Genomic DNA, 230,686 nt, shown 5'->3' on the forward strand with positions numbered 1-230,686 from the left:
TGTGTTGGAAATTTTGAAAACTCACCCTGGAACGATCGGTTGTTTTGCTATCACGGAGATGTTCAAGACTTAGTTCAGGAGCCGGATTTAAAATACGATTTGATCTTGAGTAATCCACCGTTTTTTGAAGAGCAGCAACCCAAATTTGATTTTCGTCAACAGGCGCGAGAACAACACACATTGAATTATATAAAATTAATTAATTCTGTGGTGAAATTAATACATTCTAAAGGACATTTTGCCGTAATTTTACCTTATGAAAAGCATCAAGATTTTATAAGCTTAGCAAAAGATAAAGGCCTTTATTTAAATAAAATCACACAGGTTAAAGGTCGAGCCAAAGCCAACTTTAAGCGCAGTTTAATGCAGTTTTCATATGCTCAAAGTTCCATAGATAAAGACGAACTGATCCTAGAAATAACGAGACATCAATATACAGAAGCCTATAAAAGTTTAATTCAAGATTTTTACCTCAACTTATAAGATGTTGGTCACATTAGTCGCAAAAAGCTTAACGGCTATAGCCAATAAAATGACACCAAAAATCTTTCTGATCACGGTTATGCCTTGATTGCCAAAAATGCGCTCTAATTTTTTAGAGGATTTTAAAACGGCGTAAACTACAATGACATTTGCGACGATAGCCACTATGATATTGATGGTTTCAAACTCAGATTTTAAAGATAAAATGGTCGTCATGGTACCGGCACCGGCAATAAGCGGGAACGCCAAAGGGACAATAGCCGCTGTTTCCGGTGCATCATCTTTATACAATTGAATGCCTAAAATCATTTCAATCGCCAAAAAGAAAATGATAAAGGCTCCGGCAACCGCAAAAGAGTTGACATCAATGCCGATGAGTTTTAATATTTCTTCACCCACAAACAAAAAGACCACCATCAATATAGCTGCAACAATAGAGGCTTTTTCGCTTTGAATATGACCTACTTTTTTCCTTAAATCAATGATAATAGGAATACTACCCAAAATATCGATGACAGCAAATAAGATCATGCCAGCCGTAAAAATTTGTTTAAAATCTAAACCCATATTTCAAAAAAATTAGCCGGCAAAAGTAATTTGAAATTTTAGTTTGACAATGTTCTTTATCAAAATAATTGATTAAATAATCGTTAAGTCTTTTTGTATCTTTGCAGCATGTTTCAAATTCAAGATACGCTCGTTTCAGAAGAAATTTTAGATAAAGATTTTACTTGCAACCTTTCAGCCTGTAAAGGTGAGTGCTGTGTAGCTGGTGAAGCTGGCGCTCCTGTAGAAGAGCATGAAAAATCTACTTTAGAAAAAATATATCCTAAAATAAAATCTGGTTTAAGGCCAGAAGGGCGAAAAGCCATAGAAGAACAAGGCACTTATGTGGTATCTGAATTTGAGGGCTTAGAAACCCCCTTGGTCAATGGAAAGGAATGCGCTTACGTTACATTTAATGAAAAGGGCATAGCACTATGTGGAATCGAAAAAGCCTATCGTGAAGGTAAAATCGATTTTAAGAAACCCATTTCTTGTGAATTGTATCCGGTTAGAGTACAAAAACTCTCTAAATTTAAAGCGGTGAATTATCACCGCTGGGATATTTGTTCTCCAGCTTGCACCTTAGGTCAAGAACTTCAAGTACCAGTATATCAATTCACAAAAAATGCACTAATCAAAAAATTTGGTCAAGATTGGTACGATGAACTTGAAAAAGTCGCCGAAGTCTATAAGTCTGAAAGGTCCTAGCCTAATATTTTTGATATATGCTTTAGAACTCTTCAATAATAGGTTTTATAAAATTCAAATAATTCTTTTTTATTTACGAGTTTATGACTTTTTTGGCTGCAATACTTATAAAACTTTCTGAATAAATGAACCTGATATTGATCACAATAGTTTTTTCTTTTAAAAAAATCGAAATCTAGCATTATTATCATGTTCAATTGGTGCAAAGATTTAATGAAAATCAAACAATCCTATATCACAAATTTTCGTCATAACTAAAACTTCAACAAAAGTCTTTTATTTAGCATTATTAAATTTGATTCACAGAAAGTTATCAACACGAAAACGTTTTAGTTGCTCGCTAAAATTTTGAATATTTTTTTAAAAAAAATATTTCTTTAAATTAAATTTCTATTTAATAATTTAACTTATGGAAACAATTTTACTCAATTTGAGAATTAAACCGAAAACCTTGTCGGTGCATTTTAAAACTTTACTGTTTTTGACTTTTATCGGCCTACAGAGCATTAATCTCATTAAAGCACAAACAACTTATAATGGAAATGGGAATAGTGGCTTTGGAGATGTTATTGGATCTAGCACTTTAGAGTTTGACGATGATGGACCTAGTATTACAGGAACGTTTACAAAAGGAGTAGGTGACTTTAATGACGCCATGGTGATTTATATTTCAACTGGTACTGCTGGTCGTTCCGTGATAGATAGTAATGTTAATGATCAGGGTGATCCCTTAAGAAGAGCCATTTCATCTGCTGGCACTGATGCTTCAGACATCACATTCCCAGCTGGATTTGAAGCAACCTATGCTATTGCTATTGATACAGGTTTTGGTGGTTTATGGTCTATTCCTAATTCTGGAACTATTGGCGATAATGGTTTAAATTTTGTCAGTGCTGTTGGAAATCCATCAAGTAACACTCAGACAAGTTTTTCTTTTGCTTTTGATTGGAGTGATATCGGTTTAGTGACAAACGATAAATTTGAATTTGTAATAACTTATTTAAATTCTGGTAATGGATTTTTATCGGATGAAGGCTATGGTGACGGACTGCCTACAGGTAATCCAGGGTCTGGAAACGTTACATTTACAAGTTTTAGAAACTATCCAAATTATTACGTTTATGACGGTTCAAGTTGGTCACCATCAAATCCTGACGGCCTAACAGAAACGGCTAGAGACGCTTCTGTAGAGTCAGGAAACGTGAGCTTTTCGAGTAGTACATCTCTCAGAAATTTAACAATTGAGTCTAGTGCTGAATTAAGCATTGGGTCTTCTGCTGTTTTAAGTTTAGCTGGTAATCTCGAAAACAATGGCTCTTTAGTTTTTGAAAGTGATGCCTCTGGCTCAGGTCAGCTTGATGAATTTAATGGCACTGTTTCTGGAGCAGGTAGTTTTACAACGCAGCGTTTTATCCCAGCCGGCGATAACAATCGTAGAGTTTTTAGGTTTCTCGCTTCTCCAATTATGACTGGTAATTCTATCAGAATGAACTGACAAGAAGGTTCCACAAGCAATACCGACAACCCAAATCCTGGTTTTGGTACGCACATCACTGGTTCAACAACTGATGGTATGAATGGCTTTGATGCGACTATTAGTGGTAATCCATCTTTAAAACTTTTTGATAATTCAACACAAACTTGGGGCGATATCCCAAATACCAATAGTACTAATCTTGAAGTTGGCAAAGCTTACAACTTATTTGTGCGAGGTGATAGAAGTATAGATTTAACAAGCACCAATCAAATACCAACCAACACAATATTAAGAGCTACCGGAAACTTGGTGACAGGCAATGTTGACTTGACTGCAGATTTAGCCACTGGCAATGGTGAGTGGAGTTTACTTGGTAATCCTTATCAAGCCATTGTTGATTTTAACAGTTTAACTTTTAGTGGCGATATTAATAGCAATAATCTCTATATCTGGAATGCCAATGCTTCTACAGAAGGAGCATATGAAATTATAGACAATACCACGCCAGCTCAACAGATGATTCAGCCTGGGCAAAGTTTCTTCGTGCAAAATTCGGCTACGGTCACTACAACACCTGGTTTAGAGTTTACAGAAACGGCTAAAAATACTTCAGGTATGCTAACAAGTGTTTTTGATGTCAGTCAAATTGCAATTGCCGATTTAGAACTTTACAATACCAACAATATCAAACTAGATGTAGTAAAATTTAGATTTGAAGCGGGTGCGAACAACGCTATTGATGATTTTGACGGTGGAAAACTTGCCAATCCTACAGAAAATCTGGCAGCCGTAAATTCAAATACTCTTTTAGGTTTAGAACGACGAGATTTTCCTCAGGACAACGAAATCCTACCATTATTTATCAGTCAATATCAGTTTAACCAATATGAATTTAGGCTTAATACGTCTAACTGGGATGAGAATATTGACGTTTACATAGTAGACAATTATTTGAATACTGAAACACTTATCGGCGACAATCAAGCCTACAGTTTTAGCGTAGATAGCAATATCCCTGAAAGTATAGCTTCAGATCGCTTTAGTTTAAAGTTTGATAACACCACTTTAAGTGTTGACTACAATGCATTAGCAGAAGGTTTTAACTTGTATCCTAATCCTACTAGCAACGGCTTGTTTAGCATTAAAACAAAAGGCTTGAATGCTCAAAGTGCAAGCGTAAAAATATATAGTCTTGCAGGCCAAGAAGTATTTAATACAAGTATTGTGAAACAAGGCAATGATGAATTTAATGTCGATGCAAGTCAACTTTCAACTGGTGTTTACTTGCTTGAATTTCTAAATGCTGAGCAAAGCATATCGCGTAAATTAATTATTCAATAAAATTAATCAAAAGATGAAAAATATTGTTTTAAAACTAAGTTTAATTATTGCATTATTGATATACGCAACTTCAGAAATTTATGCTCAGCTTCCACCAGGGTTCGGTGATACTAATGTAGACGACACTACACCAGCACCTATTTCAGGATTGGTTGCTTTAGGAGTGATAGTTGGTGGGGCATTGGGATATAAAAAGTTGAAAAAGTAAGAGACTGAAAAATCAGCAATATGTAAATAAGTTTTTAGGAGATATTTAAATTGTATTAAAAATGTTTAATATCTCAATTCAGTTATTACTTAAGTTACTATAATGACAATTCAATCAATATGCTTTTTATAAAAGCTAAATAACTCTTCAGGTGTGGCACCGAGCCATTTTTTAAAATATATCGCCCAGAACAATAGCTGAAGTTTTAAAATACCTTTATCCCGAAATCTTCTTGCTGATGACACCAAAGGCTCTTGAATTACACAAAATTTTGTTGTGTTATAGATTTTACCTAAAATTTCATGGTCTTCAAATATAAGATAGCGTTTATCAAAACCACCAATTTTCTCAAATAGACTTTTGGTCACAAATAAACTTTGGTCGCCACCTCTACAAGCTCTGTACTTAAATTTGGTCAACCAACTGATAAATTTTATCCAAGGATGCTCATCATCAAATTTCATTCTGAAACAACCCGCCAGATGGTTTTGGTCGATGCCATTTGAGATGTAAATGTCAAAATTCTGTGGTGGTAGGCAATCAGCATGCAAAAAATATAAAATATCTCCACGAGCTTGACTTGCACCTGTATTCATTTGTATGGGACGGCTTTTTGGTGAGGAGATGCACTTGATGCCATCAAATTTTGAAACAATATCTTGAGTCCCATCATCACTTTTTCCATCAACAACTATAATTTCATGTATTAAGGATTGCTCACTTTGTCTATGTTGAAGCTCATTAAGCGTTTTCGATATTCCTTGTGCTTCATTATATGTTGGTATGATTACACTGATTTTCAACTTTTATTGGCATTTTCTATAGCGTTAAGTTCCCAATTATAATCTAAATACTCAATGCTAATGTCATCTTGAAGTGTAGTCTCCGAATACAAATTAATGAAATCAATTAAAGTTTGATTTTCTTGTTCAAAATCTGATTTATACCATTTAAATATTTTAGAAAGTTTAGCTTTATTTGGTGATAGCATGTTACGTTTAGAATTGATAAAGTCTCGAGCAGCTTGGTTGAGCTGTTGGTCAAGGTTTTCAGGATAATAAGGTGCATTGTTTAATTTTGGGCAAGAAAAAGAAGCACAATTTACAGCAAAGTGAATTCTTGGGTCACCCATAGGAAATAGCATACCTTTCTCAATATCATCTAATGCTATCATCTCTCCATTAAAATTAATAAAGTCTTTTTTAAATACGTTGCTAAAAACACCACCGATATCTTTTATACTTTTTACAGGATAATGTTCTATAACTAATTGAATGGTATATGCATTATAAGCATTGATGAGATAAGCTTTTTTTTGATTATCGCTCCAGTGTTTTTGGGGGATGTTGTTTTCTAGATGGTGAGTAAATTTCAATAACTTGTCCTTATCATTTACGAAAGATTTGTAGTCTACAAAACCTTTCTCATCAACGTGTTTCTGTAAGAGTGTGCTCCAATTTGAGTAATTAACTTGGTAGTTTTTTTTCAAGTTATTATTATCAAAAGAAAAAGTTTGCGGAGTGTTTTGAGCAATAATATTATATAATATGCCCATACTAAATATTGTAGCTAAACTGTACAAGGATATTTTCATAAAGCGTGGTTTCTTGGGTTTCACAACTTGGTATTTTTTATTTATTAGCTATGTCCACAAAGATAGGATACCCTTACAAAGTTTATAAACACTTAACATCAAACCATAGCTTTTAACTTATATTTTAAGCGTAAAATATTTAATAAAAAAACGCTTCTATAAACACAAACAAGCCACATCCTGCAATAAATCCGAGGAAAGCCAACCACGACACTTTTTTGAGATACCAGATGAAATCAATTTTTTCCATGCCCATAGCAGCAACCCCAGCAGCAGAACCAATCACAAGTAAACTTCCACCAGTACCAGCAGAGTAAGCAATAAAGTGCCAAATCGGGCTATCTGAAGGAAAATCGTACATGCCCATAGATGCGGCAACAAGTGGCACATTATCAAGCACAGAAGACATCATGCCAAGCAGGATTATAACAATATCCATAGATGGAATGGCATTGGATACAGATTCGGCGGCATATCTTAAACTCCCGACCGCTTGACCATCTATTTCACCAATCACAAGACTTTCTAAAGCTCCTACAGCTAGGAGAATACCCAAAAAGAATAATATGCTTGAGAACTCAATTTTGGATAAAGCTTTGTGTGTTGAATACCTAAATTTATCTTTTCGACTGATGTTTTTTTCTGGTTTTACATATTCTGACACCAACCAGACCATAGCTAAACTAAACATCATCCCCAAATAGGGCGGCAAGCCTGTAATCACTTTAAAAACAGGTACAAAAGCAATACCTAAAAGGCCTACAATGAGCATGGTTCGACTACTTAACAGGCGTTCTGCATCTTCGTCAATTATCATTTCCTTACGCATGGCATAACCTCTAAAGGGTTTGAGTTTGGTCGCGATAAAAAACGGTACTATAAAACAAACTATGGAAGGCAAAACTACATATTCTGTTAAGCCGATGGCTGAAACTTTATCACCAATCCAGAGCATTGTGGTGGTGACATCGCCAATTGGAGACCATGCACCACCAGCGTTTGCTGCAATGATCATCATACTGGCATACCAGATCCGGTATTTTCTTCGAACTAAAATTTTACGTAATAAGGCCACAAGAATTATAATTGCAGTAAGGTTATCAATAATAGCAGATAGTATAAAGGCTAAAATACCTAAAGTCCACAATAGGTGTTTTTTATTTTTGGCCTTTATAAACTTTTTGATGATGCCAAACCCTCGATGTAAATCAATTATTTCGACTATGGTCATGGCACCAATCAGGAAGAATAAAATCTCACCAGTTTTACTAAAATGGTGCATCAAAATTTTCTTAAACCCATATTGTTCTGTTTCAATATCAGAATTGGATTTGAGGACATCAAAGACTTCTCCATATTGATTGATCACAGAAACCCAACCTTCATTAAAACCAAAGGCTAAAATAGCCCACATCAATGTGGCCATAAGGAGTGCTGGTACAGCTTTATCTAAATGTAAGCTATGCTCTAAAGTAATAGAAACATAGCCCAATACAAAAACGACTAAAAGGAAAGTTATCATCTGTTATAGAAGTTCGTTTAAAGCGATTTCAAAAGCTGTTCGACTAATGTTGAATTTCGAGTCATTGTGATTATAAGTATTTTGTATCGCATTTCTTATCGTGATAGAAGTATCGTTAAAAATAGATTCATCAGTCATTTGGACACGTCTTTCCATAAAATAAGCAAACACACGAGCCATTCCACAATTGGCAATAAAATCAGGGATTAAACTTACCCGAGCATCGGTATATTCCATGATAGGACCAAAGAATATTTCTTTATCTGCAAAAGGGACATTAGCACCAGAAGAAATAACTTCAACGCCATTATCTATTAAAGTATCGATTTGAGATTTTGAAACCAATCTTGAGGCGGCACAAGGGGCAAATATTTCAGCTGGTATTTTCCAGATGTTTTCATTGATTTCTTCAAAGGGTATTAGATTTTCAGCATATAATGTGTTACCATCTTTATTTAAAAACAAAGTTTTAATATCTTCATAGTCAAATCCGTTTTCGTTGATTACTCCACCAACGCGATCTATTATACCCACAATTTTTGCCCCCATTTTTGAGAGATAAAAAGCTGCTGCAGAGCCTACATTTCCAAAACCCTGAATGATAGCACGCTTGCCCTTGACCTTACCACCATATATATCATAATAATATTTGATAGATTCAGCCACACCATAGCCTGTAATCATATCGGCAACAGTGTATTTTTGACTTAAGTCTGGCGAGTAATCTGCATTTTCTAAAACTTTTATGACGCCATGTCTCAATTGACCAATACGGTTAATTTTATCGGCTTCTGTAGGTTGAAAGTGTCCAGAAAAAACGCCTTCTTGAGGATGCCATACGCCGCATTGTTCTGTGATGGGAATGACTTCGTGAATTTCGTCAACGTTTAAATCGCCACCCGTGCCGTAATATTGTTTTAATAAAGGTGAAACTGCTTTATACCAGCGTTCCAAAACACCGCGCTTTCTCGGGTCGTTTGGGTCAAAATTGATACCGGACTTGGCACCGCCTATTTTAGGGCCGGACACCGTAAATTTGACTTCCATAGTTTTGGCGAGAGAAACCACTTCATTTCTATCTAGACCTTGTCGCATTCTCGTCCCACCACCGGCAGCACCACCACGTAAAGAATTGATGACTGTCCAGCCTTCGGCTTCCGTTTCGGGATCATTCCAATGAAATACAATTTCGGGTTCTTTATTTTCGTAGGTTTTGAGAAGGTCTTTCATATTTTGTAAAATCTATTTCTAAAAAATATGCACAAATATAAGCTAAGCACTTAAGTTAGTTTTTGATTTGGAGTATAAAATTTATTTATGCGCGTTATAGTTTAAAAACCTTACCCGAACTATGATCTTTTTTGGCTCCTGTAACCGATTTTAAAACATTATTTTCTCCTCTATATCTTAAAACCCCAAGCAACCCAAAAATTAAAGCTTCTTTGTAGTCAATAATTTTGGGATTTGGAATATGAATTTCTATATCTGAAGCATATTTTTTTAAACATTCAATTAAATAATCGTGATAAGCTCCACCACCGGTAATCAAAACTTGAGCATTTCTTACTTTTAAAGCTTTAGAAATTTGATAGGCGATATGATGTGTTAAGGTATTTAAAATATCTTCATTAGAGATTTTAAAGGATTCAATCTCTGGCAGGAGTTCTTTTTCTAGCCATTCTACACCTAAAGATTTTGGTGGTGTTGTTTTTTTATAAAAGTCTAAAGCGTTTAATTGTGCAAAAAGGTCTTGTTGGCATAGACCTTGGAAGGCAATTTTGCCTTTATCATCATATTCAACACCAAATTTTTCTGCATATAAATTAAGGATTTTATTGGCTGGACAAATATCATAGGCTAATCTGTCGTTTCCCTGCTGATATGAAATATTGACAAAACCACCAATATTGAGACAGTAGTCATAATCACCAAATAGCAACTCATCCCCAATAGGTACCAAAGGCGCTCCTTGACCACCGAGAGCCACATCAGCTGTTCTAAAATCGCAAACTACAGTTTTTTGGATGAGTTGACTTAATATTTCAAGGTTGCCAATTTGATAAGTCCATCCTTTTTCGGGTTGATGCCTGATGGTGTGGCCGTGTGAACAAACCATATCTATTTCATCAGGTTTATCCATAAATTTTAAAATAAACTGACTTAATAGCTTACAGTATTTTTCATCTAAAATCTTAATATTCTTTTTTGGTAATTTATGAGCGTGTTCTAGATTTTTTTTCCATTCAGATTCATAAGAAATGGTTTGAGTTTTCAAAATCTTATACGACCAGTTATTTTGATGATAAAAAAAATCAACCTCACATAAATCTACACCATCAAGTGACGTTCCACTCATTACACCAATGGCCCGATATCTGTTTTGCTCTAGCATTGTTTTGACATCTAATATTACAGTAAAAATAAAACTTTAAAAAGCAATAGGCTTTTGTAAAACATAAATTTTAAAATGTATAATTTTACGGCATGAATTACAAGTTTCCAAAATCTGAAAAACTACGATTGAAACGTCATATAGAGAGGCTTTTTAAAAGCGGTAAAACCACAAAAAACTCACCGCTAAGCCTAAAATATTTAAAATTTGAGGAGTCAGGAACTAACCTTTGTGGCGTAAGTGTGCCCAAACGAAAATTTAAAAAGGCGGTTGACAGGAACCGTATTAAACGACAGATGCGCGAAGCTTACAGACTGCATAAGCATTTAATTGTTAAAGATAAAACTCATTTTCATATGATGTTTGTATATTCAACTTCTGAAAAATTAACCTATCAAGAGGTTGAAAAAGCCTTGATAACATTGTTGAAAGAGATGACTAGATGAGATTCTGAACAAATGCTCCTTTCGTCGCATTTTTCAGAATGACATAGTAAACCATAGGGTTAATGTAATTATGGAACAATATATTAATGTAATAATTTGTAATGTGATAATTTGAAAATTTAGTAACAGCAACCACATTGACAATTGAATCCACAGATATAAATGCCGTTCATTAAGTGCAGTCGAAATGAACAACAACATCAGTAGAAATTAATAAAGAACTATGAAAAAACTAAAATACATACTACTTATAGCAATATCAGTTGTAATACTAAGCAGTTACACAATGTATCGTTCTGATTTTTTTGAAATTGCTAAGCAAATAGAAATTTTTACAGCTTTATACAAGGAAATCAATATGAATTATGTCGATGAGGTCAACCCAGCTGAACTTATGAATACGGCGATTACCAAAATGTTAACCGATTTAGACCCTTACACCAACTTTTATAACGAACAAGACGTAGAAGACGCTAGAATTCAAAAATCAGCCAATTATGCTAATCTAGGCTTAGAGCTTAAAAGCCATCATGATAAAGTCATTATAACCAATTTGTTAAAAGACTTTGCTGCTGACCAAGCAGGGTTAAAATTAGGCGATGAAATCCTTAAAATTGACAACTCTCCCGTAAGTGATTATAAAAATAATTTAGGCGAAGTCCTAAACGGCGCACCAAACACTAGTGTAAAGCTAGAAATAAAACGAGAAAATCAAACTCAAGTCATCACCCTAAAACGCGTTTTGAGCAAGCCATCTGCTGTGCCATTTTACGGTATGGCCAATGACAAAACAGGATTTATTGTTTTGAGTCAATTTACGAGAACAGCCTCAAAAGATGTTGGCTTAGCCGTGCTTGAATTAAAAGAACAAGGCGCAGAACAATTGATTTTAGATTTGCGCAACAACCCTGGTGGTTTACTTTCAGAAGCCGTAAATGTGAGTAATATTTTTGTCCCCAAAGACCAGCTCATCGTTTATACCAAATCTCAAATAGAAAACTACAATGCGAACTACGCTACAAGACGCGAACCAATAGATACTGAAATTCCATTGGTGGTTTTAATTAATGACAAAAGCGCTTCTGCAAGCGAAATAGTTTCAGGTAGCTTACAAGATTTAGACCGCGCTGTGATTGTCGGTGCTAGAAGTTTTGGTAAAGGTTTGGTGCAAAGACCAAAACCCTTAAAATACGGCACACAAGTCAAAATCACAATCTCAAGATATTTTCTACCTAGTGGACGTGGCATTCAGGCTTTAGATTATGAAAACGGAAAATCGATTAGGAAATCTATTGAAAATTCAACTGCATTTCAAACCCAAAATGGACGAACAGTTTATGATGGTGGCGGAATTAAGCCCGACATCAAGGTAGAAGCGGAAGAAATTAGCGATTTTACACAAACTTTGATTGATGACTTAATCCTATTTGATTTTTCTACTCATTTTGCCAATAAAAACCCAAACTTGGACTGGAAAACTTTTGAAGTTGATACTAAAGTTTTTGACCAGTTTTTAGATTATGTAAAAACTAGAGATTACGAGCCCAAAATCAAAACAGATGAGTCTGTTGAAGCCTTAGTCAAGTCTGCCAAATCTGATAATTTTGATCCAAAATTTATCAAAACACTCAATGACTTGAAGTCTGAGATAAAAGATGAAAAAAACCAATTATTTCAGACTTATAAATCTCAAATTTCGGCTTTAATTTCAGACCAAATCATTAAACATTATGCTTATAATCAAGGTGTATATCAACATAATTTAGAAAAAGCTGAAGTGGTAAAAAAAGCTGTTAAAATTTTATCCGATAAAAGCCAATACAATTCAATATTGAAACCTTAATGGACAAGCAAGCAATAAAAAAACAACTGGATAAAGAAATAGAACGACTCCAAAAACAAATTGAAAATTACAAGGCGTTAACCAAACCCATAGCGCCAGAAAATGCTATCGGACGGGTTTCTAGAATGGATGCCATTAACAACAAAAGCGTTTTAGAAAATGCTTTGAGAAAAGCAGAGCAACGCTATAACGCTATGCTAAAAGTTTATGATAGAATAAATGACAAAGACTTTGGGATTTGTGCTAAATGTCACGATAAAATACCACTGCAACGCTTAATGATTATGCCCGAAAGTCGGTTTTGTGTTAAATGTGCAGAAAATGGATTTTAACCAACCATTTTTTAAATTTTATAAAACAAAAAAATTAACTAAATTTGTTGATATGGAAACCATTGTCATACAAACCGATATCAAAAAAGCCAAAGCTATAAAACATTTTTTAGAGGCTTTTGATGTTTCTTTTTCATCAGAGGCTTCAGACAAATCTACAAACTCTGAAAAAAGCCCTTACAATCCTGAATTTGTTAAAAAAATACGCGAGCGTCAAAAAAGCGCTAGAGAGGGTAATGTGGTAGAATATACTGAGGAGCTAAGAAAAGAGCTTTTTGGAGATAAAGATTAAATTTTAAACAATGTCTTCATCTTTTAAATATCAAGTTATATTTGAAAAAAAAGCGTTGAAAGACATTAAAAAAAAAGTTTCTCAGGGAGAAAAAGTGACAAAAACAAACTTGAAAATTTCCTAGAAGAATTAAAAATTCATCCATATTCAGGATCTGGAAACCCCGAACAACTCAAACATAACCTTTCAGGATTTTGGAGCAGACGATTAAATAAAAAAGACCGTTTGATTTACGAAATTATTGAAAAGCCGGATAAAAAAGTTGTCGTGATTTCAGCACTTGGCCATTATGAGTAATAATATTTTTAGTTGTTAATGTCTTAATCATCTTAATTCACATCACTATACCAAAATTCATCAATATATAAAATATTCATGAATGCCCTCTGAGCTGTTTTTTATTTTATGATATTTGCATAAAATATTTTGACTATGAATACATCGGTTAGAGTCAGGTTTGCACCAAGTCCAACCGGACCACTACATATTGGAGGTTTACGCACAGCCCTTTACAATTATTTATTTGCCAAAAAACACAGTGGTCAATTCATTTTGAGAATTGAAGACACCGACCAGTCACGTTATGTAGAAGGTGCTGAACAATACATCAAAGAGGCCTTAGACTGGAGTGGCTTAACTTTAGACGAAAGTCCTGATAATCCCGGTGAATTTGGTCCCTATAGGCAAAGCGAAAGACAACATATTTATGGGCAATACGCACAAAAACTCATTGACTCAGGTCACGCTTATTATGCATTTGATACCGCTGAAGAACTCGATAAACTCAGAAAAGAACGTGAAAGCAAAGGCGAAACTTTTACCTACAACTCTCAAAACCGAACGCATCTCAACAATAGCTTAAACCTTTCTGAAGAGGAGTGTCAAAAATTGATAGATGGAGGTCAACCTTATGTGATTCGCTTTAAAATGCCTATGGCTAAGCAATTGCTAATCAGTGATATCATTAGAGGAAATATTCAAGTCAGAACGGATGCACTAGATGATAAGATATTATTTAAAAGCGATGGCATGCCAACCTATCACTTGGCTAATATTGTAGATGATCACTTAATGAAAATCACCCATGTGATTCGTGGTGAAGAATGGCTACCGTCATTGGCTTTACATATTTTACTTTACGACGCCTTGGGTTGGGAGCCACCGGAGTTTGCACACTTGCCTTTGATTTTAAAACCTAATGGTAAAGGTAAACTCAGCAAAAGAGATGGTGAAAAACATGGTTTTCCTGTATTTCCATTAGAGTGGAAAGACCCCAAATCAGGTCAAGTATCTGCAGGTTATCGCGAAGATTATTATTTGCCTGAAGCAGTCGTCAATATTTTAGCGCTTTTGGGATGGAATGACACTTCAGATCAAGAAATTTTTAGTTTAAATGAACTTGTCGAAAAATTTGATTTAGCACGCGTTCATAAAGCTGGTGCTAAATTTGATCCTGAAAAAACCGAATGGTTTCAGCATCAATACGTGCAAAGAGTCGATGAAGAGACCTTAGCTCATCAATTCCAACAATGGCTAAAAGGCCAAAAACAAATTGACAGTAAATTAGACTATATTAGGCACATCGTTCATATTTTAAAAGAACGCATCAATTTTGTTCCAGATTTTTGGAATGAAGGCTATTTCTTTTTTGAAGCGCCGAAAGATTTCAATTCAAAAGCCTCAAAGAAAGCATGGAAAAATGGAACATCAGAAATCATTTCAAACCTCAAAACATTAATTAGTGAGCAAAATGATTTTTCAAAAGACCATATTCAACCTGTGATTAAAAACTGGATTCAATCTCAAAACATTGGCTTCGGAAAAGTGATGCAGCCGCTTAGGCTTTCACTTGTAGGCGATATGAAAGGTCCTGATGTCTTTGATATTATAACTTTACTTGGTAAGGATGAAGTCATAAAAAGATTAGAATTTGCTCAAAACACATTAAAATAAAACCTATGGCAGCTAGTAAGAAGCAACACAAAGAGGCACTAGATTATCACGAGTTTCCTAGGCCGGGCAAGACCAAAATTGTGCCAACCAAGAAATATGCTTCTCAGCACGATTTAGGTTTAGCATATTCACCAGGTGTTGCTATTCCCTGTCAAGAAATTGACCAAGACAAACAAAAGGTTTACAACTACACTAACAAAGGCAATCTTGTCGGTGTGATTTCTAATGGAACTGCCGTTTTAGGATTGGGTAACATTGGTCCGGAAGCTTCAAAACCAGTGATGGAAGGCAAAGCCCTTTTGTTTAAAATTTTTGCTGATATAGATGTATTTGATATAGAGATAGACGAAGAAGATCCACAAAAATTTATTGAAACCGTTAAAAATATAGCGCCAACTTTTGGTGGAATAAATTTAGAAGATATTAAAGCGCCAGAAGCTTTTGAAATTGAAGATCGCCTTAAAGCAGAATTGGATATCCCTATTATGCACGATGATCAACATGGCACAGCTATCATTTCTGCAGCGGCTTTGTTAAATGCATTAGAGTTGGCAGAAAAAAAGATAGATGAGGTCAAAATTGTAGTCTCAGGAGCAGGTTCTGCTGCTATTGCCTGTGCGAAACTCTATGTTTTGTTGGGCGCAAAGAAAGAAAACATTGTGATGTTTAACAGTAAAGGCGCTCTCAAAAAAGGACAAGAAGGCTTATCTGAGGGCCAAAAAGAATTTGCGACTGAAAAATCTTACGACTCACTTGCCGATGCGATAAAAGGCAGTGATGTTTTCCTTGGGTTGTCTATTGGTGGTTTAGTTTCCGCCAAAATGTTGAAGCGTATGAATGAAAATCCTATTGTTTTCGCTATGGCCAATCCCGACCCAGAGATTGATTATGAGTTGGCAACCAAAACCCGTGACGATGTCATTATGGCTACAGGGCGCTCAGATTTTCCTAATCAAGTCAATAACGTCTTGGGGTTTCCTTTTATTTTTAGAGGTGCGCTTGATGTAGAAGCGACAAAAATCAACGAGGAAATGAAAATGGCAGCTGTTAAAGCACTGGCAGAGTTGGCTAAAAAACCTGTTCCTGAACAAGTCAATATTGCATACAGTGAGACTAAATTGCAATTTGGGAGAGATTACATTATTCCGAAACCTTTTGATCCAAGATTAATCGGTGAAATTCCGCCTGCCGTAGCTAAAGCTGCTATAGAGAGTGGAGCTGCTAGAAATAAAATAACTGATTGGGAAACCTATAAATCTGAACTGCTCGAACGCATGGGCAATGAAGATAAAATCACAAGGCTTCTTATGAATAGAGCAAAGTACAATCTAAAACGTATCGTTTACGCTGAAGCCGACCACATCGATGTCTTAAAAGCGGCTCAACAAGTTTACGAAGACAAAATCGCCATTCCTATTTTGCTTGGGAGACGTGAAATTATTTTAGAATTGATGGAAGAATTAGATTTTGATAGCAAACACATCACCATAATAGATCCAAAATCTGACGAACAACTTCCTGATTTAAAAAAATATGCCAAAACTTTATGGGAAAAACGCCAACGCAAAGGCATCACTTTGTATGAAGCTGAAAAACTCATGCGCGAACGCAATTATTTTGCCGCCATGATGGTGGTAGAAGGCGATGCTGATGCCTTGCTTTCTGGCTATTCACGCTCTTATCCTAAGGTGTTAAAACCCATTTTAGAAATTATAGGTAAAGAAAAAGGCGTAAACAAAATCGCAGCAACCAACTTGATGAATACGGCTAAAGGTCCTATTTTTATAAGTGATACCTCAATAAATATCGACCCAGATGCCATTGAACTGGCGAGAATCGCCCAAATGACAGCTTACACAGTAAATATGTTTGGCATAGAGCCTAATGTTGCAATGGTATCATATAGTAACTTTGGTTCTTCAAATCACCCTTCAGCAAAAAAAATTAATGATGCTGTAAATTACTTGCATAAAAGCTATCCTGAGATTAATGTTGACGGTGAATTGCAAGTAGATTTTGCTTTAAACAGGAAAATGCGTCACAATAAATTCCCATTTAGTAAATTAAAAGACCGAAAGGTGAATACTCTAATTTACCCAAACCTTGACGCAGCCAATGGGACTTATAAGTTATTAAAAGAACTCAATACGGCTGACTCTATCGGTCCTATATTGATGGGTTTAGATAAACCAGCACATGTCTTTCAACTCGGGGCTAGTGTAGAAGAAATGATTAATATGTCTGCTGTAGCTGCAGTTGATGCGCAGCAAAAAGCTAAACGAAAAACAAAAAAATAAATCACGGATTTTAATTATTAAAAACAAATTGAAGTAATCAACTTAATAGCGTTCAAGACACTTTTAATGTTTTACATAGCCACGTACTTTCAATTATTTTATTACTTTTGAGGCTTTTAAGATTTTTTTATGATTAGCTTTATAAAAGGAAAATTGGCTGAAAAATCACCCACACAAATTGTAGTTGATTGTAATGGTGTAGGATACGAAGTAAATATTTCCCTATATTCTTACGGCATGTTGCCAGAAAATGAATCCATAAGAATTTATACTTATCTCCAAGTACGCGAAGATGCTCAAGTTTTATTCGGTTTTATGGATAAATCTGAAAGAGATGTTTTTACAAAACTAATTAGTGTTTCTGGTATAGGAGCATCAACGGCTCGCATGATGTTTTCTTCATTATCTCCTGAAGAAGTTGTCAACGCTATTGCCAATGAAGATGTTGAAACCATAAAAAGCGTAAAAGGCATTGGGCTTAAAACGGCTCAAAGAGTCATTGTTGACTTAAAAGATAAAATTAATAAAATTGATATTGGCAGCGAAGTTTTACCAATACAAAACAATACACATAAAGATGAAGCGTTATCTGCTTTGGTAACCTTAGGTTATTCTAAAAAACAAGCTGAAAAATCTGTACATAAAATTGTTAAAGAAAATCCAGAGGCTACTGTAGAATACATCATTAAGACAGCGCTAAAAAACTTATAAATCAGTTGAAACTACTAAAGAGTTTTAAATCATTTTATTCTTCAAAATCAGGATTATTAATAATTGTAATCTTGATTTATGGGTTGGGATACTCGCAAGAAGAGACACCTACAGATACAACAAAAACCGGATACGATCTTGGCAGCATCAAAATGCCAAACCCTACAAGTATTAAATCTAAATATACTTATGACCCTCTTATAGATAGGTACATATATACTGAAAAAATTGATGACGTCAATACAATCTATCCGCTAGTATTGACTAGAGAAGAATATCAAAAACTTGTCCTGAGAGAACAGATGATGGATTACTTTAAGAAAAAAAGTGATGTTGTGAAAGGCCGAAATGCAGATGATCAGGATGACTTGATACCTATGTTTTACGTCAATAATAACTTTTTTGAAACTATTTTTGGTGGCAATCAAATAGAAGTCAACCCTCAAGGTTCTGTCGGCATAGATTTGGGTATTTTGTATTCCAAACAAGACAACCCAACACTATCTCCACGAAATCAAAGTAATTTGTCATTTGATTTTAATCAAGCGATTCGTTTGAGTCTTCAGGCTAAAGTAGGAACACGACTAACTGTTGATGCTCAATTTGACACAGAATCGACTTTTGATTTTCAAAATCAAATTAAATTGCAATATACACCTGATGAAGACGATATTTTACAGGATATTCAAGTTGGTAACGTCAATATGCCACTTAATTCGTCATTGATTCAGGGTTCCCAAAGTTTATTTGGTGTCAAAACAAAACTCAAATTTGGTAAAACAACTATCACAAGTGTATTTTCAGAACTCAATTCTGAGCGGCAGAACGTAAGTGTTGAAGGTGGCGGCACTGTTAGAGAATACGATAAATTTATTTTAGATTACGATGAAAACCGGCACTTCTTTTTAGCTCAATTTTTTAGAGATGAGTACGATAAGGCTTTAAAGAATTATCCCTTTATAAATTCAAGAGTACAAATTCAACGCGTACAAATATGGGTCACCAACCGAACAAATAATCCCCAAACCATTGCAAACGCCAGGAATATTGTTGCTATACAAGACTTAGGAGAATCAGAGCCCGACAAGATTGGTTTGTTTTTGGATAATGATGGTAACCCTATAGCTCCACCTTTACCCAATTTTTTAAATAATCCTGGAGCTTTCCCTGATAATCCAAATAATGATTTTAACCCTTTTGGTATAAATTCCGGGTCAAATACGGTATTAACATCCCAAATCAGGGAGATTGCAACTATAGAGCAAGGATTTGGGGCTGCGTCGAGTTTTGTGGAGGAAGGCCGAGATTATGGGATCTTAGAAAATGCTCGTGAATTGCAGCCCAATGAGTATACATTAAACAGAGAGCTTGGTTACATAACCTTAAACCAACGTTTGTCCAACGATGAAATTTTGGCTGTTGCTTTTCAATATACGAGTAATGGTAAAGTCTTTCAAGTCGGAGAATTTGCAAACGATGGTGTCGATGCTTCTCAGAATACATTAAATCCAGACCAACCTGATCAAGAAATTGCACAAAATCAATCTCTAGTGGTCAAAATGTTAAAAAGTCCAGTGACAAACGTCAACGAACCCATATGGGATTTGATGATGAAAAACTTTTATAACTTAGATGGTTCCGGACTTGAGCAAGAAGGCTTTAGAATGAATATTTTATTTACAGACCCACAGCCTTTAAACTTTATAAACCCAGCTCCAGAAAGTAGTGTAGATTTACCAGGAGGTGTGGCCGACGAAAACCTACTAACGGTTTTTGAGCTAGATCAGCTCAACGCCAACCAAGACCCCATTAGTACGGGTGATGGTTTTTTTGACTTTGTTCCCGGGATTACCATAGATACCGAGAATGGTGTTATAAAGTTCACTAAAGTTGAACCTTTTGGTGAATTTTTATTTGAGAAACTTGATAATACTCCAAACACCGGACCAGAAGATTATGACGATCCATCAACATATAATGACAACCAAGATTTTTACGTATTTAGGTCACTTTATACAACTACAAAAACACAAGCTTTACAAAACGAAGCTCAAAAAAATAAATTTCAGCTCAAAGGTCGTTACAAATCCTCAGGTCAAGATGGAATACCATTAGGAGCATTTAATGTTCCTAGAGGCTCCGTAACTGTTACTGCGGGAGGACGAACACTTCAAGAAGGTGTAGATTACGTTGTAGATTACGAGCTAGGAAGAGTACAAATTTTAGACGACGCGCTACTGGCCTCAAATACACCTATTCAAGTCTCAACAGAAAACAATGCTTTATTTGGTAGGCAGACCAAACGTTTTACTGGAATAGATGTCCAACACGAATTTAGCGATGAGCTATTAATTGGAGCTACTTTTCTAAATCTAAACGAAAGACCGTTAACGCAAAAAGCTGATTTTAATCAAGAGCCTATAAATAATACTATTTACGGGCTTAATTTTAACTATGCTACTGAAGTTCCTTTTTTTACGAGATTGGTCAATAAGCTACCAAACATAGATACAGATGTCACCTCAAACTTATCCCTAAGAGGTGAATTTGCTTTTTTAAGCCCAAGCTCGCCAAATGCCGATGATTTTAATGGTCAAACTACGTCTTATGTTGATGATTTTGAAGGTTCACAAACATCGATTTCATTACTTAATCCAGAGCCTTGGGAGCTATCAAGTGTACCTGTAGGCTTAAGAGGACCAAATGATATTAATGGCTCTTTCAATAGTAATAATGACCTAAGCATCAATGATTTTAGAGCTAAATTAAATTGGTATTCTATAGATCCTATTTTTTACAGTAGCCAGCGACCGGCTTCTATTTCAGATCAGGATATATCTGATTACAAGACAAGACGTGTTTTAATTAATGAGTTGTTTCCTAATACAGATATTGTAACGGGACAGATTCAAACCATTTTTACACTTGATTTAGCTTACGATCCAACTCAACGTGGAATGTTTAATTATAATCCAGCTGCAGCAAGTAATAATACTTTACCAAATCCAGACCAAAACTTTGGTGGTATTATGCGAGGACTTCAAACTACAGATTTTGAACGGGCTAATGTTCAATTTGTCGAATTTTGGGTTATGGATCCATTTATATATCCAGAAAATGCAGGAAATAGTGGTGGACAAGTCGTATTAAACCTTGGTAGTGTTTCGGAAGATATATTAAAAGATGGACGAAAACAGTATGAAAATGGTTTACCAGAAGATGGAGGTGAGGCAAGCACTATTACGACAGAATTTTCTAAGGTACCTACAGAACAATCACTAGTCTATGCATTTGATACAGAAGGTGAAGCCAGAACCAATCAAGATGCAGGGTTTGATGGTTTAGACAATGTTCAGGAATCTCAAAAGTTTTCTGATTTTGCAAACTTTGACGACCCATCTAATGACGACTATATTTATTTTTTAAACAGAGAAGGTTCAATCGTTGAGCGCTACGAAAATTTTAATGGAAGTCAGGGTAACAACATAACAGAAGTTACAGAAACTAATAGAGGAAACTCAGCTTTCCCGGATGTTGAGGATATCAATCGAGATAACACAATGAATACGATAGATAGTTACTTCGAATATAAAGTGCCTGTTTTTCCCAATATGAGCGTCGATAATAATACCAGTACCCAGGCAGGTATTAATCAAGATTATATCACCGATGTCAGAGAGACAACGACAACATTGCCTAACGGTGAACAACTCCCGGTAAGATGGGTTCAATTTAGAGTGCCTTTAAATACAAGTGAAGATTTTGCTGTTGGTGGCATAGCAGACTTGCGCTCTGTAAGATTTATGAGAATGTACCTCACAGATTTTCAACAAAAAATACATTTGAGATTAGGGTCACTTGACCTTGTACGTGGTGATTATTTGACCTACAAGCAACCCATACTACCTAATGGTTCAGACCCGGAAACTAATGGTTCTACGAGTTTTAGTGTTCAATCTGTTAGCCAGGAAGTTACGACTGAGTATGTTTCGCCGCCTGGAGTGGTAAGAGAACAACTGGTAAATAATAACCAAAGCATTAGAGAAGATGAACAATCTCTAGCCCTATTAATTAACAATCTAGAATCTCAAGACTCAAGGGGAGTTTTTAAAAATTTTAGAGTCGATATGAGGCAGTATGAAAACTTAGAAATGTTTTTACACGCTCAAGCTTCTCCGCCACCAGCAATACAATTGCAAGATAATCAGATGGTGGCCTTTATTAGAATGGGTCTGGACTTTACTAACAATTTTTATCAAATAGAAGTGCCATTGAAGGTCAGTGAAGCTGGAGATTTAACACCTCGCGGTGTCTGGCCACTAGAAAATGACCTTAACTTACCTCTTGATATTTTACAACAAATTAAATCTCTTGTTGTCGGTAATGATAGTTTTAGTCCAATTGATTTAAATTTTTTTAATAAAAATTTAGACCCTGTTTCAGGAACCGATCAAACAGAGGAATTAAGAATAGGAATAAAAGGAAACCCTAGTTTTGGTGACATCAGAGTATTGATGTTGGGGGTAAAAAACCAAACTGAGCAAAATATTTCTGGGCAAGTTTGGTTTAACGAATTAAGACTCTCTGGACTTCAAAATGAAGGTGGTTGGGCTGGGCTTATTAATCTTGACACTAACTTTGCAGATTTTGCGACCATTACGGCAACAGGGAGGAGAAGTACAGTTGGATGGGGAGCAATTGAAGAAGGCCCAAACCAAAGAAGTCGTGAAGATGTTAAAGAATATGATGTCACAACGGCATTAAATGTTGGTCAGCTACTGCCTCAAGACTGGGGTGTAAAAATCCCGTTTTCTTACAGTCGTGGTGAAACCTTGATTACACCTCAGTTTGATCCGGTATTGAGAGATATAGAGCTAGAAACACTTTTAGACAACGCACAAGACCAACAAACTGAAGATGAACTAAGGGAAAGAGCAGAAGATTACACCAGGCGACAGAGTGTAAGTATTATTGGCCTAAGGAAAGAAAGGACAAACACTAGCAAAACACCTATGCCTTACGATATTGAAAACTTTACATTTTCGGGAACTTACAATCAAGTCGATCATCGGGATTTTGAGATAGAAGAGTCTATCGATCAAAATGTTGATGTTAATGCAACTTATAATTATGCCTTTCCGCAAGTCAAAGTAGAACCTTTAAATGATAATGAGTTTTTAAAGAAAAGTCCATATTTTGATCTTATCAAAGACTTTAATTTTAATGCCTTGCCTACTAGTGTTTCAGCCAGTTCAACCATCACTAGGCAATACAGCGAATTGAGATTTAGAGAATTTAATCTACCAGAAGGTAGTTTGGGTTTGCCTAAACTCTTTCAACGTAATTATTTTTATGATTGGCAATTTGCCGTTGACTATCAACTCACAGAATCGCTCAACTTTAACTTTAATGCTGCCCAAAACCGCGTCGTACGTAATTTTATTGATGAAAATAACGAACAGGATAATAGCGTAGGCGTATGGTCTGACTTTTTTAATGTCGGAATTCCTAACAGACATTCACAAACCCTTCAAGTTAATTATAGTTTACCTTTTGATAAATTACCATTTTTAAAATTTATTAATGCGCAATATTCTTACACGGGAACTTTTTTATGGCAAAAAGGATCTGAAATTTTAAGAAATTTAGAAGATATTCCTAATTTGGGGAATACGGTGCAAAATTCATCTCAGCATCAAATTAATGGCAACCTCAATATGGCAACTTTATATGACTATGTTGGATTGAAGAAAAAGGGTCAAACTAATAATACACAAACGGTAAATAACCAACAAGGTAGGCGACAAAGAGGGCAAAATCAAAACCAACAAAATCAACTACAACAACAACCACAACCCCAAGACAGTGAAGAGTTAAGTTTTGGTTCAAAGCTATTAAATACTGGTGTTACATTTTTAAGGGTTTTAGATAATGTTCAGTTTAATTATTCTGAGAGTAGAGGTATATTTTTGCCCGGTTATACCAATGCTATTGGCTTTACAGGAACATTGAAACCAAGCCCAGGCTTTGTATTTGGCGGTCAACGCGATGTAAGAGAAATTGCAGCTCGAAAAGGCTGGTTAACACTTTTCCAAGATTTTAATGAACAATATACCCGTAATTTAACTGAACAATTTGATTTGCAAGCTGGTTTGAAACTTATACCAGGTTTAACGATAGATTTACTTGCTAATAGAATGTATATGGACACCTACACAGAAAACTATAGGGTAGATCCTGAGACATTACAATATCAATCGCTTACGCCAAATTTATTTGGTAACTTTAGTATTACGACTAATATGTTAAGCACCGCGTTTCAAACCTCAACTTCAGAAAGTTCACCAGCCTTCGAGGAATTTAGAAACAATAGGTTGACCATTGCAAAAAGACTTGCATCCCAGGCAGGAATCAACCCAGAAAACCCAGATAATCTAGATGAAGATGGGTTTCCTATAGGTTTTGGAAAAACCAACCAAGCCGTTCTATTGCCGGCTTTCCTATCGGCTTATACAGGGGAAGACCCTTCAACAGTTAAATTAGGGGCTTTTAGAGACACGCCAATACCAAATTGGAATATGAAATATACTGGTTTAATGCGTTTAAACTGGTTTAAAGAACGCTTTAACCGCTTTTCTATTGAACATGGGTATACGTCAAATTATACCATTAATCAATTTCAAAATAATTTAGAATTTGACAGGAAAGATCCCTTTGGTCAGTTCAACAGAGATCAAAATGGCAATTTTATCAATAGACTGATTATTGGTAATATTAATCTATCAGAACAATTTACACCTTTAGTCAAAGTTGATTTTGAGATGAAAAATTCTGTGAGTATATTAGCAGAAATAATTCGAGATAGAGTTTTATCTCTAAGTTTTAATAATAATTTATTGACCGAAATGCTGGGCGATGAATACAGATTAGGTTTAGGTTACAGGATAAGAGACTTACGTATAGTTACAAAGTTTGAAGGAAACAGGCGTGTCTTATCCAGCGATTTAAACTTAAAAGCTGATATTTCATTTAGACGAAATGAAACGATCATACGAAGTCTAGATGTGCTTAATAATAGAACGACCGCAGGTCAAGACATTTGGACAATAAATTTTACCGCAGATTACGGATTGACAAGAAACTTAACTGCAGCCTTTTTTTATGACCATACTTTTTCACAAAATGCTATTTCAACAATTTTTCCACAAACTACTATTCGAACTGGGATTAGGCTGACTTACAACTTTGGAAATTAAAAATAAATTAATATAAATGATATGAAATTACCTGAAAATTTAAAATACACAAAAGACCATGAATGGGTTAAAATTGATGGAAATATTGCCACAATTGGTATCACTGACTTTGCGCAAAGTGAATTAGGCGATATTGTATACGTTGAAGTTGAGTCTATAGATGAAGAACTTGATAGGGAAGAAGTTTTTGGTACAGTTGAAGCGGTAAAAACAGTATCAGACCTGTTCATGCCTGTCTCCGGTAAGGTCGAAGAGTTTAATGAAACTCTTGAAGATGAGCCAGAGCTGGTCAATGACAATCCATACGAAGAAGGTTGGATTATCAAGATAAAAATGAGTAGCCCTGATGAAGCCGAAGAACTTCTCTCAGCAAATGACTACAAGACACACATTGAAGGTTAAATATTTTACGCTATTTACAGCAATAGCTTATAGTATAGCTATTGTTTTCTTTTCACTTATTAATTTAGACCGAGTGTTAAAAGTGGAAATTAATGCCAGTGATAAAACGCTTCATACAATAAGTTACGGTTTCTTGTTTTTAATCTGGTCTCTTTATTTTTATATCAAACAAAAGCACATTAGTCTTAGACTCAATTTTATTTTAGCATGGGTTTTAGTAGCATTTGGCATTATTATTGAAGCTATTCAAGGGTTGTACACAAGTTATAGAACTTTTGATTGGTGGGATGCTTTTGCCAATACACTTGGAGTTTCAATAGCTTTTATAATTTGTGTTGTACTCAAAAAACTATTTAATTAAGTAAAATATTTGATAATTAGAAAAATAAATATAATTTAGTAATCTCAAAAATATTGACCAATGGAAACCAAAAAGAATCCTGATAAAGACTTAAGAAATAAGAGTCTTCTATTTTTTCAAATAGGGTTAGTTCTCATGCTGTTAATCTCATGGCGAGCCATAGAGTGGAAGACTTATGAAAAAGATGATATCGATGTAGGTGTGGTAGACTTAGATATGCTAGAGGAGGAAGATGTTCCAATAACTGAAATGCAAAATCAACCACCACCACCACCGCCACCGCCACCAGCTCCAGAAGTGATTGAAGTCGTTGAGGATGATTCTGAAGTTGAAGAAGAAGTTATAGAATCTACTGAGACTGAAGAAATGGAAATCGTTGAAGTCGAAGAAGTCGAAGAAGTTGAGGAAGAAATTGGCGATGTGCCATTTGCCCTAATTCAGCAAGTCCCTGTATATCCGGGTTGTGAGAACGCCAAAGACAAAAAGAAGTGTATGAGTGAAAAAATCACTAAACACGTCAACAAAAAATTTGATAAAAGTTTAGGTTCAGAATTAGGGTTGTCCGGAAGAAACCGTGTGAGCGTTCAATTTAAGATAGATAAAAATGGCGATATTACTAATGTTCGAGCGCGTGGACCTCATCCTAGATTAGAACAAGAAGCCATTGAAGTTATAAAAGCTCTACCTAAGATGACACCAGGAGAACAACGTGGTCAAAAAGTAGGTGTGCTTTACGGATTGCCTATTAACTTTGTTGTTCAGGATTAAATTTTATGAAATAAGAATTTTAATAAACCTAAGTCAAAAATGGCTTAGGTTTTTTTATAGAGTTTTGCAATAAATATAATTACATTGGCTAACTGAATATTCAGAAGATGAAATACTTAATTATTTTTGGTTTAATATTTTCATCCATCACACTTTGTGCTCAAGAAAATACGTATCCTTTATATGAATCTTGTAAAGAAAATATAAAGAAGATAGAACAAAAACAATGCTTCGAGACTACATTTAAAATTCACCTTTTTGATATTCTAGAAGACTCAAAGCAATGGCAAAACACTGAAACTAGCGATGTCGGGTTAATATTTGACGTCTATAAACAAGGACAATTCAATCTTATTTTTGTCAATGTTGAAAGTGATTCTATCAAAACAATATTTGAGGAAGCATTTGACCAACTCCCTCAAATTAATCCTGCCAAAGTCTACGGTAACCCAACGTTTATGCAATTTAATATGGATTTGGTTTATCCACCAAATCAAGCAGTTTCAGTTCACGACTCATCGAATAAAATAAAAAATAAGGAGGGTTCAAATTTATCTGAATCACTTATAAAAGCTAAGCAAGAGTTTGAAGCCGTTGAAGCAGAAACAAAGAAATATGATGGTGAACTGTATTCAAGCTATGCCTACATTCCATTATCTCATGAGATTTACAATCGTTTTGACCGGGAAATCAATTTAATTGGGACAAACTCTCACACAGCTCAAAAACCATTTACTTATAAAGATGTCAAGCCATATTACGATTTTAAAGCAGTCAATGACAGTCTATCGTTTAATAAATCTTCTTGGTTTGGAAGAAAACTTTTTGATGAGCATTTGGCTACAGTGAGTGGTAAAAATTACTGTTTGACTGTAGACTTCGGTTTTGATCTTCAATTGGGAAGAGACACAGGTACAGACTTAAATACCTACAACAATACAAGAGTTGCTTTTGTTCAAGGTGGTGTGGGAGAAAAATTAACCTACTACGGTGCAATCTTTGAAAGACAAGGACGATTTGCCGACTATTATAACCGTTTAGCACGTTCAATAGCTCCAATAGATGGTAATCCAGCTATCATACCTGGTCGTGGTATTGCTAAACGATTTAACGCTGACGCTTTTGATTATCCTGTCACAGTGGGTTATATCAACTACCGCTTTAACGATAACTTTAATGCACAGATTGGTAATTATAAAAACATCTTAGGTGATGGTTACAGGTCTTTGTTTTTAAGCGATAATGCTAGTCCTTATCCATATGTCAAAGTTGATGCAGAATTTTGGAAAATAAAATATACCAATATTTGGATGCAAGCTAGAAATACAAATTTACTCACAGAGCGCGAAGCTTTCCAGACCAAATTCATGGCGATTCATCACCTGAGTTATAATTTAAATAAAAAATTAAATATTGGTTTATTTGAAGCTGCCATATGGGATAATGAGCCGGGTCGTGGTTTTGATATCAGTTATCTCAACCCATTATTATTTTACCAAATGGTAGAGTTTTCTACTGGAACTGAAGGTGGAAAAGTCATGGTTGGCGCAAACTATAAATACAAATGGACTGATAACTTCCATTCTTACGGGTAATTACTCATCGATGAATTATCTCTGGATGATGTTTTTGGAGGAGATAAAAGTTTTAAAAATAAATTTGGTTTACAATTAGGCTTTAAATATTTTGATGCATTTAAGATTAAAGATTTTGATCTTCAATTGGAATATAATCAAGTCCGACCTTTTACCTATTCCCACAATAAAATCAGTACGAATTACACCCATAATGGACAATCTTTAGCTCACCTTTGGGGTGCAAATTTTAGAGAATTTATAACCATTGCACGTTACCGTAAAAATCGTTGGTTTGGTCATACCAAATTAATTTTTGGTGAGCGTGGTTTTGAACCTGAAGCAGACCTTGACCCTCTTTATGGCTCAGATCTTTTTGGAACAGAAAACAATAGAGTGAGTGATACTGGACAACGTATAGGACAAGGCAATCGTGTAAACTCTTATTACGCAGAATTGGAAGCAGGCTATCTAATTAATCCGGCTACAAATTTTAAAATTTATTTTAATATCATTGGTCGAGATTTTAACGCCACGTCTCAAAATGACAGAACTTTTGACAACAATAAAGTCTGGGTGAATTTTGGGCTAAGAACCGATTTGTTCAATTGGTACTTTGACTATTAATTGATCAAGGCTTCAGCTTCTTGTATAGCTTCTTGAATGTGATCTCTCATATCTTTTGCTTCTTGAAAAGATTTGTCAAGAGTTTTTAAATGTTGTTTTAAGCTATCTACATTTTTAACCTGAATGCCTTGATTTATCTCAGATTTGCTAAATTCATCTCCAAAAGACTTCATCCATGACATCATTTTGTCATGGCCAGATTTTAAGTTATCAATAGCAGGCTGATAGTTTTCAATATTCGTACTATCCATTTTGGTTTCAAGCTGACTGATAAGTTGATTAATTTTGCTCATCTCTGGCATGACTTCATCGTGTATCGCTATAGTTTTTGTCATTTTTTGATCAAAGGCTTTTGCCTCTTTAGGCTGGGTATCTGAGCAGCTTGCAAATACTGTTATAAGTCCAATTAAAAGTAAATGAGTGGTTTTCATGATATGAATTTTTTACAAATTTACTTATATTCTCTTATTCGATACACTAATTTTTGCATTTTACTTTAATTTTTTAATCTGATTTAGCTTTATAAATTTATAATCTTTATTTTAGGTTCAAAATCATTTTTTGAATAAACCACATTTTTACATCTATGATGCTTCAGCAGGTTCAGGTAAAACCTATACCATAACCAGAGAATACCTCTGTATTTTGTTACGACAAGAAAAAGTATTTGCGTTTCAAAATATTTTGGCCATCACCTTTACCAATAAAGCAGCTGCTGAAATGAAGCAACGTATAATCAATGCTTTAGTTTTTTTTGCAGGACTTAAAACTGATGTTGAATGCGATAATCTTTTAAATGATGTAGCTATACAAACTGGTTTTTCAAAACCTAAAATTCAAAAAAAAAGCCTTCAAATTCTTAAATACCTTATTCCTAACTATGCTGGCTTTGAGGTTTCTACGATAGATAGTTTTAACCACAGAATCATTAAGACATTTGCAAAGGACCTAAAGTTATCTCAAAATTTTGAAGTTGAAATGGAAGTTGAGCCTTTTCTTAAAAAGGCTGTTGAAAACCTTATCAATGAAGTAGGTATTGACGACAACCTCACGACTTGGCTTGCCGATTTTGTAAATTATAAGATCGACCGAAACAAGAGCGGAGACATCATTATAGACCTTTTAGACTACGCTCAGTTGGTTTTAAATGAAAATAACTATCAAGCCTTAAGGCAAATCGAGACGCTTGATCATAAAAATTTAAAACGTATTAAAAATCAATTAACAAACCAGATTAAATCTGTTAAAAAAGAGCTTAAAATTATTGGTGAAGATTTTTTTAAATTTTTAGATGACAATCAAATTGAACCTCAAAGTTTTTATAAATATATTATCGATTATTTTAACAATATCCAAAATGATAAAATAGTAGATGAGTTTAAATCTAAATGGCATGACATTAAAAATCATTCGCTACATAAAAAATCAACTCATGAGATTCAAAAACAAAGTATAGACGAGGTAAGAATACAAATAGAAGACTTGTTTTTAAAGTCTAAAGCTTTGAGTCTAAAATATCATATCAACGAAAGAATATTAAAATCTTTTGTGCCCTTGGCCATGATAAGTGAAATACAACGCCACATAAAAAATATAAAAGAAGAAGAAGGCATACTTTTTATTAATGATTTTAACCGGTTGATCAGTCAACACATCAAACATCAGCCAGCACCTTTTATTTATGAAAGATTAGGTGAAAAGTTTAGACACTATTTTATTGATGAATTCCAAGACACTTCAAGGTTGCAGTGGCATAATTTAATTCCACTTATAGATAACACTATAAGCGGTGAACATGAGGATGGAATTTCAGGTCATCTATACATAGTAGGAGATGTTAAACAATCTATTTATGAATGGCGAGGTGGTGATCCACAACAATTTTTAGATTTATCTCAAGGTTATTCAAATCCATTTAGTATTGAGATGGATAGAGAAATATTAGAATCAAATTGGAGAAGTGCTAAAACTATTGTTGATTTTAATAATGGTTTTTTTGAATATGCTGCTCAGTTTTTGACAAATCCTGACCAAAAGCAACTTTATCTCAACGCAAAACAACACCCTCAAAATACAAATGAAGGTTATGTTGATATCAGGTTTTTACCAGAACAAGCAGATAATACAATACAACACCAACAGCATATCAAAGAACTTGAACAGATTATAAATAAGCTTGCAGATCAGGGTTACCGTTTAAGCGATATTTGTATATTAGTCAGACAAAACAAGTATGGTTCTGCTATTGTAGAATCATTTAACGAGCTTGACAAACCTATACCTGTCATATCTCAAGAGTCCTTGCTTATAGCTTCTGATGATAGAGTCAAGCTATTAAGTCAATTTTTAAAACTTAATCAAGACTTCAATACAGACTTGTGCGTAGACTTTTTTTTACTTTGGTTTAATCATCTAGACTACAATACTCAATCCTACCATAAGGCTTTATCTGAGCTTAAGGGAAAGACTTACCAAGAGATTATAGAATTATTACATACTTATAATATAGACTTTAATCTTATGGTTTACGAAAACCTATCCCTATACGATAAAGCTGAATATGCGCTAAGATCCTTAGGTCTACATCATCAAGCTAATGCTTACATTCAGTTTTTTCTAGATGAAATTTACGAGTTTTCTAATTCAAAATCCTCAAGTCTTGCTCAGTTTTTAGATTACTGGGAAGACCAAAAAGATAAAAAAAGCATTTCAACATCAGGCTCTCAAAATGCTGTAAATATCATGACAATACACAAAAGTAAAGGGCTTGAGTTCCCGGTAGTGATTTATGCTAATGCTAATTTTGAATGGTGTAATTTAAGTAGAAGCTATGATTGGGTAAATATTGAGGATCAAAATTTAGATATTCAATATACTTATGATAATATTTCAAAAAAGTCAAAAAACTTAAGCACATCATTTGAACAATCGTATCAACGCCATATATCAAAAGTTGAACTTGCCAATCTCAATGCTGCATATGTTTGTATGACAAGGGCTTCAGAACAATTGTATATTTTATCAGAACCTTTGCGAGCTAGTGCATTAAAATTTGAAGACATTTTAGTGGGATATTTAAAATACATAGAGAACTACAAGGAAAATCAAAACAGATATAGCTTTGGTCAACCCTTAGATAAAAAGAATAATGGAAGTGAATCCCAGCATATTGAACCATCAACATTTTACTCAACTGATGTAGAAGGTATTTACAACACTCTAAGTGCAGATACAAGCTATCTGAATTTGAAAGACGATAACCGGGTTTATGGGGAAGAAATTCACAATCAGCTTCAAAAAATAAAATACCATCAAGATATAGGTCAAGAAAAATTATCAAATATCACCCAATTAAAAAATATTATCCATCATCCAGACCTCTCTGAGTATTTTGAAAATGAATGGGAAGTATATAATGAAAAAGAAATCTGCTTTGACGGGAAAATACTGCGCCCAGATCGAATATGTATTAAAGATGACAAAGCTGTAATTATTGAATATAAAACAGGGAAAGAAGAGTCATCACATTTAAAACAGTTAACAGAATATAAAGAAGCATTAGAGGCACTAAGTTTTTCAATAAAAACCTCAATTTTGGTTTATATTCGCAAAAACATAAATATTATAAAAATTTAAAATTCAAGTATATGTTTTCACCAAAACTTAAAACGCAACTTCAAAACGAAATCGCAAACATAAAAGAAGACGGACTATTTAAGACAGAACGAATCATTACCTCGCCACAGGGAGCCGAGATTAGCTTAAGCTCCGGTGAGAAAGTTTTAAATTTTTGCGCTAATAATTATTTAGGTTTATCCTCACATCCAGAAGTTATAAAAGCCGCAAAAGATACTTTAGATACTCACGGGTTCGGTATGTCTAGTGTGAGATTTATATGTGGCACACAAGACATTCACAAAAACCTAGAACATACGATTGCAGACTTTTATGGAACAGAAGACACTATTTTGTATGCAGCTTGTTTTGATGCCAATGGTGGTGTTTTTGAACCTTTGCTTACCAAAGACGATGCTATTATATCAGATTCGCTTAATCATGCATCTATAATTGATGGGGTGAGATTATGTAAAGCGGCTCGTTACCGCTATGCTAATGGTGATATGAAAGATTTAGAAAAACAGTTACAAGAAGCTGATAAAAATGGTGCCAGACATAAGCTTATTGTCACAGATGGTGTTTTTTCAATGGATGGTATTGTTGCACCACTTGATGAAATATGTGATTTAGCTGATCAGTACCAAGCCCTAGTGATGATTGACGAATGCCACGCTACTGGATTTATTGGACAAAATGGTATTGGTACACCAGAGGTAAAAGATGTCCTAGGCCGAGTTGATATTATTACAGGAACGCTAGGGAAAGCCCTTGGTGGAGCAATGGGTGGTTATACCACTGGTCAAAAAGACCTTATTGAATTATTAAGACAACGCTCAAGACCTTATTTATTTTCAAATTCTCTTGCGCCTTCAATTGTTGGTGCATCTTTAAAAGTATTTGAGCTTTTAGAGCGTGATAATAGCCTTAGAGATAAGCTAGAAGATAACACTAACTATTTTAAAGAAAAAATGAAAAATGCAGGCTTTGACCTTATTGATGGTGATTCAGCAATTGTACCTGTCATGTTATACGATGCAAAATTAGCTCAAAAAATGGCATCAGATTTACTTGAAGAAGGCATTTATGTTATTGGCTTTTTTTACCCAGTAGTCCCCAAGGGTAAAGCAAGGATAAGGGTCCAACTTTCAGCCGCTCACAGTAAAAATCAGATTGACTCTGCGGTAAATGCTTTTGTTAAAGTGGGTCAAAATCTAAATGTGATTTAATTTTTTAATGAAAAAAAATATTATTATGTTTGTTAATAAGTATTAATAAATTAAATTTGCCCCTTTGAATAGTAACTAAACTCAAATAAAATGAAACATTTAAGCAAATTAACATTCCTGCTAATTCTAGTATTTGGAATGACTTCAGTTCAAGCACAAGATGAAAATAACCCATGGGCTATTTTTATTGGTGCTAATGCAGTAGACTTCTTCCCAACAGGCTCTGATATTTTAACTCCAGATGGATATATATCCTATAAAGGGATAGGGGATAATTTTTTTGATATAGATAATTGGAATTATGTTACTGCTGTATCTAGTGTTGGTGTAACACGATATATCGGAGAAGGCTTTAGTTTTGAAGCTTCTGGTTCATATAACAGAATTGATAGACTAGGAGAAGTTGACACAGATGAAGTAAGTTGGATAAATGTTGATGGTACAATCCAATATAATTTCAAAAATCTTATTAATGGCCACGATTGGTTTGATCCTTTCTTGGGAGTTGGTGGTGGTTATTACTGGCTTGATGAAGAAGGTGCTGGTACCTTCAATGCTAACCTAGGTTTTAACTTTTGGTTAAATGAGCAATTTGCAATTACTATAGATACTAATTATAAAACTGCTTTTGAAGATGCAGACTTTGATGTATTCCAACACAGACTTGGAGTTAAATTTGCGTTTGGCGGTAAAGACACTGATGGTGACGGTGTTTATGACAAAAATGATGAATGCCCGGATACACCAGGTTTAGAAGAATTTAATGGATGTCCTGATACAGATGGCGATGGTATTGCTGATAAAGACGATGCTTGTCCAGACACTGCAGGTTTAGCTGAATTTAATGGCTGTGCAGACTCTGATGGCGACGGTATAGATGATACAAAAGATGAATGTCCAAACGAAGCTGGTTCTGAAGCTATGAATGGTTGTCCAGATTCTGACAATGATGGTATTGCAGACAAAGATGATGACTGTCCAAACGAAGCTGGACCATCTGATAATGGTGGTTGCCCATGGCCAGATACTGACGGTGACGGCGTATTAGATAAGGATGATCAGTGTCCTGACGTAGCTGGAACTGCAGCAAACAATGGTTGTCCAGAAGTTACCGAAGAAGTTCAAAATGAACTTAATGATTATGCTAAAACTATCAATTTTAATACTGGTAAATTTTCAATCTCAAAAGATTCTGAAGAAGCTCTAGCAGCTATATTAGCTATCCTTGATGAATATCCTAATTCTAAATTTACAGTTGAAGGACATACAGATAGCGTAGGTTCTGCTAAAAATAACAAGAGATTATCTGAAGCACGTGCACTTTCAGTTAAAGATTACTTAGTTAGTAATGGTGTAGAGGAATTCAGATTATCTTCAAAAGGTTATGGTGAAGAACAACCTGTTGCTGATAACAGTACTAGATCAGGTAGAGCTAAAAACCGTAGAGTTGAAATTAACCTAGTTAAATAAATTTAACTCACATATCAAATTAAGTTAAAAACACTCCTCAGTTGAGGAGTGTTTTTTTATTTTTAACTATGCAAACTTTTTTAGATGACTTCGTTAAATACTATTCAGCCAATTTTGATTTAAGTTTAAAAAATCAAACTATTATATTACCTAGTAAACGCTCTGTAGCAGCTCTTAAAAAAACTTTTACTAACCACTTTGACACCCTTTGGTTGCCTGAGATAACTGACATACTATCTTTTATTAAAAAAGTTTCTCAGATTGAAATTTTAGATCATCAAGAGTCTATTTTAGAGTTTTATAAAGTTTACTCTTCACTGCATAAGGAAAATCAATACGATAGCTATGAAAACTATTACTCATGGGCATCAGTGTTAATTAATGACTTTAATGAGATAGATCGTTTCCTCATTAACCCTGAACACTTCTTTAAGGACAACAAGTCTATCAAAACTTTAAATTATTTCGGAGAGGAAAAAACAGAAATGATTAAATCTTACATTAAATTTTGGGAAAAACTACCCTTGTACTATAGTACCTTTAAAAATCATTGCCTAAAAATCAATAAAGCTAGTCAAGGCCTGGCTTACAGAATGGCTTCAGAAAAAATATATGGGTATATTGAAGAATACAACAATCCGATAATATTTCTTGGGTTTAATGCCCTTAACAAAGCAGAGGAGCAGATAGTTGAATGTTGCTTAAAGCAAAAAATTGGATATTTAGTTTGGGACATTGATCAAAATTATCTGTCAGAACCAACACATCCAGCAAATACTTTCATTGTCAATTACCAAAAGAAGTGGTCATCTTACAGAAATTATTTAGTAAATTTAAAATCTGCATTGTTTTCAAAACCAAAGCAAATCACTATACATTCATCTTCAAGGTATGTAGGGCAAGCCAAAGCGGTTGCAAATATTCTTCAGTCTTCAAACTTTAACGACAGTAAAAAAACTGCGGTAATACTTAACGATGAAAATCTATTATTTCCAATTTTAAATAGTCTACCGGATAACGTTCATGAAGTCAATATTACAATGGGCTTAACCTTAAATAAGTCTCCAATTACAGATTTCATAAACTTATTAATAGCTCATCAGGTAAAGCACAAAGATGAACTGAGTAATGATATGATGTCTCAACTCATTCATCATCAATTACTTTTCCATATTGATAATATCAATCTAAACCCATTAATTTACTTTATAGATAACAACGAAGCGCATAAATATTTTTATAACGATTTTGATACTATCTTTAAAAAAGACAGTATTGAACATCTGTTTTTAAGTTGTCTAAAGCTCTATTCAACCCCTGTAGAATTTATCGAAGCTATCATCAAATTTATAGGAAGTATACAAATTTCAAAACCGTTAAAATTTGAAGTATACTTAAAATCTTATCAAAATATATTCCTAAGGCTCTATGAAATTATTAAAAGTAATCCTAACTTGAGTCATAAGGCTGTAGAGATTATATTTAAAGATTTAGAAGAGTCAGAAAAGCTGAGCTTTCAAGGGAGTAAAGATTCTGGCTTGCAAATTATGGGGATGCTTGAATCTAGGTTGTTAGATTTTGAAACGATTATTTTTACATCTGTAAATGAAGGAATTCTACCTGCTGGTAAAACTGACAATAGTTATATCACGTACGATTTAAAAAAGCAATACAGTATGCCAACACATACAGAGAAGGATGCTATTTATGCCTACCACTTCTTTAGACTATTTCAAAGAGCTGAACATTGCCACATTATATATGACAATGACCAAACTGGTTTTAACAAAGGTGAGAAAAGTAGATTTTTAAGTTATTTAGAAATATTTAAATCTAAGTATCATAAAATCAACTCTAAAGACTTTCATCTTTCTACAAAATTGAAAAAGAATCAACATTTAGAAGTTCAAAAAACACCTGAGATATTAAACAAACTGAAAGATTTAATTCAAAATGGGCTTTCTTCAACAGCACTCACAACATATATTTTAAACCCAATTTTATTTTATAAACGTTATATCCTCAAGGTTAAGGAACCAGAAACAAAAGATGATACCATAAATCATAGAGATTTTGGGACTTTGATTCATTCTACAGTTGAAGAACTTTACAAGAATATAAGTAACCTTGATTATAATTATATAGAAGAATGTCAAAAGGTTTATCCATCCATTTTAAAGACAAAATTTGATTTATTATATGTCCAAGACTCCTTCAAAAAAGGACCAAACCGCATAAAGTTTGAGATAGCAAAAGCTTCGCTCGATCGGTTTTTTAATCAAGAAAAAAAGTTTCAAAAAAACTCAGATCTTGAAATAGTTGATATTGAAAAACCAGTAGAGTGTCTGTTGAAAATAGATGAAAATACTATAAAATTGAAAGGTTATATAGATAGAATTGATAAATATGACAATGAGTTAAGAATTATAGATTTAAAAACAGGAAAAGTAGAACCTAAAAACTTAAAGTTTAAAGATTTTAATCACCTCATCACAGATTACGATTATGCTAAAGCATTTCAAGTGCTATTTTACGCGCTGATTTACAGTAAGAATTTTAATGTTGATCAAATGAAAGCTGGAATTATCAGTTTTAAAAACCTCAACTCTTGGTTTATGCCTTTAAATTTTAACGGGAAAACTACAATTGATGATTCAATATTAATAGAATTTGAACACTACCTTCATCAACTTATCAATGAAATATTAGACCCCAATATTCCATTTAAAGAAAAAGATGTTAATTTTGAGTCATGATTTGGACTCAAAAAGCCATACCTGAACCTTCTGACGTCGATTCGCTTGTAGATTGTTTAAAGGTGCCTAAACCAATTGCAAGATTGCTGGTTCAAAGAGGTATCAAAACCTTTGATGACGCCAAAGCTTTTTTTAGACCAGATTTATCTCAACTGCACGACCCTTTCTTAATGAAAGATATGCATAAAGCTGTAAACCGCGTAAATCAAGCTTTTCAAAATAAAGAAAATATTCTTGTATACGGTGATTATGATGTTGATGGTACCACAAGCGTGGCTTTGGTTTATAGTTATTTGAAAGAGATTCACAATCAAGTGATTGCTTATATACCTGATCGTTACAAAGAAGGCTACGGCCTTTCTAAAGCGGGTATTGACTACGCTAAATCAAAAAATGTAAGCTTAATAATTTGCCTAGATTGTGGTATAAAAGCCATAGATAAAGTAGAATACGCTAACAAATTAGGGATCGACATTATTATTTGTGATCATCACAGGCCTGGGAAAAACATTCCGGATGCCATAGCTGTTTTGGACCCAAAACAAGATGACTGTCATTATCCTTACGACGAATTGTGCGGTTGTGGTATCGGATTTAAACTACTACAAGCGCTTCAGCAAAAAGCCAAAAAAGATTTTAAGGAATTAGTTCCATATTTGGATTTAGTGGCAACAGCAATTGGCTCAGATATTGTTCCCATCACTGGTGAAAACAGAATACTGGCCTACCATGGACTTCGTGTTTTAAATCAAAACCCAAGATCTGGATTTAAAGCGATTATGAATATTGCTAAAAAAAATATTTTTACAATTACTGATGTTGTTTTTGTCATCGGACCTCGAATTAATGCTGCTGGCCGAATGGAGCATGGTCTGCATGCCGTAAATTTATTAACAGAAACCAACCTGAGTGAAGCTCAAGAAAAAGCTAAACGCATAAACGATTTTAATTTAGAAAGAAGAGATACCGACAAAACCATTACAGAAGAAGCCTTAGCTCAAATAAAAAATCTAAAAGAAGAAAACCGAAAAACCTCAGTAGTTTATGACGAGTCTTGGCATAAAGGCGTGATTGGGATTGTAGCTTCACGACTCACAGAGACCTATTATAGGCCAACATTAGTGTTTACAAAAAGCGGAGACTATTTAGCTGCTTCTGCAAGATCGGTTTATGGATTTGATATTTACAACGCCTTAGAAGCCAGTTCAGAATATATCGAACAATTTGGCGGTCACAAGTATGCAGCTGGTTTAACCATCAAAGAAGATAATTATCAAGCTTTTAAACAAAAGTTTGAAGAAGTTGTATTTGAATTAATTGAGGATCATCAGCTTATCAGAAAACAAATTTATGATATTGAACTTCATCTAGAAGACATTACACCTAAGTTTAATAGAATACTTAAACAATTTGCGCCTTTTGGTCCAGGCAATATGAGACCAGTTTTTAGATTTAACGGTCTTCAAGATACTGGTTTTGCTAAAGCTGTAGGAAAAGAAAAAGAACATTTGAAATGTAAATTATACAAAGACAAAAACCCCTTTAAAATTGATGGAATTGGTTTTAATCTAGGCCAAAAACTAAAATATTTAAATCAAAAATCAAAAGTAGATGTTTTGGCGACATTAGATGAAAATGAGTGGAATAATCAAATCAGTTTACAGCTTAAGATTAAAGATTTAAAACCCCATAAGTATTGAGATAAAACTATTTATGTAATTTTGTTAGTGGTAATTATGAATTATGCTTGAGGATATTTTTTCTGCAATTCCTTTAGGAATATTTCTAGCATTTATGTTAGGGCCAGTATTTTTTGTATTGCTTGAAACTGCAGCGATAAAGGGTTTTAGAGCTGCTCTATCTTTTGATATTGGTGTCTTAATTGCCGATGCTGTTTTTTTAATTATCGCTTACTTTGGAACCAATCCTTTACTAAATCGGCTTAAAGACGACCCAGCACTCTACATTTTTGGCGGAACAGTTTTACTAACTTATGGTATAATTACTTTTATCAAAGTCAAACGCACCACAATTACACCTGCGACTTTTGAATTTCAAAAACTTAAAAATAGCGACTATATTCAAATTGCAGTCAAAGGATTTTTACTCAATTTTATCAATATTGGTGTACTGGGGTTTTGGTTGGGCTTAATCATAATATTTGGTCCAGGTTTAGAGATGCAACCCTTTAGATTGATTACCTTTTTTTCAACAATATTGGTGACCTATCTCGTCGTTGATGTATGTAAAATCTTATTGGCTAAAACTTTAAAACATAAGCTTACACCAACGCGTATAGCCGTGTCCAAGAAAATTATCAGCATTCTTATCATAATATTTGGTGTGGTATTAATTTTAAGAGGAATTGTTCCAAAACAAGTTTCAAAAATTGAGCAAAAAGTAGAAGACCAAATTCACATAGAAACGGATTCGCTTTAAAAACCTATTCTAATGATTTTGGGAAATTTAAGTTCTCTAGACCAAATATCTCTGGCATAATAAAGTAAACAGCAAGGGTAATAATAATGATTGAGATGAAATTCATCAAAAAACCTTTTTTGACCATATCAGAGACTTTAAGGTATCCCGAGCCAAAAATAATGGCGTTAGGCGGCGTAGCTACCGGAAGCATAAAAGCACATGAGGCTGATAAAGTAACAGCAATCATAATCAAAAATGGATGCATGTCAAAACTTAAGGCAACAGGTGATAAAATTGGGAGCAACATAGCGGTTGTGGCCAGATTAGAAGTCACTTCAGTTAAAAAATTGACCATAGCAGCAACAATTAAGATAAACACAATCACCACTACACCTTCAAAAACCGTGATTTGACTGGCAATCCAATTGGCTAAACCGGTTTCTGTAAAACCTTTAGCCAGTGCCATACCACCGCCAAATAAAATGATGATACCCCAAGGTATTTTAACGGCTTCTTCCCAAGTTAAAAGTTTCTGCCCTTTTACATTTTTAGAAGGAATTAAAAACAATAATACCGCAGCCGTAATAGCGATAATCGTATCATCTACATCAGGAATAACTTTTTGAATTAAACTTCTAAAAATCCAGCCTAAAGCTGCTATTAAAAACACCACACCGACCATTTTTTCCTCGTAGGATAAACGCCCTAATTTGTGAATCATCTCTTGTATATGATGCTTTCCGTCTGTAAATTTTAAGTTTTTGAGCTTAAAAGCAACCGATGTTAAATATTTCCAGCAAATAAATAACAACAGCATAGACACAGGAAATGCAAAAGTCATCCACTCAAAAAAACCAATTTTAATCTCGTATAAACTTTCTAAAACCCCTGCTAAAACTAAATTGGGAGGTGTTCCTATTAAAGTGCTGATACCACCTATTGATGCACTGTAGGCAATAGATAGCATCAAAGCTTTAGAAAAATAAGTATTGGTTTCGTGATTATCTTGATTTTGCTCAAAAATTTGATTAGTGATCGCAATGGCAATTGGTAACATCATGACCGTGGTTGCCGTGTTAGATATCCACATCGATAAAAATGCCGTAGCCAACATAAAGCCTAAGATCAAAAATGAGGCTTTTGAGCCAATAGCTTTGATGATATACAAGGCAATTCTTTTATGAAGATTCCAGCGTTCTATGGCAACCGCCAAAATAAATCCACCAACGTATAAAAATACAAATTTGTGTCCATATTGTGCTGTGGTCTCAGATAGCTTCAAAACGTCAAATAAGGGAAATAAAATAATAGGTATCAAAGCCGTCACAGCAATAGGCACCACTTCAAAAATCCACCATATGGCCATCCAAAGGGTGATGCCGAGTAGCATAAAACCTTCCTGGCTTAGCCCCTGTGGTGGTTCAATCCATTGAAAGAAAATAAAAGCCAAAGGCCCCAGTAATTTTATAAAGAGAAGTTTTAACTTTTGCAACGTGTTTTGATTTAGTTTTTAATAAACCTAATATATTCTTTTCTCGCTTTCTAAATATAAATTCCGTTTCTAAGACTGGAAATATCTAGCCCTTCTCAAACACCTACACTTAGACCTAATGCCACCAACTGTTCAGTAATATCGTAAATGTTTATAATACAAATATCCTGAGGTAAATCCTTAAACAAAATTGCGTTTGAAATCGGATTAGGATAAATATTTAAGCTTTTTTTAGACCTAAACGCGTTTGATGATAATGTAGTCATCATAACATAAGACCAAATGTCATTAGCCATAAGTTGAGCATCATGCCCGATATTAATGTGTTCGTAATTTTCCCAGTTGAAAGTTACACTTTGGTTTTGGTCATCAATCTGACTGGTATTTAAAAAATACTGTCCGCACTCCAATCGTTGTAAATCTTGCTGATTGTCTACTACCGCACTATGTTTTAACCCTATCGAATTTGGATTATCACCGTCGTCAAAAATATTGCGCATCATATAATTATCGCTTAAGCCGGGATAGTTCTGACTGTTAAATTCTGGGGCAAATACCATAAAATTATTGGCTTTAGCCATGTTTATCCAGTAGCCCCAGTAATTGTCGACGTTTCTGCTGCCACCATGAAAAGAAAACAGAATGGGCATGCTCGCGATGCCCCCATTGGGAATATAGTAAAACACTTCAACCGGCTGATTGCTTAAAGGACCGGTAGGCGTTAACACAAAAGACCCTGTAGAATTTTGATTCAGGTTTTGAGCATAACTTCCTAATAAGGATGTTATTAACAAACAAAAAAATGCAACGTATTTCATTACAACGAGATATGCAAAATGAGTTCGAACTGGTCCAAAGCTTCACCAACCGCAGGATCAAATCTTGAATAAGAGGCCTGGAGTTTTAAAGCATTTTCGTAAAAGTATTTGGAAAATCCAAAACTGGTTTGGTTCATATCAGATAACACGGAACCGTCAAAACTATCAAATTCAGGCGTGGTGTTGGCATATCTAAAATCAAAACTAAATCCACTCTTCGTTACATAGCCCAATTGTAAATTATAACTGTCGCCTAGAGCTAAAAATTGACTGATTTGCTCAGGGGCTAGAATCTGAGTGGCAGACTCATCCAGGAAAGCCAAATCAATGCCCGTGGCTGAGGTGTTGGCGTATTCAGCTAATAAGCTAAAGCCTTTGTATTTCATCAAAATATCGGTGTAGACTTGTCTGTAGTCCGGTAAACTATCTTCACCATTTTGATCAAAAAGAAAGAAGTCACCGTGGCTTTCACCTGAAGCACCACTGGCACCATTGTTATGGCTTCCGGCGACACCAATTACAAATTTAAGTTCATCTTCTCGCGCTAAATCTACACTTGTGAGCTCGTTACCCGGCTTGAAGTAGCCTAAAGGGTACAAGTCTAAACGTCCGCCAATTTTTACGCCGCCAATATCAGAATCTCTGGAATCCTGACCAAACGAATTACGGCCGTCTCCGGATGTTAAAGCTGCCATTGGCATGATACCGAAATTACCAACTTCAAATTTTGACTCTACAAACACCCCAAACTCACGACCGGTTCGAGATAAACTTTCGCTGAGTAAACTGCGGTTGACAAATTGGAGCCTGTCTTCTCTATAGATCATTTCGCGGTTATTGGCAAAATTCTGTTTCTGTCCGAAACTTATTTTAACTTGTTCTACAGGTTGATAGGCCATATATACATCCATCAAAGGATTAGATCTACTAAAGTCCAGCTGGACAAAAAACGACACTTTTTCTTCAACAGCATTACCTTCAAACTGAAGAAAAGTTCTTTTGGACCTGAATGTGTTTACGTCATCCATGCCGTCCATGGTTTCTCTGAGATAACCTGGTTGAATGAAACCATTTAGTCCAAAATAGTAGTTTCCTTCATTAAAGGAAAAATTCAGGCCGTTCCCTAAACTATAATAGGCTTTATTTCTTTCTGTTTCTGTTTCGCTTCCAGGATCTTCTTCTTGGTATTCGTCCTGAGCGTTTCCTAAAGTTATTGATCCTAAAAAACAAAGCATGATCAAAAATTGGATGTTGGTTATGTCTATAAATCGTTTCATATCGATTGTGTTTTATGCACTTAGTTAAGTAATCTATATATGGGTAATGTATTTCCTTTTTCGGTTTCTATTAGGCCAAAGCTCACAAAACTGTTAGGCGCTTCAGGCTCTAAAAGTTCAGGCAACAGATTGGCACGCCTCTGGTTCATTTTGACCATAAATGTCCCGGCTTTAAAGGTTTTTTCCTCTTTTTTTAAGGATGTTTCAACTGTTTGTAATTTCATTTTTTCATAGCGAATCGGTTTTCTGTAATAGGTATCTACGTAATAACTTTCTACTTCAAGCACTTTTTCTTGGCTAAGTTCTTCGACTTCTATCCCTAAAGTCCTTATTTTTTTTGCTAAAGAAGTTTGATTGGCATCAAGGATATAGGCCGTCGGTCTTGTTCTGGAAAGTGTAGCTTCTGCCTTCCAAGCATCGCGCACCATCATTTCAAACTCAACGTATTCAACAGCGCTGACATCTATAAATTTTACCTTGTCTTTATAAACTGCTCTTTCACTTTCAACTACCACAGGGTTGCTTTGTTGTATGGCTTTTTCAATTTCACTTTTGACGAGTTCGATGTTTTCTGCTGCCGCCCTAAGGTAAGCAACGGCTATTAAGAAGCTGGAATGGATTCTCCGTTTAAAGGATGTTCGGCCTAAGGCCACACCTCTAATTTCAATCAGGGATGAAATGGTATTGGTTAAGGCATTGTTAGAGGCACTGGAGCGCGCACTGATAGACCCCTGATTGATGTGAATATCGCCACTAATTTTTCGGGTCGAAATGTAGGGGTGATGGGTATAATTAAATTCATCTAAAGATTTTCTGGCCTTGTCTACAAACACATCGTTAGTTAAGTTTCTGAGATTTTCAGGCACATTTAGATTTCCGCTGTAAAGAAACATGGCATCGTACATGTTGGTTACCCCAAAATCGCCCATTCTGGCATAATCACGTCGGTAAGCTCTGTATTCATGAAAATCTACGGCCACTTCAGGGCTAAAGTTGACATAAGCTTTTTTCAAGATCACAGTTTCAGGCGCCATCAGTTTGGTTTGGTCTCGGTTAAGGTCAAGACCATTGGCGGCGTATCTGTTGTTTTTAAGATAACCGTCTATATTGGCCATAGGCACGACGGCAAGTTCAACATTATCAAGAATATCCGTATAATTGTCGTCATTGAGCAGTTTGTCTAAAAGGTATAGCATACTTTCTGTACTGGCAGGTTCGTTGCCGTGCAGACCACCCTGCATCCAGACTTTTATTTTCTCATTTTCATTGGGATTAGTGAGTTTTACCATGGGGATATTTCTGCCTTTTTGGCTTTCCCCGATAAAACTCAGCTTAATTTTATGAGGGTGATTGTCGACTAAATTATTCAGAAAACCTAACAATTCTTCATAATTGGTGTATCCTCTTTTCTTTTGTAGTGCAGGTGTGGTATTCAATACCTCATCACTATCCGGAAAAAACTTTTCTGTTATTTTTTTGGATTGAGGTGTAAATTGTGCATAAGCTGTTATGCATAAAATACTCATCAATATGGTAACTATATTCTTCATCTTAAAAGGATAAGGTTAAAATTACTCTGATTAAGCTTTCATCTCCGGGTATAGGTTCAGAATTATTATTAAAAACCCCAAACTCACCGGCTTCAACATAAGTATAAGACGCCTGAATTTTTGCACCATAGCCTCTCGTCAGATACTTGCTGATACCAAAAGTGTAAAAATTCGGTCGGTTGTAAAATGTGGCGTTATTCAAGAATGAGTTGGTTTCGGCATTGATATGGGTATAACGGGCATCAACTGAAAAACCGTTTTTAAAAATATAACCGGCCTGAATGTTATAGGCTTCGCCAAGCATCATTTGCCGCCTGACGTATTCCTGAGGCGTATAATCTCTAAAGTCTGAGGATGTCGGGTTTACTCTTCCTCTGAATCTGTCGGTGAGTACACTAACATCGGGGCCATAAATGTCGCTTCTCAAATTAATATCTTCAGCAATATTTGTCAAGAAACTTTTATGATATTCTCCTAAGACTGAAAAGCCTTTGTATTTGAACATGAAATCGACACCAAATTTAGCGTAATCAGGCAGGCGTTCTTCGCCGTCATCCAGGGCGCCGTTGCCGTTAACATCATTTAGGTACACAATCCTGCCGCTGTTTCGCCCCCTTCTACTGGTAATGCCGTCATTGTAGTTAAAGGTAGCTCCAACTACCAATTTAGGGGTGAGTTCTCTTACGACATCGGCTTGACGAAATTGACCATAATTGGTAAATAAACCAAATGGTAAAAAATCTATCCGAGTCCCATATTTTAAACCTCCTCTGTCATTGGCAAAGACATTTGCGCCATCGCCATTGGTGATGGTGAGATAGGGTTTTAGATAGGTTCCTCGTCCGGTTCTAAACGTTCCTTTGGCAAATAGTCCAAATTCGCGAATACTGGCAAAGGCAGAAGTTAAACGGCTACGTTCCGGTAATTGAAGTGTATTGGAGTTCATGAACAACTCGCGGTTATCGGTATAGGTAGCCCGCTGTCCAAAAATTAACTCTACCCTTCTTGCAACTTTGTAAGCGACATATGCATCTAAAAGGTAATTTCTGGCATCTGTGATGTCGCCGTCTATCTGCGCTTCATCCTGTCCAGCCAAATCCACCTGAAGTCTATAACTAAAACGCTCGTTTGCCGACTGTCCGGAAAGTCTTAAACGCAAACGTCTCATCCTGTAACGGACTGAATTAGGTTCATCTGAGTTTTGGTAAGTTTCTACATCCATCCAGGGCTGCATATAACCTTGCAACTTTACTGTACTGCTATTGGCGTTTGTAAAGTTATAGCCTTCACCAAAGGTGTAGGAACTCAGTTTTGTGTTTTGTGCAAACTGCTCCGAAAAACTCAGCAAGGTTATTACACAAACAATAATTTTAAAACCGTTCATAGTTAGTTGTTTAATACTATAGTTCAAAATTTCCTTTCACTATAATGTTTTTATCTTTCATCATGTGTTGTCCTTTGGCAAAAACGTCTAGGAGATTTAAGTCTTCATCAAAACAACAAAAATCAGCATCACAGCCTACTGCTATTCTTCCCTTATGCCTTATACCTAAATTTTCTGCGGGATTGGTAGTGTTGAGCTTAATGGCTTGTTCTATTGGCAGCCCACCTTGTTTGATTAAGGCCTGGATTTGTTCCAAATTGGCATCAATAGGGGCACATCTTACGCCGATGGCATTGCCATTATCATCAAACTTAGTTAACCCGGCATGACCGTCTGTACTAAAAGTCATTTTATCGATAGAAACCCCTTCATCTAAGGCATAAAGCACCGACTTATAAGGCGCTGTATATTTTGAAGCGCCGGTAGTGATGTCTATCATACCGCCCAGTTTGGCAAATTCGATCGCCTGGTCAAAAAGTGGTTTTGTTCTCCCCACGTGTGTTGGCGAAATGTGTTTGATGGGAAAATGGTAATCATTGACAAGCTCAAACAACACATCCATTTTGCTGGATAAATTTCCCAGGTGCAAATGCAGGATGCCTTTTTTACCGCCAATCATTCCACCAACCATGATGTCTCTGAGTTTCCTGACCAAATCATCTGCAGACGGATATGAAGAACGAATGTCACTGATGGCAATTTTTACCCCAAGGACTTTATCGATAAACAGCATATCACCCTGAATACTATCGGTGATGGTTACCGTGTCCATACCATAATATCCACTAAACATGTAGGCTGAAAGGCCTTCTTGGTTCAATCCTTTGACTTTAGCGTAAAGTGTTCTGATGTTACGTGCAGTCCCATCTGTACCCAAAAGACTATTGACTGTTGTAGAGCCGCAAGCGATGAGTTCGCTTAGTTTTACTTCGGGCGTCATCGAAGCAAATCCCTCTTTGCCACCGGCGCCAATCACATGAATATGCTGGTCAATTAGACCGGGAGTTACGATTTTTCCATCCAGATCAATAACCTTAGTATGCTTATTGTCAAACTCTGAAAGGTCATCCTCAATAGCTATGATTTTATTATTGGCTATTAAAATGTCTTTCATCCCCATTTTTTCAGGGCTGTAGAGTTTTGTATGTTTTAGTAATGTAAGCATAATTTAAATAAAGTGATAGGTTAACATGATGATTAAAGCCACTCCAAGAGGTATAAGATTTCGTTTAACGATGTCTATGGTTGAGACTTTGGCGATTTCGGCAGTGGCAATAATAACACCGGCTACCGGAGAAACGGTTCTACCCATTGAAGCAGAAAACTGCATGGGTAAAAGTATTGAAGTGGTCTCAGCACTAAGACCTTTTGAAATTTTGGGAATCAGTGGCCCAAAGGCAAAAAATGAAGCATTCCCGCTACCCATGAGCATAGAGGCTAAAAAGATCATTACTGTCATGACAATACCAATACCAATCAGACCAAAGCCTGCATTTTCAGCAATTGCTAATAAACCTTCTATAAACCCAAGACTGATCAAGCCTTTGGCAAATATGTCTGCAGTGATGATGAGCGTCACCACTGTTTTAAAAATATTGCCCATCCCATTCCAAAAGATTTTCAGCGAATCAAAAAGCTCTTTTAGGTTTCGTTTTCTGATGCCTTCAAATATCAGTGCAATAAACAAGCTGATAAACATCGCTGTGGTTGTATCTAAAGTAATCGGGCTTGGAAACAAACTGAATAATTTTGAAAACACAATCAGCAACACAATTGGTAAAACAGGTATAACCGCATAGATTAAGGGTACTCCCAGTTTTTCTGAGTTTTGTTTGTCTTTTTTAAGTTTTTCAGCATTTTTAGACGCTTCAGGGTCTTCGTTTCTTTTTTTGTCAAAGTATTTATTGACAAAATAATACGTGATCATCATGGAAATGCTCAAGGGCCAGACCAGTGGAATTTGAAAATCTACCAAATACGCTATGGCAGGTAATTTAGCGATTGAAGCCGCACTAACGCTCATGGCAGAAGCAGGTCCCATGCCAAAAGCCGTTGCTGCAGTAATCACAGAAACTGCTGATAATCTGCTTACCCCAAGATTGACTAATATAGGAAACAATGACGCCATAAGCAATAATCCCAGGCCAGCAGCCGAAGGGATAGATACAAACAGCACCTGACCAATCGGAATCACCATTGAGGCCGCGATGTAGGGTTTTTTCTTAAATAGCTGAAGTGGTTTCATGGCCACATGCACGAGGGCTTTGGACGCTCCTATCTTATCGATATATGCGACAAAACCACCAATAGCCATAATCATGAGGCCAACACCGGCGTTGGTTTTGCTAAAGGATTCTTTAATGTATCTAAAAAAATCAAAACCGATAAACCCAGTTTCATCTTTTAGTTTTGGCAAGCCATAATTCAGCAGAAAAGACACGAGCAACATCAAGAGTCCGGATACCAGTAATATGGCATGCGGGTTGTGTTTTTTAAGCAGTAATCTGGCGACCACTACTATAAAAATCAGCGATATGATGAGACCTGTATAATCCATGTTAGATTAACTTAGAATGAGCTGCCATCAACTTTTGTTCCCGGTGAGTACAAAGCGCCGTTCGCTTCCTCGATGTCCTGATCGTGTTGTACAAAATCACCGGTGAGGTCCGGGAATCGCGTGTAGGATTCATTCGGATTGTTGGATAAAGGCTCAACATCAAAGGTGAGGACAACATTACCATTAGCATCGGCTACCGTTACAAAGTCACCAGAATTGTTCATGTTTATGACACTTTCTGAACCTGTTTGAACAATAGCTCCACCAAAATCTCCTGTTGGTGAACCTCCTCCAAAAAGGACAAGCACACCGTTTACAGGTACAATAGTTCCCTGTGGAAAGATATGTCTGACTTCAGAAGCATCAGATACGGTCCAACCAGACATATCCAGTTCAGGACCTGAATTGAAGAATTCAATAAACTCATCCTCATTAGGGTCTCGGGTGCCATCATTATTGGCATCACCAGCACTTCCAGATGGTGGGTCATATAAAACTTCATTAATCAAAAAGCCTAAGAACGGGCAACCATTGTTTAATGGGTCACCGGGAGTATTTGGGCACTCATCTTCGTTGTCAAATACCCCATCTCCATCGGTATCGACATCATCGTCCTGAAGGATGATTTGAATTTCTGTGGTTGAGAATTCAGTCAGTACTTCAGAGGCATCAAGACTTACAATAATGCTTTCAGGCTCTTCAAGCATGGTATCCTGAATACTGTTTAAGGTAATATCACCGGATAATTCACCCTTAGGGATTGTAATGCTATTGCTGCTTGTGCTGTAATCTTCAGACAGGTTGGCTGATCCGGAAAAATTAAGATTAAAATTTAAGTCTTCAGAAAACGTGCCATTAAGCGTTGCAGTAATTGTTACATTGCCATCGGCTTCAGAAAGACTTTCACTGCTCGATGAAAGTGCTACAACCGGTAAAATATCATCTGTAGTACATGCAAACTGAAAGAGGCATAACAATATGATACTTATTACCCGGGTTATGTTTCTACTTTTGTTCATAAGTCAAAAAATTATTTGGTTTCAACTTTTAAAGTTGTAAATAATCATACCAGTTTATGTAAAAATTCATACCAATTACATCTGGAATATCAAAAAGGCCGTTTAATTAAAAACGGCCATATATTGATTTTAATTTATAATTAATTTTTGAGTATAACTGCTTTTAGAAACAGAGACTCTTATAAAATAAACACCACTCTCTAAGCGCGATATGTCTAACTTGTCACTTTCTAAAGTTGTGCTTAGGATATTTCTACCCATGAGGTCAAAAATTTCAAGGTTTTTAATTCCTTCAATATTAGATTCTATATTCACAAATCCATCTCTTACAGGATTGGGGTATATTTTGAATTTGTTATTGAAGTTTACATCTTCAACAGAAAGTGTAGATCCATCAACTTGCAATCCAGGAGAATAAACTAGTGCTGGATTAGCATTGGTATGAAAATCGTAACCTCCGGTAATATCTGGATTTCTAGTGATAGATTCGTTAGAGCCAAAATCAATACCCAAATCAGATTCAAGTTGCGGGCTATTTAGCTCTAAAACAAAATCGTCATTAGCAGTTGTAACAGTTACAACGTCACCACTATTTGACAAGTTTAACTGCCCATCAGAAGCCGTCTGGACTATAGCTGTTCCAAAACTGCCTGTTGGCGTTCCACCACCAAACACAACATATGCGCTGTTTGGAGACAAGACTGTATTTGCAGGCACGGTGTGTCTTGGGGTTCCTGAGCCAAGAGCATTTGAGTCATAGATTTTATAACCACTGATGTCCAAACTAGAATTTGAATTATTGAAAAATTCTAAAAATTCATCGTCCAAAGCATCTCTCGTTCCATCATTATTGGCGTCGCCTTCAACTTCTGGCGTTGCACTATCATCACTTGGTGGGTCAAAAAGCGCTTCATTAAGTACTAATGGTACACAAACTGGACTTTCTACATCAACTGACAAATCACAAACTCCACCATCGCCAAGATCACTTAATGTTACGGTAACATCAGTGCCTTCTGGAATATTCATGATTTGAATTATTCCTGAATCCATCATGTTTGGGTCATCACCACCAACAGTGCCAGCAGTTGTCGATACTGTAAATGTATTTCCATCATTGGCATTAGAAAAATCAATACTAGCAGTATAAGTATCATCAGTAGCACCAACAGCTTCAGACATGCAATTTACAGAAGTTGTGTTTCCAAAAATTGTTGTACAAACATTACCTGTTGGGGTCCATCCTGAACCTGTGCCTAAAGGGAATGTGCCTCCGAGACTTGCAAAATAGGTTTCTAAATTAGGGCTAACAACACCACCTTCGCAAGCCGTGTGGTCATCTAATTCCTGTTCTGGTGTAATATCCCAATGGGTTGGATCCCAAGTTCCAAGATCTGGAATTCCATCTAGTCGCGTTGCCACGGCATCACTGTGTTGCCAATTAGAATCCGTATCGTTATCTGCATCGGTTTCAGTTTTACCAAATTGGCTAACTACTGTACCGTTTAATACAACTTGATAGCCGTCATCTCCATTGGTTGAAGTTCCAACAACAACCGTATTTGATGCATCAAAAGTCGTAGAAGGAAACTCAGCTTGCATGAGTGCAATATCTCTAACGATATATACAAACGTATCTGTTTGAACACCCAATGCAGAAATATCAATTTGATTGTCTGCCCAAGGATCTCCATTTTGCATATAATTTAAGGTCACTTCAGACCCAAAATCTACCGTGCCATCTACATAAAGTTCAACAGTTTTTACAAAAGGACTCGAACATCCGGTTTCAATAATCTTAGTAATCGTCACATTTTGAGAAAATGCGCCAACACTAAATAAAAGAATTAATAAGTACAATTTTTTCATAAATCTAAATTTAATTAATAAAACGTTTTCGTGGTTATGTAATACAATATTAGAATCTAATTAAGTATATTTATCATACCAATTTAATAAACTTATGCATACCGATAGCAATTTTATATTAAATACCATTTGCGATGAGTTTAATTTTAGTGATGGGAATAAAAAACTCAGTAAATATTTAAAACTTACCACTTATTTAAGAGAAAAAATTGAGCATCGTGAATTTCCACATGCGTATTATCTGCCATCAACACGACAACTAGCAAAAAATTTAAACATTTCAAGAAGCACAGTTATTAAAGCTTATGAGCAGCTCCAATTTGAGGGTTTAATTAATTCCAAATCAGGTTCTGGATATCAAATTACCAATATCTTTGAATCTCAAGATTTTGACAGTAAGATTAAAAATGACGTCAATTATCCAGAAATTTCAAAAAAAGGGAAATCGTTTTTAAAAAATGTATCCTTAATCCACAGCACTGACGAAAAATTTATAGGGTTTAGACCCGGACTTCCGCCTCTAGACGTCTTTCCGGTAAACCAATGGAAACGTTTATCCAATTTGTATTGGCGCCATATCAAATATTCGTCTTTATCTTTTTCGGATTCATCAGGTATAGAAGTCTTGAAAAAGAATATAGCTAAATATCTAAATTTGACACGTGGTTTAAAATGTGATTATCACCAAATTGTGATTGTTTCCGGCTCTTTACAATCCTTATATCTAATAGGTAATGCACTACTCAATCCCAGCGATACTATGGTGATGGAAAACCCCACATTCCCCAATGTGAACTCCATATTTAGAAGCCTAGATGCTAATATCAAACCTGTATCGGTAGATGATGAAGGCATCAAAATCAATGATTTAAAATTGTTAGAAAATGAAAGTCCAAAACTTATTCATTTAACACCTTCAAACCATTATCCAACTGGTGTGAAAATGAGTCTTCAACGAAAACGAGAAATTTTAAAATGGGCCAATAAGCATGAAGCCATAATCATAGAAAATGACTACGACCACGAAATTAGTAATTGGAAAACTAAAAAGGAGTCTATTTTTAGTCTTGATCAACAGCAACGCACAATTTTTCTAGGAACTTTTAATAGACTGCTACACCAATCTGTCAGACTCGGTTATATGGTGGTTCCGTATTACTTATTAGAAACAATTAAAGCTTTACAAAAACATTCTCATCGCTTTGTGTCGCCATCAAACCAAGTAGTAATGAGTCAATTTATAGAAAAAAACCATCTTTACAATCACATTAAAAATGTTGTAGATGTGGCTAAAGAGAGAAAAACCACGTTTATTGAAAACTTTAAAAAGCATATGCATCCATCGATGACAATTAAACCTTCGCAGGTCAATAGCTTGCATATATTAACTGAAATCCCAAAATATATTTCAGATACTAAATTGGCTGAAGCGCTTAATAAAGAAAATATTATTGCACATCAATACAGCAAATGTTTTGTAGAAGGACAAAAACAAGGCTTAATTTTTGGTTACTCCTGTGTAAAACGACCAGTTATTGAAAAGAAAATCAAAAAACTTTCTCAACTCTATTTAAACTTTATTGAAATATAGTAGATGGTATGTAAATATTTATAGAATTGGTATTTATATAGAAAAATATCTTTTACGTTATTCGTCAAAAAACTAATTGTGCAAAAAATACATTTCTTATTCATATTGACTATTTTTATCTGGTCTTGCGACCAAAATGATGTCGATAATGTTGATAATAATTCAACTTTAAATGGCACTGGGGCTTATCAATTTCAATACAATATGACTAACACCGTTAAAACGCTAAACGTGTTTTATCATATTCCCGATGTTGACCAGACTAATTTACCAGTCTTAGTCCTATTTCACGGCGCTGGCAGAAATGCATCTGATATACGTAATGCTTGGATTGCAGAAGCTAATGCCAAACTATTTATCATCGTCGCTCCAGAATTTTCAGACCAAAATTTTCCTGGCGGCGATCAATACAATCTAGGTAACGTATTTATAGACGGTGATAATCCAAGTCCACAAACCCTAAACCCCGAACAAGATTGGACATTTTCTATTGTTGACCCTTTATTTGAAGATTTTAAATCTCGAGCTGGTAATACCTCGTCTAACTATAATGTGTTTGGATTTTCTGCTGGTGCACAATTTGCCCATAGACTTATGTCGTTTAAACCAGATGCTAAAATCGATAAAATTGTAGCTTCTGCTGCAGGATGGTATACCGTGCCAGATAATGACGAAGACTTTCCTTATGGATTTTTTAATAGTCCATTAGAAGACATTTCGTTATCCAATTTATTTTCAAAAACGTTCACCATTCAAATTGGCACTTTAGATAATAACCCCAATGCGCCAGCGCTGAGGCGAAACCCTATTGTCGACCAGCAAGGTGATAACCGATTTGATCGCGCATTTTATATGTTCAATACAAGCCAAACTTATGCTGAAAGCTTAAATCTTCAATTTAATTGGGAGATTATAGAAACACCTGGCAATGGTCATAATATGGAGCAAAGTGTGCCACAAGCTACTGAAATTTTATTTTAACGGTATCACGATAGTGTCTTAAAATTTCATTACATTTTAAACTTATTCCTATAAAATCACTCTAAAATATCGTAGATTTAATTCTAAAAATTCTAAACCATGCGATATTTTACGATTTTATGCTTAACTTTTTTTACATTTCAGCTTCAAGCCCAATCGCCAATTATGCAACCCACGATTTCACCTGATGGCAATCAATTGGCCTTTAGTTTTCAAGGAGATATTTGGATCAGTGATATTTCCGGAAATAATACCAAAAGACTGACGATTCATGAGGCTTATGAAAGCAATCCGGTTTGGTCTAATGAAGGGCAACATATTGTATTTTCAAGTGACAGGTTTGGTAACGATGACCTTTTTAAAACAACAATTCAAGGAGGTACGCCTGAGCGTTTAACCTATCATTCTGCAAGCGATAATCCGTATAGCATAACTTCAGATGGAGATGTTTTATTTACCACGTCCAGAAATTATAGACAAGTTGAACGCGAAGCTGAAATCTATGTTTTAGAAAAAGGCGCTTCAACAGAAAAACGATTTTTAGATGCATTAGGTTTCGACCCTGTTAGTTCTCCCGACGGCAATAAAATCGCTTTTGTTCGCGGCACTTGCCGAATCGCTAGAGAAGCTTACAACGGCCCCGCTAATCGTGATGTTTGGGTTTTTGATAAAACAACAGGTGACTACACACAAATCACCAAACACGGCACTAACGATTTTAATCCACATTGGCTGAACAATGATAAATTAGTTTTTATTTCTGGTAGAAGTGGACGTTATAATATTCATCAAACCAATTTAGATGGCAACACCTCTCAGTTAACCAATCGTGATGAACTTGGAATTATAAATTTTTCTGTAAGTCCACAAACCAATACAATTGCGTTTCAAACCGCAAAGCAATCTTATACTTTTGATATCTATACTAAAAAAGCACAACCCATTAGTATGAACATCAGCAGTGATTATCGCTTCGATCCTGTAGTCAAAAAAAGTATGCGCAACAGTGTAGATGAGTTTTCAGTATCGCCAAATGCAAGATTTATAGCCTATATTAATCGCGGTGAGTTATTTGTCACACGTAATGATAAAGAAGACAGTAAATCTGTCCGTTTAACTAACGGTCCTGCAAGAGAGTCCAATCCTGTTTGGCTTAATGATTCTGTATTGTTGTTTATTTCAGACCGTGAAGATCAGAAAGACTTATATACAATGTACTCAACAGATGACGATGAGTCCGATCTATTTTATTCATTTAAAAGAGCAACTAAACGATTAACCAAAACTAAGGACGAAGAATCTAATCCAGTCGTGAGTCCCGATGGTAAGAAAATTGCTATAGAAATAGGCAGAGGTGGTTTAAAAGTTTTTAATATAGATGAAAAAGGAAAATTAAGCAAAGCTAAAACACTTCTCGACGGTTGGGATTCACCAAGTGGGGTAACTTGGTCGCCGGATAGCCAATGGTTGGCCTACAGCAAATCTGATTTAAATTTTAACGAAGACGTATTTATTCATGCTGCTGATAATTCTCACGATCCTGTGAATGTAAGTATGCATCCTAAGGGCGATTACAATCCTGTATGGAGTAAAAATGGCAGCAAATTAGGTTTTGTGTCTGAACGAAACAACGGCGATAACGACATCTGGTTTGCTTGGCTCAAAAAAGAAGACTGGGGAAAATCAAAAGCAGAATGGACTCGCCGAGAAAAGGAAAAAGACGACAAAAACAAATCAAAACCCAAAAAGAAAGGCGATGAGAATGATGAAGAAAAGCAAGAAGAAACTAAAGACATCGTGATCGATTTCGACAAAATTTATCAACGCTTAGAACAAGTTACTAGATTTACAGGTGGCGAATCTGACTTTACTTTTGATGCTAAAGGCGAACATATTTACTATACCAATGGTGGTGTAAGTCGAAAAAATTATGATATAGACCGAAGACTGTTTAAAATCAAATGGGACGGCAGTGACAAAAAAGAAATCAAAGGTGGTTCAAACACTTACGGTCTTCAGAAATACCCATTAAAAACTAAGATTTATTTCATGTCTCGTGGCGGGCAAATTAATGTGTTGAATACTAAGTCTGATAAAATAGAAAAATTACCCGTTAATTCTGAAATGAAAATTCGTTATAAAGAAGAGTTAACGCAAATTTTTGAAGAAGGATGGCGCGTATTAAATGCCGGATTTTACGACCCGGAATTCCATGGACAAGATTGGGATAAGTTGAAAAAAACCTACAAGCCTTTAGCTCTAAATGCTTCGACAAAGGAGGACTTTAGAATGATTTTTAACTTGATGTTAGGTCAGTTGAATGCCTCTCATATGGGTCTTTATGGCAGTAATGAACAGAAAAATACCCAAAGTGAGCGCACTGGACTACTCGGCGTAGAAGGTGAGTCTACAACAGACGGTTTTAAAATTACAAGAGTGGTTTATGATAGCCCGGCCGACAAAACAGATAGTCAATTGCAAGTTGGTGATGTCATTACAGGAGTTAACCAAAATGCAGTCAAATCTTCTGAAAATTTTTATAGTCATCTCGAAGGTTCAGCCAATGAAAGGACTTTACTTAGTGTAATACGAAATGGCGATGATTTGGAAATGATCATTTGGCCAACTAATTCTCTGCGCACTGAGTTATACAATGAATGGGTTGAAAATCGCCGGCAATTGGTTGAGGAGTATTCTGATGGAAGACTCGGTTATTTGCATATTCAAGGGATGAATTGGAGTTCTTTTGAACGGTTTGAGCGTGAGCTTATGGCCGCAGGCTATGGCAAAGAAGGTATTGTGATTGATGTGCGGTATAATGGTGGTGGCTGGACTACAGACTATCTTATGGCGGTTTTAAATGTAGATCAGCATGCTTATACCATTCCACGTGGTGCTGCTAAAAGTTTAGAGAACCACAAAAACTTTAAAGAAAATTATCCTTTTGGCGAACGTTTGCCTTTGGCTTCCTGGACTAAACCCTCGATAGCTTTATGTAACCAAAATTCGTACTCTAATGCTGAAATATTTTCGCACGCTTATAAAACATTAGACTTAGGAACACTAGTAGGAACCCCAACTTTTGGTGCTGTTATTTCTACCGGTGGTGCCAGATTACAAGACGGATCGTATATTCGTCTTCCATTCAGAGCCTGGTATGTAAAGGCTACTGAAGAAAATATGGAAAATGGTCCTGCCGTTCCCGATATTATCATCAATAATCCACCAGCTTATAAAGCGAAAAATATAGATCCTCAATTGAAAAGAGCAGTTGATGAGTTACTAAACCAATTATAATAAAACCATGAAAAATTTAGTATTAATAGGATTATGTATAAGCATTTTTGCTTGCAAAAAAGAGCCAAAACAAGATAAAAACACAAGACAATCCGAGTTTCAAGTCAAAACCAATTCACCATTAAAAAAACTTGCATCTGATTTTAAGTTTACTGAAGGCCCAGCAGTAGATTCAACAGGTAATGTGTATTTCTCTGACATTCCTAATTCTAAAATTTGGATATGGACGCTTGCCGATAGTTTAAAGTTGTTTAGAGAAAACAGTAATGGCTCCAATGGTCTATATTTTGATAAAAACCAAAACCTTTTGGCTTGTGAAGGTGGCGCTTCCCAAATAAGCTTAACCACTCCAAAAGGGGATTACAAAATCATAGCTTCAGAATTTGAAGGAAAACCTTTTAATTCAACAAACGACCTTTGGCCGGATAACAAAGGCGGTGTGTATTTTACAGATCCACAGTATGGAGGAGATTTAGACAACCTAAACCAAGGCGGCATGCATGTATTTTATTTACATCCTGACCATGAAACCATTACCAAAGTCTGTAGTGATTTAAACCGACCTAACGGGATTTTTGGCACACCTGATGGTAAAACACTTTATGTTTCTGACCGCGGTGCCGGAAAAACCTATAGTTATAATATTGAAGATGATGGAAGTCTGTCTGATAAAACGCTTATCATTGATAAAGGCAGCGATGGCATGACCTTGGATCAGGAAGGAAATATTTATATCACCACCAAAGGTAAATCTCAGGTAGATATCTTTTCAAAATCAGGAGATTTAATCAAAACCATAAAAATCCCCGAATCACCAACGAATGTTTGTTTTGGAGGTAAAGAGCGCAATCAATTGTATATTACCGCTCAAACCTCTTTGTATCGAATTAGCTTAAATGTAAAAGGTGTAGACTAAATTTTCGCTTCGTATAAAGTCTTTGTTTTAATTAACTTAATCAACATGTATAAGCAATAGCCTGCTGGCCCAAACATAAAGCAAAGCAATAAGCACGGAATAATGAGATAGTGGCTTATACCGTGTTTTTGAGCATGACCTACAATCCAATGACCAATTAATAAGTCAAACACTAAATAGTGTATCCATCCTGTTAATACTGCTTTATTAGAAGTAAACATAGCTTTTATACCTTCTAAACTATTAAATGCATCTAACTCTAAATCGCCTAGGCTGTTCACGAGATAAAATATATAAAGTAAAGCCATTATTATAGCAAAAGCATAAATAACAGGTTTTCGCCATGACTTTTTTGGAAAAAAGATCAAAATTAACCAAGCTGGTATGACGATAGTATTTACAATTTGGAATACAATTGAAGCAGACATGATAATGTACTTTTAAATCTGAATTTAAAAATAATTTTTGAATAATAATGTACCGACTATTGAAATATACAGACTTGTTTTTTAAATCGAATACTAAAAACTTAAAACTGTCCTCGTATCCTTAAATTAAATACGCGCGGACTCAAAAAATCGGGAATGGCAAATTGATTTTTACTTTCAGCATCTCTCACAAAAGTATTGGTAATAGAATTTAAACGATCAAAAAGATTAAAAATCTCAAACCCGACTTCGAGATGCTTAAAAGGTTTTAACCAATGCCCTTTGTTTAAAACATCACCTTCTTCTTTTAAAGTATAGAAAAATCCGGCATCAACTCGCGTATAATCAGGTAAGCGGTTTTGAAAATCGAAAGGATCAGCAAACTGGGGTTGACCACCAGGCAAACCTGTATTGTAGACCAAGTTTAAATACAATTTCATTTTTGGGATATTAGGGATATAATCCTGGAATAAGGCTGCAAACTTTAAACGCTGATCGGTTGGACGAGCAATATAGCCGCGTTCATCAAATTTTTCTTCGGTTTTTAAATACCCGAAACTGAACCAACTTTCTGTGCCAGGAACAAATTCGCCATTCAGTCGCATATCCAAACCATAGGCGTAGGCTTCAGCAATATTATTGGCTTGATAGCGAATCCTGACATTTTCTACTGTAAATCGGTTGACATCGGTTAGTCGTTTATAATAGACTTCAGAAACCAGTTTAAATGGTCTCTCCCAAAGTTTAAAACTGTAATCATGACCTGCGACAATATGAAAGGACTGTTGGGCCTTGACTTTTTCATTTACACTACCATCAGGACGTCGAAGCTCTCGATAAAATGGCGGTTGATGATATAAACCTGTAGCCAACCTAAAAATCATGTCTTTGTCCCAATCCGGTTTGATCGCAAATTGTGCTCGAGGACTGACGACGGATTGGGTGTTATTTTCAATACCATCACCGCTTACATTCCAAGTATGTGATCGTATTCCTGCGTTATACCAAGCTTTGGCATTACCTATTTTATTTTGGTAACTCCACTGCAAATAGTTGGTAAACCGGTTGATTTGCATATCATTAAACGATCGGATTCTAATGAAAGGTTCTATGGGTTCGTCAAAGGGTTCATAAGGTTCGTCGTTGGCAAAATCCGGCAAAGGTGGCCTGACATTAAAACCAGCAGAATCTACAACTTCAAATTCCTGCAGTCGGTCTCTGATGTCCTCGTGGGTAAATTTAACCCCATATTTGATTAAATGCTCGTCAATTTTAATATCACCTTGATGATCAAAGTTAAATATTAAAGCGTCTAAATCGTTTCGTGCATGCTTGAATTGACTTCCTGCGCCTTGGGTGAATTCAACATCACCAAAATTTTCATCTCCAATACTAGAATTTACTGCACCTAATCTGTATTGCGCTAAAATATCAAAATGTTCTTGTTCTTGGGTATGATAGGTCGAAGCTATAAATTTTGCCGTATAATTTTCAGATACATCATAGGTGGCTTTTAATGCGCCAAAATAAGTTTCATACTCGTCATCTTCTTGGCCTTCATAAAATACCAACAACGCTCTTGGGTCTTGCAAAGTTCCAAAATTGGTTTGTCGCGTAAAGGGTTCAAATTCGTAATCGTTGATAGAAATATTACCGAGAAAACCTAGCTCAAACTTATCATTAAACTTATAAGTGACATAGCTCTGCACGTCAAAAAAGCGTGGTCTAAAATTAGCTTCGGTATCTTTTGCATTAACAAAAAGTGAATTATCGCGATATCTCACACCGCCTATGGCAGACAGCTTTTTGTCTTTTGAAATACCACCAACCATTGCCGAGCCACCGAGGAAACTTCCTTCAAAACTCGCCATGAAATCTACAGGTCTTTCATAAGTAATGTCGAGAACCGATGACATCCTATCGCCGTATTGAGCCTTAAATCCACCTGCAGAAAATTTAATATTTCGTACCATATCGGGATTGACAAAACTCAACCCTTCTTGCTGACCACTTCTAATCAAAAACGGGCGATACACCTGAATATCATTGACATAAACTAAATTTTCATCAAAATTTCCACCGCGCACGTTGTATTGGGTGCTCAATTCGTTATTTGAACTTACTCCTGGTAGAGATGTCAACAGGTTTTCTACGCCTGGATTGGCACCGGGAATTCGTCTTACCGTTGCAGGTTCTAGTGTGACAATGCCTTCAACTCGGGTTTGTTTTTCTTTAGTAATGGTGACTTCTCCAATTTGTTCAACATTGGTCTTTAAAACAAAATTTAACTCTCGAGATTGATTGACTCCAAGTTCAACTGTAGCTGTTATCGGTTTAAAGCCTGTATAGCTTATGTTGACTTTTACTTTGCGATTGGCTGGAATTCTTAATTCATAAAACCCATTTTCATTAGAAGATGTGCCTGAACTCTCTGTAGTAATATTAGCAAATGGCAGCGGATTTTTATTTTCATCAAAAATTATACCTTTGATAGAAGCGGTTTGCGCATATCCACAGGTCAATAAAAAACTAATAAAGAGTAAAAAGAAATATTTATTCAAGAGTGAGATTTAGTTTTTTCTAAAAAATTTTGCTTCAAATATAGCAGTATTTCCGACTTTATCCGTGACTACCAATTTAAAATTATTTTCGGTATCGCTTATCACACCATCATTAAAATCATGAACCAGTGTATTGGTTTTATAGTCGTATTCCATCAATATAAATTTGCCATTTACTGTGGCTCTGTAACTATCAATCCCCGTTAAATCGTCATCTATTTTAAGTTTAAGATAGCGAAAACGCGATAACCATTGTTTATTACGAAAATTAAGTGGCTTTATTGTAGGCGGTGTGGTATCTTTTGCCAAAACATATTCGCCAAACTCTTTCACCCCTGTCGTAAATCGGTTTTTCTTTTTTTTGGTATTGACGTAATAAATTTTACCCCATGGCATTTTTCTGCCAATAAACAATTGTTGCTTGTCTTTATCGTTGTATCTAGACACGTCGAAACCAATCGTAATACCTTTATGAACGGGTGTTCTGTAATCGTGTAACTTTACACTTTCGCCATCAACTTCAATATCTAAATACGCGTCATTATACAACGCATGTTTTGGTATGTAGATATCTACCAAACCTTTGTCATAAGCAAAAGCATGGTCGTGTTTGACATAGTAATTGGTTTTGGCAACACTGTCTTTGATGTTTTGACTTAGTGGTTTATAGCTTATCGGGATGTGAATTTGAGTTGTATTGCCTTTAAAATCTTTAATTTTTAAATCGTATTTGTAATTTAAAGTGTCGTCAATTTGTAATATGCCGTTATTGATAGGATTATAGTTAATTTCTAAACGTTTATAATCATAACTTCTCAATTTGTGAATTCTTCGCTTGTGTTCACGGTAATAGCCATAATCTATAAGCCTATTCAAATATCGGGTTTCGCTAAAAGCAAAACGCTTAAAAGTTGATGTAAAAAAATCTAAGCCGTTGAGTTTGGCTTCAACTTGATAATAACCGTTTCTATTTAATGCAAAATCTAATTGGTCATAAGCTTCTATGCCAAAATAAATATCCCCAGCAGCTTTTATTTCAGGCACTTTTAGATTTCCGTTTCGGCTTCTAATTGTTCTTAACTTTATACGACCACGCTTAAAGTTGATATGAGCATCAGCTGATGCTGTAAACGCATAGATATTTCTCAATCGAGGAGGTTTTGTATCTTTAACTTCCTCAAAACCAAACAAAAAAGGATTCATAGGTCGGGATTGACTGTCTCGAATTTCAAAATGCAAATGTGGCCCACCACTTGAGCCAGTATTACCACTATAAGCTATGATTTCTCCTGACTTTACAGGTAATTTATTCGGAGATGGAAAAAGCTGAACTTCGTAGCTTTCTTGGTCGTATTGATAGGCTTTGACGTAGTCTTCAATTTCTGGAGCAAACTTTTTTAAATGTGCGTAAACTGTAGTATAACCATTGGGATGGGTGATGTATAAAGCTTTGCCGTAACCAAAGCGTCGTATTTTAATACGGCTTACGTAACCCCTAGCACTGGCTTTAATTTCAAGTCCTGTGCGCCCTTGAGTTTTTAGGTCTAAGCCAGCGTGGAAATGATTTGATCGCAGTTCACCGAAAGTCCCCGATAAAACTAAAGGTATATCTAATGGTTTTTGAAAATAATTCTTTGGTAACTCATTTTGAGCCAAAATCATTTGAGAAAATAAAATGAGTAGCCCAAAATAGATTTTCATGTGCTAAATTTTAAATTTTAAAGTTAATAAGATTTTAAAAAATGCAAAGCTAATCAATCAAAAGCTTTAGCATACGTTCATTTCCTCTAAAATCTTTGCGAAATTCAGCATTAGAAATGTTGTAAGACTGTATCATTTTTTTTAAATCATCGCTTAGGTATTGATTGATTTCAAAATAAACAGTTTTACATCTCGAAGAAGCTAAAGCTAGCTCAATGATTTTTTTATAAAACACTAAAGCATCATCATTTTTGACAAATAAGGCTTGATGTGGTTCAAATTTTAATACATTTTCGTGCATTTGCTTTTTTTCAAGAACTCTCACATAAGGTGGGTTTGAAACAATAATTTCAACTTCTTTTGGAAGTGAGTTAAGCTTAAAAATGTCTTGTGCTTCAAAGTTGATTGTTAACTGATTTTGTTTTGCGTTTTCTGAAGCGATTTGGAGTGCTGTTTTTGAAATATCTAAGGCTGAAATTTCACATTCTGGTAATTCTTTTTTTAAAGCAATGGCAATACAACCACTACCAGTGCCAATATCTAAAATTTGTTTTTTGGATTGATTTTTCAATTCAGTTACAATCCATTCTACCAATTCTTCAGTTTCTGGGCGCGGAATTAACACTTCAGGATTCACTTGAAACCTCATGCCGTAAAATTCAGTTGACCCTAAAATATATTGTATCGGCTCTTGTTGTTGTAGGCGGTGTAAATAGTTTTGAATGGTTTTTAATTCTTTTGAATTAATTTCAACATCAGGATTTAAATACACATCAATGCGTTTCAGTTTTAAAACCTCTTCAACAACCCAATACAAAAAGGTATCGATTTCAGATTTTGAATAAATTTTTGAAAGGGTTTTATGGAAAAGGTTTTGAAGTGTTTTTGTAGTCATAAATCTTAATCTTAGATAGACTATAAAATTTTAAATATCATTTTTTAAATTTAGGATGTTTTATTTGAGTAGTCTAGCTGTTGTATAAACTACTTTTGCATTAAGTCAAAAATCTTACTCAATATTTCTCTGCTTTAGATTTCTTGCAGAATGATGAATAGTTAAGATATCAATTCGGTTTTTAGATACAATTCTACCTGTGTAAGATTGGGTTTTTAAAATATGAGTTCTGTTTCGGATAGTTAAAATCTGTCTTTTTGCATAAAGTTTTGAATCTTTAGAGATATATTCAGCTATTTCTTTTAGGTCATTTTTAGATTGAAATGTCCAATTTATTCGAACCATTTATTAACTGCTTCGTTTAGTTCAGCTTCACTTAAAACCTCATCGTTTTGAGATTGAGTTTTTCCTTTTTCAATTTTTTCCAATACAATCAATTGTTCCATGAGTTCGTCAATAGAAAATTGTTCAGGAAAATTATCGAGATGTTCTTTGAGCTTCGTTTTTGTTAATATCGTAAAATTTTTAATAAATATACAAAAGATTTGTTTTCAATTGAAATCTAATTTTAATGGAAAGCATCATAAAATTTTCGAAACATTTAATATTAAAAACTCCTACAATCTCTTCAACATCCAAACCGTGCATGCGTGATGACCTGTATGGCCCAGTCTGTAGTCGATGTATTCAAAGCCATTTTTAAGGTAGCGATTTTGGGCAGCTTTCATACTGGGTAAAGTTTCTATATAACATGCTTTATAAGCGTGATTTTCAGCAAATTTCAAACATTGTTCTATCATTTGTTGCCCAAGGCCTCTGCCACGAGCTTTAGGATGAAAATACATTTTTTGCAACTCACAAATGCTGTCGTCATTGTCTAAAGGCTGAATGCCTGCGCCGCCAATAATTTCATCGTTTTCCATCAAGATATAGTAAACCGCACGTTCATCTTTATAAGTCTTATACAAATCTTCAAGGGCTTTGTCTTCATAAGCCGTGCCTGTTTTAGGGGCATTTTGCTCGATAAGAACATAACGAATCATGTCTGCCGTGGCTTGATTATCTTTTTTTTGAATGGGTCGAATTTCAATGCTTTGGCTCATTTGAAAAACCTTATTTTTGCGATGTGAATATACACGAAAAATACATGACGCGTTGCATAGATTTGGCCAAAAATGGATTGGGTCAAACTTACCCAAACCCGATGGTTGGTTGTGTTGTTGTGTATGAGGATAAAATCATAGCTGAAGGTTGGCATCATCGTGCTGGTCAAGCTCACGCCGAAGTAAATGCTATAGAGCAAATCAAAGATGAAGACCTCATCAAAAACGCAACGCTTTACGTGAGTCTAGAGCCTTGTAGTCACTTCGGTAAAACGCCACCTTGTGCAGATTTAATCGTAGATAAAGGGTTTAAGAAAATAGTTATTGGCAGTATAGACCCTTTTGCTAAAGTAAAAGGCAAAGGCATTCAAAAATTGATGGCCAATGATTGCGAAGTGGTTCTTGGTGTTTTAGAAGACGAATGTCTAGACCTCAACAAGCGGTTTATGACATTTCACAACCATAAACGACCGTATATTATTTTGAAATGGGCCGAATCTCAAGATGGGTTTTTGAGCCCATTTGAATTTGGCAAAGATCAACATCAAAATCCTGTTTGGTTGACCAATACCTACTCCAAGCAACTTGTTCACCAATGGCGAAGTGAAGAGCAAGCCATTTTAGTTGGCACGCATACGGTGTTGATGGATAATCCAGCCTTGACAACGCGACTATGGAAAGGAAAACATCCACTTAGGGTGGTAATTGATAAAGATTTAAAAATTCCCAATTCCGCCAAAATATTTTCTGATGAAGCTCAAACTTTGGTGTTTACGGCTCATCAAAAATCAAAGTTCAAAACCACTGAATTTTGTCAAATTGACTTTGATCAACCTGTTTTGCCACAGTTATTAAATGAACTATACAGCAGAGATATTCAATCTTTAATTGTAGAAGGTGGTCAAGCCACATTACAGGCTTTTATCGATGCTAATTTATGGGATGAAGCCCGTGTATTCAAAAGCCCAAAACAACTTAAAGTTGGCACTCATTCACCGCATTTTAAAGCTCAATTATTCCAAAAAGAACAAATTGTTGAAGATGAATTGAAATTGTTTAAGCCCATTAAATAAAAGGAACTATTTCAATATCAATCCATCTATTTCAATTTGTCTAAGGCTTGATAGCCTGACTTGTTTTCGTCAATCTAACTAAAACTTGTCAATCTGACCCAAACCCTGTCAATCTGAATTTGTTTCAGATTTGACTTTGAGTTGACAATCTGAACTTGTTTCAGATTCATAGCTTTAACGGAATAGTTTTAGAAGCGGTATCAAATGTAAACTTTGCATCATTCCAGGTTGGCATTTGCATAGGGTTTACATTCCCTGACATCGCCCAAGGTTCAGCTGGCATTTGGTTGTCTTTCATGTCAAATTGTTTATTGCCATTCAAGTCTTGGAAAACAGATATAGCGTATTCACCATAGGTCACATCATTTAAAGTAACTTGATTGTTATCTGCTTTGACTTCAAGGATATTTGTTTTTGTAGGTTGACGTAAAAAGTTGTCTTTTTCATACAAAGCAATGTAGATTTCACCTTTTGAATTTTCTAAATCTTCAAAAGAAATTATCAAATCGCCTTTGTTTTGTGCATTTGTAATGAAAGACATTAATAAAGTTGCTGCAATAATACTTAAAGTTTTCATGGTTTATAGTTTTAAAATTCACCTCAAAAATAGAGTACAAGCTTGCCATTTTAAATTTAAAATGACTGAGGTGTTAAATTTAATAGATGAATTGTTAAAAAATAAAATGAGACCCATTTAGCGTTGAAAAATCAGAATGGGTGTTTACAAAAACGTGAGACTTGAAACAGGTTATCAGACAAGTCTGGTTTTAAAGTCATTTCATAAACTCTTCAGCTTTTTCTACCATTGTTTTGCTCCCACAGAAAAACGGGACACGTTGATGAAGTTCTGTGGGTTGTATATCCAATATACGCCGATAACCATCACTGGCTTTACCGCCAGCTTGCTCGACGATAAAGGCCATAGGATTGCATTCGTATAATAAGCGTAATTTACCATTAGCAACCTTTGAGCTTTTAGGGTAAATGTAAATACCCCCTTTTATCATATTTCTATGAATATCTGAAACCAAAGAGCCAATGTATCGAGAGGTGTAAGGTCGGTTGTCTTTCTCTTCTTGGCAATACTTGATATAATCTTTGACACCTTGAGGGAAATGCACATAATTGCCTTCATTGATAGAATAAATTTGACCTGTTTCAGGAAACTTCAAATTTGGATTTGACAAATAATAGGTACCTATTGCGGGGTTTAGGGTAAATCCATTCACCCCGTGACCAGTGGTGTAAACCAACATTGTAGAAGTGCCGTAAATAATATATCCTGCAGCCACTTGTTGATTGCCAGGTTGAAGAAAATCCTTCATCTCAACGGGTTGACCGATAGGAGTAATGCGCCTGTACACTGAAAATATCGTACCTACAGATACGTTGACATCAATATTTGAACTTCCATCTAAAGGATCCATCAAAACCACATATTTGTTGTCGTGGGCTTTATTATGGCCTTGAACGGTGATAAAACTGTCTTCTTCTTCGGAAGCGATACCGCAGACTATTTCCCTGTTGATGAGTGTCTCAATAAACAATTTATTGGCGTAAACATCCAATTTCTGCTGATCTTCACCTTGAATATTTGTTTCGCCATGTTGGCCGAGAATGTCTACTAAACCCGCTTTATTGACTTCGTGATTAACTACTTTAGCAGCTAAGCGAATGGAGTTAATTAATCTTGAGAGTTCACCAGTAGAATACTTAAAAGCTCTTTGATGTTCGATGATAAATTCACCGAGAGTTTGATGTGGTTGCGTCATAACGAAAACGTTGTAGTTGTTACAAAAATATAAAAAGCTTTCATTTACATCTTACTAGAGCTAGTTTTTTAAATACATTTGTTTATAAATTAATATAAGCATAACAATGAATCCTAAAATCCGTTTTGCAAAACCTAAAGATGTCTTAAGCATCATGCAACTTATTCAAGAATTGGCAGTCTATGAAAATGAACCCAATGCCGTTGATATCGATGAAGATTATTTAAAGAAATATGGTTTTGGAGATCATCAAGCTTTTAAATGTTTAGTGGCTGAAAATGAAACTGGTGAGATTTTAGGAATGGCCTTGTTTTACAATCGGTTTTCTACTTGGAAAGGCCTAACTATTCATCTTGAAGATTTGATTGTCAAACAAAAAAACAGAAAAAAAGGCATTGGTAAAGCCCTTTTTGAAGCTTTAATCAAACACGCAAAAGCAGAAAATATCAACCGGCTAGAATGGGTGGTTTTAGATTGGAATACCGATGCCATTGCGTTTTATGAGTCTTATGGCGCTAAAGTATTTCAAGAATGGCGAACGGTTCAAATGGGTAAAGAGACTATACAAAAATTTTAAAAACAAGATGATACAAGTATTCAAGTTTGGAGGCGCATCCGTCAAAGATGCTAAAGGAGTGAGAAATGTAGCCAAAGTGATTGAATTGATGGGTAAAACACAAAAAGTGATTGTGATTTCAGCAATGGGCAAAACGACTAATGCACTTGAGCACATTATTGCCTTATATTTTGCTCAAGACAACAATTTAAAGGCTGAAATTGAAAATTTGAGACAATACCATCATAAGATATTAGATGAATTGTTTAAGACTAAACAACATCCGGCATATACCAAAACCAACTACTTTTTTGATGAGTTAGAAATATTTTTAAGTCGAAATAAATCGCCAAATTATGATTTTGTTTACGACCAAGTCGTAGCATTTGGTGAACTCATCAGCACGAGTATTGTCAGTCAGTTTTTGCATCAACTAGGTATAGACAATGCTTGGCACGATTGCAGAAATCTTATTCATACCGATAGCACACATCGTGATGCTGAAGTGAATTGGGAACAAACCCAAACCAAAATTAAAGCCCATATCAACCCAGAGGAACTCAGCATTACTCAAGGGTTTATTGGCTCAGATGAAAATAACTTTACAACGACTTTAGGTCGAGAAGGGAGTGATTATACCGCAGGAATTATCGCCTACTGCCTAAATGCCGAAAATGTTTCGATTTGGAAAGATGTGCCCGGTGTTTTAAATGGTGATCCTAGCGTATTTAAAGACACACAACTACTCAATCAGATTTCTTATGAAGAAGCTATTGAATTAGCCTTTTACGGCGCTTCAGTAATTCATCCTAAAACACTACAGCCACTTCAACAAAAGGAAATTCCTTTGTTTGTCAAATCGTTTTACGACCCAAAATCACCGGGTACTTGCGTGACAAAAGGCGAAGCTATTCAGCCCAAAGTGCCTTGTTATATTGTAAAAAACGATTTGATTATGCTGTCCTTATCTTCTTTAGATTTTTCCTTTTTTGTCGAAGACAACATCAGTGAAATTTTTGCCTTGTTTCACAAATATCAAATTAAAGTCGATTTGATTCAAAATTCAGCGATTAGTTTTTCAGTATGTATTGACAATAAGTTTAAAAACGCTGATAAATTGATTGAACATCTCAAAGCAAAGTTTAAAGTTAAATTTGAAAAAGATGTTACCTTACTCACAATTCGTCATTACACGGATAAAACTTTGAAAGAGATGACAAAATATAAAGAAATTTTACTCAAACAATTTACCCAAGAAACGGTTCAGCTTGTGGTAAAGTCTTCTCAGTAAAGTTGTTTATCTTTACATCAACTTTAAATCAAATCTAAAATGCCTATTGTAACGGCTTCTGAGGTGTCTAAAGGCTTAAATTTAAATAAGTTAGGTGCATTTGGTGTGTTTTTTGGTCATGTCTTTTTAAGATTATCAAAGTTAAACAAACTCAATGCCATTTACGACCGCTATAAGCATCTCGATGCCCTAGATTTTATAGACGCCGCATTGATAGAGCTTGGGGTTTCCTTTGAAATTCCAGAAAAAGACTTAAAACGTATTCCAAAAGACGGTGCTTTTATCAGCATTTCCAATCATCCGCTTGGTGGTATTGATGGATTGATTTTACTGAAGCTTATGCTTGAAGCGCGTGAAGATTATAAAGTCATTGCCAATTTTTTATTGCAGCGTTTAAAACCTCTTGAAGATAAAGTGATGCCAGTCAATCCTTTTGAAACCCGTCAAGACGTCAAGTCCAGTGTTACTGGTCTTAAACAAGCTTTGGCTCATCTTAAAGACGGTCATCCTCTTGGGATTTTTCCAGCTGGCGAAGTCTCTACTTACAAAGAGGATAAAGCTATTGTAGATAAGCCTTGGACTGATGAAGCTTTAAAGTTGATTAAAAAAGCTGAAGTACCGGTTTTGCCTGTATATTTTCACGCTAAAAACAGTATAGCTTTTTATAAACTTGCCAAGCTTAGCGATAACTTAAGGACAGCAAAATTACCTAGTGAAATGTTATCGCAACATTTTAGAAATATAAAAGTAAGAATTGGGTATCCGATTAACTTGAAAGACCAGCATCAGTTTGAAGATTTACAAGACTATAAAGCGTTTTTACGAAAGAAAACTTATATGCTGTCTAGTAGTTTTGAAAAAACCAGTTTAATAAAAAGTTTTCCGAGACAAATCAAATTTCCAATTCAAAATAGAGCAAAAAAGATTGTCTCTGAAAGTTCTCAACAACTTATTTTAAAAGAAATTGAAGTCTGTAGGTCTCAGAAAAAATGTTTGTTAAAAAGTAAAAATTACGAGGTGTTTTTTGCCAAACGCGCTTTAGTGCCCAGTATTGTCAGAGAAATAGGGCGTTTGCGAGAAATTACGTTTCGTTCAATTGGTGAAGGCACCAACAAATCAATAGATTTAGACGATTACGACCACTATTATCACCACATGTTTTTATGGGATAATGAAGCCCAGAAAATTGCCGGGGCTTACCGCATGGGGCTTGGCAATGAAATCTATAAACAACACGGTATGGAAGGCTTTTACCTCAGCGAACTTTTTAGGTTTGAACCTGAGTCTCATCGATTGATGAGCCAGTCGATTGAGATGGGACGAGCGTTTATCATAGAAGGGTATCAACAAAAACCCATGCCGTTATTTTTGTTGTGGAAAGGTATTGTGCATTGCACATTGAGATTTCCAGAACATAAATATTTAATCGGTGGCGTGAGTATCAGTAATAAGTTTTCAAATTTTTCTAAATCGATTATGATTGAATTTATGAAATCCAATTATTACGACCCATATTTGGCGCAGTATGTTCATCCTAAAAAAGAATTTAAAGTTAAATTAAAAGATGTAGATAAAGATTTTGTATTTGATGCTACCCAAGCCGATTTAAATAAATTTGACAGGCTGATTGATGAACTGGAAACTGACAATCTGCGTTTACCCGTTTTAATCAAAAAATACATTAAACAAAATGCCAAAGTTGTCGCCTTTAATGTTGATCCATTATTTAACAATTCGGTTGATGGCTTAATGTACATTAGAATTGAAGATTTGCCCGAAAGTACTGTAAAACCGGTCCTAGAAGAATTTCAAGCAGAACTCGAATCACAACAACACAAAAAATAAGAACTATGTCTACGATCTTTACAAAAATTATCAATGGAGAAATCCCTTGTTATAAAGTTGCTGAAAGCGATGAATTTATTGCGTTTTTAGACATTAATCCAAATGCTAAAGGCCATACGCTTTGCGTGCCTAAAAAAGAAGTGAACAAAATATTTGATCTTGATGAAGATAGCTATTTAAAATTGATGCAGTTTTCCAGACAAGTGGCTTTAGCCTTGAGACAAGTTGTCGATTGTAAGCGTATCGGTGTCTCGGTAGTTGGGCTTGAGGTGCCTCATGTACATGTGCATCTCATTCCTATAAACGCTATGAAAGACATGACCTTTCAACATAAAGTTAAGATGAGTGACGAAGAGTTTAAAGCTTTGGCTAAAAAAGTTTCTAGAGCTTACGACATTTAAAATACCGTCAAACCCATGACTGTATTTATACAAATAGCGTCATTATAATTCACATATATTTTAAAATATTAAAAATACGCCAATTATATGACTTAAAATTATTAAAATGCGTCAATACAAAGACGTAATTATAATGAATATAGTCAGAGATATAACCGAATTAATACAGCAAAAGATTCAACCTCAAAAAGTTATCTTTATCTTAGGAGCTAGAAGAGTTGGTAAAACAGTTTTAGTCAACAAACTGCTAAAGTCAGTAAAAGAACCTGTTTTAAAATTGAATAGCGAAGATATTTCTGTTCATCACAAACTGGCATTAAGGAGTATTGAAAATTATAAAAATATCTTAGGAGGTTATAATTTCTTTTTATAGATGAGGCTCAAAAAATACCCGAAATAGGTCATAAATTAAAATTAATGATAGATGAAATAGCTGATTTAAAGATTATAATTACAGCTTCATCTGCATTAGATATCAATAAAAATACTGGCGAACCGCTTACAGGAAGAAAATTTACATTCAATCTTTTTCCGTTCTCTGAAAACGAGTTTAATCAAACAGAAAATGCATTTTCAAAAGATGAAAAAGTAAAGCAAAGACTTGTTTTTGGAAGTTACCCAGAACTTATTCATATCAATAATCAAGAAGACAAAAAAGATTATCTCAATGAGTTGATAAGTTCATATCTTCTTAAAGATATTTTGGCTTATGAAAATATTGAAAGTTCCCAAAAGATATTTAATTTACTCAGGTTGATTGCATTTCAAATCGGTGGTGAAGTGTCTTACCAAGAGCTAGGAAAAAAATGGGTGTAAGCAAAAACACAGTAGAAAAATATTTAGATTTACTACAAAAGATGTTTATTCTTAAAAAAGTTGAAGGTTTTAGCAGAAATTTGAGGAAAGAAATCACTAAAGACTCACGTTGGTATTTTGTTGATAATGGGATTAGAAATGCTGTTATTGCCAATTTTAATGCCATTGAAATCAGGAATGATATTGGGCAATTGTGGGAAAATTATATGATTTCTGAAAGGCTAAAATACCAACAGAATACAAGATTATCATCAAACAATTATTTTTGGAGAACTTACACACAACAAGAGATTGACTGGGTTGAAGAAAGAGATGGACAATTGTTCGGGTATGAATTTAAGTGGAAAAAATCAAAAATTAAATCATCTACATTATGGTTAAAAACTTATCCTGAAGCAACTTTTGAAGTGATTACAAAAGACAATTTTAGTGAGTGGTTAAATATTGAATAGTTATAAAATACTCTACTATATTATGATTGCAATCTTACAAAAGCTCCACAAACAACCCAGTATCCGTTTTGTTGACCGTCGCCAATTCTTTAGCTCGTAATCCTTTTAAGGCCTTATCCCATTTTTTGTTAGACAAGCCAGATTTCGATTTTAAATCCGCTAATTCATACTCCGCTTGTTTTTTAAGTGCATCCATAATGACTTTTTCCTCTGCGGAAAGTTCTACTTTTTTCTTTTCCGGCTTCATTTGTGGAAAAAACAAGACTTCTTGGATAGAGGGATTGTTGGTTAAAAACATAATTAATCTATCCATGCCAATACCGAGACCTGAAGTTGGAGGCATACCATATTCTAGAGCGCGCAGAAAATCGTAATCAATAAATTCTGTCGCTTCTTCATCGCCTTTTTTAGAGAGTTTTAATTGTTCTTCAAAACGTTCTCTTTGATCTATCGGATCATTGAGCTCTGAATAGGCATTGGCGATTTCTTTACCACAAACCATGAGTTCAAATCGTTCGGTCAAATCGGGGTTATCACGATGACTTTTACACAATGGGCTCATTTCTTTTGGATAATCGGTAATGAATGTGGGTTGAATAAAATGCGGCTCGCATTTTTCACCAAAAATTTCATCTATCAACTTGCCTTTGCCCATAGTATCGTCAACATCAATATTCATATTTAGGCAAGCTTGACGTAATTCATCTTCAGATTTTCCAGTAATGTCAAAACCTGTGTACTCTTTGATGGCGTCGGTCATCGTTACTCTTTTATAAGGTGCTTTAAAGTCTATATGATGTTCTTTGAATTGCGCCTCAGTAGTTCCGTTTACGGCTTTGGCACAATGTTCGAGTAATTGTTCAACAAACTGCATCATCCAATTGTAGTCTTTGTAGGCCACATAAATTTCCATGGCGGTAAACTCCGGATTATGAGTACGGTCCATACCCTCGTTACGGAAATTTTTAGAAAACTCATACACACCATTAAACCCACCAACGATAAGCCTTTTTAGGTATAATTCATTAGCAATCCTCAGATATAGAGGAATATCTAAAGCATTATGGTGAGTGACAAAGGGTTTTGCAGCTGCACCACCAGGAATAGATTGTAAAATAGGTGTTTCGACTTCTAAATAGCCTTTGTCGTTAAAAAACTCTCGCATAGCCGTAAAGAGTTTTGTGCGTTTAATAAACACATCTTTGACGTGAGCGTTAACAGCTAAATCTGCATAGCGCTGACGATAGCGCTGCTCTTCATCAGTAAAGCCATCGTATTGGTTGCCCTCTTTGTCTTTTTTCGGTAGAGGTAATGGCTTTAAGGCTTTGCTGAGCAGTTCAAAGTCTTTGACCATAACGGTCATCTCACCAACTTTGGTTTTAAACAATTCACCTTTTATATAGATAAAATCACCTATGTCTAAAAGTTTTTTATAAACATCGTTGTATTGAGATTTGTCTTCATCGGGACAGATTTCATCCCGGTTGAAATACACTTGAATCCGTCCTTCAGCGTCTTGAAGTTCGGCAAATGAAGCTTTACCTTGAATACGTCTCGACATTAATCGTCCAGCAATTTTTACGGGTTTACCGTCTACAAAATTTGATTTGATTTCGCTGGTATTTGTATCAATATCAACTTCAGGAGCTGGATAAGGATTTATGTTTTTAGACTTAAGTTGCTCTAATTTTTCTCGTCTTACACGTTCTTGTTCAGATAATGCCATTGATGATTATAATTTGAAAGTTGCAAAGATAAGTCGTTTTAAGAAAATAGATGGAGTTTATGCTATTACATCATAATTTTAAACGGATGTTTAAGACCTTTAAAATTATTGAGCTTAGCCGTGAGTGATCCAACGGCAAGTTCTGCTTCAATTTTGACTGGGATTTTATTCATGTCATCAGAGATCCAAACGGTTACACTTTCTTCTTCTTCAAATACACGACCGGATTTGACATAAGGTCTAAAGATCAAACATTTTACTTTTCCAAATTTAGTTTCAATTGTCTCTCTACCGAGAAATCTGGTTTTAAAGTCAAAGTTTTGTTCGTCAAAAAACATGTTGAGCGTGTATTCATCCCCTTTTTTTAATTTTTTATTGTTGACTTGATTCCTAAGGTAATAAAGGGCAGAAAGCATATCTTGAGTCTTGTCTGTAAACTGATGTTTGTGAACAGTGTCGTATTTGTAGTCATGCACAGTGGCTATTTTTTGACTATAGTCAAAACTTATCATCTTATTTTTGTAATAACCGCCTTCAATGATGTCGCGTATAAATTTATAAGGTTTGACCTGATTGGTATCTATAAAACTTTCGTATCGGTCTCTTACCTTAAAAAATACATCAAGTAAACCTGTAGATTTCCCAAAACCTTTAATGTGGTAAACAGTTTTACCGTCAAGTTTGTCAAGTTTGACCTCTAAGCTTGCTTTGCTTGCATTAAACCAACCGTATTTTACCCTATAATCTAACCTTTCTCCATCTTGAAATGCTTTTTCTTGAGCAACGCTAAAGGCTGTAGTGAAAATTAAAACAAGTAAAAAAGATTTTTTGTGAGGCATAAATACATTCTTAACACCGTAAAATTATAAATATAGTTAAGTAATATGATAAAATTAGTGAAATCTTTACATTAACAGAAATAGGATTTATAGTAACCCAAAATACCAAGGAATTACAAAACTTGAAGTCACCCAAAAACTCAGATTCAATAAAACACCAACTTTAAAAAAATCTTTAAAGCGGTATTGACCTGCAGTATATACCATAGTATTGGTTTGGTAACCTATTGGGGTCATAAAGGTAGCTGAAGCCGCAAGCATGATAGTAATTAAAAAAGGAATCGGGTTAGCCTCCAGAGTTGAAGCCGTTGCTATAGCGATTGGAGCCATTAATGCTGCAGAGGCGTTATTAGACATGACTTCTGTAAGTAATGAAGTCGTAATGTAAAGTCCAGAAATAATACCGATTATACCCAATGGACTGAGCTGATTGACCAATAGTTGTGCAATCATAACATCTAATCCTGTCTTGTCTATCGCCAAACCTAAACTCAATGCGCCAGCTAGCAGAAATATAATCTTCCAATTGATGGCTTTATACACATCTCTCATCCTAATAACTTTTGTAAGCATGAGAATTGTCACAGCTGCGATAGTACCAGTTAAAATATCAATGATATTAAGAGCGGCCATAGTGATTATTACAAAAATTAAACTGATGACTGCAATAAATTTAGGTTTATTAAAGTCCGTCAGATGACTTGCAGACAAAAGCACAAAAGGCGCATCTTGTTGTGCTTCTTTCTTTTTTAAAGTTTTGATGTAATGTGATTTGACTTCGGCCAAAATTACATCACCGGCATGAAGTTTTATATCGTAAAGATCGTCCTGCGTAATATCGTCTCTTTGCTTTACAGCTAGTGGAATAGCTCTATACCTTCTTCTAAAGTCAAGTTCTTTAAGGGTTTTGCCGTGAATTTCAGAAGAAGATGTAATGACCATTTCAACAAGTGCTGCATTTTTGCCAGTCAAATCATCTTCACCAATTTTTAAAGGTGATACAGCAAAAGATTTAGCTTTTCCTTTTAGAGATCTTATTTTATCTGCATGGCATTTGACTTTTAAAATATCGTGTGCGTTTAAGATGAAATCACCTTGTGGAAGTGTAAATACCTCACAATTTCGTTTAACTTCAATGATATCCATTTCAAATTCATTGATAAGTTCAGAATCCATGATTTTAGTCTCTACGGAGTTTGATTGAGGTAACAGTTCAATCTCAGTAATGTATTGATTAAAGTCAAAAGATTTTTTCAAGGTTTTTTTTGAACGACTGGGTAGCAATTTTGTTCCAAAAATAGACATATAGGCTATCCCAACGACCAAAAGTATACCTGCAATGGGCGTCATGCTAAACATGCTTAAGCCTTCTATGCCGTTTTCTTCTGCAATACCACTGACTAAAATGTTGGTTGAAGTTCCTATCAAAGTACACATGCCACCAAAGATTGAAGCAAATGATAAGGGAATAAGCATTTTTGAGGGTTCTTGACCTGAGTTGTGAGCAATTTGAATAACAACAGGAATAAACATTGCTACAATTGGGGTGTTGTTTACAAATGCTGAAATCACGGCAATTAAAAGCATCATGAGTAACATTCCCGCATTAAATTTATACCTGAATAAGCTAGATAAACGATGTGCTAAGACTTGCAAAGCACCGGTTTTAAGCAATGCAGCACTCAAAACAAACATAAAAGCAACTGTGATTGTTGCTTTATTACTAAATCCTTTAATGCCCTCTTGAGGGGTAAGTACTCCAGTTAATATTAAACTCACTAATATCAAAATAGCCACCAAATCTACAGGTAAGGCTTCTGTAGCAAATAGTACAATTGCCGCTGCTATAATGCACAAAGTGATGATTGCTGCTGTTGTCATAAATCAAAAAAACTTAGCAAATATATTAATTCCTACTAATTTAGTAGGTATTTAATCGTTTACTTTTTGTTGAGTTTTTGAAAGTAAAAAGCGGGTATAAGAATAATGACTAAAATAGGGTGTATTAAAAATCGTCTGATGTAAAATAAAATCATATAATTTTCGGGTTGAATATCTATGGTAAATCCCCAAAACAAAACTAAACCGCCAATAAATAAAATGCAATACAGTAAAATACTGAATTTGATAAAGCTTTTGTTTTTAAATGTGACCCAAATTAATACAAGAGATAAAATGCTGTTAAGCATAAACCTGAATCCTAGATTTAAGCTGTAAAGCCAAACATTTAAATCCGGAAAACCAGAGTTTTGAAAATTGGAGTTATAAAAATTTATAAGTGGATCGTAGAAGAGAACATTTTCAAAATACCTAATACTTACTAAGCCTATAAGGCCAATTATAAAAATGATTATTCTCAACTTCAGACTCATTTTGCCTTGTGTTTTTTATACTTATTTACCCAATAAAGCCATAACAGAAAAACTACACCATAAATAAAAAGTGGGAATAAAATTTCATGCATAAAATCACCGTATTGAGGATAAAAATAAAGCCCAAGTGTGAGTAAAACAATTCTGACAAGGTTTAAAGCATAAATCAAAAGTCCGCCTATGAAAATAAAAAATATTGTTTCTTTAAAACCTTTGCTAAAAGCTAATATAAAAGAAAGGAATAAAATAATGACACTTACACTATTGCAACCCTCAATAATCCTGGCAACGTATTGGTCTTTTATTGCTAAAAGCATAGAAGGATTATCAGGGTGTTTAACTATATAAGTTTCGTAGCCTAAAACATCAATGAGCTTATAGCTTTGATGAGCAACTTGATGTGTAATATAATCAGGATAAAATTCTTCTGAAGGACAATACTTTAAATAAGCTTGATATAAAAGCGCTAAAATTAAATAACTACCAAAAAAAACCAACAAAAACTTAATTACAGCTTTGTTTTTTTTGATGATGTGTTTTAAGCCCATTAAAGATTATTTATTTTAACAAAGTTATATAAATAGAGATCAACTTCAATTAGCTTATAATAAATACTTTTGAAAAAAAATTTAGATGAAAAATTTTAAGATACTAGAGGAGGTAAACACTATTTTGAAAGATGGATCACTTGATTTTGTCAAACAATTACATATGATTTGTGATTTGTTAAACTCAAAAAAAAGCAATTACGATTGGGTTGGCTATTATTTTGCAGATGTATCACAACAAACTCTTCATCTAGGGCCATTTGCCGGAGAACCAACTGAGCATAAGATTATCCCTTTTGGTAAAGGCATTTGCGGTCAGGTGGCAGAGCGTCATGAAACTTTCCTGGTGGAAGATGTTAATGCTCAAGATAATTATATCGCGTGTAGTATTAATGTCAAATCTGAGATTGTAGTACCATTATTTGTAAATGGTAATAATGTTGGACAAATCGATATAGATTCACATACAAGAAATGCTTTTGAGGCAGAAGATGAAAAACTATTAAACCAGATAAATCGACTTGTTGCAGACAAAATTTTAACTGACAAAGTAGACCTTAAAACCTTATGGGTTTAAAACTTATAACTCAGACCAAATGTCCAGAAAGATTGAAGGTCATTGTCAATATTATCAAAATTAGGTTCACTTCCTGTACTATCCCAATCGTCTAGAGCAAAATTAACTGCTTCTTGCTTATTATCTCTCAGGGCAAAATCGAAACCTACTCCAATTCCTTTCCATATGGTATAGCCTAAAGAATTTGTCCAAGTCCAGTTGGATAAATTTGACTCCTCATAACTTTGAAATAAAGATAAGTTTGATTTGACATTGAGTTTACCAAAAGATTTGGTGTAGTCTCCAACAATTTTTGCACCTAAAGAAGATTCAAATTCAGTTTCTCCGCTAGAAAATACAAAATTGTAATTCAATGGATGGATAACCACTGTCAAATCGCTATTAGGAGTCCATGTCATACCTGTACCAATATCCAAATAACCTGGATCGTTAATATTATCAATGATTGTCGTTCTGTATTCAGTAAAGGCAGAAACAGCCCATGTTTCACTTAGTCTGTACCCGTAAAGTGATGATATATTAAAAACATCTGTTGCAGCTCTAAAGTCACTGTCATCACTTGGATCGTCTCTATCGTCAAATTTTATCCAACTCAGGTTAATATTTAAGGCGTTTTTCCAAAAATAATCGTCTTCAATTTTGTTGGCAAAAGCATTAAAGGTTATACCAATATTTCCAGCGTCATTATTTGGTGTGCCTTGAGCATACCAATTATTAAATTGAGAAATACTACCGCCAATAGTCCCAAATGCACCAAAGCGCCACCCGGGCAAGGCTTTAATTTGGGCTTTAATTTCATCTGCCTCGGCTTGATATTGATCTGCTTGGGCTTGTTTTTCTTTTAATTGTTCTTCTAATTCCTCTTTGGTCTGTCCAAAACTTATATTTAAAACCAATGATAATAAAATACTTAGGGTAATTTTAATTTTCATAATAAAATTGATATAGTTAGTCTATAATATTTTGCAAATATAAAATGTAAAATAGGATTAACAACTATTTTTTAGGTTTAAATAAGGGGACTGCGGAGCAGGCTTCGCCAAACATTAGGCTTTTTACGATGGGTTGTAAACGTTTGATTAGCAGAATATATGCTGTTTCTGGAACGGGCTTTTCACTACAGCCTTTTACAATAACAGGTTTATTTTCATAGTCAGACAAATCTATATTTTTGATAGTTTCAGCAAATAGAATAGTATTTAAATCGTCTTGACTTCCAACTATGACTTTTTGGGTTATCGGATGGAGATAGGTTGAAACCAACATATAGGCCCATGCAGGAATAATAGCTTCAGTAGAACAATGTAGTGCTACAAAACCATCTTGGTATTGTGTCCAATCATATTTTTTTAAAGCCTCTCTAAAGTCTTTTTCTTTTAGAATAAAACCTTCATATAACCATTGGCTCAAGTCAATTTCATATCGCTTTCCTTCTTGGTATAACTCTTCAAGATTAAAGGTCTTTATAGGGCTTTTTGCAACTCTATTGACGATTTCTTCAGGCATAATTACACATTATAACATTCCAAGTTCTAATTTTGCCTCTTCACTCATGATATCTTGAGACCATGGTGGGTCAAAAGTCAGCTCTACTTCTACGTCGTTTACCATGTCTATAGATTTTACTTTTTCTTTCACTTCTTGTGGCAGGGATTCTGCTACAGGACAGTTGGGTGAGGTTAAGGTCATTATGATTCTAACATCATTATTCTCATTGGCAAATACGTCGTAAATTAAACCTAATTCGTAAATATCAACTGGTATTTCCGGGTCATAAATGGTTTTGATAACCCTGACGATATCATCGCCTAATTTTTCTGTATTGACGGTATCTTCAGCCATAAGATTTTAGTTTTGTGGTTGTTTGTTTTCGTAGCCTAGGGCATACATTTTTAACTGTTTTATCATACTCACCAAACCATTAGCACGGGTTGGAGAAAGGTGTTCTTTTAAGCCGATTTCATCTATAAAATCTGTGTTAGCTTCAATGATATCTTTAGGTCTTTGATTAGAAAACACACGTATCAAAATAGCAATGATACCTTTGGTAATGATAGCATCACTATCTGCAGTAAAGACGACTTTATCCTCTTTCATATCGGCGTGCACCCATACTTTGGACTGGCAACCTTTGATGATGTAATCATCGGTTTTATACTTGTCATCTATTAGAGGTAAAGATTTACCAAGTTCTATCATGTATTCATAACGTTGCATCCAATCGTCAAATAGTGCAAATTCGTCAACTATATCTTCTTGTATTTGTTGGATATTACTCATTACTCAAATATTTTAATTCTAAAATTAAATTATTGTCTTCCCCAAAGAATTTCAAGGTTTCATCTTTATATTCAAATGTTGTAATCAAACCTAATTGACCAAAAAAAGCATTTTCATTGGTCATATCGCCTTCACAATACATTTTAGTCGAAATAGGGTATTTAAAATCTAGGGTTTTACCATTTTTTTCGTATTCACATGTAAAAGTATTACAATCAAATTTACCGCCTAGGCGTTGTTCATTGGTGTTTATATTAATTCTGTAAGTTTTTTGGGGTTTATAGTTTTCAGTGTTTAACGCCATAAGTTCGTAATTCCCAGTAGGAAATTCATCCATATTTGCTGTTTTTTGGGTTGAATTACAAGACACTAATACAAAAATACAAAAGGACAGGATTAATCTCATAACAACATGGAGTTTGCTTTTTTTAAGGCGTCTATCATAAGGTCTATTTCTTCTTTGGTATTATAAAAAGAAAATGATGCTCTTATGGTTCCCGGTATTTTAAAAAATTCCATGATGGGTTGTGCACAATGATGACCGGTTCTTACTGCTATACCCATTTTGTCTACTAGTGTCCCAACATCGTAGGGATGTAAGCCTTCAAAGTTAAAAGAGATGACCGCAGTTTTTTGTTCAGGGCTTGTGCCGTAAATGATAATGTTATCAAATTCTTCTAGACGTTTTGTGGCATAGAGGAGTAATTCATGCTCATAGGCTTGTATATTTTCAAAGCCAATTTCGTTCATGTAATTTATCGCTCTACCAAAGGCAATACCTCCGCAAATATTTGGGGTTCCAGCTTCAAATTTGTTAGGTAAACCAGCGTAAGTCGTTTTTTCAAAACTGACTTGGTCTATCATTTCTCCACCGCCTTGATAAGGTGGTAGAGCTTCAAGTAATTCACGTTTGCCATACAACATGCCAATACCGGTTGGACCACATATTTTATGCGCTGAGCAAGTATAAAAATCAACGTCTAAAGCTTGAACATCGGCTTTGAGATGTGGTGCAGACTGAGCGCCGTCAACTAAAACTTTAGCTCCGAAGTCATGGGCTTTTTTTATAATCTCTTGAATAGGATTGATTGTGCCTAATGCATTTGACACATGATTTACCATGACCAACTTCGTATTGGGATTGAGCATCACCTCAAATTGACTCATATTTAAGGTGCCAGTTTCTGACATTGGCAAAACTTTAAGCAGAGCCCCGGTTTTTTCACACAACATTTGCCATGGCACTATGTTGGAGTGATGCTCCAAACCAGAGACAAGAATTTCATCGCCTTTTTGGAGAAATTTCTCAAAACCATTGGCAACTAAATTGATGCTATGTGTTGTGCCGGCAGTCAGTATAATTTCTTTAGATTCTTTAGCGTTGAAGTGTTGTTGAATGATTTGCCTTGCTTTCTCATAAGCATCGGTAGCTTCTTGAGACAAAGCATGTACACCACGATGGATGTTAGCATTGTAGTTTTGATAGTAATCTACAATACAATCAATCACTTGCTGAGGTGTTTGAGATGTTGCCGCATTGTCAAAATACACCAGAGGTTTTCCATTAACTTTTCTATTTAATATAGGAAAATCTTGTCTTATTTTTGTGACATCAAATCGCTCTGCAACCTTCATAATTAGTTAATTTTATAAATCAAACCCGAGTTGAACCCCAATTTTTAGGGCAATTTGCTTAGTGATTCGTTTATTAATTTCTGGTATTTTTACACTGTTTAGGACATTATTTGCAAAAGCATACATTAATAAAGCGCGAGCTTCTTTCTGTGGAATACCTCGCGATTGCATATAGAATAAGGCTTCTTCGTCTAATTGCCCGATAGTACAACCGTGACTACACTTCACATCATCTGCAAAAATTTCGAGTTGAGGTTTTGAGTTGATGGTGGCTTGGTCATCTATTAAAATATTGTTGTTACTTTGGAATGCATCAGTTTTTTGAGCAATTTTATCCACTAAAACTTTACCATTAAATACGCCCGTAGATTTTTCAGCAAAAATCCCTTTGTAGTCTTGATGGCTTTCGCAATGTGGTTTTCTATGATGCACCAAAGTGTTATGATCTACATGTTGTTTACCTTCAATGATAGTGACTCCTTTTAAAATAGAGTTGATATTGCTGCCATTTTGATAAAAATTTAAGTTATTTCTAGTCAGTTTCCCACCAAAAGAAAAGGTATGCATTGACACTTCAGAATCGCGATCTTGACTGATATATGTATTATCAATTAACGAAGAAGTCACCTTATCATTTTGAATTTTATAATAATCTACATTTGCGTTTTTCCCAGCAAATATTTCGGTAACGGAATTGGTTAAAACGGCATTCTCGGTCAAACTTTGATGGCGTTCTATAATTTGGACTTGAGCATTATCTTCTGCGATGATTAAATTACGTGGCTGAATCATCAAAGCATGCTCATTTCCAGTTGAAAAATTTAAAATTTGTATCGGTTTTTCAGCGGCAACACCTTTAGGTATTTTAATGTAAGCCCCTTCATAAGAAAAAGCCGTGTTGAGTGCTGTTAAACTTTCCTGTGGCGCAACCTTATTGAAGTATTTTTTTATGATCGGTTTATACTTAGCTTTATTAAGAGCAGAAGACATCAAGCATGCATCAAATTTATCATGAGTGGTTTGTGAGAGGTGAGAGGCATAGATACCATCGACAAAGACAATTTGATAGGTATCAATATCGTGAATACAATATTTTTTGATATCGCGATATTCTATAGTATCTTCCTTTTTTGGGAAAATGCTATAGTCTTCTTTTAATATTGAATTAAGAGAAGTGTATTTCCAGGCTTCTTGTTTCCTGTGGGGGAAACCCGAATGCTCAAAATACTTAATCGCTTCATTTCTAATATTGTGAATATCGTTTTCTAAATCGATATTTTCTTCAAACGCTAAATATGAAGAGAGTAATTTTTCTTTAAGTTTCATTTTTTAATGTTTCAAAGTTTCAAGTTCAAAGTTTCAAGTCTTTGGTTTCAGGTTTTTGGTCTCAGGTTTCTTATTGCTATAATGTTTAAATTTAATCCCTTTATGGTCGTTTTTCTTTAAATAGGATTTAAGATTTGCTATTTTTCCGCTTAGGTTTTCATAATCCTTTTGCTATATTATCCATTACAGAACCTGATGATGCTGTAATTTGATCTCTTAGGTTAAAATCTGATTTCAAATTAGTTTCCAAGCTTATTTGATTAATTATTTGAAATGATCTACGTGGTTCTTTCCCAATCTCTAATTCTTCAAAACGATTGATAGTATCCATATATTTCAATTTTAAACTAGAAACCAGAAAATTTAAACCAATTGTTCTTCTTTAAGCCAATCATAGCCACGTTTTTCAAGTTTTTTAGCCAATTCTTTATCGCCGGACTTTATGATTTTACCATCGACTAAAACGTGAACAACATCAGGAACAATGTAGTCTAAGAGGCGTTGATAGTGTGTAATGACTAAAGTCGCATTGTCTTTGGTTCTCAATTTGTTAACCCCATCTGCTACGATTTTTAGGGCATCAATATCCAGTCCGGAATCGGTTTCGTCGAGTATAGCTAATTGGGGTTCTAACATTGCCATCTGGAAAATTTCATTTCGCTTTTTTTCACCACCAGAAAAACTTTCGTTGAGTGAACGTGACAAAAATTTTCTGTCCATCCCAAGCATAGCTGACTTTTCTCTGATTTTTTTCAGCATCTCATTGGCTGGCATATCTTTTAAGCCTTGCGCTTTCCTAATTTGATTAATTGCAGTTTTGATAAAATTGGTTACCGAAACCCCAGGGATTTCAACAGGATATTGAAACGATAAAAATATACCTTTGTGAGCGCGTTCATCGGCTGATAGCTCAGAAATATTAGATTTATCGAATAAGATTTCACCTTCTGTAACTTCGTATTCTTCGTTTCCGGCAACTACTGAAGCTAATGTACTCTTTCCTGAACCGTTTGGTCCCATAATGGCATGGACTTCTCCGGGATTAATCTCTAAATTAACACCTTTGAGAATTTTTTCTCCTTCTACTTCGGCGTGTAAATTATGTATTTTTAGCATGGTTATTCGTTTTGTTTAGAACTGTATTTTATGACTTTTGTTTCTTCTTTAACTTTTGGTTTATATATGCTGTCAATGCTTTTGATGGTCAAGATTTGATCCCAACCTTCTTCTGTATTAGGTTGAAGTTCACCTTTTACAATCACTTTAATCACATCGTAATCATCATTTTTTATCGCGTCAACGTCTTTGATTAAGCTTTTGGCTTGCTCGTCCATTTTGACACCGTATATAAAATTATTCCCATTTAACACGGCTGCCGTGTCGACATCTATAAATTCACCATGATAGGTTTTAAACCGGCTTTCAACAATTTCATTGGAATCACTTTCAGATGATTTGTCTTTTGGATCAGACTTACAACTTAGAATTAAGCCACAAACTAAACAGCTTAAAAGCAATGACAATTTTATTTTTTTCATTTTGTAAAAGTTAAGTTTAACCTACTGAACCCTCGAGGGAAATTTCAAGTAATTTCTGTGCTTCGACAGCAAATTCCATCGGCAATTTATTTAATACTTCTTTACTGAAACCGTTTACAATCAAAGCAATGGCTTTTTCGGTATCAATACCACGTTGGTTACAGTAGAAAATTTGATCTTCACCAATTTTGCTTGTTGTCGCCTCATGCTCAATTTGAGCATTTTTATTGGAAGCTTCGATGTAAGGGAAGGTATGAGCACCACACTTGTTTCCCATCAACAAGGAATCACATTGAGAGAAGTTTCTTGCATTTTTTGCCCGTGGGCTAACTTTAACCAGTCCGCGATAAGAGTTTTGCGATCGACCTGCAGAAATCCCTTTTGATATGATAGTCGATTTGGTGTTGTTACCGAGATGAATCATTTTGGTGCCTGTATCGGCTTGTTGAAAATTGTTGGTTAAAGCAATTGAATAAAATTCACCAATAGAATTATCACCTTTTAAAATACAACTCGGGTATTTCCAAGTCACAGCTGAACCGGTTTCGACTTGCGTCCAGCTGATTTTAGCATTTTTCTCACAAAGACCACGTTTGGTTACAAAATTAAAAACGCCACCTTTACCTTCTTTATCGCCTGGGAACCAGTTTTGAACTGTGGAGTATTTAATTTCTGCATTATCTAAAGCAACCAACTCAACTACTGCTGCGTGCAATTGATTTTCGTCACGCATCGGTGCGGTGCAACCTTCAAGATAACTCACATAGCTAGATTCTTCTGCAATGACCAAAGTTCTTTCAAATTGACCTGTACCTGCTTGATTAATTCTGAAATAAGTTGAGAGTTCCATTGGGCAACGTACACCTTTTGGAATGTAACAGAAAGATCCATCCGTAAACACAGCCGAATTTAAGGCCGCAAAGAAATTATCTTTTGGAGGAACAACACTTCCAATATATTTTTTGACTAATTCGGGATGTTCCTGAATAGCTTCTGATATAGAGCAAAATATGATACCTTTTTCAGCTAAGGTTTCTTTGAATGTTGTCGCCACAGAAACAGAGTCCATGACAACATCAACAGCTACACCGGCGAGTTTCTTTTGTTCATCAAGGGAAATTCCAAGTTTGTTGAACGTATCTAAAAGCTCTGGATCAACTTCGTCTAAGCTGTCATATTTTGGTTTGTTACTCGGTGCAGAATAATAAGAAATACTTTGATAATCGGGTTTTTCATATCCAATATTTGCCCAATTAGGCTCAGCCATAGTTTTCCAATGTTTGAAGGCCTCGAGTCGCCATGCGGTCATCCAGTCGGGTTCATTTTTCTTTTTAGATATTGCTATTATGATATCCTCATTCAGACCTGGTGGTAAGGTATCGGATTTGATATCGGTATAAAACCCATATTCGTATTCTTTATTTTTCAGATCTTTTTCAAGTTCTTGTTCAGTATAAGCCATTTTATTAGTATTAAGTAATGAGTATTAAGAAATGAGTATTAAGTCTTTAAGACTTTAAATTATAGTGAGTTTTGATTGTATTGTACCAACCACCCACTACAAACTACCCACTATAAACTAAAACTTTCCCCACAACCACAAGTTCTTTGCGCATTAGGGTTATGGAAAACGAAACCTTTGCCGTTGAGACCACCAGAAAATTCTAAAGTCGTACCGGCAAGGTATAGAAAACTGCTTTTATTAACAGCAATTTTAATCTCGTTGTCTTCAAATATTTTATCGTTGTCTAGTTGCTCTTTATCAAATTTTAAATCGTATGATAAACCAGAACAACCGCCACTTTTTACGCCAACCCGCACATAGTGCTTATGCGCGTCAAAGCCTTCCTCGCTCATGAGTGCAATAAGCTTTTGCTTGGCATGTTCGCTTACTTTTATCATATTTAATTTTATTTAAACTGATTACAAATATAAGATTTTATATACGAAAACAGTTTTGTATTAACATTTTCCTAAAAGCAAAAAAAGCTGCGATTAATCGCAGCTTTTTGAGAACAAAGTATTGTACCGATTTAGTTAGTCGCCCAGCTAAAGTCAGCTTCTGTAACTGTTCCTGATGTATAAGTTCCATTAGGATCTGCATCAGCACCGTCAATTTGAATACCAGAAAGAGGTGCACCATCTGGTCTGTCGATTAATGGGTCATATCCAGTTAAAGTAATACCTGTGATAGTTGCACCAGAATTAGCTTTAAACTGTAAAGCTGTACCCGTGGTACCACTTGTATTTTCAGCTACAAAATTTTCAATTGTAGGATTACCATTTTCACCATCTGCTTCAATTGCAGTAGAGAAATTGGCATTTTCATGTTTTACAAAAGAATTGGTTAAACTACCATTCCAGCCTTCTGTCCAGTCAACTGAATCATCTTCCATATTTCTAGCGTAGAAATTTGTAAGATTAGCAGAACCACCAAAGAATTCAACACCGTCATCCTGACCATCTAAAACAGCAACGTTTTGAAGAGTCGTTCCTGAACCAACAGCATACAGTGTTAAGCCGTTGTATTGAGATTCTGGATTGATTTGTGCACCAGTTTCTTTTAAGACAAGATAATTTACAATACCTGAGTTATCATCTGGATTGCTACCACCGTAAATGATACCGCCAACTTCTGCAACAGCGTCAACACCGTTTGTTGTTTCTGCATCTCCAGCGATGACTAATCCACCCCAAACACCTGTTGAGCCTGGCTCCATTACTACAGGATTGCTTTCAGAACCATTGATGAATATATCAGCTCCTTTCTGTACAACCATATAAACGTCTGTTCCAGTTCCGGTTGTAACAGTTGTTCCAGCAGGAATCGTAAGTGAACCACTGTCAACAGAAACAATACCATTTAAAGTATAGTCAACACTAGAATCTAAGATGTTAATCCCGGTTAGGTTAAGCCCACCTAGTTCTGGATTTGTTACAAAAGAGACCGTTTGACGACCAGTCACCCAATCAAAATCTGAAGGAGATACGGTACTAGAATCGTAAGAACCATTAGGGTTAGCATTAGCCCCATCGATTTGAATACCTGATAATGGCGCATTATCTGGTCTGTCTAGTAATATGCTGTAACCAAGTAAAGATACATTTGACATTGTCGCTCCAGAGTTAGCTTTAAATTGTAAAGCAGTACCACCACTTAAAGAAACCGCTCTAAAGTTATCGATTGTTGGATTGCCATTTTCACCATCTGCTTCTATTGCAGTTGAAAAATTTGTGTTGGCGTGTAAAACATAAGTATTAGTCAATGACCCACTCCAACCTTCAGTCCAGTCTACAGAGTCATCCTCCATATTTTCTGCATAAAAATTGGTAAGGTTTGCCTTGCCACCAAAAAACTCTACACCATCATCTTGACCGTTTAACACAGCAATATTACTTAAAGATGTTTCTTCACCAACTGCGTAAAGGGTTAAACCATTGTATTGAGATTCTGGATTGATTTGCGCACCTGTTTGTTTTAAAATTAAGTAATTGATTGAACCTGAATCATCTTGGTTGTCATTACCACCGTAAAGGATACCACCAACTTCGGCAACTGCATCTACGCCATTTGTAGTAACACCGTTACCAGCGATAACAAGACCGCCCCAAACGCCAGTTGAACCTGGTTCCATAACAACGGGATTACCAGCTTCACCATTGATTACAATATCAGCATCTTTTTGAACAACGATATATACGTCAGTTCCAGTGCCAGTAGTAATTGTTGTTCCAGCAGGAATAGTTAATGTCGCTCCAGCTTCAACAGATAAGATACCATTTAAGGTATAATTTTCTGTAGGGTCAAGAGTTAGATCTTCGGTTAAAACATCACCACCTAACTCAGTGTCATCACCACCAGGAGGAGGTGTTGTTCCGTTGTCATCATCATCGCTACAGCTTATCACTGTAAACGTAAATGCTAAAATCGTAAGCAAATAAGCAAAAGATTTAATTGTTGTTTTCATGATTAAATTAATTTAGTTGTTATTTATTGATTATTAAAAGTTATAAGTCACACCAAATGATACCTGAGCACCATTTTTATAAGATCTCACAGTTTCCTCAGTTTCTATCTGTTCTGGATTATTGTTTATAGGTTGTACGATTTGGGTTCTTTCTATTTCTGGATTTAATAAGTTTTTACCCGATAGCTGTAAAGTCAAATTTTCATTGATATCTTTTCTCACAATAGCATTAAGGATTACAAAACCTTTTTCTATGATTTCTTCATTAAATTGAATATCTGGATTGGTTTGTGTTTCAGGATTACCTAAAGAGAAAATATTCTCAGAAGCAAAATTTGCAGATACATTAGCAACCCAAGGATTGTCATTTGTAGTTTCAAAAGTAAGGTTACCATTAAAAATCCAGTCTGATGCACCTTGAAGACCTGTTTCGGTTTTACCGTTGTAAGCAAAGGTGTTTCCATTGGCTAAGGTTTTGAGGTCTTGCTCATGCCACATTCTCGTTACATTGACATTTGACCTTAAAGAATAGCCAAGATCTGCTTCTTTTGAAATAATATCAATTTTTGAATCTAATTCTATACCTAAAATTTCGGCTTGTTCACCAGAGTTGAAATACGAGAAAATACCTGCTGAACTTCTCAATAATACCCTGTTGATAGGATCATTAATTTGTTTGTAGAAACCTGTTAAAGATATTAATTGAGATCGACTTGGAAAGAATTCCCACTTAAGATCTAAGTTGTAGTTTTCACTAGCTTCAACATCAGGATTACCTTGAGAAACTTGCCCTCTTGGGTCTACATATTGAAATGGCGCAATTTCTTTAAATTCTGGAAGTGTTATGGTTTTACTAGCAGATAATCTGAAGTTGTGTTCTTCATTAAGCTCATATTTGATATTAATCGACGGTAAAAAGTTGTCATAATCTTTCGTAGTCGAGCCATTAGGTGAATTTAATACGTCCCAAGTGGTTTCAATCTCATCTACTTCGTAACGTAATCCCAGATTAAAATTCCATTTATCTAATTTATAATTACTAACAAGATAACCGGCGTAAATATTCAATGTGGCATCATAAACATCTGGTTTTCTATCGTCTATTGCCAATAAGCCATTATCAATATTTTCTTGTGTAAATACTTCAGTTAAATTGTCTAAAGAGTTTGGGAATACTGAAGGTTGTGGACTGGTTTCGAATAAACCAACAAATTGTGATAAAAAGTCTCTAGTTTTATTTCTAAAATCACCCCCAACATCTAGTTTTAGACCATTTTCATTGTCTTCTTCCTCGATATTAGTTACTTTAAAGGAGTCATTAATTCGCGCATTGACTTCAAAGTCATCAATTTCTTGATTACTCTTTCTTTGTTGAAAATCTCCTGTTCTTCCCAGTTCAATTCTATCTTCATTAAAGTTGATTTCGTTTCTAATACGGTTGGGCTCATCTGCATTGACAATATTGAGGCCAACAGCCCAATCAACTTTGTGTTGACCAAAATTATTTTCACCTATAAATTGATTGACCAAAACTTGAGTTTCTCTTACATTTTGATCTCTTATGAATTGGTCAAGGGGCGGTTCAGTTTGCACTTCATCAAACACAAAGCCTTCTCCATTTCTACCAGCTTCAAAAACTATACCTTCAGTTTTATTTAAAAATAAACTGACAAACTTAATATCATCATTGTCATTGTAATCGTATCTTAAATCTAAAAGTGCAGAAGTAGAGGTCGTCTTTTTAAAGCGATTGATATCTGTAAAATTATCTCTAACATTATTGCCATCAAACTCCTGAAAAAATTCTTCTCTAAACTCAAAACTTGTCTTTTGAGATAAAGTTGCAAAAGTCCTAAAATTATCTCCAAATTTTTCACCACCTGCAACATTAAAACTGTAGTTTACGGGATTGTCTTGAACTTGAGTATTCCAAGTCTGACCGAGCATCGCTTCTGTAGTAGTTAGATTAGAATTATGAAATCCTACCGAAATATCATCTTGAAATGGGCCAACTAAAAATTGATTTGCATCTATAGCATTTTCATTAGCACCAATTTTGAAACCTACTGATAATTCTTCAGTTCCAACTAATTCTCTGGTAGCAATATCTATGTTTCCAGAAGCTTGGTCGCCGTATAAATTTGAGGTATATGCTTTACTAATTGAAATATTAGATACGACTCGAGTAGGGAATAAGTCTAAATCTATATTTTTTCTTTCTACATCATCAGAAGGGACCGGTAAACCATTCATTGTTGTCACAAGATAACGATCACCTAAACCTCTAATGAATACATCTCCAGAACCCTCGGAGTTAGATACCCCTGAGATTTTTGTTGTTGCAACAGCAACACTGGAAACCCCCATTTTAGCTAATTCTTGGGAACCTATGCTTTCTTTAATATTAATAGCACCTTTTTGGTCAAGCAGCAATGCTACTTCAGAATCTCTACGTGCTACTGTTGTAATTACAACTTCGTCTAATGTGGCAGCCGTGGCTCCCATTGCTGTATTAACCTCAGTTACTTTACCGGCGATAACTTCTACATCTTCAATAGTGATGGTTTCGTATCCTACATAAGAAAACTCTACGGTGTAAGTGCCAGGTTGAAGATTGCCAATATTAAAAAGCCCTTGAGCATCTGTTGTTGTACCCTTGTCTTCACCTTTCAGAATGACATTTGCAAAAGGTAATGGCTCATTATTAAACTCTTTGTCTGTAATTTTACCGACGATATTACCTGTAGTTTCTTGGGCTAATATTTGTAAACTCATTAACCCAATTAAGCAGAACAGTGAAAATCTTTTCATTCAAAATTATTTTGGTGCAAATAAAGCAATTCAATAACTGTGAATGTTTAATTGTATATTATTAAGAAATTTGATTGTGTTAAGTTATCATTAACTGATTTAAGCACTTAAACACATAAAAATTTATATATCAATATTTTATGAGAAATATTTATTTACATTTGTTTACATAAAGATTACATTAAGGCAATTTTAGCTTTACAAATCATAGGTTAATAAAGCGGAAATGTAAAGTAATTTTAACATTGATATTTATTTAATGTATAAATTTGTTAAGTAAATTTTTAATCATGAAAAAAAAGAACATAACTATTCTTATTGTTGACGACGAGCCTGATATTTTAGAAATATTGGATTACAATTTGTCTAACGAAGGGTATAAAGTTGAAACTGCAAAAAACGGTGCTAAAGCTGTTAAAATAGCTAAAAAAATAAAACCTCAACTGATTATCCTCGATGTGATGATGCCAGAAATGGACGGTATAGAAGCATGTGAACAAATTAGAAAAATCAAATCTCTAGAAGATACTGTTATCGCATTTTTAACCGCTAGGGGCGAAGATTATTCTATGGTTGCTGGTTTTGAGGCTGGTGCTGATGATTACATTACCAAACCTATTAAGCCCAAGGTATTGGTGAGTAAAGTGAAGTCTTTGTTGAGGAGATTCCGCTCCAACAAAAAAGAAAAACAAATTTATAAAGTCGGAAATATCACCATTAATAAAGATGAGTATAAAGTCATTAAAGACAAAACAGAAATGCCTTTGCCACGTAAAGAATTCGAATTGTTGTCTTTACTTACTTCAGAGCCGGGAAAAGTATTTAAACGCGAAGATATTTTAGACAATGTTTGGGGCAATGAAGTAATTGTCGGAGGAAGAACAATTGACGTCCATATCAGAAAACTGCGTGAAAAACTCGGTGATAAGTCTTTTAAAACCGTAAAGGGTGTGGGCTACAAATTTGTCAATTAGAGATGGGTGATCAACAGTTTAAACGATCTTACAGATTTGCGTTTTTTTCATCGCTTTATATCACCCTATTTCTCAGTGCTTTCCTGCTTTTAATTGAATATATTTTTTTTGAAATCAACTGGCAGAGTTTATTAATTTTTACTATTGTATGCTATGTACTCGCTTTTCTTGTCATACAATTGCGTATAGAGCACTTTATTTACAAACGTGTCAAGGCGGTATATGATTCTGTAACACTTTTAGATTCTTCATTGTTGCAAGAAGAGCGTGTCACTACAGATATGGCAACCTTGACCAAAGAAGTCGAAAAGTTTGCTCGAGACAAAAAAATAGAAATTGAAGGCTTAAGAGTTAGAGAAAATTATCGTAAAGAGTTTATGGGCAATGTTTCTCATGAATTGAAAACCCCTTTATTTACCGTACAGGGCTACATCTTGACATTACTAGATGGGGCTTTAAAGGATAAAAAAGTGAGAAAAAAATATCTAAAACGCGCAAGTAAAGGTGTTGACCGTTTGCTGTATATTGTGAACGACCTAGATATGATCACAAAACTCGAAGCCGGCGATTTACATCTTTACAAAGAAGATTTTGATATAATAGAAGTAATTAAAAATGTATTTGAGCTTTTAGAAATGAAAGCCGAAAAAAAAGAAATCTCTTTAAATTTTGATAAAAATTACTCATCAATTTTTGTTAATGCTGATAAAGAACGTATACAACAGGTCTTGACTAATCTTATTGTGAACTCTATCAAATACGGTAAAAAGAGTGGAACCACTGAACTTAGCATTGAAGATTTAGACTCAGGTAAAGTCTTAATTAGAATTACTGATAACGGCGAAGGAATAGATGAGGAACATATCCCAAGATTATTTGAGCGCTTTTACCGTGTTGATAAAAGTGGCTCTAGACAAGAAGGCGGCTCAGGACTTGGCTTATCAATTGTAAAGCATATTATAGAAGCTCACGATGAAAAAATATATGTCGAAAGTGACTTTGGTGTAGGAAGCGAATTTTCATTTACCATCAAAAAGGCTAAAGACACTCGTGAAGCAGAGACCTCCATCGAAGACCAAGTGGTTTAAGCCACTACAAAAATCAATTTTTTTTAATTGCTCTACCTTAAAGTGTCGCTGTTGGCAATACGGTGCTATGTGATGTGCCATTAATCGTTTTGCTAAATATTGTTGTTCGAATTGCCCCGGCGTTGGTATAAAAAAGGCCTTTTTGTTGAGTTTAGCTAAGTCCATAAGCGTTGTATAACCAGATCTAGCAATGACGATATCGCTTTGTAAAATGAGTTTTTCAAGCGGCTTTGCTTTTAAAAAATTAATAATTTTGATAGCGTGATCATAATAGACCACTTCTTCTTTTTCAACTATACCACGAACCAATACAACCTTAGCTTCATAATTTTTAAATTCTTTAAGCAATTTTGTCTCCAATAGGCTTCTTTGTGGCTCTGGTCCAGACAACAAAATTAGGATGTCATATTGAAGTGGTTGTTTTGTCCATTCAAAACGACTGAGGACGCCAATATATTTAAGATTGAGGGATGTTTGTTTAAGATGGCTTAACTTCCCACTTAAGTTTGGAGTACCGGCTTTATCAGGTACTCAGCATTCATCGTATTTTTTGATGAAATATTGATGCAGCCATGATGTCAAAGCAGTTGTACTTCCTGAATATACTTTAAGCTGATGAGACAGGATTGCGCAGGGAATAGCTCTGTGATACAAACCTAATCTATTATCGGCAATGATGCCTTTCAGCTGAATTTTATGGCTCAATTTTTTTAAAAACCTTCGCTCTTGTTGGATGCAACGGTATAACCTAAAGATTTGAAGAACAATTTTAAATTTAAACCACAATCCCTTTTTGGCGTATTTAATTTTGAGTGATGGTAACGCATAAGATTCAAGTTCGGGAAACTCTTTTTTTAATAGCTCTAAAGCTGCTCCATCAGAAGCTAATATTGGATTATAGCCATATTTTTGTAATGCTTTAATGATTGGGATACATCTAGTTGCATGACCTAAACCCCAATTGAGTGGAGCAACTAAAACTGAGCCTTTTGACATTAGATTTTTTAAAGTTTAAAAATTAATTAAATTTACAATTTAAATCTTATTTGAATTGGGGAGTAAAAATAAATTACGAAGATTTAAAGATAACGAAACATTTGCTAACGTTATTCAACCGAGTCGAGAAGAAGTTGTCGATCAATCTTATAAATATAAGGGACGATGGAATACTTTATATTTTAAAAATAACAATCCCATTATAGTGGAATTGGGTTGTGGTAAAGGTGAATATACGGTAGGTCTAGCTGAAAAATATAAAGACAAAAATTTTATTGGAATAGATATCAAAGGGGCTAGGTTTTGGAAAGGGGCTAAAACAGCTTTAGAGCATGATCTGAAGAATGTCGCCTTTCTCAGAACTCAAATAGAATTGGTGACTGATGTTTTTGATCCTCATGAAGTCAGCGAAATTTGGATTACTTTTCCAGATCCTCAAATCAAATATAAGCGTACCAAACACCGTATGACCAATCCGGATTTTTTAAGCAAATACAAGACTATACTTAAACCTCAGGGTTTAATTCATTTAAAGACCGATAGTGAGTTTATGCATGGTTATACTTTAGGTCTTCTTGAAGGTTTAAGTCATGACATCCTTTACAGCCATCACGATATATACGTCAATCACGAAGCACCAAAAGATGTAGTTGGCATTCAGACGTTTTACGAAAAACAATATCTTGAAAAAGGAAAGCCTATAACATATCTCAAATTTAAACTCAATTAAAACCAATTCAAGACTATTTTGCACGAAGTCAATTTATTTATAATCACTTTTTTTGCTGCATTAGTTGGCGTAATTCCACCGGGACTCGTCAATATGGCTGTGGCTAAAACTTGTGTAGATATCAACAAAAAAGCGGGTAAATACAAAGCCTTTGGTGCTGCAAGTGTTGTTTTTGTTCAGGCTTTAATTGCCATACTCATCGCCAAAGAGATTTTGAAAAACCCTGAGTTTAAAGACAATATTTTACTTGTAGGGTTATTTGTTTTATCTGTACTTTTAGTGTATTTTATCATTTCAGCTCGACGACAAAAGCCCACACCTTTAGAGCACAAAAGTGCAAAGTTGACAAAAAGTTTTATGAATGGTGTTGTCATATCTGGACTTAATGTTTTTCCAATACCTTACTTTGTAGTGATTTCTACATTGTTTACACCACAAAATCACATTGATTTTACCTGGACTACAAAACTTATATTTTCCTTATCTGCGGCCTTAGGCAGTTTGACCACATTTTTGCTGTATGTCTATTTTTTTGATAAAATCATCAAACAAAATAAACTGTTCAAAACTTACTCTAATTATTTTATGGCAGCTTTGATGTTGTGTTTATTGTTAATTACACTTTATCGACTATATGGTTAAGCAGTCTTCAGATTTTTTTAAAAAAGTTTACGGTATTGTCCGTCAAATTCCCTACGGAAAAGTGACCACTTACGGTGCTATTGCTAAGGCCTTAGGTGCAGCCAAAAGCGCTAGAACAGTTGGGTATGCTATGAATGCTTCACATCAATACGAGGATGTTCCTGCACATCGGGTAGTTAATAGAAATGGGGTGCTTACAGGAAAACACCATTTTCCCGGTACACATGTCATGCAACAAATGCTAGAAGCAGAAGGTGTTAAAATTAAGGATGACCAAATCATAGACTTTGAGAAGTATCTCTGGATACCTTCTCTTCAAGACTAAATATTTACATAAAACTATTATGGCAATTCTAAGCCTTGATAGGTCATGTAAAACATCTTAGCTTGACCATTAATTATTTTAACTTCGTTGTTCTTTAAGGTATAACTTAAGCGGTCAAAAATCATCAAAAAATCACCTTTATCGTTTTTAAAGCGAAAACTAAACTCCTGTTGAGGTGCATCATTCAAATAGTCGTATTTACCGGCCATTGCCTTGAGGTGGTTTGTCAAATCAGTTTTTAATAAAACTTCATCATAATATCTAAACGCTATGATATTATTGCGGTCAAAATGTAAATGCAAAGGGGTATTGTTATTACGAGAATTACTCAAAATCAATTCTGTAAAATGGGTGTAAGCGTTTATTTCTTCAGCATATTTAGATTTTAACAAACTTGATCTATAAGTCCAAACTGTTTTAGAATTATTGTTTGAAGGTATTATTTGGATATTTAGCGAGTCTGCTATTTTTTTGGGCAAATCATACGTTGTAGTTTCAGAAAAAGCTAGTTTTGGATCAAATCCAAAATAGGCTTTTGTCTTATTCAATGCATTTCTGTTACTGATATATTGAATTATACTTTTAAACCTCTTAAATTCACCGGCAGTAAACGATTTTTCTGGTTTATTGTCAAGTTTTTGCATGAGCTCTTCAAGCTCAGAATATTGGGCATTAATAGAGATTTTAAATGCAGATAAAGGTCCAAACGTGCTTAATAAAATCAATAGAAATACCGATTTAGCATAAATACTTAAATCTTTTTTATTGGAAATAATCATATAAATCAACATGCCCAAAATCCAAATGGCTAAAACCAAGCCCAAATAACGCAGTTCTGTAAAATTGTACTCTGCTATTCTTCTGTAAAGTGCAATAAATAATAGTGGTATAAGGGGTAAAATGCTCCAAAAATAATAAGGGAAAAATTTTTGAATAAGTTTTGATTTGTGGGTTTTGCGGATTGGCTCAATTGCTATATGAATCAAAAACGCTAAAAGGCTTAAAGCTGTAATAAGATAGGTCACCCAACCTCGAGGCAATTCCCAATCTATCAATATTTTTAAGACATAAACATATACAATTAGCATATATAATAAACTCAAAGGGATAAGTATGTACAAGATGAGCACTTCACTTGCTTTACTAAAATCAACCTTATGGTCTAACTTATCTATGCGAGGGAAATCACTTAAATACACAAATGTGTTAACGATACCGAGGCAGAATATGAAAGTTTGTAAATATATATTACTATTAAACTCTGCATCAAACAAAAGTTCTAAAGCAGAAATGGCTAGAGCCAATCCTATATAGAGTACAACTGCGTAAAGTCCACTTCTGAAAAGCGCAACGATAATAGACTTTAAATAATTCCAAAACTTATTTTTATGCCATGTATTAACAAATGGGGCAAATCCTACAAAGATATGACCCGCCAAAAGAAGTAATGCCCAACGGTCGTAAACCTTTTCTGAGATATCAATTTCAATGTTATATATGTAGTAAGAAAATAGCGCTAGAGCAATGATAATAGATAGTTTAAACGCAAACCGATTTAAAGGATTGTGTTTTAGAGCCTCAGACAAAAATTGGCTGCCAATTAGCCAAGAGACACCGAGAATTAAAACTAAAATAAAACCTTCGTTTTGCTGAATAAGATCAAAATCATCTATGCCATAAACACTTATTAAATAAAAACTCCCAAAAATAGCCCAAATCAAAGTGACTGGAAAACGTTTAAAACTCGAAGTTGCTTTTTGGCTCAAATTGAAGATAAAACTCATACATCGTGTATTTACTTTTAAGTCGTGAAAATTGTATATTTTTGACTTATATTCAATTTACTAACATAATACTTTTTGTTTAAAATATTATTTTATTTATGGCTGGACATAGTAAATGGGCCAATATCAAACACCGTAAAGGCGCCCAAGACAAAAAACGAGCAAAGCAATTTACAAGAGCAATTAAAGAAATTACCGTAGCAGTTAAAGATGGTGGCGGCCCCGATCCGGAAACTAACCCGACATTGCGAAATGCTATTGCCAATGCTAAGGGTGTCAATATGCCTAAGGATACTATTCAAAGAGCGATTAAAAAAGCCAGCGGTGCCGATGCAGAAAATTATGAAACAGTCACTTTTGAAGGTTATGGGCCTCACGGTATTGCTATTTTTGTAGAATGTACGACAGACAATACCAATAGAACCGTAGCCAGTGTTCGTTCCATATTTACCAAAGGTGGTGGAAGTTTAGGGACCAATGGTTCACTTGAGTTTTTATTTGATAGAAAAGGGGTGTTCTTGCTCGAAAAAGAAAAACTTGAAATGGACATTGAAGCAATAGAACTAGAACTGATTGAAGCCGGAGCTACAGAAGTTGAAGATAATGATGATATATTGGTGATTTATACCGATTATAATGATTTTGGAAAGATGAATGAAGCATTAGAGCAACTTAATATTGAACCAAAAAACGCTGAACTTCAACGTATTCCATTAAATACGACTCAACTGGAACTAGATCAAGCTAAAAAAATCATGGACCTCATTGATAAATTTGAAGAAGATGATGACGTTCAAAATGTCTATCACACCCTAGAAATAACCGATGAATTAGTAGAAGAGTTAGATAAAGAAGAATAAGATAAAATACAAACTATTTCTTCATAAACAGTTCTCTTCTGATTTCAGTTTCACGTCTTAAGGCAGCGTTGAGGTATTTAGCATCTTTTTCATCTTCATAAGTTTCTATATAATTCATATAATAGTCGAGAACTTTAGATTTATCTTCAAAAGCATAATCTGCAGCTAAAGCTCTGTAATATTGAGAATCTTCATGATGCCAATTTTCATCATAAGATTTTTGAAATTGATAAAACGCAATTTTATAATCCTGATTTTGCATATGGTATTTACCCATTAAAAAATTAAATCTCCACATAGAAGTATCCCTTAGTTTTTCGTAGATTAATAAATATGGAATAGCTTTTTTAGGCTCTTTGAGATAAAGATGAATCTCACTTAACTTCAAACACAGTTGCAGATCTTGATTATCTTTTATAAAAGCATTTTGAAATGCAATTAAAGCTTTTTTAGGTTCGTTCAATTTTAAATAACTGTTGCCCTTAATGTCATAAATAAACTTTGGTAAATCAGATTTTAAAGTTTCCAATTTGTCGATGTATTTTATGGCCATTTGCCAGTTATCTTCTCTGTAGAAAATTTGAGCCCTGAGATTGATCAATTTAGGGGTGTTAGGCACAAGCTCTAATGTCTTTTGACTAATTTTCTTTGCTAATTTCAAATTGTCAACTGCCATAAAGTATCGGGTAGCTTCATGTGCAGCTTTGATGTGTTTTGGGTCATAACTTAAGGCATCGAGATAAAATTGATGATAAGCCATTTGCTTCAAAGCATCAGCAATTTTACCTTTTTGATACAAGATTTCTGGATGATTGGGCATGATATCAAGTAGGTTGGTGTAGATGCTGTCGGCTGTTTTATATTGCTTTTGGGTTTTTAATAATTTGGCATATTGAAACCTTGAGGTTAAAAATGCATCAGCCTTAGTCGATTTTAGGGCGTTTTGGTAAGTTTCTTTACAATCAGCATACATGCCTTTAGCACAATAAGCTTTGGCCAAGACCAGTTTATCTGTTGTTGAGGGATTTTCAAGTTTTGAATACCCTTCAATTGCTTTAGCATATTGTCCTAATTGAACATAATCGTCTAAAGTTTGCGCATGATGTCCATGAAAACTTAAAAGCAATATAGCAAGACAAATTTTTTTCATGAGGTCTATATTTAAAACAAATATAACTAAATTATTAGTTTAACTAAATATATAGTTTATAAAACATAAATAAAAGAGGGTTTAAATGAAATAACTACACTGAATATTTTAAATTTGTGATATATGATATTTATCTATTTTAAATGAAAAGTTTTAAACCCAAAGATTTAGAAACTCGCAAATTACACGGACTTCTTTTAGGTGCAGTTGGGCCAAGACCTATTGCATTTGCAAGCACTATAAGTAAAAATGGTGTACCCAATTTATCGCCCTATAGTTTTTTTAATGTCTTTAGTGCTAACCCACCTATTATGATTTTTTCTCCTGCGAGACGAGTAAGAAACAACACAACAAAACACACCCTGAGAAATTGCGAAGAGACAAAAGAAGTCGTTATCAATATTGTGAATTATGCTATTGTACAGCAAATGTCTCTGTCTAGTACAGAATATCCCGATGAGGTCAACGAGTTTGAAAAAAGTGGTTTGACGATGCTTGACTCTGATATCGTAAAGCCTTACCGCGTTAAAGAATCGCCCGTGCAATTTGAGTGTAAAGTCAATGAAATTGTCCAACTAGGTAAAGAAGGTGGTGCCGGCAACCTAATCATTTCAGAAGTGGTAAAACTACATATATCAGAATCTGTTTTAGACCAAAATGATACCATAGATCAATATGAGATTGATCAAGTGGCCAGAATGGGTGGTAGTTGGTATTCTAGAGCCAATAGAGGTATGTTTGAAGTCCCCAAGCCTTTAGCCAAACTTGGAATAGGTGTAGATCAGATTCCCGAAAATATTAAAAACAGTTGCATCTTAACCGGTAATGACTTAGGAAAGTTGGGTAATGTTGAAGCGCTTCCAAAAGAACCTGACATTAAAGACTTTTTGAAACGAGAAAACTTACTCGAATTTATACATTATAGTTATGAAGATGGATTACACCAAAAAGCTCATGATTATTTAAAAGGAGATGATACCTTTGCAGCTTGGTGCATATTATTGTCAAAAAAATAAATTAAGATTATGGAAGTAGAAGGAAAAATAAAAGTAATTGGTGAAACCAAAGAATACGGGAAAAATGGATTCCGAAAGCGTGAAGTTGTCATTACAACAGAAGAGCAATATCCCCAATTTTTAAATATTGAATTTGTACAGGACAAAACCCAATTGGTCGATAACTTTTCGGTTGGAGAAAATGTAAAAATCGGTATCAATTTAAGAGGCCGTGAATGGGTAAGCCCACAAGGTGAAACCAAGTATTTTAATTCTATTCAAGGTTGGCGTATTGAACGCTTAGATCAAAGCCAGAATCAAGACGCATCCATCCCACCTGCAGATCAATTTGAGCCTGTAGATGACCTCAACGAAGAAGATCCGGAAGATGATTTACCGTTTTAATACTTGAGAAAAATGGATAATTTATAAAGTTTTTATGGGTTGGGGATATCTTTAATTATCTAAGCGTATTAAACCCAAAAACAGATAAATATATCACAATAAACATATTCATTAAAAAAACCCCTTATAAATTAAAGGGGCTTTTTATACTTGGATTTTACAGCAATTTTATAAGTGAATCACCTCATCATAAGCATCAGCCACAGATTCCATAACCGCTTCACTCATAGTAGGGTGAGGGTGAATGGCTTTAAGGACTTCGTGTCCTGTCGTCTCTAGTTTTCTTGCAACAACAGCTTCAGCAATCATATCGGTTACACCTGCGCCTAACATATGGCAACCTAACCATTCGCCGTATTTAGCATCAAAAATAACTTTGACAAAACCGTCTTTGGTACCTGCAGCACTAGCTTTTCCGGAGGCTGAAAAGGGAAATTTACCAACTTTGATATCGTATCCGGCGTCTTTTGCTTGCTTTTCGGTCATCCCAACACTAGCTATTTCCGGATTAGAATACGTACAACCGGGAATGTTACCGTAATCAATAGGTTCAACTTTTTGGCCGGCTATTTTTTCTACACATAAAATACCTTCAGCAGAGGCGACGTGAGCTAAGGCTGGACCATGTGTAACGTCACCAATAGCATAATAACCAGGGACATTGGTTTGGTAATAGTCGTTTACGACTATTTTATCTTTATCCGTTTTGATTCCTACATCTTCAAGACCAATATTTTCGATATGGGTTTTAATGCCAACAGCAGATAATACAACATCTGCTTCAAGTGTTTCTTCACCTTTTTTAGTTTTTACTTTGGCTTTGACTTTTTTGCCTTTTGTATCCACACTTTCAACAGAGGAATTGGTCATAATTTTAATCCCTTTTTTCTTATAGATTCGCTCAAACTGTTTAGAAACTTCTTCGTCTTCAACAGGAACTATATTGGGCTGAAACTCAACAACAGTCACATCTGTGCCCATATCACTATAAAAACTCGCAAACTCTACACCAATAGCTCCAGAGCCCACGACAATCATAGATTTTGGTTGTTTGTCTAATGTCATTGCTTTTCTGTACTCTATCACTTTTTTACCGTCTATCGGCAAATTTGGTAATTCTCGAGCATGTGCTCCTGTTGCAATAATGATATGGTCGGCTTCGTAGTCTTTAGCATTGCCTTTATCGTCTTTAACACTCACTTTTTTGCCTTTTTTTACAGTACCATGACCTTCAAGAACATCTATTTTATTCTTTTTCATCAAAAATTTAACTCCACCACTCATTCCATTAGCGACTTCACGGCTACGTTTGACTACTGCAGAAAAATCTTTATCGGCTTTTTCAACTTTCAAACCATAATCTTCTGCATGGTTCAAATAATTAAATACTTGAGCACTTTTTAGTAATGCTTTTGTAGGAATACAGCCCCAATTTAAACATACACCACCGAGGCTCTCTTTCTCTACAACAGCTGTTTTTAATCCTAATTGAGAAGCTCTTATAGCAGCGACATAACCACCCGGGCCACTTCCTACTACTATGACATCATATTTACTCATGTTAAAAATATTTTCTGATTAATAGATATTGCAATTTACTAATATTAGAGATAATGAATGTTATTTTGTGTCTTTTTTAGTGGAATAAGATATAAATATTGATATGTTAAAATCTCTTTTTAACTTTTAGAAAACCTTATCAAATAAATATTCTAAGTTAATACAGTTTTTTTATCTTTAAACACATTCTAAACAAAACAAAAAAACTTAAATAATTATGGGAAAAGGATTTTTTCAAGTGCCACCAGCGGTCAATGAACCAGTAAAATCGTATGCGCCAGGCACACCAGAACGAGAAGAGGTATTAAACACGTATAAAACCATGTATGAGTCTAATGTTGAAGTTCCATTATACATAGGAAGTCAACATGTTAAGTCTGGTCATACCAAAACCATAAATCCGCCCCACGATCATCAACATCAAGTCGGAGTCTATCACAATGCCGAAAAAAAGCATGTTGAACAAGCTATAGAAGAAGCGTTGAAAGCTAAACAAGCTTGGGCTGATTTACCTTGGGAACAACGCGCTGCGGTATTTCTAAAAGCTGCAGATTTGATTTCAGGTCCATATCGGCAAAAGCTCAATGCTGCTACAATGATTGGACAGGGTAAAAATATTTTTCAGGCTGAGATTGATTCTGCATGTGAAATTGCTGATTTTTTGAGATTTAATGTGCAATACATGAGTGAAATTTTTGAAGAACAGCCTGAATCTGATGAAAAAGCCTGGAACCGTGTAGAGCACAGACCGCTTGAAGGTTTTGTCTATGCCATTACACCTTTTAATTTTACAGCCATTGCGGGGAATCTTCCTTCCAGTGCGGCTTTAATGGGAAATGTCACGGTATGGAAACCTAGCGATAGCCAGATATTTTCTGCTAACGTCTTAATGGAAGTCTTTCAAGAAGCTGGTGTACCTGACGGTGTAATCAATATGATAATAGGTGATCCTGAAATGATAACCGATGTCATTTTAGCTCACGAAGAATTTTCAGGGATTCACTATACCGGTAGTACAACTGTCTTTAAAGGCATTTGGTCTAAAATTGGTCAAAATATTCACAACTATAAATACTACCCGAGAATTGTTGGAGAGACCGGAGGTAAAGATTTTATAGTCGCTCATAAATCTGCTGATGCAAAAGTTGTTTCAACGGCATTGGTAAGAGGAGCTTTTGAATTTCAAGGTCAAAAATGTAGTGCTGCTTCTAGAGCCTATATTTCTAAATCCATATGGCCAGACGTTAAAAAACTATTGATAGAAGACATAGAATCTTTTAAAATAGGGCCTCCCGACAACATGAAAAACTTTATCAACGCTGTAATTCATGAACGTTCTTTTGATAAGTTAGCTAAATATATAGACCAAGCCAAAAACAGCGATGAAGCCGAAATTATTGCTGGTGGAACTTATGATAAATCAAAAGGATGGTTTGTTAATCCTACTGTGATCGTCACGACCAATCCTAAGTATGAAACTATGGAAACTGAGTTGTTTGGTCCCGTATTAACGATTTATGTTTACGATGATGATAAATTTGAAGAGACTCTAGATTTAGTTGATGACACAAGCATTTATGCCTTAACGGGTTCTATCATTTCTACAGATCGTTATGCGGCTGCTTTAGCGACTAAAAAATTAGAAAACTGTGCAGGTAATTTTTATATCAATGATAAGTGTACAGGTGCGGTTGTGGGAAGACAGCCTTTTGGTGGTGCGCGCTCTAGCGGAACAAATGATAAAGCGGGTTCTAAACTGAACTTGCTGAGATGGACTTCGCCACGATTAATCAAAGAAACATTTGTGCCTGCAACGGATTATAGATATCCTTTTATGGGCTAGTCTTATTTATTTTCTAAAATGGAAACCTTGCAGGGCTTAAAAGCTTTGTAAGGTTTTTAGTTTATAAATCTAAGTCGTATAGAATTAATCCGCATTATGCATTAGAAATCATTTTAATGCATAAACGAATAAGAAAACTCTACCATTTTGATGTTTCTGCAAATCATCAAAATGGTGATTTTCTATCTTGGGGTTACACCCAACTAATGCAAGTCCGTCTGTGGCCGGCAGGTAGTTTGGCTCATTCTTCACCTCCTATTGCAAAACTTGGATTTAAATAATCACAATTTCTTTAAACTGATTTTGTAAATATTTTATAGTTTTACACCATATTATTTATTTATGAAAAAAGGTACAAATAGCCTAAATAAATGGCTTAAGCTAGCAGGATTTAGTATTGGTGGACTCGTTGTACTTTTACTAATTTTAATGTTCATTATCCCTAAAATATTTTCTGATGATATTGATAATGCCATTCAGAATAACCTCAACTCACTTTTAACAACCGAATTTACGTTTTCTAATACCGAAGTCTCTTTTTTTAAACATTTTCCTGCTCTTACTTTTTCTATCTACGATATCAAAGTTGATGCTTCTGCTCCTTTTGAAGATGAACATCTCATAAAAGCTGATGAATTATATTGTAAAGTCGATATTTTTAATTTGATTTTTTCAAATGATGTTAATATTAATGCTATTGTAGCCGAAAATGCTGATCTGGCTTTGAAGTATGGTCCTTCAGGGCAATCAAATTACGATATTTACAAAACATCAAATCAATCAAATACCGGGTCTGAAGCTCAACAAGATTTTCTTCTCCAAATTCATAAAATTCAACTCAACGACTCAGATTTGTACTACGACGACCAAGCTTCAAAAATTAAAATTGAGCTCAATGGATTTAATTTTACCGGTGACGGATCAATGTTTACATCTCAAGCAGATATTTACTCGGTTTTCTATGCTAAGGCTTTTAAAATGCAGTATGATGACATCGTTTATTTTGAAAATAAATCTATTGATGCTGAAGTCAAAAGTATAATCAATACCGATAAGTTAACTTTTTTATTTGAAAAAAATAAGATTAAAATCAACAAACTTCCCTTCGATTTTGAAGGAGAATTTAGTATCTTAAAGGATGGCTATTTTATGGATCTTATTACCAATTTTGATAATGTAAAGCTTAGGGATTTTATTACAGCCTTACCGCCAAAATACAATGCGTGGCGAGAAATAACCAATATAAAAGGCGTTTCATCTACCAGTATTCAACTCAAAGGGAATTATATTGCTCAACAAAATATTTATCCCGATTTGGCTTTAGACTTTACTTATGATGAAGGTGAGATAGATTGCAAGGTCACTACCGAAAAGCTTCAAAATATCAATATTGATGCCAGTGTGTTTATACCACAATTCAATCTAGACAGAACAGATATCAACATAAACAATTTTCGTTTTGACCTTAATGATGAATATTTGGTTGGCTATTATAAAGAAACTTATGATGAAAAGGGAAAATACGTAGATAGTAAAATTGAAAGTAACATCACGTTACAAGATTTGTCTAATGCAATTGGTGTTGATGGCTTAGAAATGACTGGAGATCTTGGTATATATTTAGAAACTAAAGGCTATCAAATTCCAGAACAAAATATATTTCCAAAAAGCAATGGCCAATTTGATATTTACAATGCATCAATTAAAACGCCATTCTATCCTAAACCTATTGATAGTCTAAACGCCAATATGGTGTTCAAAAACCCATCGGGAACATATCAAGATGCAAAATTACAAATAAATGATTTGAATTTTATATTTGAAGGTGAACCCTTTACAGCTCAAGGCAGCTTTGAAAACTTTGAAGATTTAAAATACGATATTAGCGCCCAAGGCCAATTTAACTTAAATCATTTTTATGAACTACTTGGATTAGACCAACAACAACTTGAAGGCTATATTACAGCAAACTTAAACCTAAAAGGGCAGCAAAGTGATTTAGAAAATGCCAATTATGATCAAGTTGAGCATTCCGGTAATATGGTCTTTAGAAATATTAGCTTTAAATCAGAAAATTATCCTAAACCACTTCTACTTAAAGATGGTAAACTTGAGTTTACGAATACTAAAACTTCATTTAAAAATTTTAAAGTGCAATATGACACTTCAGACGTAAGACTTGATGGAGATTTTAAAAATTTGATTTCATATCTGGTATCTTCAAAAAAAGCGCTTCAAGGTGATATTAATTTGAAATCAGACTTTATTAATCTCAATGCATTTATTCCAAGTTATTCATCGATTGAAGATAATTCTAAAATAATTGATAGCACAGATAATGACAATTATGGCGTGCTTAGAGTGCCAAGCCGAGTCAATTTAAAAACAAAAATAGATGTAAAACATATACTTTACGATTCTATAAATCTATACAACTCTAGTGCTAAGTTAGCTATAAGAGATTCCACTTTTGTTTTGGAGTCTTCAACCCTGAGTTTGATTGATGCCAAAGCCCAAATGAAGGGTTTGTATAGAGCTGTTAGCCCGACAGAAGCCCAATTTCAATTTAATATTAACTTAGAAAATTTTGATATTCATCGTGCCTACGAGGAGCTTCCTTTATTTAGAACAATAGCAGAGCCAGCGGCATATACTGAAGGAATTGCGGGGATAAACTATCAACTCAAAGGAATTTTAGATGCTGAAATGGCCCCAATTTATCCTTCGCTCGAAGGTCGCGGAGTGATTCGTGTTAAAAACGGTCAGATTAAAGGCTATAAACTTTTGGGTAAAGTTTCAAAATCAACTGATATTTCAGCGATTGAAGCCCCAGAACTCAATGAAGTCATCATTCCCACACGAATAAAGGATAACATTATCAATATAGACGAATTTAAAATCAAGCATCGTGGCTTTAGACTCAAAACCGAAGGTCAAACCAGCTTTGATGGGGATTTAAATCTGAGGATGCGTTTAGGGTTACCACCATTTGGTATTATTGGTATTCCTTTAAAAGTTATTGGTGATAGCGATGACCCCAAAATTAAACTTGGCCGAAAAACCAAAGATTTAGAAACGTTGAGTTACAAACAATACCTTGAACTTCAAAAAGACAGTTTGCAACAAGATTTAGATAGTTTAGAAATTAAAAAACTCCAGCTCAAATTTAAAGGCCAAATCAAAGCCGATAGTTTAAAACAAATTCAGCCTCAGGACACTATTAAACAGACAATTACAGGTTAAAATCTTAGGTTAGCCATAAACAATGCGTATGGGTATTCCTCTTTCATCTTCGTTATTCTTGTCAGCGATATATTGAAGCGAGTGCTGTTTTTTAGCAATAAGATAAAGAGACATGGCGTCAAAAATATCATCGGGTTTAATATGTTCCCGCTTATAGGTTGTCATTAAATCTTTATAAACAGATTTCAAGTTAGAGTCGATATCAAAAAGTAAGCTTTGGCGTTCTTTGAGGCCTGTTTTGTCGTGTTTAGAATATTTCAAATCTATATTTTTGTTAAGTGTTTTGAAGCATAACTCAGGATGGGCTTCGTAAATATTAAGGTCATTTGGTTTTTCGCTTAACCACTCATCTACAGCTTTTATTTTTGGGATAATATTATAGGCTTGAATTGAGATGCCTTTTCCTGTAATTTTTCGGTTAATTTTTAAAGCTTCTTGGTAATTTTTAGCATACAAAGCTTCTCGGCATGGCGGTGAAAAAATACTAGATTTTCGTCTCTTGAGATGAGTTCTTGCTTTGGCATCTACCGTGCGGCTAGCATGTTTTGAGGATAACCCGATAGGAATATCAATCAGTATAAGTTTTAACGCCGGGTAGGTTTCAATTAAGTTTTCAAAGCTCTTAAAGCATCCCCAAATAAGTTTACCCTCAATTTGGCCAATACCACACCAGCCCATTCTGCAAGCATCCAGACCTATAAAATTTGACATTTTTCAATATTTATATAAAATAAGATGAAACAAGCTTAACTTTGATGAGTTATCTATAAAGGAGCTCAACGCTTTTGTTGCTCTTGCCATTTTTTGAGGGCATATTTTTGCATATCGACTTCTTTATCTGTTTCATCTACAATTTCAAAACCCAGTAATGATTCGATAATATCTTCAAATGTAGCAATTCCATCCATGCCACCATAGGCGCCTTCGATTATAGAAATGTGTTCTTTTTGTTGAAGCATAATTTCCCAAGCATTAAATAAAGTCGTGTCTTTTGGGAAACTCAAGATGTCCCGTTTAATATCTTTGAGAGTTAAATTAAGTTCTTCGTCAATTAATTTTTCAAATATCTGTTGTCGCATCACATAACCTGTAATATTATCTTTATTGGTATGGTAAACAGGAATTCTAGAAAAATGAAATTCAGCTTTACGTTCTAAAAAGGCTTTTAACGTCATGTCTTCATTGGCAGTTTCAACCACAATTCTGGGTGTGATGATCTGTTCAATTTTTAAACTTTTTAATTTAATTAAGTTTTGAATGATCTTATTTTCATTGGGCTTAAAAATACCTTCTTTAGTCCCAATACTTGTCAATGCCGAAATTTCTTCTCTGCTCGTTGTGGGTTCGGTCTCCTTTTTTGTAATTAATTGTGTGATAATAGAGGAGAGCCAAACCAAAGGGTAAGTAATTAAGATGGTAATTTGAATTAATTTTGATGTAATGACCATCAGTGTTTTATTGTGATTGGCACCTAAAGTTTTTGGGATGATTTCGGTAAAAACCAGAATTAAAATGGTCAAGGTTGCAGATACAATTCCAAAATAAGCATCTCCAAATACTACTGTAGCTTGCGCGCCAACACCTGCTGCACCAACAGTATGCGCTACTGTATTTAGAGATAGAATTGCTGAAAGTGGGCGGTCTACATCTGTTTTGAATTTAATCATGAGCTGAACACGTTTGTCTCCTTGCTCATATCTAGATTTGAGATAAGATAAGGGTAAAGACAATAAAACGGCTTCCATGATGGAACACAAAAAAGAAGTAAATAGGGCTATAAATAAATAAACCAGTAGTAAAAACATTGTTGTATTTTGAAATATCCAAATTTAGGAATCTAAAGATACAATTTATCTATTCAACCTATTTTTTAATATTTAGCATTCAACAGCTAGAGGATTTATAAATTTTGAAAAGCAAATGCTTGCGCATACCCATTGTCAAATATTTATTTATTTTTGAAATAAAAACATGAAAAAGTTAATCGTTTTAGCCTCAGCGATTGTACTAATGTCTTGTTCTACGACTAAAGTCTTCATGGATTACGACAAAGATGCTGACTTAAAGTCGTACAAAACCTATAACTATTTTTTATCTAATAACACAGGTCTGAGTGAATTAGATGAAAAACGAGTCGTAAAAGCTATAGATTCTATACTTCCTCAAAAGGGCTTTCCTCAAAAAACCATCCCAGATTTTAATGTAAATTTTTATGCTGAAACTTATACGGTAAACAGCCAGAACAGTATTGGTGTAGGAATTGGTGGTGGCGGTGGTAGAGTAGGTGGAGGCGTATCTGGTGGGATCCCTATAAATTCTTCTAAAGATATGCTGGCTCTTACTGTAGAATTTGTGGATGCTTTAAATAAAGAATTATTTTGGCAAGCTGTTGTTGAAACTCGAGAAAACCTGAAGCGAACACCCTCAGAACGTCAAACTTTTTTCAATGAAATCGTACAAAAAGCTTTGGATAAATATCCACCTGAACCCAAAAAGACCAAAAAGAAGAAAAAATAAAGCTTAAAATATAGACTTAAATTGTTTTAAGAATCTTAAATCATTTTCATAAAACATACGGATATCGCCTATTTGATAAAGTAGCATAGCTATGCGTTCAATACCCATACCAAAGGCAAAGCCGGTATATTCTTTTGGATCAATTTTACAATTCTTAAGAACATTAGGGTCAACCATTCCACAGCCCATAATCTCGAGCCAACCTGTCCCTTTTGTTATACGATAGTCAGTTTCAGTTTTTAACCCCCAATAAATATCGACTTCTGCACTGGGTTCTGTAAAAGGAAAATACGATGGGCGCAACCTTATTTTGGATTTGCCAAAGAGCTGAGTAGTAAAATAGATCAGGGTTTGCTTGAGGTCTTTAAAAGATACATCTTTATCAATATACAAGCCTTCTACCTGGTGAAAAATACAATGTGAGCGTGCTGAAATATCTTCATTTCTAAATACGCGTCCAGGTGAAATTGTTCGGATAGGCGGCTTGTTGTTTTCCATATATCGGACTTGAACACTAGAGGTGTGTGTTCTCAATAATAAATCTTCAGGATTATTTTGAACAAAAAAAGTATCCTGCATGTCTCTTGCCGGGTGATACTCAGGCAAATTTAGCGCAGTAAAATTGTGCCAGTCGTCTTCAATTTCAGGGCCTTCAGAAACATTGAAGCCAATATTAGAAAACACTTCAATAATTTGGTTTTTGACGATAGAGATAGGATGTCTAGATCCTATTTCACTAGGCTCAGCAGGTCTGGTTAAATCGCCGTAAATATTTTTTTCATCATTGACTTTGGAGAGTTCAGCTTTGAGCTGCTCTACTTTTTGAGTCGCGGCTTGCTTGAGTTGATTGATGGTTTGACCAAATAGCTTTTTGTCTTCTTTTGGAATAGACTTAAACTCTGCAAAATAATGATTTAAAATCCCTTTTTTGCCCAAATATTTAATTCTAAAAGCTTCTACATCATCTAAATTGTCTGCTGCAAATTCTTCTACAGTTTTCAAATGAGATTTTAACTCCTCTATCATAATGGTTTCAATTTTTCAGAATTGCAAATTTACAATTATAATTATTCAAGCTTAGTCGATATAATTTTTTTCTACAAAATATTGTACAATGGCTTCTTTCATCAATACGCTTTGTTCTCCAGCTTTGAGTGGCGGCAATTGTTCTAATATTTTGTAATGTGGCCAGCCTTCTTCATCAACATATTCAAACTCATAGTAACCGTAAGGTTCTAATAGCCTGCAAATGGCGATATGCATCAAATTGATTTTATCATCTTTTTTGTATTTGGCATGCACATTTCCTTTTTCTTGAACCCCAATTAAATAGATGATAGCGTCTAATTCTAGTTCATCACCATCTGCAAATTGAGCTGATAACTTTTTTGTGAGCATCGTCCACTGGGATTTTAATTTTTCGTCTCTTGCCATGTTATAGGTTTAATAAATTTTCTCTGAATGTTTTGGCATAACGGGCAATAATTTGTGGGGTGAATTCTTGCTCTTCGTTTATTCTTCCTATACATTTGGCTGAGGTTTTAGACAAAATAATATCTTCTGTGGTCGGGTGTTCATTACCACTAAAAATAATTCCAATATTTTCAAATCCTCTTTTTTTAAGGCATTCTAAACTCAACAGACTATGATTAATGCTACCGAGATAATGCCTAGAAACCAATATGATTTTATCGTCTTTTGTTATTAAGTCTGCTATCGTGTTTTTTGAGTTTAATGGTACTAATATTCCGCCAGCACCTTCAATGACAAGAGGTTGAGAAGTCTTTGGCCTTGTGATTTGGTTGATATTAATTTGAAGCCCATCAATTTCAGCTGCGGCATGCGGACTCATGGGAGTTTTAAGCGCATAAGCATTTTTATGATAATGAATGGTTTCATCATTGACCATAGCTTTGACTTTGTGGGTATCAGAATATTCTAAATCACCAGCTTGAATGGGTTTCCAATAGTCGGCTTGTAAAGCTTTGACCACAATGGCTGAAGCTACAGTTTTGCCCACATCGGTTCCTATTCCTGTGATGAAATATTGAGTTGGGTTATTAGGCATAGTTTATTTTTTGTAAAATCAAATGTATAACGCTATAGGTCAAAGCAAAGTTTATTTAAGAATTTATTTTAATTTTTCCAAACTAAAATTTAATGGAAGCATTTTTGCAACTTTAGATTCTGATAAATCTCCGATTAGAAGTACATTTTGAATATCTAAATTATTGCCAAACTGGTCAACGCGACAATGTCCTTTTTGAAATTGAAGCGTGCTTAATTCTCTTTTATGCTTTAATGTAATTTTTGAAGGAATATATTTAGAATTAAAGGTTTTAATGACTCTTGACTTAAGATAGATTAAAGACAAATCATTTTCGAGTGGCTTTATTCCAAAAATTTCTTCAGGTCTTACAGCAAATCCTTTATAACCTAATACAAATTTGGTGTTATCTAAGTTGTCTTCAATAAGCGATTTGAAAAACTTGTTGAGAGAGCTTTCGTAAATTTTTTGTCGTCTCCTTGATTTCTTAGGGTTGATGTCTTCAAAGAAAGAAAAGCCAGCATAATAGGATTGTTTTAAATAATATTCATTTAAAGTTTTGGTAGAGTATTTTACTTGGAAATCTTTTAAATCAAACTTGATTTTATACCCTAAATAATTATTTTTAATAATGATAGGGTTCATAGATTTTGCATAAAGGGTATTTTCCTTTACAACATAGTATACAATGACGTCGTCAAGATTTAAAATTTTACATTGTCTTGCGGGTCTTCCTTTACCTAAAAAATTATCTTCGAAAACCTCAAGCATATCTTCTCTACTAAATGGTGAAGCATACAAGTCTACAGTGTCTAAATTTTCAGGGTTTGGCTTGAGTTGATAGGTGTTTTTGAGGTTATTTAAATTGTTTTCATACAAGGTTTCATAACCTAAATAGCTTATCACCAGGATAGGCTCCGATAAGTTTTCAGGTTTTTTGATTCTAAATATGCCATCTAAGTTGGTTATTACACCTCGCGTTGTACCATCAAAATAGACCGTAGCTCCAACAAGCGGTTTTTTGTTTTCATCGACAACTTTGGATGTAAGCTGTTGTGCAAGAGTACTTTGAGAAAATGTTAAAATCAATAAGGATAAAAACACTGTTTTCATCATGCAGAGGTTTTCAACGTTTTAATAATATTGATGATTTCTTTTTCCGTATTAAAACTATGCAAACAAATGCGAATGCGTTCTTTACCTTTTGGTACAGTGGGATGCAAAATAGCTTTGACACCAAAACCTTTTTGCTGAAGTGTTGTGGCGAGCTGTTTTGCCTTTGTGTTTCCTGAAATTAAAAACGATTGAATGGCTGTTTGACTTGGGATAAAACGGGATTGGAGGTTGTGTTTTTCAATTTCCTTAGTAAAATTAGAAATTACAGTTTGCAATTCGGTTTTTTCTTTTTTTTCACTTTCAAAATAATGGAGTGAAGCCAATACTGATGCCACTTGATGAGGCGAAGCCGCTGTTGTGTAAATAAAGGATTTGCAAAAATTTATCATATAGGATTTTAGTTGTTGAGAGCCTAAAACAAAAGCGCCATGGCTTCCTAGAGACTTTCCACAAGTGAGTATTCTGGCAAAAATTTTATGGTCTTTATTTTGAGTAAGACCTTTATAATTTTCGCCACAAACGCCAACAGCGTGCGCTTCATCAATAATGAGATGGGCTTTATACTTTCCTGAAATTTCAATTAAATTAGAGATATCTGATGTGTCACCATCCATAGAGAACACACTTTCGGTAACAATGTAAATATGTTGAGGCTGCAGTCTTTCAACTTGTGACCTAATTTTTTGCTCTAAATCTTTAAAATCACAATGCTTAAATTTATAGGCTTTAGCAGAGGCCATTTGTAAACCATCACGAATAGATGCATGGCAAAGTTCATCGTAAAACACGAGGTCTTTTGGTCTTAAAACTGCAGATAATAAACCAACATTGGCATTGTAACCGGAGTTAAAAAACAAAGCGGCATCTGTATTGAATATGTCTTCAGCTTTTCGCTCTACTCTTTGAAACAAACTGTGGTTTCCGTTAATTAATCTTGAACCTGTAGAGCCGAGTTTGTTTATGTTGTGTTCCTTTATAATAGACAAATACTGCTTATAAATGCTGCTGTTTTGAGCATAGCCCAAATAATCATTAGATAAAAAATCGACTTTAAAATTATAATGTTTAAGTTCTCGAAAATTATCCTTGTTTTTCCTGTCTCTTAGAAGGTTTGATAAATTGCTGGGGAATTCCATGGTAGAGCTTTAAAATATTTTAATTGAGCGTAAAGGTCACATTGAGTTTAAACACAAAATTATCGCTCGACTTGTCAAAACTATAAAACCCATAGCGATAAAACCCACCTGCACCAATACCGGCATAAAAGGCATCTAAGTAATTTAATTTCAAAATTTTAGTGACTTCAAGTCCAGATTCAATAAAAATCTGTTCCTTGGTATTAAAATTCCAGTTGTGAGATTGTGGATGCTCTAAGTCTCCCCAACCCATATTGTGATGTAATATAAGACCGGGATTAAAATCTTTAGCTTTAAACAACAAACTCCCTAAATCGTGTGTCAGGAATAAGTGTACATATTGGTCTGATAAAAATTCATAAGGTAGCATGGTTTGAAACGTGTCTGGCATTACAATTGGGATATCATCATCGTTACTGCCTTCGCCTGTAAACAATAAGTCTAATGGGATGTCGCTATCGATATAACCTGCTTGAATGTGGTATCGGGTTTGCCCAAAATTTCGTGAAAAAAAGCTATGCGAAAGACTAGCTTCAATTTTTTGATAGTCGAATGCGCCATCTAGAAACGAGTCAAAACCTTTGGTATATCTCAAATTAAATACAGGATAAGTCGTACCAAGGCTTATCCGTTTTTTTGGGGTTTGTACTATTCGCTCACGAAAGGCATATCTTAAATTGATAACCGCTTCAGAATTTCTAAAGTTTGTGATGTTGTTTGAGTTGTTTACAAAAGCGTAATTGAATTGTGGTCTAATCCATTCATTTCTCAGGCCAATGCGCCAAGATAAATACTTGAAATCTCGTCGTCCAAATTCGATTTGAAAATGCTCGACTAAGTCCATTCTGGAAGCGATAAAGCTCCTCAAATTACCCCGTCCTGAAAAGTTTTGATTATTGATGGTCGATCGACCGATTTCCCTGACGTCATTATTGTAATTGAACTGCAAAAACATGTCATCAGATTCATTGATGTTATACCGAGCTTTAGCTCCAAATTTCCACTCGCTATCTTTAAAACCATAAGCGGTATAGCCACCAAGTATAACGTTTTTTAAAAATTTATCATTGGTTTCTAAGCCAGCACCAAGTCTAAATCCTTCGTGGGAATTGTAGCCAAAAAACCGGTTAAAGGGAATATTAAATTTTCCCCAAGGCACATAACCATCACTTAAGCTGGTTACTACATCTAAGACTTTGTCTAACTTTAATCGTTCGCCAATACTGTCCACTACTTTGTATGTGTTTTTATCGGTTTGGCTTAAGCTGTCTACTCTATATTGATTCCAAAATGTTTTATCTCGTTTTGGGGCGTCATCTTGGTACTTTAATTGGACTTCGCTAAAATCTTTAGGTTTTAAACTGTCAGTGAATTTTATGTCTTTTAAATAGGTGTTACCATTAATGAAAATACCTTGTTGAGTTGTAAATTCAAAATTGAGTTGTTCAGGGAACCATTGTTTATCTGCAATACGTTTATATTTCTGTTGAATTTTTAGATGAGTTATCAATTTATCATAAGGTTCTGCCACAATATTTTGAATGGCATAAGCATCTGAATTGATATACATAAATCCTTTTAATCCATCGATGTTGGCATCTGGTTTTGGTTGAAATGAAATATTAAAAATTGTATCATTTCCCCTTGATATTTTTTCTTCTAAGGTATAATCGTATCGCTTTATACTGCCTTTGGCGATAGGGTTCAAAAAATGCAAATCCATAAGGTTGATGTTGTCTTCGTAAAACCCAAAAGGCTGAAGCTCTGTTGCCAAAACAGCAAAATAGGGATCTTTAAAACCAGAAACTCTAGTGGCAACTACGGTTTCTTCGCTTAAATCAGGAGGCAAAAATTTTCGTTTTGTCACGGATTCAAACAACATAATATTAAAATTGCCTTCTCTTATTAAGGTTTTCTCAAAACCGCCTAAGGTATCACTTTCAGGGTCTAATTCTCCTTTTTCAATTTGCTCTAAAAAGACTTGTCTTAACGAATCAGACTCTTCCTGTCGTCCTTCTTTATCAATAATACTTTTGTTGTAAGAGGTATATCTAAAACCTCCTTTTTTTAGTGGGTTATTAAGTGCTTTATTGGCTATAACTTGTTTTACAATACGTAAAGCAGGATTTTCTGCATTGGTAATAACTACTTCATCAAGGCTTTCTAAAGCAGGTTTTAGAGCGATGATTAAATTTGTATTGCTGTCTGGTTTAAGTTTTAACGTCTGGTATCCTAGATAAGAAACTTCAATATTTTTAATGGGCTTATTGCTTTTATAAACAAACTTGCCATCGATATCTGTGATCACACCACGTTTTTTATTGTTGTTGAAAGTTATATTTGCAAAGGCTAAATTTTCTTTGGTTTCAGCATCTAAAACTTTTCCGTTGATTTGGTATTGCCCATAAAAGTTAAGAGTTAAAAATAGAGCAAACAATAAGGCTAGACATGATTGTTTCATCGAGTGATTCTTATAATAGGCATTTCTTTCTTTTCATCGTTTTATTTACAAAACAAATCTTGTGCCTAATCTACTTTAATTTTATTTATTTTCTTTTTCAACAGAAGTTTCTTCCTGGTCATTACTACTTAATTCGTGAGTTTTTTTGTTGTATTGATCTTTTAAATCGTCAATATGAGTTTTATCACAAAGTTTATTACCAATAAAATAGCCTGTTCTACCAAGTAAATGACCACCTATAGGAGCCGTTAGAAAAATAAAGATAATGATTGCTAGAACTCTTGTTGATATTGCTAAATCATTAAAAAAAATAGCTGCTGCTGCCAAGAGTAAACCCACTCCAAGGGTAGCAGCTTTGGTGTTTACTGATATTCTTAAAAATGTATCTGGCATCCGGATCAAGCCTATTGCAGCAAGAAGGGCAAAAAGTGTACCTAAACTTGACAGTATAATTATTAATAATTCACTCATTATTGTCTCTTTTTTCTAAATAGTATGTAAAAGCCACTGTACCTAAAAAGGCAATTAAAGCCAAAATTAATGCGATGTCTAAGAAGTTGGGTTGATTGTTTATAATGCTATAAATAGAGATGATGCCAATACCTATAGTTACAATAAGATCTAGAGCTATGATTCTGTCTACGATACTCGGACCTTTTAGAAATCTTATAAAAACCAAGACAATCGAAAAGGACAGTAAAGGCAGAATAATATAATATAAAAAATCGTTTAAAATCATCTTGTAATTAATAAAATTCGTCTTTCAAAACCATTTTTAATATGGTGTATAAACTCATCTCTATCTTTAACATACATCGAATGTACATAGAGTACTTTTTTATCATCAGAAACGTCTAGACTTAGTGTTCCTGGTGTCAGTGTAATAAGGTTGGCCAGTAAAGATATTTCAAGATTGGTTTCAACATCTAGCGGTATTTTAATGATACCTGGTGTAACATTGAGATTTGGTGTCATGACTTCGTAAGCCACTTCAAGGTTTGCAATAATTAGTTCATAAACAAAATAAAAGAAAAATGCAATGACACGAGGTAAAATTTTAATGTACTTGGTTTGACCTACACTGTACCCAATAAGCCAAATAATCAAAAGTCCAAGTATAAACCCAAAAGAAAAATTGTATGCATTGTAGGAGCCCGTTAAAAACACCCAAATGAGCATCAATAATATGTTGGATAAAAACTGTGACTTCATAGCTTATGGTTTTAACACTGCGTCAATATAATTTTGAGAGTTGTACAAATCTTCTGCTATCCTTTCCGATAAGGACTGAATGTGCTCTGCGCCAAAGCCAATATACAAAGAAAATAAAGCTAATAATACTATAGGGGTTACAAATTGCCATTTCTGAATAGGGTATAATTTGTCGAAAAAGATAAACCTTTTACTTACTTTTAATTCGGGCTGATTTTTCCAAAAGACCTCTGACCAGATTTTAGCAACAACAATCAAGGTGATAAAACTTCCTAAGATTAATGCGCCAAGATACCAGTAATTTTCAGTGCTGTAACTACTTAGAAATAAAGATATTTTGGGCCAAAATCCAGACAGTGGAGGAACACCAACCAATGAGAATAAAACTATTAGTAATAACAAACTTATCTTGGGATAACTCTTGTAGAGCCCTCCAATGTTTTTCATGTTGGTTGTAGATTTTAAACGATAAATTAGGCCGCCAATTAAAAATAAATTTGTTTTAACAATGATGTCATGTATCAAATAAAAAATAACACCTGTTAAAGCCAAAACATTAAAAATCCCCAAACCACCTATCATAAATCCAATGTGACAGATGATGAGAAATGAAAATACTTTTCTAATATTATTCTGAATAATTGCCCCAAATGATCCACTTATAATAGTTAAGACAGAAAGCACTAAAAGCACATTCATTAAAAAAACATCATGAGGAAAAATAAGCGTCATCATACGGATCAAAGCATAGACACCAACTTTTGTCAATAATCCCGCAAAAATAGCAGATACTGCTGATGGGGGCGTGTGATAAGAAGCTGGTAGCCAAAAGTTAAGAGGGAAAACCGCAGACTTTATGGCAAATGCAGTCAAAAATAAAACTGCACAAACATCGATTAAAATTTGATTGTCAACTTGTTGAATTTTAACAGCAACATCAGCCATGTTTAAAGTTCCTGTCAACCCATAAATTACTCCTAAGGCAGTTAAAAATATAAGTGAGCCAAAAAAGTTTAAAGTAAAATACTTGACTGCACCTTCGAGTTGATTTTTTTCACCTCCTATACTTATCAACACAAATGAACTGATGATGATAATTTCAAACCACACATAGAGGTTAAACATATCACCGGTTAAAAATGCACCGTTTAACCCTAAAAGTAAAAAATGATATACACTAAAAAACCCAAATCTTAATCTCGCATTGATTATTGAAATAACAGAAAAAATGGAAACAGAAAGCCCTGCTATGGCGGTGAGTAAAATCAATGTCGCCGAGAGCATGTCACCGACAAAAACAATACCAAAAGGAGCTTCCCAATTTCCTGCATTAACGACATGTGTGCCGTTTTTCCAAGTAAATATAAAGACTGCAATAGCGACTCCTAATGCCACAAAATTTCCGATGATTGTTACAATTTTTTGGACCTTTACCTTGTTCCAAAAAAACATCAGTATAATGCTAAAAAACAAATGAACTATTAATGGATATGTAATGATGTTTTCACTCATGAATCTTCGTCTAAGGTATTTAACATGTCTAGGTCGTCTGTTTTTAATACTTTATAGGCTCGTTTTACCAAAATAATTGCAAAAGCCTGCAAACCAAAACTTATGACTATCGACGTTAAAATAAGGGCTTGAGGTATGGGATCTGCATATATATCTGTAAAATGTTTAAGTTCAGGTGAAATAATGGGTGGATTTCCTTTAGTGATTCTACCGAGAAGAAATATCAATAGATTGACGCCATTACCAAATAGTATAATACCTATAATCAATTTAACAATACTTCTCCTTAAAATCATGTAGGTTCCAGCGGCGTAAAGTACTCCAGTCATAATGGCTAATAGTATCTCCATAAATTAAGCATTTTCAGATATGGTGAATATAATAGTAAGCGAAACTCCAACAACTACAAAATAAACACCGGTGTCAAAAAACAAAGCCGAGCCAATTTTTCCAATCACTGGAATATGACCGCTCGCCCACAATCCTGTCATAAATGGTAAATCTTGAAAAAACACGGGTGTTACTGCACTTGCAAAGGAAATCAATAAGCCAAGGGGCATTAAAAATCCTGGATGAATTTTTATGATTTTGCGTGAATTTTCTAAACCGTTTGCAAAAGCATCCAAAACAAATGCAATAGCGGCGATAAGACCACCTACAAAACCACCACCTGGCAGATAATGACCTCGCAGCAAAATAAACACCGAAAACAAAAGCAATACTGGTAAAAGTATATCAGATGCTGTTTTTAGGATTAATGTTTTCATGATAATTTTTTATTTTTTATCTCTTGCTTTTAGTCTGAGTTTTAAAAGGCCAAAAACCCCTATTGCTGCTACGATAAGTACTGTAATTTCAATTAAAGTATCACTCCCTCTAAAGTCAACCAATATAACATTGACAACATTTTTACCTTTTGCTAAAACATAAGAATTTTCTGCATAAAAATTACTGATTTCTGAATTTTTAGGCTCGCTAATTACTTTTAAAATCAAAAATGTAATCATACCACCGAAAATAGTTGATAGAATACCATGTTCAACACGTAAGTAGTTTTTTGAGAATTTGAGATACTTGGGCAATCTATATAATACTAAAACAAATAATATAACAGTCAGGGTATCGACTGAAAACTGTGTCATGGCCAAATCTGGCGCACTGTAAAATAAATAGAGCAAACAAAACGCAAAACCAATAATTCCCATTGCAGCAACAGCAGCTAATCGCGATGGTGTAAATACTGTAAACAAGGTGGACAAGAACATTATGATGATAATGACTATTTCATAAACCGTTAAGTCAGCCAAAGTATTGTAATCAATTTTTAAAACGGGGTCTTTGAGTAAAAGATAACCAACCAATACAATGATAAACGTGACATAAGTTGCTACATAATGTCTTAAATACCCATTTTGGAATAACATAGTCCAGTATTTAGACATAATTTTAAACAAAGAGACCAAGTATTGTGTTATTGATTTGGGAGAGATAAACTCAAATTTTTCAGAGAACCTTAATAGTTTATCTGAAGGTTTTAGAACAAGATAAACTATAACACCAAACGCGATCGTTAGCGTTGATAACCAAAACATAGTATTAAATCCATGCCATAATTTGAGATGCAAACCACTTTCGCCACGACTTAAAACTTCAGCACCCGGCATAATTAAACTGTCGCCCAGTAAATATGGCATAAAACCTAAAACCAAGCCTAACAAAACCATCAGCATTGGCGGTAACCATAAGCGAATACTTGGCATATGTAAATGTGGTAAAGCTTCTGGTTTTTTGCCTAGAAAAGGTTTTACACCAACTAAAAATCCACCGTAGAACAGTAGAACGTTAGTCGCAATGGCAATTCCTGTGAGTAACCAAGCATTGTTTTTAAAATGTAAAGTAGATTCGTAGATTAAATCTTTTCCTACAAACCCAAGCGTAGGAATCACACCACCACTGATTAAAGCGGCAACAAATCCAGCGACAGCGATTGGCATTAAACCTTGTTTTAATCCAGACAATTTTGTGATGTCTCTGGTCCCTGTTTCGTGGTCTATGATTCCCGTAATTAAAAACAACGATGCTTTGTATAATGCATGGACAACAATAAATACCATTGCGGCGACCAAAGCTTCATAGGTACCCAGACCGGTTAAAAAAGTCAAAATCCCCAAAGCACAAATGGTGGAATAAGCCAGTATGGCTTTTAAATCTGTTCTAAACAGCATTTGTATGGCAGAATACAACATGGTTATCGCACCAATAGTAATTAAAGTTGTATTCCACAAAGACGTTTCACCCAAAATAGGGCTGAACCTTAATATGAGGTAAATTCCTGCTTTAACCATTGTTGCCGAGTGAAGATAGGTAGAAACCGGCGTTGGCGCTTTCATAGCTCCAGGCAGCCAAAAATGAAAAGGAAACTGAGCCGATTTGGTAAATGCAGCTAAAAAGATCATGACGACTATAAATGTATAGCTACTACTCATGGCAATTTCATTACTCATAGAGAGCATTTCTGAAATGGTATAAGTAGAAGTCACCTGTCCTAAAATAACTGCTGCTGCGAGTAAAAATAAACCACCAACCCCTGTAATACCTAGAGCCAGCAAGGCAGATTTTCTAGAGCTTTTACTTTCGTTATTAAAACCAATGAGAAAAAAGGAGCTAATGCTGGTTAATTCCCAAAAAATAAACATGGTAATTAAATTGTCTGAAAGCACTAAACCGAGCATTGCCGCCATAAAAATACCGAGATAGGCATAGAAACGGTCTAGATACTCATGACCTTTTAAATACGAAGAGGTATACCAAAACACTAGTGTCCCAATGCCGGAAATCATTAATACAAACAGGAGAGATAAGCCATCAAGCATAAAACTCAAATCAACACTGTATGACGATATCCAGCTATATGAGACCTTTATGACATCATTTTGGGCTATATCACCAATAAAACTTAAGAAGTATAAAAATGACGTCAGCGGAATTAATGTAGAAAGCCAAGCCCAATTACCTTTTATAAATTTATGTATAAAAAGAATAGCTATTGAAAGTAAAAAGCCAAGACAGACTATAAAAAGCATATGGTTAACTTTAATTGCAAATATATAAGGATTTTTAAAAGAAAATAAGACTTAAACTAATACCATCAATAAAGACTTTCAAAAATATATTAGTAAATGTAAGCTTTGGAACGATTTTAGATTATAAATTTGTTAAAAAATCAATCATGAAACGACTTCTTTTTTTAATGGCTTTAATTTTAATGGCTTGTGATGAAGGTAAAAGCGTATATATAGCAGATTCTTCTGGCAATCTTAATATGGTCAACATCATCTCCGAAAACCAATTATGGGATAGTAAACTAGGTGAAGATATCAGAGATTTGATGGCCAAAGATGCAGAAGGCTTACCTCAAAAAGAACCGCTTTACAAACTTAGACATATCCCAAATAAGGCCTTTACAGGATTTGCCAAGAAAAATAGAACTTTTTTAAAATTTGATCTTGGGAAAGAAAATAAAATAACTTTCGCAAAAGATAGCTTTGCAAGACCTCAATTAGGAATTTTTATTAAAGGCAGAAATGAGGATGAGCTCATCAAAACTTTTAAAGACAATCAAAATAAAATATTAAACGCTATCAATAATACTGAAATCAGTGAAAAATGGAGACGGATGAACAAGTCTCTTGAAGACGATACCAAAATTAAAAACCTTTTAGGCATCTCTTTGAAATTTCCAACGGCATACAGATTTGCTAAAGAAAGCAACGACAGTTTTATCTGGTTGAGAAAAGAAATCAAGAAAGGCAGTATGGAAATTTTTATATATGAAGTTCCTGTTACTAAAATAGAAAATGAAAACTCTGTAGTATCCAACATTGTCAAAATAAGAGATTCGATAGGCAAATCTAACGTTCCAGGACCTCGACCAGGAACTTATATGATTACAGAAGAGGCATATATGCCTTACCTCTACGAAACTAAAATTGATGGGAAATTTGCCTACGAAACCCGTGGGACATGGGTTGTCAAAGGGGCTTTTATGGGAGGCCCATTTCTTAATTTTGCCATTAAAGATGAAGTTAATAACCGCTATGTTGTCTTAGAAGGCATTGTTTTTAAGCCCACAGCCGAAAAGCGTAATAATGTATTTGAGATTGAAGCAATTGGTAGGTCAGCTAAGTTTATTGATTAATTAAAACCGGTACCATTTTTTCTTTTTTACTTCTTCTGAATAGCCATAACCGTATCCGTAATTATAATCATATCCTTTTTTAGTGTTAACACCATTAATAGCTATAGCTAAATTGTTGAGCTTTTTGAGTTCTTTAAGTTCCTTGATGTGATTTAATATTTTTAATTCTGTATAATTTGTCCTTACCATGTAAATGATAATATCGGCATATTCAAAAATGGTTGACGTATCGGTTACCAACATTGTTGGGGCTGTATCGACTAGAATATAATCGTATTGCTTTTTTGCTTCTTTGAATAATTCTTCTAAACGTCCATTGTTTAAAAGTTCTGATGGATTAGGTGGTATTTCGCCAGATATGATAGCATCAAAATTCAAATCATTTTTAAGTTTCAACTTAATGTCTTCCAGCTTCAAATCTCTGTTTACAAGATATGAAGACAAACCAACAGTATCTTTAGACACATCTAGATAGTTGTGAAGCTGTGGATTTCTTAAGTCACACCCTACTAAAAGGGTTTTTTTATTATTTGAAGCTAAAACTGATGCTGTATTGATGGCTGTAAAAGTTTTGCCTTCTCCTTTTGTACTCGATGTAGAGAAAAATACTTTGGGGTCTGAATTATTGTTTTTATCTAGGGTAAAATAATTCAAATTGGTTCTCAATATCCTGAATGATTCTGCCAGAGAAGAGTTGTCAGTGGGTTTGATGATTTTTTCGTTGTACTCTTTGTTAAATGGGATTTCTGCTACGATAGGAATATTAAGTCGCGATTGCACCTGTTCTTTGGTTGAAATTTTTGTATCAAAGAGGAAAACTAGATATAAAATTCCAATAGGAAGTCCAAGTCCTATTATTAAACCTGACAGAAAGATGATGCGAGTTTTAGGGCTAATTGGATCTGACGGAGTATAAGCATAATCAACAACTTTGGCAGTTGGTGCTGTAATTGCGGCTGTTAAAGCAGCTTCTTCTTTTTTCTGAAGTAAAAACACATATAGTTTTACTTTTACAGCTTGCTGTCTTTGAATTGAGCTGATAATTTTTTCTTTTTTTGGCATAGATTCAATTGTAGCATCTGCGCGTTCTTCCCTTAACGAAATATTTTGAAGTGAAATTTCTAAACCTTTTGTATAATTTTGAATAGAATTTTTTATGTTGAGGTTGAGTTTTTCAAGTTCATCCGACAATGCTTTGACTTGTGGACTTTGAGTTGTTGAAGAGTTTAGTAACTTATTTCTCCTTAAGACCAACTCATTATACTGTTCGATCAAACTGTTTGTTGTACTATTGTCAATACCAATATCGCCGGGAAGCAAACTATATGGACTATTATTTTCAATTTCATTATTTAAGTATCGTGTGATTTGAAGTTGATTTTCAATTTCTGATTTTCTTTTTTCGGCTTCAGAATAGGTTTCAAACATCATTTCTGCCCCACTTTGTAGGTCTACAATGTCATTTGAGCTTTTGAAGTCAACCAGATCAGACTCTACGGTATCCAATTCGCTAACTAGCATTTTTAGTCGTTCGGAGACAAACATTTTCGTTTTTATGGCTACTCTTCTATCGTCTTCAATCCCGTCTTGGATAAATTTATCAATCAATTCATTAACAATAGCTTCATTTTTAACTTTATTTTCACCATTAATTTTAATTTGCAAAACTTCGCTAATATCACCTATGGGTTCTATGTTTATTTTTTTGTTTAATAGACTTTCGACAACATTATTTACTGGTCTGTAATTAAAAAAAATAGTTCTTCCGATAGGCGATTTGTTTTGATAATCAAATACAGGATTTCGATGAATTACAAATTGAGCATTTTCGATATTGATTTCTTCACCAAACGTAAATACTTTATTGAAGGAGTTTTCTGAAATTTTTAATTCAAATTGACTGTTACTTATGAGTTTAAAAATAAAGGTATTACTTTTTATAAAGTCTGTATTTCCATTATCGGTATTCAGCCAATTTACTTTAAATGGTACCTCATCACCGAAGACTTCATTGTCTATAATTCTCCCACTCACGTAATAGTATGTATCAAGATTAAGCTCATTTACAACCTTTTCAATAATTCTTCTAGACTTTAAAATTTGAATCTCATTTTCAAGGTTTGTTTTACTCATATCAAATAGGGGAGAACTGCCATTTAGCCCGGATAAATCAAATCCACTATCTTTCTTTTTGAGAATTTTTACTTTGGCGCTTGTTTCGTAAATATTTGGAGAATACCTCAAATACAAATAGCATATGCCTAAAGTAATAAGCAGACTTAATAAAATCCACCTCCAAAACTTCAGGTATCTGAATATTTCTTTTTTTAAGCTTTCGTCGCTATTGGTGGTATCTTGATATGGCGTATGGTTTTCGATAGGCATCTTGGATGATATTATATATTAACGTGCTAATATGACAACTGCAGAAAAAAGAATTGACACAACAGATAATAGTGTACCAACATTACTAATAAAACCAGCTGTTTTAACTTGAGGATTATTTGGTTCTACATAAATCCAATCGTTTTGTCTGATAAAGTAAAAATCTGAATTCATCCAATCGGACTTTGTGAGATCTATCCTTTTGGTTATTCTTTTGTCATCTAAGGTTCTCACAATTACAATATTGTCTCGTCTACCTCTGATTGTTAAATCTCCAGCCATACCCAATGCTTGTAACAAAGTAAAATTAGGCTCGGCAATCTCATAAGTGCCGGGCCGGTTAACTTGACCTTGTACTGTAAACTTATAATTTAATATTCTAACAGATACATATGGATTTTTTAAAAAAGGTGAAAGTTTAGTTTTTATTTTTTCTTCGGCTTGGTCAAGATCTAAGCCGGCTACTTGTACTTTACCGATTTCAGGCATATTAATATCACCTGATTCGTCCACAATATAACCTTGTAATTTGAGAATAGGCAATTGTTGGTTGCCAACGTTGTTTTGTGTTATGGTTTTGGTAAAAGGAATAACGCTTTCAGGGTCAAGAGTTTTGATGTCAACTTTTAAGATGTCATTTATTTGAACCTTTGGTTTTGGCTTTATTTTACTAATGTTTTCAAGTTGTGAATCATCTATATCTTGTAGATAAATCACTTTTTTTTTACTCGCACAACTGCTCAAAAAAATAACTGCTAGACAAAAGATTATAAACTTACTCATACTTGCAAATATAATTTTTTTGAATGTATTTAGTAATAAATTCTTAGATTTGTATTTAAAATGTTTCAACTAACCTATCCATTATGAATACAATAATAAAATATTTGTTTCATAAACTTAAAAAATTATCAAAATACCACGTTCCTCGAATACTTATTTTGTGGATTGATACGGTTTTGAGTTTTCTGGCGTTGTTATTGACTTTTACATTAATAAACTCTTCTACAATAAGTTACTTTGAAATTGATGATAATTATTGGATTAATTTTGGTATCATATTTATCATTCAATTTTTATCTATTGTTCTTTTCAAGTCTTATCTCGGTATCATAAGATACACCAATTTAAAAGATGCTTTTAAACAAATACAGTCTATTTTATTTACGATAATAGTCATCTACACCATTAATATTGTCTGTGATTTTTTAGGTATAAGCAGAATTTTTACAAATTCAGGTGTTATTGTATATGGTTTTATTGCCTTTACATTTCTGTTTTTTTACAGAATTATCATAAAGGAAATCTATCAAGCCATACATACGACGAGTGCTTCTAAATACGTATACGTGTTAGGTACAAGCCTTACAGATGTTGCTGTTGCAGAAAGCATAAATAATGATGTACAAACCGAATACCAACTGGCTGGATTTATTTCTGAGAGTAAATCTTTAAATAAAAAACGTATTCTTAACTTACCTATCATTAGTCTAAGTGAGGTAGAATCTTCAGAAACTCATAATACAGTAATTGTTACAGTGGATAAAATAAAACGCTTAAGAAAAAATGAATCAAAAATTTTAAATATACTCCTCGATAAAAATTTTAACATCTATAAACTCCCAGAAATTGAAAACTGGGATGAAAAATCTATACTGTCAAATATTAAAAAAGTTAAACTTGAAGATTTATTACAACGAACTCCAATCAAATTAAATTGGTCTAAACTTAAAGGGATATACAACAATAAAGTTATTTTAGTTACAGGAGCGGCCGGTTCTATAGGCAGTGATATTGTAAAGCAACTCACATATTTTGAGCCTAAGACTATAATCATGCTCGATAATGCTGAAACTCCGCTTCACGATATGAGCCTTTACATGAGTCAAAAACATAATGATATTCATTTTGAGGCTATTATTGCAGATGTCAGAAATCTTAAGCGCCTTCAAGAAATATTTGATGTTTTTAAACCTGAAATTGTATTTCATGGTGCAGCCTACAAGCACGTTCCAATGATGGAAAATAATCCAGTTGAAGCTTTGGATGTCAATTTTTGCGGGACAAAGCATTTGGCAGATTTAGCAGTTAGACACAAAGTGGATAGATTTGTATTTATATCTACAGATAAAGCAATAAATCCAACAAATGTAATGGGAGCTTCAAAAAGGGCTGCAGAGCTATATTTGCAGTGTAAAGCCAGAAAAAATAAAGACCAAACTACCTTTATCACAACTAGATTTGGTAATGTCTTGGGTTCCAATGGTTCTGTGATTCCATATTTCAAAAAACAAATTGAGCAAAGACAAGCCTTAACTGTGACACACCCAGAAATCACGCGTTATTTTATGACCATAGATGAAGCTTGCCAATTGGTAATTGAGGCTGGCGCAATGGGTAAAGGTGGAGAAATTTATGTTTTTGACATGGGTAAGCCAGTCAAAATATTAGAGTTGGCAAAAAATTTGATAAGATTATCCGGTCTCACGCCAAACGTAGATATTGATATCAAATTTGTAGGACTAAGACCAGGCGAAAAACTGTACGAAGAACTCCTAGCCGATAAAGAAAATACATTGCCTACTCATCATCAAAAAATACTGATTGCTAAGGCGAGTTATGATTTTGATAATACCAAAATAAAACTACTGAACGATTTGATTTATTTTATCCAAGAAAATAATCAAAACAACAGCCTTAAAGGCCTGAAACTGCTTGTGCCTGAATATAAAAGCACATCCTTAAGTAAAAAAGATAAAAAAAATGGCACTCATATTTCTTAAATATGTTGTAAGCCTATCTGTTTTTTTTGACAACACAATACAATACTAATAAATAGCTCTACTCATCATTATACTATTAAAGATAGTATCTTTGTAAGGTAAATATTTGTTAATAACGTATTTGATTTATGGATTACCTCATCCTTAGCCTATATGCTTTTTGTTTATGTCTTGTGTTTCTTTATAGTTTGGCTCAACTCAATCTTTTGATAAATTATATTAAAGCCAATAGGAAAACACAGAGCGCACCAAAATTTGATTTTTCAGATGCAAACAACATTCCAATAGTCACCATTCAGTTGCCTATCTATAATGAACTTTATGTTGTAGACCGATTGTTGGATAATATATCTCAAATCAAGTACCCAAAAGATAAACTAGAAATTCAGGTCTTAGATGACTCCGTCGATGAGTCTATTTATACTACAGCCAAAAAAATAAAACTCCTTGAAGATTTGGGTTTTGATATCAAACATATTAAAAGAGATCATAGAGAGGGATTTAAAGCAGGCGCTTTAAAAGCAGGATTAGAACAATCTAAAGGGGATTTTATAGCAGTTTTCGATTCTGATTTTATGCCAAAATCAGACTGGCTTTTAAAGACCTTGCCCTATTTTAAGGATAAAAAAATTGGTGTTGTACAAACGCGTTGGGGACACATCAATAGAGATTACTCGCTTCTTACAAAGATTCAAGCCTTTGCTCTTGATTTTCACTTTGTCTTAGAACAGGTAGGTAGAAATTTTGGAAAACACTTTATTAACTTCAATGGTACTGCTGGTATTTGGAGGAAGCAATGTATCATTGATGCTGGTAACTGGCAAGGCGATACCCTTACAGAAGATTTGGACTTGAGTTATAGAGCTCAACTCAAAAACTGGCAATTCAAATACCTTGAAGAAGTTGAAACACCAGCAGAATTGCCCGTAATTATGAGTGCTGCCAGATCTCAGCAGTTTAGATGGAATAAGGGCGCTGCAGAAAATTTTAAAAAATTCAGTTGGCGATTGCTTAGGGACTCTTCAATATCTAAAGGGACAAAATTTCATAGTTTTTTTCATTTATTAAATAGTAGTATGTTTGTTATTGTACTTGCTATTTCCCTATTAAGCGTGCCTGTCCTTTATATCAAGAGCGCACATCCTGAATTATCATGGTTGTTTAATAGTCTTGCGTTTTTTGCGATTAGTACGATTATTTTTTTCTTTTGTTATTGGCAGTCCTATACCAGAATTCATGGTGGTGGGTTAAAAAATTGGTTTAAATTTATTGGGATGTTTTTTACTTTTTTCTCTGTAGCCATGGGGTTTTCTGTTCATAATACTATTGCTGTTATGGAAGGTCATCTGGGTAAAAAGTCTAGCTTTATCAGAACACCAAAGTTTAATATCAAAAAAGTAAAAGATACTTGGAAAAATAATATTTATATTAACAAAAGAATACCCTTAAGTGTAGTGATAGAAATTATTTTATTTATCTACTTTGGTTTTGCTGTTTTTAGCGCCTTTTACACCCACGATTTTGGTTTAATTATCTTTCATTTGATGTTATTCTTTGGGTTTGGCTTTGTAGCATTCAAGTCTTTAAACACAAATTCATAAGTTAACTTATGAAACCTGTCTTAATTTTTTTAAAACCCCTTCCTTACAAAACTTCCATTTTTGTATCTGTTTTAGGTGTTTTGGTTTATGGTATAATTGCCTTTTTTACTTCTAGAACAGAGTTTACTCAACTTATACTATTAACTGCAATCTCTTTTATCATAACTTACATTATTATTGAAAAAAGTGAATTGAATTTTAATCAATTATGTGTATTATCTCTTTTATATAGATTGGTTTTTCTAGTTTCTATTCCAAATCTTTCTCAGGATTTTTTTAGGTTTTTTTGGGATGGTCAACTCGTACTTCAAGGTCTAAGCCCTTATGCTGAAAATGTAAATTATTTTTTTAACAACGGTTTAGAATATAAGATTGATCAAGCTGAGATATTGCGTCAGGGTATGGGAAAATTAAATGCGGGCAATTATTCCAATTACCCAGCTTTTAGCCAATATATTTACGCTGTTTGTGCTTGGTTTGCAAAAGGTTCGGTATTGAGCTTTGTCATATCACTCAGGCTAATTTTAATTTGCTTTGATCTTCTGTTTATAGTGTTTGCAAAAAAGCTTTTGGTTCATTTTAAACAGAATCCTAAAAAATTATTTTGGTATGTTCTTAATCCTCTTTGTATTTTAGAATTAACAGGAAATCTTCACCTTGAAGGTGTTATGATAGCCTTTTTTGTGATTGCTTTTTATTTACTGATAACACAAAAGCATGTTTTAAGCGCATTATTTTTAAGCTTATCTATATCTACCAAATTGCTAAGTTTGATATTTCTTCCTCTTGTGTTTAAGTACCATACAAATAAATTTAATTTTTTAAATGCTTCAAAAAGAATGATATACTATAGCTTTTGGGTAATTCTATTATTAGGTATTCAATTTGTTTTCTTTTACGATGACCGTTTTTTTAACAACTTTTCAGAAAGTATTGCATTGTGGTTTGGAAAGTTTGAATTTAATGCTAGTATTTTTTATGTCATTAAGTGGATTGGGTATCAAATTTCAGGTTGGAATATTATTCAAACTTATGCTTTATTCATGCCTTTTCTAACTGTAATAAGTTTTGTGATTATTATTATAAAAAGCAAAGCAAAATTGATTAATCTACTCGAAAATCTCATGTGGATGTTTATGATTTATTATTTGCTATCCACTACCGTGCATCCTTGGTATATATTGTTTCCATTGGCTTTAAGTGTTTTTACCCCATTTAAAGCTGTATATCTTTGGTCTTTTTTGATTTTTTTGAGTTATTTTGCTTACAACACCAATGTAGTTGTAGAGCCTGCTTGGGTTTTGATTATAGAATATGGTATACTTATAATTTATATATGCTATGAATTAAAGCGTAAATTTTATTCAAGCCGTATTCGTAAAATTTTAAGTTAGGCTAATTGTTTTAAATATATACAGGGTTTAATTCAATTTGTATCTCAATTTATATTGATTTATTTCTTCAAGCAGTTCACCTGTAATTTCTACTTTTTTTGTCTTGCTGTGCGTATTGAGTTTGAGTTTTTCCGTCTTATCAAAAAGCACTACATCAACGATTTTATCACCTTTATATTTATTACAAATTTTAGATAAATTTTCGACAGTTTCCTCATCAATTTGGTTGATGTCCAATTGCAATTGTATTTTTTTTGAAAATGATGAAATCACATCTTGCAATTGCTTAAACGATAAATACTGGGTCCTGATTCGACCTGGTTCTCCGGTCTCACGATTGATGTATTGCGTAGGTTTTACTTTTAAATGAACAAAGTGATCGGGAATAAGATAATGCCGGTTTTTGAGATAATCCTCACCAAATATCCAAAACTCATGACTGTCCTTGTAATCTTCAAGCACAAACGTTGCAAAGCCTTTACCATTTTTGCTGACACGATGATTGACATCAGTAATAACCCCTGCAATTTTCATCTCTTTGTTGATGTAATCTTCCAGATGAGAAAATGCAGTGAGATCGGTATTACAATAATGTTTCAACTCCAGTTTAAAATCATCCAGTGGGTGCGCTGAAAGGAATAGCCCTACAACTTCTTTTTCGGCTTTTAATGTTTTCATGTTATGCCAGGGTTCACATGGAGGCACTTCCGGCTCAGGGATTTGAACTTCGCTAGCATCACCAAACAAACTAACTTGAGCTGAGTTTTTGTTTTCTTGGTAACGCGAAGCGTATTTAATGACTTTTTCAATAAATGTTTGTTCAGAATCATCGGTTTGGTGAAAAAATTGAGCCCGATGTTCATTGCCTAGATTATCAAAAGCACCAGCGTAAGCTAAACTTTCAAAGGCTTTTTTGTTGGCTGCCCGAAGATCGATACGGGTAGCCAAATCAAAGATGGATTGGTATTCTCCATCTTCTTTTCGATTGTCTACAATCGTTTTTACCGCATTACGCCCTACACCTTTTATTGCACCCATTCCAAAACGTATGGCATTATCTTTATTGACTGAAAATTTATAATACGATTCGTTGACATCAGGGCCTAAAACCGGAACACCCATACGACGGCATTCTTCCATAAAAAAGGTCACTTTTTTAATATCGCTCATATTATTAGACAATACCGCAGCCATATATTCTGCTGGATAGTGTGCTTTAAGATAGGCAGTCTGATAGGCAACAAATGCGTAGCAAGTGGAGTGGGATTTATTAAACGCGTAGCTTGCAAATGCCTCCCAGTCCTTCCATATTTTTTCTAATTTATCTTCTTCAAAGCCTTTAGATTTAGCTTGATTGATAAATTGAGGCTTCAATTTTGCCAGGACATCTTTTTTCTTTTTCCCCATGGCTTTTCGCAAAATATCAGCTTCACCTTTAGTGAAATCTGCCAATTTTTGAGACAGCAGCATCACCTGCTCCTGATATACTGTGATTCCGTAAGTCTCTTCCAAAATTTCCTGCATCTCCGGCAAATCATAGGTAATTTCTTCATCACCGTGTTTTCGCTTAATAAAACTCGGGATATATTCCATCGGTCCAGGCCTGTACAATGCATTCATCGCAATGAGATCCTCAAACACGGTTGGCTTCAGGTCTTTCATATGCTTTTGCATACCAGGGGATTCGTATTGAAAAATACCAACCGTTTCACCGCGTTGAAAAAGCTCATAGGTTTTCTCATCGTCCAGTGGGAAGCCCTCAGGGTCTAGATCTTTTCCATGCTTTGCTTTGACAATTTTGACCGTATCCTTAATCAGGGTTAAAGTTTTAAGCCCTAAGAAGTCCATTTTTAGCAAGCCAGCAGATTCTACCACATTATTGTCAAATTGAGTGACGTACAAATCAGAATCCTTAGCGGTTGCTACGGGTACAAATTTAGTGATGTCGTCTGGTGTGATGATTACACCGCAAGCATGAATCCCTGTGTTTCTCACTGAGCCCTCAATAATTCTGGCTTGGTTTATGGTTTCTGCTTGTTCATCCTGATTTTCGCTTAGTTGAAGCAGCTGCATGATTTTATCGATGTCTTCGCTTCTGAACTTGCTTTTGAGCTCTTTTTCGTCTTTTCCGAAAATTTTTGACAATTTGGTCATGTCAGGAACCAACTTCGCAATTCTATCGGCTTCATACAGTGGCAGGTCAAGCACTCGAGCGGTGTCTCTGATTGCAGATTTTGCAGCCATGGTACCATAGGTAATGATTTGTGCAACTTGATTTTCACCGTATTTTTCAATCACATAATCCATAACTTTACTACGGCCTTCATCGTCAAAATCGATATCTATATCTGGCATACTCACACGCTCCGGGTTTAAAAACCGCTCAAAAAGTAAATCGTATTTAATGGGATCGATGTTGGTGATTTTTAAACAGTATGCCACTGCACTTCCAGCTGCTGAACCGCGTCCCGGCCCCACGGAAACACCCATATTCCTGGCCTCTCGTATGAGGTCTTCGACGATAAGAAAGTAGCCCGGATAACCGGTGTTGGCAATGACGGAGAGTTCAAAATCTAAGCGTTCCCGGATGTCTTCGGTGAGTTCACCGTAACGTTCTTTAGCGCCTAAATATGTAATGTGTTTTAAGTAGGCATTTTCACCACGTTTTCCTCCATCGTCTTCGTCTTTATCATCTTTAAACTCTTCCGGAATTTCAAAAGCAGGCAGCAATACGTCTCTGGCTAAATCGTAAAACTCGACCTTTTCAGCAATTTCCTTGGTATTCAATACGGCTTCAGGATAATCTTTAAAGAGATGTTTCATCTCTTGAGCAGATTTGAAGAAATATTCATCATTGGGCAATCCATAGCGGTAACCTCGACCTCGGCCAATAGGAGTGGTTTGTTTTTCGCCATCCTTTACACAGAGCAGGACATCGTGTGCATTTGCATCGTCTTGATTTTCATAATAGACGTTGTTGGTCGCTACGAGTTTAACGTCATGTTTTTGAGCTAACTTTACCAAACTCTGGTTAGCACGATCTTCATCCTCTTGTTGATGTCTATTGAGCTCAATGTAGAAATCATCCTGAAATTGACTTTTCCACCAGATAAGTGACTCTTCTGCCTGATTTTCGCCAACATTTAAAAGTTTGGATGGTATTTCTCCGTATAAATTTCCCGATAAAACGATAATATCATCTTTGTATTGTTCGATAATCTTCTTGTCGATTCTCGGCACATAATAAAACCCTTTTGTAAAAGCTATCGAAGACATTTTGGCCAGGTTGTGGTAGCCATTTTTATTTTTGGCCAGCATGACGATTTGGTAACCGTTGTCTTTATGACTTTTATCTAAATGGTCTTCACACACAAAAAATTCGCAGCCTATAATGGGCTTAATGGTTTGTTCAGCTTGATCTTTAGATAGGCTTTGATTGTATGCCTTTGCTGCGTTTACAAAATGAAAAGCCCCCATCATGTTGGCATGATCGGTGAGAGCAACAGCAGGCATGTTATTTTTTGAGGCCACTTCAATTAAATCTTGAACCGATAATGTAGATTGAAGAATTGAAAACTGGCTATGGTTGTGTAAGTGTACAAAAGTTTCTTCAGAAAGATGTTCTAGATTTTGATTTAATTCTTGTTGAGTGGGTTTTTTTGTTTGATCAGGTTGATGTTGGTCTGCTAGTGCTTTTGAAGCTTTTTTAAGATTAGTATGTTTTATTCCGATAAGGCCAAAAGGCTCTAGATTTTTACTTTGAAATTCAGTAATATAGCCCGGTTCTGCCTTGAGTTCATCTTCAGTGAAATGTGCTTTTCTCAATAATTCTAAAAAACATCGGGTGGTAGCTTCAACATCGGCAGTGGCATTATGAGCTTCTTTAAAAGATTCATTAAATAAAAATTCGTGCAATTCAGTTAATGTGGGCAACTTGAATTTGCCTCCGCGTCCGCCTGGGATTTGACAGAGCTTAGCTGTTTTTTCAGTACAAGTATCTAATATAGGCATGTTTGTCAATGGGCTTTCAACTTGTGAGCGATAAAACTCAGCACCCATGATGTTGATGTCAAAATCTACATTTTGTCCAACTACAAATTTGGCCTCGTTTAAAGCTTTATTGAAAACTTTTAAGACCTCACTCAACGGTTGACCTTCTTTTTGTGCTAGAGCTGTAGAGATACCGTGAATTTTTTCTGAATCGAAAGGGATATCAAAGCCCTCAGGTTGAATTAAAAAATCTTGATGATCTACAAGTTCACCCCATTTATTATGAACTTGCCAGGCAATTTGAACCGCTCTAGGCCAATTGTCAACATCAGAAATTGGAGCATTGTAGCGTTTGGGTAAGCCAGTAGTTTCTGTATCAAAAATGATGTACATAAGTCGCTGAAGTTTGAGGTAAATTTATAAAATACAATCCAATATATCACTTTTGTATTTTTAAAATATTATGGATTATCACAATATCTTTTGAAAATATAATAACTGACTTTTGTCAAGTGTTTGATAAAAATTAGCTCTTCTTATACTTAATCTCAAACTTTTATTTTAATATTGCGTAAACAAAATCAATTAATTATGAAAAAACTAATTTTAGTTATCGGAATTGCATTAGTAGGTTTTTCTGTTAATGCGCAAAATTTTAACGTCGGTGTTAGTGGAGGTATTCCTACAGGAGACAACAGCGATTTTTATTCTTTTGGGATCATTTTAGATGCAAATTATTTGTACGATGTTTCAGAAGAGTTTAGTGTTGGAGCAACAACTGGGTTTATTTATTCTTTATTAGATTCAGACTTTGAAGGTGATGACGCAGGTTTTCTGCCCATAGCAGCAGCAGCACGCTACTCAATTTCTGAAGAATTTGTTCTTGGAGCAGATTTGGGTTACGCATTAGGAGTAACACCATCTGAACTAGATGGTGGGTTTTATTATGCACCAAAACTTCAATATTATTTCACTGAAACCATCAGTGGTGTTGTATCTTATAGAGGTATAAGTGTAGACTCTGATGCTGGTGGAAGCGCAAGTTTTGACCATATTACATTTGGTGTTGAATTTAAATTATAACACCTAAATTTATTAAATCTTAAAACCAGTCTAAACTAATTGGGCTGGTTTTTTTATTTGCGTGATTTTCCGCAAAATTTATTTCAACATCTATAAAAGTTTATATTAATTTAATAATTACATTCAATAATAGTTTACTTTTGTTCAAACAAAAAAAATTAATCTTATGAAAAAATTTCTATTTATTACTTTAATCACATTTGCTAGTTTTTCTGTTAATGCGCAAGAGGAGTCAAGTGCTTTATCAGAGGGTAGTTGGTTAGTTGAGGCTAACACCGGTTTTGGTGGTGGTGATTTGGGAAACCCAGCTAATACAAGTTTTAGCTTACTATCGATTGATGGGACTACACTATGGTCTGTAGGGGCTGAAGGAGGTTATTTTGTTATAGACAATTTAGCGGTTAAACTTGGCTTAGGTTACAACGACTTTGATGGAGCTTCATCATTTTCTTACAAAGTAGGTGCAAAATACTACATTGCCTCTCAGTTTCCTGTACAACTGGATCTGGTTGGAGCATCAGGAGATGATGTTTTTGGTGATGAAACCCCACTTTGGTTAGGATTACAAGGGGGTTACGCATGGTTTGTTGCTGATAATATATCTATAGAGCCTGGATTAAGATATGGGCTTTCGTTAAACGAAGACTTTACTGACGAAGGAATATTAGAATTTAATATTGGATTTGCGTTACACTTTTAGTCATTAATTAAAAATTCTTCTTCCTCTTAATATTAACCAGCTATTCTAGTATAATAGCTGGTTTTTTTGTTTTTATCTTTTAAGAAGTGGATTTTGACTATTTTTATTGGCTTAGGGATTGAGGCGTGACGACTGCCGAAAGCCCGACTCCCGCAACTGCGGGAGAAAACCCCTAAAATATCATATTCCAATGTTCTATAATTTTGTATATGAATAAGCCTAAATAAATAAAACTCACCAAGGCTTTCATAAACGTTGAGGCCAAAAACCCAACAAAAGACCCAATCGCAGACCTAAACGCATGTTTTGAATTGCTTTTCGAGTTGAATAAAATTTCACCCAAAAAAGCTCCTATAAAAGGGCCGATAAGAAAACCTAAAGGTGGAAAAAATAAACCTACGATCAACCCAACAGTTGAACCGATAGCTCCTGAGCGACTTCCTCCCAGGTAGCGGGTTCCTAAAATGGGAATAATGTAATCCATGGCAAAAATCAAGGCCGCTATAAATAGCGTAATGCCTAAAAATGTGTAATTAAAAGGAATTTCTGGAATACAATAAAGACAAAGAATACCTAGCCAGCTGATAGGTGGGCCGGGTAAAACAGGAAGAAAACTTCCTATAATTCCAACAAAACATAAGATAAGCCCTAAGGTGATAAACAAAATATCTACAAGCATATGTTCTCTTATATCTCAATTAAATATGAGAAAATGAAAATTTTATAAATACAAGTTTAATTAATTTCAGAATATCATAAGTATATTAAAACCGTATTTTTTCAAAACATTTCTGTTATTTTTGCAACACTTTTCTTTTAACTTTAAATTGGTATAGCATGCAACTGTACAATACATTAAGTGCAAAAGAAAGGGCGGCGCTTATTGAACAAGCTGGTGAAGACCGGCTTACGCTTTCCTTTTATAAATACGCACAGATTGGCAACCCCGAACTGTTTAGAAATCACTTGTTTGTAGCTTGGGATGCTATGGACGTTCTCGGTAGAATATATGTAGCTCACGAAGGTATTAATGCACAACTCTCTGTTCCTGCTAAACGCTTTACAGAATTTAAAGCGTTTATTGACGATATTTATTTTTTAAAAAACGTCAGGCTTAATATTGCCATTGAACAAGACAATAAATCCTTTTTAAAACTTAAAATTAAAGTCCGACCAAAAATTGTAGCCGATGGGCTGCAGGATGAAACCTTTGATGTTACCAATAAAGGCATGCATGTCGACGCTGAGAAGTTTAATCAATTGATAGAAGACCCGGACACCGTATTGGTTGATATGCGAAATCACTATGAAAGCGAAATTGGCCATTTTAAAAATGCTGTAACTCCCGATGTTGACACCTTTAGAGATTCTCTGGACATCATTGAAAACGACCTTAAAGATCATAAAGAAGATAAAAAACTAGTGATGTATTGTACCGGAGGCATTCGTTGTGAAAAGGCGAGCGCATACTACAAGCATAAAGGGTTTAAACAAGTCTACCAACTAGAAGGTGGTATTATAGAATATGCCCGACAGGTAAAAGCTAAAGGACTTGAAAATAAGTTTCTAGGAAAAAACTTCGTGTTTGACCACCGCCGTAGTGAGCAAATCTCTAATCAAGTGATTGCGCGATGTCATCAGTGCGGTGAGCCTTGTGATACTCATGTCAACTGTGCCAATGAAGCCTGTCACTTGTTGTTTATTCAATGTGAATCATGTGCAAAAAAAATGAATAATTGCTGTTCAACAGACTGCCAAGACATTATCAAACTGCCCTATGATGAGCAAAAGCGCCTCAGAGCAGGCAAGAAAAATAGCAACAAAATTTTCAAAAAAGGACGCTCACCGGTTTTAAAATTTAAAGTCTAGCGTAAGGAAGTAATACCTCATCAGACTTAATTACTGTCCTAAACCTATGTATTATGAAAACCATAAGTCTTTTGATTTTTTTATTTCCGATATTGATATATGCCCAAAACATGGGTAATGCTGAGCTTAAGACTGTTATACAATCTCAAGCCGATGAAGTAAAAGGTCAAGATGGACAATGGCAATTTAAAATTAATGATCGCGTGTTGATTTGTGTAACAGATAACAATCATAATCGCATGCGAATAATTACACCTATTGTTGAGATTCAAAAGTTAAATACTGAAGAAATCTTAAGCGCCTTAGCAGCTAATTTTCATACAGCTTTAGATGTAAAATATGCCATTTCTGATGATATCATGTGGTCTGTATTTATTCATCCTTTAAAACAACTAACCAAAGCTCAAGCAAGAGATGCTATAGAACAAGTTTACAGTGCTGCAGAAACTTTTGGGAGTTCATATAGCAGTACTCATCTTGTATTTCCAGGGTCAGAAGAGTCTGAAGAAAACACAGATAAAGAGACCGTTCCACTCAAGCAAGGTTAAATTACGGAAAAATCTTAAAATATTTTGGGGTGATTACTCAACAGATTGATTACTTTAGGACTTAAATCTTAGCATATGAATTGTTCAAAACTCGGTGTTGTATTTCTGCTATTTTTTTCGTTTTCCCTATTTGCTCAAAGCGAACAACTTAGTGTAAAAATTGATCGTAAAATTAGCGATTGGCATCAAGCGGCGGCAGAGGCTGATCTTGAAACTTACAGTAACTGCATGACTAAAGATGCTGTGTTTATAGGCACAGACCCTACAGAATACTGGAGAGGCCAGGATTTTATTGATTTTGCAAAGCCTTATTTTGATAGGGGTAAAGCATGGACATTTTATAAATTAAATCGTCATATTTATATAGGAACCGCAAAACAAACGGCTTGGTTTGACGAATTACTCGACACACCAATGGGCATTTGTCGTGGCTCAGGTATTTTAGTCAAACAAAAGGACCAATGGAAAATTAAACATTACGTGTTGTCTATCACTATTCCGAATGAAAATGTAGAATCGATTAAGAAATTGAATAGAAAATTTAACCAAAGCTTTATTAAAACGCAAAAGGCTAAATATTGAATAAATATTTTTTTACTGACTAAAATATGCTTCTAGCTCCTTTAATGTTGCCGGAGTAGTTTTAATATCTTTGACCACTTCACCTTTTTCTAAAACTACAATGCGTTTACAAACATCGGTTACGTGCATTAAATCGTGACTGGAAATAAGAACTGTGGTTTGGTTTTGTTGCGTAAGTTCATTGAGGATTTTTTTTAATCTAATCTGTGTTGTCGGATCTAAATTGGCAAAGGGTTCATCTAAAATAATCACTTCAGGATTGCCAATCAGGGCAGCAACAATACCCACTTTCTTTTGGTTTCCTTTAGATAAATCTCTTAAATATTTCTTTTGATTGAGAATTTCGTCGTGGAAAAAATCCTCAAAATTAGCAAGCAAATCATTAACTTCAGACTGATCAACACCTCTTAAATCACCGATAAAATAAAAGTATTCTTCCGGTGTAAGATAACCTATAAGAAAACTCTCATCTATAAATGCTGAGGTATATGGCTTCCATTCTTCACTCTGATTAACAACGATATCTCCATTAGTTATTTCACCAGTAGTCGGTTTAATAAGGTCAAGGAGTAAACTAAATAACGTTGTTTTACCTGCGCCATTATTACCAACTAAACCAAAATTTTGTCCTTTAGGAATGTTTAAATCTTCAACTTTTAAGACTTCCTGTCCGTTATAAGATTTGCTGATATTGGATATGTTTATCATAGTCTGTTATTTTTTTTCGTCAAATGCTGCAATGGTTTTATACTTCTGTTTTTGGTAAATGTTTTCAATGAGGTTTAAAAATTGATTTTGAAAAATCAATCCTAATAAACCACTTAAAGCCAAAGTGATAATACCGGCGTCAAAACTGATAAAATAATAAGGTATAAAAAAGATGACAATTGGCCCTAGTATTTTTGGTATGCTAATCAAAAGTTGAGTCAAATTAAAACCGTTAGTATTTTGAAAGGCTTTGGCTTTGACATTCAATTCAACCGGTACGCGATTAAGTGCACCACCATAAAGTGTTATAAAGGAGTTTAAGCCGATATTAAATGAAGCACCAGCCAAGATTAATTTGTAAATGTCCCAGCCGAAATACAAATAGGGTAAACTCAGGATAGTAGAGACTGTAACGGCAAATACCATTAAAACTAATTTTGATTTTAAGTATTCGCGATAGGGAATATTTTGACTCATCATCAACTTGTAATATTCGCTGTCCCAAGACGGCACCAATTGTCCAAAGGTTAATAAAAATCCACCGGTGATAAACATAGAGGCAAAAGCTAATATTGCTGGATTGTCACGGTATATTTCAAATGTGTAGAAAAACAATCCGTAAAATAAGAAGAAAAATGAAGTCAATAAGACTTGTTTAGGTCTAGCATTTCTCAAAATGAGCTTTATGTCATTTTTTAAAAAAGGGGCAATATTGCCAAATTTATCTACAAATTTTAAATCTAAGGCTTTAACTTTTTCGGTTTTTTTAGTTATGGCACCATCAATGTAAAAGTGTTTTATATAATATTGATAATTGGCATAAAAAGCCAGTCCCATTAACAGTAGAGGTAATAAAATCCAAACAGGATTGGAGTACATGCCGTAAAAAAAGACCTGTGCATAGGCCGTTATATCAAAAATTTCATAGCGTTGAAGTCCGATAAACACTAAAACAAGGCCGACAATTAAAAAGAAATAAATGTTGGTTTTATTGATGAGGTAGACGGTGAAATTATTGAGAAAAATCAAGCTTAAAACCCCAAAAAACCAAGCTGTGACATATAATGGATGATAACCTTTGACAATTAAAGTAATACTAAAAGGAATAAAAAACAATAGAGGTAAGATATTAAAAAAAGAGGTCATTGTTTTACCCAGTAAAAATTGAACCACTTTTTTTCGTTTAATTGGAATGATTAATAAAGGTTTGATATTAATGACAGGCATTTGTTGAATAAAGTACCTGAGACCAAGGTCAAACAAAAACCAGTAAATGAGATATTGGTTAAGCGACATAAGGGGATCAACCTCTGGAATGGCTTTTTGAAGAATAAAATAACCACCAATACCAGCCAATATAGCGATACCACCAAAATATAAAATACCTAAGACCATCAAAATCTTTATGGCAAGTGCGGCTTCAAAATAAGAAGATCTTCGGAATTGCTTCCATTGTAGAGACACAAATCGTTTAATCATATTAAAGATTTATTGGTTAGTAAGTTACATTGAATAATTGTTACAATTTTAAACAAAAAAATCCGATTCGAATAGAATCGGATTTTTTATAAGACTTGAATCGGTAAAATTTAATCTACCAAAACGATCACTTTGTTGTCTTTGCATTCTACAACGCCACCTTTGATATCGTAAGTCAACTTGTCATGAGTTTCTTTAAAAAACGACTTGGCCTTATCTTCAATATTTACAGTTTTGTCTAGCTTGATTAAACCCTCATTTAAAGTTGAAACTATAGGCGCATGCTGATTTAAAATTTGAAATTCACCTGTTTTGCCAGGCAAAGTTACAGCATCGACTTCCTGACTCATTAAAATTTGCTCTGGTGTGACGATTTCTAAATGAATAGTTTTTTTGTTATCAGGTTTCAGTTATCAGTTTGTAAAAATGAAACCAATTATTTGAATAGGAAATAGTTCTCGACTCCGCTTGAAAAAACAGTTATAGGGAATATGATACTAAAAGCAACTATCTTACTGCCTCATCGAGTGTAGTCGAGATGATGCGTGGTTATGCTGGAAATGGATATAAAAAATCCTGTAATCAATAAGACTACAGGATGGTTTTTTAAAACCCTATATCAATTAACTCAAGTAATGATCAAGAAAGTTTTATTTCATTTTTCTGATGCCGTAAACCGCACCGGCGATTAAACCCAAAGCAACTAAAGATGAAATAGGTGCCGGTGAGGTATCATCTTGTGATTCATCAAAAGGCGGTGGAAGTTGGGCAGAACTTATGGCTGTGACTAATAAAAAGCTCAAAATTAAAATGGTTTTTGATGCCTTAAAATTTGTTATTTTCATAATAGAAGATTTATTTTATATCCGATAATTTTAATCTTAAAATTAACTACGAAAAGTTATAAAAACCTCGCGTAGTTAAAAAGTTCATGTTTTATTTAATGATCAATCTTTCTTTTGACGTTTGTCCATTCTGATCGATCTCGATAAAGTAAACACCACTTTGTAAATTGCCTAAATTGACTGTTGTTTTTCCATTAGCTTTAAAAGTGCTTCGCTGATTAAACACACGTTGACCCATGATATTATACAATCTTACAGAGGCATCTCCGGTCAAATTAATACTTTGTATGCTTACCTGACCATTTCTTACCGGATTAGGATAAATTGTGAAATTGTCAGATAATTCATCATTATTAATGCTGAAAGTATCGATTTCAAAATCTATGCTAAATCTGTCTGTGGCTATACTTCCAGGAATATTTTGATCTACACTAAAGCTTATTTGGTTACTTCCGTCGTTCAATAAGGTTTGATCGCCGGTATACTGATCTACTAAATAAGCTTCTACATCATCCGGTAAGTTGTTGTTCGTGATAACAAACGTATAGTCATTTGCTGTAAATCCGTCGGTAAAAAGTTCTAATGATTCACCATCACTTGGCAGGCTTCTCTTTTCTATGCTTACCAACTCATCATTTTCATTTCTGGACAGATTTTCATCCGGATTCATCAGTTTATCAGCGTCTTGTATGTTTACTGTGTTATCAAATTGGTTATCAAAGTTGATTTGTAAAGCATCAGATTCAAATTTCTGAGCATTGAGATCATCTGTTTTGTATAACTTCAGATTTAATGAAGTTTGATTATTATCACTGAAAACCGCCGTTGATGTAGCACTCACATCTTTAGATGATTCGGTAAACGTGATATCTGCGGCTCCATTATTGACGGTTTGTACAAAGAAAGATTGTCCCGGCATGACGAATTGATCAGCCGCTGATGAAGAAGCACCGCCAGCTGGCGTTTGGCTATCTCCGGTTGATAGATCTACCGCTACATAAGCTCCACGCGTGCTCATATTCGGATCCCAAACCCAATAGAAATTGGTGTTGATATTTGTCGAGCTCACATCATTGATATTGACAATGGCCTGATAAGGATTACCCACAAAACTGAACAAGTCCTGATTCGGATTTAAGCTAAACGTCTGATTTCCAACAGCTAGGTCACCGGTGGCGCGTAAAGTTACATCAGTATTTGGAGCATCAGCCGGATCAGAGTCTAAATCGTAATTTCTATCACCGCGGATAAAAACAAGGTAAGCTTTTCCGGCATCAAGTTTAGTTGGATCTGTATCACTTATAGGACTCCAGGCATCATCTGCTACGGTATAGGAATTATCAAATTCATACATGGATGGATTGCCGGAAATACTGACATCAAAGCCATTAGCGCCAGAAGAAGAGCCGGTGATATGGGTGCCAAACCCGGCCGGGGAATTACCACTTTCCTGCCAGTTATCATAAATAGGATCTGTTGAATTAACAGCGGAAGTTAGAAATCTAAACCCTCTGGTGACTTCTGTTGCCACTGGAATGAAACGTTCTACAGTGACATCACCTGTACCGGTAATTGATCCACTAAAGTCATCTAGCTGTGCTGAACCATTTGTATCGCTGGTAAATAGTATTGTGCCATCATTAGTAATGTCACCGTCAAGTTCTAATACAGCAGAAGCCCCTAATTCTAAAGTTGCACCGGAACTTATACTTAAATTATTGCCTTGAATTACACCATTAAGTACGGCAGTTCCAGCTAATACCTCAATTTCATCAGCAGAAGTTGATGCCGGTGTTCCGGTAACAGGGTTGGTATTCCAACCAGTTGTATCGTCAGTATAGGTGTAAGTTGGTGGAGCTTCGACGCTTATATTATCAAAATAATAAAATTCAGAACCAGCATTATTAAGTACTTTAATCACTATCTTAAGTGTACTATTTGAAAGCCCTGTAAGTGATTCGGAATCTGTAATTGTACCGGTTATTTCTCCATCATGCTTAGTAATAGTAGTAAAACTTCCTCCATCAAGTACATATCCAGTTTCTATATAGTCACTAGATTCTAGTTCTCCAATTACTGAGCTAACATCAATGGTAATATCTACATCTGTTTCCCCTGAAATGTCAATTACCGGTGAATTCCAAACCTGCTCATCATCAACATCTCTTGCACTAAACTCTTCATTTTCTACACGGAACCAATCTGATGATGCACCTAAACCACTCTCAATAATGTCTAAGGTCCAATCAACACCTGTCAAATCAAAACTAACTGTACTACCACCTGTTGCTCCTTTGCCGTTTTGACCCGTGAAATCTTCAGAATAAGGAAATGTAGCAAGATCATTTACATCATAACTCTGCTCAGTGGAAGTTGTTGTTTCCGGTTCATCATCAGTAGCTGCTATTTCATAATAAACCGTGGTTCCATCAGATTGTGCCGGAATATCAGAATCTGTTTCATACGTATCGCCTGATGTGTTAGACATGTTAATGGTATTCCCCAAACTACCGGATGTTGTACCCCAATTAAGCTCAACATTGTTGATCGTTCCATCCGAATCTGTTACATCAGCAGATACAGTTACTGCATCAGATGATGTAATGCCAGTGGCCGGAGTTTGTGTAATATTTGATATAGAAGGAGGTATATTTGCACCTGCTGCGATAGCTTGTAAATCAAAATCAGTTATCGTCCATTCAGAACAACCTACTGAAGAAAAAACATACTTAAATGCGACATAAACCTGGTTGCCTGAGACACCTTGAAGTGAAGTATTGTTACTTTCTGTTCCGGCATTTCCTGACGTTATAGTTGTAATTGTAGTCCAGTTAGCATTATTAGGATCGCCAGTCCCACTATAATCTGTTGAATAAAGAACCTCCAGATCTGTACCACTAAACCCTTCGCTGGTTGTAAAGCTTAATTCTTCATTATTGTATGAATCTAAATCAAAGAATGGCGTTATTAACCAGTCTTCATTAATTTGACAGCCACTGTTAAATGCATTCATTTGTGCACCCGAACCTGTGTATTCCCATTGTTCTGCACCTGAAACGCTAAATTGCTGCCAGTCGTTATTGAAAGGATCATTTGTAAAGTCAAATGAGTAAGGTAAAGTTGTTGCTGTTATTTCATCATCTACTACAGTAAGCGTATGCTGGTCAGGATTAATAGTTATTCCGGTTGATGTGGTTTCTGCAATATCTAAAATGATGGTTTCATCATCGCTATCGGCATCATCATTAATGTCGAGTGAAATATTTTGAGTTGCGTTTCCTGTAAAACTTAAAGAAGTTGTATTTAAAGTATAATCTCCTGATTCAGCTGTAGTACTGCTTCCATTAACAGAAACACTTAGGTCAACATTAGAGCTAAAGTTGCTTAAGGTTACCGGTATACTGACACTAAAGGTACTGTTAGTTTCGTTTTCTGTGCTTGAGGTAGCATCGAAACCAACGGTTGGTGTTGAACCTGAGGCCGTTCCGGTAAGACGAAAATTATCAAATCCAGATTCACCACTTCCGCCGTTATTCTCTATGATAATTTCTAAACGAATATCATCGACGGTATCGGGAACATTAACGCTTACTGAACCTTCTGAATCATCTCCGGGAGTAGAGCCTGTTTGAAGTACAACGCGTCCTTGACCAACACCATCGTAAAAAAGTTCATAATGTACTTCGTCTGAATTCGCATTATAGCCTTCTACATCATAATCAAAACTAAGATTTACACCAGTATAAGTAGAAATATCCGTAGAGGTAGTCAAGCTTGGAAAAGAAATTATTGCCTCTCCAGACGTTCCACATGAAGATTCTAAGTCTTGCTCTGATAAGATATTTGTAGATAATTGAGCTAAATCTAAACCAGTGGCACTTACATCTCTTATTCCCAAGAAGTCAGAGCCACTATTACAGTCAAAAAATGGAATGTCAGATTCATAATTCCATGTTGAAGCAGCATCAAAGTCTTGTTCTACTATAGTAGTCTGCCCAAAACTCAGACCTGTAGCCAGGAATGTTAGTAAGCCAAATAATATGGATTTGAAATAAAGTGTTTTCATAATAGATAATTTTTTTTTAAAATTATTGAAATTATGATTTAAAAAATCAATCTACATTTTAAATTAAAGTAAAATCTTAGTGATTAAGTTATAATTTATTTGTATTTTAAAATTAATTGTGTTAACTCTCTATTAATAACAACCCCTCAGACTTAATGGATTAAGGCACTTTATGATCTTTAAGCCTCTACTTTGACATCAATGAAATTTATTGCGGCCCTAAAGCTTTTGCAAATCTGTAACTAACTCAATTACAGATTAATCTGCCCTCCGTAAGCGATTGTTATTTTAGATGGCATTAATTGACTTGCCCTAAGGCACAAGTCTGGGAAGTTGCTTAGTTAAAATAAATCACTATCATAAAAAATCCTGTAATCATAAAGACATGACTACAGGATAATGGTATAATTGACAACAAAAAAATCCGATTCGAACAGAATCGGATTTTTTATAAGAGTTGAATCGGTAAAATTTAATCTACCAAAACGATCACTTTGTTGTCTTTGCATTCTACAACGCCACCTTTGATATCGTAAGTCAACTTGTCATGAGTTTCTTTAAAAAACGACTTGGCCTTATCTTCAATATTTACAGTTTTGTCTAGCTTGATTAAACCCTCATTTAAAGTTGAAACTATAGGAGCATGCTGATTTAAAATTTGAAATTCACCTGTTTTGCCGGGCAAAGTTACAGCATCGACTTCCTGACTCATTAAAATTTGCTCTGGTGTGACGATTTCTAAATGCATAGTTTTTTTGTTATCAGGTTTCAGTTATCAGTTTTCAGTGATTCAGTTTTAATTTACTGATAAAGCAGATATATTAGTCTTCTTCTGCCAACATTTTCTCACCGGCTTCAATAGCATCTTCAATAGTACCTTTTAGGTTGAAAGCAGCTTCAGGTAAGTGGTCCAATTCACCATCCATAATCATATTAAAACCTTTGATGGTATCTTTAATATCAACTAAAACTCCTGGCATACCCGTAAACTGTTCTGCAACGTGGAAGGGTTGAGATAAGAAACGCTGTACACGTCTTGCTCGAGATACAGCTAATTTGTCTTCTTCAGATAACTCTTCCATACCAAGTATGGCAATGATATCCTGAAGTTCCTTGTAACGCTGTAATAGCTCTTTTACGCGCTGTGCACAATTATAGTGGTCTTCCCCTAAAATATCAGCTGTTAAAATTCTAGAAGTAGAATCTAATGGGTCAACCGCTGGATAAATACCAAGTTCTGCAATTTTTCTAGACAATACTGTTGTCGCATCTAAGTGAGAAAAAGTGGTTGCAGGAGCAGGATCTGTTAAGTCATCTGCAGGTACATAAACTGCCTGAACAGAGGTAATTGAACCTTTTTTGGTTGAGGTAATTCGTTCTTGCATCGCTCCCATTTCAGTCGCTAAGGTTGGCTGATATCCAACCGCTGATGGCATACGCCCTAGAAGTGCAGACACCTCAGAGCCCGCTTGTGTAAAACGGAAAATATTGTCGACAAAAAATAAAACATCTTTGCCTTGTCCATCACCAGCGCCGTCTCTAAAGTATTCAGCAATAGTTAATCCTGATAGAGCTACTCGTGCACGAGCACCAGGTGGTTCGTTCATTTGTCCAAAAACAAAAGTAGCTTTAGAGTCTTTCATTGCTGCTTTATCGACTTTGGTTAAGTCCCAACCGCCATTTTCCATAGATTCATTAAAATCCTCACCATATTTAATAATGCCAGATTCAAGCATCTCTCTAAGCAAGTCGTTTCCTTCTCGAGTTCTTTCACCAACACCAGCAAAAACAGAAAGACCACCATGGCCTTTAGCGATATTGTTAATTAATTCTTGAATCAATACGGTTTTGCCTACACCCGCACCACCAAACAGACCAATTTTTCCACCTTTAGCGTAAGGCTCAATTAAGTCGATCACTTTTATACCAGTAAAAAGCACTTCTTTAGACACAGATAAATCTTCGAAATCTGGAGCGTCGCGGTGAATGGGTAAACCATTTTCGCCATCTTTAGGTAAGTTGTCCATACCATCAATAGCATCACCTGTAACATTAAATAATCTACCAAAGATATCTTTACTTACTGGCATTTGAATTGGATTTCCAGTTGCGATGACATCTGTTCCTCTTGAAAGACCATCTGCCGTATCCATTGCTATAGTTCTAACAATATTATCACCAATATGAGATTGCGCTTCTAGAACAAGTGTAGAGCCGTCTTCGCGTTTTATTTCTAAAGAATCGTAAATTTGTGGTAAATCTTTGCTGTTTTCAAAAGCCACATCAATCACAGGACCTATGATTTGGGCAATCTTACCTTTTGTTTGAGACATTAGCTATGATTTTAATGTAATTTTTTGGTTTGCAAATATAGGGGTTTTAAATCAAAATAAATCGAAAGTTTTTCAAATTAATTTACGATTTTGATTTTATAAAAAACATCTACTCGACGGTGACCGATTTGGCTAAATTACGAGGTTGATCTACATTTTTTCCTAACATTACGGCTATGTGATAAGAGAGTAACTGAAGCGGTATTGTGGTTAATAATGGTGTAAATGCTTCAAAAGTTTCTGGGACTTCAATCACGTGGTCTGCCATCTCTTCTACAGTGTTATCACCTTCTGTCACAATGGCTATAATTTTACCTTTTCTTGACTTAATTTCTTGGATATTACTGACTACTTTTTCGTAGTGGCCTTTGCGTGTTGCAATAACGACTACCGGCATCTCTTCATCTATTAAAGCAATGGGTCCATGCTTCATTTCAGCGGCCGGATATCCTTCTGCATGAATATAAGATATTTCTTTTAGCTTAAGTGCTCCCTCTAAGGCTACTGGGAAATTATAACCTCTTCCCAGGTATAAACAGTTTTTAGCAAGTTTATAATTATCGGCAACCTTTAAGATATGATCATTTTTATCAAGAGCAATTTCAATTTTACTAGGAATGGATTCCATCTCGTGGAGATAAGAATGAAAATCTGAATTTGAAATTGTGCCTTTAGCCTTGCCAAGCTTTAAAGCAATCAAACTTAGTACTGTAATTTGGGTCGTAAATGCTTTTGTAGATGCAACACCAATTTCTGGGCCAGCATGTGTATAAGCTCCAGCATTAGTTTCTCTCGATATAGAAGAACCAACAACATTACATACGCCAAAAACAAAAGCCCCATTTTCTTTGGCCAACTTTATTGCAGCCATAGTATCAGCTGTTTCACCGCTTTGTGAAATGGCAATTAAAATATCATTCCTATGAATTACAGGATTTCTGTATCTGAATTCTGAGGCATATTCTACTTCTACAGGAATTCTTGCAATATCTTCAAAGATATATTCTGCGACTAGACCAGCATGCCAGGAGGTCCCACAAGCCGCAATTATTATTCTATTGGCATTGACAAATTTTTCTAAATGATCATCAATACCTGCCATTTTAATAATGCCATCATCGGCTAGCATTCTACCTCTAAAAGTGTCTTTAATAGCTGTAGGTTGCTCATATATTTCTTTAAGCATAAAGTGATCGTAGCCACTCTTTTCTATTTGATCCAAACTCATCTGTAGTTCTGTGATGTATGGATCTACTAGTTTGTCGTCATTTATTTTTCTTATTCTGGGTTCTCTTCCCAGCCTGATGACACCCATTTCCCCATCTTCAAGATAGATAGCAGATTTGGTATATTCTATAAAGGGTGAAGCATCTGAAGCGATAAAGAATTCTTCATCACCTACACCTATAGCTAAAGGACTTCCTAGTCTTGCGACAACAATTTCATTGGGCTTTTCTTGATCGAAAACTGCAATTGCATAAGCACCGACAGTTTGGTTTAAGGCTATTTGTACGGCTTTACCTAATTTAACTTTTTCGTTAATCATTACTTCTTCGATAAGATTAACCAAAACTTCTGTATCGGTATCTGATTTAAATTGGTAACCTCGGTCTTCTAATACCTTTTTGATGGTATCGTAATTTTCTATGATCCCGTTATGTATGATGCACAAGCGACCAGAGTTAGACTGATGTGGATGGGAGTTTATATCGTTAGGTTCACCATGTGTTGCCCATCTCGTGTGGCCAATACCTACTTTACCTTTAATTAATTGCTCATTTTTACACTTTAGATCAAGTTCTGAGACTTTACCTTTTGTTTTGCATATACTTAAATTTTTGCCATCATAAAGTGCCAAACCCGCAGAATCGTAGCCTCTGTATTCTAGCCTTTGTAAGCCTTTAAGTACAATATCGTAAGCATCCTGTTGTCCAATATATCCTACAATTCCACACATAATTGATTAGTTTGGTTGAGTATAAAATATTTGCAGTTTTAGTCGTTTATCTTCGTCAGGCGATAAGTTGCCGTGGAGTACAGTTCCTCTCGGCGTAGATATAGAACTTTCAATAAACGAATTTGTTTCATTTAGTTGACTTTCTCTGATATCTAATATTCTTGCACTATTTACATTTTGAGAGACCACAACACCTAATCTGGAATTCGTTGAATCATTATTTATAATATTATTGATATGAGTAGTCATTCTTATTTTATAAAAACGATTGCCGTCATCGTCTTCTTCTAGTGGTCCCAGATGGTTTCGTCTTGAGGTAAGCGGGTTGTTTGTTGCACTTGGATCTAAATTGTAATCTATTAATACCCTTTCTCGGTCTAGATCAAATACAAATATACGTTGAGGTATTACTGGGAGCTGATCGGCCATACTTTCATCAACATAAAAAATTAAGTTGGCTTCATTGACAAGCCAATTGTTTTGTCTTAGCTCGTCAATTTCATCAGCTACGCCGTTTCCATCAGTGTCAGGGCCATTAAATGGATCTACAATGGTAACAATACCCTGACCACCTTTTAGATATAGTGTTTCTTCACCATTATCGGTGTCTTGATTTGATAAGTCTAGTGTGTTATTATTATCGTAAAAATTGATAATATTACCGGCAAAATTAAGGTCAAACTTATTGAAAGTTTCAACTAATTCCGGATCGTCTTCTACTTCTAAGCTAGGTGGTGGTCTTAAAGATTTGTAATAAAGGGTAATATTAGCATCTTCACTACTTAAATCTAAATTTATCATTGAGCCTCCATTAGTAGGTTGCTCAGTTTTGATATAGAAGCCTCTTAAAAAGTTTTTAAAACTGCTTTGACTCACAAGATTGACTGAGTTTTGATTGTCAAGAATTTTTTCTTGAAAAAACTCATTAGGTAATTTTAACCGAATTCTCGGTGAGAGTCGCAAGGTATCAATAGTCGTTGAGTCAATTTGATCAAAAAGAATTTGAGTTTCTGTAAGTTCAGAAGGTACTATTTCATCCGAAGTATATAAAGGCGTATCGTTGATGTTATTTTCAAATTCTGAGAACTGATCGGTATAATATATTTGTGGTTCTTCAAAATCACCATCTTCACCAGGGTTAATGTCATTAAGAAACTGATTAGATTCAAAAACTGAAAATTTAATGCCACCATCTCCAAAAATTGAATCTAAACGATAAGTATTTATGTTGGTCTCAGGATCTGTTTCTGTAATTTGAGAAAACAATGGTAATGTTAAAATTACACTATCTAAAGTCGGATCTTCACCAAAATCCGGATTAGTGTTCTGTAGTTCAAGTTGAGTCAAAATGCTGACATCAGAATTTCCAAAAACCTGGTCATCAAATTGTCCTAAAAGGTAATTTCTTAAAGCGTTAGACTGTACAGAAAGGATATTGTCGTTGTAAGCAGCCAAATTTTGAACTTCGTAAGGCTCTGGTAGGGTTAAGCTATTGACAAAGTCAGAACCTACTGTTGTAAAGTCATCTTCACAGGCACTTAGGAGAAATAAAACTATCGACAGTGATATTATCAGCCTAAGGCTTGACTTTAATTTACTCAATTTCTTCATTTAAAATGTCTTTAATATAAAATTCTTGATACGGCTGGGCAAACTCTTCTAATGCATGAAAATCTAATTTGGGAATATCAATACTTTCTACAAAAGTTTTCAATTCATCAGAAATATGATCGCTACCGATTACAATGCCATCAGAATATTTAATCGACAATTTTATTAAATTATTGTAGTTTGGGGTATCAATTAACTCAACTTTATCTTCATCTATGCCATCAAACATGATTTTTTTGTCCAAATCTTTATCCAGTTCGCCCTCAAAATTGTTTTGATAAACCGAAGTCACAATTTTTGAATTTTTAAAAAGCGGTTCATTCCCGTAATAGTTCTTTAAATACAGTGGCAACAAAGAGGCCATCCAGCCATTGATATGTATGATGTCGGGTGCCCAATTTAACTTTTTAACGGTTTCGATAACACCTTTGGCAAAAAAGATTGCGCGTTCATCATTATCTTCAAAGAGCTGTCCGTCTTCATCGCTGTACATGGCTTTTCTTTTAAAGTAATCTTCATTATCAATAAAATATACCTGCATTCTCTCTTTAGGTATTGAAGCTACTTTAATAATTAAAGGCATGTCTAAATCGTTGACAACAAGGTTTAATCCAGATAATCTTATGACTTCATGGAGTTGGTGTCTTCTTTCATTGATATTACCAAACCTCGGCATAAATATCCGGGTTTGTCCACCTGTTGAATTGATCATTTTAGGAACCTCAAACGATAAGGTTGAAATATCGTTTTCTGGAAGATAAGGAACAACTTCTGAGGAGACAAAAAGCACGCGTTTATCCTTCATAAAAATTCGTTTTGAGCCTTGTGAAATTTTAAAGTGTGCAAATTTACAAAAATTATGTGGATTGAGCTTATTATGTTAGTTTTGCATCAAATTTAAATAAGCTTTAGTGATATTTAAAAATATTTCAGATTTAAGACACCATCTGATTGAGCAGTTACCTAATGCTTTAGGTCTAGTCCCAACTATGGGAGCTTTGCATGATGGGCACTTATCTATTATTAAAGACGCCATAGCAGATTGTGATGTTGTTGTAGTATCGATATTTGTAAATCCAACTCAGTTTAATGATCCAAAAGATTTGTCAAATTACCCTAGAACACTGAAAGAAGACGTAGAAAAAATCAATCAACTCCATGGCAATATTTTAATCTATTGCCCATCGGTAAAAGAAGTCTACCCTCATGGTGTGGTTTCTGAAACTTTTGATTTTGGTAGCTTATCGAAGTATATGGAAGGTCAATACAGAGGTGGGCATTTTGATGGAGTAGGTACAGTTTTAAAACGTTTATTTCAACTCGTAAAACCCAATAAAGCTTACTTTGGTAAAAAGGATTACCAACAGTTTGCAATTGTCAAAAAATTAGTTGATATCGAAAACTTTAGCATAGAGGTCATAGGTTGTGAAACCTACAGAGAGTCGAATGGTTTAGCTAAAAGTTCTAGAAATAAATTGTTGAGTAAAGACCAAATGCAAGAGGCAGAAATTTTATATAGTTGTTTAAAATGGGCTAAAGAAAATTTTCATAAACAAGCACCTACAGAAATGAAAAAAAAGGTTAAATCTATATTTACTTCTAAAGAAAACTTTAAATTAGAGTATTTTGAGATAGCAGACGAAAATGACTTAGTACCAGTTGTTAAGCTAATAAAAGGCAAACGCTACAGAGCATTTATTGCGGCTTATTGTAGCGGAGTAAGATTAATTGATAATATAGCTTTGAATTAAATACAATGCAAATTACAGTAGTAAAATCTAAAATACACAGAGTAAAAGTTACAGGTGCGGACCTTAATTATATTGGGAGTATTACAATAGATCAAGACTTGATGGATGCCGCCAATATTTTTGACGGGGAGAAAATTCAAGTGGTTAATAACTCAAATGGAGAACGCCTTGAAACCTACGCTATTCCAGGTCCTAGAGGAAGTGGCGAGATCACACTCAACGGTGCGGCTGCAAGAAAAGTATCACCTGGTGATATTCTTATCCTTATGGCTTACGCCATTCTCACTCCTGAAGATGCAAAAAATTTCAATCCTTCAATTATTTTTCCAAATGAAGCTAACCTTTTAGATTAAAATATGCCTAAATCTCAATTTAAAAGTTGGATTAAAATCCTATTACCACTTTTATTAGGTATATTTTTTATTTGGTTTTCCTTTAAAGATACTACAGCTGAGCAACGTACGGCTATTTGGGAAACCACAAAAAATGCAAAATTATTTTGGATTATCTTATCTATGGTAATGGGTATTACATCACATGTTTTAAGAGCAAGTCGGTGGAAGCTTTTACTATTACCTCTCAAAGACCAACCAAAATTATCCAATTGTTTTTACACGGTAATGTTTGGATATTTAGCCAACCTCGGTATACCCAGATCCGGAGAAGTTTTGAGAGGTGCAAGTTATGCGAGTTATACAAATTTGAGCTTCGAGCAAACTTTTGGAACGATTATTACAGAGAGAATTATTGATTTCATTATGCTCATTCTTATTATTGGCGTAACTCTTGTTTTAAAAACAGATGAACTATTATTTTATTTAGACCTTAACGACATCAAACCGCTGCACACACTAGGGTATCTTTTTGGTTTTTTGGGTTTTATTTTTTTAATATTTAGAGCTATTAAACAATCCAAAAATCTTATAGCAATTAAGATTAATAATTTTTTGACAGGATTAATACAAGGTATAAGAAGTCTTATGGTAATGCGACATCAATGGAAATTTGTATTCCAAACTATTGCCATTTGGATGTTGTATATCGGTATGTTTTGGATTATAAAATACGCTATTGCTGGAACAGAAAATTTATCATTTGGAGCTGCACTCATTGGATTCATAGCTGGTACATTTGCAATGTCTGTCACTAGTGGTGGTATTGGGTTGTACCCTTTTGCAATCTCAGCTGTATTCAAATTGTTTGATATACCTGTAGAAGTTGGTCAAGCTTTTGGATGGGTGCTTTGGATAGCCCAAACGATTGTGGTAGTTGTTTTGGGAGTTACTTCGGCTATACTATTGCCTATTGCAAATAAAAGTAATAAATTAGCAAATTAAAAAACCAATTTTTTATGAAAAAACTTTGGCTGTGCGTCATTGTGATTTTCATACCCCAGTTTTACAGTTTTGCACAAAAAGAATACATCGAGGTCGAATCAAAAATATTGGAACAAACCCGGCAAATTAAAGTTCAATTACCTCGAAATTACGACCTGGAAAGCGAAAGAACATACCCGTTAATTTTTGTTTTTGACGGAGATTACCTCTTTGAACCCGTTGCTGGGACTGTAGATTACCTCAGTTATTGGGAAGAAATGCCAGAGGCCTTTGTCGTTGGTGTAAATCAAATAGGAACCCGTATCGAAGACGGTAATTATGACAGGATAGACTTTACACCCATAGAAAAAGGAGAAAACTTTTTTGATTTTATAGGTCTTGAAATCTTACCATATTTAAGTGAAAACTACAATATTGGTCCCTTTTCGGTTGTGGTTGGACACGATTATATGGCCAATTTTATGAACCTTTTTTTATTTAGCAAAAAAATACCATTCGATGGTTTTATTAACTTAAGTCCAGATGTTCCAAATGGTTTTATACCTTATATAGCAGAAAAAATGTATGAACTTGAAAGCGATCTTTGGTACTCAATTACGATGGGTTCTAACGATATCAACTTTATAAAGCAAAAAACCAAAAAACTTCATTCAAACTTATCTTCTGTAGACAATGATAAATTGAAATTGAGTTTTAACGTGTTTGAAAATACCAACCATTATACTTTTGTAAGTTACGCAATTCCATTTAGTTTATCAGAAATCTTTAAGCCTTTTACAGCGATAGACGATGAAGAATACGAAGAAAGTTTATCAAAAGCTTCAGACCCCACAGATTATCTTATTGAAAAGTATAAGACCATATACAGACTTTATGGCGTGGAGAAAACCATAAGAGTATCAGATATCATGAAAGTTTATAAGTTGATTAAAGATCAAAAATCTTGGGAAAATTTGAAAAATCTTGGAAAATTAGCCAAAGATCAATATCCAGAAACATTATTATCAGACTTTTTTAGTGGTATGTATTTCCAAAAAATTGTTAAACCTAAAAAAGCTATTAAAGCCTATGAGTCAGGATATGCATATGAAGAAGTAGGTGGAATAAAAAAAGAAATGCTACTAGACGAAATTGACTTTCTCAAAGAAACTTTTGGTTACTAAAATATATGGCTAAACCTCAAACCGTCTACTATTGTCAAAACTGCGGAGCACAGCATCCCAAATGGCAAGGACAGTGCCATTCTTGTAAAGAATGGAATACCTTAGTAGAGGAAATTATCAGCAAATCTAGTAAAAAAACATGGCAGTCCTCAAGCGCTAAAAACAATAAAACAAAACTACCCAAAGCTTCTAAGCTTAGTGATATCAGCTTTGAAATAGAGGACAGGATCAAAACCAAAGATGAGGAACTCAATAGGGTCTTAGGAGGCGGAATAGTAAAAGGGTCTCTAGTTTTACTCGGAGGCGAACCCGGTATTGGCAAAAGTACTTTGTTACTACAACTTTGTCTTAACCTGCCGGTAAAAAGCCTTTATATCTCTGGTGAAGAAAGCAGTAAGCAAATAAAAATGCGCGCAGAGCGTATTCAAAAATCTAATGACAACTGCTTTATACTAGCAGATACTTCAACTCAACGTATATTTAATCAGATCAACAAAATTGAACCAGAACTTGTGATAGTAGATTCTATACAAACTTTGCATACTGAAGTTATTGAAAGTTCACCTGGGAGTATTTCTCAAATTAGAACTTGTACTGCAGAATTGATCAAATACGCAAAAGAGACCAATACACCAGTCTTACTTATCGGACATATCAATAAAGAAGGCCATCTTGCAGGTCCAAAGATTTTAGAACATATGGTTGATACCGTTTTACAATTTGAAGGTGACCAAAATTTTATTTACCGTATTGTTAGAGTTCAAAAAAACAGATTTGGTTCAACCAATGAATTGGGAATTTATGAAATGCAAACCAATGGATTAAAGCAAATTTTAAACCCCTCCAAAATTTTAATTTCCAATCAAGAACACGATTTGAGCGGTACGTCAATTGCAGCAACATTAGAAGGTATGCGCCCACTTATGATTGAGATTCAAGCTCTTGTCAGTACGGCTGTTTATGGCACCCCACAACGTTCATCAACGGGATATAATGCCAAACGACTCAATATGATTCTGGCTGTTTTAGAAAAACGGGCTGGTTTTAAATTAGGAACTAAAGATGTCTTTCTGAATATTACGGGCGGTATCAATATTGATGACCCTGCAATAGATTTAGCCGTTATAGCTGCTATTTTATCATCCAGTCACGATATTGTACTTAACTACCGTTATTGCTTTGCTGCAGAAATCGGTCTTGCAGGTGAAGTCAGACCTGTACCGCGCCTAGAACAGCGTATAGCTGAAGCCGATAAATTAGGATTTGAAAAAATATTTATAGCTCACAATACTAAGACTTCAAAAAATAACGTCCAGCTCGAAATCATCAAGCTTAAAAGTGTAGTTGATCTAGTGGAGTATTTGTTTTAGATATATTTAAAGATATAACAAAAAAAAACCAGCTAAAAATTAGCTGGTTTTAAACATCTATATGGGTATGTTTATGGTAATGTTGGTAAAATCACATTATCTAAAACATGAATTACACCATTTGAACCTGTTACATCTGTAGCGATAATGTTCACTACTCTTCCATTTTGATCTGTAATGGTTACACCATCTGGAATATTGATTGTAATGGTTTCACCTTGTACTGTTGCTGGCGTAATCCCATCAGAGATATCAGCAGCTCTGACAGCGCCATCAGGAAGGACATGGTATGTTAGTACATCTGTTAAAGCACTAAAGTTTAAAACATCGTCTATAGTTTCAAAAGGATCATTAGGATCTTCATCCAAAAAGTTTTGAAAAGCCATGTCATTTGGCGCAAATACTGTAAATGGTGCTGGGCTAGTTCCAGCGTCAGTAGATAAAGTTGCAATCAAATTTTCCTGAGTTAAAGCAGTTGCTAAATTAGAAAACATAGGATTTGAAGCAGCTAGGTCTACAACATTAGGAATAGTAATTACCGCATCTACTACATGGACCGTTCCATTGCTACTCTCTAAATCTGCTACTGTAACTTCAGAACTGTTGTTCAAGTTTACACCATTATCAATGTTTACATATAAATCTATAAAGTTATTATTACCAGAATAAGATTCAGTAGCATTGGTTTTAACATATCCGTTGGTTAAATCAGTTGATAAAACGTTTCCTGTTACAACATGATTTAATAATAGATTTGTAAGCTCATCATCAGTTAATGTTGAAGGATCAATACCGCTAAATGCATCATCAGTTGGTGCAAAAACAGTAAAAGTACCACTACTTAAAACTTGATCCAGACCAGTATCAATAAGGAGTTGTTCAAGTACAGTATGATCCGGACTATCTGCAATGATATTAAATGTGTAAGCTGGTGGTGTTGCATAACCATCGTCTGAACCATAATCATCGTCTGAACATGATACAGAGGTTATTAGCAATACAGCTAAAAACATAATTTTTGATAGTGATTTCATAAGTAATTGTTTTTTGGTTTACATTGATAAGACAATGCATTGTCAAAAATTACTACCTGTGAAATTTGATTTAATAAATTTTTAACTTTAAGATCGGAAATTGTTAAAGAAAGTAGAATTACTCACAGTTTTGCCGGGATTCATTAAAAACCGCAATAAAATCAGAATTTGAATCAATTCGGATGGGGTTTGAGCTAGAGTCTAATAGAAAGATTGGATATTCAATTTCAAAAATGTCATTATCGTGAAGATTTTCTAAATGTCGAAATACTTGTCTATCCGTATTGAGTTGAAAGGTTTCAAAGCTCTGTGTCAAATCATTAAACTCTTTTAGTACAATAGGATATTGTATGTCTAGACAAGAGTTAGGTTGTATGTTGAAATTTTCGTCGCAAACGCTTTTTACCAGATTAAAATCTGTGCCAGATACAATGTTGTGCTCTTCATAATTATAAAAAATCGCTTTAACCGGATAAACTATTTCTATTTGTTCGGTATTGCTTAGATCTGAAATATCCTGTTCAGAAGTTATATTTCTCAGTTCTGAATTCACTTGAATCTGGTAAGGAAACTTGATGCTGAAACAAGAGGTATTGTCTATGAGATCATCAAAAGATGCGTTGTGAACCGATATGGCTTTTACCAATTTAGTCAATTCAGAGTTTCTGTGTGCATTATTTTCAGATTGAAGCGTTTGCACTTCCTCATCATTATAACAACCCACTAGAAAAATTAATAATATGTAGTATATAATTTTATTCATAAAATGCGCTTTCATAAATAAAGACAATTCAAAGATAAAAATTCCTACCTAATTAACTATTTTTATAATTTTAATGAATATGACAAAAGATAAACTTCTAAATAAAAATTGTTGTGACCAAAGCATTTTTTCTAAACTTCATGATAAGCATGCTAAAGATTTACACGATTTTATTTATTATAAATTTGGTGAACAATTTAACCCTAAGGACAAAGTTCAGCAAGCCTTTTTAAAATTATGGGAAAATTGTAAAAAAATTACACCAGATAAAGCTAAGAGTTATCTCTTTTCGGTGGCTAATAACACCACACTTAATGTGATAAAGCATGAAAAAGTGATTTTAAAATACGAGTCAAATACCAAGTCAAATAATTCAGACCATCAAGATCCTCAATTTCTTCTCGAAGAAAAAGAGTACATGGATAAATATCAAAATGCCTTATCAAAATTGACTGAAGAAAAGCGAGCTGCTTTTCTTTTAAATAGGGTAGAAGGCAAAAAGCACAAAGAGATAGCTAAGATATTAGGCATCTCCAGAAAAGCCGTTGAAAAAAGAATTTATACAGCATTGAAACAATTGCGAAAAGAGATACATGAAATTTAACATTTAATGGGTAGGAATTTATAGAAATTAATTGTCATATAATCGATGAAACCAGATAAAGAAATTTTAATCAAAAAATGGCTCAACGATGAGCTGTCTCCTGAAGAGTTTGAGATGTTTAAGAAATTAGACAAGTATGAGGAGTATATCAAAATTTCTGACAGAGCAAAACATTTTAAAGCACCTCATTACAATCAAAAAGTTGAATTTGAAAAATTAAATTTTGCAACGTCTTCTCAGAAAAAATCTTCGAATCTTAAAGTTTTTAAATACGTTGCAGCGGTTGCTGCTATAGCCATTATAGCTTTTACCTTATTTCAAACATTAAATACAACGACAAACTTACAATCTTTTGCAACTTCTACAGCAAAAACAAAATCTGTTCAATTACCAGACCAATCAAAGGTAAGTCTTAATGCCAATTCTAATTTAACTTACAATAAAGACGAATGGTATAAAGAAAGACAGCTTCAACTTAACGGTGAAGCATTATTTAAAGTCAAAAAAGGACAAAAATTTGTCGTGAATACAGCTTATGCAAATGTGGAAGTGTTGGGGACAGTTTTTAATGTTAAATCTCGCGATTACATTTTTGAAGTCTCGTGTTTTGAAGGTTCTGTGAAGGTCTATTTAAAAGGGCAATCTTACGTCTTAAAACCCAAAGACAATCTCGTGATTGATCATGAAAATATTTTGATTACTCAATTCAGCTCTGCTCAACCGGATTGGAAAACCAATAAAACCATTATTGACAGCAAAAGCTTAGACATTGTTTTAAAGGAATTTCAAAATTATTACGATGTCAATTTTGATGCTTCAAATATCGATACTTCAACCATATATTCAGGAAGTTTTTCTCACAATGATTTAAAAATTGCTTTAAATTCTATTACTTTGCCCTTAGGATATACGTATACCAAACAAGGTAATACCATCATTTTATCTAATCAGTGAGATTTTTAAAATTACTATTTTCAGTTCTTTTTATTTTCGGAATGAGCCAAAATTTTCGTGCTCAATCTAATCCAACTTATATAGGGTTAAACACCTACCTCAATATTTTAGAAGGTCAATACGATGTTGTTTTTTCCTATGGAGATGATTATATTAAATCCTCAAGCGTAGCATATGCTGAAAATTTAAAAAATTTAAAACAGTATTTAAACTACCTAAGAGAACAAACCCCTTTTAAGTATCTCGTACAGAGTGAAAGTAATATTCTAGTGATACAAAAACCTTTTAAAAAAACTATCTGTGTCAATGTAATCAATGAAATTACTCAAGAGCCTTTGACAAACGCAAGATTAAAGATTGATAGTTATATATACAAATCAAATTCTAAAGGTCAATTTCAAATTCCAATCCATTCAAAGGTTATAAATTTTAAGATATTTGCAGAAGATTTTATCACTCAGCAATATACAATTGATACTTCTCTAGAACGCGAATGTTATGAGCGATATATCAGTCCGTTTTATCAAGAATTAGATGAAGTTGTACTGACCAATTTATTGACACGCGGTATTCAAAAGATTGCTTCAGGCGGACTAGAAATTAACTATAAAGAATTTGGCTTATTACCTGGCTTGGTAGAGCCTGATGTGCTACAGAGTTTACAGGCTTTGCCTGGTATAATTAGTAGTAAAGAAAGCGTATCTTATTTAAATGTAAGGGGCGGAACACATGATCAAAATTTATTTTTATGGGATGGTATTAAAATGTACAATACATCGCATTTTTTTGGAATGATTTCGGCTTTCAACCCTTATATGACTCAAAACGTAAGACTCATAAAGAACGGAACCTCAGCCAAATTTGGTGACGGTGTTTCTAGCCTAATCGATATGAAAACAAGCAATACGGTTGCAGATAGCCTAAATGTTGAGATAGGATCCAATCTCATTAATGTAGATGCTGTAGTTGAAGTCCCGTTAAGCTATAACTCTTCTTTAGAATTGTCATCGAGGCAATCTATAAATTCACTTTGGGAAAGCCCAACATACAACCAATATTTTGAGAAGATTTTTCAGAATACAGAAGTTACAAATTTTGGCTCACCCTCTGTTCAACAAAATGATGATTTTTGTTTCTTTGATACGGCTTTAAATTTTAAATATCAAATTACCGATAAAGATTTTTTAAAAGTCAATATGTTTTATGCTGAAGATCAGTTTGCACTAGAGCGCTTTGATGTTGATGGCACTCGCGTCAATATACGCAGTAGTAATTTAGAACAAACCAATTTTGCTACCGGGTTGTTTTACAAGAGGAAGTGGTCTAACAAGACGACATCTCATTTTCAATTTTATTCATCGTTGTACAACCTTAATGCTGACAATACCAACCTGCGTAATCAACAGCGCTTAGATCAGATAAATGAAGTTAGAGAAACTGGATTTAAAATTAATATTGAGACTCAATTGTCAAAACAATTTAAAATTGAAAATGGTTACCAATTTAATGAAACCGGGATTTTAAATTCTGAAGAAATCAATGACCCTAGTTTTTTTAGAGAAACTCAAAATTCTATTTTAACCCATAGCTTATACTCTCAATTGAATTATAGCTCAAGCAATAGTTTGCTCAATTTGAGCTTAGGTGCAAGAGCCAACTATTTTTCTAAATTTGATAAATTTCGCCTAGAACCTAGATTTAATTTGAGTTATGAATTTACTGATGATTTATTTTTAGAAATATTAGTGGAACAAAAAAACCAAGTGACCTCACAAACTATTGATTTACAAACAGATTTTCTTGGGGTTGAAAATAGGCGATGGGTATTGTCTGACCCCGAGAGCAGACCTGTTGTGGAAAGTCAGCAAATCTCTGCCGGTTTAAACTTTATCAAACCCAATTGGTTTATCAATCTAGATTTTTATTACAAAGCAGTTGATGGCATTACTACTCAGGGACAAGGTTTTCAAAATCAGTTTGAGTTTGTAAAAACTCATGGTCGTTATGACGTCAAAGGATTTGATGTATTGGTCAATAAGAGCTTTGAGCCTTTCTCTGGATGGGTAAGCTATAGTTTGTCAGAAAATAATTATAAATTTGAAGATTTATCGCCATCTTCTTTTCCTAATAATCTAGATATCAGACATGTCATCTCAACAGGTTTGAGTTACGAAAACAATGGGTTGAAATTGTCTGCCGGATATAATTGGCATTCCGGAGTGGCCACGACCTTGTTGTCAGAAAACCAAGATCAACTGCCTCAACAAATTCGATTTGAAAGCCCAAATGCTGAGCGACTTAAAGATTATTTTAGGTTAGATTTTTCTACAACTTACACTTTTAAATTATTTAGAAGTGTAAAAGCCATTGCAGGTGTTTCTTTTTTGAATATTCTAGATAACTCCAATGTTTATAATCAATTCTACACCATTGGAGACAATGAAAGTATCCATACTTTTAGACAAAATGGTTTGGGTTTTACACCCAATGTGATGTTTAGGCTTCGGTTTTAAAAGACAGTAGTTTTTAGTGTATCTCGCCAAAACGTAAAAACATAAAAGCGAGTGGAGAGATTGTCTATTCTTCTAAAAGCTTATTGATTTGATCGAGTTGTGGCTCTAAAACCACTTCTATTCTTCTATTCTTAGCTCTACCAGATTTGTTAGTATTGCTCGCTACTGGTGCAAACTTACCACGACCTGCAGCGGTTAAATTTTGTGGATTAATACTGTTGTTTTTAAGTAAGAGTTTTAAAACTTCTGTGGCCCTTTTTGTCGATAAATCCCAGTTGTCTTTAAGCGGACCATTGCCACCATAAGGCACATTATCGGTATGCCCTTCTATCAAAACTGAAATATCAGGATTTTGAGCTAAGACATTAGCTAATTCGCTGATAGCTTTCTGACCTTCTCGGCCAACATTCCAACTGCCTGAGGCAAACAAGAGCTTATTTTCCATAGAAACATAAACTTTACCATCGCGTTGTTCAACACTTAAACCACGACCTTCAAAATCGACGAGAGCTTCGCTCAATTTGTTTTTTAAATTGTTGAGTTTAGCATCTTTTGAGGCGATTAAATTTTCTAATTGTTCTATTCTGTAGGAGCGTTTGTCTAAATCTTTTTGGAGTTGCTCAAGGCGTTTTTGTTCTTCAGCAAGGGCTTTTTCTTTATCTTCAAGTTGTTTGAGAAGGTCTCGATTTCTCTTGGCGTTGGCTTGAAGTAGTTCACTGCTGTTTTGCTCTAAGGCGTTGTATGAAGCTTCTAAATTTTGAAGTTTTGAAGTCTGTTCATTATAATCCCCTGAAAGTTCTTCGTAATCTTTTTGAAGTGCTTCAAGTCTATTCTGACTTTTTTCATAATCAGAAGTTAATTGGCTTTTACTTTTTTCACAAGCTTCAAGTTTTTTAGTCAATAAATCATTTTGCGACTGCAAATTATCGTAACGGGTTTGAAGGTTAACCAAATCTTTTTTTGGCACACAAGCACCAAGTAAGCCAATGGTGATAAACAAAAGCAAATATTGAGTTTTCATAGAATATTGTTTTTTAGAAATCTAATTTAAGTAAAACTGGGCAATGGTCACTGTGTTTGGCCTCTGGTAGTATAACGGCTCTTTTGATATTTTGTTTTAAAGGTTCAGAAACCAAATGATAGTCTAATCGCCAACCTTTGTTATTGGCTCTCGCATTTGCCCTATAGCTCCACCATGAATATTGCTCGACCTCTGGATTTTTAAATCTAAAGGAATCGATAAACCCACTATCTAAAAATTTTGATAACCATTCACGTTCTTCAGGCAAAAACCCTGATACTGTTTTAAGTCTTACAGGGTCGTGAATATCAATAGGTTCATGGCAAATATTGTAATCTCCGCAAATAACCAAATTGGGTTTGTCGTTTTTAAGCTTGTTGATATAGTTATAAAAATCAGCCATAAAGTCAAACTTTAGGTTGAGTCTGGCGTCATTCGTGCCAGATGGTAAATACAAACTCATCAATGAAAAGTTGTCAAAATCTAGTCTTAAAATACGCCCTTCATTGTCCATATAGTCGATACCGCAACCCACTTCAATATGTTGAGGTTTTACCTTTGAGATGATTCCAACGCCACTATAGCCTTTTTTTTGAGCAGAAAACCAATAACAATATTCAAACCCCAATTGTTTAAAGGCTTCAACATCGATTTGCTCTTCTTGAGCTTTGGTTTCTTGAAAACACACTACATCGGCATCGGTGGCCTTGAGCCAAGTGGTCAAACCTTTGCGCATAGCTGCTCGTATGCCGTTAACGTTGTATGATAGAATTGTCATTGTTTGTTTTTTAAAATTTAAGCTTACTTTATTTATTTTTACTTTTTAATGATTGTATTTAAACCATTAAGGCATTAAGTTTATTAAGACTTGACAGGAATATGGTTCAAAATATCCTTTAAAAACGCCCAAAACTTTTGGGTTGAGGAAATGCTGGCACGTTCATCGGGAGAATGTGCCCCTCTTATAGTTGGACCGAAAGACACCATATCCATTTCTGGATAATGACTACCTAGAATCCCACATTCTAATCCCGCGTGACAAGCCGCAATATTTGCTTTTTCACCAAAATTATTTTGATATAGCATATCGAGAACTTTTAAAATTTCCGATTTTGGATTTGGCGTCCAGCCAGGATAATCGCCTGAAAATTTTACTCGACAACCAGCCAAATCAAATACACTTTCAAGGCTGTGAGCCAAGTCCCACTTGCCTGAGTCAACAGAAGACCTTGTGAGGCAAGAGATTTCTATCTTTCCTTTTTCAATGTGAACCTTGGCGATATTGTTTGAAGTTTCTACTAAACCATCAATATCCGGACTCATCCTATAAACACCGTTGTGAGCAGCTTGGAGAGACTTAATAATTAGATCCTGTACATCACTGCTTAAAATGGATTTGGGTGTTCCACACGCTTTGAGTTGGATAGACATTTGAGGCTCCAAGGACTGATATTCCGATTGGATTTCTTCAGTTAAATTTTTAAACGAGGCTTTAAAAGCATCAATATCATCATTTGCAATGACAAAGATTCCAGTACTTTCACGGGGTATTGCATTGCGTAAGCCACCACCAACAAACTTTGACAACCTCATATTGTAGTCTTGATGAGCTTTAAATAAAAGTCGGGTTAAAATTTTATTAGCATTGGCAAGTCCCTTGATGATATCCATACCAGAATGGCCACCTTGTAAACTTTTAACGACAATTTGAAATGCTGTGGTATTTTCAGGAATAGACTCTTCAATATAAAACCGAGTAGCCGTGATATCCACACCGCCAGCACAGCCAATACCGATTTCATCATCTTCTTCAGTATCGAGGTTAAGTAAAATTTCACCGTCCAAAATATTGGGGTCTAATTTTTTTGCACCTGTCATTCCTGTTTCTTCGTCTACAGTAAATAAGGCTTCTACAGCTGGGTGTTTGATATCGTCTGAAGCAAGAATACTCATAATAGCTGCTACACCAAGACCGTTATCTGCACCGAGTGTTGTACCTTTAGCTTTGACCCAATCGCCATCCACATACATCTCTATACCCTGTGTGTTGAAGTCAAAGCTTGTGTCTTCATTTTTTTGATGTACCATGTCAAGGTGCGACTGAAGGACGACAGTTTTTTTGTTTTCAAACCCAGGTGTGGCGGGTTTTTTGATGATCACATTTCCTGCCTTATCCTTTAATGTTTCAAGGCCCAGATTTTTACCAAAATCTATCATAAATTGGATAACCCGTTCTTCTTGTTTTGAAGGTCTGGGTACAGCATTAAGTTGACTGAAATGATCCCAAACTATTTTAGGTTCTATATCGTTAAGCATGTTTAAAATTTTAGCCCAAAGCTAATAAATCTAAACCTTTTAAATCCCTAAGGGGCTAAAATATTAAAAGGTGAAAACGGGAGATTTCTTAATATCCAAAATGCTATAATTAAGATGAGAATTAGCCAAGCCGTTTTGGGATTGTAAAGCAGATTATTTGATTTTTGAGGGTAAAAATACGCCCGAATCCATAAAAATATTTTGTACAAAAGGACTAATAGCCCCATACCAATGAGAAAATTATGCTGAAATCCATCTAAAATCCTACCATGTAAAAAATCGTGCAGTGCTCGCTGGCTCCCACAGCCCGGACAATGCAACCCTGTAATGCTATGAAATGGACATTTTGGGATAAATAGCTGTCCGCTTGGATTGATATTAAAATATAACCATAACACTAACAAGCCTACCAAAACACCGAAGCAAATCAGTATAGTTTTTGTAAGCTTGTTTAATGTCATGGATTGATAAAATTAAAATTCAGCTTCTGATATCGCAGCAACGGCAACAGCGCCGTAAAAAATAGCAAACACGATAATGACAAGAAGCCCAATACCTATAGATAAAAAACTCCATACTTTAGCATTATTTGATGCGCTTTGTGCACCTTGGTAATCACCGGCAATAAACTTTGAGTTGACTTGCGATGCGTATATGATTGCGATAATTCCAAATATTTGACAACAAAATAGCGTCGATATAATGGATAAAGCGAGATAGTTTTGTGGTGGTTTAGGTTTGCTTTCCATTATTGAAAGTCTTCTGGATTAAATTCACCACTTTCTATCATTTCAAATACTGTAAATCCAACTACAGAGAAATAGATTATAGCTACAACTACTCCAATGACAGCAGCTAATATCCAAAATAATTTGGCATTTTTTGAGGCTTTTAGTGCACCGTCGTAGTCGCCTGCTGCATATTTTGAATTGACTTGTGTTGAAAATACAATGCTAACAATTCCAAGAGGTAAGCAACAAAAAATTGTTGACAAAATGGCTAATGCCAAGTAGTTAGGTGGTTTAGGTTGTTGAACTTGGTTGGTTTCTTCCATAAAATTGAATTTTTGGTTTAAGTTGGTAAATTAGTAATTTTTTTATAAAATATTAGAATTTCATGAAATTGTTAATTGTTTCATAAATGATATCTGGCTCAAAGCCTTTGTACATCAAATAATTTTTAAGCTTAGATTTACTTTTCCAACTAGTGTCCTTGCCAAGTTGGCTGAATTTTTTCTGAGCTAAATCTTTTATTTTTTTTCGATAGACACGGTCTTCAATTTGATCTAATGCTTTTTTTAAAAGAAAATCTGAAACTTTTCGTCTTTTAAGCTCTTGACGTATTCTTATTTTACCCCAACCTTTTTGATTAAACTTTCCCATGGCATAATTCATGGCAAAACGCTCTTCATTAAGAAAGTCGTGTCGAATTAAATCTGAAATAATTTGAGCTCTGGCTTCAGGAATCATATTCATATCAATGAGTTTTTGCTCCACCTCTTGATGGCAGCGGTCTTGATATACGCAGTACCTACAAAGTGCTTGAAACGCTTCTTGAACCGTATAAGATTTTGTTGTTTCTTTCATGATTTATTAACCATTTTATTGAACCATTAAGGAATTTATTAAATCTTAATGTGTTTTAACTTCTTAAAGGTTAGTTTTTTAGCTTAGACTTTTATTGATGTTTTGGATGTAGTCTAAAATTTCATCTTTTCCTGTCTTGTCTTTAGATGACGATAAAAATATAGGCATGAGCTCTTCCCAATATTCCATTAAAACAGATTTGTAATGTACAAGTTTTTCGTCTAAAGTTTGGGGTTTCAGTTTATCTATTTTGGTAAAGATGATCGAAAATGGAATAACATTTACGCCAAGCCATTGCATAAATTCTAGGTCAATGGTTTGTGGTTGGTGGCGAGAATCTATTAAAACAAATGCGTTGACGAGTTGTTTTCGTTTTTTAAAATAATCAGTGATAAATTTTTGAAATACTTTTTTTTCTTTTTTGCTCACTTTGGCGTAACCATAGCCCGGTAAATCTACTAAATGCCATTTTTCATTGATTAGGAAATGGTTGATTAATCTTGTTTTACCAGGTTTCCCAGACACTTTAGCGAGATTTTTTCGGCCGGTTAACATGTTAATTAACGAGGATTTACCCACGTTACTTCGACCGATAAAGGCGTACTCAGGTAATGTGCTATTGGGGCAATTTTCAACTTTTGAATTGCTGATGACAAATTTGGACTGCTTAATCTCCATAATTTATAGTTTGCGTTTCAGCAACCACTCGTGTAATACGGTGTTAAATTGCTCCGGATGTTCCATCATGGCAGCATGACCACATTTGTCTATCCAATAGAGATCAGAATTTGGTAATTTTTCATGAAATTCTTCAGCAACATTTGGTGGTGTGACGTCATCTTGTTTGCCCCAAATAATACATGTAGGTTGCGGCATATTGGGAAGGTCTTTGGCCATATTGTGTCTAATGGCGCTTTTGGCAATGGCTAAAGTTCTGATAAGTTTTCCTCTGTCATTGACAGTTTTGTATACCTCATCAACAATTTCTTTAGTTGCGACTTTAGGATCGTAAAAGACATTTTCTGCTTTCTTTTTGATGTAATCATAGTCACCCCGTTTTGGATAGCTCTCACCCATAGCACTTTCATAAAGTCCAGAGCTTCCTGTGATGATCAAGGCTTTTATAGATTCAGGATAAAATTTTGTTGTGAGTAAACCAATATGACCACCGAGGGAATTTCCTAATAAAATGACGTCTTTATATGCTCTATGGTCAATAAATTCTTTGATGTAAGTAGAGATGTTTTTGATGTTAGTTTTTAAAATGGGTAAACTATAAATAGGCAATTCTGGGATAACGACTTTGTAGCCATGCTGCGGAAAAAAATTAACAACACCGTCAAAATTACTCAGTCCACCCATTAAACCATGTAATATAATAATGGGTGTGCCTTCACCTATTTCTATGAATTTAAACTTTCCATCCTGTTCTAATTTGTGTTCCATCAATTGTATTTATTTCTGGTATTCAAATATAATTAACTTTTTTAATTAGTAGTTGATGTGCAGTAAAAATGGTGAATTGTAAGCGGTTTTTAGCTTAGGGATTCCCGATGAAATATTAATAATAAATATTTATCGGGACAAGATGCTTGACAACTCCCGCACGTGCGGGAGATATAACGGATAGCCCGTTAAGAGCCAATACTAAAGTTATAAGTCGTCTATAACTTTACTGATTCGGGTTGTTATTTCATCAATGCTGCCAACGCCATCAACCCCGTAATATTTATCTTTTTTCTGATAATAGGATTTTAAAATCGCAGTCTCATCATAATAAACTTTGATGCGATTTCTGATAACATTTTCATTGGCATCGTCTGGTCTTCCTGAGGTTTTACCACGCTCTAGTAGACGTTTTACTAAGACTTCATCATCGACTTCTAGTGCTATCATGGCATCAATTTGTGTGGATTTTTTTGTCATGAGTTGATCGAGACTCTGGGCTTGAGCTTCAGTTCTGGGAAAGCCGTCAAAGATAAATCCGTTGCACGGCAGATGTTTGTCAACTTCAGCATTGAGCATTTTTATGGTGACTTCGTCTGGAACAAGCTTTCCGTTATCGGTGTAGGATTGGGCGAGCTGACCCAAATCTGTCTTGTTTTTAATGTTATACCTGAACATATCACCAGTTGATAGGTGAATGAGATTGTAGGTTTTCTTTAAAATGTCGGCTTGTGTACCTTTTCCGGCTCCTGGTGGGCCAAATAAAACAATATTTGTCATAATTTATGAGGTTTTAAGTTGATAGACATCGGGTAAATTTCTGCCTAATCCATCATAATCTAGGCCATAACCCAGAATAAATTTATCAGGAATATTTATGCCGATGTAATCAATAGGATATGTTTTTTTATAAGCATCCGGTTTATGAAATAAACTCACAATCCGATAAGATTTTGGGTTTTGAGCTTGAAGATGTTTTATGAGGTATTCTATAGAATTGCCGGTATCCACGATATCTTCAACAATAATGATATCCTTATTTTTGAGCTGTTCTGCTTCCAGATAAGCTTTAACCTTACCTGTTGTATGCGTTCCTTGATAGGATGCCAGACGCATAAAACTCAATTTACAATCGCCCTTGTAATTTTTAACCAAATCGGAAGCAAACATAAACGCGCCATTGAGTATGACGAGGAATGTTGGTGTTTTTCCAGTGTAATCCTGTTCTAATCTTGCTGCCAATGCTTTCACCGATTTTGATATCTCATCACGTGAAATGAAGGGCTTAAACTCTAAATCTCCAATTTTCATTTTTTACAAAAATACAAAGGTAACGAATCTGCGCTAAAGCTCATTATATAAGTAGCTAATGTTAAAACTATTCCTCTTCATTTAATTTATTGATATAAAAATCAATGTGATTTTCCAACTGTGACTTAGGATATTGAATGTCGGTAAAACTTTCCATACGTTCTTTTAAGATTTTGGCGACAAGATAACGCGCAGTAGGTTTGTCGTCGGCAGGAATATTATACCACGGCGCATGAGGTTTGGAAGTTGCATTAATGGCTTTTTCGTAAGCCCTGATATACTTTGGCCAAAGCTGTCGTTCTTCAATATCTTCAGGAGCAAACTTCCAGTTTTTGTGTGGTTTATTGAGACGTCTGAGCAATCGCCTTTTCTGTTCAGATTTTGAGATGTTGAGAAAAAACTTAAATATAATTGTCCCGTTCTCATGAATAATTTCTTCAAACTGATTGATTTGATTGAGGCGCTTATCCCAAAATTTTTCTGTAATTTGATCAATGTTTTGAATGTGTGGTAGATTTTCTCCAAGAATTATTTTAGGATGCACCCTAGAAATAAGTACATTTTCGTAATGTGATCGGTTAAATACAGCATATTTGCCCCGTGCCGGTAGCCTTTTGTAATGGCGCCACAAAAAATCTTGTTTAAGCTCTAAAAGTGTTGGTTTTTTAAAGCTATAGCAGTTAACGCCTCTGACGTTAAAATCTTTAAAGACTTCTCGAATTAAACTATCCTTTCCAGAGGTGTCCATGCCCTGAATGCAGACTAAAACACTGTATTTGCTATGGGCATACAATTTGTTTTGTAGGTCGCCTAGTGTTCTTCTGGTGTTGAGTAATTCTTTTTCAACTTTAGAACTTTTAGAGCCTAAGTCAAAACTCGTGGGTAATTTTCTTAACTCAGTAAATGGTAATATTTTAAAACTCTCGATATCTATTTTTTCCATAGTTTATTATTTAGTTTTCACACCTCTTTTGCCAAAGTCTATCACTTCTAAATTCTCGATTTTAGAAGTATTAATTTCAAACCTCAACATGGTTCTTTTTAGATGAAAGCCATGTTTGCCGATAGCTCCAGGATTCATATGTAATAAATTTAATTTTTTATCGGGCACAACTTTTAAGATATGAGAATGCCCGCAAATAAACAAATCTGGAGGATCTTGTTCTAATTCTTTTTTGATGTTTGGGTTATAGCGGTTAGGATAGCCGCCGATATGGGTTATCCAAACTTTTAACTTGTCTATATTGAAGTGTTGGTGCAGTAGAAAACAGGATCGAATGTCGTGGCTATCGATATTGCCGTAAACGGCCCGAAGTTTGGTGTGTTGTGCTATGGCGTCTGTGACTTTCAGATCACCTATATCGCCTGCATGCCAGACTTCATCGGCATGTTTTGCATAGTCTAATATTTTATCATCAATATATGAATGCGTATCACTCAATAACAGTATCCGCATGATTTTGGTTTAAAGATAGTGTTTAGCCTCTTCTAGCGCTTTAGAAATACCTTCAGGATGTTTACCACCTGCTGTAGCAAAAAAGGCTTGTCCGCCACCTCCGCCATGAATGTGTTTTCCAAGTGACTTAATGATTTTTCCAGCGTTATAGTTCTGCTCTTCAGCTAAATCTTTTGAGATAAAACAACTTAAAATAGCTTTTCCGTTTTGTTTAGAACCTAAGATGAGAAACAAATTTTCTATTTCGCCACCGAGTTGAAAGGCGACATCTTTCATCGCTTTAGGGTCTAAATCGACTTGTTTAGCAATGAAATTGACACCGTTTATAGTTTCGGTCTTATGTTTTAATTCAGTTTTTATGGTTTTAACTTTTTCCTGAAGCAGTTTTCGATTTTCATTCTTGAGCACTTCAAATTCTTGAATTAATTTGTCTATATGTTCAACAGGCTTTTGATTAGATCCTACGAGTTCTGATATTTGTTGGATTTCATTATCTTTCTGCTTGAGGTATTGTCTTGCAGCCTCATTGGTTATGGCTTCTATCCGTCTTACACCTGAGGCCACAGAAGATTGACTTATGATTTTAAAATACCAAATGTCTGAGGTATTGTTGACGTGTGTTCCTCCACAAAGTTCAATAGATTCCCCAAATTTTATGGTGCGCACTTTATCACCGTATTTTTCGCCAAATAACGCCATAGCACCCTGAGCTTTTGCTTCCTCAAAATCTGCTTTTCGATTTTCTTCTAAATGAATATGGTCAGCAATCATCGTGTTGACTGTGTTTTCAATTTTTGAAATTTCTTCCGGTTTGAGTTTTTCAAAGTGTGAAAAATCGAATCGCAAGTAGTTTTCATTGACCAAGGATCCTTTTTGCTCGACATGACTCCCCAGGATTTTTCGTAGAGCATAATGTAATAAATGGGTTGCAGAATGATTACACGCTGCAAAAAACCGTTTTTCAGAATCAACCCTGGCAATAAACTTTTGATCTATGTCAGAAGGGAGTTTTTTGGTAATGTGTATAATATCACCGTGCTCATTTTTGGTATCCAGAACTTCTATACTTTCATTTTCAAACTTAAGTATGCCGCGATCGCCTACCTGTCCACCGCCTTCTGGATAAAAAGGGGTTTGGTCAAAGACCATTTGATAGCGTTGTCCCTCTTTTTTACTTTTCAGGCTACGATACTTAAGAATTTGTGATTGCGTTTCTAACTGGTCATAGCCCACAAACGTAGGGGTTGAGTCTGTTTTTACAATATTCCAATCACTCGTTTTACTTTCAGATGCATCTTGAGAGCGCTTTTTTTGTTGCTCTAAGGCCAACCTGAATTCTTCTTCATTATAGTTATAGCCTTTTTCGCTTAAGATTAAAGCCGTTAAATCAATTGGGAAACCGAAAGTATCAAAGAGTTCAAAAGCTTTGTAACCTGAAATAGTTTTAGATGAACTTTCTTTGATGATATCCTCAAGCCGTTTTAATCCTTGAGATAAAGTTTTAAGAAAACTATGTTCCTCTTCCTTGATGACTCGCTGGCATAGTATATTTTGCTTGGTTAATTCCGGATAATCTCCGCCAAGCTGCTGGGTTAAGACTTCAACTAATTTAAACATAAAAGGCTCGTTCATGTCCAAAAACGTATAGGCATACCGCACGGCACGTCTTAATATACGTCTGACGACGTAGCCAGCGCCATTACTGGAAGGCAACTGTCCGTCTGCTACACAAAACGTCACTGCTCTAATATGATCTGCAATCACTCTTATAGCAACATCTATATCTTCATTTTTACCGTAACCTTTGTTTGAAATACTTTCAATTTTTTTGATAATCGGCTGAAAAATATCGGTGTCGTAATTAGATGTTTTACTTTGAAGCAATCGACATAGTCGTTCAAAGCCCATGCCGGTGTCCACGTGTTTTTGGGGTAAGTTCTCTAAGCTCCCATCAGCTTTTCTGTTGAATTGAATAAAAACTAAATTCCATATTTCAATGACCTCAGGATGGTCCTTATTAATGAGGTCTTTTGCAGGGATTGCTTTTTTATCAGCTTCAGATCTTAAATCAATATGGATTTCAGACGAAGGCCCACAAGGCCCTTGATCGCCCATTTCCCAAAAATTATCTTTCTTATTACCGAGAACTATTTTTTCGTCATCTACCAAAGTTTTCCAATGCGTTATGGCTTCTTTATCTTTTTCTAAACCGTCTTCTGGATGACCTTCAAAAACAGTAGCGTATAGATTGTCAGGATTAATTTTATAAACTTCAGTTAAAAGCTCCCAAGCCCACTGAATAGCTTCACTTTTAAAGTACCCGCCTGCCGGATGGGCAGGATCGCCAAAGCTCCAATTGCCCATCATCTCAAACATCGTATGGTGGTAATGGTCTTTACCAACTTCTTCAAGATCGTTGTGTTTGCCAGAAACCCTAAGACATTTTTGTGTATTATAAACCCTAGCGTGCTCAACTTTTTCAGTTCCTAAAAAAATAGACTTAAACTGATTCATCCCCGCATTAGTAAACATTAATGTTGGATCGTCTTTAAGAACAATTGGCGCTGATGCTACGAAATTGTGGTTTTTCTGCTTAAAAAAATTAAAAAATTTAGCTTTGATTTCTTTTGAATTCATGGACAAAAAGGCTTAAGCTGTGTAAGTATTGAATTTTATTATATTTGCAATGTTAATCAGCGATGACGCAAAAGTAATATAAATTTAATAATGCGAAAGGTAAAATACTATTACGATACTGAAACGCTCTCCTATCGAAAAATAGAACGGAAGAAGGGAAAAGTCTTTGGCCTTACGTTGTTGTTCATTTTAGGAACTCTGGTCGCTAGCATTTTACTACTCATTGTATACCTTAATATTCCAGGTATAGAAACCCCAAAAGAGAAAGCTTACAAACGTGAGCTCGATCAAATGACATTTCAATACGAAATGATGAATCGGGAGATGGAAGAAATCACAAGCGTTGTTAAAGAACTCGAGGAGCGAGATAATAAAATATACAGGGTTTATTTTGAAGCAGACCCTATCTCTGAAGAACAAAGGAAATCAGGTTTTGGGGGTGTAAACCGTTATAAAGATCTTGAAGGTTATAATAACTCTGAAATTATCATCAAAACTAAAAAAAGACTTGACCAGCTCAAAAAACGAATTGTAGTTCAGTCTAAGTCCTTAGATGAAATAGTCGAATACGCTTTAAATAAAGAAGAACTTCTAGCATCGATTCCTGCCATACAACCTGTTCAAAACGACGATCTGAAGCGAACCGCATCAGGATACGGTATGAGAATGCACCCGATTTATAAAATCCGAAAAATGCATACCGGGATGGACTTTTCTGCTCCAGAGGGCACGCCAATATTTGCCACGGGTAATGCCAGAGTAAAAAAGGTCAAGAAATCCCGAAGAGGTTATGGTTATCATGTGGTCTTAGATCACGGGTTTAATTACGAAACGCTATACGCACACATGAGTAAAATCAGTGTATTCAGGGGTCAAAAAGTAAAACGCGGAGAGATTATTGGGTATGTTGGAGACACCGGTTCTTCAACAGCACCTCATTTACATTACGAAGTAATTAAAAATGGTCGTCATGTGAATCCAGTATATTTCTATTACAACGACCTGTCGGCTGAAGACTATGAAGCTATGATTAATAATTCTGCTTTAGAAAATCAATCTTTGGATTAAATCTATGAAAGTCCATTTACCAGAAAAATTGTATTACAATATCGGTGAGGTAGCCAAAGCATTTGAGGTAAATACTTCCTTAATCCGATTTTGGGAAAAAGAATTTGACATCATCAAGCCAAAAAAAAATGCCAAAGGCAATAGAAAATTTACACCTGAAGATATCAAAAACTTTGAGTTGATATACCATTTGGTTAAGGAGCGTGGGTTTACCTTAGACGGGGCAAAACAGCATCTCAAAACGCATAAAGATGATACGCTTGACACCTATGATCTCATTAGAAAGTTAAAATATATTAAATCTGAACTTGAGGCTTTAAAATCTAATCTATAATATTGTTGATTAGTTTTGTACAAAATCAAAAGTATTTTTATATTTGCAATCCGCTTTAGAAATAATTTAGTTAAACATATATCGCGGGGTAGAGCAGCAGGTAGCTCGTCGGGCTCATAACCCGAAGGTCGCTGGTTCGAGTCCAGTCCCCGCTACTACAAAGCCACTTCATTAAGAAGTGGTTTTTGTTTTACATGGTCGCTGGTTCCCCCGATGCTTTGGGGCAGTCCCCGCTACTAATTAGCCATTAGCCTTTAGCTAGTGGCTTTTTTTATTAGGTAAATTAAAAAAATATCTGTTAGGACGAGTCCAGAAGTCTCGGGATATCCTGAGCGCAGCTTAACGAAGCCGAAGCAAGTCCAGCCAGCCTGCCGACTAGCAAGAAGGCAGGTCCCCGCTACTAAAAAAACCACTTCTTAATGAAGTGGTTTTCAGACACGTTCGGTTATAACGTTTTAGCCATTAACCATTACTTTTCTTGTAGTCGGCTAAGAATTTTTCCAGTCCGCTATCCGTTAGAGGATGTTTGAGTAAACCTTCTATAGACGACAGTGGGCCAGTCATGACATCTGCCCCAATTCGAGCACAATCTATCACGTGCATGGTGTGTCTCACTGAAGCGGCGAGTATTTCGGTTTCAAACCCATAATTGTCATAGACCTGACGAATATCTGCAATTAGCGTCAGCCCATCGGATGAGATATCATCTAGCCTACCAATAAATGGAGAGACATAACTGGCACCGGCTTTGGCTGCTAAAAGGGCCTGACCCACAGAAAATACCAAGGTGCAATTGGTACGAATACCTTGATCTGAAAAATATTTAATGGCTTTTACGCCTTTTTTGATCATCGGGACTTTAACTACGATCTGGTTGTGGAGTTTAGCCAAAGCTTCGCCTTCTTTTACAATACCTTCAAAATCGGTGGCAATAACTTCAGCACTGACATCACCATCAACAATTTCGCAAATATCGATATAGTGTTGTTTGATGTTAGCTTCTCCTGTAATTCCTTCTTTGGCCATGAGAGAAGGATTGGTGGTTACACCGTCGAGAACGCCGAGGTCTTGGGCTTCTCTGATTTGCTCTAGGTTTGCAGTATCAATAAAAAATTTCATAAGTTTTATTTTAAAGTTTATAATGTTTTAAAAGAATTTTCTCAAAAAGGTTTTGAGGTAGAATGTGCTTTAAAGTTACAGAAAAACATTGTAAAAATGCTCCAGATCTGTAGTTGACTTTGGGTTGAGAATGTTGTATGATTTGATGTACTTTTTTTGCCAATTTAATGGGGTTTTCGCCTTTATCGACATCTTCATCCATCAATTCTAGGGAGGATTTGTAATTGGTGTAATAAGGCGAATCTTTTTGTAATGGCGAGTGAAATCTGCCGCTTGCAATATTAGTCGCAAAATCACCGGGTGCAAGATTGACCATTTTGATGTTAAATTGCTTTAATTCCATGCGGTAAGCTTCAGTAGCTTTAGCCAAAGCACTTTTTGAAGCAGAATACATACCTCGAAACGGTAAACCCATGTGAGCGGCAATAGAGGTGATATTGATAATTAAGCCTTGTTTGTCTTTTCGCATGAATGGTAAAACCGTATTGATAAGGTTTAAGGGCCCAAAAAAATTGGTATTAAAATGCGCTTTAGCCTCGTTTTGAGGAACTTCCTCCATTGGTCCCGTTATTCCAACACCAGCATTATTGATCAGGATGTCGAGATGTTTTTCTTTGGATATAATTTTATCGATGCAAGACTTAATACTATCCGGCTCCGTAACGTCCAGACTTAAAAAGTGAACCCCATTAACCTCATCGGATTTGGGGTGTCTGGAAGTCCCGTAAACTGTATAGTTCTGTTTGACAAGATATTCAGCAATAGCCTGACCTAAACCCGAAGATGCGCCGGTGACCAATACAACCTTTGGCATGTTTTAATTTTTTGTAAATATCGGAAATATTGTTGACAAAAGCGCATAAAAAAAGGCAAGCGACCTACATCACACCGCTACGACCATCTACCTTTGCTGCGTTCCCGCCCTGGAGGATTCGACAGGAGCTGGTTGTGTAGGACTTGCCTCGTGCAAATATACAACCTTTGTCAGGTTTTCCAAGTTTTTTAAATTTAAAATTGTCTAAATTTGTATCAAATTCTTTTAAAGCTTTTACAAATGCGAAAGTTAGTATTCTCCCTATTTGTGCTGTCAATAATCCTTTCATCATGTCAGGACCAGAAACACTTTAAAGTAGAATTCAACACACCAGCAGACGATTTAAAACTCAATCAAAATTTAGAGGTTAATATTATACCATTAACAGATAAGAGTATTGATTCGGTCACATTTCAACTACAGCATAAAACGGGGACAACTACAAAGCGTTTTCAAATGCCGCTCACAGACCTTTTATTAGGTCGCCATAATTTAAAATTCAAAATTTATACTAAAGCTGATGTTTTTGAAATAAAAAAGCCACTTAAAATATTAAATCACAAACCTCCAAAAATTTTCAGTTATGAGGTTATTAACGCCTATCCTCATGATATAGATGCCTATACGCAAGGGCTGGAATTTTACAAGGATACCTTATATGAAAGCACAGGACACTATGGAGAGTCTACTTTACGTAAGGTCAATTATAAAACAGGGGAAATCTATAAATCACACCAATTAAAAAATCATTATTTTGGAGAAGGTTTGACTGTTATAGACGATAAAATCTATCAATTGACTTGGCGTGAGGGCGAAGGTTTGGTTTATGATATCAATAGCTTTGAGGTGATAGACAAGTTTAGATATAATAAAAGTGAAGAAGGTTGGGGATTATGTCACGACGAAAATTACGTTTATAAAAGCGACGGTACCGATAAAATCTGGCGTTTAGACCCTAAAACCTTACAAGAAATTGATTATATCCAACCTACCACTCATCAATCTATTTCTGAAAAGTTAAACGAATTAGAATATGTCGATGGTAAAATCTACGCCAATACCTATCAAAAAGATGGTGTTGCTATTATTAACCCAAAAAATGGCGCAATTGAAGCTGTTGTTGATTTCAGAACTTTAAAAAAACAAGTCAAACAACATTCTGATTTGGATGTATTGAACGGCATAGCTTATCATCCAAAAACCAAAAAACTTTACGTTACAGGAAAAAATTGGAACAAATTGTTTGAAGTGAAAGTCATTTCAAAATAATATTAAACTGCTGTCGTTTATTAACTATGATAAAACTCTTAAAATCTTATTGTCCGTTTCTTTTAGTCATTATGGTTTTGGCTATGTCTTCCTGTAGAGAAGATTTTGAGTTTGAACCCAGCTCGGGAAATCTTGAATTTTCTACAGATACTTTATTTTTAGATACGGTTTTTACCAACATAGGCTCAAGTACTTTTCAGTTTAAAGTTTATAACCGAAGTGATGACGACATATCTATACCAAGTGTGGGTTTAGCAGAAGGTGAAAGCTCTAAGTATCGCCTTAATGTTGATGGTGTGCCTGGTAAAACATTACAAAATGTTGAAATTTTGGCCAATGATAGCATTTTTGTTTTTGTTGAAGTTACCGCTGATATAGAAGAGGTTATAGCTCAGGACACTCAGTTTTTATTGACGGATGAAGTCGAGTTTGATAGTGGTGATCAACTTCAAAAAGTAGATTTGGTGACTTTAATCCAAGATGCAGTATTTCTCTTTCCAGAACGTTTTGAAGATGGCACAACCGAAACAATTTCACTTGGTATGAATGAAGAAGGTGACGAAGTACTTATAGATGGTTTTATTTTGGATGATTCTGAGTTGGTTTTTACAAATGAAAAGCCTTATGTAATATATGGTTACGCAGGTGTGCCAAGTGGGCAGACTTTGCAAATACAGGCCGGTGCAAGACTCCATTTTCACGACAACAGTGGGATTATTGTAGCACAGGATGCATCACTTCACGTCAATGGTCAACTTAGCTCGGATCCTGAATCACTTGAAAATGAAGTCATTTTTGAAGGGGATAGATTAGAGCCCGAATTTTCTGAAGTTCCCGGGCAGTGGGGAACGATTTGGTTAACAGCAGGCAGCACCGATAATCAATTCAATTATGCGACTATAAAAAATGCAACCGTAGGTATTTTAATGGATTCTAATGATGGGAGTAATACCCCAACTTTAACACTTAAAAACACGCAGATTTACAATTCATCTAATGTAGGTTTATTGGCTAGAACTGCCTTTATTGAGGCTGAAAACTTCGTGGTAAATAACTCTGGTCAAGCTTCTGTAAATCTTTCATTAGGTGGACAGTATAGTTTTAAGCATTCAACGATTGCCAATTATTGGCAAAATTCCTTTAGGCAATTTCCTGCTTTATTAATAGAAAATCAATTAGAGACTCAGGATAATCTATTTCTAGCCGATTTGGTTGAAGCGACATTTTCAAATTGTATCATTTATGGCAATGAAAGGGTAGAGGTACTTTTCAATCGCGCAGAAGAGGCTGCATTTAATTTTAAATTTGAAAATAGTCTGTTGCGTATCGATCCTTTTAATACTCAGCTTTTAGATGAACCTGAATTTGATTTTGACAATACAGATTTATATGAAAATATATTGCTAAATGCTTCTCCGGAATTTTTAGATACCCAGCTTAATCAATTGAATATTAGCGATGAATCTGCAGCCAATGGATTAGGTAACACTCAAAGCTCATCTGAGGTGCCTTTTGATATTTTGGGTATAAATCGTACCTCAAATCCTGATGCTGGGGCTTATGAGAGTGTCGTTTTTGATGTGGAATAAGATATATAGCAATAAAGCCGTTTCGATTTCGAAACGGCTTTATCTAAACTATTCTGAAATCAGTCTATTTTGAGTATTTCTGAATTAATGGCATTAACTTCATATTGAGTTCTTGAGCCATTCCCATTGTTTCTTTGGTCATTTTTTCTTGAACTTCGAGATTTTTTTGGCCTATGTCGCTATTGTAAAAATCTAAAAGCTTTTTAATTTCATCATGCGAATAATATTCCATGCTTTTTTCTGCTAATTTCACATAGAAGTCTTCCATAACAGGTTTTAATTCTTTTTTGAACGCTTCTAAGTTGTCTTCTGGTATCATCGTGTAAACTTGACTCATGTTAGCTTCAACTGCACCAGAGGACATTTTGGTTAGTTTTAGTGCATCTTCTTTAAAGGCTTCGTCTTGGGCTTGAACAGAAATAAATGTTCCTAGACATAAAGCTACTGTTAGTAAAATCGTTTTTTTCATCATAAAATATTTAAAGGTTAATAGTTATTATACAATTTGAGTTTCTGCAAATAAAGGTTTTGATGAAATACTTCGCTCAATTTCCTGTTTTATATTTTCCAAAGCTATATCATCTTTGTGTTGAGTTATTACTTTATCAATAAGGCCAACTACCCAATGCATATCAGATTCGACAAATCCTCTAGTTGTTAACGCAGGTGTACCTACTCTAATTCCTGAGGTTACAAATGGCGATTGATCGTCGAAGGGCACCATATTTTTATTTACGGTAATGCCTGCCTTTCCAAGCGCCTCTTCAGCTGCTTTTCCTGTAATGCCTTTGTTTCTTAAGTCTATCAGCATCATATGATTATCAGTCCCACCTGATATAAGGTTGTAGCCTTTTTCAACGAAGATATTAGCCATAGCTTCAGCATTGTTTTTGACTTGAATCATGTAATGTAAAAACTCATCAGTCAAAGCTTCGCCAAAGGCAACCGCTTTTGCTGCGATAATATGTTCTAATGGGCCACCTTGATTTCCAGGGAAAACACCAGAATTCATTAGAGAAGACATTTTTTTAAGCTTACCGCTTCTAAATGTTTCACCAAATGGATTGTCGATATCTTCTCCAACCAATATAATACCTCCGCGAGGCCCTCGAAGAGTCTTGTGTGTAGTCGAAGTTACGACATGACAGTGCGGAATAGGGTCTTTTAATAGTCCCTTAGCAATTAATCCTGCAGGATGTGCAATATCGGCGTGTAAGACTGCGCCAACTTTGTCGGCAATTACTCTAAAAGCTTTGTAATCTATTTCTCTAGAGTACGCAGAAGCACCAGCAATGATCATTTTTGGTTTTTCTTTTAGGGCAATACTTTCTATCTTATTATAATCTAATCGTCCAGTTTTTTCATCTACACCATAAAAAACAGGTTGATATAGTTTACCAGAAAAATTAACAGGTGATCCATGAGTTAAATGTCCACCATGTGCTAAATCAAATCCTAAGATTTTGTCACCTGGTTTTAAACACATAGAAAAAACAGCTGTGTTGGCTTGAGAACCGGAGTGCGGTTGAACATTGGCATAACTTGCTCCAAAGAGGCTTTTTGCCCGATCAATGGCGATAGTCTCAACCTCATCCACAATCTCACATCCGCCATAATACCGCTTGCCTGGATAGCCTTCAGCATATTTGTTGGTCAAAACTGAACCTGCAGCTTTGAGTACATTAGGACTTGCAAAATTTTCACTAGCTATAAGCTCTAATCCATTTTTTTGTCGCTCTTCCTCAGCTGAAATTAAACTAAAAATTGCTTTGTCTTCTGTCATGATAATTTATCGTTAAAACTGATTCAAAAATAATAAAAGCATTCGGTTAATTGACATAAAATAATATATTTGAATGATGTTTAATTATTGTTTACATTAAAAAAATCTTATATGAGCCTATTAGCTAACGATCCAAAACGAAAAACTTGGCTAGATATACCTGACAATTCAGACTTCCCAATTCAAAATATTCCATTTGGAGTTTTCTTGACTCGTGATGACATTATTACAATTGGTACTCGAATTGGTGATTATGCCATTGACCTCGGTGCTTTACATCAATTAGGGTATTTTGAAGGCATCCCTTTGACAGATGATATATTTCTGCAAGATTCTTTGAATGATTTTATTGCCGATGGTCGAAAAACGTGGCGAAGCGTCAGAAATAGAATTGCTGAAATATTTGACAAAAATAATTCCAAACTGAAAGACAACAAAGATCATCGGCAAACTGTGTTGTTTAAACTCGATGAGATAGAAATGCAAATGCCAGTTCAAGTTGGAGATTATACAGATTTTTACTCTAGCAAAGAACACGCTACTAACGTGGGTAAAATGTTCAGAGATCCAGATAATGCATTATTACCAAACTGGCTCCATATTCCCGTTGGGTATCACGGCAGGAGTTCATCGATAATCCCAAGTGGTATTCCGGTGCATCGTCCTCAAGGCCAAAAAATGCCAAAGGGTGCAGACGCGCCAATTTTTGGTCCATCACGACTGGTTGATTTTGAATTGGAAATGGCTTTTGTAACCACTGCAGCAAATCCCTTAGGTCAGCCAATTCCTATAGATGAAGCAGAAAATAATATTTTCGGAATGGTTATTTTTAATGATTGGAGTGCACGTGATATACAAAAATGGGAATACGTACCATTAGGCCCTTTTTTAGCTAAAAGTTTTGCGTCTTCTATTTCGCCCTGGATAGTTACTTTGGATGCTTTAGAGCCTTTTAGAACAGAAAGTCCTAAACCAATTAAGCCCCTGTTACCTTATTTAAATTCTAAAGACCACAAAAAAAGTTTTGATATCAATCTGGAAGTTGGAATTACACCCAAAAATAGTACAGAAACCGTCGTATCTCGCACCAATTTTAAATATATGTATTGGAATATGAGTCAACAGTTGGCTCATCACACCGTTAACGGTTGCCCGGTCAATAGTGGAGACATGATGGCCAGCGGTACGATTTCAGGTCCAACACCAGACTCTTACGGGTCCATGTTAGAGTTGTCATGGCGTGGCGAAAAACCATTAAAACTTAAAGATGGTGCTGAGCGAAAATTTATAGAAGATCACGATACAGTCAAGATGAGAGGCTATTGCCAAAATCACGAAGTCCGTATCGGCTTTGGTGAAGTGAGTACAAAACTCTTGCCAGTTTTTAAAGACAAGTAATCTATGAGTTTTACGGATAAAGAAATAATTGATAACTTAAAAACCATTATCAAACCCTACGTTAATGATAAAGAAAGATTAGAGAATATAAATCCTGATACTGAATTTATCAAAGACTTAGAAATCAATTCTGCCAATTTAGTTGATGTGATATTGGATGTAGAAGATAAATTTGATATAAGAATTGAAAATGATGAAATGGAAAAAATGCTTTCTGTCGGGGCTTCATTAGAAATAATTCAATCCAAAATTACATAAACTATTCAAGCCTTAGGTAATGATATTATTAATTGGCAGGTCGCTAGATGTCAAACTCAAAAACTTAGACAACGATGTCTAGTAAAATTATTTAATTCAGCAGAGTTAGATTACATTCATAATCATGACTCTTCAATTTTAGCCTTTTGGCATATGTGGTCCATCAAGGAAACAGCCTATAAAGCTTGGCAAAGGCTGGTTAAGGCTAGCCCCATTTTTAATCCATTAGCATTTCATTGTCAAATGATTTCAGATTCCGAATGTGTTGTGAGCATAGAAAATTTAAATTTTAAGGTCAATTCAACACTAAATTCAGAATTTATCTATTCGAGTATCATTTCTAAAGAAAACACAATCTCTAAAGTATTTGATTCGAAGGTATTGTTTGAAGATTTTACTAATCAATTAGATTATTATGGCTGGTGTTTTAAAAAAGATAATAATGGGATTCCTAGCCTGTATTCTGAGCGGAGATCAACAGTCTTACCAATCAGTATATCACATGACCAGAATTGGTTTGCTGTACAGATTACAAAACAAATCGCTGAGATTATTTTTGAAAAAGCATAACGACGTAAAGAAACAAATAAAGCAAACCTCCTGATCTTCCTAATAAGGCAAAAATGACAAATGCTATACGGATATTCTTTGCTTTAGTTCATTCTTAGACCTAAGCATTCACAAACGCCTAGAACCATAATTTAACTTTTAGCGAATTTAAATTCAAAGGTTTTACCGTCAATTTAAGTATTTTTTCTCTACATAAAATGTTCCGAAGGGAATTACAGAAGCCAGAATAACGAATACTAAACGGCGTAATGTCCAGCTTAATTCAAAATACACCCAAATGGCCCATGCGACATACGCTACAAACAATATTCCATGTATCATCCCGACGACACGAACCCAAGAAGGGTCTTCCCAGATGTATTTCAATGGCATGGCGATAAACAACAAAACCAGTAATGAAATCCCTTCTCCGCGTGCAACCCACTTAAAACTTTTTAACATCATAAAGGAATATTACCGTGTTTTCTTTCAGGTGCTTTGACAGACTTGTGTTCAAAGGTTGCAAATGCTTTTATCAACTTTCGGCGGCTATCTTTTGGCATAATCACTTCATCTATAAACCCACGTTGTGCTGCTCGCATAGGATTGGCAAACATGTCGGCATATTCTTTTTCTTTTTCAGCCAATTTATCTTCTGGATTCTCAGCAGATTTTATTTCTTTTCTAAAGATAATTTCACTCGCGCCTTTGGCTCCCATTACAGCAATTTCAGCAGTTGGCCAAGCGTAATTAAAATCTGCTCCAATGTGTTTTGAATTCATAACGTCGTAGGCACCACCGTAGGCTTTTCGAGTGATTAAAGTGATTCTAGGCACTGTAGCTTCGCTTAGTGCATACAGCAGCTTAGCACCATGCAAAATGATTCCATTCCATTCCTGATCTGTACCGGGTAAAAACCCAGGAACATCTACGAGGACAAGCAAAGGAATATTGAAAGCGTCGCAAAATCTCACAAATCGTGCTGCTTTTTTTGATGCATCAACATCTAATACTCCGGCTAAACTCATGGGTTGGTTAGCAACAATACCAACACTTCTTCCACCTATTCTTGAAAATCCAACCAAAATATTATCTGCATAATCTTTGTGAATTTCAAAAAAGCTGTCTCTATCGATAATACCATCGATGACATCGTGCATATCGTAGGGTTTGTTGGCATTATCGGGAATAATGTCCTCAAGCTCAGGTCTTAGTTCATCGCCAAATTCCACCTCAAGTTTCTTTGGCTTGCTCTTAAAACTTTGGGGTAAATAGCTCAAGAGAGTTTTAATGTTTTCCAAACATTCTATATCATTAAAAGCAGTTAAATGCGTCACACCAGATTTTGATGAATGCGCTGAGGCTCCACCGAGTTCTTCTGCTGTGATATCTTCATTGGTAACGGTTTTGACCACGTGTGGACCGGTGACAAACATATAACTGGTGTCTTGGACCATAATCGTAAAATCAGTCATAGCCGGCGAATAAACTGCACCACCAGCACAAGGTCCCATAATGGCAGAAATTTGTGGTACAACGCCGGAGGCTTGAACATTTCTGTAAAATATATCAGCGTAACCCCCAAGAGAGCGAACACCCTCTTGAATTCTGGCGCCACCAGAATCGTTTAAACCAATAATTGGCACGCCAATTTTTACAGCATGATCCATGATTTTGCATATTTTTTCGGCATGTGTTTCAGATAATGCGCCACCAAAAACAGTAAAATCTTGAGCATAAATACAAACTAATCTGCCATTTATTTGACCAAAACCTGTAACGACACCATCGCCATAATAGATCTGTTTATCCATGCCAAAATCTGTGGTCCGATGTGTGACTAGCATACCAGACTCTTCGAAGCTGCCTTCATCAAGCAGGTATTCTACGCGCTCTCTAGCCGTTAGTTTTTTCTTGGCGTGCTGTTTTTTTATACGCTCTTCACCACCGCCAAGTTTAGCTTGTTTAATTTTTTCGTTTATATCATATTTGTTTGTTGACATGGCAATTAATTTTTATTAGCATCAGGTGTTTTTAAAATTTTACGGTCTTCTAAATAGGTTTTGATAGCTACAATTGATGCTAAATGGGCTTCATTTTTGTATTGTGACTCAAGTTTTTCTGGGGTATAATATTTTTTAACAAAATGCGTATCAAAATTTCCAGAACGAAAGGCCTCATGTTGACATACAAATTTTCCAAAACTTAAAGTTGTTTCCACACCTTCAACTTCATATTGATCTATAGCTTCTATCATTTTTTGAATTGATGCTTCACGGCTGTTGCCGTAAGTTACGAGTTTTGACAACATTGGATCGTAATAGATAGGAACATCCATACCTTCTTCAAAACCGTTGTCTACTCTAATATTTTTTCCTTTAGGCAACTTATAGCGATTGAGATGTCCAACACTTGGCATAAAATCTTGTGTGGGATCTTCAGCGTACACTCTGAGCTCTAATGCATGACCATTAATTTTGAGGTCGTCTTGTTGGATGTTTAATTTTTCGCCCCGAGCTATTTTAATTTGTTGTTCAACTAAATCTACACCGGTAATCCACTCGGTTACGGGATGTTCCACTTGAAGTCGGGTATTCATTTCAAGAAAATAGAAATTGAGGTCAGCATCCATCAAAAACTCAACGGTGCCGGCACCGATATAATCACAGGATTTAGCAACATTTACGGCGGCTTTTCCCATTTGTTCTCTTAATTTAGGAGTAAGTAAGGCGGAAGGGGCTTCTTCGACCACTTTTTGATGACGACGTTGAACGCTACATTCTCTTTCAAATAAATGAATCACGTTACCATGTGTATCTGCTAGAACTTGGATTTCAATATGTCGAGGTGAGGTGACATATTTTTCAATAAACACAGAACCATCACCAAACGCTGATTTGGCCTCGCTAATGGCACGTTTCATTTGCTCTTCTAAAGATTTTTCGTCTTCCACAATTCGCATGCCCTTGCCGCCACCACCCGCAGAGGCTTTTATCAAAATAGGAAAACCAATGTCTTTTGCAATATTTACAGCCTTTTTAATATCAGTAATGGCTTCATCGACGCCTGGTACCATAGGGATATCATAAGCTTTAACAGTTTCTTTGGCGGCTAGTTTGTCACCCATTACCTTTATAGCATGTGGTTTAGGACCTATAAAAGTGATTCTTTCCTTTTCAACTTGAGCAGAAAAGTTTGCATTTTCACTTAAAAACCCATAGCCTGGATGTATACCGTCGACATTGAGATGTTTTGCAACATCTATAATTTTATCTGCTTTGAGGTAGGATTCCGATGACGCAGCTGGTCCAATACAAATCGCTTCATCTGCAAACTTGACGTGTGGTGCATGTCTATCGGCTTCAGAGAATACAGCTACGGTTTTTATTCCCATCTTCTGTATACTTTTCATTACCCTTAAGGCGATTTCGCCACGATTAGCAACTAGTATTTTTTTCATATGTCTTAAATTAAGTTATTGTTGTCAAAAAAAATTTACTCTAACTCTATGAGAAGTTCATTTTTGGCAACGGTTTGTCCTTGAGTAACAGAGATACTTTTTATACTCGCATCATTTGAAGCTGTGATGGTGTTTTCCATCTTCATGGCTTCTAAAACTAAAAGGGATTCACCTGCTTTAACGTTTTGGCCTTCTTCTACATTAATTTCTAAAATCACTCCCGGCATAGGGGCTTTAATTTCATTTTCCAAATGGGCTTTGCCAAGTGATAAGCCTAATTTTTTGATTAAAAGATCTAGCTGATTTGATATCTTGACCTCGTAAATGTTTGAGTCAATTTTGACCTGATATGTTTTTTCTAATAAATCTTTTTTAACGACTTGAAGAAGATGGGATTGGTTTTTAAATATAAGATGACAATCATTTTGCGAAATATTTATGAGGTCTTGTTTTTGAATGTCTTCTTCTGAAAAATCAAACTCGAATTCGTCGTTGACTTTGGTTTGAAATGCTTTTGGCATAGCTTATTAATTTGTTGTGGTAAATATAAAAGGGATTGTCTGAAATTAAAAATTAATGTTCATAATTAATTATTTCACAAACCTTTTTTGAGTTTAGTTTTAAATACTTACACCTGATTATATGGTTCTTTCTCCTTAGTAATTCTTAATAAATTTTGTAAGTTTGATCACTAATGTGTTACTAAACGTAAAACCTATATTCAATGAAATCACTTTATATCTTACTCTTATTAATTGTATGTTTAAGTTGTAAAAATAACCCTTCTGAAACAAGTAAAGAAACCCAATCATCTAATTCTGAACAACAGATTGATGATACGCGTAAAACAGCAACACAAAGTCAAGGTATTGTTGTTTACGATTCTATTGATGATTTAGATATAGCATACACTAACTTAAAAGCAATCTTTGATAAAAACCCAAGTATAGGCATTGTTGCTGAAATTAATCACAGTCTGAATGCAAGGAAGGTTGATGTAGACTTACCAACCACTAAAGCGATTTTTTTTGGCAACCCTAATTTAGGAACATCACTGATGCAGGTAAACCCATTAACAGGTCTAGATTTACCACAAAAAGTGATTTATATTCAAGATAAAAATGGCAAAAATCAAATTATTTATAACGATGTTGAATATCTCAATCGAAGATATGCACTTGAAAATCACAAAAAACTCCCTGTAATATCTAATACACTTAAGGCCTTGATTGAAAGAACGAGTGGAAGTCAAAACTATCAATCTATAGAGCTTGAGGTTTCAAAACATCAGGGTATTGTGACAAAAGAAAGTAATTATAATTTTGCATCGACATTAGATAGGTTGATGACTATTCTAGAGAGAAAAAAAGGCTTAAAAGTTATAGCAACATTAGACCATCAGGCCAACGCAAAAAAGGCTGGTTTAGAATTAACACCAACTTATCTAGTGGTGTTTGGAAATCCTAAAATAGGGTCACCATTAATGGAAACACAACAAAGTTTAGCCTTAGATTTGCCACAGAAAATGCTGGTTTGGGAAGATAAAACAGGACAAAGTTTTGTGTCTTATAACGATATTTACTTCCTTAAAGAACGCCATCAGATTGATGGACATGATAGGGCTTTTAAAAAAATTAATACGGTTTTAGATAAAATAAGTTCTGAAGCCGTTGAATAAAGATTAGATAAGCTTACGCCTCAATTTCTTGTTCTAGCTCTTCCGCCAAATCAATTTCAAGTCTCAGATTGTCGATGATAAAATCTTGTCTATCAGGGGTGTTTTTGCCCATGTAGAATTTTAAAATTTCATCTATACTTTTTGTTTTGTCAAGCATTATAGGGTCAAGCCGGATATCATCACCTATAAAGTGTTTAAACTCATCCGGTGAAATTTCGCCAAGTCCTTTAAATCTGGTAATTTCTGGTTTTTTTCCTAGTATTTTAACCGCTTGTCTTCTTTCGTCTTCAGAGTAACAATAAATGGTTTCTTTTTTATTCCTCACTCTAAACAAAGGGGTTTGTAAAATATACAAATGCCCCTCACGAATCACTTCAGGGAAAAATTGCAAAAAGAAAGTGATAATCAATAAACGGATATGCATTCCATCCACATCGGCATCTGTTGCAATTACAATGTTGTTGTAGCGTAAGTCTTCAAGAGAATCTTCAATGTTTAAAGCAGCTTGAAGTAAGTTGAATTCTTCATTTTCATAAACAATTTTCTTACTCAAACCATAACTGTTTAAAGGTTTACCTTTAAGGCTAAATACCGCCTGGGTATTGACATCACGAGATTTTGTAATACTACCACTAGCCGAATCACCCTCTGTAATAAACAGTGTAGTTTCAAGATTGCGTTCTTTTTTGGTGTCTCCCAAATGAATACGGCAGTCTCTCAATTTTTTATTGTGTAAACTCGCTTTTTTTGCACGTTCACGTGCCAACTTTCTAATGCCAGATAAGTCTTTGCGTTCTTTCTCTGCCTGAAGAATCTTACGCTGAAGTTTTTCTGCAGTTTCAGGATTTTTGTGTAAATGGTTGTCCAGTTTTCTTTTGACAAAATCTAAAATATAAGTTCTAACTGTTGGTAAATCGCCACCCATATCTGTAGAACCGAGCTTAGTTTTGGTTTGACTTTCAAAAACAGGCTCCATGACCTTAATGCTAATAGCAGCAGCTATAGATTTTCTAATGTCACTAGGGTCATACTTTTTACCAAAAAACTCACGTATGGTTTTGACCACAGCTTCTTTAAAGGCAGTCAAATGTGTCCCGCCTTGAGTCGTGTTTTGACCGTTTACAAACGAATGGTATTCTTCACTATATTGTGCTTTGCTATAGGTCATGGCCACTTCAATATCTTCACCTCTTAAATGGATGATTGGAAAAAGCCGATCTTCTTTTCTTATATTATCACTTAACAGATCCTTTAAACCATCTTCAGAGTAAAACTTTTTACCATTAAAGACAATCGTTAAACCAGGGTTGAGATACACATAGTTTTTAAGCATTTTTTCCACATACTCACTGCGGTAATTATATTTTTTAAAAATCTCATTATCTGGTACAAAGCTCACTTTTGTACCACGTCGGCGCGAAGTCTCATCTAGCTTTTCCTCGTTTTTAAGCTCACCTAATTCAAACTCGGCCGCCACCGACTTGTTATCACGATTAGATTCTACTCTGAAATATTCAGACAAAGCATTTACAGCTTTGGTACCAACACCATTAAGTCCAACCGATTTTTTGAATGCTTTTGTATCGTATTTTCCACCTGTATTCATTTTAGAGACTACATCTACAACTTTACCCAAAGGAATACCACGTCCGTAGTCTCTTACGATAACACGATTATTTTGAATAGAAACCTCAATCGTTTTGCCGACACCCATGACGTATTCATCAATAGAATTATCCAGCACCTCTTTAAGTAAAATATAAATGCCGTCATCTCCACTTGAACCATCACCGAGCTTTCCAATATACATTCCGGGGCGCATACGGATATGCTCTTTCCAATCCAGAGATTTGATATTGTCTTCGGTATATGCAGTTTCTTTTGCCATCTTATCAAATTTTAATGCCAAGATAAGACTTGTTTTTAAAACTACGAAATTTCATATCCTCAATTAGGGCTGTCGATACTCCAAAGTCGCATCGGCGGGCTTTAGGCAGTCGTCATGCCAAATGCGTAACTCCAATAAAGAATGGTGAGCAAAGTCGAACCACAATCCCTATGCCAGGACTAGACTTATTGGCTGACATGAACAGTTGTCTTGACAGCCAATACAAGATTTGTTTTAAAGAAATACCAATAAATCATTAATATCATTACAAAATTCTATAAAAACCTCTATTTTTAAACTTCAATTTAAAGATATCATAAACTATGAATTCATATATTGTAGATGGAGTCAGAACGCCAATTGGAAACTATAAAGGTACATTGTCACCGATCCGCACTGATGATTTAGGCGCTTTGGTGATTAATGAAATTGTAAATCGTAACAACAATATTCCTAAAGACGCTTTTGACGATGTGATTTTAGGTTGTGCCAATCAAGCCGGTGAAGACAATCGAAATGTAGCTCGTATGTGCCTATTGTTGGCTGGATTGCCCTATTCTGTCCCTGGAGAAACTGTAAACCGTTTGTGCAGTAGTGGTCTCTCAGCAATAATTCATGCCCATCGCGCAATAAAAACTGGGGATGGCGATTTATTTATTTCTGGTGGGGTAGAGCATATGACCCGTGGTCCTTTTGCTATTTCAAAAACCTCAAGTGCTTATGGTAATGACGCCAAACTTTATGACACGAGCTTCGGTTGGCGTTTTGTCAACCCTAAAATGCATGAAATGTATGGCACAGACGGCATGGGTATGACCGCTGAAAATCTTGTTGATATTCATAAAATTTCTCGTGAAGATCAAGACAGGTTTGCCTACAATAGTCAAAACAAAGCAGCTCAAGCTCAAAACACTGGGCGTTTGGCCAAAGAAATTGTTGAGGTTAAAATTCCTCAGCGTAAAAAAGACCCTATAATTTTTAAAGATGACGAGTTTATCAAGCCACAGACCAAACTAGAAATACTAGTCAAACTTCGACCCGCATTTCGAAAAAACGGCAGTGTTACTGCTGGAAACTCTTCAGGTTTAAATGATGGTGCAGTCGCAACAATCATAGCATCAGAAAATGCTGTAAAGCAATATGGCTTAAAACCTAAAGCTAAAATATTAAGTTCAGCTGTAGTCGGTGTTGAGCCCAGAGTTATGGGTATTGGTCCTGTTGAAGCCTCAAACAAAGCACTTAAAAAGGCTGGACTTAGCCTTGCAGATATGGATATTATTGAGTTAAATGAAGCATTTGCAGCTCAATCATTAGCCTGTATTCGTGCATGGGGCTTAAAAGACAATGACCCGAGAATCAACCCCAACGGAGGCGCCATAGCCATCGGTCATCCACTTGGTGTTACTGGTGCAAGATTGGCCTACACCGCTGCTCTTGAACTGGAATTAACCAGTAAAAAATACGCTCTAATAACCATGTGTGTAGGTGTTGGACAAGGATACGCCGCTGTGATAGAAAGATGTTGAGCGAACCGAAATCCACAGAGCGTAATCGATTAGATCCTTGAGTTTAAAATACCACTAAAAAAAAAATTATGAAAACCACACAAAGTTATATTAACGGAAAATGGACACAAGGCCAAGGTGAAAGCCAGCCGATTTTTGATGCGGCAACAGGAGAACACTTTACCAATATCAATATTGATGGACTCGATATTCCTGAAGCTTTAGCTTTTGGTAGAAAGCATAACAAAAATCTTAGTCAGATGACATTTCAAGAGCGTGGATTGATGCTTAAAAAACTGGCTTATTATCTTCAAAAAAAGCGAAAAGATTTATATGAAGTAAGTTATAAAACAGGGGCAACCAAACGCGACTCATGGTTTGATATTGATGGTGGTATCGGCAATTTGTTTGCAAATGCTTCGCTGAGAAAACTTTTTCCAAACTCACCTTACGATGTCGAAGGTGATCCAATTGATTTGTCTCGCGGAGGTAGATTTATGGCGCATCATATTCTAGTACCCAAAGAAGGCGTCGCTGTCCATATTAATGCGTTTAACTTCCCGGTTTGGGGAATGTTAGAAAAATGTGCTGTAAATTGGATGGCTGGTGTGCCAGCCGTAGTTTTACCCGCGCCACAATCGGCCTATTTAACAGAAGCTGCGGTAAAATATATCATTGCTTCAGGTATTTTGCCAGAAGGTGCATTGCAGCTTATAAGTGGTACGGCTAAAAATATTTTAGATAGCGTGCTGTCTCAAGATATTGTAACATTTACAGGTTCAGCTTCTACCGGAAAACAGTTAAAAAATCACCCGCAATTGATTAAAGAATCGGTACCGTTTACCATGGAAGCAGATTCACTAAATGCTAGCATTCTTGGTCAAGATGCTAAGCCGGGTACACCAGAATTTGATTTGTTTATCAAAGAAATTCGCAATGAAATGACGGTAAAGTGTGGTCAAAAATGTACAGCGATTCGACGTATAATAGTACCAGAAGATTTACTTGAAGATGTTCAAATTGCATTAGGGCAGGCGTTAAATAAAGTTACAATAGGTAATCCTCGTGAAAAAGATGTGCGCATGGGGTGCTTGGTCGATAAAAAACAATTGGAAAATGTAAAAAGTCAAGTTAAGAAAATTACTAAAACTGCTGATATGGTCTATGGCGATTTTGAAAGCATGGAATTGCTCAATGCCGACTATGACAAAGGTGCATTTATAAAACCTATTGTTTTACGTGAAAATGAGCCATTTAAAAATGAAGCCGTTCACATCACAGAAGCTTTTGGCCCGGTGAGCACGTTAATGCCATACAAAAGTCTCGATGAAGCTGTAGAACTTTCTAAAAAAGGAAAAGGCTCTTTGGTTAGCTCCATTTTTACTAATGATGATAAAATAGCAAGTGCATATACAATTCAAGCAGCCTCACATCATGGACGTATTTTAGCCATTAATAGAGAATCTGCTAAGCAAAGCACAGGTCACGGTTCACCATTACCAAATTTGGTTCACGGTGGCCCCGGGCGAGCTGGCGGTGGTGAAGAAATGGGTGGCAAGCGTGGTATTAAACATTTTATGCAACGTTGTGCTATTCAAGGTAGCCCGACAACATTGACTGAAATCACAGGGATTTATCAACCCAAATCTGCTTATAAAGCAACAAAAAAGCACCCGTTTGCGTATCATTGGGAAGATATTGAACCAGGGATGTCGCTCGAAACTCATAAGCGGACATTAACAGATACCGATATCATTAATTTTGGAAACCTTACTTGGGATCATTTTTATGCCCATACTGATATTACATCTCTAGAAGGCAGTATTTTTGAAAAACGAACAGCGCATGGCTATTTTATCATATCAGCAGCTGCCGGCTTATTTGTTTATCCTAATAAAGGACCTGTTGCAGCAAATTATGGCCTGGAGAACATTAGGTTTTTGAGACCGCTTTACCATAACGACACAATTTACGTAAGATTGACGTGTAAACAAAAAGTTGACCGTGAACATAAAGGCAAAGAATTGCCAAGCGGTATCGTAAAATGGTATGTTGAGGTTTTTGATGCTGAAGAAAATGACCCTGAAGAACAATTGGTTGCTATTGCAACTATACTCACTATGGTGCAAAAAAGACAAGATGTTTTTCCAGAGATTAATAAAACCAATCTCGAACAAAAATTAAACCAACTTGAGAGCAACAGCAAACCCAAATGGGGCATGATGACGGCTCAACATATGGTTGAACATTTAGAATACGGTTTAAAAATTGCAAAAGGCGATATTCAAAATTTTGATATCGGTACACCAGAAGAGCATTTGGACAAAGTTCAAGAGACTTTATACAATTATGAAAAAATGCCAAAAAACTATAAGATGCCTTTGATGAAAGAGAACGAGCTTGAAGACTTACGTCATGATAATTTAGCAATCGCAATAAAAGCCTTTTTGAAGACTTATGACGAATTTCATCATTTTTTTAAAGACAATCCAGAGGTAACCACAAAAAATGCAGTTTTTGGGATGCTTAATTATTTTGAATGGAAGCTCTTAAACCGAAAGCATTTTTACCATCATTTTGATCAGTTTGACTTAATATAATCAAACCCTACAAAAAAACCTTGTTCAGCTGAACAAGGTTTTATAATAAATAAGTAAGACTTAGCAATAATTAAAGTGAAGCGACGTGCTTCGCTAATCTCGATTTGATACGAGCAGCTTTGTTGGCGTGAATGATATTTTTTTTAGCGAGTTTGTCCACTTTTGAAATTACATCGTCAAACATTTTTTCAGCTTCAGATTTTTTTGTGGTGCTTTCGAGTTTTCTAACAGCATTTCGAGCTGTCTTATGCTGATAACGGTTGCGTAACCTTTTGGTTTCGCTGTTTCTAATTCTTTTTAAAGCAGATTTGTGATTTGCCATAATATTTATTTTAGTCTTACTTTGTTAACATTGTAGTCCGTAGGGGAATCGAACCCCTGTTACCAGGATGAAAACCTGGCGTCCTAACCACTAGACGAACGGACCAGTTGATTATATTTTGAACATTTTGTAGTCCGTAGGGGAATCGAACCCCTGTTACCAGGATGAAAACCTGGCGTCCTAACCACTAGACGAACGGACCTTATAATCTATTTAGGTACATGTTGTTCGAATAGTGATATTCTTAAAAGAATTGTCCCGAATTTTCGGGCTAACCACTAGACGAACGGATCCTGCAATAATTTGCGGGTGCAAAAATACATTATTTTATTTATGTTGCAATATTAATTTTAAAAATTTAGTAGGCTTTAGCATAAAGTACTTTAGAAACAGCTTTCTTTTGAGAAAATAAACACTTACTTCCTTCAGGTATTTTTTCATCTATTATACATCGTATTGTCGCTTTAGTATCTTTTTTTATTTGCTCTTCTGTATTTGCAGAACCATCCCAATAAGCTTCAATAAAGCCACCATCACCATTTGTAATGCTTTTAAATTCATCATATGACTCGACTTTGTGGGTATTTTTTCTCATAAAGTTTTGAGATTTTTTATACAGATTATTTTGAATATCTTTTAATGTTTGTTTTACCTCAAGGATAAGACCATCTTGTTTGACAAATGACTTGTTTAAGGTATCTCTTCTTGCTAATTCAACCGTGTTATTTTCTAGGTCTTTCGGGCCAATACCTATCCTAAGGGGTACACCTTTCATTTCATATTCTGCAAATTTCCAACCTGGCTTATGTGTATCTCTATCATCAAACTTTACACTAATATGATGATCTTCTAGTTCATTTATAATTTCCTGTGCTTTTTCAGAAATCTGAGTGAATTGTTCATCATTTCTGTATATAGGGACAATAACAACTTGATATGGAGCAAGTTTAGGCGGTAAAACTAATCCACTGTCATCGCTATGTGACATGATTAGTGCTCCCATAAGTCTTGTAGAAACACCCCAGCTAGTAGCCCAGACGTATTCTTGCTTACCTTCCTTACTGGTATATTTTACATCAAAAGCTTTCGCAAAATTTTGGCCTAGAAAGTGAGATGTTCCTGCTTGTAATGCTTTACCATCTTGCATAAGGGCTTCAATACAATATGTCTTTACAGCACCAGCAAATTTTTCACTTTCTGATTTTGTGCCCTTTATAACAGGCATTGCCATATACTTTTCAGCAAATTTTGCGTAAATATTATTCATCAGTTCAGCCTCTTCTATTGCTTCTTGTTTTGTAGCATGAGCTGTGTGGCCTTCTTGCCAAAGAAATTCAGAAGTCCTTAAAAATAAACGGGTTCGCATTTCCCACCTCATAACGTTAGCCCATTGATTGATTTTTTTAGGTAAATCTCGATAAGATTGTATCCAATTTTTGTATGTATTCCATATAATGGCTTCCGATGTTGGTCTGATGACTAATTCTTCCTCCAACTTTGCTTCTGGGTCAACAATAAGCTTTGACTTATCATTTTTATCACTTTTTAGCCTATAATGTGTAACTACAGCACATTCTTTTGCAAAGCCTTCAGCGTTTTTTTCTTCAGCTTCAAAAAGATGTTTAGGAACTAAAAGCGGAAAGTATGCGTTTTCATGTCCAGTAGCTTTAAACATTTTATCAAGCTCTTTTTGCATTTTTTCCCAAATGGCATAACCGTAGGGTTTAATGACCATGCAACCCCGAACTGCAGAATTTTCTGCTAAATCTGCCTGGACCACTAGTTCATTGTACCATTTTGAGTAGTTCTCTGAACGTTTTGTTAAGTGTTTTGACATATTTTGATTTTTGGCATAGAAGTTGTATCTATGTATAGTAATAAAAATAAAGGCAAATCTAAGGATTTTGCTCTATATATAATCTTTAAAACCACAACTTATGAGACCAAAACTAAATTTACTTAAATCTGCACAATTAGTCGCAGGATTATTGACGGTGGTTTTTGTATCTTCATGCGGGTCATCTTATGAAAACGCAAGTGTTCAAAACGATGGTATTTACGCAACTGATGCTGTAGCCAATGAGGCAACTCAACAAAATAATAACGAGCAAACTCAAAATAATAATGATTACTATCAGAATTACTTTGATGAACAGGATAAGTTGATTTCTCAAGCAAGACAACAAAATGATGTTTTTACAGATATAGACTCCTATTCATCTCAAGGTTCTGAAGAAGTTCCAGAAGAAGACATTATTGTAAATACTGATAATACAGAGTATAGTTCTTACGGAGGCTGGGGAACACAGCCAACTTCCGTAACATACAATTATATTGATAATACTTTTCCCGCTTGGGGCTGGGGTGGCTTTGGCCTTTGGAATAGATGGGGCTGGGGCGGCTTTTACGGTCCAGGATTTGGCTGGGGCGGTGGCTTTTATGGTCCAGGCTGGGGCTGGGGTGGCTTTTACGGTCCGGCATGGGGCGGCTTCTACGGTCCAGGATTTGGCTGGGGTGGTGGCTTTTACGGTCCAGGCTGGGGCTGGGGCGGTTTTTATGGCCCAGCAGTAGGATTCTATAATCCATATAGTGGCTTTGCATATCACAGAAACTACAGAAACAATACTGTAGCTTTAAACCGAGGGCGATCAAATTTCAACACTAGTAGAAGAGGTGTAAGAAGTAATCAAAATATCAGAGGGAGATCATCAAATTCAAGAAGCAGGTTAAACGCTGCAAGAAGTAATCGCAGTTTTGTTAATTCTGATGGTAGAAGAATAAGAAATTCTAGTAATATAAATGCTAGGACAAGAAGTGGGAGATCAAATGATAGAACTACCACTACAACACGAAGATCAAGATCTGGTTATTCTAACCAAAGCCTTTATCAAAATTCTTCACGTAGAAGTTCGGTCAGGTCTAGAACTACCAGGAATAATAGATCCTATTCACCTAGGACTAGATCTACAAGAAGTAGCTCAAGTGTAAGAAGCTCAAGTCGAAGTAGTAGCTCTAGATCATCTGGAAGCCGAAGCAGTGGTAGAAGCTCTAGAGGAGGTGGTAGAAGATAATAATCCTTTAATATTAAATTAACTGTCTGAATTATTGAAGATTTTAACCAATTTCAGGGAGTTTTTTATCTCAAAAAACATGAAATTTAAGATTCTAATAGCATTATTATTGATCCCAATGGGACTTATGTTTGCACAAGACCTTACTGATGCTGTAAGGTTTTCAAGACAGGACTTGATGGGTACTGCACGCTTTTCAGGCATGTCTGGAGCATTTAGTTCACTTGGTGGAGATTTATCTGCCCTAAAACTCAATCCATCTGGTTCATCAATCTTCCTGACTAACCATGCCTCAGGAACCTTAAATCTAAACATTAGAAGCAATGATGTAAACTTTACCGATGGTTTGACCAGTGATAATGAAACAACTTTTGATTTAAACCAAGCAGGAATTGTTTTCGTTTTTGCCTCTAATAATGAAGACGCTACTTTGTCAAAATATGCTTATGGTTTTACTTATGAACAAATAGCTAATTACGACGATTCATATGTAGCAAGAGGTAATAACAGTCAATCCATAGATCAATTTTTTGTCGACAGCGCCAATGGACTACCTTTAGACTTGTTAACACCTTTGGCAGGTGAATCTGTTTCAGATCTGTATGTCTTTTTGGGAGAAACTGAAGGAGTGTCTGCACAAAATGCATTGTTGGGTTTTCAATCTTTCGTAATAGATCCCGTAGACCCAGACGATTTTAACAATACCATTTACACGTCAAATATGACTGCTGACAATGTTCTGCAGGATTATATCATACGGGAAGATGGGTATCACGGTAAATTTTCATTTAATGCTAGTGTAGAACTTAGTAAACGTTTTTATTTTGGTTTAAACCTCAATGCGCATTATATGGAGTATGATAGATTTACCTCATTTTTAGAAACAAATTCTGACCCGACAAGTGATATCAACAGTATACGTTTTGATAATAGATTGAGAACAAGAGCAAACGCCTTTTCTTTTCAATTAGGGAGTATAGTTAAAATTACTGACCAACTACGAGCAGCTTTATCTTACGAATCGCCAACCTGGTTTAATGTGTCTGACGAAACCACTCAATTTATAAGAACAGGAAGCGAGGAATTTGGTCCTGCAAGTGTCGATCCTAATGTGCTCAATATTTTTCCTAATTATAACTACAGAACAGCTAGTCAATGGACCGCGGGTTTATCTTATATATTTGGAGGAAAAGGCTTACTCAGTGTTGATTATAATATACAGGATTATTCCAATGCTAAATTTACTTCAAATAGTCTTGAGTTTTTAAATGCAGAGATTGATCAAAACCTGACTTCTGCAGGAAATTTGAATATCGGTGGAGAATATGTTTATAAACAATTAAAATTTCGTGGAGGTTACTTTTTTCAAGAAACACCGTATGAAAATAATTTCTTTCAAGGTGATTTAGAAGGTTTTAGCTTAGGACTTGGCTACACTATCAATAATGTTAATATTGATTTGGCTTACAGTTTAGCTTCAATTGATCGGAATGACCGTTTATTTGAAACAGGCTTAGACCAAAGAGCACAGATAGCATCAGATATTACAAATTTGTTTCTAACCGTATCTTTTGGATTTTAAAATATTTCATACCATTTTGCAGCTAAGAGCGTTAAAATATGTATGAGGTCTTTTTTAGTCATTATATTGGGTTTATACTTGAATTCTGTTTCGTCTCAAAATCTATATTTGAGATTACATTCAGAAAACATCAAACAGGATAGCTTACTCAAGACATTTATACCAAATCAATCTTTTACAGGTTTTAAAAATCTAGAAGCTGCATCTAAAGAAATAATAGCTGAGCTACAGCAAAAAGGATATTTGAACTTAAGAGCGTATCAACTTGAACCTGCAAATGATTCAGTGTATCAACTTCAGCTTAATTTAAGAAAAAAGTATAATGTCGTTTATATTAAAAATCATTCCGCTTTTACTGATGTTTTTAACAATATGGAACCTTATGTCAAGATTGAGGATTTGCCAGAAAGATTATTCGTTACATTAAATCAGCTGTCTAAAGAAGGTAAGCCTTTTAGTCAGGTTAAATTAAAAGAAATTGAATTTAACGAGAGCGATACTGTATTTGCTAAAATAGACCTGAATGAATCTCCTAAAAGAACTTTAGATAAGATTGTAATCAGAGGTTATGATAAATTTCCCCAAGCCTTTTTAAAACACTATTGTAATGTAAAAATTGGTGCGGTATTCAATAGAGAGCAACTTCTAAAACAATCAGAACAACTGGATGCCTTGCGATTTGTGAATCAAACCAAAACACCACAAGTTCAGTTTACAAAAGATTCGACAAATCTTTTCCTATATCTTGACCGTTCACAAGCTAATAGTTTTGATGGCTTTTTAGGCTTTAACAACTCAGATGAAAATGATTTCCAGCTTATTGGTAATATAGACTTATCGCTCGTTAATAATTTTAATGCTGGTGAAGAAATAAATTTGAATTATCGAAATGACGGTAATGCACAAGAGTGGTTTGATGTCGGTCTTAGATTACCTTATATATTTCAATCTCGTTTTTCAATTGAAGCAGGCTTAAATTTTTTCAAACAAGATTCTACGTTTTCTAATAATGCCCAGCGTTTAAAATTAGATTATCAGGTTACTCAAAACATCAATCTTGGTTTGAACACAAAAATTGAGTCATCAACAAATTTACTAGATGCTGAGAATCAAATTAATGATATACAAGATTTTGATAAAAGCAGATATGGGCTAGAAGCTGTTTACAATAAGCCCAAACGCTTTTCTAGTCTTTTTTTAAGCACACAATACGTCAATCTCAATTTTGGAATAGCTCGGCGTCAAACGCAAACTCTAGAAGAAGATCAGCAATACATAAGCTTGAAAGCACGACAGATATTTAAAATCGATAAAAGACAGTATGTCTATTTAGGTTTAGATTCAGGTTTTTTGAGCTCAGAACAATATTTGAGCAATGAACTGTATCGTCTTGGTGGGATTAATTCAATACGTGGTTTTGCTGAAAATCGCTTTTTTGCCAATTTATTTGGGACAATTCAGACAGAGTATCGCTATATTTTAGGCTCAAATCTATATATTCATAGTGTTTTAGACTATGGTTTTTATGAAAATGATATTGATAGGTTCAGTGAAAATCTATACAGTTTGGGCGTAGGTTTTGGGATTGAAACACGGGCTGGTGTTCTTCGGCTTATCTTTGCCAATGGTGGGTCTGACACACAAAACATAGAATTTAAAAACACACAAATTCATCTTAAATTTTTAACGGTTTTCTAGGCTTGAGATGACCTTAAGGTTAATTTTTAACACTGTTTTTTTAAATTAAAGTAAAAAAAATTTGTGTGATTAACTATTTATTATGATTTTTGGCATTGGCTAATTCAAATAAATTTAAAAATGAGAACAAAGTTTAGAGGAATTCTAACGCTACTTTTAGCGTTTGTTGTGCAACTCACGTTTGCACAAGAAAAAACAGTCACCGGTACGGTGGTTGACGGAGATGGTTTGCCTGTTCCCGGGGTAAACGTAATCATCAAAAACACATCTACGGGTACACAAACAGACTTTGATGGGAACTACAGCATAAGCGCTGCTTCCAATCAAGTTCTCCAATTTACCTATGTTGGTTTCAAGACCAAAGAAGTTCGGGTAGGTGCTAAGACAACTATAGATGTTACAATGGAACCTGACTTAGAAGAACTTGATGAGGTTGTTGTAACGTCTTATCAAGGTATTCTTAAAGAAAATGAGGTCGTCTCCGCATCATCGAATGTAAAATCTGAATCGATTGAGCAAGTTCCTATTGCTTCTATCGACCAAATTTTACAGGGTAATGTAGCTGGAGCAAACGTAAGACAAGCTTCAGGGCAACCTGGTCAATCTGCTACGGTAATCATAAGAGGTCGTACATCATTAAATGGTGATACTGAGCCTCTATATATAGTAGACGGTATGCCGGTAAATCAGGACAATTTTAGAAGTTTAAATTCAAATGATATCGAATCTATGCGTGTTCTTAAAGATGCTGCTGCAACAGCTATTTATGGAAATAGGGGTGCAGCTGGTGTGATTTTGATAACAACCAAAAACGCTAAACGAAATTCTAATTTATCTGTTCAGTATAGAGGATTATACGGTGTTTCGAATTTGCCTGAGAAAAATTTCAACATGATGAATGCTTTCCAGCTATTGAATTACCAGAAAAATTTATTGCCAGGATCACAGTTTGGTGATGGTCTTACAGATCAAGAAATTGCTGTGTTATCAAATCAAACCAATACCAATTGGGAAGACATTATATTAAGAGAAGGTACTACAGAATCTCACGACTTAGTTATTCAACAAGGTGGTGAAAATTTATCTTCATATACTTCACTTCAATATTTTGAACAGGAAGGTACAACCTTAAGGTCAAAATTACAGCGTTTCACGGTAAGAAACAACTTATCGGGTGGTGACGATAAATTTAGATATGGTACAAATATTACCGCAGCATTTTCTAAGAGTGATTTTGTTGTTGATGCTACCAGAGATAATAATACAGGTGGACAGCTTGATAATCCATTTATAGTTCCGTTTTTGGCATTACCTTATTTGAATGCTTTCAATCCTGATGGAAGCCTTAACACATTAGGGACTGTAGAATCAGGTGCTTTAAATCCTGATGGGACAATAAGCGCAAATGGAGCTAATGGTTTTGTTAATACACCATTTATAGCTCTTAATACAGCAAGATTTAATACAGATAGGGAAAACGAATTCCGTTTTACCGGAAGCGCAAATGCCGAATATGATATTCTTAAAAACATAACAATAGGTGGTAGAATAGGAGTTGATTACTTAAATATACAAAGGTTATTTATTGATTCACCTAATAGTATTCGAGGTTTATTGAGTCCTAATGTTGATGCAGCTGCAGAGTTTTTTGGCGGTTCTCAATTTGAAAGTTTTAATAGAGATTTTTCTTTTAACTCTAATGCTTTTGTTAGATACAGTAACGTATTTGATGACAAGCATTCCGTAACTGTTTCAGGTTATACAGAGTATTTCTTTAGAAACATTCAAGGAGCTTCCTTTCAAGCTTTTGGTCTAAATCCAAAATTTCCAGGTTCTAGTGCCGGATTTGTTGATCCTTCAACCTTTTTTCCTGATTTAGATGCCGAAACTCCAGCAGCTCCATTTATTCCATCTGTTTCATCAACAGAAATAGAAACTGCATTATTTTCATATTTTGGAAATGCAACTTATGATTATGATGGACGTTTTGGCTTAGATTTAACTATACGACGTGACGGCACATCAAGATTCCAAGAAGATCTAAGATGGGGTACATTTTTCTCCGTAGGTGGTCGCTGGAATATAGACAAAGAAGCTTTTATGGATAATGCAAGTGGTATAAGTGCATTGAAACTTAGGGGAAGTTATGGCCAAACCGGTAATCAAAACATTGGTTTCTTTGCTGGTTTTCAAACCGTTGGTGGTGGAAACGGATTTCAAAACAGCCCGATTTTGAGCGTTAATAATCTTGCTGACACTAATGTTCAATGGGAGACAACTACACAAGCAAATATTGGTGTCGATTTTGGTTTTTGGGACAATAAGTTGACAGGTTCTCTTGATGTTTACGACAAGCAAACAGAAGATTTATTCTTTGCAAGAAATGTTTCTCCATCTGGTACAGGTTTCTCAAACACACAATCAAATGTAGGAGACATGCAAAATCAAGGTGTTGAAGTTCAGTTGTCATACGATATCCTCAGAAAAACTTCGACCAATCCCTGGGGTGTAAGAGTATTCGGTAACTTCTCCTACAACGAAAATGAAGTTTTAGATATAAGAAATGAGCAAGGATTTACAGGTAACACACTAAGAATTCAAGAAGGACGAAGAGCCTTTACATGGTTTTATCAACGTTGGGCCGGAGTAGATCCATCCAATGGACAAGCCTTATATTTAGACGCTGATGGAGAGTTAACAACCAATTATGATCCAGACACTAACGGTGTTTATGTAGATAAGCAATTTGACCCGGTTTTTACCGGAGGTTTTGGAACAGCCGTAACGTGGAAAGGCTTTAGTTTGAATGCATTATTTTCATATGCAGCTGATACATGGAGAAACAATGGAACATATGCAATTACAGAAGATGCATCACTTGCAGGTTTTGCCAATCAGAACGTTTCCATGCTTGACGCGTGGCAACAACCCGGAGATGTCACAGCTATACCAAGTTTAGCTTTTGGAGGCTTGAGATTTCAATCTGGTGATCGTTACCTAGAAGATGCCTCTTTCTTAAGATTAAGAAATGTAACATTAGCTTACAATCTCGACGGGAAGACTTTAAATAAAATTGGTTTCTTATCTGCTTTGAGAATATATGCTCAAGGTACAAACCTTGTAACATGGAGTAAGTGGAGAGGATATGACCCTGAAACAAGTGAATCAGGAGATTTCTTTAACTTTCCTTCTCCAAGAGTTGTTTCTTTTGGAGTTGATATAACATTTTAAATAAAAAAACAATGAAAAAAATATTTTTAACATTACTTATTGCGACTCTATTAACAAGTTGCGATGATCAACTGGACAGAGCACCGGTTGATGCGCTTATTAACTCTACAGCATTTGAAACTGTAGATGACATTGAAGCTGCAGTGAACGGAATTTATACAAATTATGATCCAAACAACGTATTGGATATCAATGAGATATTTACAGATAACTGTAGATTAGGAAAAGATAGCGGTGGACAAAAGGTCAATGTTTTAAACCAAGTTGTGAATACACAATCTAACTCGGCTGCTATTTGGACTAACCGCTATAATACTGCAAACTTGTGTAATCGTGTATTTGCTGCATCAGAATTAGTGACTGTGGAGTCTGGTGAGCAAGATAAATTTGATAATCTCCTCGCGCAGACTTACGCTTTGAGAGCATTAATGCATTACGATTTGCTTCTTTATTATGGTGAGGATACAACTGACCCTAACGCATTAGGCGTGCATTACCAAGAAGAGGTATCTGTAGATGATTCACCAACAAGATTAACAACTCAAGAAACAGTAGCTAAAATCCTAGACGATTTAGATTCTTCGAGTGCTTTGTTAGATGACGATATCACTGATGTCAATACTATTACTGAAAGTTTTATAACATTTCTCAGAGCAAGAGTTGCCTTAATAACTAATGACTTTGATGGAGTAATTACGCATACGAATTCTATTATCAATGATTTTCCTTTAGCAAATCAATCACAGTATTCTGCTATGTTTAATGGTGATCAAGATGTAACTGAAGTTATATTCAAGTATAATAATGTTAATGGGTTCAATAGAAATATTGCAGGTGAATTTATCTTTACCGGAACAGGTGGTAATTTCATTGGTATGTCCGATGGTCTTTTTGATCTTTTAGAGGAAGAATCTATTAATAACAATGACGTGAGATTTGAAACTTTCACCGATGATCTTAATGATGATCCAGAAGAAAATACTATAAATAAATACCCGCCGATCGCAGGTGTTTACATAAATGACTTTAAAATGTTCAGAGCTTCTGAAGCTTATTTAATGAGAGCTGAGGCCTACGCGAGAAACTCACAATTTCAACTTGCTGCTAATGACGTACAAGATGTAAGAAATGCCCGTAGAGCTACGACTTCCAGTGCATCGGCTTATTCAAGTCTTGAAGATGCAATAGAAGATATCGCTTTTGAAAGACGATTAGAGTTGTGTTTTGAAGGTCATAGATATATAGATTTAAAAAGATACAGAAACATACTCAATACTGGTATTCAAAGAGATCCTAGAGATTGTGATGGAAATATTCCATGTTCATTACCAGTAAATGATAGAAGATGGGTGCTGCCAATACCTCAAGTTGAGCTTAACGGTAACCCTAACATACAACAAAATCCACAATGGTTATAAAATAAAAAAATTATGAAAAAAGTATTTTTAATATTAATTATTGCTGCAGGAACTTTAATTTCCTGCGATGATACAGAGCCAGTCGTATTTGACGGTTCTCAAACTCTCGTCTATTTTCCTGAAAATTCGGCAAATTTAGATGTTGTAATTGATGATACAGGTTCATTAGACGTGCAGATTAACACTACAAGCTTGTCTGATCAAGACCGAACAGTAGATATAGAAATTGTAGAAGGTGATGAAACGACTGTAGATTTTGAAAATATAGATATCCCTAGTTTGTCAACAACCATACCTGCTGGTGAATTTTTTGGTTTTTTGACCATTAATGGTATTGACAACAGTGTAGAGACATCACCAGAGCTTCTAACTTTACGCATTACAGATGCTGGAGACGCTACGGTAGATCCTTCTACTATAGAAGTTAGAGTTAGACAAATTTGTCCAATTGAAGAAGGCTTTTTTACTGGACCTTACCTACTTGAGCAAGTTACGCCAATACACCCTGAAAATGGTATACTTACATTTGAAACTCAAATTGTCGATATAGTTCAAGGTTCAGGATCAACGGAAAGAAGTTTTGATGTTAATTATCTTGAGGGCTTTGATATAGGACAGCCCGATATGACTCTACCTTTTGATTTATCATGTAACGATGTTGTTATATTAGGCGACAACGTGATTGATTCAAATTTAGGCTGTAATAATGATCAAGGAACTGATGATCCAGATGATGATGTCTTTGAAACAATCTTTTTTGGCTCTGTTTCTACAACTGGTAGTTTTGATCCAACAGATGATACGTTTTTTAATCTTATTGTTGGTGAATATATGCAGCCAGCATGTGGTGTTTCTGCACCTTTAACAACTGAATTTAACTTAACAAAACAACCTTAAGATATGAAAAATATAATTAAAACAATAACAGTAGTCCTCGGCTTTATACTTATTGGCTGTAATGCTGTTGATGATACCAGATTTAAAAATGATCCACAATCAGGTTGGATTGAGTTTGAAAATGAATCTCAACAAGTTCTTAGCGATGCAGGATCGGTTGAAATACCAATAGAGTATAATGTACCTGTTAATAGACAAGATACTTCAATTTCATACGATGTTGAAATCGTAGAAGGAAGTGCACCAAGTGTTGAAACAGGTTCTTTTACTACTGTAGTACCTGCCGATACTAGAAACGCTAGTATTTTGTTTGACATTGATCCAAGTATATCAACAAATTATACAGTTCAATTTACAATAACATCAACCAGTAATCCAGATGTTATTGTTGGTCTGGATGGTGATAACCCCGATGTTTTTACATTGGAAGTGTGCTCAGGAGTTCTTCCTCTTGAATGGACTGGCTCTTCTTTCATAGACGGTTCTGAAATCAATACATTCGATATGACCCTTACACCAACTGGTAACGAAGGAGAGTTTAACATTAGTTCAGCATGGGGTACTAATTTTGTAGCTGAGGCAACTGGAGATCCTAGTTTTGACGGACAGTTTATATATGATGGGGTATTGACTATCAATCCAGATAATACTTTATCAATCGTAGGTAGTGACCCTGCATTATTCCCTGGTACAGTGTTACAAGAAGATGCACTTAATGGTAATCTTTTTGATCCATGTTCTAATCAATTATTTTACACATTAGAACAAGGATTATTTACAGGTGATTTCGTTGTAGACGTTGTTTTAACTCCTACTCCTTAAATCATAATAAGTTATCTAATTAAAATCCCGCTTTATGCGGGATTTTTTTATATTTAAAACATGCAAAAAAAAGATATAATTTTCGGCATACATCCTGTTATAGAAGGCCTGAAAAGCGGAAAGCCTATTGACAAAATACAAATTCTTAAAGAATCAGAAAACACTCAAGACATTATTCGCTTAGCCAATGAAAAGCAAGTTAAAGTGAGTTTTGTCCCTCATCAAAAATTCAGGAAATATCAATCTAAAAATCATCAAGGCGTTTTGGCCTTTATGTCTCCAGTCGATTTTGTCGATTTTGAAACTACTGTAGAAAATGTACTAAAAAACAACCCAGAGGCTGTGTTTTTATTACTTGATGGAATTACAGATGTCAGAAACTTTGGCAGCATATTAAGAACTGCAGAATCGTCAGGAGTTAGTGCTGTTATCGTACCTCAACAAGGGACTGCCAGAATAAATGAAGATATGGTTAAAACCTCTGCAGGAGCAATTTTTAATATACCACTTTGTAAAGTCAACCATCTCAAAGATGCTCTATATTTATTAAAAGCATATGATGTAACACTTGTAGGTGCTTCAGAAAAATCAAATCAATCTTTGTTTGATAATACAATAAAAAAACCTGTGGCGCTTGTTTTAGGAAGTGAAGGACTTGGAATTCATCACAGTATTATTAAGATGCTAGACCATACTTATCATATCCCTATGAAAGGTCATACACAATCTTTAAATGTTGCTGTTGCTGCCGGTTTGTTTTTGTATGAGTTTGTAAGATAACTCCTATTGTTTTTTATCTTTCTGTTCTTTCATATAGTATACAATCTCAGTCTCTTCATCATCCTTATTTTCATCATTGACTTCATTAGTCATATCAGGGATAAAATTACCATCTTCATCAAAGAGCTGCATGAATTCATCGTCTTTTGAATCGTAGTCTTTTTTTTCCCACTCGTATTTTGGTTTAACGATATGTTTTGTTTTATAGATTAATGCTAAAGCCAATCCAACTATAAAACCGGAAAAATGCCCTTCCCAAGACATCCCAACTTTTCCTGGGAATAAACCCCAAACTAAGCTTCCATACACAAATACAACGCTAAGTGATAAAGCAACTAACCTGTAATATTTTGAAAAAATACCTTTAAAAAATAAAAAAGAGGCCAAAACATACACTAAACCACTAGCACCAATATGGTAACTTGGTCTGCCTATCAACCATGTCAATGAGCCAGTAAGTAGTATTCCCCAAATGATAACTGGCTTACTGATGTTTTTGTAAAAGTAAAACAAAGCCATACTCAATAATAAGAGCGGTACAGAATTATTGAATAAGTGTTTTAAACTGCTATGTATAAAAGTCGAAAACAAGATGCCCTTTAAACCATCAATTTTTTGAGGATATACACCATAGTTATTAAAATTTAGATTGAATTTGATTTCTACCCAATACACAAACCATATCAACAGGACTAAACCTAATGGATAAAGCAGAACATCATGTGTATATTTAAATGTTTTTGACATAATATATATGAAATTATAAATATATCAATTTCGTTTCCAAGTTGGCAACACCTGTTATAATGTCATTAAAATTGTAAATTTGTGAATATGAAAGCACCTCTAGCAGAAAGACTTCGGCCTAAGCAATTATCAGATTATATCGGTCAAGACCATCTTGTTGGTAAAGATGGTTTAATTTCAAAAATTATAAAGCAACAGAGCTTACCATCTCTAATTTTTTGGGGGCCACCAGGGATAGGAAAAACGACTTTAGCTCAAATTATTGCCAATGAAATCAATAGGCCTTTTTATAAATTGAGTGCTATCAATAGTGGAGTTAAAGATATCAGATCAGTAATACAAAAGGCTAAACAATCTCAAGGTATGTTCAGTCAAAATTCTCCAATTTTGTTTATTGATGAAATTCATAGATTTAGTAAATCTCAACAAGACTCTCTTCTTGAGGCTGTTGAGAAAGCTTGGGTTACTTTAATAGGGGCAACTACTGAAAATCCTAGTTTTGAAGTCATCTCGGCTTTATTATCTCGATGTCAAATTTATACCTTGAAATCGTTTGGAAAAGAAGAACTTGAAACTTTACTTGACAAAGCACTTACTGAAGACAGCCTCTTGAAAAACTTAGACATTCAGATAAAAGAAAAAACAGCTTTGTTTAGAATGAGTGGCGGTGACGCTAGGAAATTACTTAATGTTTTAGAACTGATTGTTACTCAACAAAACCATAAGGATAAAATCATTATTAGGGATGAACTAGTTTACAAAGTTGTACAGGAAAAACCCTTAAAATATGATAAGTCTGGTGAACAGCACTACGATATTATCTCTGCTTTTATAAAATCAATAAGAGGTAGTGATCCCAATGCAGCAGTATATTGGTTAGCTAGAATGCTTGAAGGCGGTGAGGATATTAAATTCATCGCTAGAAGATTGATTATTCTAGCTTCAGAGGATATTGGCTTGGCAAATCCTACAGCATTAGTGATGGCCAACAACACATTTCAAGCCATAAATGTTATAGGAATGCCTGAAGCCAGGATTATATTAAGTCAGTGCGTGATCTATTTAGCTACATCGCCAAAAAGTAATTCGGCTTATATGGCGATCAATAAAGCTATGGACTTGGTAACAAAAACTGGAGATTTAGAAGTTCCGCTTTCATTGAGGAATGCACCTACACAATTGATGAAAGATTTAGACTATGGAAAATCATATCCATATGCTCATGATTATGATGGAAATTTTGCATTTCACGACTTTATGCCTAAAGAGATTTCCTCTGAAAATCTATATACTACCTCAGATAATAGTAGGGAAAAGCAGAATAAAGATTTTTTAAATAAGCGCTGGAAAGGCAAATATGAATTTTAAAGCATCATTGTTTCTTAAATATTAATTTTTGAACAGCATCTTTATCTTTGGCTAAGTATTCAACTATGAGGTTTCCTTCAGCATCAAAATAAGCAGCACCATCAATAGTAGAAGAATCAAACGAATAAGTTCCACGATCTGCTTGCTCTAAAGTAGCAAAGATAGTCTTACCTTGATCTTGATATAAGATATAATTGTTTTTTTCCTTTGTAAGCCAATATGTCTTATTACCTTCTTTATATGTCTTAGCTCTTTCCTTAAAAGGGATGTTGCTATTTTTGTTATCAATATTTACTGACTCAGCAGGAGTTTCACTTTCTATGTTTTGCATGAAGTATTGAGATGAAACAACCTGAAAATCGCGAATAGCATTTTTCAAACATTCGTGATAAGCATCCTTGAACGGCTTTTTTCTACTCGTGCCTGTACTCTCGTAAATAGTGTTGCCAAAACAGTTTTTTAATTGAAATTTCAAAGTGGTTGTAAATAAACCGCCAACTTTAATCACATTTGCTTTTAAACCCAAACATTGGTCTTTTGCTAATTCATTAGGTAATTTTTCGCCTTCATTCATGTATACTTCAAAATTTGTTTCTTTTAACAATACACGAGTCAAAACATTGATTTGAAACTGGTTAGGTTCGGAAGTGAAATTATATTGAACAGGTACAGTTATATATTTATATTTTTTTGGTGAAGTTTGACCTAATGCGCTAATGCTTAATAGTAATAGCAGTAAAACAATGTTTTTTTTCATTTTAGAATATATTTAAAGTACTGTTTTTAAATCTTTTAGATTTTCGACATAATCGATTTCAAAATTAGGTTTTTTGCCAAAATAAATAGCCTCCATTCCAAAATCTTTTGCCCCTTGAATATCGGCTTCCAGACTGTCGCCAATCATCAAACTGTTGTGCTGATGTGTTTTAGCTTTTTTCAATGCATGTTCAAATATACGTTGATCTGGCTTTTTAAATCCAGAACCTTCGGCTGTTGTTACCGTTTCGAAAAAATGATCAATTTTTGAAGATTTTATTTTCTTGTGCTGTATCTTCTCAAAACCATTAGTAATAATATGTAGTCGATACTTATTTGCTAGATAGTTTAAAGTCAGCTGGGCGTCAGGAAAAAGATGGATTTGATCAGATAAATAGTTTATATATTCCTCGGCAATCAAGTTAATAAGTTGTTTGTCACTCTTAATTTTTAGGGTTTCAAAAACTTCTTTAAGTCTATAAAATCTCAGGTTTTCAGAGTCGATTTGATTTCTTCGATACATATTCCAATATTTAAAATTTACCGGTCGGTAAACATTCATAAATGAATTCAAGTCTATATTGATGCTATGTTTCTCAAAAATAAGGTTAAATGTAATTTCAGAATTCTTTTCAAAATCCCATAAGGTGTGGTCTAAATCAAAAAAAATATCTGTTAACTCCAACTGCGCCATTATATCATTTGTTTAAAAATTTGAAAATAGCGTTTTCTCTCGTCTTCTTCTGCAAAATCTGAATTATTAAACAGTAAATTAAGATTGACTTTATAGGGTTTTAGTTCGTTTATAAATTGTTCTACTTCTTTATTATTCAAACGCTTTAGTACTTTAGAGCTTAAAAAATAGGGGTTAATCTTTATAGGTGAAGCTTGTTCTAAATTTAGATCATAAAATAAAAATGAAGAACAGGTTCCAGCTCTAAATCCTATGTGGTTGGCATAACCCATAGAGTAATCTTTTTGTATAATTGTTTTTTCAAGATTGACATAAAAATCCGGGAAATTAAGCTTGCGGTCTTTTATTAAGATACTCTCCAATTCCAAATTAGATATATTTTCAAAACGCTTAATTTCTTTATGTAAAGTTTCAATATCTTCAATACCTTCATGACTTGCCAGTAAACCAATTTCGCAATAATCACCCATAGATTTAATGAGTTTTTTATAAAGCCTTTTTCGATGATTTATGTTTTTGGTATGGATACTATAATCACCAAGCTGAAACATAAAAAGCATATTAATATTCAACTGGTCTTTCAAGTCAATCAAATCGTCGTAAACATCAAATGGATCTAAGCTGGATTTAAACCACGTTTTAATTCTGGCATAAAGGTCTCTTATCTTAAGCTGAAAGACATCAGCTAAAAATCCACCGATACTTCTCGATATTCCGATTTTTCTAAATTGAAAAGCCCTTTCAACCGCAATGATTAAATTAAAATTAAATTGACTTTCCTTCTCTTGAACAGTATCAAATTTTTCTTTTAAGACTCCAGTAAAGTGAGTCAACCATATGTCTATAACAGGCAGATGCAAAAAATTATTTTTATAAGCTAAACTTTCATTGGCGGGAAACTCGCCAAGCTCGTCTTTGACGTGCGGCAAGTATTCCTCATATCTGGATAATAAAAAAAAACTTGCGGCAAAAATATCATATGGGATATCGCTTTGAGAAGAAGTTTTAAAAAAATAGGGAACATCTCGCCACTTCGAGACTGTAATATCAACATCATTTACGCCCTGTTCAGAAAGCAAACCATGGGCTTGAATGAAAATTTCATTTCCTAACCTTTGATTGGCATAAGAAAATTTTACGCCCTTATAAGCAATAAAAGTTTCAATTTTGGTTGTAAAATTAATTTCAAACCCTAACATACGTTTACAGAGCTGCCTGAACGTATAATTGATACGAGAGGTGATTTTTGGAACATATATTAAAATTTCCATAGACTAAAGCAACTCTTCATCGGCAAAGCTAAAATAAGATTTCTCTGTTACAATGATATGATCTAACAATTTAAAATCCATCAATTCAGCTGCATTTTTAATTTTTTCTGTCAATTTGATATCTAATCGACTGGGTTTTAAAGTACCTGAAGGATGATTGTGGGCTAAAATTATTGCCACCGCATTGCAAGACAATGCTTTTTTGAAAATTAAGCGCATATCGACAACTGTGCTTGTAATGCCGCCTTTGCTAACTTGATGTTTGTTGATGACTTTGTTGGAGTTATCTAGCAATAATGCCCAAAATTCCTCGTGAGATAAATCTCCAATAATTGCATGTAACACACGATAAGCATCATGACTCGATGTAATTTTAGGAAAAATAGGAAAATCTGCATTACCGTGGCGCTTGCCTAATTCTAAAGCAGCTACAATACTTATGGCTTTAGCCTCGCCAATACCTTTATACGTTTGAAGTTCTTCAACACTCATTTTGCTGAGTTGTTTCAATTGATGGTCTTTGTCTCTTAGAATACGTTTGCATAAGTCAACAGCACTTTCTATTTTATTACCCGAACCAATCAATATTGCCAAAAGTTCCGCATCACTTAAAGTTGATTTGCCTTTATGCAATAGTTTTTCTCGTGGTCTATCACCTTCAGCCCAAGATTTTATTGAAAAAGAATTTTGACGTTCAGACATGTTTTAAAAATACTAAAAAATCCCTATAAGCACTTAAAATTTTAGTGAACAAACCTAGATTTGACCAATTCATTTAATAAAATGTATCTTTGCAAATTACGACTTAAGCCTGTCGGTAGACTGACTACATTTTATGAATTATTTTAAAAAAATCATACGATTTGCTAAGCCTTACAAGGTATACGCAATTGGCAACATCATAGCTAATATTTTTTACGCCTTGTTTAGTGCGTTGTCATTTATCGCCTTAATACCTATGCTAGATGTTTTGTTTAATGAAGAAGCCGAACCTATAACAGATAAACCTGTTTATCAAGGTGTTGGAAAGGCTAAAGATTATTTTAAAGATAGCATGTCCTATTATATTCAGGATGTAGCTCAAGATGATATCTCTACATCTTTGCTTATCGTGATTACGCTTGTCATAGTTTTGTTTTTTCTAAAAAATATATCAAACTACCTGGCACTATACTTCATGACGTTTTTAAGGAATGGTGTCCTTAAAGATTTAAGAAATGCACTTTATAAAAAAACCATTGAACTTCCCTTATCACATTATTCTGAGAAACGAAAGGGTGATACTATTGCAAGAATAACAAGTGATGTACTAGAAATACAAAATTCGTTTTTATCTATTTTGGTCCTTATAGTCAGGGAACCACTCACAATTCTGTTTACTATTGGTGCAATGATGTTTCTAAGTTTGAAATTAACCATTTTTGTGTTTGTTTTTATACCTATTTCTGGGTTTATTATATCTTTAATAGGGAAATCATTAAAGCGAAAGTCTGACCTTGTCCAAAATGAACAGGGTTACTTTTTATCCATTCTTGAAGAAACCCTTGGCGGATTAAAAATTATAAAAGGCTTTAATGCAGAATCTATATTTTTTAAGAAATTCTCAGATTCTACAAAACGGTTTTTTAATTACTCAAACACCTTGCTTAACAGGCAGAATTTAGCATCACCAGCATCAGAATTTTTAGGTATTACAGTTATTGCCGTGTTGCTCTGGTATGGTGGTAGAATGGTAAAAATAGAAGGCGTTTTGGATGCTTCAGACTTTATTGCATTCATGGGGCTAGCCTATAATATATTAACACCGGCAAAGGGCATATCAAAGGCGTCTTATAATGTTAAAAAAGGGAATGCAGCTGCAGAACGGGTGTTGGAAATTCTGGAAACCGATAATAACATCAAGGACAAACCTAACGCCATAAAGAAGACAGATTTTGAAGATAGCTTAAAGATTGAAAATTTATATTTTAGGTATGAAGATGAATTTGTCCTGAAAAACTTTTCAGCCCATTTACCTAAAGGCAAAACGCTGGCTTTGGTTGGACAGTCGGGTAGTGGCAAATCTACAATTGCTAATTTAATCACAAGGTTTTACGACATAGAAAAAGGAGTTATCAAAATAGACGACATCAATATCAAAGATATCAGCCAGAATGATTTAAGAAACTTGATGGGATTAGTTACTCAAGATTCCATTTTATTTAACGATACTGTTGAAGAAAACCTAAAAATCGGTAAGCAGGATGCCACTCAAAATGAGTTGATACAGGCCTTAAAAGTCGCTAATGCTTACGATTTTGTAATGCAGCTCCCAAAAGGCTTGCAAACCAACATTGGTGATAGTGGTAATAAACTTAGTGGTGGTCAAAAACAGCGATTGTCTATTGCCAGAGCAGTGCTCAAAAATCCGCCGATTATGATTTTGGATGAAGCGACATCAGCGCTTGATACGGAAAGTGAAAAATTAGTACAAGAAGCTTTGGAAAACATGATGAAAAACAGAACTTCTGTAGTTATTGCACACCGTTTATCTACCATCCAAAGTGCAGATCAAATCATAGTTATGCAAGAGGGCGAAATTGTTGAGCAAGGCCAACATGCAGAATTGATGACCAAAAACGGCATGTACAAAAAATTGGTCGATATGCAGTCTTTTGAAGCGTAATATCTTATGGAAATTGAAGAAGAAAAAGATTTAATTAACCGGTTGTGTTCTGTTGATCATGCACACAAAGCTTTTGCAGAATTAGTTGATATTTACAAAGAACGCTTGTATTGGCACATCCGATATATGCTCAAAAACCATGAAGACACTGACGATGTTTTGCAAAATGTATTTATTAAAATCTATAAAAACATTCACAAGTTTAAAGGCGACAGTCGATTGTATTCATGGATGTATCGTATAGCTAAAAATGAATCGCTGACGTTTCTAAAAAAGCGATCAAAAATATTAAAGATTAGCAACGAAGAGTTACAAACTCACATTGTAAATAATTTAGAAAGTGATGTTTATTTTGAGGGTAATCAAATTCAACTTCAACTGCAGAAAGCTATTAGCACATTACCTGAAAAACAGCGTGAAGTTTTTCAATTAAGGTATTTTGAAGAAATGAAATACAAAGACATGGCAGAGTTGCTAGATACTTCTGAAAGTGCATTAAAATCTAATTATCACCACGCTTCAAAAAAAGTAGAAGATTACCTTAAATCACATTAAACCTTTTTGAAAATCAGTTGTCTAAGTAATAAATGAAATCGAATAAACACATATCAGACAAAAGCGGGTTTAAAGTTCCAAAGTCTTATTTTGAAGATTTTGAAATTAAGCGTTTTGACATTGAAAAGCACAAACAAAGCAGTGGCTTTTCAGTACCCGAAAATTACTTTGATGATTTTGAAGTTAAAATTCCTCAACAAAGAAAGCTTGTCAACCTCAATGAAAAGCAAAAGTCTTTTGCAATTGCAGCTTCCTTATTACTTCTATTAGGGTCTTTGCTTTTAGGTTTGATTTTAAAATCTAAACCTCAACAAGAGTTTAATTTCAGTAAGATAGACCAGTCTGTAATCGAAGATTATCTTGAATATGAAATGTTTATGGAAAATGATTTGTACGTTGAAAATGAAGACTTTTTTTTCAAGTTTTCATCAAAAAATTTATCCCAAAACGAGATAATAGACAATATGGATGATAGTTCTTTAGAACAATTGATAGATTATTAATTTATTTCTGTATTTATGTTTTAAACCACAAACCATGAAAACACTGATAGTCGTATTAAGTCTCTTTTGTTTTGTGAATTTATATTGTCAAGAAGACGATGACATCACATCCTATAAAATTGCCTTTATCACAGATAGACTTGATTTAAGTTCAAAACAAGCGCAGGTGTTTTGGCCAATTTATAACAAGCATAACAGAATATACGAAGACCTCAAAAAAAATACCTGGGAACCTATAAGAGAAGGGTTAAATAAAATTGACAAATTGTCCAATCAAGAAGCAGAAAAACTGCTTGATGATTACAGATCTTATAAGAAAAAACGCTACGAATACAGAGAGGCTTATATTAAAGAATTATTGACGGTTATTTCTCCAAAAAAAATTATGCAACTCAAAAAAGCAGACTATGACTTTAATCGTGAGTTGCTGAAACAATACCAGTCCAAGTAAATTCCAAACTCTTTTTTTACGTATTTTTGCCGATTAAATCAGACGAATGCGATTACACAGAAATCTAGTTTTTGCCGTTGTAGATTGTTTGCAGCTCATCTTCAATAAAGGCGAATATGCCGATAAGCAATTACGGAAAACCCTGAAGCTCGATAAACGTTGGGGTTCACGTGATAGAGGCTTTATCGCGGAAACCGTTTATGATATCGTCCGATGGCAAAGGCTTTATGCTAAAATAGGTGACGCGCATAAGCCATATAAACAAGAAGATTTATTTAGGATGTTTGCCGTCTGGGCAACACTTAAAGGAATTAAGTTGGCGCAGTGGCCGCAATTTCACAACACACCAACCCGTCGCATCAAAGGTCGGTTTGACGAATTATCAAAAATCAGGAAATATAAAGCATCCATACCAGATTGGTTGGATGAATTGGGCCTAACAGAACTAGGTAATCTTTGGGAAGAAGAAATATACGCTCAAAATGAAACCGCTCCTGTCATACTCAGGGCAAACCAATTGCTTACCAATAGAAGTGAACTGATCAAAAGTCTGGCTAATGAAAATATTTATGCACATCCGGTGAAAGGCTTACAGGATGCAGTTAGACTCAAGGAAAGAGCCGATGTTTTTAAGACCGAGACCTTTAAAAAAGGATGGTTTGAAGTTCAAGACAGCTCTTCACAACAGGTCACCGAACTCTTAAGTCCAGAACCGGGTCAACGTATTGTTGACACCTGTGCCGGTGCAGGAGGCAAAACCCTTCACATCGCCTCATTGATGCAAAATAAAGGTCAAATTATTTCACTCGACATATACAAGAAAAAACTAGTCGAACTTAAAAGACGTGCCCGACGTGCCAAAGCATTTAATATTGAAACGCGACACATTGACAACAATAAAGTCATTAAAAAATTACACGGGTCTGCAGATGCTGTTCTCATTGATGCTCCATGTAGTGGGTTAGGAGTGTTGCGTCGAAACCCAGATGCGAAATGGAAATTAAAACCCGATTTTATAACTAAGATCCAACAAACGCAGCAAGAGCTTTTACAAGCCTATTCAAAACTATTGAAACCCAAAGGAACACTGGTTTACGCAACATGTTCCATCTTGCCTTCAGAAAACACCAAGCAGGTTCAAACTTTCTTAACTTCTGAAGCCGGACAGGGTTTTAAACTTATTGAGGATCGATCTATCTTAACGCATCAAACAGGGCAGGATGGGTTTTACATGGCAAAATTAAAAAAGGTATAATATTTGCCTCATGAGTTAATGTAAAAATAGCACAGACCATTATCTAAACGGTCAATTTTCACCATATTTGCAAAACATAATATCATCTAGGACTATGAAAGGAATTTTTACAACATTTTTTATATTAAGTTATATTTTGGCCTACGCTCAAGCACCTCAAGGCTATTATGACAACGCTCAAGGTCTGACGGGATTTCAGCTTAAAACAGCTTTAAAAACGATCATTGACGATATTGATGATGGCAACGGTCAGCCTGTTCATAATCCTCAGCCTTATTCTGATTTAGATTTGGCTTACCCTATCCCTAATTCTGGTTTCATTGATACCTACGGCGATTATGATAACGATGGGTTTTTGTTAGATATTTATTCAGAAAACCCGAACGGCTCAGACCCATACAATCACGAGATGGTTACAGACGAGTGTGGCAATTACAACGCCGAAGGGGTTTGTTACAATAAAGAACACCTCCTGCCACAATCATTTTTCAATCAGCAATCGCCAATGCGTGGAGATATTCATTATGTTTTTCCAACAGATGGCCAGGTAAACGGTTACAGATCTAACTTTCCTTTTGGTGAGGTGAATAATCCCAATCTTACAACCTTAAACGGCAGCAAACGAGGCCCCAATGTTTTTCCGGGCTATAGCGGTACTGTTTTTGAACCCTTAGACGAGTTTAAAGGTGATATTGCAAGAGGCTTATTTTATTTCGCTACGCGCTACGAAGATCAGGTGAACTCAAGTGGCTGGGATGATCCCAGCGGCAATGTACTTAATTCAGACAGCAGTCAGTTTTATGATGATTGGTACATTGATTTATTGTTAAATTGGCATTTAAGCGATCCTGTATCTCAGGAAGAATTAGATAGAAATGAAAATGGATTTACCTTTCAAAACAACCGAAACCCCTTTATTGATAATCCAATTTGGGTTCAAGCCATATGGGATGAAAATTTCAGTAACGAAGAGTTTCAAAATTATGACATTCAACTTTATCCCAATCCTGTAAGAGGTCAATTTTTAAACATCAAAATAAAAGGAGTTTCCGATTTAAAAGTAGAGGTTTATAATATTTTTGGGAAAAAGATATTATCTAAAAAACTTAATGATTCTAATACTCAGATTTCAGTAGAGCAATGGTCTTCGGGAATTTACCTGCTGAAATTGTCAAATAAAAATGTCAAAGAAACTTTTAAGGTTATTGTGCCTTAAAAAACTCCAAGGAGCTTAAACCCCTTGGAGTAGTGTGATATTAAAAATCATATTTCACAAAAACACTGGCATTAATACCAGGATCACTCAATCTATCCATCATAGATAGACCGTTTGCGCCTTGATTTCTGAAGGCAAAATTCAAGTGATCAAAATAAAATTTGTCAAAAACATTCAGCATGGCCACTCCAATATTAAGTTTTTTGGTCAAATTGTAATTAGCCTTAAAATCTACTAAAGCATAACCCGGTGTTGATTGAAGTTCGTCAAACGACGATGCCAATTGGCGCTGTTTAGCAACGATTTTATAAAAAATACTAGCATAAAACTTATCATTCTGATAACTCAGTTCAAAATTACTTCGCAGTGGTGAAGTTAGCGGTAAACTCTCTTTTAAATCTTCGTTTCTTGTATAAACATAGGCAACATTAGAATTGAAGTGAAAATTATTGTAAAAATCAAACCCAAAACCAACTTCAAATCCTGTTTTATAAGCTTCATCAAGATTTCGAAACACTTTGGGATTGGTCGGCTCTACATTGGGCATAAACTTTCGGTCTTTGGTCTCATCGATAATGGCAACAATATAATTTTCAAATAGCGAATAATATGCTGATGCATTATAACTTATATTAGAGATAAAACCTTCTGTTTGTAAATTACCACGATAAGCCACTTCAATTTGGTTGTTCACTTCGGCATCTAAGTTTGGATTACCGACATATTCAAAGGGATCTTGACCCACTTGAAAGTGATTGATGGCGCGCTCAATCATATTGGCAGAGCGCACACCACGGCCAAAGGCGATTTCTAAGACATCTTGGTTTTCTAAGCGCTTTTTTAAGGATATTGTTCCGCTGATGTTGTGCTCATCCCGTTGATCTAAATTAGGGTAGTAGCCTAAAAAATCACTTTCAGGATCTTGTATGTCTGAAATTACCACGTCATACCGCAAGCCGGCATTGAAAGAGGTACTTTCATTCACTTGGTATGTTGTTTCTGCGAACAATCCAAAGTCATTGATATAACTGTCTTGCCAAATTTTATCTACAAATGCCATCGGTGGATCGAGTGGCATACCCATCATATTTCGTTTGACTAAGCGGTTTCTGACACCCTCTCTACTGATCAAAAGCGCATCAGCACCTGTGTAAGTTGTCCATTTGTCTGAAAATTTCCATTTCATTTCAAATCTGCCGCCAGCCGTGGTGGCCTCAACTGGCGAAACGGCCTCAACAGTTTGAAAATTAGCTCGTCGACTATTGCTCATTAAATGGTCAACAAAAGAGTAATATGCCTTTGCTTTGATATGTTCTAAAGCTTCGCTGATATTTTTCTTATGGTAATCTAAAGATAAAATACTGGAGTCATCAAAATCGGAATCCATAGGGAGTGATGCGTGTAAGACATCTCTACCAAATGATTGTCTCCAGTCAATTTTTAAGCGTTCTTGAGTAGAAAAATTATAACCCAAACGAATGCCATAATCAATGCTTCTAAAGGATGATGGAATTTCGGTTCCCTCACCATCTTCATAATTGCCGAAGTCACGATAACCATAACTGCCTTTTAGATCAAACTTTTCATTTGAGTATTGTAATTGAGCTAAGTTTACGGAGTTGTTACCATTTGTTTCGAAACCAGATGAGACACTACCGGAAAGACCATAATTTTCATATTCCGGTTTTTTAGATACCATATTAATGATGCCTCCAAAAGTTGCGCCATATCTCACAGAATAAGGTCCGCGGATAACTTCAATTTTTTGAATGTCTTCGGGAATAACATGGGTTGTAATAGGGTCCATACGGTTTGGACAAGCATGCAAAACTTTTGTACCGCCATCGTATTGAATATTAAGCTGCTCGTATTGTGAAGCCCTAAAACTGGGGTCCATGGCATAATTCCCTCTTTTGATGATACCAAAACCTTCTACATTTTCAAAGAGATCGGCTACATTTTTGGGTTGTACGACATTTTTACTTAAATCTGGTGTAGTCACGCTCATGGCGGGATCTTCAAATAATAGTCCACTCACCATGACTTCACCGAGCTCATGCCGTATGGGTTGAAGTCTGATGATTTTATCTGAATTTGCAAGGACTGTAAATTCTATTTTTTCATAACCCATCCTTAAGATGAGGTAAGTCTCATTGAGGACTAAATTTAGTTTTCCATTCTTTGAAAGGATGGTGTTTTGTGTTTCTGTATTTTGGGCATAGACCGATTCCAACGGTTCGCCGGTAGAATGATTAATGACTTTATAGGTAATGGTTTGGGCATAATTTACCCCAAACCAAAGGCTTATACATAAAGCCAATAGTATTGATTTCATGATGTTTTCTTATCAAATTAAACGTGAATTTTATTTTAACGATGAAGTCAAATTAAAAACTCAGGTGGTTTGATAAGTTCTTTTTGATAATCAAAAACATAGAGTTGTGGAGTGAAACCAAAAGCGGATTGATTTTCCCTTAAATCCTTTGAAAGATTGAAGTGGTTGTCTGATTTACAAAGGTAAAAGACGATTTCTACAGAAGTCATTATCATTACATCTTTTTGTTGATCCTGTTCAGATGAATTTCGTTCGAGTAATTTTGACAACTCACATTTTCCGTCACAGTTTAATTCGGGTCTGTCTTTATTGACGCAATAGTTTCCGATAAATGTTTCGGTGAAGGTGATGTAATAAGTCATCACCAATGCTGATTTAAGCGTAAATAGGCTAATCACCAAGCTCAGGCAAATGCTGATATATTGTCTTCTGAGTAACACGCCACAAAGATAGTTTGAATTATAGAAACGAATGATGACCTTAATCAGTAATCCAAGATAAACTTACCAAGAACCTCAATTTCAAAAAAATCAAAGTCTTACCCAACAGCCGATACCGGCATTAAAAATTTTAACTTTTGTTATTTAAATTTAGTATAAATAAAATTTGCGCAGTCTGCTCAGAACTTTATATTTGCAGTGTATTTATAACAAATCTAAATAAAAAGATTAATAACAATTTATAATGAGAAGATCAATTTTAAGTTTGTCGATTTTAGCTTTAATTTTTACATCCTGTAGTGATGATGATAGCGTAACCACTGTAAGTTCAGATGTAGAGGCGCCAGCATCCTATACATTTGAACGTGAGGGCCAAAGTACAGTAAGCTTTAGCGGTCAAACCACTCGAATTTTAATGGGAGACGAATTAAACACGTCATTATTAGACAATACGCAAACTGAAACGGAATTGCTTTCCATGTTTGCCCACCAACAGGGTGATTCTGATTTTTTAAATAATGAGCTCAATGCTTCCGATAAAAATATTAGAAGTAAAACTGCGGCCTCCAGAGATTTCTTTTTTACCAATTCTACAGCATCAAATGCGATCAAAACCCAATTTGAAACCTGGATTTCTGAACAAGTTAACGAAATTTTTACCGCTTGGGATGACACAGCCGCAGAAGGTGTTGCAGGACAAATCCAAGAAGCGGGTGGCGGCTCAATTCGGTATGTTAATGCTAAAGGCTTAGAATATAATCAAGCAATTATTAAAGGACTTATTGGCGCTCTAATGACCGACCAAATGCTGAACAATTATTTGAGTCCAGCTGTTTTAGACCAAGCTGATAACATTGCCAATAACGACAACGACATTACCGAAGAAGGGAAAAACTACACCACCATGGAGCACAAATGGGATGAGGCTTTTGGCTACCTTTATGGCACTGATAATCCTACAAACCCACAGCTTAATCAAGACAGTTTCTTGAACAAATATTTGTCTCGAGTTGAAAATGATGAAGACTTTGCAGGTATAGCTCAGGAAATTTATGATGCATTCAAACTCGGAAGAGCAGCAATAGTTGCCAAAGAGTACGAATTGAGAGATCAACAGGCTGAACTTATTAAAGAAAAGGTTTCTGAAATTATTGGTATTAGATCAGTTTATTATTTACAACAAGGGAAAAATTTTCTAGCCAACGATAAAGGAGCTGCTTTTCACGATTTATCTGAAGGGTTTGGTTTTATTTACAGCCTAAAATTCACAAGACAACCTAATTCTGATAGTCCATATTTTACAGCAAATGAAGTCGATACTATGCTAACATCTTTGTTAGAAGGCAATGGATTTTGGGATGTTTCTGAGCAAACCTTAGATGATTTTTCAGACCAAATTGCAGCTCGCTTCAACTTTA

The 230,686-nt window shown here is 35.0% G+C and carries 203 protein-coding genes, 3 tRNA genes, 1 other RNA gene and 1 pseudogene (2 of these 208 running past the window's edge); 94 read left to right on the top strand and 114 right to left on the bottom strand.

What is annotated here, in order from left to right; genetic code table 11:
• Nucleotides 1–483: the 3' portion of a tRNA1(Val) (adenine(37)-N6)-methyltransferase gene (locus FCN74_RS03280; protein ID WP_138931154.1), read on the top strand. The gene continues 228 nt to the left of window position 1, outside the view; only the last 483 of its 711 coding nucleotides appear in the window; the start codon falls outside the window, past its left edge; it ends in the stop codon at nt 481–483.
• On the opposite strand, the gene FCN74_RS03285 is transcribed toward FCN74_RS03280, so the two are convergent.
• On the bottom strand, nt 478–1,050 hold the full coding sequence (locus FCN74_RS03285) for a MarC family protein (protein WP_138931155.1): 573 nt from the start codon (nt 1,048–1,050) through the stop codon (nt 478–480). The two genes, FCN74_RS03280 and FCN74_RS03285, sit on opposite strands and share 6 nt — an antisense overlap.
• 108 nt (nt 1,051–1,158) lie before the next feature.
• Here FCN74_RS03285 and FCN74_RS03290 point away from each other — a divergent pair, with 108 nt between their 5' ends.
• From FCN74_RS03290 to FCN74_RS03305, 4 genes are all read left to right on the top strand, one after another.
• Complete coding sequence (locus FCN74_RS03290) at nt 1,159–1,737, top strand: DUF3109 family protein (protein WP_138931156.1); 579 nt, start codon at nt 1,159–1,161, stop codon at nt 1,735–1,737.
• Nucleotides 1,738–2,146: 409 nt separating this feature from the next.
• Nucleotides 2,147–3,232 (top strand): hypothetical protein, encoded by a 1,086-nt coding sequence (locus FCN74_RS03295; RefSeq protein ID WP_138931157.1) that lies wholly within the window; start codon nt 2,147–2,149, stop codon nt 3,230–3,232.
• Nucleotides 3,233–3,310: 78 nt separating this feature from the next.
• A complete protein-coding gene (locus FCN74_RS03300; protein ID WP_138931158.1) occupies nt 3,311–4,555 on the top strand; it encodes a T9SS type A sorting domain-containing protein in 1,245 nt (414 codons plus the stop codon).
• 13 nt (nt 4,556–4,568) lie between these two features.
• Entirely contained in the window at nt 4,569–4,763 is a 195-nt protein-coding gene (locus tag FCN74_RS03305) for a hypothetical protein (protein WP_138931159.1), read from the top strand.
• 110 nt (nt 4,764–4,873) lie between these two features.
• Here the strand turns inward: FCN74_RS03305 and FCN74_RS03310 are convergent, their stop codons facing one another.
• The 5 genes from FCN74_RS03310 to FCN74_RS03330 all read right to left on the bottom strand — a co-directional run bounded on the left by FCN74_RS03310 (nt 4,874) and on the right by FCN74_RS03330 (nt 10,271).
• Nucleotides 4,874–5,566, bottom strand: a complete 693-nt coding sequence (locus FCN74_RS03310; protein ID WP_171047095.1) for a TIGR04283 family arsenosugar biosynthesis glycosyltransferase — start codon at nt 5,564–5,566, stop codon at nt 4,874–4,876.
• Nucleotides 5,563–6,357, bottom strand: coding sequence for a DUF547 domain-containing protein (locus FCN74_RS03315; RefSeq protein ID WP_138931160.1), 795 nt, complete (start codon nt 6,355–6,357; stop codon nt 5,563–5,565). Before FCN74_RS03315 ends, FCN74_RS03310 begins: the two co-directional genes overlap by 4 nt.
• Nucleotides 6,358–6,496: 139 nt before the next feature.
• The gene (gene nhaD / locus FCN74_RS03320) at nt 6,497–7,879 is read right to left on the bottom strand and encodes a sodium:proton antiporter NhaD (RefSeq protein WP_138931161.1); all 1,383 of its coding nucleotides are present in this window, start codon (nt 7,877–7,879) and stop codon (nt 6,497–6,499) included.
• 3 nt (nt 7,880–7,882) lie between these two features.
• Nucleotides 7,883–9,109: a Glu/Leu/Phe/Val dehydrogenase dimerization domain-containing protein gene (locus tag FCN74_RS03325; RefSeq protein WP_138931162.1), complete on the bottom strand. Its 1,227-nt coding sequence runs from the start codon at nt 9,107–9,109 to the stop codon at nt 7,883–7,885.
• A 94-nt stretch (nt 9,110–9,203) separates the two neighbouring features.
• Complete coding sequence (locus tag FCN74_RS03330; protein ID WP_138931163.1) at nt 9,204–10,271, bottom strand: anhydro-N-acetylmuramic acid kinase; 1,068 nt, start codon at nt 10,269–10,271, stop codon at nt 9,204–9,206.
• A gap of 92 nt (nt 10,272–10,363) precedes the next feature.
• On the opposite strand from FCN74_RS03330, the gene rnpA reads away from it, so the two are divergent.
• The 14 genes and pseudogenes from rnpA to FCN74_RS03400 all read left to right on the top strand — a co-directional run bounded on the left by rnpA (nt 10,364) and on the right by FCN74_RS03400 (nt 29,133).
• Nucleotides 10,364–10,717: a ribonuclease P protein component gene (gene rnpA, locus FCN74_RS03335; protein ID WP_138931164.1), complete on the top strand. Its 354-nt coding sequence runs from the start codon at nt 10,364–10,366 to the stop codon at nt 10,715–10,717.
• Nucleotides 10,718–10,940: 223 nt separating this feature from the next.
• On the top strand, nt 10,941–12,560 hold the full coding sequence (locus tag FCN74_RS03340; RefSeq protein ID WP_138931165.1) for a S41 family peptidase: 1,620 nt from the start codon (nt 10,941–10,943) through the stop codon (nt 12,558–12,560).
• Nucleotides 12,560–12,892 carry a TraR/DksA family transcriptional regulator gene (locus FCN74_RS03345; protein ID WP_138931166.1) on the top strand — a complete coding sequence of 111 codons (333 nt, stop codon included), beginning with the start codon at nt 12,560–12,562 and terminating at the stop codon, nt 12,890–12,892. The genes FCN74_RS03340 and FCN74_RS03345 overlap by 1 nt, the downstream gene beginning before the upstream one ends.
• A gap of 52 nt (nt 12,893–12,944) precedes the next feature.
• Nucleotides 12,945–13,184: a DUF2683 family protein gene (locus tag FCN74_RS03350; RefSeq protein ID WP_138931167.1), complete on the top strand. Its 240-nt coding sequence runs from the start codon at nt 12,945–12,947 to the stop codon at nt 13,182–13,184.
• Nucleotides 13,185–13,286: 102 nt separating this feature from the next.
• Nucleotides 13,287–13,481: pseudogene (locus FCN74_RS12395) on the top strand (Txe/YoeB family addiction module toxin); the annotation flags it as partial.
• A gap of 135 nt (nt 13,482–13,616) precedes the next feature.
• The gene (gene gltX, locus FCN74_RS03360) at nt 13,617–15,137 is read left to right on the top strand and encodes a glutamate--tRNA ligase (protein ID WP_138931168.1); all 1,521 of its coding nucleotides are present in this window, start codon (nt 13,617–13,619) and stop codon (nt 15,135–15,137) included.
• Between the two features lie 5 nt (nt 15,138–15,142).
• Entirely contained in the window at nt 15,143–17,434 is a 2,292-nt protein-coding gene (locus FCN74_RS03365) for an NADP-dependent malic enzyme (RefSeq protein WP_138931169.1), read from the top strand.
• Between the two features lie 129 nt (nt 17,435–17,563).
• Nucleotides 17,564–18,145 carry a Holliday junction branch migration protein RuvA gene (gene ruvA, locus FCN74_RS03370; RefSeq protein ID WP_138931170.1) on the top strand — a complete coding sequence of 194 codons (582 nt, stop codon included), beginning with the start codon at nt 17,564–17,566 and terminating at the stop codon, nt 18,143–18,145.
• The gene (gene sov / locus FCN74_RS03375) at nt 18,142–25,401 is read left to right on the top strand and encodes a T9SS outer membrane translocon Sov/SprA (protein ID WP_138931171.1); all 7,260 of its coding nucleotides are present in this window, start codon (nt 18,142–18,144) and stop codon (nt 25,399–25,401) included. Before ruvA ends, sov begins: the two co-directional genes overlap by 4 nt.
• Nucleotides 25,402–25,422: 21 nt before the next feature.
• Nucleotides 25,423–25,803 (top strand): glycine cleavage system protein GcvH, encoded by a 381-nt coding sequence (gene gcvH / locus FCN74_RS03380; protein ID WP_138931172.1) that lies wholly within the window; start codon nt 25,423–25,425, stop codon nt 25,801–25,803.
• Nucleotides 25,748–26,164, top strand: coding sequence for a VanZ family protein (locus FCN74_RS03385; RefSeq protein ID WP_138931173.1), 417 nt, complete (start codon nt 25,748–25,750; stop codon nt 26,162–26,164). The genes gcvH and FCN74_RS03385 overlap by 56 nt, the downstream gene beginning before the upstream one ends.
• Before the next feature lie 60 nt (nt 26,165–26,224).
• Entirely contained in the window at nt 26,225–26,932 is a 708-nt protein-coding gene (locus FCN74_RS03390; protein ID WP_138931174.1) for an energy transducer TonB, read from the top strand.
• A gap of 107 nt (nt 26,933–27,039) precedes the next feature.
• A complete protein-coding gene (locus FCN74_RS03395) occupies nt 27,040–28,527 on the top strand; it encodes a hypothetical protein (RefSeq protein ID WP_138931175.1) in 1,488 nt (495 codons plus the stop codon).
• Nucleotides 28,528–28,653: 126 nt separating this feature from the next.
• Complete coding sequence (locus FCN74_RS03400; protein WP_138931176.1) at nt 28,654–29,133, top strand: hypothetical protein; 480 nt, start codon at nt 28,654–28,656, stop codon at nt 29,131–29,133.
• Here the strand turns inward: FCN74_RS03400 and FCN74_RS03405 are convergent.
• Entirely contained in the window at nt 29,130–29,564 is a 435-nt protein-coding gene (locus FCN74_RS03405) for a hypothetical protein (RefSeq protein WP_138931177.1), read from the bottom strand. The two genes, FCN74_RS03400 and FCN74_RS03405, sit on opposite strands and share 4 nt — an antisense overlap.
• A gap of 130 nt (nt 29,565–29,694) precedes the next feature.
• Between FCN74_RS03405 and FCN74_RS03410 the strand changes: the two genes are divergently transcribed.
• From FCN74_RS03410 to FCN74_RS03435, 6 genes are all read left to right on the top strand, one after another.
• Nucleotides 29,695–32,769 carry a UvrD-helicase domain-containing protein gene (locus tag FCN74_RS03410; RefSeq protein ID WP_138931178.1) on the top strand — a complete coding sequence of 1,025 codons (3,075 nt, stop codon included), beginning with the start codon at nt 29,695–29,697 and terminating at the stop codon, nt 32,767–32,769.
• Nucleotides 32,770–32,780: 11 nt separating this feature from the next.
• Complete coding sequence (gene kbl, locus FCN74_RS03415) at nt 32,781–33,977, top strand: glycine C-acetyltransferase (RefSeq protein WP_138931179.1); 1,197 nt, start codon at nt 32,781–32,783, stop codon at nt 33,975–33,977.
• Nucleotides 33,978–34,067: 90 nt separating this feature from the next.
• Nucleotides 34,068–35,447, top strand: a complete 1,380-nt coding sequence (locus FCN74_RS03420) for an OmpA family protein (RefSeq protein ID WP_138931180.1) — start codon at nt 34,068–34,070, stop codon at nt 35,445–35,447.
• 68 nt (nt 35,448–35,515) lie between these two features.
• Nucleotides 35,516–38,203, top strand: a complete 2,688-nt coding sequence (locus FCN74_RS03425; protein WP_138931181.1) for a PD-(D/E)XK nuclease family protein — start codon at nt 35,516–35,518, stop codon at nt 38,201–38,203.
• Nucleotides 38,200–39,903, top strand: coding sequence for a single-stranded-DNA-specific exonuclease RecJ (recJ, locus tag FCN74_RS03430; protein ID WP_138931182.1), 1,704 nt, complete (start codon nt 38,200–38,202; stop codon nt 39,901–39,903). Before FCN74_RS03425 ends, recJ begins: the two co-directional genes overlap by 4 nt.
• 43 nt (nt 39,904–39,946) lie before the next feature.
• Nucleotides 39,947–40,642: a LysE family translocator gene (locus FCN74_RS03435; protein ID WP_138931183.1), complete on the top strand. Its 696-nt coding sequence runs from the start codon at nt 39,947–39,949 to the stop codon at nt 40,640–40,642.
• Between the two features lie 4 nt (nt 40,643–40,646).
• Here the strand turns inward: FCN74_RS03435 and FCN74_RS03440 are convergent, their stop codons facing one another.
• The 9 genes from FCN74_RS03440 to FCN74_RS03480 form a co-directional block, all read right to left on the bottom strand.
• The gene (locus tag FCN74_RS03440) at nt 40,647–42,116 is read right to left on the bottom strand and encodes an SLC13 family permease (RefSeq protein ID WP_138931184.1); all 1,470 of its coding nucleotides are present in this window, start codon (nt 42,114–42,116) and stop codon (nt 40,647–40,649) included.
• A 95-nt stretch (nt 42,117–42,211) separates the two neighbouring features.
• Nucleotides 42,212–42,934 carry a hypothetical protein gene (locus FCN74_RS03445; RefSeq protein ID WP_138931185.1) on the bottom strand — a complete coding sequence of 241 codons (723 nt, stop codon included), beginning with the start codon at nt 42,932–42,934 and terminating at the stop codon, nt 42,212–42,214.
• Nucleotides 42,934–44,211, bottom strand: coding sequence for a hypothetical protein (locus FCN74_RS03450; protein WP_138931186.1), 1,278 nt, complete (start codon nt 44,209–44,211; stop codon nt 42,934–42,936). Before FCN74_RS03450 ends, FCN74_RS03445 begins: the two co-directional genes overlap by 1 nt.
• Before the next feature lie 20 nt (nt 44,212–44,231).
• Nucleotides 44,232–45,761, bottom strand: coding sequence for a M14 family metallopeptidase (locus tag FCN74_RS03455; RefSeq protein WP_138931187.1), 1,530 nt, complete (start codon nt 45,759–45,761; stop codon nt 44,232–44,234).
• 1 nt (nt 45,762) lies between these two features.
• Nucleotides 45,763–47,145 carry a porin family protein gene (locus tag FCN74_RS03460; protein ID WP_138931188.1) on the bottom strand — a complete coding sequence of 461 codons (1,383 nt, stop codon included), beginning with the start codon at nt 47,143–47,145 and terminating at the stop codon, nt 45,763–45,765.
• A gap of 16 nt (nt 47,146–47,161) precedes the next feature.
• Nucleotides 47,162–48,310, bottom strand: a complete 1,149-nt coding sequence (gene iadA, locus FCN74_RS03465; RefSeq protein WP_138931189.1) for a beta-aspartyl-peptidase — start codon at nt 48,308–48,310, stop codon at nt 47,162–47,164.
• A 3-nt stretch (nt 48,311–48,313) separates the two neighbouring features.
• Entirely contained in the window at nt 48,314–49,702 is a 1,389-nt protein-coding gene (gene dcuC / locus FCN74_RS03470; protein ID WP_138931190.1) for a C4-dicarboxylate transporter DcuC, read from the bottom strand.
• A gap of 11 nt (nt 49,703–49,713) precedes the next feature.
• A complete protein-coding gene (locus tag FCN74_RS03475) occupies nt 49,714–50,721 on the bottom strand; it encodes a lamin tail domain-containing protein (protein ID WP_138931191.1) in 1,008 nt (335 codons plus the stop codon).
• A 129-nt stretch (nt 50,722–50,850) separates the two neighbouring features.
• Entirely contained in the window at nt 50,851–52,590 is a 1,740-nt protein-coding gene (locus tag FCN74_RS03480) for a T9SS type A sorting domain-containing protein (protein WP_138931192.1), read from the bottom strand.
• A 94-nt stretch (nt 52,591–52,684) separates the two neighbouring features.
• Here FCN74_RS03480 and pdxR point away from each other — a divergent pair, with 94 nt between their 5' ends.
• The 4 genes from pdxR to FCN74_RS03500 all read left to right on the top strand — a co-directional run bounded on the left by pdxR (nt 52,685) and on the right by FCN74_RS03500 (nt 59,375).
• Nucleotides 52,685–54,181 (top strand): MocR-like pyridoxine biosynthesis transcription factor PdxR, encoded by a 1,497-nt coding sequence (gene pdxR, locus FCN74_RS03485; protein ID WP_138931193.1) that lies wholly within the window; start codon nt 52,685–52,687, stop codon nt 54,179–54,181.
• A 78-nt stretch (nt 54,182–54,259) separates the two neighbouring features.
• A complete protein-coding gene (locus FCN74_RS03490) occupies nt 54,260–55,162 on the top strand; it encodes a hypothetical protein (protein WP_138931194.1) in 903 nt (300 codons plus the stop codon).
• Nucleotides 55,163–55,261: 99 nt separating this feature from the next.
• Entirely contained in the window at nt 55,262–58,459 is a 3,198-nt protein-coding gene (locus FCN74_RS03495; RefSeq protein WP_138931195.1) for a S41 family peptidase, read from the top strand.
• 7 nt (nt 58,460–58,466) lie between these two features.
• Entirely contained in the window at nt 58,467–59,375 is a 909-nt protein-coding gene (locus FCN74_RS03500; RefSeq protein WP_138931196.1) for an SMP-30/gluconolactonase/LRE family protein, read from the top strand.
• Here the strand turns inward: FCN74_RS03500 and FCN74_RS03505 are convergent.
• From FCN74_RS03505 to FCN74_RS03535, 6 genes are all read right to left on the bottom strand, one after another.
• Entirely contained in the window at nt 59,372–59,803 is a 432-nt protein-coding gene (locus FCN74_RS03505; RefSeq protein WP_138931197.1) for an ABA4-like family protein, read from the bottom strand. The genes FCN74_RS03500 and FCN74_RS03505 overlap by 4 nt on opposite strands.
• Before the next feature lie 101 nt (nt 59,804–59,904).
• On the bottom strand, nt 59,905–62,364 hold the full coding sequence (locus tag FCN74_RS03510) for a TonB-dependent receptor (RefSeq protein WP_138931198.1): 2,460 nt from the start codon (nt 62,362–62,364) through the stop codon (nt 59,905–59,907).
• A 9-nt stretch (nt 62,365–62,373) separates the two neighbouring features.
• Entirely contained in the window at nt 62,374–64,065 is a 1,692-nt protein-coding gene (locus FCN74_RS03515) for a M23 family metallopeptidase (protein ID WP_138931199.1), read from the bottom strand.
• A 49-nt stretch (nt 64,066–64,114) separates the two neighbouring features.
• Nucleotides 64,115–64,960: a peptide chain release factor N(5)-glutamine methyltransferase gene (gene prmC / locus FCN74_RS03520; protein WP_138931200.1), complete on the bottom strand. Its 846-nt coding sequence runs from the start codon at nt 64,958–64,960 to the stop codon at nt 64,115–64,117.
• A gap of 114 nt (nt 64,961–65,074) precedes the next feature.
• On the bottom strand, nt 65,075–65,305 hold the full coding sequence (locus FCN74_RS03525) for a type II toxin-antitoxin system RelE/ParE family toxin (protein ID WP_138931201.1): 231 nt from the start codon (nt 65,303–65,305) through the stop codon (nt 65,075–65,077).
• Between the two features lie 272 nt (nt 65,306–65,577).
• Nucleotides 65,578–66,063 (bottom strand): GNAT family N-acetyltransferase, encoded by a 486-nt coding sequence (locus tag FCN74_RS03535; RefSeq protein ID WP_138931203.1) that lies wholly within the window; start codon nt 66,061–66,063, stop codon nt 65,578–65,580.
• 23 nt (nt 66,064–66,086) lie between these two features.
• On the opposite strand from FCN74_RS03535, the gene ribD reads away from it, so the two are divergent.
• Nucleotides 66,087–67,136, top strand: coding sequence for a bifunctional diaminohydroxyphosphoribosylaminopyrimidine deaminase/5-amino-6-(5-phosphoribosylamino)uracil reductase RibD (gene ribD / locus FCN74_RS03540; RefSeq protein WP_246062543.1), 1,050 nt, complete (start codon nt 66,087–66,089; stop codon nt 67,134–67,136).
• Between the two features lie 166 nt (nt 67,137–67,302).
• Here ribD and FCN74_RS03545 read toward each other — a convergent pair whose 3' ends face one another.
• Both FCN74_RS03545 and fbp read right to left on the bottom strand, forming a co-directional pair.
• Nucleotides 67,303–67,713 carry a DUF2141 domain-containing protein gene (locus tag FCN74_RS03545; RefSeq protein WP_138931204.1) on the bottom strand — a complete coding sequence of 137 codons (411 nt, stop codon included), beginning with the start codon at nt 67,711–67,713 and terminating at the stop codon, nt 67,303–67,305.
• A gap of 196 nt (nt 67,714–67,909) precedes the next feature.
• Complete coding sequence (fbp, locus tag FCN74_RS03550; protein WP_138931205.1) at nt 67,910–68,908, bottom strand: class 1 fructose-bisphosphatase; 999 nt, start codon at nt 68,906–68,908, stop codon at nt 67,910–67,912.
• A 106-nt stretch (nt 68,909–69,014) separates the two neighbouring features.
• On the opposite strand from fbp, the gene FCN74_RS03555 reads away from it, so the two are divergent.
• The 7 genes from FCN74_RS03555 to FCN74_RS12160 all read left to right on the top strand — a co-directional run bounded on the left by FCN74_RS03555 (nt 69,015) and on the right by FCN74_RS12160 (nt 74,269).
• A complete protein-coding gene (locus FCN74_RS03555; protein ID WP_138931206.1) occupies nt 69,015–69,485 on the top strand; it encodes a GNAT family N-acetyltransferase in 471 nt (156 codons plus the stop codon).
• Between the two features lie 10 nt (nt 69,486–69,495).
• Entirely contained in the window at nt 69,496–70,755 is a 1,260-nt protein-coding gene (locus tag FCN74_RS03560; protein WP_138931407.1) for an aspartate kinase, read from the top strand.
• A gap of 39 nt (nt 70,756–70,794) precedes the next feature.
• On the top strand, nt 70,795–72,600 hold the full coding sequence (locus tag FCN74_RS03565; protein ID WP_138931207.1) for a GNAT family N-acyltransferase: 1,806 nt from the start codon (nt 70,795–70,797) through the stop codon (nt 72,598–72,600).
• A gap of 5 nt (nt 72,601–72,605) precedes the next feature.
• Nucleotides 72,606–73,001, top strand: a complete 396-nt coding sequence (locus FCN74_RS03570; protein WP_138931208.1) for an HIT family protein — start codon at nt 72,606–72,608, stop codon at nt 72,999–73,001.
• A gap of 106 nt (nt 73,002–73,107) precedes the next feature.
• Nucleotides 73,108–73,374 (top strand): AAA family ATPase, encoded by a 267-nt coding sequence (locus tag FCN74_RS12265; protein ID WP_262710015.1) that lies wholly within the window; start codon nt 73,108–73,110, stop codon nt 73,372–73,374.
• A gap of 44 nt (nt 73,375–73,418) precedes the next feature.
• Nucleotides 73,419–73,817, top strand: a complete 399-nt coding sequence (locus FCN74_RS12270; protein ID WP_262710016.1) for an AAA family ATPase — start codon at nt 73,419–73,421, stop codon at nt 73,815–73,817.
• A complete protein-coding gene (locus FCN74_RS12160) occupies nt 73,808–74,269 on the top strand; it encodes a DUF4143 domain-containing protein (RefSeq protein WP_246062544.1) in 462 nt (153 codons plus the stop codon). The genes FCN74_RS12270 and FCN74_RS12160 overlap by 10 nt, the downstream gene beginning before the upstream one ends.
• 34 nt (nt 74,270–74,303) lie before the next feature.
• On the opposite strand, the gene lysS is transcribed toward FCN74_RS12160, so the two are convergent.
• The 5 genes from lysS to xrtF all read right to left on the bottom strand — a co-directional run bounded on the left by lysS (nt 74,304) and on the right by xrtF (nt 79,754).
• On the bottom strand, nt 74,304–75,995 hold the full coding sequence (lysS, locus tag FCN74_RS03580; RefSeq protein WP_138931209.1) for a lysine--tRNA ligase: 1,692 nt from the start codon (nt 75,993–75,995) through the stop codon (nt 74,304–74,306).
• Nucleotides 75,996–76,060: 65 nt separating this feature from the next.
• Nucleotides 76,061–76,834 carry a DUF3108 domain-containing protein gene (locus FCN74_RS03585; protein WP_138931210.1) on the bottom strand — a complete coding sequence of 258 codons (774 nt, stop codon included), beginning with the start codon at nt 76,832–76,834 and terminating at the stop codon, nt 76,061–76,063.
• A gap of 87 nt (nt 76,835–76,921) precedes the next feature.
• Nucleotides 76,922–78,715: an SLC13 family permease gene (locus tag FCN74_RS03590; protein WP_138931211.1), complete on the bottom strand. Its 1,794-nt coding sequence runs from the start codon at nt 78,713–78,715 to the stop codon at nt 76,922–76,924.
• A gap of 59 nt (nt 78,716–78,774) precedes the next feature.
• The gene (locus FCN74_RS03595; RefSeq protein ID WP_138931212.1) at nt 78,775–79,206 is read right to left on the bottom strand and encodes an exosortase F system-associated membrane protein; all 432 of its coding nucleotides are present in this window, start codon (nt 79,204–79,206) and stop codon (nt 78,775–78,777) included.
• A complete protein-coding gene (xrtF, locus tag FCN74_RS03600) occupies nt 79,203–79,754 on the bottom strand; it encodes an exosortase family protein XrtF (RefSeq protein ID WP_138931213.1) in 552 nt (183 codons plus the stop codon). The genes FCN74_RS03595 and xrtF overlap by 4 nt, the downstream gene beginning before the upstream one ends.
• Before the next feature lie 85 nt (nt 79,755–79,839).
• On the opposite strand from xrtF, the gene FCN74_RS03605 reads away from it, so the two are divergent.
• On the top strand, nt 79,840–80,331 hold the full coding sequence (locus FCN74_RS03605; RefSeq protein WP_138931214.1) for a GAF domain-containing protein: 492 nt from the start codon (nt 79,840–79,842) through the stop codon (nt 80,329–80,331).
• Here FCN74_RS03605 and FCN74_RS03610 read toward each other — a convergent pair.
• From FCN74_RS03610 to FCN74_RS03675, 14 genes are all read right to left on the bottom strand, one after another.
• Nucleotides 80,328–81,263 (bottom strand): DUF3078 domain-containing protein, encoded by a 936-nt coding sequence (locus tag FCN74_RS03610; protein ID WP_138931215.1) that lies wholly within the window; start codon nt 81,261–81,263, stop codon nt 80,328–80,330. The genes FCN74_RS03605 and FCN74_RS03610 overlap by 4 nt on opposite strands.
• A 64-nt stretch (nt 81,264–81,327) precedes the next feature.
• Nucleotides 81,328–81,837, bottom strand: coding sequence for a DUF2480 family protein (locus tag FCN74_RS03615; RefSeq protein ID WP_138931216.1), 510 nt, complete (start codon nt 81,835–81,837; stop codon nt 81,328–81,330).
• 9 nt (nt 81,838–81,846) lie between these two features.
• Nucleotides 81,847–82,173 carry a DUF59 domain-containing protein gene (locus tag FCN74_RS03620; RefSeq protein ID WP_138931217.1) on the bottom strand — a complete coding sequence of 109 codons (327 nt, stop codon included), beginning with the start codon at nt 82,171–82,173 and terminating at the stop codon, nt 81,847–81,849.
• Nucleotides 82,174–82,179: 6 nt separating this feature from the next.
• Complete coding sequence (locus tag FCN74_RS03625) at nt 82,180–82,611, bottom strand: SufE family protein (RefSeq protein WP_138931218.1); 432 nt, start codon at nt 82,609–82,611, stop codon at nt 82,180–82,182.
• Complete coding sequence (locus FCN74_RS03630) at nt 82,604–83,017, bottom strand: META domain-containing protein (protein ID WP_138931219.1); 414 nt, start codon at nt 83,015–83,017, stop codon at nt 82,604–82,606. The genes FCN74_RS03625 and FCN74_RS03630 overlap by 8 nt, the downstream gene beginning before the upstream one ends.
• The gene (locus tag FCN74_RS03635) at nt 83,014–84,246 is read right to left on the bottom strand and encodes an aminotransferase class V-fold PLP-dependent enzyme (protein WP_138931220.1); all 1,233 of its coding nucleotides are present in this window, start codon (nt 84,244–84,246) and stop codon (nt 83,014–83,016) included. The genes FCN74_RS03630 and FCN74_RS03635 overlap by 4 nt, the downstream gene beginning before the upstream one ends.
• 12 nt (nt 84,247–84,258) lie before the next feature.
• A complete protein-coding gene (sufD, locus tag FCN74_RS03640; protein WP_138931221.1) occupies nt 84,259–85,572 on the bottom strand; it encodes a Fe-S cluster assembly protein SufD in 1,314 nt (437 codons plus the stop codon).
• 157 nt (nt 85,573–85,729) lie between these two features.
• Nucleotides 85,730–85,903, bottom strand: coding sequence for a four helix bundle protein (locus tag FCN74_RS12325; RefSeq protein ID WP_317128758.1), 174 nt, complete (start codon nt 85,901–85,903; stop codon nt 85,730–85,732).
• Between the two features lie 32 nt (nt 85,904–85,935).
• The gene (sufC, locus tag FCN74_RS03650) at nt 85,936–86,688 is read right to left on the bottom strand and encodes a Fe-S cluster assembly ATPase SufC (RefSeq protein WP_138931222.1); all 753 of its coding nucleotides are present in this window, start codon (nt 86,686–86,688) and stop codon (nt 85,936–85,938) included.
• Nucleotides 86,689–86,690: 2 nt separating this feature from the next.
• On the bottom strand, nt 86,691–87,110 hold the full coding sequence (locus tag FCN74_RS03655; RefSeq protein ID WP_138931223.1) for a hypothetical protein: 420 nt from the start codon (nt 87,108–87,110) through the stop codon (nt 86,691–86,693).
• Between the two features lie 16 nt (nt 87,111–87,126).
• Nucleotides 87,127–88,572: a Fe-S cluster assembly protein SufB gene (gene sufB, locus FCN74_RS03660; protein ID WP_138931224.1), complete on the bottom strand. Its 1,446-nt coding sequence runs from the start codon at nt 88,570–88,572 to the stop codon at nt 87,127–87,129.
• Nucleotides 88,573–88,682: 110 nt separating this feature from the next.
• On the bottom strand, nt 88,683–89,012 hold the full coding sequence (locus FCN74_RS03665; RefSeq protein ID WP_138931225.1) for a HesB/IscA family protein: 330 nt from the start codon (nt 89,010–89,012) through the stop codon (nt 88,683–88,685).
• 131 nt (nt 89,013–89,143) lie between these two features.
• On the bottom strand, nt 89,144–91,078 hold the full coding sequence (locus FCN74_RS03670) for a hypothetical protein (protein ID WP_138931226.1): 1,935 nt from the start codon (nt 91,076–91,078) through the stop codon (nt 89,144–89,146).
• A gap of 33 nt (nt 91,079–91,111) precedes the next feature.
• Nucleotides 91,112–93,853, bottom strand: a complete 2,742-nt coding sequence (locus FCN74_RS03675) for a TonB-dependent receptor (RefSeq protein WP_246062545.1) — start codon at nt 93,851–93,853, stop codon at nt 91,112–91,114.
• A 326-nt stretch (nt 93,854–94,179) separates the two neighbouring features.
• Here FCN74_RS03675 and FCN74_RS03680 point away from each other — a divergent pair, with 326 nt between their 5' ends.
• Entirely contained in the window at nt 94,180–94,863 is a 684-nt protein-coding gene (locus FCN74_RS03680) for a response regulator transcription factor (protein WP_138931228.1), read from the top strand.
• A 2-nt stretch (nt 94,864–94,865) separates the two neighbouring features.
• Nucleotides 94,866–95,951, top strand: coding sequence for a sensor histidine kinase (locus tag FCN74_RS03685; protein WP_138931229.1), 1,086 nt, complete (start codon nt 94,866–94,868; stop codon nt 95,949–95,951).
• Here the strand turns inward: FCN74_RS03685 and FCN74_RS12165 are convergent.
• Entirely contained in the window at nt 95,883–96,341 is a 459-nt protein-coding gene (locus FCN74_RS12165) for a glycosyltransferase (RefSeq protein WP_246062546.1), read from the bottom strand. The two genes, FCN74_RS03685 and FCN74_RS12165, sit on opposite strands and share 69 nt — an antisense overlap.
• A gap of 141 nt (nt 96,342–96,482) precedes the next feature.
• The gene (locus FCN74_RS12170; protein WP_246062547.1) at nt 96,483–96,947 is read right to left on the bottom strand and encodes a hypothetical protein; all 465 of its coding nucleotides are present in this window, start codon (nt 96,945–96,947) and stop codon (nt 96,483–96,485) included.
• A gap of 55 nt (nt 96,948–97,002) precedes the next feature.
• On the opposite strand from FCN74_RS12170, the gene trmB reads away from it, so the two are divergent.
• Genes trmB through FCN74_RS03705 form a run of 3 tightly spaced genes read left to right on the top strand, consistent with a single transcriptional unit; the run spans nt 97,003 to nt 98,644 of the window.
• Nucleotides 97,003–97,677, top strand: coding sequence for a tRNA (guanosine(46)-N7)-methyltransferase TrmB (gene trmB, locus FCN74_RS03695; protein WP_138931230.1), 675 nt, complete (start codon nt 97,003–97,005; stop codon nt 97,675–97,677).
• An 18-nt stretch (nt 97,678–97,695) separates the two neighbouring features.
• Nucleotides 97,696–98,319, top strand: a complete 624-nt coding sequence (locus tag FCN74_RS03700) for a LysE family translocator (protein ID WP_138931231.1) — start codon at nt 97,696–97,698, stop codon at nt 98,317–98,319.
• Nucleotides 98,312–98,644 carry an MGMT family protein gene (locus tag FCN74_RS03705; protein ID WP_138931232.1) on the top strand — a complete coding sequence of 111 codons (333 nt, stop codon included), beginning with the start codon at nt 98,312–98,314 and terminating at the stop codon, nt 98,642–98,644. The genes FCN74_RS03700 and FCN74_RS03705 overlap by 8 nt, the downstream gene beginning before the upstream one ends.
• A 17-nt stretch (nt 98,645–98,661) precedes the next feature.
• Here the strand turns inward: FCN74_RS03705 and FCN74_RS03710 are convergent, their stop codons facing one another.
• Nucleotides 98,662–100,428 (bottom strand): DUF4153 domain-containing protein, encoded by a 1,767-nt coding sequence (locus FCN74_RS03710; RefSeq protein WP_138931233.1) that lies wholly within the window; start codon nt 100,426–100,428, stop codon nt 98,662–98,664.
• A 98-nt stretch (nt 100,429–100,526) separates the two neighbouring features.
• Here FCN74_RS03710 and FCN74_RS03715 point away from each other — a divergent pair, with 98 nt between their 5' ends.
• Nucleotides 100,527–101,288: a YebC/PmpR family DNA-binding transcriptional regulator gene (locus FCN74_RS03715; RefSeq protein WP_138931234.1), complete on the top strand. Its 762-nt coding sequence runs from the start codon at nt 100,527–100,529 to the stop codon at nt 101,286–101,288.
• 13 nt (nt 101,289–101,301) lie between these two features.
• Here the strand turns inward: FCN74_RS03715 and FCN74_RS03720 are convergent, their stop codons facing one another.
• A complete protein-coding gene (locus tag FCN74_RS03720; RefSeq protein WP_138931235.1) occupies nt 101,302–102,438 on the bottom strand; it encodes a tetratricopeptide repeat protein in 1,137 nt (378 codons plus the stop codon).
• Nucleotides 102,439–102,581: 143 nt separating this feature from the next.
• Between FCN74_RS03720 and FCN74_RS03725 the strand changes: the two genes are divergently transcribed.
• Nucleotides 102,582–103,454, top strand: coding sequence for a flavin reductase family protein (locus tag FCN74_RS03725; RefSeq protein ID WP_138931236.1), 873 nt, complete (start codon nt 102,582–102,584; stop codon nt 103,452–103,454).
• 9 nt (nt 103,455–103,463) lie between these two features.
• A complete protein-coding gene (locus FCN74_RS03730; RefSeq protein WP_138931237.1) occupies nt 103,464–103,838 on the top strand; it encodes a DUF3127 domain-containing protein in 375 nt (124 codons plus the stop codon).
• Between the two features lie 168 nt (nt 103,839–104,006).
• Here the strand turns inward: FCN74_RS03730 and lpdA are convergent, their stop codons facing one another.
• The gene (gene lpdA / locus FCN74_RS03735; RefSeq protein WP_138931238.1) at nt 104,007–105,398 is read right to left on the bottom strand and encodes a dihydrolipoyl dehydrogenase; all 1,392 of its coding nucleotides are present in this window, start codon (nt 105,396–105,398) and stop codon (nt 104,007–104,009) included.
• A 217-nt stretch (nt 105,399–105,615) separates the two neighbouring features.
• On the opposite strand from lpdA, the gene pruA reads away from it, so the two are divergent.
• The 3 genes from pruA (at nt 105,616) to FCN74_RS03745 (ending at nt 110,484) form a co-directional block, all read left to right on the top strand.
• Nucleotides 105,616–107,241: an L-glutamate gamma-semialdehyde dehydrogenase gene (gene pruA / locus FCN74_RS03740; protein WP_138931239.1), complete on the top strand. Its 1,626-nt coding sequence runs from the start codon at nt 105,616–105,618 to the stop codon at nt 107,239–107,241.
• A gap of 116 nt (nt 107,242–107,357) precedes the next feature.
• The gene (locus FCN74_RS12025) at nt 107,358–107,522 is read left to right on the top strand and encodes a hypothetical protein (RefSeq protein ID WP_171047097.1); all 165 of its coding nucleotides are present in this window, start codon (nt 107,358–107,360) and stop codon (nt 107,520–107,522) included.
• Nucleotides 107,523–107,583: 61 nt separating this feature from the next.
• Nucleotides 107,584–110,484 (top strand): AsmA family protein, encoded by a 2,901-nt coding sequence (locus FCN74_RS03745; RefSeq protein ID WP_138931240.1) that lies wholly within the window; start codon nt 107,584–107,586, stop codon nt 110,482–110,484.
• A gap of 9 nt (nt 110,485–110,493) precedes the next feature.
• On the opposite strand, the gene FCN74_RS03750 is transcribed toward FCN74_RS03745, so the two are convergent.
• Complete coding sequence (locus FCN74_RS03750) at nt 110,494–111,195, bottom strand: DUF429 domain-containing protein (protein WP_138931241.1); 702 nt, start codon at nt 111,193–111,195, stop codon at nt 110,494–110,496.
• Nucleotides 111,196–111,260: 65 nt separating this feature from the next.
• On the bottom strand, nt 111,261–112,289 hold the full coding sequence (locus FCN74_RS03755; RefSeq protein WP_138931242.1) for a CNNM domain-containing protein: 1,029 nt from the start codon (nt 112,287–112,289) through the stop codon (nt 111,261–111,263).
• A gap of 166 nt (nt 112,290–112,455) precedes the next feature.
• On the opposite strand from FCN74_RS03755, the gene FCN74_RS03760 reads away from it, so the two are divergent.
• Entirely contained in the window at nt 112,456–113,001 is a 546-nt protein-coding gene (locus tag FCN74_RS03760) for a DUF4136 domain-containing protein (RefSeq protein WP_138931243.1), read from the top strand.
• Nucleotides 113,002–113,004: 3 nt separating this feature from the next.
• Here FCN74_RS03760 and pheS read toward each other — a convergent pair whose 3' ends face one another.
• The 13 genes from pheS to FCN74_RS03825 all read right to left on the bottom strand — a co-directional run bounded on the left by pheS (nt 113,005) and on the right by FCN74_RS03825 (nt 125,568).
• Nucleotides 113,005–114,027: a phenylalanine--tRNA ligase subunit alpha gene (pheS, locus tag FCN74_RS03765; RefSeq protein ID WP_138931244.1), complete on the bottom strand. Its 1,023-nt coding sequence runs from the start codon at nt 114,025–114,027 to the stop codon at nt 113,005–113,007.
• A 51-nt stretch (nt 114,028–114,078) separates the two neighbouring features.
• Nucleotides 114,079–114,435, bottom strand: coding sequence for a hypothetical protein (locus FCN74_RS03770; RefSeq protein ID WP_138931245.1), 357 nt, complete (start codon nt 114,433–114,435; stop codon nt 114,079–114,081).
• Nucleotide 114,436: 1 nt separating this feature from the next.
• A complete protein-coding gene (gene bioD, locus FCN74_RS03775; protein ID WP_138931246.1) occupies nt 114,437–115,069 on the bottom strand; it encodes a dethiobiotin synthase in 633 nt (210 codons plus the stop codon).
• Nucleotides 115,070–115,132: 63 nt separating this feature from the next.
• A complete protein-coding gene (locus FCN74_RS03780) occupies nt 115,133–116,164 on the bottom strand; it encodes a carboxypeptidase-like regulatory domain-containing protein (RefSeq protein ID WP_138931247.1) in 1,032 nt (343 codons plus the stop codon).
• Entirely contained in the window at nt 116,161–117,300 is a 1,140-nt protein-coding gene (locus tag FCN74_RS03785) for an aminotransferase class I/II-fold pyridoxal phosphate-dependent enzyme (RefSeq protein ID WP_138931248.1), read from the bottom strand. The genes FCN74_RS03780 and FCN74_RS03785 overlap by 4 nt, the downstream gene beginning before the upstream one ends.
• 19 nt (nt 117,301–117,319) lie before the next feature.
• The gene (locus FCN74_RS03790; protein WP_138931249.1) at nt 117,320–119,761 is read right to left on the bottom strand and encodes a DUF5686 and carboxypeptidase-like regulatory domain-containing protein; all 2,442 of its coding nucleotides are present in this window, start codon (nt 119,759–119,761) and stop codon (nt 117,320–117,322) included.
• An 81-nt stretch (nt 119,762–119,842) separates the two neighbouring features.
• Entirely contained in the window at nt 119,843–120,232 is a 390-nt protein-coding gene (mnhG, locus tag FCN74_RS03795) for a monovalent cation/H(+) antiporter subunit G (protein ID WP_138931250.1), read from the bottom strand.
• Nucleotides 120,225–120,500 carry a monovalent cation/H+ antiporter complex subunit F gene (locus FCN74_RS03800; protein WP_138931251.1) on the bottom strand — a complete coding sequence of 92 codons (276 nt, stop codon included), beginning with the start codon at nt 120,498–120,500 and terminating at the stop codon, nt 120,225–120,227. The genes mnhG and FCN74_RS03800 overlap by 8 nt, the downstream gene beginning before the upstream one ends.
• Nucleotides 120,497–120,973, bottom strand: a complete 477-nt coding sequence (locus tag FCN74_RS03805) for a Na+/H+ antiporter subunit E (protein ID WP_138931252.1) — start codon at nt 120,971–120,973, stop codon at nt 120,497–120,499. The genes FCN74_RS03800 and FCN74_RS03805 overlap by 4 nt, the downstream gene beginning before the upstream one ends.
• Before the next feature lie 3 nt (nt 120,974–120,976).
• The gene (locus FCN74_RS03810) at nt 120,977–122,485 is read right to left on the bottom strand and encodes a proton-conducting transporter transmembrane domain-containing protein (protein ID WP_138931253.1); all 1,509 of its coding nucleotides are present in this window, start codon (nt 122,483–122,485) and stop codon (nt 120,977–120,979) included.
• Nucleotides 122,482–122,835 (bottom strand): Na+/H+ antiporter subunit C, encoded by a 354-nt coding sequence (locus FCN74_RS03815; RefSeq protein ID WP_138931254.1) that lies wholly within the window; start codon nt 122,833–122,835, stop codon nt 122,482–122,484. Before FCN74_RS03815 ends, FCN74_RS03810 begins: the two co-directional genes overlap by 4 nt.
• 3 nt (nt 122,836–122,838) lie before the next feature.
• Nucleotides 122,839–123,252 (bottom strand): Na+/H+ antiporter subunit B, encoded by a 414-nt coding sequence (locus FCN74_RS03820; RefSeq protein ID WP_138931255.1) that lies wholly within the window; start codon nt 123,250–123,252, stop codon nt 122,839–122,841.
• A gap of 9 nt (nt 123,253–123,261) precedes the next feature.
• A complete protein-coding gene (locus FCN74_RS03825) occupies nt 123,262–125,568 on the bottom strand; it encodes a putative monovalent cation/H+ antiporter subunit A (RefSeq protein WP_138931256.1) in 2,307 nt (768 codons plus the stop codon).
• Between the two features lie 146 nt (nt 125,569–125,714).
• Between FCN74_RS03825 and FCN74_RS03830 the strand changes: the two genes are divergently transcribed.
• Nucleotides 125,715–126,683: a DUF4837 family protein gene (locus FCN74_RS03830; RefSeq protein ID WP_138931257.1), complete on the top strand. Its 969-nt coding sequence runs from the start codon at nt 125,715–125,717 to the stop codon at nt 126,681–126,683.
• On the opposite strand, the gene FCN74_RS03835 is transcribed toward FCN74_RS03830, so the two are convergent.
• Nucleotides 126,684–129,068, bottom strand: a complete 2,385-nt coding sequence (locus FCN74_RS03835) for a GumC family protein (RefSeq protein ID WP_138931258.1) — start codon at nt 129,066–129,068, stop codon at nt 126,684–126,686.
• An 18-nt stretch (nt 129,069–129,086) separates the two neighbouring features.
• Entirely contained in the window at nt 129,087–129,851 is a 765-nt protein-coding gene (locus FCN74_RS03840) for a polysaccharide biosynthesis/export family protein (RefSeq protein ID WP_138931259.1), read from the bottom strand.
• An 83-nt stretch (nt 129,852–129,934) separates the two neighbouring features.
• Between FCN74_RS03840 and FCN74_RS03845 the strand changes: the two genes are divergently transcribed.
• From FCN74_RS03845 to FCN74_RS03855, 3 genes are all read left to right on the top strand, one after another.
• Nucleotides 129,935–131,851 carry a polysaccharide biosynthesis protein gene (locus FCN74_RS03845; protein ID WP_138931260.1) on the top strand — a complete coding sequence of 639 codons (1,917 nt, stop codon included), beginning with the start codon at nt 129,935–129,937 and terminating at the stop codon, nt 131,849–131,851.
• Nucleotides 131,852–131,979: 128 nt separating this feature from the next.
• Nucleotides 131,980–133,452 carry a cellulose synthase family protein gene (locus FCN74_RS03850; RefSeq protein ID WP_138931261.1) on the top strand — a complete coding sequence of 491 codons (1,473 nt, stop codon included), beginning with the start codon at nt 131,980–131,982 and terminating at the stop codon, nt 133,450–133,452.
• Nucleotides 133,453–133,460: 8 nt separating this feature from the next.
• Nucleotides 133,461–134,846 (top strand): mannosyltransferase, encoded by a 1,386-nt coding sequence (locus FCN74_RS03855; protein WP_138931262.1) that lies wholly within the window; start codon nt 133,461–133,463, stop codon nt 134,844–134,846.
• Nucleotides 134,847–134,873: 27 nt separating this feature from the next.
• Here the strand turns inward: FCN74_RS03855 and dnaE are convergent, their stop codons facing one another.
• Entirely contained in the window at nt 134,874–139,229 is a 4,356-nt protein-coding gene (gene dnaE / locus FCN74_RS03860) for a DNA polymerase III subunit alpha (protein WP_138931263.1), read from the bottom strand.
• A gap of 198 nt (nt 139,230–139,427) precedes the next feature.
• Between dnaE and FCN74_RS03865 the strand changes: the two genes are divergently transcribed.
• Both FCN74_RS03865 and FCN74_RS03870 read left to right on the top strand, forming a co-directional pair.
• Entirely contained in the window at nt 139,428–139,919 is a 492-nt protein-coding gene (locus FCN74_RS03865; protein ID WP_138931264.1) for a hypothetical protein, read from the top strand.
• 166 nt (nt 139,920–140,085) lie between these two features.
• Nucleotides 140,086–140,619, top strand: coding sequence for a hypothetical protein (locus FCN74_RS03870; RefSeq protein WP_138931265.1), 534 nt, complete (start codon nt 140,086–140,088; stop codon nt 140,617–140,619).
• Nucleotides 140,620–140,791: 172 nt separating this feature from the next.
• Here the strand turns inward: FCN74_RS03870 and FCN74_RS03875 are convergent, their stop codons facing one another.
• The gene (locus FCN74_RS03875) at nt 140,792–141,298 is read right to left on the bottom strand and encodes a DUF456 domain-containing protein (protein WP_138931266.1); all 507 of its coding nucleotides are present in this window, start codon (nt 141,296–141,298) and stop codon (nt 140,792–140,794) included.
• Between the two features lie 158 nt (nt 141,299–141,456).
• Between FCN74_RS03875 and trhO the strand changes: the two genes are divergently transcribed.
• The 3 genes from trhO to FCN74_RS03890 all read left to right on the top strand — a co-directional run bounded on the left by trhO (nt 141,457) and on the right by FCN74_RS03890 (nt 143,618).
• Nucleotides 141,457–142,488, top strand: coding sequence for an oxygen-dependent tRNA uridine(34) hydroxylase TrhO (gene trhO / locus FCN74_RS03880; RefSeq protein ID WP_138931267.1), 1,032 nt, complete (start codon nt 141,457–141,459; stop codon nt 142,486–142,488).
• A 53-nt stretch (nt 142,489–142,541) separates the two neighbouring features.
• Nucleotides 142,542–143,036, top strand: coding sequence for a YbjN domain-containing protein (locus FCN74_RS03885; protein ID WP_246062548.1), 495 nt, complete (start codon nt 142,542–142,544; stop codon nt 143,034–143,036).
• Nucleotides 143,037–143,111: 75 nt separating this feature from the next.
• A complete protein-coding gene (locus FCN74_RS03890; RefSeq protein ID WP_138931268.1) occupies nt 143,112–143,618 on the top strand; it encodes a nuclear transport factor 2 family protein in 507 nt (168 codons plus the stop codon).
• Between the two features lie 12 nt (nt 143,619–143,630).
• Here the strand turns inward: FCN74_RS03890 and FCN74_RS03895 are convergent, their stop codons facing one another.
• The 10 genes from FCN74_RS03895 to FCN74_RS03940 form a co-directional block, all read right to left on the bottom strand.
• Nucleotides 143,631–144,326 carry an ABC transporter ATP-binding protein gene (locus FCN74_RS03895; protein WP_138931269.1) on the bottom strand — a complete coding sequence of 232 codons (696 nt, stop codon included), beginning with the start codon at nt 144,324–144,326 and terminating at the stop codon, nt 143,631–143,633.
• 6 nt (nt 144,327–144,332) lie between these two features.
• A complete protein-coding gene (locus FCN74_RS03900; RefSeq protein WP_138931270.1) occupies nt 144,333–145,805 on the bottom strand; it encodes a DUF5687 family protein in 1,473 nt (490 codons plus the stop codon).
• Nucleotides 145,806–145,915: 110 nt separating this feature from the next.
• The gene (locus FCN74_RS03905; protein WP_394348018.1) at nt 145,916–146,155 is read right to left on the bottom strand and encodes a hypothetical protein; all 240 of its coding nucleotides are present in this window, start codon (nt 146,153–146,155) and stop codon (nt 145,916–145,918) included.
• A 300-nt stretch (nt 146,156–146,455) separates the two neighbouring features.
• Nucleotides 146,456–146,650, bottom strand: a complete 195-nt coding sequence (locus FCN74_RS03910) for a hypothetical protein (RefSeq protein WP_138931272.1) — start codon at nt 146,648–146,650, stop codon at nt 146,456–146,458.
• Between the two features lie 91 nt (nt 146,651–146,741).
• Nucleotides 146,742–150,716 (bottom strand): T9SS type A sorting domain-containing protein, encoded by a 3,975-nt coding sequence (locus tag FCN74_RS03915; protein ID WP_138931273.1) that lies wholly within the window; start codon nt 150,714–150,716, stop codon nt 146,742–146,744.
• A 472-nt stretch (nt 150,717–151,188) separates the two neighbouring features.
• Nucleotides 151,189–151,464 (bottom strand): F0F1 ATP synthase subunit epsilon, encoded by a 276-nt coding sequence (locus tag FCN74_RS03920; RefSeq protein ID WP_138931271.1) that lies wholly within the window; start codon nt 151,462–151,464, stop codon nt 151,189–151,191.
• Nucleotides 151,465–151,537: 73 nt separating this feature from the next.
• Nucleotides 151,538–153,049 carry a F0F1 ATP synthase subunit beta gene (atpD, locus tag FCN74_RS03925; protein ID WP_138931274.1) on the bottom strand — a complete coding sequence of 504 codons (1,512 nt, stop codon included), beginning with the start codon at nt 153,047–153,049 and terminating at the stop codon, nt 151,538–151,540.
• Nucleotides 153,050–153,158: 109 nt separating this feature from the next.
• Nucleotides 153,159–155,006, bottom strand: a complete 1,848-nt coding sequence (gene glmS, locus FCN74_RS03930) for a glutamine--fructose-6-phosphate transaminase (isomerizing) (protein WP_138931275.1) — start codon at nt 155,004–155,006, stop codon at nt 153,159–153,161.
• A 6-nt stretch (nt 155,007–155,012) separates the two neighbouring features.
• A complete protein-coding gene (locus tag FCN74_RS03935; protein WP_138931276.1) occupies nt 155,013–156,617 on the bottom strand; it encodes a DUF4270 domain-containing protein in 1,605 nt (534 codons plus the stop codon).
• A complete protein-coding gene (locus FCN74_RS03940; protein ID WP_138931277.1) occupies nt 156,601–157,422 on the bottom strand; it encodes a glycogen/starch synthase in 822 nt (273 codons plus the stop codon). The genes FCN74_RS03935 and FCN74_RS03940 overlap by 17 nt, the downstream gene beginning before the upstream one ends.
• 106 nt (nt 157,423–157,528) lie before the next feature.
• Here FCN74_RS03940 and panC point away from each other — a divergent pair, with 106 nt between their 5' ends.
• The 5 genes from panC to radA are packed head-to-tail and all read left to right on the top strand — an operon-like array spanning nt 157,529 to nt 162,238.
• On the top strand, nt 157,529–158,368 hold the full coding sequence (gene panC / locus FCN74_RS03945) for a pantoate--beta-alanine ligase (protein WP_138931278.1): 840 nt from the start codon (nt 157,529–157,531) through the stop codon (nt 158,366–158,368).
• A 5-nt stretch (nt 158,369–158,373) separates the two neighbouring features.
• Nucleotides 158,374–158,721: an aspartate 1-decarboxylase gene (panD, locus tag FCN74_RS03950; RefSeq protein WP_138931279.1), complete on the top strand. Its 348-nt coding sequence runs from the start codon at nt 158,374–158,376 to the stop codon at nt 158,719–158,721.
• Between the two features lie 3 nt (nt 158,722–158,724).
• Nucleotides 158,725–159,705 (top strand): lysylphosphatidylglycerol synthase transmembrane domain-containing protein, encoded by a 981-nt coding sequence (locus FCN74_RS03955; protein WP_138931280.1) that lies wholly within the window; start codon nt 158,725–158,727, stop codon nt 159,703–159,705.
• 14 nt (nt 159,706–159,719) lie between these two features.
• On the top strand, nt 159,720–160,868 hold the full coding sequence (locus tag FCN74_RS03960; RefSeq protein WP_138931281.1) for an alpha/beta hydrolase: 1,149 nt from the start codon (nt 159,720–159,722) through the stop codon (nt 160,866–160,868).
• Nucleotides 160,869–160,873: 5 nt separating this feature from the next.
• Nucleotides 160,874–162,238 (top strand): DNA repair protein RadA, encoded by a 1,365-nt coding sequence (radA, locus tag FCN74_RS03965; protein WP_138931282.1) that lies wholly within the window; start codon nt 160,874–160,876, stop codon nt 162,236–162,238.
• Between the two features lie 71 nt (nt 162,239–162,309).
• On the opposite strand, the gene FCN74_RS03970 is transcribed toward radA, so the two are convergent.
• On the bottom strand, nt 162,310–163,272 hold the full coding sequence (locus FCN74_RS03970; protein WP_138931283.1) for a fasciclin domain-containing protein: 963 nt from the start codon (nt 163,270–163,272) through the stop codon (nt 162,310–162,312).
• A gap of 118 nt (nt 163,273–163,390) precedes the next feature.
• The gene (locus FCN74_RS03975) at nt 163,391–164,035 is read right to left on the bottom strand and encodes a hypothetical protein (protein ID WP_138931284.1); all 645 of its coding nucleotides are present in this window, start codon (nt 164,033–164,035) and stop codon (nt 163,391–163,393) included.
• A 79-nt stretch (nt 164,036–164,114) separates the two neighbouring features.
• Between FCN74_RS03975 and FCN74_RS03980 the strand changes: the two genes are divergently transcribed.
• Genes FCN74_RS03980 through FCN74_RS03990 form a run of 3 tightly spaced genes read left to right on the top strand, consistent with a single transcriptional unit; the run spans nt 164,115 to nt 168,106 of the window.
• Nucleotides 164,115–164,639, top strand: a complete 525-nt coding sequence (locus tag FCN74_RS03980) for an RNA polymerase sigma factor (RefSeq protein WP_138931285.1) — start codon at nt 164,115–164,117, stop codon at nt 164,637–164,639.
• 45 nt (nt 164,640–164,684) lie between these two features.
• Nucleotides 164,685–165,593: a FecR family protein gene (locus FCN74_RS03985; protein ID WP_138931286.1), complete on the top strand. Its 909-nt coding sequence runs from the start codon at nt 164,685–164,687 to the stop codon at nt 165,591–165,593.
• 41 nt (nt 165,594–165,634) lie between these two features.
• The gene (locus FCN74_RS03990) at nt 165,635–168,106 is read left to right on the top strand and encodes a TonB-dependent receptor plug domain-containing protein (protein ID WP_138931287.1); all 2,472 of its coding nucleotides are present in this window, start codon (nt 165,635–165,637) and stop codon (nt 168,104–168,106) included.
• A 64-nt stretch (nt 168,107–168,170) separates the two neighbouring features.
• Here the strand turns inward: FCN74_RS03990 and FCN74_RS03995 are convergent, their stop codons facing one another.
• The 14 genes from FCN74_RS03995 to alaS form a co-directional block, all read right to left on the bottom strand.
• The gene (locus tag FCN74_RS03995) at nt 168,171–169,127 is read right to left on the bottom strand and encodes an OmpA family protein (RefSeq protein WP_138931288.1); all 957 of its coding nucleotides are present in this window, start codon (nt 169,125–169,127) and stop codon (nt 168,171–168,173) included.
• 13 nt (nt 169,128–169,140) lie between these two features.
• Complete coding sequence (locus FCN74_RS04000; RefSeq protein WP_138931289.1) at nt 169,141–169,905, bottom strand: exodeoxyribonuclease III; 765 nt, start codon at nt 169,903–169,905, stop codon at nt 169,141–169,143.
• A gap of 83 nt (nt 169,906–169,988) precedes the next feature.
• Nucleotides 169,989–171,443: an aminoacyl-histidine dipeptidase gene (locus FCN74_RS04005; protein ID WP_394348019.1), complete on the bottom strand. Its 1,455-nt coding sequence runs from the start codon at nt 171,441–171,443 to the stop codon at nt 169,989–169,991.
• Nucleotides 171,444–171,490: 47 nt separating this feature from the next.
• Nucleotides 171,491–171,904, bottom strand: a complete 414-nt coding sequence (locus FCN74_RS04010) for a DUF2752 domain-containing protein (protein ID WP_138931291.1) — start codon at nt 171,902–171,904, stop codon at nt 171,491–171,493.
• Between the two features lie 12 nt (nt 171,905–171,916).
• Nucleotides 171,917–172,192 (bottom strand): CD225/dispanin family protein, encoded by a 276-nt coding sequence (locus FCN74_RS04015; protein ID WP_138931292.1) that lies wholly within the window; start codon nt 172,190–172,192, stop codon nt 171,917–171,919.
• Nucleotides 172,192–172,497 carry a CD225/dispanin family protein gene (locus tag FCN74_RS04020; protein ID WP_138931293.1) on the bottom strand — a complete coding sequence of 102 codons (306 nt, stop codon included), beginning with the start codon at nt 172,495–172,497 and terminating at the stop codon, nt 172,192–172,194. Before FCN74_RS04020 ends, FCN74_RS04015 begins: the two co-directional genes overlap by 1 nt.
• 52 nt (nt 172,498–172,549) lie before the next feature.
• Entirely contained in the window at nt 172,550–173,029 is a 480-nt protein-coding gene (locus FCN74_RS04025) for a regulatory protein RecX (RefSeq protein WP_138931294.1), read from the bottom strand.
• A gap of 78 nt (nt 173,030–173,107) precedes the next feature.
• Nucleotides 173,108–173,707, bottom strand: a complete 600-nt coding sequence (yihA, locus tag FCN74_RS04030) for a ribosome biogenesis GTP-binding protein YihA/YsxC (RefSeq protein WP_138931295.1) — start codon at nt 173,705–173,707, stop codon at nt 173,108–173,110.
• 3 nt (nt 173,708–173,710) lie between these two features.
• Nucleotides 173,711–174,475 (bottom strand): alpha/beta fold hydrolase, encoded by a 765-nt coding sequence (locus FCN74_RS04035; RefSeq protein WP_138931296.1) that lies wholly within the window; start codon nt 174,473–174,475, stop codon nt 173,711–173,713.
• 207 nt (nt 174,476–174,682) lie between these two features.
• Nucleotides 174,683–175,255, bottom strand: a complete 573-nt coding sequence (locus tag FCN74_RS12330; RefSeq protein WP_138931297.1) for an adenylate kinase — start codon at nt 175,253–175,255, stop codon at nt 174,683–174,685.
• 3 nt (nt 175,256–175,258) lie between these two features.
• The gene (gene hpt / locus FCN74_RS12335; RefSeq protein ID WP_138931298.1) at nt 175,259–175,786 is read right to left on the bottom strand and encodes a hypoxanthine phosphoribosyltransferase; all 528 of its coding nucleotides are present in this window, start codon (nt 175,784–175,786) and stop codon (nt 175,259–175,261) included.
• A 67-nt stretch (nt 175,787–175,853) separates the two neighbouring features.
• Nucleotides 175,854–176,729, bottom strand: coding sequence for a PPK2 family polyphosphate kinase (locus tag FCN74_RS04050; RefSeq protein WP_138931299.1), 876 nt, complete (start codon nt 176,727–176,729; stop codon nt 175,854–175,856).
• A gap of 6 nt (nt 176,730–176,735) precedes the next feature.
• Nucleotides 176,736–177,245, bottom strand: coding sequence for a metallophosphoesterase family protein (locus FCN74_RS04055; RefSeq protein WP_138931300.1), 510 nt, complete (start codon nt 177,243–177,245; stop codon nt 176,736–176,738).
• Between the two features lie 6 nt (nt 177,246–177,251).
• Nucleotides 177,252–179,879 (bottom strand): alanine--tRNA ligase, encoded by a 2,628-nt coding sequence (gene alaS / locus FCN74_RS04060; RefSeq protein WP_138931301.1) that lies wholly within the window; start codon nt 179,877–179,879, stop codon nt 177,252–177,254.
• A 90-nt stretch (nt 179,880–179,969) separates the two neighbouring features.
• Here alaS and FCN74_RS04065 point away from each other — a divergent pair, with 90 nt between their 5' ends.
• The 3 genes from FCN74_RS04065 (at nt 179,970) to FCN74_RS04075 (ending at nt 181,436) form a co-directional block, all read left to right on the top strand.
• A complete protein-coding gene (locus tag FCN74_RS04065) occupies nt 179,970–180,947 on the top strand; it encodes a M23 family metallopeptidase (RefSeq protein ID WP_138931302.1) in 978 nt (325 codons plus the stop codon).
• 4 nt (nt 180,948–180,951) lie between these two features.
• Complete coding sequence (locus FCN74_RS04070; RefSeq protein WP_138931303.1) at nt 180,952–181,281, top strand: MerR family transcriptional regulator; 330 nt, start codon at nt 180,952–180,954, stop codon at nt 181,279–181,281.
• 82 nt (nt 181,282–181,363) lie between these two features.
• Nucleotides 181,364–181,436 (top strand) — tRNA-Met (locus FCN74_RS04075).
• A gap of 307 nt (nt 181,437–181,743) precedes the next feature.
• On the opposite strand, the gene fsa is transcribed toward FCN74_RS04075, so the two are convergent.
• The 3 genes from fsa to ffs form a co-directional block, all read right to left on the bottom strand.
• A complete protein-coding gene (gene fsa / locus FCN74_RS04080; RefSeq protein ID WP_138931304.1) occupies nt 181,744–182,400 on the bottom strand; it encodes a fructose-6-phosphate aldolase in 657 nt (218 codons plus the stop codon).
• A gap of 10 nt (nt 182,401–182,410) precedes the next feature.
• Complete coding sequence (locus tag FCN74_RS04085) at nt 182,411–183,214, bottom strand: SDR family oxidoreductase (protein WP_138931305.1); 804 nt, start codon at nt 183,212–183,214, stop codon at nt 182,411–182,413.
• 50 nt (nt 183,215–183,264) lie between these two features.
• An RNA gene (ffs, locus tag FCN74_RS04090) (signal recognition particle sRNA small type) lies at nt 183,265–183,363 on the bottom strand.
• A gap of 91 nt (nt 183,364–183,454) precedes the next feature.
• Here ffs and FCN74_RS04095 point away from each other — a divergent pair.
• Both FCN74_RS04095 and FCN74_RS04100 read left to right on the top strand, forming a co-directional pair.
• Entirely contained in the window at nt 183,455–184,483 is a 1,029-nt protein-coding gene (locus FCN74_RS04095; RefSeq protein ID WP_138931306.1) for a glutaminyl-peptide cyclotransferase, read from the top strand.
• A gap of 26 nt (nt 184,484–184,509) precedes the next feature.
• Entirely contained in the window at nt 184,510–186,072 is a 1,563-nt protein-coding gene (locus tag FCN74_RS04100) for a hypothetical protein (protein ID WP_138931307.1), read from the top strand.
• Nucleotides 186,073–186,136: 64 nt separating this feature from the next.
• Here the strand turns inward: FCN74_RS04100 and FCN74_RS04105 are convergent, their stop codons facing one another.
• Both FCN74_RS04105 and FCN74_RS04110 read right to left on the bottom strand, forming a co-directional pair.
• Entirely contained in the window at nt 186,137–186,541 is a 405-nt protein-coding gene (locus FCN74_RS04105) for a DUF2059 domain-containing protein (RefSeq protein ID WP_138931308.1), read from the bottom strand.
• Nucleotides 186,542–186,568: 27 nt separating this feature from the next.
• On the bottom strand, nt 186,569–187,855 hold the full coding sequence (locus FCN74_RS04110; RefSeq protein ID WP_138931309.1) for a serine hydroxymethyltransferase: 1,287 nt from the start codon (nt 187,853–187,855) through the stop codon (nt 186,569–186,571).
• Between the two features lie 111 nt (nt 187,856–187,966).
• On the opposite strand from FCN74_RS04110, the gene fahA reads away from it, so the two are divergent.
• Genes fahA through FCN74_RS04125 form a run of 3 tightly spaced genes read left to right on the top strand, consistent with a single transcriptional unit; the run spans nt 187,967 to nt 190,081 of the window.
• Nucleotides 187,967–189,253 carry a fumarylacetoacetase gene (fahA, locus tag FCN74_RS04115; RefSeq protein WP_138931310.1) on the top strand — a complete coding sequence of 429 codons (1,287 nt, stop codon included), beginning with the start codon at nt 187,967–187,969 and terminating at the stop codon, nt 189,251–189,253.
• Between the two features lie 3 nt (nt 189,254–189,256).
• Nucleotides 189,257–189,511, top strand: a complete 255-nt coding sequence (locus FCN74_RS04120) for an acyl carrier protein (RefSeq protein ID WP_138931311.1) — start codon at nt 189,257–189,259, stop codon at nt 189,509–189,511.
• Nucleotides 189,512–189,535: 24 nt separating this feature from the next.
• Nucleotides 189,536–190,081 (top strand): 4'-phosphopantetheinyl transferase family protein, encoded by a 546-nt coding sequence (locus FCN74_RS04125; RefSeq protein ID WP_262710019.1) that lies wholly within the window; start codon nt 189,536–189,538, stop codon nt 190,079–190,081.
• Between the two features lie 168 nt (nt 190,082–190,249).
• Here FCN74_RS04125 and FCN74_RS04130 read toward each other — a convergent pair whose 3' ends face one another.
• From FCN74_RS04130 to FCN74_RS04145, 4 genes are read right to left on the bottom strand one after another with little or no spacing between them, the layout of a single operon-like run.
• Nucleotides 190,250–190,525 (bottom strand): DUF3817 domain-containing protein, encoded by a 276-nt coding sequence (locus FCN74_RS04130; RefSeq protein WP_317128760.1) that lies wholly within the window; start codon nt 190,523–190,525, stop codon nt 190,250–190,252.
• Nucleotides 190,522–192,063, bottom strand: coding sequence for an acyl-CoA carboxylase subunit beta (locus FCN74_RS04135; RefSeq protein WP_138931313.1), 1,542 nt, complete (start codon nt 192,061–192,063; stop codon nt 190,522–190,524). The genes FCN74_RS04130 and FCN74_RS04135 overlap by 4 nt, the downstream gene beginning before the upstream one ends.
• 5 nt (nt 192,064–192,068) lie before the next feature.
• Entirely contained in the window at nt 192,069–193,520 is a 1,452-nt protein-coding gene (gene accC, locus FCN74_RS04140) for an acetyl-CoA carboxylase biotin carboxylase subunit (protein WP_138931314.1), read from the bottom strand.
• Between the two features lie 35 nt (nt 193,521–193,555).
• Nucleotides 193,556–194,041: a biotin/lipoyl-containing protein gene (locus FCN74_RS04145; RefSeq protein ID WP_138931315.1), complete on the bottom strand. Its 486-nt coding sequence runs from the start codon at nt 194,039–194,041 to the stop codon at nt 193,556–193,558.
• Nucleotides 194,042–194,244: 203 nt separating this feature from the next.
• On the opposite strand from FCN74_RS04145, the gene FCN74_RS04150 reads away from it, so the two are divergent.
• Complete coding sequence (locus tag FCN74_RS04150; protein ID WP_138931316.1) at nt 194,245–195,198, top strand: DUF302 domain-containing protein; 954 nt, start codon at nt 194,245–194,247, stop codon at nt 195,196–195,198.
• Between the two features lie 13 nt (nt 195,199–195,211).
• Here the strand turns inward: FCN74_RS04150 and FCN74_RS04155 are convergent, their stop codons facing one another.
• On the bottom strand, nt 195,212–197,086 hold the full coding sequence (locus FCN74_RS04155; RefSeq protein ID WP_138931317.1) for a DNA topoisomerase IV subunit B: 1,875 nt from the start codon (nt 197,084–197,086) through the stop codon (nt 195,212–195,214).
• Between the two features lie 323 nt (nt 197,087–197,409).
• On the opposite strand from FCN74_RS04155, the gene pcaF reads away from it, so the two are divergent.
• Nucleotides 197,410–198,612 (top strand): 3-oxoadipyl-CoA thiolase, encoded by a 1,203-nt coding sequence (gene pcaF, locus FCN74_RS04160; RefSeq protein ID WP_138931318.1) that lies wholly within the window; start codon nt 197,410–197,412, stop codon nt 198,610–198,612.
• 68 nt (nt 198,613–198,680) lie between these two features.
• On the top strand, nt 198,681–201,191 hold the full coding sequence (gene paaZ, locus FCN74_RS04165) for a phenylacetic acid degradation bifunctional protein PaaZ (RefSeq protein WP_138931319.1): 2,511 nt from the start codon (nt 198,681–198,683) through the stop codon (nt 201,189–201,191).
• A gap of 70 nt (nt 201,192–201,261) precedes the next feature.
• Here paaZ and rpsT read toward each other — a convergent pair whose 3' ends face one another.
• From rpsT to proS, 4 genes are all read right to left on the bottom strand, one after another.
• Nucleotides 201,262–201,513, bottom strand: a complete 252-nt coding sequence (rpsT, locus tag FCN74_RS04170) for a 30S ribosomal protein S20 (RefSeq protein WP_138931320.1) — start codon at nt 201,511–201,513, stop codon at nt 201,262–201,264.
• A gap of 33 nt (nt 201,514–201,546) precedes the next feature.
• Nucleotides 201,547–201,618: transfer RNA gene (locus tag FCN74_RS04175), tRNA-Glu, on the bottom strand.
• Between the two features lie 25 nt (nt 201,619–201,643).
• Nucleotides 201,644–201,715, bottom strand: a tRNA-Glu gene (locus FCN74_RS04180).
• Nucleotides 201,716–201,871: 156 nt separating this feature from the next.
• Complete coding sequence (gene proS / locus FCN74_RS04185; RefSeq protein WP_138931321.1) at nt 201,872–203,350, bottom strand: proline--tRNA ligase; 1,479 nt, start codon at nt 203,348–203,350, stop codon at nt 201,872–201,874.
• Between the two features lie 100 nt (nt 203,351–203,450).
• Between proS and FCN74_RS04190 the strand changes: the two genes are divergently transcribed.
• From FCN74_RS04190 to rlmB, 8 genes are all read left to right on the top strand, one after another.
• Nucleotides 203,451–204,584, top strand: coding sequence for a hypothetical protein (locus FCN74_RS04190; protein ID WP_138931322.1), 1,134 nt, complete (start codon nt 203,451–203,453; stop codon nt 204,582–204,584).
• Nucleotides 204,585–204,663: 79 nt separating this feature from the next.
• Nucleotides 204,664–206,166, top strand: coding sequence for an OmpP1/FadL family transporter (locus FCN74_RS04195; protein WP_138931323.1), 1,503 nt, complete (start codon nt 204,664–204,666; stop codon nt 206,164–206,166).
• A gap of 108 nt (nt 206,167–206,274) precedes the next feature.
• Entirely contained in the window at nt 206,275–207,864 is a 1,590-nt protein-coding gene (locus FCN74_RS04200) for a BamA/TamA family outer membrane protein (RefSeq protein ID WP_138931324.1), read from the top strand.
• Between the two features lie 120 nt (nt 207,865–207,984).
• Nucleotides 207,985–211,095: a SusC/RagA family TonB-linked outer membrane protein gene (locus FCN74_RS04205; protein ID WP_138931325.1), complete on the top strand. Its 3,111-nt coding sequence runs from the start codon at nt 207,985–207,987 to the stop codon at nt 211,093–211,095.
• A gap of 11 nt (nt 211,096–211,106) precedes the next feature.
• Nucleotides 211,107–212,513 (top strand): RagB/SusD family nutrient uptake outer membrane protein, encoded by a 1,407-nt coding sequence (locus FCN74_RS04210; RefSeq protein ID WP_138931326.1) that lies wholly within the window; start codon nt 211,107–211,109, stop codon nt 212,511–212,513.
• A 12-nt stretch (nt 212,514–212,525) separates the two neighbouring features.
• Nucleotides 212,526–213,410, top strand: coding sequence for a hypothetical protein (locus FCN74_RS04215; RefSeq protein ID WP_138931327.1), 885 nt, complete (start codon nt 212,526–212,528; stop codon nt 213,408–213,410).
• 3 nt (nt 213,411–213,413) lie between these two features.
• Nucleotides 213,414–214,232, top strand: a complete 819-nt coding sequence (locus FCN74_RS04220) for a hypothetical protein (protein ID WP_138931328.1) — start codon at nt 213,414–213,416, stop codon at nt 214,230–214,232.
• Between the two features lie 60 nt (nt 214,233–214,292).
• The gene (gene rlmB, locus FCN74_RS04225; protein WP_138931329.1) at nt 214,293–215,012 is read left to right on the top strand and encodes a 23S rRNA (guanosine(2251)-2'-O)-methyltransferase RlmB; all 720 of its coding nucleotides are present in this window, start codon (nt 214,293–214,295) and stop codon (nt 215,010–215,012) included.
• Between the two features lie 3 nt (nt 215,013–215,015).
• Here rlmB and FCN74_RS04230 read toward each other — a convergent pair whose 3' ends face one another.
• The gene (locus FCN74_RS04230; protein WP_138931330.1) at nt 215,016–215,759 is read right to left on the bottom strand and encodes a rhomboid family intramembrane serine protease; all 744 of its coding nucleotides are present in this window, start codon (nt 215,757–215,759) and stop codon (nt 215,016–215,018) included.
• 87 nt (nt 215,760–215,846) lie between these two features.
• Here FCN74_RS04230 and FCN74_RS04235 point away from each other — a divergent pair, with 87 nt between their 5' ends.
• Nucleotides 215,847–217,127: a replication-associated recombination protein A gene (locus FCN74_RS04235; RefSeq protein ID WP_138931331.1), complete on the top strand. Its 1,281-nt coding sequence runs from the start codon at nt 215,847–215,849 to the stop codon at nt 217,125–217,127.
• Between the two features lie 4 nt (nt 217,128–217,131).
• On the opposite strand, the gene FCN74_RS04240 is transcribed toward FCN74_RS04235, so the two are convergent.
• From FCN74_RS04240 to radC, 4 genes are read right to left on the bottom strand one after another with little or no spacing between them, the layout of a single operon-like run.
• Complete coding sequence (locus FCN74_RS04240) at nt 217,132–217,884, bottom strand: hypothetical protein (RefSeq protein WP_138931332.1); 753 nt, start codon at nt 217,882–217,884, stop codon at nt 217,132–217,134.
• A gap of 12 nt (nt 217,885–217,896) precedes the next feature.
• Nucleotides 217,897–218,577 carry a YjjG family noncanonical pyrimidine nucleotidase gene (locus FCN74_RS04245; RefSeq protein WP_138931333.1) on the bottom strand — a complete coding sequence of 227 codons (681 nt, stop codon included), beginning with the start codon at nt 218,575–218,577 and terminating at the stop codon, nt 217,897–217,899.
• A complete protein-coding gene (locus FCN74_RS04250) occupies nt 218,577–219,848 on the bottom strand; it encodes a DUF7033 domain-containing protein (RefSeq protein ID WP_138931334.1) in 1,272 nt (423 codons plus the stop codon). The genes FCN74_RS04245 and FCN74_RS04250 overlap by 1 nt, the downstream gene beginning before the upstream one ends.
• 3 nt (nt 219,849–219,851) lie before the next feature.
• Nucleotides 219,852–220,550, bottom strand: coding sequence for a RadC family protein (gene radC, locus FCN74_RS04255; protein WP_138931335.1), 699 nt, complete (start codon nt 220,548–220,550; stop codon nt 219,852–219,854).
• A gap of 133 nt (nt 220,551–220,683) precedes the next feature.
• On the opposite strand from radC, the gene FCN74_RS04260 reads away from it, so the two are divergent.
• From FCN74_RS04260 to FCN74_RS04285, 6 genes are all read left to right on the top strand, one after another.
• Nucleotides 220,684–222,513: an ABC transporter ATP-binding protein gene (locus FCN74_RS04260; protein WP_138931336.1), complete on the top strand. Its 1,830-nt coding sequence runs from the start codon at nt 220,684–220,686 to the stop codon at nt 222,511–222,513.
• Between the two features lie 6 nt (nt 222,514–222,519).
• A complete protein-coding gene (locus FCN74_RS04265) occupies nt 222,520–223,068 on the top strand; it encodes an RNA polymerase sigma factor (RefSeq protein ID WP_138931337.1) in 549 nt (182 codons plus the stop codon).
• 32 nt (nt 223,069–223,100) lie between these two features.
• Complete coding sequence (locus FCN74_RS04270; protein ID WP_138931338.1) at nt 223,101–223,571, top strand: hypothetical protein; 471 nt, start codon at nt 223,101–223,103, stop codon at nt 223,569–223,571.
• Between the two features lie 34 nt (nt 223,572–223,605).
• Nucleotides 223,606–224,022 carry a hypothetical protein gene (locus tag FCN74_RS04275; RefSeq protein ID WP_138931339.1) on the top strand — a complete coding sequence of 139 codons (417 nt, stop codon included), beginning with the start codon at nt 223,606–223,608 and terminating at the stop codon, nt 224,020–224,022.
• 46 nt (nt 224,023–224,068) lie between these two features.
• Complete coding sequence (locus FCN74_RS04280; RefSeq protein WP_138931340.1) at nt 224,069–225,277, top strand: RsmB/NOP family class I SAM-dependent RNA methyltransferase; 1,209 nt, start codon at nt 224,069–224,071, stop codon at nt 225,275–225,277.
• A gap of 94 nt (nt 225,278–225,371) precedes the next feature.
• Nucleotides 225,372–226,493, top strand: a complete 1,122-nt coding sequence (locus FCN74_RS04285; RefSeq protein WP_138931341.1) for an endonuclease — start codon at nt 225,372–225,374, stop codon at nt 226,491–226,493.
• Between the two features lie 40 nt (nt 226,494–226,533).
• Here the strand turns inward: FCN74_RS04285 and FCN74_RS04290 are convergent, their stop codons facing one another.
• Together FCN74_RS04290 and FCN74_RS04295 are read right to left on the bottom strand one after the other, a co-directional pair.
• Nucleotides 226,534–228,828, bottom strand: a complete 2,295-nt coding sequence (locus FCN74_RS04290; RefSeq protein WP_138931342.1) for a TonB-dependent receptor domain-containing protein — start codon at nt 228,826–228,828, stop codon at nt 226,534–226,536.
• Between the two features lie 47 nt (nt 228,829–228,875).
• Nucleotides 228,876–229,268, bottom strand: coding sequence for a hypothetical protein (locus FCN74_RS04295; RefSeq protein WP_138931343.1), 393 nt, complete (start codon nt 229,266–229,268; stop codon nt 228,876–228,878).
• 244 nt (nt 229,269–229,512) lie between these two features.
• On the opposite strand from FCN74_RS04295, the gene FCN74_RS04300 reads away from it, so the two are divergent.
• Nucleotides 229,513–230,686, top strand: the 5' portion of a protein-coding gene (locus FCN74_RS04300; RefSeq protein WP_138931344.1) for a DUF4856 domain-containing protein. 23 nt of this gene lie beyond the right edge of the window; 1,174 of the gene's 1,197 nt are visible here — the first part of the coding sequence; it begins with the start codon at nt 229,513–229,515; the stop codon falls past the right edge of the window.

It is taken from the genome of Mesohalobacter halotolerans, from assembly GCF_006120725.1.
Lineage (GTDB): Bacteria > Bacteroidota > Bacteroidia > Flavobacteriales > Flavobacteriaceae > Psychroflexus > Psychroflexus halotolerans.

Bases quoted from the DNA above. Each gene is read 5' to 3' on its own strand.
- FCN74_RS04105 (WP_138931308.1), bottom strand. From the start codon at position 186,541: ATGAAAAAAACGATTTTACTAACAGTAGCTTTATGTCTAGGAACATTT.
- FCN74_RS04005 (WP_394348019.1), bottom strand. From the start codon at position 171,443: ATGCTTAACGATATAGAACCTAAAATAGTTTGGGATCATTTCAGTCAA.
- FCN74_RS03815 (WP_138931254.1), bottom strand. From the start codon at position 122,835: ATGGAGATACTATTAGCCATTATGACTGGAGTACTTTACGCCGCTGGA.
- pcaF (WP_138931318.1), top strand. From the start codon at position 197,410: ATGAATTCATATATTGTAGATGGAGTCAGAACGCCAATTGGAAACTAT.
- FCN74_RS03390 (WP_138931174.1), top strand. From the start codon at position 26,225: ATGGAAACCAAAAAGAATCCTGATAAAGACTTAAGAAATAAGAGTCTT.
- FCN74_RS03900 (WP_138931270.1), bottom strand. From the start codon at position 145,805: ATGATTAAACGATTTGTGTCTCTACAATGGAAGCAATTCCGAAGATCT.
- alaS (WP_138931301.1), bottom strand. From the start codon at position 179,879: ATGAATTCAAAAGAAATCAAAGCTAAATTTTTTAATTTTTTTAAGCAG.
- xrtF (WP_138931213.1), bottom strand. From the start codon at position 79,754: ATGGGCTTAAAACACATCATCAAAAAAAACAAAGCTGTAATTAAGTTT.
- fbp (WP_138931205.1), bottom strand. From the start codon at position 68,908: ATGACGCAACCACATCAAACTCTCGGTGAATTTATCATCGAACATCAA.
- panD (WP_138931279.1), top strand. From the start codon at position 158,374: ATGCAAATTACAGTAGTAAAATCTAAAATACACAGAGTAAAAGTTACA.
- trhO (WP_138931267.1), top strand. From the start codon at position 141,457: ATGCAACTGTACAATACATTAAGTGCAAAAGAAAGGGCGGCGCTTATT.
- FCN74_RS03955 (WP_138931280.1), top strand. From the start codon at position 158,725: ATGCCTAAATCTCAATTTAAAAGTTGGATTAAAATCCTATTACCACTT.
- glmS (WP_138931275.1), bottom strand. From the start codon at position 155,006: ATGTGTGGAATTGTAGGATATATTGGACAACAGGATGCTTACGATATT.
- FCN74_RS04095 (WP_138931306.1), top strand. From the start codon at position 183,455: ATGCGAAAGTTAGTATTCTCCCTATTTGTGCTGTCAATAATCCTTTCA.
- FCN74_RS03855 (WP_138931262.1), top strand. From the start codon at position 133,461: ATGAAACCTGTCTTAATTTTTTTAAAACCCCTTCCTTACAAAACTTCC.
- FCN74_RS03830 (WP_138931257.1), top strand. From the start codon at position 125,715: ATGAAACGACTTCTTTTTTTAATGGCTTTAATTTTAATGGCTTGTGAT.
- FCN74_RS03975 (WP_138931284.1), bottom strand. From the start codon at position 164,035: ATGAATAAAATTATATACTACATATTATTAATTTTTCTAGTGGGTTGT.
- FCN74_RS04130 (WP_317128760.1), bottom strand. From the start codon at position 190,525: ATGATGTTAAAAAGTTTTAAGTGGGTTGCACGCGGAGAAGGGATTTCA.
- FCN74_RS03555 (WP_138931206.1), top strand. From the start codon at position 69,015: ATGAATCCTAAAATCCGTTTTGCAAAACCTAAAGATGTCTTAAGCATC.
- FCN74_RS04035 (WP_138931296.1), bottom strand. From the start codon at position 174,475: ATGGAACACAAATTAGAACAGGATGGAAAGTTTAAATTCATAGAAATA.
- FCN74_RS04245 (WP_138931333.1), bottom strand. From the start codon at position 218,577: ATGGCGCAGTTGGAGTTAACAGATATTTTTTTTGATTTAGACCACACC.
- FCN74_RS04000 (WP_138931289.1), bottom strand. From the start codon at position 169,905: ATGACAATTCTATCATACAACGTTAACGGCATACGAGCAGCTATGCGC.
- pruA (WP_138931239.1), top strand. From the start codon at position 105,616: ATGGGAAAAGGATTTTTTCAAGTGCCACCAGCGGTCAATGAACCAGTA.
- radC (WP_138931335.1), bottom strand. From the start codon at position 220,550: ATGTCTGAACGTCAAAATTCTTTTTCAATAAAATCTTGGGCTGAAGGT.
- FCN74_RS03970 (WP_138931283.1), bottom strand. From the start codon at position 163,272: ATGAAATCACTATCAAAAATTATGTTTTTAGCTGTATTGCTAATAACC.
- FCN74_RS04275 (WP_138931339.1), top strand. From the start codon at position 223,606: ATGAAAACACTGATAGTCGTATTAAGTCTCTTTTGTTTTGTGAATTTA.
- mnhG (WP_138931250.1), bottom strand. From the start codon at position 120,232: ATGAGTGAATTATTAATAATTATACTGTCAAGTTTAGGTACACTTTTT.
- FCN74_RS03755 (WP_138931242.1), bottom strand. From the start codon at position 112,289: ATGTTTTTACTACTGGTTTATTTATTTATAGCCCTATTTACTTCTTTT.
- FCN74_RS03820 (WP_138931255.1), bottom strand. From the start codon at position 123,252: ATGAAAACATTAATCCTAAAAACAGCATCTGATATACTTTTACCAGTA.
- FCN74_RS03545 (WP_138931204.1), bottom strand. From the start codon at position 67,713: ATGAAAACTTTAAGTATTATTGCAGCAACTTTATTAATGTCTTTCATT.
- gcvH (WP_138931172.1), top strand. From the start codon at position 25,423: ATGAAATTACCTGAAAATTTAAAATACACAAAAGACCATGAATGGGTT.
- FCN74_RS04230 (WP_138931330.1), bottom strand. From the start codon at position 215,759: ATGTCAAAAACATTTAAATATACACATGATGTTCTGCTTTATCCATTA.
- FCN74_RS04020 (WP_138931293.1), bottom strand. From the start codon at position 172,497: ATGGAAGAAACCAACCAAGTTCAACAACCTAAACCACCTAACTACTTG.
- FCN74_RS03710 (WP_138931233.1), bottom strand. From the start codon at position 100,428: ATGAGTTTTATCTTCAATTTGAGCCAAAAAGCAACTTCGAGTTTTAAA.
- FCN74_RS04270 (WP_138931338.1), top strand. From the start codon at position 223,101: ATGAAATCGAATAAACACATATCAGACAAAAGCGGGTTTAAAGTTCCA.
- FCN74_RS03350 (WP_138931167.1), top strand. From the start codon at position 12,945: ATGGAAACCATTGTCATACAAACCGATATCAAAAAAGCCAAAGCTATA.
- FCN74_RS12160 (WP_246062544.1), top strand. From the start codon at position 73,808: ATGGGTGTAAGCAAAAACACAGTAGAAAAATATTTAGATTTACTACAA.
- FCN74_RS03460 (WP_138931188.1), bottom strand. From the start codon at position 47,145: ATGAACGGTTTTAAAATTATTGTTTGTGTAATAACCTTGCTGAGTTTT.
- sufD (WP_138931221.1), bottom strand. From the start codon at position 85,572: ATGAAACTTAAAGAAAAATTACTCTCTTCATATTTAGCGTTTGAAGAA.
- sufC (WP_138931222.1), bottom strand. From the start codon at position 86,688: ATGCTAAAAATACATAATTTACACGCCGAAGTAGAAGGAGAAAAAATT.
- rpsT (WP_138931320.1), bottom strand. From the start codon at position 201,513: ATGGCAAATCACAAATCTGCTTTAAAAAGAATTAGAAACAGCGAAACC.
- FCN74_RS03445 (WP_138931185.1), bottom strand. From the start codon at position 42,934: ATGAAATACGTTGCATTTTTTTGTTTGTTAATAACATCCTTATTAGGA.
- FCN74_RS03480 (WP_138931192.1), bottom strand. From the start codon at position 52,590: ATGAAAAAATTGTACTTATTAATTCTTTTATTTAGTGTTGGCGCATTT.
- bioD (WP_138931246.1), bottom strand. From the start codon at position 115,069: ATGCCTAATAACCCAACTCAATATTTCATCACAGGAATAGGAACCGAT.
- gltX (WP_138931168.1), top strand. From the start codon at position 13,617: ATGAATACATCGGTTAGAGTCAGGTTTGCACCAAGTCCAACCGGACCA.
- lysS (WP_138931209.1), bottom strand. From the start codon at position 75,995: ATGGCATTATCTGAACAAGAACGTGTAAGACGAGAAAAATTAGAGCAA.
- FCN74_RS03295 (WP_138931157.1), top strand. From the start codon at position 2,147: ATGGAAACAATTTTACTCAATTTGAGAATTAAACCGAAAACCTTGTCG.
- FCN74_RS03850 (WP_138931261.1), top strand. From the start codon at position 131,980: ATGGATTACCTCATCCTTAGCCTATATGCTTTTTGTTTATGTCTTGTG.
- FCN74_RS03425 (WP_138931181.1), top strand. From the start codon at position 35,516: ATGCAAACTTTTTTAGATGACTTCGTTAAATACTATTCAGCCAATTTT.
- FCN74_RS03760 (WP_138931243.1), top strand. From the start codon at position 112,456: ATGAAAAAGTTAATCGTTTTAGCCTCAGCGATTGTACTAATGTCTTGT.
- FCN74_RS04210 (WP_138931326.1), top strand. From the start codon at position 211,107: ATGAAAAAAATATTTTTAACATTACTTATTGCGACTCTATTAACAAGT.
- FCN74_RS03330 (WP_138931163.1), bottom strand. From the start codon at position 10,271: ATGCTAGAGCAAAACAGATATCGGGCCATTGGTGTAATGAGTGGAACG.
- FCN74_RS04250 (WP_138931334.1), bottom strand. From the start codon at position 219,848: ATGGAAATTTTAATATATGTTCCAAAAATCACCTCTCGTATCAATTAT.
- FCN74_RS03625 (WP_138931218.1), bottom strand. From the start codon at position 82,611: ATGAGTAATATCCAACAAATACAAGAAGATATAGTTGACGAATTTGCA.
- FCN74_RS04065 (WP_138931302.1), top strand. From the start codon at position 179,970: ATGCGAAAGGTAAAATACTATTACGATACTGAAACGCTCTCCTATCGA.
- FCN74_RS03340 (WP_138931165.1), top strand. From the start codon at position 10,941: ATGAAAAAACTAAAATACATACTACTTATAGCAATATCAGTTGTAATA.
- rnpA (WP_138931164.1), top strand. From the start codon at position 10,364: ATGAATTACAAGTTTCCAAAATCTGAAAAACTACGATTGAAACGTCAT.
- FCN74_RS12330 (WP_138931297.1), bottom strand. From the start codon at position 175,255: ATGACAAATATTGTTTTATTTGGCCCACCAGGAGCCGGAAAAGGTACA.
- FCN74_RS03570 (WP_138931208.1), top strand. From the start codon at position 72,606: ATGTCTACGATCTTTACAAAAATTATCAATGGAGAAATCCCTTGTTAT.
- FCN74_RS03450 (WP_138931186.1), bottom strand. From the start codon at position 44,211: ATGAAACGATTTATAGACATAACCAACATCCAATTTTTGATCATGCTT.
- FCN74_RS03840 (WP_138931259.1), bottom strand. From the start codon at position 129,851: ATGAGTAAGTTTATAATCTTTTGTCTAGCAGTTATTTTTTTGAGCAGT.
- FCN74_RS03315 (WP_138931160.1), bottom strand. From the start codon at position 6,357: ATGAAAATATCCTTGTACAGTTTAGCTACAATATTTAGTATGGGCATA.
- FCN74_RS03905 (WP_394348018.1), bottom strand. From the start codon at position 146,155: ATGAGTCAGGAAGTCGATGCTGTAACTTTGCCTGGCAAAACAGGTGAA.
- FCN74_RS03365 (WP_138931169.1), top strand. From the start codon at position 15,143: ATGGCAGCTAGTAAGAAGCAACACAAAGAGGCACTAGATTATCACGAG.
- FCN74_RS03585 (WP_138931210.1), bottom strand. From the start codon at position 76,834: ATGCCTCACAAAAAATCTTTTTTACTTGTTTTAATTTTCACTACAGCC.
- iadA (WP_138931189.1), bottom strand. From the start codon at position 48,310: ATGCTTACATTACTAAAACATACAAAACTCTACAGCCCTGAAAAAATG.
- FCN74_RS03305 (WP_138931159.1), top strand. From the start codon at position 4,569: ATGAAAAATATTGTTTTAAAACTAAGTTTAATTATTGCATTATTGATA.
- FCN74_RS04280 (WP_138931340.1), top strand. From the start codon at position 224,069: ATGCGATTACACAGAAATCTAGTTTTTGCCGTTGTAGATTGTTTGCAG.
- pheS (WP_138931244.1), bottom strand. From the start codon at position 114,027: ATGATAGAGGAGTTAAAATCTCATTTGAAAACTGTAGAAGAATTTGCA.
- FCN74_RS04015 (WP_138931292.1), bottom strand. From the start codon at position 172,192: ATGGAAAGCAAACCTAAACCACCACAAAACTATCTCGCTTTATCCATT.
- fahA (WP_138931310.1), top strand. From the start codon at position 187,967: ATGAGCCTATTAGCTAACGATCCAAAACGAAAAACTTGGCTAGATATA.
- FCN74_RS03920 (WP_138931271.1), bottom strand. From the start codon at position 151,464: ATGCATTTAGAAATCGTCACACCAGAGCAAATTTTAATGAGTCAGGAA.
- FCN74_RS03525 (WP_138931201.1), bottom strand. From the start codon at position 65,305: ATGGTTCGAATAAATTGGACATTTCAATCTAAAAATGACCTAAAAGAA.
- FCN74_RS04155 (WP_138931317.1), bottom strand. From the start codon at position 197,086: ATGGCAAAAGAAACTGCATATACCGAAGACAATATCAAATCTCTGGAT.
- FCN74_RS04085 (WP_138931305.1), bottom strand. From the start codon at position 183,214: ATGCCAAAGGTTGTATTGGTCACCGGCGCATCTTCGGGTTTAGGTCAG.
- FCN74_RS12025 (WP_171047097.1), top strand. From the start codon at position 107,358: ATGCATAAACGAATAAGAAAACTCTACCATTTTGATGTTTCTGCAAAT.
- FCN74_RS03685 (WP_138931229.1), top strand. From the start codon at position 94,866: ATGGGTGATCAACAGTTTAAACGATCTTACAGATTTGCGTTTTTTTCA.
- FCN74_RS03455 (WP_138931187.1), bottom strand. From the start codon at position 45,761: ATGAAGAATATAGTTACCATATTGATGAGTATTTTATGCATAACAGCT.
- FCN74_RS03910 (WP_138931272.1), bottom strand. From the start codon at position 146,650: ATGAAAATAACAAATTTTAAGGCATCAAAAACCATTTTAATTTTGAGC.
- dnaE (WP_138931263.1), bottom strand. From the start codon at position 139,229: ATGTACATCATTTTTGATACAGAAACTACTGGCTTACCCAAACGCTAC.
- FCN74_RS03845 (WP_138931260.1), top strand. From the start codon at position 129,935: ATGAATACAATAATAAAATATTTGTTTCATAAACTTAAAAAATTATCA.
- sufB (WP_138931224.1), bottom strand. From the start codon at position 88,572: ATGGCTTATACTGAACAAGAACTTGAAAAAGATCTGAAAAATAAAGAA.
- FCN74_RS03405 (WP_138931177.1), bottom strand. From the start codon at position 29,564: ATGAAAACCACTCATTTACTTTTAATTGGACTTATAACAGTATTTGCA.
- ruvA (WP_138931170.1), top strand. From the start codon at position 17,564: ATGATTAGCTTTATAAAAGGAAAATTGGCTGAAAAATCACCCACACAA.
- pdxR (WP_138931193.1), top strand. From the start codon at position 52,685: ATGCATACCGATAGCAATTTTATATTAAATACCATTTGCGATGAGTTT.
- FCN74_RS12325 (WP_317128758.1), bottom strand. From the start codon at position 85,903: ATGGATACTATCAATCGTTTTGAAGAATTAGAGATTGGGAAAGAACCA.
- FCN74_RS04050 (WP_138931299.1), bottom strand. From the start codon at position 176,729: ATGGAAAAAATAGATATCGAGAGTTTTAAAATATTACCATTTACTGAG.
- FCN74_RS03885 (WP_246062548.1), top strand. From the start codon at position 142,542: ATGAAAACCATAAGTCTTTTGATTTTTTTATTTCCGATATTGATATAT.
- FCN74_RS04145 (WP_138931315.1), bottom strand. From the start codon at position 194,041: ATGCCAAAAGCATTTCAAACCAAAGTCAACGACGAATTCGAGTTTGAT.
- FCN74_RS03605 (WP_138931214.1), top strand. From the start codon at position 79,840: ATGAAAAATTTTAAGATACTAGAGGAGGTAAACACTATTTTGAAAGAT.
- FCN74_RS03505 (WP_138931197.1), bottom strand. From the start codon at position 59,803: ATGTCTGCTTCAATTGTATTCCAAATTGTAAATACTATCGTCATACCA.
- FCN74_RS03705 (WP_138931232.1), top strand. From the start codon at position 98,312: ATGGTTAAGCAGTCTTCAGATTTTTTTAAAAAAGTTTACGGTATTGTC.
- FCN74_RS03725 (WP_138931236.1), top strand. From the start codon at position 102,582: ATGAAAAGTTTTAAACCCAAAGATTTAGAAACTCGCAAATTACACGGA.
- rlmB (WP_138931329.1), top strand. From the start codon at position 214,293: ATGCAAAAAAAAGATATAATTTTCGGCATACATCCTGTTATAGAAGGC.
- FCN74_RS03995 (WP_138931288.1), bottom strand. From the start codon at position 169,127: ATGAAAACTCAATATTTGCTTTTGTTTATCACCATTGGCTTACTTGGT.
- FCN74_RS03595 (WP_138931212.1), bottom strand. From the start codon at position 79,206: ATGAGTCTGAAGTTGAGAATAATCATTTTTATAATTGGCCTTATAGGC.
- FCN74_RS03395 (WP_138931175.1), top strand. From the start codon at position 27,040: ATGAAATACTTAATTATTTTTGGTTTAATATTTTCATCCATCACACTT.
- FCN74_RS04240 (WP_138931332.1), bottom strand. From the start codon at position 217,884: ATGAAAAAAAACATTGTTTTACTGCTATTACTATTAAGCATTAGCGCA.
- FCN74_RS03610 (WP_138931215.1), bottom strand. From the start codon at position 81,263: ATGAAAATTAAAATTACCCTAAGTATTTTATTATCATTGGTTTTAAAT.
- dcuC (WP_138931190.1), bottom strand. From the start codon at position 49,702: ATGGATTATACAGGTCTCATCATATCGCTGATTTTTATAGTAGTGGTC.
- FCN74_RS03790 (WP_138931249.1), bottom strand. From the start codon at position 119,761: ATGAAACAATCATGTCTAGCCTTATTGTTTGCTCTATTTTTAACTCTT.
- FCN74_RS03715 (WP_138931234.1), top strand. From the start codon at position 100,527: ATGGCTGGACATAGTAAATGGGCCAATATCAAACACCGTAAAGGCGCC.
- FCN74_RS03720 (WP_138931235.1), bottom strand. From the start codon at position 102,438: ATGAAAAAAATTTGTCTTGCTATATTGCTTTTAAGTTTTCATGGACAT.
- FCN74_RS03615 (WP_138931216.1), bottom strand. From the start codon at position 81,837: ATGCCTGAAGAAATCGTCAATAGAGTTGCAAAAAGCCCTATAAAGACC.
- FCN74_RS04110 (WP_138931309.1), bottom strand. From the start codon at position 187,855: ATGACAGAAGACAAAGCAATTTTTAGTTTAATTTCAGCTGAGGAAGAG.
- FCN74_RS03780 (WP_138931247.1), bottom strand. From the start codon at position 116,164: ATGATGAAAACAGTGTTTTTATCCTTATTGATTTTAACATTTTCTCAA.
- FCN74_RS03985 (WP_138931286.1), top strand. From the start codon at position 164,685: ATGAAACCAGATAAAGAAATTTTAATCAAAAAATGGCTCAACGATGAG.
- FCN74_RS03895 (WP_138931269.1), bottom strand. From the start codon at position 144,326: ATGATAAACATATCCAATATCAGCAAATCTTATAACGGACAGGAAGTC.
- FCN74_RS03420 (WP_138931180.1), top strand. From the start codon at position 34,068: ATGAAACATTTAAGCAAATTAACATTCCTGCTAATTCTAGTATTTGGA.
- hpt (WP_138931298.1), bottom strand. From the start codon at position 175,786: ATGAAAATTGGAGATTTAGAGTTTAAGCCCTTCATTTCACGTGATGAG.
- FCN74_RS03940 (WP_138931277.1), bottom strand. From the start codon at position 157,422: ATGAAGGATAAACGCGTGCTTTTTGTCTCCTCAGAAGTTGTTCCTTAT.
- radA (WP_138931282.1), top strand. From the start codon at position 160,874: ATGGCTAAACCTCAAACCGTCTACTATTGTCAAAACTGCGGAGCACAG.
- FCN74_RS03620 (WP_138931217.1), bottom strand. From the start codon at position 82,173: ATGGCTGAAGATACCGTCAATACAGAAAAATTAGGCGATGATATCGTC.
- FCN74_RS03750 (WP_138931241.1), bottom strand. From the start codon at position 111,195: ATGTCAAATTTTATAGGTCTGGATGCTTGCAGAATGGGCTGGTGTGGT.
- FCN74_RS03665 (WP_138931225.1), bottom strand. From the start codon at position 89,012: ATGATAAAAGTAAGCGAACATGCCAAGCAAAAGCTTATTGCACTCATG.
- FCN74_RS04120 (WP_138931311.1), top strand. From the start codon at position 189,257: ATGAGTTTTACGGATAAAGAAATAATTGATAACTTAAAAACCATTATC.
- FCN74_RS03475 (WP_138931191.1), bottom strand. From the start codon at position 50,721: ATGAACAAAAGTAGAAACATAACCCGGGTAATAAGTATCATATTGTTA.
- FCN74_RS03890 (WP_138931268.1), top strand. From the start codon at position 143,112: ATGAATTGTTCAAAACTCGGTGTTGTATTTCTGCTATTTTTTTCGTTT.
- atpD (WP_138931274.1), bottom strand. From the start codon at position 153,049: ATGTCTCAAACAAAAGGTAAGATTGCCCAAATCATAGGTCCTGTGATT.
- FCN74_RS04220 (WP_138931328.1), top strand. From the start codon at position 213,414: ATGAAAAATATAATTAAAACAATAACAGTAGTCCTCGGCTTTATACTT.
- FCN74_RS03630 (WP_138931219.1), bottom strand. From the start codon at position 83,017: ATGAGATTAATCCTGTCCTTTTGTATTTTTGTATTAGTGTCTTGTAAT.
- fsa (WP_138931304.1), bottom strand. From the start codon at position 182,400: ATGAAATTTTTTATTGATACTGCAAACCTAGAGCAAATCAGAGAAGCC.
- paaZ (WP_138931319.1), top strand. From the start codon at position 198,681: ATGAAAACCACACAAAGTTATATTAACGGAAAATGGACACAAGGCCAA.
- nhaD (WP_138931161.1), bottom strand. From the start codon at position 7,879: ATGATAACTTTCCTTTTAGTCGTTTTTGTATTGGGCTATGTTTCTATT.
- FCN74_RS03635 (WP_138931220.1), bottom strand. From the start codon at position 84,246: ATGAAGGTTGCAGAGCGATTTGATGTCACAAAAATAAGACAAGATTTT.
- FCN74_RS04135 (WP_138931313.1), bottom strand. From the start codon at position 192,063: ATGTCAACAAACAAATATGATATAAACGAAAAAATTAAACAAGCTAAA.
- lpdA (WP_138931238.1), bottom strand. From the start codon at position 105,398: ATGAGTAAATATGATGTCATAGTAGTAGGAAGTGGCCCGGGTGGTTAT.
- FCN74_RS04285 (WP_138931341.1), top strand. From the start codon at position 225,372: ATGAAAGGAATTTTTACAACATTTTTTATATTAAGTTATATTTTGGCC.
- FCN74_RS03980 (WP_138931285.1), top strand. From the start codon at position 164,115: ATGACAAAAGATAAACTTCTAAATAAAAATTGTTGTGACCAAAGCATT.
- FCN74_RS03495 (WP_138931195.1), top strand. From the start codon at position 55,262: ATGCGATATTTTACGATTTTATGCTTAACTTTTTTTACATTTCAGCTT.
- FCN74_RS03345 (WP_138931166.1), top strand. From the start codon at position 12,560: ATGGACAAGCAAGCAATAAAAAAACAACTGGATAAAGAAATAGAACGA.
- FCN74_RS04290 (WP_138931342.1), bottom strand. From the start codon at position 228,828: ATGAAATCAATACTATTGGCTTTATGTATAAGCCTTTGGTTTGGGGTA.
- FCN74_RS03745 (WP_138931240.1), top strand. From the start codon at position 107,584: ATGAAAAAAGGTACAAATAGCCTAAATAAATGGCTTAAGCTAGCAGGA.
- FCN74_RS03810 (WP_138931253.1), bottom strand. From the start codon at position 122,485: ATGAGTGAAAACATCATTACATATCCATTAATAGTTCATTTGTTTTTT.
- FCN74_RS03565 (WP_138931207.1), top strand. From the start codon at position 70,795: ATGCCTATTGTAACGGCTTCTGAGGTGTCTAAAGGCTTAAATTTAAAT.
- FCN74_RS03300 (WP_138931158.1), top strand. From the start codon at position 3,311: ATGAATGGCTTTGATGCGACTATTAGTGGTAATCCATCTTTAAAACTT.
- proS (WP_138931321.1), bottom strand. From the start codon at position 203,350: ATGTCAAAACACTTAACAAAACGTTCAGAGAACTACTCAAAATGGTAC.
- FCN74_RS04205 (WP_138931325.1), top strand. From the start codon at position 207,985: ATGAGAACAAAGTTTAGAGGAATTCTAACGCTACTTTTAGCGTTTGTT.
- FCN74_RS03730 (WP_138931237.1), top strand. From the start codon at position 103,464: ATGGAAGTAGAAGGAAAAATAAAAGTAATTGGTGAAACCAAAGAATAC.
- FCN74_RS03865 (WP_138931264.1), top strand. From the start codon at position 139,428: ATGAAAAAACTAATTTTAGTTATCGGAATTGCATTAGTAGGTTTTTCT.
- FCN74_RS04025 (WP_138931294.1), bottom strand. From the start codon at position 173,029: ATGAAAGAAACAACAAAATCTTATACGGTTCAAGAAGCGTTTCAAGCA.
- accC (WP_138931314.1), bottom strand. From the start codon at position 193,520: ATGAAAAAAATACTAGTTGCTAATCGTGGCGAAATCGCCTTAAGGGTA.
- FCN74_RS03290 (WP_138931156.1), top strand. From the start codon at position 1,159: ATGTTTCAAATTCAAGATACGCTCGTTTCAGAAGAAATTTTAGATAAA.
- FCN74_RS04260 (WP_138931336.1), top strand. From the start codon at position 220,684: ATGAATTATTTTAAAAAAATCATACGATTTGCTAAGCCTTACAAGGTA.
- FCN74_RS03785 (WP_138931248.1), bottom strand. From the start codon at position 117,300: ATGGAATTCCCCAGCAATTTATCAAACCTTCTAAGAGACAGGAAAAAC.
- FCN74_RS03515 (WP_138931199.1), bottom strand. From the start codon at position 64,065: ATGAAAATCTATTTTGGGCTACTCATTTTATTTTCTCAAATGATTTTG.
- FCN74_RS04070 (WP_138931303.1), top strand. From the start codon at position 180,952: ATGAAAGTCCATTTACCAGAAAAATTGTATTACAATATCGGTGAGGTA.
- kbl (WP_138931179.1), top strand. From the start codon at position 32,781: ATGTTTTCACCAAAACTTAAAACGCAACTTCAAAACGAAATCGCAAAC.
- FCN74_RS03915 (WP_138931273.1), bottom strand. From the start codon at position 150,716: ATGAAAACACTTTATTTCAAATCCATATTATTTGGCTTACTAACATTC.
- FCN74_RS03870 (WP_138931265.1), top strand. From the start codon at position 140,086: ATGAAAAAATTTCTATTTATTACTTTAATCACATTTGCTAGTTTTTCT.
- FCN74_RS03500 (WP_138931196.1), top strand. From the start codon at position 58,467: ATGAAAAATTTAGTATTAATAGGATTATGTATAAGCATTTTTGCTTGC.
- FCN74_RS04235 (WP_138931331.1), top strand. From the start codon at position 215,847: ATGAAAGCACCTCTAGCAGAAAGACTTCGGCCTAAGCAATTATCAGAT.
- FCN74_RS12265 (WP_262710015.1), top strand. From the start codon at position 73,108: ATGCGTCAATACAAAGACGTAATTATAATGAATATAGTCAGAGATATA.
- FCN74_RS03770 (WP_138931245.1), bottom strand. From the start codon at position 114,435: ATGGCAAGAGACGAAAAATTAAAATCCCAGTGGACGATGCTCACAAAA.
- FCN74_RS03960 (WP_138931281.1), top strand. From the start codon at position 159,720: ATGAAAAAACTTTGGCTGTGCGTCATTGTGATTTTCATACCCCAGTTT.
- FCN74_RS03675 (WP_246062545.1), bottom strand. From the start codon at position 93,853: ATGAGTTTACAAATATTAGCCCAAGAAACTACAGGTAATATCGTCGGT.
- FCN74_RS04150 (WP_138931316.1), top strand. From the start codon at position 194,245: ATGAAATCACTTTATATCTTACTCTTATTAATTGTATGTTTAAGTTGT.
- FCN74_RS03325 (WP_138931162.1), bottom strand. From the start codon at position 9,109: ATGAAAGACCTTCTCAAAACCTACGAAAATAAAGAACCCGAAATTGTA.
- FCN74_RS03670 (WP_138931226.1), bottom strand. From the start codon at position 91,078: ATGAAAACAACAATTAAATCTTTTGCTTATTTGCTTACGATTTTAGCA.
- yihA (WP_138931295.1), bottom strand. From the start codon at position 173,707: ATGGAGATTAAGCAGTCCAAATTTGTCATCAGCAATTCAAAAGTTGAA.
- FCN74_RS04010 (WP_138931291.1), bottom strand. From the start codon at position 171,904: ATGACATTAAACAAGCTTACAAAAACTATACTGATTTGCTTCGGTGTT.
- FCN74_RS03435 (WP_138931183.1), top strand. From the start codon at position 39,947: ATGCTTGAGGATATTTTTTCTGCAATTCCTTTAGGAATATTTCTAGCA.
- FCN74_RS04265 (WP_138931337.1), top strand. From the start codon at position 222,520: ATGGAAATTGAAGAAGAAAAAGATTTAATTAACCGGTTGTGTTCTGTT.
- FCN74_RS03935 (WP_138931276.1), bottom strand. From the start codon at position 156,617: ATGAAGAAATTGAGTAAATTAAAGTCAAGCCTTAGGCTGATAATATCA.
- FCN74_RS12170 (WP_246062547.1), bottom strand. From the start codon at position 96,947: ATGTCAAAAGGCTCAGTTTTAGTTGCTCCACTCAATTGGGGTTTAGGT.
- FCN74_RS04190 (WP_138931322.1), top strand. From the start codon at position 203,451: ATGAGACCAAAACTAAATTTACTTAAATCTGCACAATTAGTCGCAGGA.
- FCN74_RS03990 (WP_138931287.1), top strand. From the start codon at position 165,635: ATGAGCCAAAATTTTCGTGCTCAATCTAATCCAACTTATATAGGGTTA.
- recJ (WP_138931182.1), top strand. From the start codon at position 38,200: ATGATTTGGACTCAAAAAGCCATACCTGAACCTTCTGACGTCGATTCG.
- FCN74_RS03535 (WP_138931203.1), bottom strand. From the start codon at position 66,063: ATGAGCCAAAGCATTGAAATTCGACCCATTCAAAAAAAAGATAATCAA.
- FCN74_RS03680 (WP_138931228.1), top strand. From the start codon at position 94,180: ATGAAAAAAAAGAACATAACTATTCTTATTGTTGACGACGAGCCTGAT.
- FCN74_RS12270 (WP_262710016.1), top strand. From the start codon at position 73,419: ATGATAGATGAAATAGCTGATTTAAAGATTATAATTACAGCTTCATCT.
- FCN74_RS03825 (WP_138931256.1), bottom strand. From the start codon at position 125,568: ATGCTTTTTATAGTCTGTCTTGGCTTTTTACTTTCAATAGCTATTCTT.
- FCN74_RS04195 (WP_138931323.1), top strand. From the start codon at position 204,664: ATGAAATTTAAGATTCTAATAGCATTATTATTGATCCCAATGGGACTT.
- FCN74_RS04100 (WP_138931307.1), top strand. From the start codon at position 184,510: ATGATAAAACTCTTAAAATCTTATTGTCCGTTTCTTTTAGTCATTATG.
- FCN74_RS03590 (WP_138931211.1), bottom strand. From the start codon at position 78,715: ATGACAACAGCAGCAATCATCACTTTGTGCATTATAGCAGCGGCAATT.
- FCN74_RS03835 (WP_138931258.1), bottom strand. From the start codon at position 129,068: ATGCCTATCGAAAACCATACGCCATATCAAGATACCACCAATAGCGAC.
- FCN74_RS03385 (WP_138931173.1), top strand. From the start codon at position 25,748: ATGAAGCCGAAGAACTTCTCTCAGCAAATGACTACAAGACACACATTG.
- prmC (WP_138931200.1), bottom strand. From the start codon at position 64,960: ATGACTACAAAAACACTTCAAAACCTTTTCCATAAAACCCTTTCAAAA.
- FCN74_RS03875 (WP_138931266.1), bottom strand. From the start codon at position 141,298: ATGCTTGTAGATATTTTGTTTATCACCTTAGGGCTTATCTTATGTTTT.
- FCN74_RS03655 (WP_138931223.1), bottom strand. From the start codon at position 87,110: ATGAAAAAAATAAAATTGTCATTGCTTTTAAGCTGTTTAGTTTGTGGC.
- FCN74_RS03800 (WP_138931251.1), bottom strand. From the start codon at position 120,500: ATGATTTTAAACGATTTTTTATATTATATTATTCTGCCTTTACTGTCC.
- FCN74_RS03805 (WP_138931252.1), bottom strand. From the start codon at position 120,973: ATGAAGTCACAGTTTTTATCCAACATATTATTGATGCTCATTTGGGTG.
- FCN74_RS03285 (WP_138931155.1), bottom strand. From the start codon at position 1,050: ATGGGTTTAGATTTTAAACAAATTTTTACGGCTGGCATGATCTTATTT.
- FCN74_RS04215 (WP_138931327.1), top strand. From the start codon at position 212,526: ATGAAAAAAGTATTTTTAATATTAATTATTGCTGCAGGAACTTTAATT.